Annotated in this window: 148 protein-coding genes, 1 tRNA gene and 1 pseudogene (1 of these 150 running past the window's edge); 102 read left to right on the forward strand and 48 right to left on the reverse strand. The window is 44.4% G+C overall.

Annotation, left to right across the window (positions count from 1 at the left end; translation table 11 throughout):
- Window positions 1-49: the start of an AAA family ATPase gene (locus R8269_RS01880; RefSeq protein ID WP_017819913.1), read on the reverse strand. The gene continues 3125 nt to the left of window position 1, outside the view; only the first 49 of its 3174 coding nucleotides appear in the window; it begins with the start codon at window positions 47-49; its stop codon lies beyond the left edge, outside the window.
- An 868-nt stretch (window positions 50-917) separates the two neighbouring features.
- Here R8269_RS01880 and R8269_RS01885 point away from each other — a divergent pair.
- The 4 genes from R8269_RS01885 to R8269_RS01900 all read left to right on the forward strand — a co-directional run bounded on the left by R8269_RS01885 (window position 918) and on the right by R8269_RS01900 (window position 13667).
- Window positions 918-2216 (forward strand): hypothetical protein, encoded by a 1299-nt coding sequence (locus tag R8269_RS01885; protein ID WP_085569137.1) that lies wholly within the window; start codon window positions 918-920, stop codon window positions 2214-2216.
- A 7-nt stretch (window positions 2217-2223) separates the two neighbouring features.
- Window positions 2224-3171: a formyltransferase family protein gene (locus R8269_RS01890; RefSeq protein WP_224721233.1), complete on the forward strand. Its 948-nt coding sequence runs from the start codon at window positions 2224-2226 to the stop codon at window positions 3169-3171.
- Window positions 3172-3317: 146 nt separating this feature from the next.
- Window positions 3318-3932 (forward strand): phage tail protein, encoded by a 615-nt coding sequence (locus R8269_RS01895; RefSeq protein WP_005373442.1) that lies wholly within the window; start codon window positions 3318-3320, stop codon window positions 3930-3932.
- Between the two features lie 120 nt (window positions 3933-4052).
- Complete coding sequence (locus R8269_RS01900) at window positions 4053-13667, forward strand: Ig-like domain-containing protein (protein WP_318222436.1); 9615 nt, start codon at window positions 4053-4055, stop codon at window positions 13665-13667.
- 538 nt (window positions 13668-14205) lie between these two features.
- Here the strand turns inward: R8269_RS01900 and R8269_RS01905 are convergent.
- Window positions 14206-15609 (reverse strand): PLP-dependent aminotransferase family protein, encoded by a 1404-nt coding sequence (locus R8269_RS01905; protein WP_258477175.1) that lies wholly within the window; start codon window positions 15607-15609, stop codon window positions 14206-14208.
- Window positions 15610-15969: 360 nt separating this feature from the next.
- On the opposite strand from R8269_RS01905, the gene ampC reads away from it, so the two are divergent.
- Window positions 15970-17121, forward strand: coding sequence for a class C beta-lactamase (gene ampC, locus R8269_RS01910; RefSeq protein ID WP_005373435.1), 1152 nt, complete (start codon window positions 15970-15972; stop codon window positions 17119-17121).
- Window positions 17122-17215: 94 nt separating this feature from the next.
- Entirely contained in the window at window positions 17216-17860 is a 645-nt protein-coding gene (locus R8269_RS01915) for a CatB-related O-acetyltransferase (protein ID WP_017635780.1), read from the forward strand.
- Between the two features lie 347 nt (window positions 17861-18207).
- Here the strand turns inward: R8269_RS01915 and R8269_RS01920 are convergent, their stop codons facing one another.
- Entirely contained in the window at window positions 18208-19170 is a 963-nt protein-coding gene (locus tag R8269_RS01920) for a peptidoglycan DD-metalloendopeptidase family protein (protein WP_215810506.1), read from the reverse strand.
- Between the two features lie 253 nt (window positions 19171-19423).
- On the opposite strand from R8269_RS01920, the gene R8269_RS01925 reads away from it, so the two are divergent.
- The 4 genes from R8269_RS01925 (at window position 19424) to R8269_RS01940 (ending at window position 38420) form a co-directional block, all read left to right on the forward strand.
- Window positions 19424-29965, forward strand: coding sequence for a tandem large repeat (locus R8269_RS01925; RefSeq protein ID WP_258477167.1), 10542 nt, complete (start codon window positions 19424-19426; stop codon window positions 29963-29965).
- Between the two features lie 767 nt (window positions 29966-30732).
- Entirely contained in the window at window positions 30733-32484 is a 1752-nt protein-coding gene (locus R8269_RS01930) for a hypothetical protein (RefSeq protein WP_258477166.1), read from the forward strand.
- Window positions 32485-32556: 72 nt separating this feature from the next.
- Complete coding sequence (locus R8269_RS01935; protein ID WP_005398356.1) at window positions 32557-33681, forward strand: hypothetical protein; 1125 nt, start codon at window positions 32557-32559, stop codon at window positions 33679-33681.
- Window positions 33678-38420: an OmpA family protein gene (locus R8269_RS01940; protein WP_258477165.1), complete on the forward strand. Its 4743-nt coding sequence runs from the start codon at window positions 33678-33680 to the stop codon at window positions 38418-38420. The genes R8269_RS01935 and R8269_RS01940 overlap by 4 nt, the downstream gene beginning before the upstream one ends.
- A gap of 79 nt (window positions 38421-38499) precedes the next feature.
- Here R8269_RS01940 and R8269_RS01945 read toward each other — a convergent pair whose 3' ends face one another.
- Window positions 38500-40131 (reverse strand): sigma-54-dependent Fis family transcriptional regulator, encoded by a 1632-nt coding sequence (locus R8269_RS01945; protein WP_213889017.1) that lies wholly within the window; start codon window positions 40129-40131, stop codon window positions 38500-38502.
- Window positions 40118-42796: a type VI secretion system ATPase TssH gene (gene tssH, locus R8269_RS01950; protein WP_318222445.1), complete on the reverse strand. Its 2679-nt coding sequence runs from the start codon at window positions 42794-42796 to the stop codon at window positions 40118-40120. The genes R8269_RS01945 and tssH overlap by 14 nt, the downstream gene beginning before the upstream one ends.
- A gap of 456 nt (window positions 42797-43252) precedes the next feature.
- Here tssH and R8269_RS01955 point away from each other — a divergent pair, with 456 nt between their 5' ends.
- From R8269_RS01955 to tssG, 13 genes are all read left to right on the forward strand, one after another.
- Complete coding sequence (locus R8269_RS01955) at window positions 43253-43771, forward strand: Hcp family type VI secretion system effector (protein ID WP_005373415.1); 519 nt, start codon at window positions 43253-43255, stop codon at window positions 43769-43771.
- A 72-nt stretch (window positions 43772-43843) separates the two neighbouring features.
- Window positions 43844-45922 carry a type VI secretion system tip protein VgrG gene (gene tssI / locus R8269_RS01960; RefSeq protein ID WP_262659597.1) on the forward strand — a complete coding sequence of 693 codons (2079 nt, stop codon included), beginning with the start codon at window positions 43844-43846 and terminating at the stop codon, window positions 45920-45922.
- Window positions 45923-45924: 2 nt separating this feature from the next.
- The gene (locus R8269_RS01965; RefSeq protein ID WP_193837939.1) at window positions 45925-46407 is read left to right on the forward strand and encodes a hypothetical protein; all 483 of its coding nucleotides are present in this window, start codon (window positions 45925-45927) and stop codon (window positions 46405-46407) included.
- A gap of 94 nt (window positions 46408-46501) precedes the next feature.
- Window positions 46502-47821, forward strand: a complete 1320-nt coding sequence (locus R8269_RS01970; protein ID WP_017633761.1) for a hypothetical protein — start codon at window positions 46502-46504, stop codon at window positions 47819-47821.
- Window positions 47802-48794 carry a DUF2169 domain-containing protein gene (locus tag R8269_RS01975; protein ID WP_005386096.1) on the forward strand — a complete coding sequence of 331 codons (993 nt, stop codon included), beginning with the start codon at window positions 47802-47804 and terminating at the stop codon, window positions 48792-48794. The genes R8269_RS01970 and R8269_RS01975 overlap by 20 nt, the downstream gene beginning before the upstream one ends.
- Window positions 48787-49731, forward strand: coding sequence for a hypothetical protein (locus R8269_RS01980; RefSeq protein WP_171343145.1), 945 nt, complete (start codon window positions 48787-48789; stop codon window positions 49729-49731). The genes R8269_RS01975 and R8269_RS01980 overlap by 8 nt, the downstream gene beginning before the upstream one ends.
- Window positions 49732-49968: 237 nt before the next feature.
- Window positions 49969-51969 (forward strand): serine/threonine protein kinase, encoded by a 2001-nt coding sequence (locus tag R8269_RS01985; protein WP_262659602.1) that lies wholly within the window; start codon window positions 49969-49971, stop codon window positions 51967-51969.
- The gene (gene tssA / locus R8269_RS01990) at window positions 51956-53530 is read left to right on the forward strand and encodes a type VI secretion system protein TssA (protein ID WP_262659604.1); all 1575 of its coding nucleotides are present in this window, start codon (window positions 51956-51958) and stop codon (window positions 53528-53530) included. Before R8269_RS01985 ends, tssA begins: the two co-directional genes overlap by 14 nt.
- A gap of 26 nt (window positions 53531-53556) precedes the next feature.
- Entirely contained in the window at window positions 53557-54063 is a 507-nt protein-coding gene (gene tssB, locus R8269_RS01995) for a type VI secretion system contractile sheath small subunit (RefSeq protein WP_005373381.1), read from the forward strand.
- Window positions 54064-54071: 8 nt separating this feature from the next.
- Entirely contained in the window at window positions 54072-55547 is a 1476-nt protein-coding gene (tssC, locus tag R8269_RS02000; RefSeq protein ID WP_005373378.1) for a type VI secretion system contractile sheath large subunit, read from the forward strand.
- Window positions 55548-55608: 61 nt separating this feature from the next.
- On the forward strand, window positions 55609-56019 hold the full coding sequence (gene tssE / locus R8269_RS02005; protein ID WP_033906409.1) for a type VI secretion system baseplate subunit TssE: 411 nt from the start codon (window positions 55609-55611) through the stop codon (window positions 56017-56019).
- A 10-nt stretch (window positions 56020-56029) separates the two neighbouring features.
- Window positions 56030-57778, forward strand: coding sequence for a type VI secretion system baseplate subunit TssF (tssF, locus tag R8269_RS02010; RefSeq protein WP_258460949.1), 1749 nt, complete (start codon window positions 56030-56032; stop codon window positions 57776-57778).
- Entirely contained in the window at window positions 57775-58773 is a 999-nt protein-coding gene (gene tssG, locus R8269_RS02015; protein WP_199266784.1) for a type VI secretion system baseplate subunit TssG, read from the forward strand. The genes tssF and tssG overlap by 4 nt, the downstream gene beginning before the upstream one ends.
- A gap of 54 nt (window positions 58774-58827) precedes the next feature.
- Here the strand turns inward: tssG and R8269_RS02020 are convergent, their stop codons facing one another.
- The 3 genes from R8269_RS02020 to R8269_RS02030 are packed head-to-tail and all read right to left on the reverse strand — an operon-like array spanning window position 58828 to window position 64042.
- The gene (locus tag R8269_RS02020) at window positions 58828-59280 is read right to left on the reverse strand and encodes an Lrp/AsnC family transcriptional regulator (protein ID WP_005373369.1); all 453 of its coding nucleotides are present in this window, start codon (window positions 59278-59280) and stop codon (window positions 58828-58830) included.
- A gap of 31 nt (window positions 59281-59311) precedes the next feature.
- Entirely contained in the window at window positions 59312-62701 is a 3390-nt protein-coding gene (gene tssM, locus R8269_RS02025) for a type VI secretion system membrane subunit TssM (protein WP_205391216.1), read from the reverse strand.
- 27 nt (window positions 62702-62728) lie between these two features.
- Complete coding sequence (locus R8269_RS02030) at window positions 62729-64042, reverse strand: type VI secretion system ImpA family N-terminal domain-containing protein (RefSeq protein ID WP_005386112.1); 1314 nt, start codon at window positions 64040-64042, stop codon at window positions 62729-62731.
- A gap of 503 nt (window positions 64043-64545) precedes the next feature.
- Between R8269_RS02030 and R8269_RS02035 the strand changes: the two genes are divergently transcribed.
- The 10 genes and pseudogenes from R8269_RS02035 (at window position 64546) to R8269_RS02080 (ending at window position 74940) form a co-directional block, all read left to right on the forward strand.
- Window positions 64546-65145, forward strand: coding sequence for a hypothetical protein (locus tag R8269_RS02035; protein WP_054574680.1), 600 nt, complete (start codon window positions 64546-64548; stop codon window positions 65143-65145).
- Window positions 65146-65154: 9 nt separating this feature from the next.
- Complete coding sequence (locus tag R8269_RS02040) at window positions 65155-66648, forward strand: type VI secretion system-associated FHA domain protein (protein ID WP_086047486.1); 1494 nt, start codon at window positions 65155-65157, stop codon at window positions 66646-66648.
- On the forward strand, window positions 66641-67141 hold the full coding sequence (gene tssJ / locus R8269_RS02045) for a type VI secretion system lipoprotein TssJ (protein WP_005386118.1): 501 nt from the start codon (window positions 66641-66643) through the stop codon (window positions 67139-67141). The genes R8269_RS02040 and tssJ overlap by 8 nt, the downstream gene beginning before the upstream one ends.
- Before the next feature lie 11 nt (window positions 67142-67152).
- Window positions 67153-68478 (forward strand): type VI secretion system baseplate subunit TssK, encoded by a 1326-nt coding sequence (tssK, locus tag R8269_RS02050; RefSeq protein WP_005373357.1) that lies wholly within the window; start codon window positions 67153-67155, stop codon window positions 68476-68478.
- Window positions 68475-69266: a type IVB secretion system protein IcmH/DotU gene (gene icmH / locus R8269_RS02055; protein ID WP_318222437.1), complete on the forward strand. Its 792-nt coding sequence runs from the start codon at window positions 68475-68477 to the stop codon at window positions 69264-69266. The genes tssK and icmH overlap by 4 nt, the downstream gene beginning before the upstream one ends.
- A 147-nt stretch (window positions 69267-69413) precedes the next feature.
- Window positions 69414-69861: pseudogene (locus R8269_RS26665) on the forward strand (DUF4150 domain-containing protein); the annotation flags it as partial.
- A gap of 1022 nt (window positions 69862-70883) precedes the next feature.
- On the forward strand, window positions 70884-73040 hold the full coding sequence (locus tag R8269_RS02065) for a hypothetical protein (protein ID WP_005386124.1): 2157 nt from the start codon (window positions 70884-70886) through the stop codon (window positions 73038-73040).
- Window positions 73033-73791: a hypothetical protein gene (locus R8269_RS02070; RefSeq protein ID WP_005373345.1), complete on the forward strand. Its 759-nt coding sequence runs from the start codon at window positions 73033-73035 to the stop codon at window positions 73789-73791. Before R8269_RS02065 ends, R8269_RS02070 begins: the two co-directional genes overlap by 8 nt.
- A 31-nt stretch (window positions 73792-73822) precedes the next feature.
- The gene (locus R8269_RS02075; RefSeq protein WP_225491566.1) at window positions 73823-74326 is read left to right on the forward strand and encodes a hypothetical protein; all 504 of its coding nucleotides are present in this window, start codon (window positions 73823-73825) and stop codon (window positions 74324-74326) included.
- 203 nt (window positions 74327-74529) lie between these two features.
- Entirely contained in the window at window positions 74530-74940 is a 411-nt protein-coding gene (locus tag R8269_RS02080; RefSeq protein ID WP_054577796.1) for a hypothetical protein, read from the forward strand.
- 114 nt (window positions 74941-75054) lie between these two features.
- Here R8269_RS02080 and R8269_RS02085 read toward each other — a convergent pair whose 3' ends face one another.
- Window positions 75055-76191, reverse strand: coding sequence for a multidrug effflux MFS transporter (locus tag R8269_RS02085; protein ID WP_215810342.1), 1137 nt, complete (start codon window positions 76189-76191; stop codon window positions 75055-75057).
- Window positions 76192-76290: 99 nt separating this feature from the next.
- On the opposite strand from R8269_RS02085, the gene R8269_RS02090 reads away from it, so the two are divergent.
- Window positions 76291-77064 carry an AraC family transcriptional regulator gene (locus tag R8269_RS02090; protein ID WP_017820362.1) on the forward strand — a complete coding sequence of 258 codons (774 nt, stop codon included), beginning with the start codon at window positions 76291-76293 and terminating at the stop codon, window positions 77062-77064.
- Between the two features lie 90 nt (window positions 77065-77154).
- Here R8269_RS02090 and R8269_RS02095 read toward each other — a convergent pair whose 3' ends face one another.
- Window positions 77155-78063, reverse strand: a complete 909-nt coding sequence (locus R8269_RS02095; RefSeq protein ID WP_005373334.1) for a LysR family transcriptional regulator — start codon at window positions 78061-78063, stop codon at window positions 77155-77157.
- 135 nt (window positions 78064-78198) lie between these two features.
- Between R8269_RS02095 and R8269_RS02100 the strand changes: the two genes are divergently transcribed.
- From R8269_RS02100 to mnhG, 9 genes are all read left to right on the forward strand, one after another.
- Window positions 78199-78918, forward strand: a complete 720-nt coding sequence (locus tag R8269_RS02100; protein ID WP_005373333.1) for an SDR family oxidoreductase — start codon at window positions 78199-78201, stop codon at window positions 78916-78918.
- Between the two features lie 393 nt (window positions 78919-79311).
- The gene (locus R8269_RS02105; RefSeq protein WP_005373330.1) at window positions 79312-80247 is read left to right on the forward strand and encodes a universal stress protein; all 936 of its coding nucleotides are present in this window, start codon (window positions 79312-79314) and stop codon (window positions 80245-80247) included.
- Window positions 80248-80356: 109 nt separating this feature from the next.
- Window positions 80357-80548 (forward strand): hypothetical protein, encoded by a 192-nt coding sequence (locus R8269_RS02110; protein WP_005373328.1) that lies wholly within the window; start codon window positions 80357-80359, stop codon window positions 80546-80548.
- Window positions 80549-80712: 164 nt separating this feature from the next.
- A complete protein-coding gene (gene mbhE / locus R8269_RS02115) occupies window positions 80713-83382 on the forward strand; it encodes a hydrogen gas-evolving membrane-bound hydrogenase subunit E (RefSeq protein ID WP_215810343.1) in 2670 nt (889 codons plus the stop codon).
- Window positions 83382-83735: a Na+/H+ antiporter subunit C gene (locus tag R8269_RS02120; RefSeq protein WP_017633704.1), complete on the forward strand. Its 354-nt coding sequence runs from the start codon at window positions 83382-83384 to the stop codon at window positions 83733-83735. Before mbhE ends, R8269_RS02120 begins: the two co-directional genes overlap by 1 nt.
- Window positions 83732-85228: a Na+/H+ antiporter subunit D gene (locus tag R8269_RS02125; RefSeq protein ID WP_053349220.1), complete on the forward strand. Its 1497-nt coding sequence runs from the start codon at window positions 83732-83734 to the stop codon at window positions 85226-85228. The genes R8269_RS02120 and R8269_RS02125 overlap by 4 nt, the downstream gene beginning before the upstream one ends.
- Complete coding sequence (locus R8269_RS02130) at window positions 85225-85701, forward strand: Na+/H+ antiporter subunit E (protein WP_005373320.1); 477 nt, start codon at window positions 85225-85227, stop codon at window positions 85699-85701. The genes R8269_RS02125 and R8269_RS02130 overlap by 4 nt, the downstream gene beginning before the upstream one ends.
- Window positions 85694-85972, forward strand: coding sequence for a cation:proton antiporter (locus R8269_RS02135; protein WP_005373317.1), 279 nt, complete (start codon window positions 85694-85696; stop codon window positions 85970-85972). The genes R8269_RS02130 and R8269_RS02135 overlap by 8 nt, the downstream gene beginning before the upstream one ends.
- Window positions 85972-86265, forward strand: a complete 294-nt coding sequence (gene mnhG, locus R8269_RS02140) for a monovalent cation/H(+) antiporter subunit G (RefSeq protein ID WP_005373314.1) — start codon at window positions 85972-85974, stop codon at window positions 86263-86265. Before R8269_RS02135 ends, mnhG begins: the two co-directional genes overlap by 1 nt.
- Window positions 86266-86284: 19 nt before the next feature.
- Here mnhG and R8269_RS02145 read toward each other — a convergent pair whose 3' ends face one another.
- Window positions 86285-86992, reverse strand: coding sequence for a GntR family transcriptional regulator (locus tag R8269_RS02145; protein WP_182015876.1), 708 nt, complete (start codon window positions 86990-86992; stop codon window positions 86285-86287).
- 180 nt (window positions 86993-87172) lie between these two features.
- Between R8269_RS02145 and R8269_RS02150 the strand changes: the two genes are divergently transcribed.
- Window positions 87173-88501 (forward strand): 6-phospho-alpha-glucosidase, encoded by a 1329-nt coding sequence (locus R8269_RS02150; RefSeq protein ID WP_005373308.1) that lies wholly within the window; start codon window positions 87173-87175, stop codon window positions 88499-88501.
- A 55-nt stretch (window positions 88502-88556) separates the two neighbouring features.
- On the forward strand, window positions 88557-90107 hold the full coding sequence (locus R8269_RS02155) for an alpha-glucoside-specific PTS transporter subunit IIBC (RefSeq protein ID WP_215810345.1): 1551 nt from the start codon (window positions 88557-88559) through the stop codon (window positions 90105-90107).
- Between the two features lie 176 nt (window positions 90108-90283).
- Here the strand turns inward: R8269_RS02155 and R8269_RS02160 are convergent, their stop codons facing one another.
- The 3 genes from R8269_RS02160 to R8269_RS02170 form a co-directional block, all read right to left on the reverse strand.
- Window positions 90284-92314, reverse strand: a complete 2031-nt coding sequence (locus R8269_RS02160; RefSeq protein ID WP_053304705.1) for an acetoacetate--CoA ligase — start codon at window positions 92312-92314, stop codon at window positions 90284-90286.
- Between the two features lie 88 nt (window positions 92315-92402).
- A complete protein-coding gene (locus R8269_RS02165) occupies window positions 92403-93329 on the reverse strand; it encodes an electron transfer flavoprotein subunit alpha/FixB family protein (RefSeq protein WP_005373301.1) in 927 nt (308 codons plus the stop codon).
- Entirely contained in the window at window positions 93326-94078 is a 753-nt protein-coding gene (locus tag R8269_RS02170) for an electron transfer flavoprotein subunit beta/FixA family protein (RefSeq protein ID WP_042523555.1), read from the reverse strand. Before R8269_RS02170 ends, R8269_RS02165 begins: the two co-directional genes overlap by 4 nt.
- A 155-nt stretch (window positions 94079-94233) precedes the next feature.
- On the opposite strand from R8269_RS02170, the gene R8269_RS02175 reads away from it, so the two are divergent.
- The 9 genes from R8269_RS02175 (at window position 94234) to R8269_RS02215 (ending at window position 104975) form a co-directional block, all read left to right on the forward strand.
- Window positions 94234-95871, forward strand: coding sequence for an electron transfer flavoprotein-ubiquinone oxidoreductase (locus R8269_RS02175; RefSeq protein WP_318222438.1), 1638 nt, complete (start codon window positions 94234-94236; stop codon window positions 95869-95871).
- Between the two features lie 242 nt (window positions 95872-96113).
- A complete protein-coding gene (locus R8269_RS02180; protein WP_005373297.1) occupies window positions 96114-96914 on the forward strand; it encodes an ABC transporter ATP-binding protein in 801 nt (266 codons plus the stop codon).
- Window positions 96914-98866, forward strand: coding sequence for a long-chain fatty acid--CoA ligase (locus R8269_RS02185; RefSeq protein ID WP_005373296.1), 1953 nt, complete (start codon window positions 96914-96916; stop codon window positions 98864-98866). The genes R8269_RS02180 and R8269_RS02185 overlap by 1 nt, the downstream gene beginning before the upstream one ends.
- Window positions 98866-99759: a branched-chain amino acid ABC transporter permease gene (locus tag R8269_RS02190; protein WP_005373295.1), complete on the forward strand. Its 894-nt coding sequence runs from the start codon at window positions 98866-98868 to the stop codon at window positions 99757-99759. The genes R8269_RS02185 and R8269_RS02190 overlap by 1 nt, the downstream gene beginning before the upstream one ends.
- 11 nt (window positions 99760-99770) lie before the next feature.
- On the forward strand, window positions 99771-100838 hold the full coding sequence (locus R8269_RS02195; RefSeq protein ID WP_005382737.1) for a branched-chain amino acid ABC transporter permease: 1068 nt from the start codon (window positions 99771-99773) through the stop codon (window positions 100836-100838).
- 45 nt (window positions 100839-100883) lie between these two features.
- Window positions 100884-102128 carry an ABC transporter substrate-binding protein gene (locus R8269_RS02200; RefSeq protein ID WP_005373285.1) on the forward strand — a complete coding sequence of 415 codons (1245 nt, stop codon included), beginning with the start codon at window positions 100884-100886 and terminating at the stop codon, window positions 102126-102128.
- Between the two features lie 80 nt (window positions 102129-102208).
- A complete protein-coding gene (locus R8269_RS02205; RefSeq protein WP_005373283.1) occupies window positions 102209-103030 on the forward strand; it encodes an ABC transporter ATP-binding protein in 822 nt (273 codons plus the stop codon).
- Window positions 103031-103039: 9 nt separating this feature from the next.
- The gene (locus R8269_RS02210) at window positions 103040-104242 is read left to right on the forward strand and encodes a phenylacetate--CoA ligase family protein (protein ID WP_017820353.1); all 1203 of its coding nucleotides are present in this window, start codon (window positions 103040-103042) and stop codon (window positions 104240-104242) included.
- A gap of 136 nt (window positions 104243-104378) precedes the next feature.
- Window positions 104379-104975, forward strand: coding sequence for a methyltransferase domain-containing protein (locus R8269_RS02215; RefSeq protein ID WP_017820352.1), 597 nt, complete (start codon window positions 104379-104381; stop codon window positions 104973-104975).
- A 288-nt stretch (window positions 104976-105263) separates the two neighbouring features.
- Here the strand turns inward: R8269_RS02215 and R8269_RS02220 are convergent, their stop codons facing one another.
- The 3 genes from R8269_RS02220 to budA are packed head-to-tail and all read right to left on the reverse strand — an operon-like array spanning window position 105264 to window position 108537.
- Window positions 105264-106022 (reverse strand): SDR family NAD(P)-dependent oxidoreductase, encoded by a 759-nt coding sequence (locus R8269_RS02220; RefSeq protein WP_017820351.1) that lies wholly within the window; start codon window positions 106020-106022, stop codon window positions 105264-105266.
- A complete protein-coding gene (gene alsS, locus R8269_RS02225; protein WP_258477112.1) occupies window positions 106019-107722 on the reverse strand; it encodes an acetolactate synthase AlsS in 1704 nt (567 codons plus the stop codon). Before alsS ends, R8269_RS02220 begins: the two co-directional genes overlap by 4 nt.
- A 29-nt stretch (window positions 107723-107751) precedes the next feature.
- A complete protein-coding gene (gene budA, locus R8269_RS02230; protein WP_017820349.1) occupies window positions 107752-108537 on the reverse strand; it encodes an acetolactate decarboxylase in 786 nt (261 codons plus the stop codon).
- A 97-nt stretch (window positions 108538-108634) separates the two neighbouring features.
- On the opposite strand from budA, the gene R8269_RS02235 reads away from it, so the two are divergent.
- The 3 genes from R8269_RS02235 to R8269_RS02245 all read left to right on the forward strand — a co-directional run bounded on the left by R8269_RS02235 (window position 108635) and on the right by R8269_RS02245 (window position 110870).
- Window positions 108635-109516 carry a LysR family transcriptional regulator gene (locus R8269_RS02235; protein WP_017820348.1) on the forward strand — a complete coding sequence of 294 codons (882 nt, stop codon included), beginning with the start codon at window positions 108635-108637 and terminating at the stop codon, window positions 109514-109516.
- Window positions 109517-109645: 129 nt separating this feature from the next.
- Window positions 109646-110371, forward strand: coding sequence for a hexitol phosphatase HxpB (gene hxpB / locus R8269_RS02240; RefSeq protein ID WP_017820347.1), 726 nt, complete (start codon window positions 109646-109648; stop codon window positions 110369-110371).
- The gene (locus R8269_RS02245; protein WP_020480907.1) at window positions 110364-110870 is read left to right on the forward strand and encodes a hypothetical protein; all 507 of its coding nucleotides are present in this window, start codon (window positions 110364-110366) and stop codon (window positions 110868-110870) included. Before hxpB ends, R8269_RS02245 begins: the two co-directional genes overlap by 8 nt.
- A 133-nt stretch (window positions 110871-111003) precedes the next feature.
- Here the strand turns inward: R8269_RS02245 and R8269_RS02250 are convergent, their stop codons facing one another.
- Genes R8269_RS02250 through R8269_RS02260 form a run of 3 tightly spaced genes read right to left on the reverse strand, consistent with a single transcriptional unit; the run spans window position 111004 to window position 113553 of the window.
- Complete coding sequence (locus R8269_RS02250; RefSeq protein WP_074190543.1) at window positions 111004-111132, reverse strand: DUF2474 domain-containing protein; 129 nt, start codon at window positions 111130-111132, stop codon at window positions 111004-111006.
- A gap of 20 nt (window positions 111133-111152) precedes the next feature.
- On the reverse strand, window positions 111153-112160 hold the full coding sequence (gene cydB / locus R8269_RS02255; protein WP_047101326.1) for a cytochrome d ubiquinol oxidase subunit II: 1008 nt from the start codon (window positions 112158-112160) through the stop codon (window positions 111153-111155).
- 28 nt (window positions 112161-112188) lie between these two features.
- Window positions 112189-113553, reverse strand: coding sequence for a cytochrome ubiquinol oxidase subunit I (locus tag R8269_RS02260; RefSeq protein ID WP_017633681.1), 1365 nt, complete (start codon window positions 113551-113553; stop codon window positions 112189-112191).
- 154 nt (window positions 113554-113707) lie between these two features.
- Here R8269_RS02260 and R8269_RS02265 point away from each other — a divergent pair, with 154 nt between their 5' ends.
- Entirely contained in the window at window positions 113708-115123 is a 1416-nt protein-coding gene (locus R8269_RS02265) for a PLP-dependent aminotransferase family protein (RefSeq protein WP_215810347.1), read from the forward strand.
- 10 nt (window positions 115124-115133) lie between these two features.
- Here R8269_RS02265 and R8269_RS02270 read toward each other — a convergent pair whose 3' ends face one another.
- Window positions 115134-115682 (reverse strand): sugar O-acetyltransferase, encoded by a 549-nt coding sequence (locus R8269_RS02270; RefSeq protein ID WP_017820343.1) that lies wholly within the window; start codon window positions 115680-115682, stop codon window positions 115134-115136.
- Between the two features lie 330 nt (window positions 115683-116012).
- Here R8269_RS02270 and R8269_RS02275 point away from each other — a divergent pair, with 330 nt between their 5' ends.
- On the forward strand, window positions 116013-116879 hold the full coding sequence (locus R8269_RS02275; protein WP_005373258.1) for a mechanosensitive ion channel family protein: 867 nt from the start codon (window positions 116013-116015) through the stop codon (window positions 116877-116879).
- Between the two features lie 98 nt (window positions 116880-116977).
- Here R8269_RS02275 and R8269_RS02280 read toward each other — a convergent pair whose 3' ends face one another.
- The 7 genes from R8269_RS02280 to R8269_RS02310 form a co-directional block, all read right to left on the reverse strand.
- A complete protein-coding gene (locus R8269_RS02280) occupies window positions 116978-117298 on the reverse strand; it encodes a DUF1840 domain-containing protein (protein WP_017820342.1) in 321 nt (106 codons plus the stop codon).
- Window positions 117299-117473: 175 nt separating this feature from the next.
- Window positions 117474-118376, reverse strand: a complete 903-nt coding sequence (locus R8269_RS02285) for a hydroxymethylglutaryl-CoA lyase (protein ID WP_017820341.1) — start codon at window positions 118374-118376, stop codon at window positions 117474-117476.
- Window positions 118357-120405 (reverse strand): acetyl/propionyl/methylcrotonyl-CoA carboxylase subunit alpha, encoded by a 2049-nt coding sequence (locus R8269_RS02290; protein WP_258477101.1) that lies wholly within the window; start codon window positions 120403-120405, stop codon window positions 118357-118359. Before R8269_RS02290 ends, R8269_RS02285 begins: the two co-directional genes overlap by 20 nt.
- Complete coding sequence (locus tag R8269_RS02295) at window positions 120398-121180, reverse strand: enoyl-CoA hydratase-related protein (protein ID WP_017820339.1); 783 nt, start codon at window positions 121178-121180, stop codon at window positions 120398-120400. Before R8269_RS02295 ends, R8269_RS02290 begins: the two co-directional genes overlap by 8 nt.
- Before the next feature lie 93 nt (window positions 121181-121273).
- On the reverse strand, window positions 121274-122881 hold the full coding sequence (locus tag R8269_RS02300; protein ID WP_017820338.1) for a carboxyl transferase domain-containing protein: 1608 nt from the start codon (window positions 122879-122881) through the stop codon (window positions 121274-121276).
- A 114-nt stretch (window positions 122882-122995) separates the two neighbouring features.
- Window positions 122996-124165 (reverse strand): isovaleryl-CoA dehydrogenase, encoded by a 1170-nt coding sequence (locus R8269_RS02305; protein WP_005373245.1) that lies wholly within the window; start codon window positions 124163-124165, stop codon window positions 122996-122998.
- A 45-nt stretch (window positions 124166-124210) separates the two neighbouring features.
- Window positions 124211-124597 carry a MerR family transcriptional regulator gene (locus R8269_RS02310; protein ID WP_005373242.1) on the reverse strand — a complete coding sequence of 129 codons (387 nt, stop codon included), beginning with the start codon at window positions 124595-124597 and terminating at the stop codon, window positions 124211-124213.
- A gap of 209 nt (window positions 124598-124806) precedes the next feature.
- Between R8269_RS02310 and R8269_RS02315 the strand changes: the two genes are divergently transcribed.
- The 14 genes from R8269_RS02315 to choV all read left to right on the forward strand — a co-directional run bounded on the left by R8269_RS02315 (window position 124807) and on the right by choV (window position 142588).
- Complete coding sequence (locus tag R8269_RS02315) at window positions 124807-125985, forward strand: thiolase family protein (protein WP_017820337.1); 1179 nt, start codon at window positions 124807-124809, stop codon at window positions 125983-125985.
- A gap of 70 nt (window positions 125986-126055) precedes the next feature.
- Entirely contained in the window at window positions 126056-127549 is a 1494-nt protein-coding gene (locus tag R8269_RS02320; protein WP_005382664.1) for a CoA-acylating methylmalonate-semialdehyde dehydrogenase, read from the forward strand.
- 95 nt (window positions 127550-127644) lie between these two features.
- Window positions 127645-128799 (forward strand): acyl-CoA dehydrogenase family protein, encoded by a 1155-nt coding sequence (locus R8269_RS02325; protein WP_006741037.1) that lies wholly within the window; start codon window positions 127645-127647, stop codon window positions 128797-128799.
- Between the two features lie 49 nt (window positions 128800-128848).
- Complete coding sequence (locus tag R8269_RS02330; RefSeq protein WP_005373224.1) at window positions 128849-129625, forward strand: enoyl-CoA hydratase; 777 nt, start codon at window positions 128849-128851, stop codon at window positions 129623-129625.
- A 10-nt stretch (window positions 129626-129635) separates the two neighbouring features.
- The gene (locus R8269_RS02335) at window positions 129636-130766 is read left to right on the forward strand and encodes an enoyl-CoA hydratase/isomerase family protein (protein WP_005373222.1); all 1131 of its coding nucleotides are present in this window, start codon (window positions 129636-129638) and stop codon (window positions 130764-130766) included.
- A gap of 19 nt (window positions 130767-130785) precedes the next feature.
- On the forward strand, window positions 130786-131682 hold the full coding sequence (mmsB, locus tag R8269_RS02340) for a 3-hydroxyisobutyrate dehydrogenase (protein ID WP_005373220.1): 897 nt from the start codon (window positions 130786-130788) through the stop codon (window positions 131680-131682).
- A gap of 9 nt (window positions 131683-131691) precedes the next feature.
- The gene (locus R8269_RS02345; RefSeq protein ID WP_005373217.1) at window positions 131692-132450 is read left to right on the forward strand and encodes an SDR family oxidoreductase; all 759 of its coding nucleotides are present in this window, start codon (window positions 131692-131694) and stop codon (window positions 132448-132450) included.
- Between the two features lie 462 nt (window positions 132451-132912).
- Window positions 132913-134934 carry a diguanylate cyclase gene (locus R8269_RS02350; RefSeq protein WP_373924457.1) on the forward strand — a complete coding sequence of 674 codons (2022 nt, stop codon included), beginning with the start codon at window positions 132913-132915 and terminating at the stop codon, window positions 134932-134934.
- A 605-nt stretch (window positions 134935-135539) separates the two neighbouring features.
- Window positions 135540-136139 (forward strand): transcriptional regulator BetI, encoded by a 600-nt coding sequence (gene betI / locus R8269_RS02355; protein ID WP_017820329.1) that lies wholly within the window; start codon window positions 135540-135542, stop codon window positions 136137-136139.
- Between the two features lie 18 nt (window positions 136140-136157).
- Window positions 136158-137618 (forward strand): betaine-aldehyde dehydrogenase, encoded by a 1461-nt coding sequence (betB, locus tag R8269_RS02360; RefSeq protein ID WP_258477078.1) that lies wholly within the window; start codon window positions 136158-136160, stop codon window positions 137616-137618.
- 180 nt (window positions 137619-137798) lie between these two features.
- Window positions 137799-139514 (forward strand): choline dehydrogenase, encoded by a 1716-nt coding sequence (gene betA, locus R8269_RS02365; RefSeq protein ID WP_053349194.1) that lies wholly within the window; start codon window positions 137799-137801, stop codon window positions 139512-139514.
- A gap of 36 nt (window positions 139515-139550) precedes the next feature.
- The gene (locus tag R8269_RS02370; protein WP_318222439.1) at window positions 139551-140489 is read left to right on the forward strand and encodes a choline ABC transporter substrate-binding protein; all 939 of its coding nucleotides are present in this window, start codon (window positions 139551-139553) and stop codon (window positions 140487-140489) included.
- 75 nt (window positions 140490-140564) lie between these two features.
- Entirely contained in the window at window positions 140565-141407 is an 843-nt protein-coding gene (gene choW, locus R8269_RS02375; protein WP_005392552.1) for a choline ABC transporter permease subunit, read from the forward strand.
- A 2-nt stretch (window positions 141408-141409) separates the two neighbouring features.
- Complete coding sequence (gene choV, locus R8269_RS02380; protein ID WP_258477076.1) at window positions 141410-142588, forward strand: choline ABC transporter ATP-binding protein; 1179 nt, start codon at window positions 141410-141412, stop codon at window positions 142586-142588.
- Between the two features lie 96 nt (window positions 142589-142684).
- On the opposite strand, the gene R8269_RS02385 is transcribed toward choV, so the two are convergent.
- Complete coding sequence (locus R8269_RS02385) at window positions 142685-143341, reverse strand: nitroreductase family protein (RefSeq protein WP_005373200.1); 657 nt, start codon at window positions 143339-143341, stop codon at window positions 142685-142687.
- Between the two features lie 243 nt (window positions 143342-143584).
- Between R8269_RS02385 and R8269_RS02390 the strand changes: the two genes are divergently transcribed.
- Window positions 143585-144019 carry a globin gene (locus R8269_RS02390; protein WP_005373198.1) on the forward strand — a complete coding sequence of 145 codons (435 nt, stop codon included), beginning with the start codon at window positions 143585-143587 and terminating at the stop codon, window positions 144017-144019.
- A gap of 41 nt (window positions 144020-144060) precedes the next feature.
- Here R8269_RS02390 and R8269_RS02395 read toward each other — a convergent pair whose 3' ends face one another.
- A complete protein-coding gene (locus R8269_RS02395; protein ID WP_005373196.1) occupies window positions 144061-144843 on the reverse strand; it encodes a slipin family protein in 783 nt (260 codons plus the stop codon).
- Window positions 144844-144853: 10 nt separating this feature from the next.
- Window positions 144854-146230, reverse strand: a complete 1377-nt coding sequence (locus tag R8269_RS02400) for an NfeD family protein (protein WP_262674512.1) — start codon at window positions 146228-146230, stop codon at window positions 144854-144856.
- Window positions 146231-146728: 498 nt separating this feature from the next.
- Here R8269_RS02400 and R8269_RS02405 point away from each other — a divergent pair, with 498 nt between their 5' ends.
- From R8269_RS02405 to R8269_RS02415, 3 genes are all read left to right on the forward strand, one after another.
- Window positions 146729-147697 carry a cytochrome-c peroxidase gene (locus tag R8269_RS02405; RefSeq protein WP_318222440.1) on the forward strand — a complete coding sequence of 323 codons (969 nt, stop codon included), beginning with the start codon at window positions 146729-146731 and terminating at the stop codon, window positions 147695-147697.
- On the forward strand, window positions 147690-150047 hold the full coding sequence (locus R8269_RS02410) for an ATP-binding protein (protein WP_258477063.1): 2358 nt from the start codon (window positions 147690-147692) through the stop codon (window positions 150045-150047). The genes R8269_RS02405 and R8269_RS02410 overlap by 8 nt, the downstream gene beginning before the upstream one ends.
- Before the next feature lie 99 nt (window positions 150048-150146).
- Complete coding sequence (locus tag R8269_RS02415; RefSeq protein ID WP_025767882.1) at window positions 150147-150614, forward strand: OsmC family protein; 468 nt, start codon at window positions 150147-150149, stop codon at window positions 150612-150614.
- Window positions 150615-150690: 76 nt separating this feature from the next.
- On the opposite strand, the gene gdhA is transcribed toward R8269_RS02415, so the two are convergent.
- Window positions 150691-152043: an NADP-specific glutamate dehydrogenase gene (gene gdhA / locus R8269_RS02420; protein WP_005373174.1), complete on the reverse strand. Its 1353-nt coding sequence runs from the start codon at window positions 152041-152043 to the stop codon at window positions 150691-150693.
- A gap of 305 nt (window positions 152044-152348) precedes the next feature.
- Between gdhA and R8269_RS02425 the strand changes: the two genes are divergently transcribed.
- Both R8269_RS02425 and R8269_RS02430 read left to right on the forward strand, forming a co-directional pair.
- On the forward strand, window positions 152349-153359 hold the full coding sequence (locus R8269_RS02425) for a DUF2804 domain-containing protein (protein ID WP_258474104.1): 1011 nt from the start codon (window positions 152349-152351) through the stop codon (window positions 153357-153359).
- Window positions 153360-153366: 7 nt separating this feature from the next.
- Entirely contained in the window at window positions 153367-154224 is an 858-nt protein-coding gene (locus R8269_RS02430; protein ID WP_005373167.1) for a sterol desaturase family protein, read from the forward strand.
- A 16-nt stretch (window positions 154225-154240) separates the two neighbouring features.
- Here the strand turns inward: R8269_RS02430 and R8269_RS02435 are convergent.
- Window positions 154241-154315: transfer RNA gene (locus tag R8269_RS02435), tRNA-Gly, on the reverse strand.
- 371 nt (window positions 154316-154686) lie between these two features.
- Here R8269_RS02435 and R8269_RS02440 point away from each other — a divergent pair.
- The 3 genes from R8269_RS02440 to R8269_RS02450 all read left to right on the forward strand — a co-directional run bounded on the left by R8269_RS02440 (window position 154687) and on the right by R8269_RS02450 (window position 156461).
- Window positions 154687-155205, forward strand: a complete 519-nt coding sequence (locus R8269_RS02440; protein ID WP_005373165.1) for a DUF4136 domain-containing protein — start codon at window positions 154687-154689, stop codon at window positions 155203-155205.
- A gap of 144 nt (window positions 155206-155349) precedes the next feature.
- Window positions 155350-155730 (forward strand): hypothetical protein, encoded by a 381-nt coding sequence (locus R8269_RS02445; protein WP_258477060.1) that lies wholly within the window; start codon window positions 155350-155352, stop codon window positions 155728-155730.
- Between the two features lie 50 nt (window positions 155731-155780).
- Window positions 155781-156461, forward strand: a complete 681-nt coding sequence (locus tag R8269_RS02450) for a DedA family protein (RefSeq protein ID WP_115386592.1) — start codon at window positions 155781-155783, stop codon at window positions 156459-156461.
- 124 nt (window positions 156462-156585) lie between these two features.
- Here the strand turns inward: R8269_RS02450 and R8269_RS02455 are convergent, their stop codons facing one another.
- The 3 genes from R8269_RS02455 to R8269_RS02465 form a co-directional block, all read right to left on the reverse strand.
- Entirely contained in the window at window positions 156586-156909 is a 324-nt protein-coding gene (locus R8269_RS02455) for a hypothetical protein (RefSeq protein WP_042522561.1), read from the reverse strand.
- A gap of 86 nt (window positions 156910-156995) precedes the next feature.
- A complete protein-coding gene (locus R8269_RS02460) occupies window positions 156996-157454 on the reverse strand; it encodes a hypothetical protein (RefSeq protein WP_017633653.1) in 459 nt (152 codons plus the stop codon).
- 327 nt (window positions 157455-157781) lie between these two features.
- Window positions 157782-158423 carry a murein L,D-transpeptidase catalytic domain family protein gene (locus tag R8269_RS02465; RefSeq protein ID WP_005373154.1) on the reverse strand — a complete coding sequence of 214 codons (642 nt, stop codon included), beginning with the start codon at window positions 158421-158423 and terminating at the stop codon, window positions 157782-157784.
- Window positions 158424-159260: 837 nt separating this feature from the next.
- On the opposite strand from R8269_RS02465, the gene R8269_RS02470 reads away from it, so the two are divergent.
- Entirely contained in the window at window positions 159261-159836 is a 576-nt protein-coding gene (locus R8269_RS02470; RefSeq protein WP_258474102.1) for an imm11 family protein, read from the forward strand.
- Window positions 159837-159975: 139 nt separating this feature from the next.
- Here the strand turns inward: R8269_RS02470 and R8269_RS02475 are convergent, their stop codons facing one another.
- The gene (locus R8269_RS02475; protein WP_258477058.1) at window positions 159976-162336 is read right to left on the reverse strand and encodes an EAL domain-containing protein; all 2361 of its coding nucleotides are present in this window, start codon (window positions 162334-162336) and stop codon (window positions 159976-159978) included.
- Between the two features lie 473 nt (window positions 162337-162809).
- Here R8269_RS02475 and rbsD point away from each other — a divergent pair, with 473 nt between their 5' ends.
- The 13 genes from rbsD to vctC all read left to right on the forward strand — a co-directional run bounded on the left by rbsD (window position 162810) and on the right by vctC (window position 175420).
- The gene (gene rbsD, locus R8269_RS02480; RefSeq protein WP_005382620.1) at window positions 162810-163229 is read left to right on the forward strand and encodes a D-ribose pyranase; all 420 of its coding nucleotides are present in this window, start codon (window positions 162810-162812) and stop codon (window positions 163227-163229) included.
- 23 nt (window positions 163230-163252) lie between these two features.
- Entirely contained in the window at window positions 163253-164758 is a 1506-nt protein-coding gene (gene rbsA, locus R8269_RS02485; RefSeq protein WP_005373147.1) for a ribose ABC transporter ATP-binding protein RbsA, read from the forward strand.
- On the forward strand, window positions 164755-165738 hold the full coding sequence (gene rbsC / locus R8269_RS02490) for a ribose ABC transporter permease (protein WP_005373145.1): 984 nt from the start codon (window positions 164755-164757) through the stop codon (window positions 165736-165738). Before rbsA ends, rbsC begins: the two co-directional genes overlap by 4 nt.
- Before the next feature lie 85 nt (window positions 165739-165823).
- Window positions 165824-166702 carry a ribose ABC transporter substrate-binding protein RbsB gene (gene rbsB, locus R8269_RS02495; protein WP_005373143.1) on the forward strand — a complete coding sequence of 293 codons (879 nt, stop codon included), beginning with the start codon at window positions 165824-165826 and terminating at the stop codon, window positions 166700-166702.
- 223 nt (window positions 166703-166925) lie between these two features.
- The gene (rbsK, locus tag R8269_RS02500) at window positions 166926-167843 is read left to right on the forward strand and encodes a ribokinase (RefSeq protein WP_047101385.1); all 918 of its coding nucleotides are present in this window, start codon (window positions 166926-166928) and stop codon (window positions 167841-167843) included.
- 35 nt (window positions 167844-167878) lie between these two features.
- Complete coding sequence (locus R8269_RS02505; RefSeq protein WP_005373138.1) at window positions 167879-168901, forward strand: substrate-binding domain-containing protein; 1023 nt, start codon at window positions 167879-167881, stop codon at window positions 168899-168901.
- Between the two features lie 499 nt (window positions 168902-169400).
- Window positions 169401-170132, forward strand: a complete 732-nt coding sequence (gene pnuC / locus R8269_RS02510; protein WP_017820308.1) for a nicotinamide riboside transporter PnuC — start codon at window positions 169401-169403, stop codon at window positions 170130-170132.
- A gap of 10 nt (window positions 170133-170142) precedes the next feature.
- A complete protein-coding gene (locus R8269_RS02515; protein ID WP_017635382.1) occupies window positions 170143-170874 on the forward strand; it encodes a nucleoside phosphorylase in 732 nt (243 codons plus the stop codon).
- Window positions 170875-171008: 134 nt separating this feature from the next.
- Window positions 171009-171689, forward strand: a complete 681-nt coding sequence (locus R8269_RS02520) for a Crp/Fnr family transcriptional regulator (RefSeq protein WP_085569088.1) — start codon at window positions 171009-171011, stop codon at window positions 171687-171689.
- Between the two features lie 163 nt (window positions 171690-171852).
- Window positions 171853-172761: a siderophore ABC transporter substrate-binding protein gene (locus R8269_RS02525; RefSeq protein ID WP_005376635.1), complete on the forward strand. Its 909-nt coding sequence runs from the start codon at window positions 171853-171855 to the stop codon at window positions 172759-172761.
- Between the two features lie 22 nt (window positions 172762-172783).
- The gene (gene vctD, locus R8269_RS02530; RefSeq protein ID WP_017820306.1) at window positions 172784-173719 is read left to right on the forward strand and encodes an iron chelate uptake ABC transporter permease subunit VctD; all 936 of its coding nucleotides are present in this window, start codon (window positions 172784-172786) and stop codon (window positions 173717-173719) included.
- Window positions 173712-174662 (forward strand): iron chelate uptake ABC transporter permease subunit VctG, encoded by a 951-nt coding sequence (gene vctG, locus R8269_RS02535; RefSeq protein WP_005376631.1) that lies wholly within the window; start codon window positions 173712-173714, stop codon window positions 174660-174662. The genes vctD and vctG overlap by 8 nt, the downstream gene beginning before the upstream one ends.
- A gap of 2 nt (window positions 174663-174664) precedes the next feature.
- Window positions 174665-175420 (forward strand): iron chelate ABC transporter ATP-binding protein VctC, encoded by a 756-nt coding sequence (gene vctC / locus R8269_RS02540; protein ID WP_005376629.1) that lies wholly within the window; start codon window positions 174665-174667, stop codon window positions 175418-175420.
- Window positions 175421-175462: 42 nt separating this feature from the next.
- Here vctC and cueR read toward each other — a convergent pair whose 3' ends face one another.
- Window positions 175463-175849 carry a Cu(I)-responsive transcriptional regulator gene (cueR, locus tag R8269_RS02545; protein WP_005376627.1) on the reverse strand — a complete coding sequence of 129 codons (387 nt, stop codon included), beginning with the start codon at window positions 175847-175849 and terminating at the stop codon, window positions 175463-175465.
- 87 nt (window positions 175850-175936) lie between these two features.
- Window positions 175937-176905, reverse strand: a complete 969-nt coding sequence (locus tag R8269_RS02550) for a helix-turn-helix domain-containing protein (protein ID WP_005376626.1) — start codon at window positions 176903-176905, stop codon at window positions 175937-175939.
- A gap of 116 nt (window positions 176906-177021) precedes the next feature.
- Between R8269_RS02550 and R8269_RS02555 the strand changes: the two genes are divergently transcribed.
- A complete protein-coding gene (locus tag R8269_RS02555) occupies window positions 177022-179028 on the forward strand; it encodes a TonB-dependent siderophore receptor (protein WP_005376624.1) in 2007 nt (668 codons plus the stop codon).
- 41 nt (window positions 179029-179069) lie between these two features.
- Window positions 179070-179351, forward strand: coding sequence for a DUF2218 domain-containing protein (locus R8269_RS02560; protein WP_258477046.1), 282 nt, complete (start codon window positions 179070-179072; stop codon window positions 179349-179351).
- An 88-nt stretch (window positions 179352-179439) separates the two neighbouring features.
- Here the strand turns inward: R8269_RS02560 and R8269_RS02565 are convergent, their stop codons facing one another.
- Entirely contained in the window at window positions 179440-179691 is a 252-nt protein-coding gene (locus tag R8269_RS02565; protein ID WP_005376619.1) for a YgjV family protein, read from the reverse strand.
- An 861-nt stretch (window positions 179692-180552) separates the two neighbouring features.
- On the opposite strand from R8269_RS02565, the gene R8269_RS02570 reads away from it, so the two are divergent.
- On the forward strand, window positions 180553-199173 hold the full coding sequence (locus R8269_RS02570; protein ID WP_318222441.1) for a retention module-containing protein: 18621 nt from the start codon (window positions 180553-180555) through the stop codon (window positions 199171-199173).
- A gap of 183 nt (window positions 199174-199356) precedes the next feature.
- Here the strand turns inward: R8269_RS02570 and R8269_RS02575 are convergent, their stop codons facing one another.
- From R8269_RS02575 to yccS, 3 genes are all read right to left on the reverse strand, one after another.
- Entirely contained in the window at window positions 199357-199659 is a 303-nt protein-coding gene (locus tag R8269_RS02575) for a hypothetical protein (RefSeq protein ID WP_017821544.1), read from the reverse strand.
- 80 nt (window positions 199660-199739) lie between these two features.
- Window positions 199740-199970: a hypothetical protein gene (locus tag R8269_RS02580; protein ID WP_005376575.1), complete on the reverse strand. Its 231-nt coding sequence runs from the start codon at window positions 199968-199970 to the stop codon at window positions 199740-199742.
- A gap of 189 nt (window positions 199971-200159) precedes the next feature.
- Complete coding sequence (yccS, locus tag R8269_RS02585) at window positions 200160-202313, reverse strand: YccS family putative transporter (protein ID WP_318222442.1); 2154 nt, start codon at window positions 202311-202313, stop codon at window positions 200160-200162.
- A gap of 324 nt (window positions 202314-202637) precedes the next feature.
- Here yccS and helD point away from each other — a divergent pair, with 324 nt between their 5' ends.
- The gene (gene helD, locus R8269_RS02590; protein WP_064354723.1) at window positions 202638-204707 is read left to right on the forward strand and encodes a DNA helicase IV; all 2070 of its coding nucleotides are present in this window, start codon (window positions 202638-202640) and stop codon (window positions 204705-204707) included.
- A gap of 77 nt (window positions 204708-204784) precedes the next feature.
- Here the strand turns inward: helD and R8269_RS02595 are convergent, their stop codons facing one another.
- A complete protein-coding gene (locus R8269_RS02595) occupies window positions 204785-205240 on the reverse strand; it encodes a methylglyoxal synthase (protein WP_005376571.1) in 456 nt (151 codons plus the stop codon).
- Window positions 205241-205304: 64 nt separating this feature from the next.
- Window positions 205305-206354 carry a TMAO reductase system periplasmic protein TorT gene (gene torT, locus R8269_RS02600; RefSeq protein ID WP_258477222.1) on the reverse strand — a complete coding sequence of 350 codons (1050 nt, stop codon included), beginning with the start codon at window positions 206352-206354 and terminating at the stop codon, window positions 205305-205307.
- Window positions 206355-206397: 43 nt separating this feature from the next.
- Here torT and torS point away from each other — a divergent pair, with 43 nt between their 5' ends.
- Window positions 206398-209361, forward strand: coding sequence for a TMAO reductase system sensor histidine kinase/response regulator TorS (torS, locus tag R8269_RS02605; RefSeq protein ID WP_136977175.1), 2964 nt, complete (start codon window positions 206398-206400; stop codon window positions 209359-209361).
- Between the two features lie 50 nt (window positions 209362-209411).
- Here the strand turns inward: torS and R8269_RS02610 are convergent, their stop codons facing one another.
- The 3 genes from R8269_RS02610 to R8269_RS02620 form a co-directional block, all read right to left on the reverse strand.
- Complete coding sequence (locus R8269_RS02610) at window positions 209412-209603, reverse strand: hypothetical protein (RefSeq protein ID WP_005376565.1); 192 nt, start codon at window positions 209601-209603, stop codon at window positions 209412-209414.
- An 18-nt stretch (window positions 209604-209621) separates the two neighbouring features.
- A complete protein-coding gene (locus R8269_RS02615) occupies window positions 209622-211976 on the reverse strand; it encodes a fatty acid cis/trans isomerase (RefSeq protein WP_258477039.1) in 2355 nt (784 codons plus the stop codon).
- A gap of 80 nt (window positions 211977-212056) precedes the next feature.
- A complete protein-coding gene (locus tag R8269_RS02620) occupies window positions 212057-212443 on the reverse strand; it encodes a winged helix-turn-helix domain-containing protein (RefSeq protein WP_017635365.1) in 387 nt (128 codons plus the stop codon).
- A gap of 306 nt (window positions 212444-212749) precedes the next feature.
- On the opposite strand from R8269_RS02620, the gene R8269_RS02625 reads away from it, so the two are divergent.
- Window positions 212750-214297 (forward strand): arylsulfatase, encoded by a 1548-nt coding sequence (locus R8269_RS02625; RefSeq protein WP_213967547.1) that lies wholly within the window; start codon window positions 212750-212752, stop codon window positions 214295-214297.
- Window positions 214298-214396: the final 99 nt, after the last annotated feature.

The raw sequence follows: 214396 nt of genomic DNA on the forward strand, positions 1-214396 counted from the left end.
CTTTGAGTCGTAATACGTTGAGTGGAATTCTTCCATCCCTATTTGCCATATTTCACTCCGTTGTAACGTATAGCTTTTCCCAGTAAACCTGAATCGATTGGATATGTTGAGTGAATAAATTTATCTTATTTCACCACATATATAATACTAGTAGTTAAAATGTTATATACGAAAATGAAATGGGCATTTTAATCTTCAAACCACCTTAATTCATTGTTATATTAGTGGTGTTTTTTTATTAATAATTTTGATATTTATTTTTGTGAGTTCATGTTTTTCTTAATAAGTTTTTTGAAATATCTTTAAACTTATATCTTTTAAAAGATTGCACACCTTAAACTTATATTGGACTTCATTAAACTTTAAAAATTAAATTCTTTAATTTTAGAGATATAAATTGACAATCTTATTTTTAGTGTTTTTTTTGATCTCTATTCTGGCTAACTGATTTTTTCTAGTCTATAAATCAAATATCGGCAATTTCAAAATAACTGCCGAAAAAATTATTTTAATTTCAATATTATAAATAGTTGGCTTTATACTATGGATATTGGCTTTTTCTGCCTGTTAAAAGGCTTTCATATTACACCACACTTGAGTGCCGCGCTTACCTCTATTAAGGAGACTGCGTGGCTGCCATATGTCAAACGATCTTGCCATCGAGGGGATTGGCAAGCGCTTGCTTTAGAAGAATCACATCGAAAGGCCTATTACCCTAACTATTTACTACTCTCTGAATTTACAGGATTAGAACTGTTTTTATCTCAATTTTTCTGCCCAATTTTGTCAGTACGGTTTATGAAGTTAGAGCCGGGAGCTGAGATATTGTAACGCGGACCTCTGGCATATGTTTTTCTCAAGTACAGGTGTGTTACATCATTAACTACTGCTACAGCGGCAAGTGAGGTTCATGAATTATGCAAAAAGGCTCATCTATAGAATTCTACCAGCAACGTCCTCAATCTCGTGAGACGGTCGGTGTTGAAGAAGTGCAGCAACAAACTCAACAGTTTGGTTTTGCTGAACCCGAAATGGATGAGCTGCTTAAGTACTCATTACGGACTCAACTTGAGGCTATGCTCCCAAACCAACTCAGCACGGCTGAACGCCAACGGCAACTGAAAGAGAGTTTCGCTGCGGCAGTTGAGCTCGTATTGAAGGAGACGAAAGTTGAGCACCGAACACTGGTGCAAGCCTTTCAGAGCATGTATGGCAACGCTTGCCAATCTCTTTCTCTGGCTAAACTCACTCAAGAGGAACTGACCCGACAGTACATTTCCACGTCTGGGCTGGTGATGTCCCCACTTAACTGTAAACACACCATCAAAGATGTGTACCGAATTAAAGGCTTTGCGTGTGGTATAAACAAAGCTATCCAACATATGCTTGCCAACAAGTCACAGGTTAAAGTGCTTTATCCAGCTTGCGGCCCCTTTGCACCATTGCTGCTGCCTTTACTTGCTCACTACAAACAAAGTGATCGAATTAGCGCAGAGCAGCTTCAGGTGACACTAGTAGATATTCACCCCGGAGCCATTAAAGCACTCAATCAATTGATCGCGGATCTCGATATCGCAGACTACATTGAAGCCTTAGTGGAAGAAGATGCTACCCAATTTTCGCCAACTCAAACGTTTGATCTCCTGATACTTGAAGCGATGCAGCATGGCTTTAGTCGGGAAGGGTTCCTCAGCATCGCGAAACATTTGGTTCAATATTTACATATTCAAGGCGAAATGATCCCCAATCAGGTATCTGTGCGCGCCATGATGGTCATCGGGGAGACGGAATTTAATCAACAATGGGAAAAAGCAGAGTATGCACATTCCAACCATTGCCAGCCGGAAGCGATCGATGATCGAATTGATCTGGGAGAAATTCTTAACGTCAATAAAGCCATGTTGCTCAGAAGCGAGATTTTTGAGCTAGATGGTGGAATAAAAATGCTGCAAGGCAACACCATTGAGCTGCCGAAAGATGTGCCAGATATGGCAAAACGTATCCTCGCCATTTACAGCCATATCGATACTTACGGAGATGCGATGGTCGGACAATACGACTCTGGTATTACCCATCCTAAACCCGACATGACTTTTTATGTGGATGCCAAGCCCAAAGCTGTTGAACACCATTACTTTGAAGCGAAGGGAGGGGATAAGGTCAGTTTCTATTATCAGTTAACCGGATTGCCAGGTTTTGTCGCCACCCATGGATGATTTCGATATGCAGCAAAAATACGTCGTTTTTACAGGAAGTTGTTACGCCTTGCCCATCATTCAGTTGTTGGCACAACAGCATAAATTGGCGGGCGTGGTAGTACCGGAAGGAGAACTAAATCCTGACTTACAGCAGCTACAGAGCTATCTGAGCGCTCAATCGATTCATATTGCTCAGTATACCGCCAATGACAGCAGTGCTTTGATAGCGCAACTCGATGTTTGGCGAGTCACGGATGGCGTTATCTATTTGTTCAGGCACATAGTTCATTCCTCGCTGTGTCAGTTTTTCAACGGAAACTTGTACAACATTCATCCGGGAAAGCTGCCCGAGTATCGAGGCCCGATGCCTCTCTATTGGCAATTAAGAGAGGGTTTAGACACCTTTAGCCTCACCCTGCATCGTCTTGAGGCATCGGCTGATTCCGGCGCTATAGGAATGGAGTTAGAGGTACCATTTCACCCGTTTGAGACCTTAACCAGTGCTCAGCAAAAAGCGTCACAAATGACGGCTAAGCTGATGTATGACTTCCTCATCGCGCAACAAAAGCAAGGGCTGGTTTGGCGTGAACAAGTATCAAACCCCAACGAAGTGGCACGAGCAGTAAACCAACATGATCTGCACCTTCGTTGGAACGTGCAAACGAGTCGCGAAATCGTCAACTTAGTGCGAGCAGGCAATCATGACTTCGGTGGTGCGATGTTGAGCTTGCCAAGTGGTGTCGCCAATGTTTTGCAAGCAAGCGCAATGGAGACTTCTTTAGTCGGTGTAGAGGCGGGGAGAATTCTCGAGATCAGCCCACAACATGGGTTACAAGTGAAAACGTTAGATAGCGCCATATCAATAGATGTTATTGCTACACCGCAAGGCGTGTTTTCGGGTTATCGCTATGCGCAAATGGCTGGGCTAGATGCTGGGATGTCATTGCTCCAGCACGCTTCTGCTTGTGAGTAAATAAATATCTCAATACGGCTCTTTGCGGCAGTGATGAAGCCCGTAACGGTATTTAGTAATGCGAGATTGGAAAGTTTTAACCAACCACACCAATTTCGTTATGGGCTGGTTTTAACTTAAGTGTATACGTTGAAAGGAAGAACAGTATGGCTACAGAACCGTATCTTGGGACACTAACCGCATTTGGTGGCAATTTTGCAATTAGAAATTGGGCAATGTGCTCGGGGCAAATGCAGGCAATTGAAGATAATCCAGCGCTCTTCTCTCTAGTTAGCACTCTATACGGAGGTGACGCCCGAACTACCTTTGGTTTACCTGATTTGCGTGGCCGCAGTCCAGTTGGTGTAGGCACACGACCTGGGGGGATGGATTATCATCAGGGAGAAAGATTGGGTACTGAACTGGTAACTATTGATATAACTCAAATGCCAGCACACTTACATACGGCAATTTTTACCCCTCTTGGCACTTCTGCACCTGTAACAGGCAGGATGCAGGTTGCTACCAATGCTGCAAATACACAGGTACCCGATAGTAATTCGTATATAGCGCAAAACTCTACCCCCGGGTTCTATAAACCGACGTTTCAGCAACCAGATTTGACCGAGATCGAAGGCTTAAGTGTGTCTGGTAGTGGCTCGGGCGGAGGTACTGTAACTGTGACTGAAACAGGCGGTTCAATGCCACTTAATATTCTGAGCCCGGTATTGCCGATTAATTGGTTAATTGCCACTGCGGGAGTATACCCACCGCACAGCTAATCAACCAAGAAAGAATTGGCTGAATCTTTAGCTAATCCTTTCCTATAAAAAAATTAAATATTTAAGTTGATTATGATAACCCGGCCATGTTGATAAGGCCGTCATCTTCAGGAGAGGAAAATGAGATTACATCGTCAGGTTGCGATCGCAATTACAACAGCATGGGTGTTCTCAGCGTTTTTTTCCGGTGGAGCCTGGGCTGCACAGCAAACGATTAACTACTCTAATGGTTCAGGTTCCAATTTTAGTGAGGTGGAGACCGGCGTCACAGGGGGTATGCCCTCAGTCACTCTTACCAATGCAGGTACTGTATCTATGGTATTAGATGCGGGCACTAGCTCGGATGGCACTCCGTTTACTGGCCTAAATGACCTCGGATTTGTAGCTGGTGTTCTTTACTCAAATACCATGATTAATGAGTTCAACAATCGTGGCTTCCGCTTTTTTGAGAAATCAAGTACTAATTTCAGTTTCGACGAAATTACCTATATGCAGGGGTCGGCCCGAGACTCAGATAAAACGTATCAACTTGTGTTAACTGGCTTCTCTAATGATATTCAAACAGTGACCGAAACTGTCACCTTGCCAAAAGGTGGTGAAGCAAACTCAGGGTTACAGGACTTGTTTACCCTGACCCGTGGTACAGATTTTAATGATTCGGCATGGCAGGACGTTGATACAGTGACTATGGCGTTTACCCGAAGTCCGGGTGCTGACTCTCGTTATCTTATCAGAAGTATCAAGATTGATGACGCTGCGGTTTCAGACTCTACCGCGCCTACTTTTGTCAGTGCGAGCTCAACTCCCACTGATGATGCAACCAATGTTTCTGTTAGCAACAACATCGAGATTGCCTTCGATGAAAATATTGAGCTGAAGAGCGGCAATATTACCATTCGTAATGTTACCGACAGTCGCGACTTTGAAGTATTTAATGTTGCCACCGAAAGCGATGGCACAACAACATCACCAGGCGCTGGTCGCATCAGTGTTACCAACAATAAAGTTTACTTAAACCCAACCAGTGATCTGGCAGGGAACCGGACCTACGCCATTCATATTGAATCCAGTGCCGTGGCTGACAGCGCAAATAATAGCTTCGCTGGGATCAGCGATGATGCCACATTTAACTTTACTACGGTCGATACCACGCCAAATGCGCCATCTACACCCGATTTAGATGCTAGTTCGGATACCGGATCATTAAATACTGATAATATTACCAGTGACACTACTCCAACGTTTAGTGGGATTTCCGAGAGTGGATCGATCGTTACTTTATACAGTGATCAAGTCGGTGGAGGTGCAACGGTTATTGGCACAGGCACTGCTACTGGAGGAAACTGGCAGATAACAACCAATGAGTTGGCGTCTGGCATTACACATGCAATAAGTGCTAAAGCGTCTGATAGCGATGATAATGTTAGCTCGGCATCCAACGCGTTAAGTGTCACCATTGATACAATAGCACCATCCGCAGTGAGCATTACTACGCCGATTGAGGCTGACAGTATCGTCAACGCTGCAGAAGACAACGATGTGTTGATCGCTGGCTCCGGCGCGGAAGCAGGCAACAGCGTGACCGTGACTATCACAGACAATAACAGCTCTGTCAGTCGTACGGTGACGGCCGACAACTCAGGCAACTGGACGCTGAGCGGCAGCGAGCTGGATGTCAGTGGCCTGAACAATGGCACCCTGACGGTGTCTGCAACCCAAGCAGATATAGCAGGTAATATCTCCACCGCAGCTAGCCAGAGTGTTACCCTAGACAATGCAGCCCCATCAGCAGTGACCATCACCACGCCGATTGAAACCGATGGTATTGTCAATGCGGCAGAAGACAACGACGTACTGATTGCTGGCTCCGGCGCGGAAGTAGGCAACAGCGTGACCGTGACTATCACGGACAATAACAGTTCTGTCAGCCGTACGGTGACGGCCGATAACTCAGGCAACTGGACGTTGAGCGGCAGTGAGCTTGATGTAGGTGCGTTTAACAACGGTACCCTGACGGTGTCTGCAACCCAAGCAGATATAGCAGGTAATACTTCTACCGCAGCCACCCAGAGTATTACTCTGGACAATGCAGACCCATCTGCTGTAATCATCAATACGCCGATTGAAACTGATGGGATCGTCAATGCGGCAGAAGACAACGACGTACTGATCGCTGGCTTCAGTGCGGAAGCAGGCAATAGCGTGACCGTGACTATCACGGACAATAACAGCTCTGTCAGCCGTACGGTGACGGCCGACAACTCAGGCAGCTGGACGTTGAGCGGCAGTGAGCTTGATGTCAGTGGCCTGAACAACGGCACACTCATAGTTGCTGTGACGCAATCGGATACGGCGGGTAATACCTCCAGAGTGACCACCCAGAGCATTACCTTAGATAACGCCGCACCATCAGCTGTGACCATCACTACACCGATTGAAACCGATGGTATTGTTAATGCAGTGGAAGATAACGATGTGTTGATTGCTGGCTCCGGCGCGGAAGCAGGCAACAGCGTGACCGTGACTATCACGGATAACAACAGCTCTGTCAGTCGTACGGTGACGACCGACAACTCAGGCAACTGGACGTTGAGCGGCAGCGAGCTGGATATCAGTGGCTTGAGCAATGGCACCCTGACTGTGTCTGCAACCCAAGCTGATATAGCAGGTAATATCTCCACCGTAGCCACCCAGAGCGTAACCCTAGATAACGCAGCGCCATCCGCTGTTACCATTTCCACGCCGATTGCAATCGACGGTATCGTCAATGCGGCAGAAGACAATGATGTGCTGATTGCTGGCTCCGGCGCGGAGGCTGGCAATAGTGTGACCGTGACCATCACGGACAATAACAACTCAGTCAGTCGTACGGTGACGGCCGACAATACCGGGGCTTGGACGACTATTGGCAGTGAGTTTGATGTAAGTGCGTTTAACAACGGCACCCTGACGGTCGCGGCGAGCCAGAGCGATGCGGCGGGCAACACCTCCAGTATAGATAGCACAACAATTACGTTAGATAACGTGAGGCCAACTGTTTCTTTGAGCAGCTCAGACCTTGATTTGATCTCTGGCGAAACGGCGAGTATCACGTTCACCTTAAGTGAGTCCTCAAGTGACTTTACTGAGTCAGATGTCACCGTCACTGGCGGCAGTTTGTCTAACTTTGCGGGCAGCGGTGACAATTACACGGCCACCTTTACGCCGGATAGAGACAGTACAAGTACAGCGACGATTAACGTGGCGGCAGATTTCTTTACTGATGCTGCCGGGAATAGCAACACTGCTGCGCCTCAACTGTCTATAACCGTTGATAGTTTAGTGCCGAGTGTGACTATCTCCAGTGATAAATTGGCGCTGAAAGCGGACGAAACGGCGACCATTACCTTTACCTTAAGTGAAGCGTCGAGCGATTTTACCGAGGCGGATATCACGGTTAGTGGCGGTACTTTGTCTGGTTTTGCTGGCAGTGGTAGCAGCTACACTGCGACCTTTACACCAACGGAAGAGAGTGCGACGAGCGGTACTATTGAAGTTGCCACAGGCACATTTACCGATGCCTCTGGTAACACCAATAGTGCAGCTACACCACTTTCCATCAGCGTCGATACTGTGCTTCCAACCGTTAGTATCACTAGCTCCAGCGCTGCGTTGAAAGCGGGTGAAACGGCAACACTCACGTTTACCTTGAGTGAAGCCGCAACTGATTTTTCCGAAGCCGATGTGACCGTGGCTGGAGGAACTCTTTCTAACTTTGCGGGCAGTAGCGCCAGTTACACGGCTACCTTTACACCTGCAGAAGAAAGCACTGAGGATGCAACTATTGATGTTGCAGCCGAGAAATTTAGCGACGCAGCTGGCAACCTCAATACAGCAGCGACTCAGTTGTTGATCTCAGTGGATACGGGGATCCCGACTGGACATAGCATCAGCATTGATCAGGAGAGCATTAACAAAACCAACGAACAGGCGATGAGCTTTACCTTCGCAGCAGCTGAAGTGAACGCGATGTTCACTTATCGCGTGACTGACGGTACCACGACCATTGACGGCGCTAGTCAAACAATTTCTTCGGAGACCATGCAAGTAACGGGCATTGACGTCACTATTTTGCAAGAGGGGACGTTGACAGTAAGCGTGGTGGTAACCGATGCCGCAGGCAACGCATCTGATGCAGTGACGGATACTGTGACCAAACGCTACGATGTCGCGCCAACGGTAGTTGATGATAGCTTCTCGACTGAGGAAGATACGGCGAAACAATTTAATCTGTTAGCCAACGATTCCGATGTTAATGATGACATGGTCGCTTCTTCTGCAACGATTAAAACGCAACCAATTAAAGGTCAGGTGTCGATCAGCAACGGCGTTGTTACCTATACGCCAAATAGTAATGAGACAGGCACAGATAGCTTTACCTATACCGTGAAAGATGCCCTGCTGCAGGAGTCACAAGACGCGACAGTGACCGTCATTATCATGGCTATAAATGATGCGCCAGTCGCTAAAGCGCTGACCATCAACACCGACGAAGATACCGCAAGCGCAGCAGTCAGCGCGCGTAGTCAAGCGGAGGATGTTGAAGATGGCATCCCAACGGGTGATTTATCGTTAGTTAGTTTGCCTCAAAAAGGACAAGTAGCCGTTGATCAAACTGTAGGCACTTTTGTATATACGCCGAATCCGAATGAAAATGGTAGCGATAGCTTTACTTACACGATCGCAGACAGTGAAGGCGGCGTTTCTCTTGCGGCCATGGTCAGCGTCAATATCGGTTCCGTCAATGACTCACCAGTAGCGGAGGAAGACAGTTTTACTTTTGATGAAGATATCACATCGACACTCGATATTTTAAGTAACGACAGTGATATTGAAGATGGGTCATTCACCCCGAGTAGTATTACCCTGCAAGATCTTGGTCAAGGAGAGGGGGTATACAGTTTTGCCACGGTCAGTGTCAATGTCGATGGGACCTTAAAGATTGTGCCAACAGCGAACGTTAATGGTCAACATAGCTTTACCTATATGCTAACCGATAGTGGTCAAGCAGCCTCAATGCCCGCAACCGTCACGCTCAATATTACGCCAGTGAATGATGCCCCCGTTGCTGTTGATAACAGTGCACAACTACTAGAGGGAGGCTCCTTCGAGGTCAATGTATTAGGCAATGATAGTGATGCCGATGTTGGAGACAGTTTTGAACTCACTAGTGTCACAGTCGTCGATACGCCAGCACATGGCAGTGTGAACGTGACGGCGTCAGGAGCGATTGTTTACAACCCCAATGAGAACTACTTCGGTGAAGATAGCTTCACCTATACGGTGGCAGACTTAGCAGGTGCTGTATCTAACGCCGCAACAGTGACCATGACAGTAACACCAGTCAACGACGCACCAATGGCGCAAGCACAGTCACAAACGCTTGATGAAGACAATAGTTTGGTGATCACGCTGGTTGGTTCAGATATTGATAACGATGATGACACTCTGCAGTATCTTATCACTGAGCAAGTCAGTCATGGCGTGCTAGAGCAGTTGACCAATAATAGTTGGCGCTATACACCAGAAGCGGACTTCAATGGCTCCGACTTCTTCTTGTTCAAGGTCAACGACGGTGATCTCGACTCGACAGAGGTTCGTGTCGATTTGACGGTTAATGCAGTCAACGATACACCAACCGCGACCGGTGTCAGTGCTACGGGAGACGAAGAAATACCGCTGACCATTACTTTAAATGGTAACGATGCAGAAGGCTCATCTTTGAGCTATCAAATTGTAAAATCGCCAGTCAACGGTAATGTTACCGTCACAGGCAATCACGCGGTTTATACGGGTAACAGTAACTTCTTTGGTCAGGACAGTTTCACTTACAGCGTAAGTGACGGAGAGCTTACCTCAGGAGTGGCGTTAGTGACCATCACGCTGAATAACGTTAATGACTCGCCAGTGATTACGGGTACCCCATCGGCGCAAGTTGATGAAGATAGTGTGTATCAGTTCGTGCCCGCGGCATTGGACAATGACCCAGCGGATACTCTGACCTACTTGATAGCTAACAAGCCACCTTGGGCTACATTTGACAAGACAACAGGAGCGCTTTCTGGCACGCCAAGTAACCGTTATGTGGGGACTTATCCAGGTATCGTGATTAGCGTATCCGATGGCACTATTTCTTCCTCATTGTCAGCTTTTTCGATTACTGTGAATAACGTTAACGATGCACCCGTTATCTCTGGTTCACCAGCAACACAAGTGAATGAAGACAGCACCTATCTGTTCACGCCACAAGTGTCAGATGTTGACAGCCAAGCCTTCACCTTCAGTATCGTGAACAAGCCATCTTGGGCTAGCTTTGATGCATCAACAGGCACGCTTAGTGGTACACCAGATAATGGTGATGTTGGCAAGTATCAGGGCATTGTTATCTCGGTTTCTGATGGTCTCACGACCACAATGCTCAATAGATTCAGTATTGTGGTTAACAATGTCAATGACGCGCCAGTGATCAGTGGCACTCCTGCTCTTACCGTCAACGAAGGCAGTCCGTACCGCTTTGCGCTGCAGGCATCGGATGTTGATAGTAGTAGCTTGAGCTTTTCAATCCGCAATAAACCATCATGGGCAACCTTTGATAGAGCAACTGGGTTGCTAAGTGGTACGCCGGAAAATGAGCATGTTGGCAGCACCAATAATATTGTTATTAGTGTCTCAGACGGTGAGCTAAGCACATCTTTAGCAGCGTTTAGCATCACGGTAATCAACGTTAATGATGAGCCAGTGGCGGTTAATGATACCTATGTCTTTACCGAGAGTAACGATGGTAGCTACTTATTGGATGTACTCAGCAACGACAGCGATGTTGATCTAGATACATTACAACTGGAATGGGTTAAACCTACATCTGGAACGGCAACGATTGTGGGCAGTCAAATCCAATTGGTAACGACCTCAATTGGTACAGTGGCAGTGCAATACAGTGTGAAGGATGGTAACGGTGGAAAGGCCACCGCGAAAGCAATCGTGACAATTAAAAGTGCGAAATTGGACGCACCAACAATAGCCGCACCTTCAGATATCGAAGTGAACGCAACTTCGCTCTTTACTAAAGTTGCATTAGGCTCTGCTGTGGCACGAGATAGTACAGGCAAGCTATTACCTGTTTCATTGGTCGACAGCACGACCTTTTTCCGACCTGGAACTAATACGGTCTATTGGCGCACTCAAGACTCTGATGGAAACGTCGCTGAAGCTAGTCAAACGGTAACAGTGTATCCACTGATAAGTATCTCCAAAGATGCGCAAACCACGGAAGGCACCAATCATAGCGTATCGATACACCTTAACGGTCCTTCGCCGAGCTACCCAGTAATCATACCTTATACGGTTTCAGGAAGCACGGACAGTGATGACCACACGCTCACCTCTGGTGAAGTGGTGATACCTAGTGGTACCGAAGGCAAACTTTCGTTCGAACTACTTAATGATGGACAAAATGAGGGCGTTGAAACCTTAGTGATTGATCTGGACAGCACCCTTAATCTAGGTAGTAAGCGTCGTTACACCTTGACAATCTTTGAAGAGAATGTGGCTCCGAAGGTCACGGTAAGTGTATCTCAGGCGGGGGAGCAGCGGAGCCAAATTGAAAATGGTGTTGAACCGGTCACAATCACGAGCAGTGTTAGTGATGCCAATATGTCCGATATACACAGTTTCAGATGGAGTAGTGATAGCGATGTACTTAACCAAGCGATTGCGGGGCAGATGTACAGCGAAACATTGACTTTCTCTCCGCAATTACTGAGTTCAGCGATTTACAATTTGCAATTGACAGTTACTGACAATGGCACTCCACCATTATCAGTGACACGGAATGTCTATTTAGAAGTGGTACAAACATTGGCGGAGCTCGGGAGTGAAGACAGTGATGGCGACTTAATCCCGGATGATCAAGAAGGTCATAATGATAGTGATGGTGATGGTATTCCTGATTATCTTGATGCAATTTCTGACTGTAACGTAATTCAACAGGTTGTGTCAGAAAAAGATCGCTTCCTCATTGAGGGGCAGCCAGGTGCCTGTTTACGCAAAGGAATAACCATTCTGACTAACGCAACAGGAGGAGCTTTATTGCTGGATGAGGAGCTTCCTAAAGATATCAATATGAAGAGCATAGGGGGAATCTTTGATTTTGTAGTAACTAATTTGCCGCTGCCCGGCCAAAGCTATCAATTAGTTTTGCCTCAGCGTTTACCTGTTCCAGCAAATGCAGTGTACCGAAAGTATAACGCTGAACAGGGGTGGATAGACTTTATTGAGGATGCTCAAAACACGGTTTCTTCTAGTGCTGGCGAGGCTGGTTATTGTCCGCCACCAGGGCACAGTTCATGGTCACAGGGTCTGACTGAAGGTGACTGGTGTGTACAACTTACCATTGAAGACGGTGGTCCGAACGATGATGACGGATTGGCTAATGGCAGTGTCGTTGACCCTGGCGTCGTTGCCGCTCGTGTAAGCAATAATACACTCCCTCAAGCGATTGACGACAATGCGTTTGTTAGTCTCAATGGTACGGTGACGATCGATGTATTGAGCAATGATGCTGATGCTGATGGTGATGGGCTGAAGGTAAGTCGCGCTTCTGTAGATATTGGTAGTGTTAGTGTGGTTGATAACAAACTAAGTTATGTCACTCAACCACAGTACTACGGGGAGGCTTTGATCACTTATAGCGTAACGGATGGTAATGGTGGAACGGGATCGGCGAAGGTGACGGTAAATGTGGTAAACAGTCAGAATCCGAATGCGGTGGACGATAATATTACCACCGATGATCGTACCCCTGTCACGGTTTATGTCCTTGCTAACGATACCGATCCGGATAACGACACATTGAAGTTGGTTTCAGTCCAAGCTCAGTATGGGCAGGCGGTCATGAATGCAGATCAGAGCGTGACCTATACCCCTACCTCAGGGTTTGAAGGCAATGATGTGTTGACATATATCATTCAGGATAGCCAAGGCCTGCAAGACGCGGGGAAAGTTATAGTGACCGTTAAGTTGGTAAGAGATGTAAAGGTTGAAAATACTTCAGCAGGATCATTGGGTGGCATGGTGTTGATGCTTTTGATTTTGTTAGGAGCCATGCAACGTTATGGAAGAAACAGTGCTCTAGCACTAATTGCTGTGTTTAGTTTTAGTAGTCAAGCGGGCTGGTATGTTGATGTTCAAATGGGGTCAAGCCATGCAGATGAGCGTGATGCTGTTAAAGGTGATAACGTAATCTCTACTGACAACACCGGGTTCTATCGCTCTGTCGGGTTGGGATATACTTTTTCTGATCAATGGTCTGGAACTATTCGTTATATTGATATGGGTGAAGGTAGTGCTACATTGCGTAGTGCTACTACTTCACCAGAAGACTATCACGCCAATGTCGCATCTATAGCCCCACTCCTTGTTAAGGGCATGGGCTTCGACATCGGTTATAAGTTCTGGCAATACAATTCATGGTCCGCAAAACTGAGTTTGGGGGGCTTGTTCTGGGATACCGATATTGAAAGTACGTATCAAGGCAGCAAGATAACGACGGAAGTGGATGGTTTTGATGGATATATTGGTGCAGAAGTTGGCTACAACCTCTCAGATAATTGGGAGATCGGTATCCAAGGCGCTCGTTATTTTTTACATGAAAATGATGTTGATATAATTGCGGTACAACTTCGTTATTTTTTTTGAGCCGTTAACAGCGTATTAACCTAGGGTTTGGTATTTTTCGATAATTTGTATCCTAAGCGATCATGAAGCGATATGGTAAATTACTGGAGATTAATGTCGTGATTGTGATCTTTATTATATAGGTCAATAGTCTATAACAAATCCTTAATTACCTTGAAGTCTTTTCTTCTTTAACATCTAGCGAAAGATAGTGTTTTGATAGAGTGTTAAACAGAACTTACGGTTCGATATTAGAAAAATAAGGTTCATTGAATGCTCGATGTGAACTTAACTTAAAAGAAGATGATTTACGCAATAGGGTTGTTGGTAGTGCTGCAAATGTCAGCGTGATACGTCGCTTTACTTGAACCTAGTGCGTCTACAGTCGAAGAAATATAGTGTTGGGGCTGAAGCCAAACCAAGCGGGTTAGAGCGACACAATTCGTAGTGAACTCTTATTTGGTTGAAAAGCGTTCCAAGTTCGCAGTTGCCCCTGACTCTGTTGGTGATAACAAGACGATAAATTGATATTGAGCAAAACGATAATTTTATATCTGCTTTAATCCAATACTGATTGAATAATATCAAATGCTGTTTCTATTTTTTGGATAGGGATAATGCCAAACCCAAATAAGAGGGCATTAGAATGATTGTTGATAGAAAAATGCGATGATGGATAAACCGCTACATTTGATGAAGCCAGTTTATTCATCATTTGTGTCGCGCATCCCGATACTTCAGCTGCTATATGCAATCCACCTTGGCTTGGAATACGTTGTAAGCAATCTACGTTGTCAATTAATTGAGTGAGTTTATGGTACCTTTCGCTATAGATTTTATTCATATTGAGTAAATGGTGAGAGAAATGACCGTCACGCATGAATTCGTCAAGTAGGATTTGAGACACTACAGATGTACTTCTTCCCAAGTGCCACAACATATTTGAAATTGGCTCCATTAAAGACTTTGGTGGAATCATATAGCCAATGCGTATGCCGGGAAATAGTATTTTAGAGAAACTGCCTACCATAATGACGCAGTCATTTTTATCTTGTGACTTGAGAGCTTGCTTACTGGTATTGAGGTAGTGATATTCCGCATCATAATCATCTTCGATAATGATTGCGTTATTAACTTCTGCCCATCTCAGCAGTTCTAACTTCCTTTCAACTGAGTAGCTAAAGCCTAAAGGGAACTGATGACTAGGCGTTGTATAAATAATTTTGGTATTAGAAGGGATTGATTCAACGACAACACCTTGGTCGTCCATCGGCACGGAGCCTATTTGCGCGCCAAGTAATCGAGCTTGATTTCGAAAAACAGGATATCCTGGATCTTCCGTCGACACGAGATCCCCGGGAGAGAGTAATGTAAGGAGAGTCGTCATTATTGCCTGCTGGCACCCTTGAGTAATGATGATGTCTTCAGGGTCACAGATTACGCCTCTCGAGTGTCTCACATACTCGCAGATAGACTCTCGTAAACAAGCTAACCCTTGCAAATCACCGCCATGTGCAAACTCTGGAGTTAATGCATTGAGCCTACTCAGTCTTGAGTGTCGCCAAATATGCTTTGCTATTCTCTGATGATCAGGAACGCCTAAAGTGAAGTCATAGTCTAGATTCTTTGGTGCGATGATCTCTGGCTTCTTCGATGCGTTAGTGCCAAACACCCCTAGTTGGTAGTGTTTTATTGGTCTCTTATCTTGATTCACCGTTTGTTCTAGAGCATTACTTACGTACGTGCCAGACCCTGCCTTTTTTACTATCCACCCCTCGAACTGAAGTCGCTCATACACCGAAATGACAGTGTTTCTTGCTATGCCTAACTTTTTCGACAGCATGCGAGTTGATGGTAATCTCTCATTTGATCGTAATCTGCCTTCTAATATCCCTTGGTATATCTCGGAGTAAAGTTGTTGGCTGGTGACTTTTCCAGTTTCGAAGTGTAGTGAAAATGGCATCGTTTTCTCTGTAGACGTTGAAAAGTGGTTCTAAAGCGTTGTGAGGATGTGGATCTGTATATACCAAGTATATCTACCTAGTATACCGTTATCGTGATATGGAGAAAGCGTAATTGAGTACACTATTTCCCCATTTTGGAAACGGATGTTACTTACATTCGTATCTAACCGGCCTACCTATCAACGGTGATCAGGTTTAGACCTGTTTATATCGCACTAAAAATTTGAAGACACAGTGTTATTCATCGAGGGTTAACGATTGGAGTTCTTCAAGTCAGGATTACTTTTATATAAAAAGTTAAAAGCCTTGGAATAAACTAGAAATTAATTATAAGTTAAAATTAAAAAATTGAGGGTTCAATGAAGTTAAACAATGCCTTGCTGGCCATTTTATCGCTCACTTCTTTCGTCACGTTTGCGAAAACGGAGTTAACGGTTAGCAGTCAATTAAAGAGCGTAGTTGATGAATGCGCTAAAGGATTAATCAACGAATACGACATTCCGGGGTTGGCTGTTGCAGTAACGATTGATGGTAAACGTTATTTTTATAATTACGGTTTGGCTGACGTAAGTAAGGGGAGTTTAGTCACCAACGACACAATTTTTGAACTCGGCTCTATCAGTAAAACTTTTGCTGCTACTTTGACTGGGTACGCCCAAGAAAAAGGTAAGCTAGACATGGATGACAAGGTCAAAGATTATATTCCAGAATTAGAGAATAGTGCTCTGGGTAATACCAAGCTAGTTAATGTCGCCACCTACACTGCAGGTGGTCTACCATTGCAATTCCCTAGCGAAGTAACGAACGACGCTGAAATGATGCAGTACTACAAAACGTGGAAACCGGAGTACGAAGCCGGTACTAAGAGGAAGTACTCAAACCCTAGTATTGGTCTATTTGGCTACATCGGTGCCTTGAGTATGAAGTCAGACTATACGGAAATGATGGAAACCGTCATCCTGCCTGAGCTCGGTATGACCAATACCTTTGTCGATGTACCAAAGGATAAGCTTAACAACTATGCTTTTGGTTATAGTTCTGAGGGAAAACCCGTTAGAGTTAATCCAGGTATTCTTGATGCACAAGCCTATGGTATTAAATCAACAAGCTTAGATATGCTTCAATATATCGAAGCAAATATGGGTCAAGCGCAACTTAATACTGATATAGAAAATGCGCTAGAGAGAACTCATACTAAGTATTTTGATACCGACACGTTTACACAAGCCGTAGGATGGGAGGGTTATGATTACCCCGTTTCACTTTCGCAATTATTGAAGGGTAACTCCAGCGATGTAATTCTCAAAGCTAAACCGGTTCAAGCAAGTGTATCTGGTACTCTCGGTCGTGACGTTTGGTATAACAAAACGGGCTCAACAGGTGGCTTTGGGGCATATGTCGCGTATGTACCCTCTGAAAAAATAGGCATAGTGATTCTGGCGAATAAAAACTACCCTAATGCAGAAAGAGTAGAGGCTGCTTACCATATTATTAGCTCAGTGGTGAAGTAAATTTTAGTGGTAATAGGCACTACGTAATTATTAGAGCTTATTTAGATACATACTATCTACAGTGTTTTATTAGATAGTATTTATAGGAGTATTCATGAAAACTAAGCATTGGTCTAAGGTGACTTTGCTACATGAAGTTGTTACGAACCCAAATATAACGATTAAAGGTAAACATAGTTATTACAGTGATTGTTGGGACGCCGGTTTTGAAGAGTCTGTTGTAAGATATCTACAAGGCGATGAGTTCAGCCGAGATTGGGAACCAAAATGGAAGATTGATAAGTTACATATAGGTGACTTTGTCTGTATTGCAGCGGAAGTTGTCATTGTTATGGGGGGAAACAGTACACATAGAGCTGATTGGTTCTCCTTGTACCCATTTATGGACTTTATTGAAGAAGCGTACGTCGGGAAAGGAGATACTCATATTGGCGATGGCGCCTGGCTCGGTATGCGATCCATGATAATGCCGGGTGTGACTATCGGAGAAGGAGCAATCGTTGCGGCAAACAGTGTGGTGACGAAAGATGTTGAGCCTTACAGCATGGTTGCGGGTTCACCAGCTAAGCATGTCAAATATCGCTTTTCTCGAGAGACGATAGACGAACTGCTTGCTCTTAGGATATATGATTGGCCTGATAAGAAAATCGACAGCCTGAAGAGATTTTTATGTTCAGACGATTTAGAAGGGCTGAGAAAGGCAAGCGCTGAATATGATAGAAACCATTCAGTATCATGACAACGTCACCATTTAAAGAATCAGAAAGAGGCCATTGTTGGGCCTCTTTGTATTAAATATCTAACCAATACAATGAGTAATCATTTTATTCTTTTATTGATTTTTTATGTGAATATGATAATGGCGCGTACCACTTGCGTTCAAGAACAAGAGGACAACGTGTTTGGTAAAGGGGAAACCGATGGAATATCGGGAAACTATAATTATTAAGAGCCGCATGTAGCGGCTCTTTTTGATCCTGAAATTGGTTAGTGGCGACAGACTACGAAGCGCTCAGAGGGTTACGAGGACTCGCTTCAGATAAATGAAGAAAGAGCGAATCGAAGTGGCTGTTGTTACCTGTTTGACTACTTATACCGTTGCCATTCCGCTGTTAATTCTGCTTTTTCTTTTCTCGCTGCAATCAGCATTTCTATATTTACGTCAGTGTTTGGGTGCCTTTGAATGTATCGCTCGTAATCAACCGGAACACCATTGATGTGCAGTTCAAGATGTAAATGCGGCCCTGTTGTTCTTCCTGTGTTACCCGTTTTCCCTATCACTTGTCCTCGGCTAATCTTCTCACCAACATGGACGTTGCGCTGAGATAAGTGTAGGTAGCGTGATACAGAGCCATTTGTGTGGCGGATATTAATGTAGTTGCCTGCAAAACGGTTGTAGCGGGACTTTAAAACGATGCCATCAGCAATACTACGAATCGGTGTACCTACAGGTGTGGCATAATCAGTGCCTAAGTGCGGAGTCGTTATATTGGTCACTGGATGTGTTCGCTTTAAGTCATAGTCAGAGCTCACTCTGTAGTTTTTATCAAAGGGTGAAGAAAACATGAACTGATTATTTATCGACACACCATGCTCATCAAATACGTTACCGTGACCATCATTGATAATAAATAAATCAGTTTTACTGCCTAAATAGTAAAAAGAACTAATGTAAGTTTCATTTTTACTATTTAATTTAGTTCTTAAGATAAAGTTATCACCTCTTTTAATAGAGTCAATAATATTAAACTTGCTTTTGATAAGTGCTAATAGCAAGTTGATCTCTTTTTGACTCACTCCTGATTTTAATAATGAAGCGACAAAAGAGTATTCAACAACACCGGTAGTGATTTTTTGCCTACGAGTCTTCTTTTTAATTGATGGCTGCACATTCTCACTTTCGAATTCTAAAGGCTTGATGGTAGGTAGCCTATCCACAGGAGTGAGGAAGTAGTGAGAAAGCGATACGCTAATCAATATGATTAACGCAGTAGTGATAAGGGCTACGGTAGGAGCTTGCACACTTCTTTTTATTATTAAAATAGTCATTAGTTTTGTTGGTTTATCAATACTGACAGTTGTGCGTAGAGTATAATATTTTAAATAAAAACTAGCATTAAAGCATGAGTAATTCCTCTGTTTTAACTAAGTTAATAATTATAGGATGTAAAAATAATTTTAATAATTCAGTCAAAGTGACGGTTGGCTTGGTGTTTATGCCTATTTTGTTGGTGTTAATGTCACGTTGAGAAAATATTTTTCAATAATATAATCTCGGGAAAATATATTTTGCCAAATTACTATGTTCGCTAAAAATACGCTGAAATTAACATTAGGTCTTACGCTTACATCTCTTTTATTGAGTGCATGTGGTGGTGGTGATGGAGGAGACAACACACCTCCAGCTAGAAGCAAAGGAAGCATTTCCGGTATGGTGTTTGACGCCCCAGTCAATGGCGCCAAGATTGAGGTTTTCGAGTTCAAAAATGGAAACTTAGGTCGGAAGTTGGCTAACACGACGTCTGATGCCTTCGGAAACTATCTGCTAGAGTTTGAATCGTCGTCAATGCCTCTTTTTGTTGTTGCAAAAGAGGGGAGTTATACCGATCCGTTTACAAATGAAACGGTATCTGTGAGCAATGCGAAGACACTTAAATTTGAAGGTGTTGTGAACTTTAAAGAGGGGAGTGAGCAAAAGTTAATGCTTACTCCGCTGTCGAACTTGGCAGCAGGCTTGGCAAAGTACAAAATTTCTCAGGGGACCACAGATGAAAGTGCCTTTTCAACCGCTTTGGGTAGTATCAATAGCATGTATGGTTTTGACGTAAATGAGACCAAACCTATTGATATTACCAAAGGTGGGCAAAGCAGTTTTGCTAGTGCTGGGCATCAATACGGTGCTTTATTAACAGCATACTCGTCTTACTCTTACGATCTTATAAAAAAATACGGCAACAGCGATAACGTCTACACTTCGATGCACTTCGCTGACATCCAATATCGGGATGTTATTGCAGATGGTGTTCTTGATGGTCTTGAAGTGAGCAAGACTTCAGGAGCAGTGACTCCCCTCAGCTTTGGACAGAAAAAGATAAACAGCGACGTTTACACACGTGACTTATCTCAGCACGTTTTGATCGTGGTAAACGACCCAAGTATCAATATTTCTGGTACTGATGCTGCCGACTATGTCGACTTTAGTAAGAAGCTTAATGACTTAGGTACATATGGCAGTACAGATGGCATCATTCCACCGCGAGATGGGACGGAGATTGATACCACAGCGCCTATCGTGACACGCATTGACCGTGATGTACTTGCAGGCACCGATAAAGTTGACCTAAAAATTGTTGATGATATCGGTGTAGAAGACGTATCCGCCTTTATTCAGTATCAGATTAATGGCTCTTGGTCTGGTGAATTTCAATGTAACGACATACAAGATTTTGGAAGCACATTCTGTTCGGTTGAATTTGATGATTTTGAAGTTGGCCTTCGAGAGACCAACGTTAAAGTTAACATTAATACTAAAGAGATCGATAGTGTAGATATGAACCCTGCCACAGGGCTCTCAAACGTAACAGCAGCACGGTTAGTCTTATATACAGCGGATGTACTGGGTAATGAGTTAATTCCAGGCAGCCATTCGGGTCTTCATATCAACTTTGAATGGGATAACGATGCGCCTGTTATCGATATTACATCGGCGAGTGCAATTAATAACCAACTTAAAGAATACGTTCTGAAAGGGGTTGTAAAAGAAAGCTCGCAAGAGATTAGTTCTGTCAGTATTTCATTTAAAGATGGCTTACATGAGGGCGTCACATGTTCTCCTGTCACTGTAGAGTCTGGAAATGCTTGTGAGTTTAGTAAGGCTTACCCAACTGATGAATTCCTATCTACGACGGTCTTTGAGGTTCGAGCGAAGGATAGCAAAGGCAATACGGGCTCTGCGCAGCATGCAGTAAGTCGTGACGATCAAGCGCCAGCACAGACGATAACCTATCCTGAAGGTACGTCAATGACGTACGTAAATGTGGGTTTAGATGGTGAACGAACCACTTACGATGGTATCTACTCTCAAGATACGTACACCCCAGACAATGTTCAAGCAAGCCGCGATTTCCTGAAGATTGACTATGCGTACGCAAGTTTAGGGATTCAGAGCTCATTAAAAGGGATAGATTTTAGTAACTTCAACGCTAATTTATTGAAAGAGAATAAAATCCCTTATGTTCGTGTGAAAGTATCAGACGTAAATACCGATACGGTTTTAGGCTCCAACGCTAATAAGCTAAAGCTCGTCGTCAAGTACTACGTAAGCCAAAACAACGATAACAACTACTCACTTCAGCAAGTTATTGATACAACGGCATCCGATGACGATTACATCGCAAAAATTCCGCACGAAACGCTGTTAGATAGCAATGGGCGAGTTGAGGATGTCATTTATTACATTCCATTTGTAAGAGATATTTTGGGTGACAGCTTTAAATCGGTATCAGAAAACAGTAGTCAAAAGTTAGTCATTCAAACCATCGATGAGTCTGATAACGAAAGCACTCCAAGAGAAGTATATTTTAGAAGTAGCTTTGACCTACCAACCATAAAAGTGGTGACACCATTTATTGGTGCGCGAGCTCAACTTGAAGGGTTGAGCCCAAGTGGTGAATTCACTTCACTTGCAAGTTGTACCACTATCCAGCAACTGGAAAGTGACCAGTCCATGGCTCTTGACGTAGCGAGCTGTGAAACCACAACTGACGTAGTGAATTATGATTTCATGCGTGTTCGTTTAATTGGTATCGAAGGCAGTGAGCCATACTATTACCAATGGAAAAGAGATCCAGGGACCAAGAAAGTTACGGTTGACTTAAACAAGGCCAATATTGGTGTGTATTTTAAGCTCAAAGGTTCTCAAACTTACTATATTACTGAACTATCGACATATCAGACTGGTTTGTTTGATTTCCAGTGGGATCAAGTGACAGCGGGAGAGAAAACTTCAGAACGTGCGATTCAAATTCTTGATGAGGTGCGCTACGCGTTATCAGGTACGAACAACAACTCATTCTTTGGGTTTGACCCAACGGTTGTGCCTTATGCAACCAATGAAATGCTTACGACTAAAGCGATTCCAGACAAGCCATCAAATGACTATCTACACCGATTCCTTGTTGAAGCAATTGATAGTATTGCCGAGAGAATGCCAAGAAATAACTCATTAGATTTTGCATCTGCTATTTACGATGATTTTAGCTACGATGGAAAAGCAAATGGTGTAGGGGCAGGAGGAAGTCAAGTTACGCTCGATTCTTACACGTTTGGCGCTGAAACTTACCGAAAAGACCTGGCGCAATCCTATTATGAAATCATGGCGAGCAAATACGGTATTGAGACCAATATCGCGCAGCTCTATGCTGATGATATTTCGATGGCTAATCCTGACTTAAATGGTAAGAACATTTTTGATACAGAGGGTAGCAGTATCGATACCTTGCCTCCGCAGCCAAAATTAACCATTGAAAGCGGCAGAGAGACGATGGTTGGTAATAGGCTTTATATCGCTGGCGAGGTTGTTTCTAAAATTGTCCTAGACGATCCTTCTGGTATTGTAGGAACCGACGCTCACGGCCCGAAGTTTAGCACGATGTGGTATCAAGCCAATGAGCCAAACATTGAAATACCACTGGACATCAACATCGTAGAAAACTCAGACAGCAGCAATGCTTATCGAAAAGAGTACTTCTTCACCCTTAACTCCCAGTCTAGTGAACTAAAAGATATTATAGAGTTTGCCGTGGAGACCAGTGCTATGGACCCACATGGCAATGCGTATGGTTACAATGGTAAATCTCCGTTTATAGAATCGGTGTTTATTGATAACGACTTCCCTAAGGCCAGTTACCTTCCACCCAATGATGTCGATGGTAAACCTGTAGAAAACGGTATTTATTTAAATGCGAACAATACTCATGAATTAACCTTCAACGTTGAGGATATTGTTGGTGATAAGCTTGCCTCGAGGGGCCTTGTTTTCTACCAGCAAACCGGTGAAAAAGTAACATACACACCAGAAAACTTTGCAAGTAACTCGAAAGACGCGTTTAAAGTCAAACTATGTACGGGCGAGATTTGTTCAAATCAAGGCTCTACGATTTATCCTGGTGATGGAGATTGGTTAGTTGTTGCAGCAGCAGAGGACAACTTAGGTAACTCCGTTTCAGAGTTAACTAGCACCGCTCCGAGATTCAATATTCGTATCGACTCTGAAGCCCCTATTGTAAAAAGTGAGCAGGTTCAAAGCCGTTTAGGTGGTAATAACCAATGGGCACCTGTCATTGATTGGGGGACGTTAAGCTCTGGCAATAACGTAAAAATAGATTTGCGCCGCGGATCTGGTCAGGCTCTGACATTAGAAAGCTGTGACCCTCTAACAGAGGCGTGTGACGTACCATACCTAGTTGGTGAACAGCCTGACGTCAAAGTCCAACTGGTTTCAAAAGCATTTGATTACGATGAATGGAATGAGTTTTACGTCACTGCGACGGACAACGCTTACCCTGCCAATGTCAGTACAACAGGGAAATTCACATTCCAAGTCGATAACAAAGGCCCTGAAATCATCCTAAATACACCTTGGGTTGAAGACACATTGTCCAAAGAGAACTATGTCATAGGGCGTGAGTTCAACGTGCGATTTAAATCCGTAATAGACGATTCAGACCTTGAGCAAGTCTCGCTGTATCAAAGTGGTAAAGATTCGCCAATTAAGACAATTGTGCCAACGGATTCATCTAAAGAGTTTGTCATGTCTCTTATCAAGAGTGACACAGATAAAATAGACATTTCTGAAGATGAAAAAACAACGTCATTGTATGTAAAAGCAACCGATATTTATGGTTTTGAGTCTAGTTCTAACACGCACAAGGTTATTCTTGATCGTGATGGGCCAACATTAGGCTTAAGTGGTTTCAATGCGAATGACTACTACTTAGGTAACTATGTCTTTGACCTAACGGCGCTAGACCTAAATGCAAACGGTGATGTTTCAATTAATGGCGTAAATCGAGAAAGCCTAGAGTATTGGACGTTTAGCGATCTGGAACCATTACCTGGCTCTCCCGGTACAAAAATCAATGAGGATCTCAAAGTGAGCCTTGGTGATTTAGGTACGGGTACACACAAGGTTCGTTTAAAAGGGTCTGATGTTCGTGGCAACACAACCTTAACCAGTGATGAGCAAGATTTTACCGTCAAAGTGTACAACTCAATCCCGCAGGTGACGCTGGCGATGAGTTACACGGATGGAACGCCAATTACAAACAACACCATCTATCAAGATGGAAATATCGTACTGACGCTTGATATTGTTGATGATAGTGGCGTTGATCGAATTGACTCAACTTATAGATTCTCTGGAGAGCAAAACGGGACTAACTTTACGTTCTCAGAAACCGCAGATGGCACTTGGACTGCAACGTTGCTTTCTACACAAATTGCCAAAGATGGTAATTATGAACTTGATATCAAAGTTTATAACAAAGTTCGTTACCTTGATGAAAAAGACCGAAAGGTTGGAAAAGTAAACCAAACCTTTAGCGTACAGCGTGAAGGCGTGGTTCTAACAGTTGAAAGCCCGCTGGACTTCCAAAATTACTTATCTGATGGTGTTCTTGATGTCACCTTTACTACATTGAGTGCGGTCAAAGCCAAAACGTTAGAGTGTTGGGTTCGTGAAGAATACAACTCTCTAGATGCGCCACCAACTAATGAGCAACCAACTTCTGGTGTTATCAACGTATCGCAAGAACCTTACAGTTGTAGTGTCAATGTTGGGCAAAACATGACCAAAGCACCTGTCACTTTGATCACTAAAACCTTGGGTACAAATGGGCGTGAAACGATCAACAAGTTCAATTTCTCGATGGTGGATATTGATGCACCGACAGTCGTGGATGGTAACTCATACAGTTTTAAAGGAAGTGATGTTTGGTTTGATGAAGCTTTGAAGAAGAAGATGCTCACATTTGAGCTCTCTTTTAATGATGCTTTATCAGGCGTGAATACCGAAAGTTCAGATGAATATCCAAAGTTGGTTCGTAATCTTGGCAACAAAGCTTATACACCAACGACTTGTGCCAAAGGTGTTGGAAATATCAAGTGTACGTATTCTGAATCCTATGCCGATATTATTGATGGCCTGAGTACAACTCAAGAATACAAAATCAAGAACTTATCTGATTTAGCAGGAAACTTGACGCCAGAGCACGATCTACTGCTTGAATTACCTAAAGGTTCGGTAGTCGTTGAAATTACTGATCCGGTTGGAAACACAACCATTAATGGTCAGCAGCTTGTCGCCAAGTTCAGAATTAAGCTGTATGAAAACTCTAGACTAGACAATGTGATGGCCAGATTTGGAACGGAATCCTACAACTATAAAGATAATCCGGAGAAGTTTGCACAATTAGAGGTGTGTGCAGATGATCCAACCTACAAGTGTTCAACATTTACAAGTGAACTTCCTAGCGATGCGGATGGAAAAACGATCAGGACAACGATTACTGCAACGGATGTGTGGTCGAGAGTCGGTGAAGCGACCGTTGATATTAAAGTTGACAACACACCTCCAAGTGTTGGCGATGAGATTATCGTAACTGAATCGCCAACAAATCCAGATAATGTTCGTTTTCGTTTCGACATAACGGACACTGGTAGCAGCCTGGCAAAAGTAAACTATTCGGTTTTAAACCCAAGCTATCAAGAAGAAAGAGTAGAGGATGGGAACGGTTCATCTACGTACTTTGAACTACCGAAATCTCAGTTAGAGGGGCGTGGTTCAATCACGGTTGATATCAAAGCGACAGATAGCGTCGGACTGTATTCTGATATCAGAAAAGTCATTGATATTAGTGTTCCTAAAGTCACAGTTGATTTCGATGGAATTACGAGTTTGCAGGGTGGGAAACTGTTTTTAACCAAGGCAAGCCAGCCGTTTACGGTATCTACGGTGGAAGGAGAAAGAGTGAAAGCTTCACAATATTCTGTGGAGCTTATTCCAAGCCTCGGTGATTCCTTGCGTTACTCAGGTGATGTTATCTCATCTAGTGGTAATGGAATGATGAACTTTGCCGTCGATAACCAAGGGGCATATACCCTTAAGGTGACGGTGACGGACTCAGTTGGAAGAGAGAATACAAGCTTTGAATTACTAGGCAAAAGTTATGATGGAAAGGTTATCGAATCTATTGTTGATTATGACGCTCCAAGTATTTCGGGCTTAAGTGCTAATCAAACCTCTAAGGTGCCGACAAACGATAAGTATCAACTAGAAATTAGTGCATACATTACAGATAAAAATTTAAATCTCGTCACGTCAAAAGCGGTGAGTGGTGGCAGCACTGTGGCTCCTCAAGCGATTACTGAGCCGACAACCGAAGCGGGGCCTTATGTCATAAGCTATTTGTTACCGAAAGGCGATCATACGATCACGGTGGCAGCAACAGACAAGGTGGATAACAAGAGTGAAAGTTCTATTGACGCGCATGTGGAAGCGGCAACCGTTCCCGGGCTAAGTATCTCTACCGCCTCAAGCGCCCCTCTTTTTGGAGGCGAAGAGATTACGCTTGCGTTTAACTTTACAGAAGAAGTTACGAACTTTGATATCTCAGATGTCCATCTTGTCGCTAGTGATAGCGGTGCAACAGGAACGTTAAAACAAGATACTTGGTCGACTTCAGACAATATTACGTGGACGGTTAACTATGTCAGCCCAGAAAAACAAGATAAAAATATCACTATTCAGGTAGAAGACAATAGCTATCAAAGTACCAACACAATTCCTGGAAAAGGAAGCAGCTTAAGTATCGCGGTTGAAGGAATCTTACCAAAACTAACCAATGTGACATTTAACCCCGAGCATCAGAGTGTGGGTCAAAGCGTGAATGTATCGCTTGAGTTTGATAAAGAGCTCCAAGAGGCGACCGCTACGCTTGGCGGCAATCGCATTAGTTCTCTGTCAGCAACGGCAGATAAAAAGGTCTGGGTTGGTGATGTACAAGTTCCGAGCACCGCGCTGTTAAGTGTCGACTTGGTTGTTAGTCAATTTAAAGATTTGACTGGCAACATAGGTGAGGATAACACCGCTCACGAATTACCGATCACGCCAACCTTAGCCATCACGCCAGTGGGCAATGTGGATGAAACGCATGCCGCCACGCTACAATTCGAAGGCACGTCGACACGTTTTGACGGTCAGTCCCTGCGTCTTGAAGTAAAAGCCCAAGGCAGCGCGACGGTATTGAAAAGCAGCAGTGCGACGGTACAAGCCGGTGGCAATTGGACCAGTGACGCGATTGATATGAGTCACCAAACCAACGGCACTTATACCGTGATGGTGACAGGGACGAACTCAGCCGGCATTGAAGTGAGTGAAAGCCAGAGCTTTACACTGGCGCAGTCTCTGCCAACGCTGACTAACGTGACGTTTACGCCTGAGCACCAAGCCATCGGCCAAAGCGTGACGGTAACGCTGGAATTCGATAAAGATCTGCAATCCGCCGCAGCGGAGTTAGGTGGCACGACGATCACTTCATTAGTGGCAACCGCGGACCCAAGTGTTTGGACTGGTGATGTGGTGGTACCAAGCACGTCAGAGCTGAATGTGACGTTGCTTGTTCGTGACTACCAAGACTTCTCAGGGAATACCGGTAGCCAGAACACGGCTTACTCCATGCCGATCACACCAACCTTAGCTATTACGCCGGTGGGCAGTGTGGATGAAACGCATGCCGCCACGCTACAATTCGAAGGCACGTCGACACGCTTTGACGGTCAGTCCCTGCGTCTTGAAGTGAAAGCACAAGGCAGCGTGACGGTACTAAAAAGCGGCAGTGCAACAGTACAAGCCGGTGGCACTTGGATCAGTGACGCAATGGACATGAGTCACCAAACCAATGGCACTTATACCGTGATGGTAACGGGGACGAACTCAGCGGGCATTGAAGTGAGTGAAAGCCAGAGCTTTACACTGGCGCAGTCTCTGCCAACGCTGACTAACGTGACGTTTACGCCTGAGCACCAAGCCATCGGCCAAAGCGTGACGGTAACGCTGGAATTCGATAAAGATCTGCAATCCGCAGCGGCGGAGTTAGGTGGCACGACGATCACCTCGTTAGTGGCAACCGCGGACCCAAGTGTTTGGACTGGTGATGTAGTGGTACCAGACTCGTCAGAGCTGAATGTGGGGTTGCTTGTTCGTGACTACCAAGACTTATCAGGAAACACCGGTAGCCAGAACACGGCTTACTCCATGCCGATCACACCAACCTTAGCTATTACGCCAGTGGGTAATGTGGATGAAGCGCATGCCGCCACGCTACAATTTGAAGGTACGTCGACACGTTTTGATGGTCAGTCCCTGCGTCTTGAAGTGAAAGCCCAAGGCGGCGCGACGGTATTGAAAAGCAGCAGCGCAACGGTACAAGCCGGTGGCACTTGGACCAGTGACGCAATGGACATGAGTCACCAAACCAACGGCACTTATACCGTGATGGTGACAGGGACGAACTCAGCGGGCATTGAAGTAAGTGAAAGTCAGAGCTTTACTCTCGCGCAGTCTCTGCCAACGCTGACTAACGTGACGTTTACGCCTGAGCACCAAGCCATCGGCCAAAGCGTGACGGTAACGCTGGAATTCGATAAAGATCTGCAATCCGCCGCAGCGGAGTTAGGTGGCACGACGATCACTTCATTAGTGGCAACCGCGGACCCAAGTGTTTGGACTGGTGATGTGGTGGTACCAAGCACGTCAGAGCTCAATGTGGGGTTGCTTGTTCGTGACTACCAAGACTTATCAGGGAATACCGGTAGTCAGAGCACGGTTTACTCCATGCCAATTACACCAACCTTAGCTATTACGCCAGTGGGCAATGTGGATGAAACGCATGCCACCACGCTACAATTCGAAGGTACGTCGACACGTTTTGACGGCCAGTCCCTGCGTCTTGAAGTGAAAGCCCAAGGCAGCGCGACGGTACTAAAAAGCAGCAGCGCAACGGTACAAGCCGGTGGCACTTGGATCTGTGACGCAATGGACATGAGTCACCAAACCAACGGTACTTACACTGTGATGGTGACGGGGACGAACTTAGCGGGCATTGAAGTGAGTGAAAGCCAGAGCTTTACACTCGCGCAGTCTCTGCCAACGCTGACTAACGCGACGTTTACGCCTGAGCACCAAGCCATCGGCCAAAGCGTGACGGTAACGCTGGAATTCGATAAAGATCTGCAATCCGCCGCAGCGGAGTTAGGTGGCACGACGATCACTTCATTAGTGGCAACCGCGGACCCAAGTGTTTGGACTGGTGATGTGGTGGTACCAAGCACGTCAGAGCTCAATGTGGCGTTGCTTGTTCGTGACTACCAAGACTTCTCAGGGAATACCGGTAGCCAGAACACGGCTTACTCCATGCCAATTACACCGACAATACACCTAGATGTTATCAACGATGTTACTGGAGTGGAAAGCGTGACAGTAAGTGGTAGCAGTGAACGATTTGAAGATGGTGAGTTCATAGATATCAAAGCAGTCGACGCTGATGGTACAGAAGCCACAGGCATGGCAACCGTGCTTTCAGACTCATGGACAACTGATTTAGATCTTTCAGGACTGAAGGAGGGGGTAGTGACGATTTATGTAAATGGTACCAACAAGCTTTCCGCCTCTGCCGAAGAGGCTCAAGCAACATTTAACTATGATCGTTTCGCAAGTACAGCCTCCTTAGGTGCTGTTTACAACCGATATTTTAGTGATAACAAAACTTTAAAAAATGCGGCATAAATAAAGCGAGCGTTTAGCTCGCTTTATTTCTTTGGGACTTTTTGTGATATTTATCAAAATAATTGCCTTTATTGATAAGTTACTCGAATTAATGAATCGTCTTAATACAAGGCTGAATAACTATAATAACTAGGCCAATGTTGCTTTTAGGTGTGTATGACGTGATTGTGATGGTCGCTCGGCAGGTGCTGTGGTGAATGTGTCTCGTTGAAAATCTTTTTAAATATTATATATTTACGATCGTTTCTATACTCTGAGTATAGTGTTCTGCATGAGGTCGATGGGTAATACCTCACCTCTTTAACTCGCGATGAAGCAAATTTAATCCTAGCAAGCTTCAGAGCAGTTACTTTTGTGAGTGCGTAATGCGCTCACCTTTTTATTTAAACTTCCTCAGTAACAGTCAATTTGTTGTTTGTTGCTGAGGAGGGCACCTCATAAACTTCTGAATTTCCTCGTGCTTACCTGAAGCGCACGTTACTACGATTTTTGTTAACTTCAGTCCATAAATTAAATTTTTTTAGATAGTAAGATTTTACCATTTTGACAGAGTGGGTGATGTTACTGGCTTTTGTTGTGGTCAAATCGCATGTTTTGATAGCAAAAGTCACCATTTTTTTGGTGTTTTTGATTTCGGGCGATTTTTCTATCTCGTTGAAAATAAATGGCTAAGTAAGTAGGATACGCAGACCAAATCGTACTTGTAAGCCTTATCAGCTTAATTGTCACCGCAGCCATATTTACGATGTTGGTTGTGGAGAATTCAAATGCATTTAGTTTGCAAATTTATACCTAGCTCGAAGCTATCCTCCAACGAGCTATCTTATGTTCTTACACCGGACGAGTGTATAGGGCAGCTTTCGCGTTTGCGAAATTCAGATGACATCCTTAGAAACCTCCCTAAAGAGTTGGCGCAAAAGATTTCCATCTCTGCCAAAAAAACGACCAGCGCATTGCTAGCTGCTATAAGAATCGAACTGGGAAAAGGCAATTGGGTGTCATTATCTACCGTTACTCGTCGGTCGCCATTGACGGACTCTCAGCTGCAAAGCTTCCCTAGACTTAAATCACTCGTTGACTCTGTATCTGCTTCGAATGAAAGCAAAGCTTTTAAAGCAGGATACAAGCAGGTTACCGACGATGTTGCTTTAGTTCGTAGTTACACGCATGTCCCCTCTGAGCCAAGTCCAGATCAAAAAATCGTTGTCGAGTTTGCAGGGCAGTGGTCTAGCAACGCGGCATGTTTGATGTTGGGAAAAACGGAAGCTCAAAAAGAAAAAGTGACTGTAGGCAAGGCTGATACAGAAAACAAACACCGCAGCCTCGCGACATTTAAAGATCTCGAAGCTGAGGGCAAAACGCTCTATATCAAAATCCCTTGCACTGATCAGCCTCAGCCAATTTTGCTTAAACTCGCCGAAAACCTGCAACCCGTTGATAAAGATACTCAGATGGATGAGTGGGATAACGTGTTGGTGCCTGTGGTTCCGCTGCACTTCCCTGGTAGCGATAAATCAGATGAAGCTGCAGAAGTGTTTAAATCAGGCTACGTGTATGTTGTTTGGAACAATAAAATTTGGCGCGAAGTGGCAATTACGGAAAATGGTTACTTTTCAGATACGGACATTAATAGTGTTCGTGAAGGCTCTAGACCCAAAAGGCACGCCGATATCTATATGACCAACCCTGAAACAGGCGGTGTTTTCGCTTATGAGCCTTTCCAAATCGTGCAGAACGGCAAGGTGGTAAGTGAAGGCTCTTTGAATGGCTCTGGAGAGGCTCGAGTGTTCAACTTAGTTGAGGAAGAAGTTGAGATAGTCATGACAGGCTATGAGCCACACATCAAAGAAAAGATTGAAACAAATTTGAGCCCTATTAATGCTTCTAGCCCAGTGGAGCGGAGCGCGCAAGGTTACCCTCTCCCGCATATATGGCTTCCTTACAAGATTAAAGGTGAGCCTCAAGAAGTATATTTGGCTTATAACAGTAAACGATTGAGCGAGAGTGAACTATCTCAACTAGAAAGTGATCCTGGAACCAAGGCCATAAAAGTCACTGATCTTAACCATTATAGCAGTGAGAAAAGCTTTAAAATTGGAGACGGTTCTGTTCGTCTGCTCTCAGTATTACCAAGTGCTGCGACCTCAAAACCTGAAAAATACGCAATGTTACGAAGCCAGGTAAATAAAAATGTAGCGGTCGTGTATTTACTTAAATCTGTCGAGATAGTTTTCGAATATCCGGGCTATACGACGCTGGACGAGTCAGATGATTACTTTGAGTTAAGGCAAAGCGATGGTGATTGGTCGCAGCGAGTGTGCTTGCGCCAATGTATAAAAAAAGAGAATGGTTCTAGGTTGATTCGTTTTACTGGTTGGCCTGCAGAGGTTAAAGAAGTGGATCTTCTCCGTGGTTATCAGGGCAATAGTCATCACGGAAGAGATAATAAAACGGTCATTTTTGCTCAAACACCCATTGCGGATTTACTGGCTTATAAGAAAAAAGATCAGACAAGTTAACAAAACAACTTATTCGGGTTGCGTTGTCACACTATTAAACGCGATCGAGAAAGATAACGAAGAGAATATAAGATGAATCTACGTCATACATTATGCTTGATTACTTTAGCGGTCTTATCTGGCTGTAATCAAGAATCGGCCAAGGAACCAGAACAACACGCGCCAAAACCTCAGACGGTTCAAGACCGAATCGCAGAAAAAAATGCTCAACAGTGGGAAGATGGTCGTGTTTATATTACAGAAAACAATTACGTTATTTATGACAAAGAGACGGGTAAACCTAAACACTTTATTTTTAAAGCTAAAGAATGGCCACGTGAAGATCTCACCAATGAAAGCTCTTATGATTTACCACGTGTAGTGTTCCGTTGGGATAATGCCCGAAATGAAGCAAAAGACCACTATGATCAAAGGGATAAAGTGTGGAGTATCAAAACGGATGGGACGGACTTGCGTCTGGTCGCAGATGAGTTTGTTGGCAAAGTTCGTCTAATGCGTGTCTCTCCAAATAATCGCTACTTGGCTTTGGCCTATTCGGCCTCAGAAGGGATGTTTAAAGTAATTAAAGATCTTAAGACGGGTGAGTATATTGAACTAGGTCGTTCACGTGGCTACCCAGAGTTTCTATGGGCAGAAGACAGCAGCTATCTTTACTACGTAGACAAGTTTAAAGACTGGAAGTACACCTTAGCGACAGGCGACAAACAGCAAGTAGACACAGAGTTTAATGAGTACTCCGTGATTTATGATGGCAAGCGTTATATGGTCGATGAATATGGGGTTGGTGTCTTTGATGAGCGCACGGGAAAGGAGCTTTACTCGATAGTGCCGGATAGTTCACGTTCTGCAGATGAAGCCCGTTTTCGTAAGAAATCAATTAGCCCAACGGGGCGCTATTCTTGGGCCGAAACTAGAACGCACCGTTATCTTATTGATACCCAAAGTAGAACCTTCCAATCAGAAGAAATCGTACCGCGAGCGGTAGGTAAACTGCGCTATTTTGAGATTTTGAGTAAAGATGCGAATTATGCTCGGGATGGAGCGGCACGGGCCATCCTCAGTAAACTAAAAGAAAATAAAGAATTTGGTTCTTATTTAAAATGGGAGCAAATAGGGACGGGCCATAGTGCCAGTAACTCTTCTCTTTACAACGCCTTTGCCAACAATGGTGATTTTGTTAAAGGGGATGAACTGTGAGCACTCATGATACCTGTAACGCGATACCTTTGCGTGCCAATTACTATTTGTTTGGTGCTTATTTTCCTGCTACTCAGGAGGGTAGAAAAAACGTCTATCCAACTTGGCACGAAGAGCCTAGCTTGCTTAAAAATAAAGACGTGACTAATCTTCGCCCTTTAGCAAAAGTGCCGATGCTTAACGTAACCGATGGCGATAGCCCTAAGCTTTGGGCTACCGACCATAAATTTAAGTTATGTTCACTGGGTAACGGAAAGCCCGATCAATATGGGGCTTTTGAGGTCCTGACACCAGAGCACACAATTCATGCTTTAGGTAGGGACCTACCCAAAGAGGGTGAGCAAACCTTCACTTTCCGCTTTCCGCCCTTGCCTTTAATAGCTTCACTTTCTGAGTTAAACCCCAAAGAGTTAGCTACAAAAGTTGCAGAGTTGAGTAGCCAGTTGGAAAACAGCGAAGCAAAACTGACCTTGACAGAGATCAGCATTGAACAATTGGCTAAGCCTTACGAACCAGCTGCGAACGGGGGGCTCAGCGAAGAACAGGCAGAATATAACAAGTGGTATGAAGATGTAAGTGAATCGGGAGAGACACTAAAAGGCTTCGTTTTACCTGTTGTGGCGAGTTGCGCGGTGGTTTTTTCTGATCAAGGCTATGAAAGTGCGACGGTTACTTTGCAAAAATTTGACTCAACCAAAGAAGGTGGGGAATACAAAACGATAGGCTCTTCAGTACAAGCGGCATTACCTGAAGATGAGCATTCAGAAGAAAATGCTAAGCAATATCCATGCGCGATGTTTCACGTTGATCCTGCTGATTTTAAAGAAGGCTTATACAGTATCCGTGTCGAATTTATTCCAAGCCAGATGAAAAATGGTGTTCCACAGTTCATTAAAGACGCTCATATTCAGCAATTTTCTGAAGGCTTAGATACAGTCTACACTTACGAGCTACGTGAACAGATTACCTTTTCTTCAAGCACTCCGTTAGGGAAATTTGCCATTGTCAGTGGCGATATGATCTCCCTTGAGGAATCCTTGATTTATCAATACCCTCAGTACTTTGGAAATATGAAACATTACCTTCACGGTAATGTACAAGGTGTAACAGCCAATACGCCAGCTTCAAGGAGTATTGCGTTACTCAAGAATATCCGAGATGTGTCTGCTCAGCTAGGAGCAGGGCTGCTGAGCGGTAGCTTGCAAGACACTTTAGACCGTGATGGCCGCCAAGCGGTGTTTAATAACGTCTCGAAACTGTATTGGGATGCAGTTAAGTCCGAGATGCCGCCTGCGATGAAAGCGGCAGGCGAATTGTATTACGGTATTTACAGTACGAAAGAAGCGCTTGATAAGTTGCAGGAACTCCACACTCCAGCTATCGCGGGTGTTGGTTGGAAGGCGCTATTTCACGATAAGGTTTTTAACACCAATGAAGCTCGGTCAAGCGCACTAGCACTTTCTTTAGAATCACGTCTGGGTAACCGACGTGTGGTTGCCGGGCGAGTTGCGGAAGCTTGGCTTTCTGGTGGTAAAACCGTTGGTTTTAATGGCTTCGGAACGGGATTGACAGCACTTAGTTTGTATAAAAAAGCTAAACAGCTGGTTAATCAAAATAAAAAGGTTGATAAAGCAGAGCAAGGAACAGAAGAAGTTACAAAAGACTACCTTGCTCAAATTCCAGTTTGGAAGACAGCTAACCATATCCAGGAAGAAAAACTAGAACAGGCTTTAAAAGATGCGCGTGATCAATCTGGCAATCAGATTGACGCCATTCTCGTAAATAGCTCTAGAGGCGCAGGAATAAAAATAGAATTTGCCTTTAACTCGCGTGAAAAAGAGTTAAAGGATCATGCACCTATATTTAAACAGCTTGCTGCTTCTCTTGCCAACGTTTTAGAGAATGAGCCAAACCTTAGAGTAGAGATAGAAGGGCATGCTTGCCAAGTCGGTACCGAGAAAGCAAATATGCAGGTCTCGGCAGAGCGCGCAGAATATGCGAAAAAACTGCTCATGAAGGAGTTCCCTGTTTTTGAAGGTCGTGTTTCGGTAGCCGCTTTTGGTGAAAGTAAACCTGTCTATGTTCCCAAACAAGGTGAAAAAGTCGACCGCAACAACCCTAATCTAAGACAAAACCGTCGGGTTGTAATCCGTATTTACCTGCAATCCCTGAACATATTCTTTCATCCCACTCGCTATGGCTCGCATGCAATGGAACGCTCTAGGCTTGCTCTAGAAGCTGAGATGGTTGCGCAAGATAAAGCAGAAGTCGCACTGCGAATGGCGATTTTTGACAGTGTCGTTGACGTCGCTTCCTATATTCCTGCTATAGCTCCTGCGGCAAGAGGGTTTATGCTTGCCATAGAGGGGTCAAAGACAGCAATATCTGCGGTGAAAGTGATTGATAGTTTAATGTTGGACTCCTTCCTAGAAGAGTTAAAGCAAAGCCATGAGGTTGTCAGTGAGCTTGAAAGGCTGGCAAAAATACATATCGAGTTACTTAACGATTTGCGACGCAGTAAGGTAGATGTAGGTATTGAATGTAGGTCTTATCAGGAACTCATTACTCACCTTGAGAGCGAAGAAGTTCGTAAGGAGGTGTTAAAACGCTACCAACTACGAGCGCTTGCTATTAATGGCTTAGTGTTATTACTCGCTGACCTAGGATCTCAAACCAAACGGAATGCTAATATCTCGTTTAGGTTTTTGGTTGAGCGTTACAAGGTGAAGGAATACATTGAGAACTACATTTTGAGCGATGATTGGTCTGTACATACGATCAAAGGAAACACCTTAGCGGCTAACTGGAAGAACCGTTGTGATAACGAGTACTACACCGAATTATCGACAAAGATGCCACAAGGTGCGCAGCATTGGCCTGCTCCAATAACAACTAATAGCAAAGTTTCTCATCTCTCTATAACCGAAAACAGGGATAGCTTTAAAGCGTCAGGTGCATTTAATCAAATCTTCCCGATACAAACCATGTTGTTTGAACACCCAAATGAAACGATGTTTGATAACTTTACCGAGTCATTTAACCCGCAAGGGAGTGAGTTAAAGAAAGATGAAATCGGCTATTGTCGAATACTAGTTCAGTCAGCTCGTTATACTGAAAGTGATGAACCAGAATGGATGTCATATGATAGTTGGATTCAGCAATCTAGCAGCAGTCGCCTAGGTCCATACGATAAAGTGAAAGTGCAGTTGATACTTAAAAAAGAACACAAGTATGCGAAGCCAGTTACTATTGGCTATGATCGCGTCGACGGGCTCGAAAATATTAAAGGTCCAGCTTTCAGTGACTGGATGCTGCCAATGAAGGTTAGTGACTTCAAAGCAGATCCTGATGGGCGAATAAGTGCTTTTTACAAGCAACAGGGGATTGATGACGGCGCTACGTTGATTGCTATTGAGCATATTCCCTCATTCCGCTTCGGTGATGTGATGATCGACGGTATGAAACCAATGACCTCTAAAGCAAAGCTAATGTTCTCTGATGCAATGTTCAGTATGGCAGTTTCCGGAGCAGCGATATCTGGTCAGCCAAGCGACTATTTTGCAGAAGCGGATTCCTTTAAGCGCTATGTAAAAGGCGGAGGCTTCCAAAATATGCGTTACTGCTTGGGAATTAGAACGAATCAAGGGCAACATAGTTTTTACTTACCACAAGAGTACAGTCTGGGGCAGAAGTTTGATGATGCTGAAGATGAGTTGCAAATTGGCGCTTTAAGTACAGAAACTAGACTGGTTTTGCTTGATACCTATTTGGGAGAGCAGCAACTGCGTCTACGTGAACAGGACCTTATGGTAGAGAGCTTTACCTTAATGGCAAGTGAGGGAGACAAAAATACCATCCCTATACTTCATGGCATTAAACAGCAAGTGGTGGCTATAGACACCAAAGCGTCTGGTTTGAACTTTTTCAGTGAAAGAAAGTGGTACCAATCGGCTGATAATATCTGGCGTGATGGTTTCTCATGGGGAAACAAAAAGAAAGACGATCCTGCCAGTATTTATGTACTGATTTTGGGTGAGAGTCATGAAAAAGCACTTTATGAACGTTTGGGTATGCCGTGGGAAGCAGTGAATATGTGTATTCAACTGGCGCTCGACGGAAATGATGGCAAGCCAGTTAAAGGTCCTCTTTACTTCACCGATATGTATCATATTGGTGAGTTTGCTCATAAAAACGAAGAGTGGATGTTTACTGAATCTATTTCAGAAAACCATCGAGAACAAGTTGATGCCATGAGTGAGTTTATAGGTGAAGCTGTAGGTAGTTTCACTAAAGAGAATGAGCTATCTAAGAGCAAAAACTATACGATGTACTGCATGAGGTTTAACTTGGAATATGTTGCACCAACGGGAGTTAGGTTAAAAGGCCTAAGACCGTTTGGTGGTGTAATTGGTGGTAAAGCGAACTTGGAGCTTTCGGTTGCTCATCTAAAACAAGTCGGATTAAATGGAGTTGATGACTATGATATTGGTCGTGATGCTGTAATTTCTATTCCTTCTTTAAATGCGGATAGTGCTTTGGCTGGTAATTTCTTTAGTGATATGCCTTGGTTAATTGAGAAAGAGTCGACAGAGGAAGGCGTAGACAAGTCTGCGGCTGAAACTTGGAAGCAGTATAACGAATCTCAACGCAAGAAATGGTTGAAAGATTGGATTGAGAAACAACCTGCGGTAACTCAAGCACCCAAGCCCTTGGAAAAGTCACTTGATAACCCTTCCTAGATGCAAAAAAACCGCCTTCGGGCGGTTTTTCTTTTCTTATGACTTCATACTGAATTTAGAATTTTCTTTTTAAGCCCCATCAACCCGCTGCAGAAATGTCGTATTTCTTCATCTTATGGTTGAGAGTGCTCATTGGCAGTGCCAATTGCTCGGCGGCCTTCTTGGTGTGCCAATTGCAGGCATTTAAGCAATCGATGATTACTGTACGCTCGTATTGGCTGACAACGTCCTTAAGGCTCTTTGAAACGTCTTCTAAATCCGCTTGTGCTTGCTGCTCGTAAGCAGGTTGCTCTGGGGTAGGTGAAGCTGCTTTCATGTCGATACTTGGTACATCTTCTGGGATTTGTTCGCCAAACTCAATGTGAGTAATGGTTTCAAAATCGGACAGTAGCACCGAGCGCTCAATGATGTTCTTAAGCTCACGCACGTTCCCTGGGTATTGGTAGGCAAGCAGCTGTTTACGTACGTTGGCACTTAACCCTGGCGCTTGCGGCAAACCTAGCGTGTTGGTGGTGTGTTGCACGAAATGTTCGGCAAGGGGAATAATGTCCGACTTACGGGCTCTCAGGGGCGGCAATGTAATCGGGAATACATTCAAGCGATAGAACAAGTCGGCACGGAATCCGCCATCTTTGATTTGCTGCATAAGGTTACAGTGTGTTGCCGCGATAACGCGAACGTCCACCTCAATCTCTTTGCTAGTGCCGATTGGGCGAACTTTACGTTCTTGCAGTACACGCAGTAACTTCGCTTGTAGTAGCATTGGCATATCGCCAATTTCATCTAGGAAAAGCGTGCCGCCGTTGGCTGCTTCAAACAAACCGACTTTGTCTTTGTCTGCGCCCGTAAATGAACCTTTCTTATGCCCAAAAAGCTCAGATTCCAATAACTGCTCTGGAATAGCCGCACAGTTCTGAACGATCAAAGGCTGTTCTGCTCGGTTAGAGTTTTCGTGAATGTATTTCGCGATCACCTCTTTACCAGCGCCCGTTTCACCACGCAACAGAACGTCGACAGGAAGAGATAGCACCTTATCAAGACGATTCAATACATTGAGCATTTCTTCGCTCTCTGCAATAGGACCTTGATAGGCTTTCTGGGTACGTTTTTTGAGCTGAGTGTTCTCGCGCACTAGGGCTTGATTGTCGGCATTGAGATTTTTTATTACTTGCCCGTATTGCTCTAACCAAACGGCTTGGCGAATATTACTCGCAGCCATACGACAAAACTCAGTCAAGGCTGCCTCGTTATCGATGACGTTCAAATCGAGTAAGACTAACAGTCCAATGGTTTTGCTTTCGCTATCAATCAAAGGCCAAGCCAGTAAGTTCTCGCTTTTTAATCCCAGTGTCTGTTCTGTTTGATAGATGCTTTCGCAGTCATAGCCGTTGTACTTATACAACTCGTTAATCAACACCACTTCACCATTACGAATGGCAAAGTTGAATGGATCGTTCTCACTGGCTGAGTCTAACTGTAATGCTTCCCAAGGGTGGGAAACGATAGTTTTATCGTTATGGTGAGCGGTACTTGGAATCAACGCCTGGCCAGTCTGGTCCAAAACATAAATGATGCCGTGCTTTGCGAGGGTCATTTGTCTCGCAGCGGTCAACACAGCATCCAAGGTTTGGGTAAGCTGGCTGCGATCAGCCAAAGACTGACTGATCGCAAGTAGGGCGTTACTAAGTTCGCTATGGTTAGCTGAACGCATAGGTTAGTGTTCCTTGCTCATCGACAGACACTTCGATTTGCGTATGTGAATCATCCTTGTCATGCACTAATAGCTGAGTCGATAGTTGCGGCAGCAACTGACGGTTGATGACCGCGTCGATGTTACGCGCGCCCGTTTCAGCAAGGCGACAGTTACCTAGTACGAACTCAACCAAGCTGTCTTCGTAGCTTAGCGACAACTTGTGATGGCTCTGTAGACGCTGAGAAACTTTGTTCAGCTTGTGGTGAATAATTTCTGTCATTGCTTCATCAGACAGCGGAACAAATGGTAGTACTGACATACGTGCCAACAGCGCTGGCTTGAAGTGTTGGTTCAAAGTAGCGCGAATAGCTTCTGCGATGATGTTCGCATCGATGTCTTTTGATTGATGAACCAAAGATTCAATCTCGTGTGTTGCAAGGTTACTGGTCATGATGATCAGCGTGTTCTTGAAGTCGATGGTTCGGCCTTCGCCGTCGTTCAGCGTGCCTTTGTCGAACACTTGGTAGAACAGGTTCAACACTTCAGGGTCGGCTTTTTCCACTTCATCAAGAAGAACAACAGAATATGGACGTTGACGAACCGCTTCTGTCAGCATGCCGCCTTCGCCGTAACCTACGTAACCCGGAGGTGAACCAATTAGGCGAGATACCGTGTGCTTCTCTTGGAACTCAGACATGTTAATGGTCGTCATAAAGCGCTCACCACCAAACATTTGATCAGCAATTGCACGAGCAGTTTCGGTTTTACCCACGCCACTTGGGCCAACCAGCAGGAATACGCCTGTTGGTGCGTCTGGGTTGCCTAAGCCTGCTTTTGCGGTTTGAATGCCTTCAGACAGTGCATCGATAGCGTATTCTTGGCCTTTGATGCTTTGTGTTAGGCTTTCTTTCAGTTTTAGCGTGGTTTCTGCTTCGTCTTGAAGCATCTTACCCATTGGAATACCAGTCCAGTCCGAGATCACATGGCTGACTTCATCTGGGCCCACTTCAAAGTGAACCAATGGGTTGCCATTGCGGATTACATCTAGCTGTTCTTGGCAGCCCGAAATTGCAATGCGAACGGCTTCTTCATCCATTTCTGCATATGGAGAAACGTCTTGCTCTTGTTCTGAATCTTCGTCTGCAACAAGCTCTTCTTCGTTTGTTTCGCCAAAGACCAGTTCATGTAAGCGAGAGCGTAGAGCAATCATCTCTTGGATCTGCTCTTTTTCTTTGTGCCATTGCGCTTCTTGTTCTGCTAGCTCTTCTTTCGTTGTTTCCATTGCCAGTTTTAGGTCTGGAATGTTAGCAAGGCTGTGCTTGTCGCCAGTTTGCTGCAGAGCATCACGCTCAAGTGCTTCAAGCTCGCGCTGTTGAGCTGCAAGTTCTTGCTGCAGAGTCTCAACAGAAGCAGGAATGGCATTAAGGCTGATGTTCACTCGTGCACACGCCGTATCTAGTACATCGATCGCTTTGTCTGGCAGTTGACGGCCAGAGATGTAACGAGCAGAAAGTGCTGCCGCAGCAGTGATAGCATCGTCACGCACGTAAACGTTATGTGACTTCTCGTATGCTGGGCGCAGACCACGAATGATCAATGCTGCTTGCTCAGGAGACGGTTCGTCGAGTTTCACCAATTGGAAACGACGCGCAAGAGCAGGATCTTTCTCGAAGTACTTCTTGTATTCCGACCATGTTGTCGCAGCGATGGTTTTCACTTCACCACGCGCTAGGGTTGGTTTTAGCAAGTTTGCCGCGTCGCTGCCGCCCGCTTGGTTACCGCCGCCAACAAGGGTGTGCGCTTCATCGATGAAAAGAATGATAGGGGTTGGCGAGTTTTTCACTTCATCCAATACTGCGTTTAGGCGTTTTTCGAATTCGCCTTTTACGCTTGCACCAGCTTGCAGAAGACCCATGTCCAGGCCGTAAAGCTCAACACCTTTGAGGTTGTCTGGTACGTCACCTTGTACAATCTTAAGTGCCAAACCTTCTACTACTGCGGTTTTACCAACGCCCGGTTCACCAACAGCAATAGGGTTGTTTTTACGGCGACGAGCAAGGATGTCCACGATTTGGCGGATTTCTTGGTCACGGCAGAAAACAGGATCGATTTCGCCTTTGCGTGCTTTACCAGTGAAGTCTGTCGTGAACTTGCTCAGTGCTGAGCCATCCTCACGAGCTTGTGTTTTCTCTGAAGTAGCAACTTGCGCCTCAATAGAGTGGCTTGTTAGCTCTGCAAAGTTACGCTTAAGGCTGTCAGGGTTTACCGCTTCAAGGATAGAGGCGTAACCATGTTGGCCGTAACGGAGAGGGTTGCTAACAAGAGTAAGGAGTAAGGCACCAGAGCGGATTTGTGTTTCGGATAGATCTAAAGAAGAAACCAGCCAGCTTTCTTGCAACCATTCGATTAATAAAGCAGAAAAAACAGGTTTGCTGCCATTTCCTTTGGCGTTGGTGTCGAGTGTGGATCGAACCGATTGTCTTAATAAGTTCTCAGAACAATCAAAATGACTTAATAAGACGTCAAAATCACTATTTGGCCTTTCTAATAGACTCAGTAAATAATGCTCAATTTGAACTTCGTTTGCTTTTTCAGAGACTGCAAGTGCAGCGGCGTCTTCTAATGCTACTTTTGCAATCGGGTGTAGACGCTGAATTAATGAAGAAAGGTTTATATTTATCATAGCCATTTTATTCTTTAGAGGAAAAGAGGTAGCGGCTATTATACTAAAAGTGATTGCGTTCTTTTTTTATCAAGATATTTTGACTATCGTTTGTTGGTTATTTTTAATGATTATTGTGACATTAATGTTTGCGGTTATTTTAATGGCGTTGTCATTCTAAATTAATTGATAGTAAAAGTGTCGGATTTATTAGTTTTAATGACTTTATTTACACAGTTTTATATGGTTATTTTCACTTTTTAAAGTTAGAACAATTTATTATTATCTTAATCCAACTTTTTGGTTTTTTATCCAATAAATTGTACTCAATATATTAGTGAATAATGCCTGATATTGCTTAAGTTGTTGTTTTTGTTTGGTTTTTAAAGTTGGCACGGACTTTGATTATACCAACTAGTCGCGGTGATAAGCGATTTGGTGATTTAAACAAAACAGATTTTAGAAAAGGAAATAGCGATGCCAACTCCAGCATATATGTCTATCCAAGGTGAGACTCAAGGCCATATTACTAAAGATACTTACTCTGCAGATTCAGTAGGTAACACATGGCAAGAAGCTCACGTTGATGAGTTCCTAGTACAAGAACTTGATCACGTGCTAACAGTTCCACGTGATCCACAAAGTGGTCAGCCAACTGGTCAACGTGTACACCGTCCACTTGTTGTAACTAAAGTTCAAGATCGCTCATCTCCACTACTATTCAACGCACTAGTATCTGGCGAAAAACTTCCTGAGTGTGTGATCCGCTTCTACCGCACTTCAGTTCAAGGTAAACAAGAGCACTACTACTCAATCAAATTGATTGATGCGCTACTTGTCGATATCCAAACTCGTATGAACCACTGTCAAGACGCAGCAACAGCTGACCGCGTGACAGAAGAAGTGCTTAAGTTCACTTACCGTGCGATCGAAGTAACTCACGAAAACTGTGGTACTGCGGGTAACGACGACTGGCGTGCTCCACGCGAAGCTTAATTGCTCGTCGCGTAAAGATTCAGGGCCAACGATTGTTGGCCCTAATTCGATTATTTGTATCAGGTAAAAGATATGGTGAATGACGTAGAATTTAAATTTGAAGTGCCTGGATGTGGGCATGAATTTCGGGTTGAGAGCTTTCATGTTCATGAAGAGTTATCTAAGCCTTTCCACATCAATCTCTCATTACTTTCACTTGATCCAGATATCTCGTTCGATGAGTTAATACGTAAAGCAGGAACATTGACACTTTACGGACAAGGTGTTGGGGCTGCGCGTGTGTTCAACGGCGTGGTGAATGAAGTTCGTTACTTAGGGACTGGGCGTCGTTTTTCTCGTTATCAATTAGTCTTGGTTCCTCAAGCTTGGTTCTTATCTCAGCGCCAAGATTGTCGTATTTTCCAGCAAAAGTCAGCGCAAGACATCATCACAGAAGTACTCGATGATGGGGCAGTCACCGATTACCGATTTGAAGTGTCGGGTACTTATCCTCCAAAAGAATACGTTCTGCAATACCGTGAGTCTGACTTGCACTTCGTGCAGCGTATGATGGCTGAACACGGTATGTGGTATTACTTTGACCATAGCGATTCAAATCATACGATGGTCATTGTCGACAGTAATGACGCGATTGCACCTTTGATAAGCTCGCCACTAAATGCTTCTTACATTGGGCCGATTGTTTATCATGCCGATGGTGGCGGTGTTGCCGATCGCGAACATATCTCTGATCTCGAGTTAGTTAACCGCGTTAGAACGGGACAGGTTACGTACACAGATTACAACTACGAACACCCTAAAATTCCACAAGAGATGACACAGGCTGGCGAGCTAGACCAAGATCTCAAGCAGTTTGATTATCCTGGACGATACGTCGACCCGCTGATGGGGCAGGTGAGAACCACGGAGTGGATGTCGGAACACATAGTCGATAATCAACAAGTGGAAGCAACGAGTGACGTAATGCGCTTAGCATCTGGTTACAGCTTTAACGTCAGTGACCACCCGCGTTCTGAGATTAACCGCGATTACCTCATGTTGTCTGTAATGCACACAGGTCAAGATCCGCAAGTGCATGAAGATGAAGCGAGTGGTATGCCAACCACTTACTACAACCAGTTCTCGTGTATTCCACGTGATGTGGTGTTTAAAGCGCCTAAACTAGCGGCACCAGTAGTGGATGGCCCTCAAACGGCGGTCGTTGTAGGACCAGAAGGTGAAGAGATTTACACCGACAAGCTTGGTCGAGTGAAAGTACAGTTCCATTGGGATCGCTACGGTGATAACAACGAGCATTCAAGCTGTTGGATTCGTGTAAGCCAATCCATGGCTGCGCCAACATGGGGCGCAGTTTATTTGCCGCGTATTGGCCACGAAGTCGTAGTAACTTTCCTTGAGGGGGACCCAGATCGTCCGTTAGTTACGGGCGCAGTTTACAACGGTTTGCATTTCCCACCTTACTCTTTGCCAGAAAACAAAACTCGTACCACGTTCCGCACGCAAACGCACAAAGGAACAGGTTACAACGAGTTGAGTTTTGAAGACGAAGCGAACCAAGAAGAAGTCTATATTCACGCTCAAAAAGACATGTCGACCAAGGTACTCAACAACCGTTACCGTGATATCGGTCAAGATGAATTCTTGAAGGTTGCACGTCACCAAACGAATGAAGTTCATGGTGACCATAAAGAAACCATTCATGGGCATAAAACGACACAAGTAAACAGTACGTTTACCGAGACAGTCGAGCAAGACGTTACCGTCACATACAACGCGAACGAAGCCCAGTATGTGAAAAACAATTCTGACTTAGAAATTGGTGATAACCGTACGACTAAGATCGGCAAAAATGATGACTTAGATATTGGCGAAAACAGTAACCTTACTATCGGTGCGTCTAAGAGTTCAGATATTGGTGCGGATGATAACCAGACGGTTGGTGGCAACTTAACGGTATCAGTGAAAGGTAACACCGCTTATAAAGCTGATGGTGCAACGCAAATTCTCAGTGGCGACAAGATTGTATTGAAAACGGGTGGTTCCTCTTTAGTGATGAACAGTGATGGTTCAATAAAGTTATCAGGCTCGGCTATTACGATCGAAGGCAGTGACAAAGTCGTCGTGAAAGGTGGCAACGTAGTGGTTAACTAACAATGGAAAAGCAACCTCTTACAACAGAAGTAATATCAGAGCAGCAAGCCGAATCAACGGCTTGCTTTTCGCGTTTTGGAAGAATAGTGGGTATCAATGAGTCTACGGGCAGTGTGCGAGTTGATTTTGATGGTAACCCATTTAAGCAGCCACTCACTGCGAGACTAGGACGTGGCTTTCGTCGTTCTGAGCTGCAAATGGCTATCGATAATCGATTAAGTTGTCGAGTTGAATTTTTGAACGACGACTTAAGCTTGCCTCTTGTGACGGACATTTTCTTCTCCATTCTGGATGACTCTGACGAGTTTGTATTGCGAGCGAAGAAGATGGTTATCGAGACAGAACAAGAGTTGGTAGTCAAAAGTGGTGAGACAGAAACTCGCTATAGCGGGCGCGATGGACGAATTACCACTAAAGCGAAGTACGTCACTTCTCAAGCAGAAAAAGCACAAAAAATTCAAGGCGGAACGATCGCAATTAACTAATTACCTAGCATTAGCTAATTTACGTCGAGTTAGCTAATTACTTTGTATTAACTAATTGCAATCGCGTTATGGCACGCTAATAACGGATAACTAGATGCGACAAAGAATCGGTGTCGAGCACCTAAAGGCACCCATAACCAATCAAGAAGTCGAAGGCGCGTTAGCAAAAGCTGATCGCGCTGTGAATGACCTTTCCCAGTTGCCAGTAACATGGCTGGATTTCTGTAATGAAAAGCTGTCCATTGCTTCTGAAAGTATCGGGTTTTTAATCAGGCAGCGAGTTCAAATTCACAAAAGGGGTTATCCAAGTCGTGAGTTGGCGTATCTCAAGCTGATCGAACGCCAAATTGAAGAACTGAAGCAGGTGTACTTGTCGTTTTATCGGCTAGCACCGGGGTTGATTCATCAGTTAAGAGGCCAGGAGCCAGAAATCTACAGCTGGCTGATGCTACAGGGCGAGTTGGGCTCAGAGTTGGATAACCTTTTGTGCGGATTGAGTTTACTCGAAGATATTGACGCTAAAACCGCAATGGTCATTGCCGTACAATCTCCGGTTGAATCTATGGATAGCACGCTTTCGGAGCTTATTGAGGGCAATGCGACATCCAGTGCGTTTTACTTTGAATGCTTACGTGTACGTCAAACATTAAGTGTTTCTCTCATCAAGCGCTGGCACAAAGCCAGCATCATTAGCTCTCAAGTTGCTTTGCCACTGCTCGTTTTACAAGACGTAAAAGAGGGGATTGATTGGCTTAATGACAATGCAGGCAGCGAACAATATCTATTTGAACGTTTGATTACCAAACGTGACAGAGGCACTTGGTTCCGTCAGTGCTTTGGCATCGAACCAAATAGATTACCATCAGCGCAAGTGCTCACTTACGCCAAGTTGCTTGAGTTAAAAGAGTTTGAGGCGTTTGATATCTCTTCTTCATTAGCACCTGTTGATTTTGCGCTGAGTGGTGATTGGAAACTGGTGCCCCAAATCATCGAGCACTTGGAAAGTCTGGAGGAAGCTGAAGGTGAAATTTGGCTTCAAGCCTTGTATGTCGTCTACGGAAAGCTTCTTCCTCTGACTCCGCAAGATGTTGGTGTCGAGTATGAATGGGAAGAGATCGTCGATCTGCTCAATGAGTGGGTGGAAGATGAAAAATATATCCAAAATCTACCAAGCCGCTTGGGTTACGCATTGAGCTTCGAGTCTACGTTAGCTGCGATGCAAGATTCTAACGTTGATGTGCTGTTCCGCGACTGGCTATGGCGCCAAATCTGTATTCAATCCAGAGCCTACGTGCCTTGGGATATGGCAATGCCGATTCATCAACAAGACTGGAACTTTAACAATTTAAAGGCCGCACCTTCTGCGAGCGAACGATTCAACTTAAGGAATAGCAATGCAGTTATGGGATATTGAGGCGCACCCTGAGCTATCACTTAAAGGTCGTTTTCAACGTGACGAAAACGGCGATGAAGTGTGGGTTGTGGTCGCCAAACGCACATGGCAATTCGATGGTGTGGTTTGGCACGAATTAGGTGAAAGTGAAATCTTCGATGATCCCCAATATTTGGGCGAAGAAGGCTTCTCTGCGATGAAAGTTGACCACGAATTCGCGTATACCAAAGACAATACAGATGTACTTGTTTACGGTAAAGCGCGCAGTTACGCGAAAAAGCCAGTGACATACCAAGAGTGTCGCGTGTTGATTGATGGTCATATCGATAAGACTCTCGCTATTCACGGGGAACGCGTATGGGTTGAGCATGCTGGCAGTATCACGCTGAGCAATCCAGTCCCATTTATTGAAAAAGACATTGATTACACTTGCGCGGTAGGCGGTGATTTACGTAACCGAATAGGTGGTGGGGTTGCCGACTCCAACAAAGAATTGCTTGAACAGAAAGTACCCTCGATTTTTTATCCCCGAGAGGACTGGAGTGCCGCCGCGAAAAAACTACGCGTTGCGGGGTTCGGGCCAGTGCCTCCGTTCTTTGAGTCGCGCCAGAAGCTGGCCGGCACGTTCGATGACGATTGGATTGAGAATCGCAAGCCAATGTTGCCACTCGATTTTGATAAGCGGTTCTTCCAAAGCGCGCCTATTGATCAACAGTGCAAAGGCTTCCTTCGTGGGGGGGAGCGTTTGATGATGAGTGGCTTTTGTCATGATGACACGCTTTCATTTCGAATTCCTAAAGAAAAATACCGTGCGATCGCGACGTTCAAAGATCAAAGTTATCAAGCTGATATGGCGATGTACACCTTATTCGTTGATGCGGAAAAGAAAACTATATCAATCAGTTACACCGCTGCGTTTCCTTGTCAGGGCAAGGAGCATTTGTTGGTGTCGACATCCATCACTAAGTTGGAAGAGGTAAGCGAGCATGCATAATTCAACAGGCCGTTACGTGCTAGGGATGGAAGTGATGACGCCAACCGGTATGAATTTAGATATTGCTAGTGCAGTTTCGTATGCTGACTTAGGAAGATTCGACCAATGTGTAGGGGATGATGGTATCGAGCGTTTTACTTACGCCAAAATCGAATACACCAAAGAAAGTGAGCAGTTTGAGAAAACGTGTGAGTTAATCACCCACTTGCTTGATTCATTGTTAGCACAGTTACCACGTTCATTGAGACCAATACCTTTGCTTATAGCGGTGCCTGCGTCTGTTTCACTAGTAAAGGTGCAAGAATGGCTTGGTGAAAGTAACTATGCTGAATTTCTCTCTGTGGTGAATGCTGTTCATGCCAGTGGGCCTAGTTTCGTTCTCCAGGCCATGAAATCATTGGATAAATATGATGCTATGATGTGTATCAGTGTCGATTCCTTGGTGAGTTCGATGCAAACACTCATCGACGATGCGATGGTAATGAGTACCAATAATCCATGGGGCGTTATTCCGAGTGAGGGTGGGGCGGGTTTAATTCTTTGTCGAAGAAATACCGTAGAAACATTGAAACTTAAGCCTCAAGCGCAGCTTGGCTACATTGATACGGAATTAAACACTTCAGACCGAAGAGGCATGTTTCGACTTGTTCAACGTGCGAGTAAAAAGCTCGATTTATTTGGTGAAGTGTATTCCGATATGACGAACCTGCGCATGCATTCGGAAGATTACGGTTTTGCTCTGGGGGCGAAAGCAGAACGATTCACGAACCCAGAACAACCGCAGCTTATCAATGAGTTGTGGGGCACAATGGGCAGTTGTTCTTCTCTCGCTTTAATTGCCTTTGCGGTCAGAGAGCACCACTTTAAGCAACCAACTACGTTGTTAATGTTCGACTTTCATGGTGACAAAGGAGTTCTCCAATTACTGCAATGTTAGTGGGCACTCATCGATCAAATGGCAATGAAAATATACTCATATTATTAGGTTGAAGTTTGTAACACGAAAAAGCGTATAACTCATGCAGTGAAAGCGTAAGTAAAAAGGTCTAATAAGTTAGTAATAATAACTAAAATAATAGGCTTACTGTTTGTTTTAAATACCAACCTTGATACAAGTACGTTCAAGAAAATATTATTCAACTCTAATAATATTTATTCTATGAAAGAGTACTAAGTGTCTAATAATCAGAGTACAGCCAAAGGATATATCGATCAGTTGGTTGTTAAAGCTATTGAGAAAAAGAAACTGAATGAGCAAAGGCTAGCAGAAAAAAATAAGCCGAAGCTTGAGTACGTGCTTTTTTCACAGTTTGATGTATTAGACAAGCTTCCTTCTAAAAATGGTAAGACAACGGTTTACCATCTTGCAAAAAAAGGGCAGCCAGAGAAGCAAATCTGTTGCAAAGTTATCAATGATGACTCGCCAGAATTTGCGAGCAAAATGTTGATTAACGAAGCGAGCAGGCTGGAGCTTTCTCAACACCCTAGCGTGGCTAACTTTGTAAAAATCGGCAACGAATTCGAACGCCCATATTTGATGTACGAGTGGATCCAAGGTGAATCACTGGCAGAAAAAATGGAGCGTCATTCTTCTAAAGGCTTCCGCCACGACCACATCGCTTGGTTGGTGTATCAACTCGCTGGCGCTCTAGAGTTTATGCATACAAGAGGTATCTGCCATCTTGATATTAAACCATCTAACGTATTAGTGAGTGAAGGCGATTACGTTAAGCTCATTGATTTCGGCGCTGCTCGTTACATTGGAGAGACAGAACCTTACGCAGAAGCAAGCTTGAGCTACGCTTCCCCTCTTTATATAGAAACTGGCATCGCGGAACCGCAAGATGATGTTTACTCTCTCGCTTTGCTCGCTGGACATCTATTTTTAGGCTCAATATTTGGTGATGCTTGGAATAGGCAGTTAAAAGACCGAAAGCGTCCGGCTTTGATCCCGGCTCATATTTGGAAATTGCTGAAAGAAGTCATCAACAAACCAAGAGGGCATGGCTATACCGCTATTTCTTTTGCTCAACAGTTAGCGCGAATCGATACGCAATCAATTAGCTCAAATTCTAACGCACCAATTTTCAGTAGCTTGCGTAACGCGGACTTGCTGCTTACACACTGTAAGCCAAATGATAAAACGGCGTATGGTCGCTTTAAAATATTAGAGGCGAGCTTAGTGTTGAGTGTGCTGGCAACAGCAGGAAGTTATTTGTATCAACAGAATAAAGATCAATTGGATGCCATTTTTTCCCGAGGTGTCACTACTGTAACTCACGTTATTACGCCCTCTGAAACGGCTTCTTTTTTGGCTCAGCCTCCATGGAAAATCAAAGAAGAATTGTCTCAAGCTACTCAGAGTATTGATATGACAGAAGCTTATCGAACAGCATATCAAGCTCAGCAGTTAAGCCTCTCGAATTTATATGAAGAAAAACAGGCTCAGTTAACGTCGTATCAATCGTTAGCGGATGGCTTACCAATGGCATTAGTCGAATTACGTAAGGAGCTTGTCACCTTGCGAGAAACCCTTGTTCGTGACGGTGCCCTGTTTCCATATGCGGATGAGGCGTTGACTAAAGTGATGTCTGGATTAAATGTCGCGTCTATCGATTCCATGAAAGTATCTGCCATAGCTGGCAGTCGAGATAAGCAGATTACTCGCTTAATTTTAGATGGTGAAGCTAAGCTCGCAGAAAATGAAATGAAAGAGGCATGGTTGTTAAACCAGTCACAAGCCTATTTCTACAACCAAATCTTACCAAAGGCTGTGATGGAAAATATTAATGACTCCATCGATAAACATGCAGAGGCGCACTTTTACACCAAAGCAATTGAAGAAGCTGAATTAGCCAAAGCCTACTTCGGTAATACGCCAGAACTAGACAAAAAAATAAAGGATTTAATCGTCGCAAGAAGCGAATTTATTTTGTTTAGCACCGTGATGGAGCAATCCGTTTACGACAAACAAAAGCTACATGAATCCCTTGCCGATTTAGAACGGAATGCACCAAGTAAATTTACAGAAATCACGAAAATTCTAGATAGCATGGCGTCGGATGCGATAGAGCAGAGCCATCGATTATCTAAGCCAGCAAATGGCGCAATTGCGGTAGCGCGAGCGTTGAGAGATTACTTGACTGAAGGAGACGTGAATTTTGTCCAACATTGATATCGACCGTCTGCTTAATCCTATTTCTGATGAATCTCCAGTGGGAAACGATGCCCGTTACGAGTTTTGCTATGAAATGATGGAGTCCGAAGTGAAGAAATTCGGTTCCTTGTTTGGCGAAACAGTAGATTGGAGCGTGGTAAAAACGCACGCGACCGAAGTTCTAGAGCACCACAGCAAAGACTTAAAAGCCATTTGTTACCTCGTTCGCGCGCTAACAGAAGAGTTTGGTCTGCAAGGCTTTGAACAAGGTCTAAAGCTGCTTAGTGAGGCGTTAAGTCGCTTTGGCGTTGAATTGTATCCTTCCCGAAAGCGGGGTCGAGATGGCGCGGTCGAATGGTTGAACCATCAGTTTAAACTGGTCAGCAGCAAGTTAGCGGAAAGCGCTCAGTCATGGGATTTGGTATCAAACTGCATTTCGACTATTGAAGAAGTGCAGCGTCAATACGACGAGGTTTATCAAGACTCAGAAGCGGATTTCTTTGAGATTCGCACTCAACTCAATGTTTTATCTCAACAAGCGGCGGCTGATGAGCAGAGCGATGATGCAGTCGTTAACGTCGAACAAGCGGCGCCTGCACCAGCTACGCAGCCTGCTGCCGCAGAAACGCCAGCGCAGAGTGAAGTGCAAACCGCACCGGTGAAGGCGGTTCCGCCGGCCCCTAAAGCTGCGCCAGTTAAGAAAGCGGTAGCAAAAGAAGTCGATGTCGATACGGACTTCTCTTCGCCGACGGCTTCTAAGCGCACCTTGAAGAAGGTTGCGGAAGTCATGCTTCATGCGAACCCAAGTGATCCGCTGGCTTACCGGATTTATCGTCATCTGACTTGGGATGACATTGATGGTCTACCCGACCACCAAAATAATCAAACGCCTTTGAGCTTGGCAGTGTCGTCCGATCAACAAGCGGAATACCGAGATAAAGCTGACCAAGAAAGCGACATCGACACGATTAAGCGTTTGGAGCGCACATTAACGGATGCGCCGTTTTGGCTGACGGGCCATTACTTCGTGTATTCGATGCTTAATAACTTGGGCTTTGATGATGCAGCGCTTGCTGTGAAACAAGAAGTGACGCGTTTTGTTGAATCGCTAGAGGGCATCGAGCACCTCTCATTTAAGAATTCTATACCATTTGCAGATGAAGCGACCTTGAGCTGGTTATCGACTCAAGATACTACTTCTTCGACTTCTCAACCCGTTGTTCAAACGGTTGTGATTTCGCAGGAAGACTCGCTGCCAATGGAGGATATCACTCTAGAAAATCTAGGGGAATGTGCCGCAGAGCTTGCCCACAAACTTGAGCTGGATAGCTCGGGACGAGGGCAGTTCATGCTGTATTTACAATTGATAGCAGCTTACCAGTCTGTTGGATTATACCCGTTGTGTTTGCCGTATCTTGAGAAGGGGTGGGAAGTACAAAAAGCGTTTAATCTCGCGAGCTGGGAACCCCACTTATCGTCACAGTTAGAAGACCTAATTCGAAAAACACTCCATCGGTTATTTGGAAGCAAGGATCTTCTACCTGAGAAGTATGAAGAGTGGAAAGCAATTTACGACTAATTAAAGAGTTAGATAAGGAACGAATTATGTCACGTGACGGCTCGGTGGCTCCTAAAGAGCGAATTAATATCCGTTATGTTCCAGCAACTGGCGATACGCAAGAAGACGTAGAGCTGCCGCTAAGCATGATGGTAGTTGGCGACTTTACTGCGCGTGCAGATGAGACACCAATTGAAGAACGTACTCCAATTAACATCGACAAAGACAACTTTAACGAAGTGCTAGAGGGCATGTCTCCAAACGTTAAAGTCAACGTTGAAAACCGTCTTTCTGATGAAGAAGGCGGCCAGATTGGTGTTGATCTGACCTTCCAAAACATGAAGGACTTCTCTCCTGAAGCGATCGCGAAAAGTGTACCTGAACTAAACAGCCTACTTGAGCTTCGCGAAGCCTTGGTTGCACTTAAAGGTCCTCTAGGAAACGTGCCTGCGTTCCGTAAGAAGATCGCATCGGTTCTTCAAGATGAAGAAGCGAGAAAGAAACTGTTGGATGAACTAAGCATTGGCAACGACCAAGACGCGAAAGAAGAGTAAGGGATATCATGTCTGCAGAAGCACAAGCGCCAGAACAAGAAGCAGCCTTAGTTGAATCAGGCTCACTTCTGGATAGCATTCTTAACGAAACACGTTTAAAGCCAAGTGATGAAGGTTTTGACGTTGCAAAACGCGGCGTAGAAGCATTCATCAGTGAGCTACTAAGCAGTTCGAACACAGAGAAAGTCGACCAATCTCTGGTTGATCTGATGATCTCTGAAATCGACCAAAAATTGTCTAAGCAAGTTGATGCAATTCTTCACAACGAAGAAGTTCAAGCGATTGAATCAACGTGGCGTGGCCTTAAGTACCTGGTTGATCACACTGACTTCCGCGAGAACATTCAAATTGAACTGATCTCTGCGAAGAAAGACGAAGTTCTTGATGACTTCGAAGACGCTCCAGAGGTGGTGAAGTCTGGCCTGTACAAGCAAATCTACACACGTGAATACGGCCAGTTCGGTGGTAAACCTGTTGGCGCCGTCATTTGTGATTACGCTATGTCAGCTTCGTCGCCTGACATCAAATTGATGGAATACATGGCTAACGTAGGTGCAATGTCTCACGCACCATTCATCACGTCGGCATCGGCTAAATTCTTTGGTCTAGACAGCTACGAAGAGCTGCCAAACCTAAAAGATCTGAAGTCTGTATTCGAAGGTCCACAGTACGCGAAATGGCGTGGTCTGCGTGAGCACGAAGATGCGCGCTACCTAGGTCTATGTACGTCTCGCTTTATGCTACGTACACCTTACTCCGTTGAAGATAACCCAATCAAGGCGTTTGACTACGATGAGCAAGTAACAGACAGCCATGATAACTACCTATGGGGCAACTCAGCGTACGCGATGGCGTCTAAGATCAGTGAATCATTTGCTAAGTACCGTTGGTGTCCGAATATTATTGGTCCTCAAAGCGGTGGTACTGTACAAGATCTACCGGTTTACAACTTTGAAGCTATGGGTCAAATCGAGACTAAGATCCCAACCGAGATCCTGGTTTCTGACCGTCGTGAGTATGAGCTAGCAGAAGAAGGTTTCATTGCGCTAACCATGCGTAAAGGTTCTGACAATGCGGCGTTCTTCTCTGCAAACTCTGTTCAAAAACCAAAAGTGTTTGCGAACACGCCGGAAGGCAAACAAGCCGAGATGAACTACAAGCTAGGTACTCAGCTTCCTTACATGTTCATTATCAACCGTTTAGCGCACTACATAAAAGTGCTACAGCGTGAGCAAATTGGTTCTTGGAAAGAGCGTTCTGACCTAGAAATCGAACTGAACAAGTGGATTCGTCAATACGTTTCTGACCAAGAGAACCCGCCAGCGGAAGTTCGTGGTCGCCGCCCACTTCGCGCTGCGAAGGTTGAAGTATCAGACGTAGAAGGCGATCCAGGCTGGTACAAAGTATCGATGTCTGTACGTCCTCACTTCAAGTACATGGGCGCAAGCTTCGACTTGTCTCTAGTTGGTAAGCTAGACCAATAACCCATTACTGAAACCATCAAGCAGCCAGTGAAGACTGGCTGCTTTTTTCGTAGGATCGCATATGGAAAAAGGTTACCGTCTTTTAGAGCGGATCGAGCTAGGAGAACCAAAAAACTGCTACGAGAAAGTGGTGTCTCATAAGCATTTGATTGAATCCATTCACTCGCATCTCGCTGACTTGTTGAATACGCATTCCGGCAACGCAATGATCGACAATGAGTATGGTCTGCCAGATTTTAACGACGTACTTTCTAACAACACGAACCTCGTTCGCCATATTCAAAAAAACATCACGTCAACCATAGAACGCTTTGAGCCCCGACTGTTTAATGTCGAGGTTCATTACCGTGAAGACCACCATAATCCATTACAACTCGGCTTTGGTATTCGCGGCGAAGTTTCCCATAACGGCGGTAAAGTCCCAATGTCGATCGATGTCTACATGGGAACCGACGGCCAATTTAACGTTTAGTAGGTGCCACTTGAGTAACAGTAAATACTTTCAAGATGAACTCACGTATTTACGCGAGTCGGGTAGTGAGTTTGCCAAATATCATCCGAAGTTAACTCACTTTCTCTCTGAAGGAACTTTTGATCCAGATGTCGAACGACTGCTGGAAGGTTTTGCTTTTTTGACCGGACGCATCCGCGAAAAGATTGACGATGAACTTCCTGAGCTAACGCAATCTCTGATGACTTTGCTGTGGCCACATTACATGCGTTCGATTCCGTCTTTGTGCATTAGCGAACTAAAACCGCATACCGGAAGTGTTACTGAGAAAACCGTGGTGAAACGTGGTGCGGAAATGGCCAGCGAACAGGTAGAAGGCACGCAGTGTTTGTTCCGTACTTGTTATGACGTCAATCTATACCCAGTTACGATTACTAACATCGAACAAACTAACAGCCGCACCAGTTCGATGATTGATGTGACGTTATCGACGGAGCATGGCCTGGAACTGTCTCGTATCGGTTTAGATACGTTGCGTTTGCACCTGCATGGTGAGATTCATATTACTCGCACTGTCTTCTTATGGCTGTTCCGTTATCTAGATCACGTCGAGTTGGATGTTGGTGGCGGCTACAAACATCGTTTAGGGCCAGAATACGTTAAGCCAGTCGGGCATGAAGAGGACGAGGCGCTGCTGCCTTACAGCAAAAACTCCTTTGCAGGCTACCGTTTGCTGCAAGAATTCTTCTCTTTGCCAGATAAGTTCATGTTCTTCGACATTAAAGGCTTAGAGTGGCTAAAAGGCATTCCGCAACGCAGCACGGTCAAAATCAAATTCCACTTTAAGCGTGCTTTGCCTTCAGAAGTGGTACTTAAAGATAAACACTTAAGGTTGCACTGCACACCTGCCGTTAACTTGTTTGAAAAAGACGGCGACCCAATCCGTTTAGAGCATCGACGAAACGAGTACAAGGTGCGTCCACAAAGTAACACTCAGGAGCATTACGAGGTTTATTCCATTGAGCAAGTGGAGAGCTGGAGTAAAGACGAGCGTCGCCGAAAACCACTGATTGAATTTGAATCGTTTGAGCACCAAATCAACCAGCGTGATAAGCGAGAGTTCTACAAATCCAAAGTGGGCGAGCGAGTAAGCGGAAGAGGGTTAGAGCGCTATATCTCATTCCATACTCACAATGGCGACATCGCGGATTTAGGGACTGAAACAGTATTGATGAAACTGCAATGCAGTAACGCGGACTTAGCGGAGCGCCTGTCAGTAGGAGACATCACGTACGCGACGCACAAATCGCCAACGTATGCGACGTTTAAAAACATTACTAAGCCAACACAGTCAGTAAGTCCTCAGGTTAATGGTGAGCTTCAATGGCAGTTGATTGCCAACATGTCGCTCAACTACTTGTCTTTGGCCAATATCGATGTGTTGAAAGTGTTGCTCTCGACTTATGATTTCCACTCTCGAGTCGATAGACAAGCCCACCGCGCGTCGATTCATCGACTTGATGGCATTATTTCTTCAGAGATGAAACCAATCGATCGCGTATTTCGTGGTGTATCTGTGCGTGGTAACCAATTCAAGCTCGTGACGGACTCTAAGTTCTTCGTAAATGAAGGCGATATGTTCCTTATGGCCACGGTATTGAATGAATTTATCCGTTTGTATTCGAGTGTGAACTCCTTTACCGAACTAGAGGTGTTCGATGAAGCGACGGGCGAGGTTTACAACTGGGCAAGCCTAATCGGGCAGCAGACGATACTATGATTAACACACTTTCTGATAAGTCGAATGAGTTTAGTTTCTACCAAGCGGTGTTGCTGTTAGAGAAACACTACCAGCTGGAGCCAAACTCAAATTTTGTTGCCGTGGGCGAGAACAAATACTTTCACCAAGAGCGAATTGAGTTCAGCGTGTCGCCAAACCTGTGCTTTCCAAAGAGTGATATGGACTTTATTACTCATATGGAAAGAAACGGACAGCAATATTCACGTATTGAGACGAACTTTCTTGGCTTGCATGGTTCAAGCTCGCCCCTGCCTGCGTCTTACACTGAGAAACTCGTCGGTCGTGATCCCGATGATAACCCAGTGAAGGATTTCTTCGACTTTTTCCACAACCGCTATACAAGCTTACTGTATCGTGTTTGGAAGAAATACCGATATCACGTGCAGTACAAAAGCGGGGCAAGCGATGCTTTTTCTGGGCGCATACTGCATTTGGCTGGTCTTTCTAGCGTTATGCAAGATTGTGAAGTAGCGGAGTTAGATCGAGCGAAAGTTCTGTCTTACGTGAACCAGTTATCTACGCGTACACGCTCACCCAAGCTTATTTCCGGTATTGTTTCGCACTACTTTTCACTGCCGAATGTGCGAATCGAAGAATGGGTTTATAGACGCGTAGAAATCGCTGAAAGCCAGCGTAACAAACTCAATCGTTCCAATTGTGTATTGGGGCAAAGCTTACACTTGGGACAAAGCATTGCGGATTTGAACGGCAAGTTTAACTTGTGTATCGACAACATTGATTTTGAAACGTTTAAGCAGTTTTCCTACGATGGTGAGTTACATAAGACGCTGGTGGGCTTGATGCGCTTTATTCTGCGTGACCCAATGTCGTGGGACCTAAAGTTGACAGTTAACCTAGGCAGTATTCCAGAAAACAAACTGGGTAATGGAGAAGGGAACCAACTAGGTCAAACGTTCTGGCTTGGCAACCCAGGTGATAAAGACGCCAAAATTCGACTTATCGGAAGCATATAAGAAAGCCGCTCAACGAGCGGCCCTTTATGTTTTCCTCAAAGAGGTCAGAAAAGCTTAACGACTGATCGGCTGGTGCAGTACAACGGTAGTATCAAGCCTTTGAATGCCGTTAAATGATTCAATTTCATTACAAAGATGATGAATAGACTGCAGGTCGGGCGCTTCAATTAGGGCAATAATATCAAAGTTGCCACCAACAACGCTCGTTAAGCGAACCTCAGGGATTTCTTTAAGTGCATTCGTTACATCATTCTTCTTACCCTTTTCACAAGAGATCAGTAGATAACTAGCGGCTTTTCGCCCTTCATTTTCTACACGAATCTGTGCGGTATAGCCTTTGATAATACCGGTCTTTTCTAAACGATTAATTCTTTCTGCTACTGCTGTTCGAGACAAACCAATGTTTCGGGATAGATTCGCAATCGACTCTCGCCCATTCGACAATAGACTTGAAAGTATTTTTCGATCTAATTTATCTAAACCTTGTAAAGTCATGTTTGAAATCATGTGTTCTGCCTATTTTGTTTTTATATTGTTATTAAATCGACTCTGGGAGCGTAAAGTTATACAGCTCAGCAAGAGTGAATGGGTTTTTCTGTGTCAACGGAGTGATGCGTAAGCTCAAGTCCCTCCCTGACACTTTTATGTCACTGACAAAGCTGCCGTTATGAGTGTTTGTCAAGGTCGAGTCACCTAGCAATCTGTATATCGCCCATTGACCACTCTTATTTAAAACGTGCTGTCTGCCTTCATCGGTTACATCCTGGAGTGTGATACTAATATTGAAGTCACCATTTTGCGGTGGCCATGCCATTTCACGAATGCGGCTTGGACCGTGGTAGTAACTTATATTGGTATCTGCAATTTTTAAGCTCGCTCTAATCGCACTAGAATCAAGATCGAGTACTCTTGCACTAAACGGAATATGAACGCGGTTCGTGCTTTTATTAATTAATGTGTCTCGAATAACGTTATAGTTACGCAGTTGCACTAACAGAGCCGGAGAGATTGGCATCGTCTCGCCATCCACCTGTTTTGGCGTCCACAAATTGGTATCGTAGAACGGTGCAAAATTTTTCTGAATAAATGTGTCTAACAAACCACCGGAAGCAAACAGCAATTCAAAATCTTCAATTGAGATTTCCTCGGTCGCTGTTAGATCAAATGGGTATCGTCCTAGCCCTATCTCTTTAAACTTGGTGTAAATCTCGCTGTACCATTGGGTTTGAATGCCTTTAGCGGACTCTTTAATCATGACTGACCAGCTTTGTTGAACCACATCTAACAACCAGCTACGAACGGGTTCCGGTGATTTTTGGGCAATCTGTTTAAGTTTGATTAATGGGTCAGCTTCACTGCTGTTCATTCGATGCTGAGCTGCCGCTAGCGCCGCCATTTGCGGGTCAGGTGCATCAGCGATGTCTTTCATATACGTGCGAACACGGCTTAGCGCAGTTACGGTCTCATCCCAAGGAGTAGGGGAGTTTGGTGTTTCACTGACCTGAAGTTGGTTTAATAAGTGAAAAGCTTGTTCAACACGTTTCATCAACAAGTAATCAGGCTTAACTACTTCCTCTACTGCGTCTGATGCGGAGTCTGCCGCTGCCACGAGTTTCGGGTCTAGCTTTGAAATCAGAGCATTTTTTTCACCAACGGGTGAAAATTGTGTGTTGGCATAGACCTGCTTCAGTACGGTTGTCATTGGTGAAGAAGGGCCCGAGATTAAGTCTATCGCGTTCGTTAGATCGCCGACATTGTCATAGTTCTGGACTTTTAGTTCACTCAGCGCATTGCGCCAATTACTGATGTAGTCGTCAGTATATTTTTTACGTACTTCCTCTTTGAAGGCTTCTTGTTCTTCACTAGTAGGAATAACGTGTTGTGACAGACCTAAAACCCAGTTGTCACTGATGACTTGTTGTGACATTAGGTCCACGCGTGGTCGATAAAAAGTGCTAAAACCAGTGGAGGTATAGATCTTATCTACGATCAAGCGTTCGCTATCGATTGGTGTGTTGAACACATTGCTAAACTCAAAACCCACAGCTCGTTGCAGATCTAGGGTTCCTAAATCAATCGAATTTGCTTCGTTTAAAATGCCTGCATAAACGAGATCAACATTCGAATTTGCTAGCAATGAGCGACGTGTTGCGCGAACAAGATCCATATTGATATCAATTGGATCAAACTGTGTGCGAAAGTAAGCGTCCAAATAGCGCATCGCCTGATTGACGACGTCATTTTGGTTGCTCAAGTCGTTCATCATTTGGAGAGTTTGATGACGCAAAAAACGGATATCACGCTTTGTTGGATCGTTTAGCATTAGATACCCCTTCAATAGAGGTAAAGCGCGTGTAAAAGTGTTTTGATTTTGTGTCAGTTGTAGACGGTAACCTTTCTCAATGATAGGTATCAACTGTTGAGCAACGTCCTTAAGTAATGCTTCGTAAGCGATGCGAGTGCTTTGATCCAAACGGCTAATGTTGAGTGGTAATATCTCTTCATCCAAAGCCTTAGAACCTTTAAGCCACGCCCCATAAGAAGGCTCTATTGCTTTCGTCGCCTTCGCTAAAAGCTCATCGAATCTTGCATCTTGCTCCACTTGTGATTTGTCATCGATACTCAAGAGTTGATTCATCACATGTAAGTTACTGTCTAATGTCGTGAAAAAGAAGTAACTGCCCCCAGTAAGCAGGATAATAGAGCCGAGTATTGCCAAACGGCTTTGTCTCTGAATTAGACGAAGATACGTCTTGTTTTCGCCCGCAAAGTCGCTTTCCGGCAATATTTGTGAATCAATCAGAAAGCGAGAGAAATAAGGCGTTTCTGTTAACTGAGTATGCTCTGACGCGATAATAGGTAAGTTGAAGTAATTACTACAACTTTTTGCAAGTAAATTGTACTTGCGACCGCCTTGCAGACTCGAACTAAAGAAAATCTCACGGATGTCTAGTGAATAGACACCGTTGTTAACATCACATAGACGCTCAAGCACATAGCTGACTTCAGACTGACATAGCTCAAACTGCTTAGGGAAAGCGAGTATTGCTTGTTTCTCATCAATGTCCGTTGAATTAGCGGATGCATCTAGCGCATTACTTTCAAGCACTCTCACTAGATTTCGATAGCTATCGCGGTAGTACTCTGCAAATACACCTTTGGCTTCTTTTAGTGGGATAGAGAGGAACTCAACACGTGTCTTGAGAGAGCTAAAGTGCATGTATTCTTTAAAGCCGTCTAACTTGTCTAGCTTTGACATAATCAAATAGATTGGCAATGCTGAAGACGTTTTAGAGTTGATGGTACTCAAGCGCGCCAATAACGACGAAATGGTGTACTCTTTTTGCTCTGGCTCAGAGACGATCATGAACTCGAAATCGGTGAAGAATAGACACCCAGAAAATGGCTTTCTAGGTCGATGATGAATAACTTCTTCAATGAACGTATTCCATAAAGAAGCATCACTGCTTGATACTTCCTGGAACACTAAGCGTTGGTCTGGTTTGATGTATACAGCGCTGTCAGATTCGTACCATTCAAAAAAGTCATTCTTAGCGGTTCTAGTGCGATCCATCGGTTTGATTGCACTAGAATTAAATAAAAATTGACGTCGCCCTGACCCTTTATTACCAAGCATCAGGTAAATTGGTTTCTTGCCTGAGTTAGCAAGAAGAGGCTGGATAACCATAGAAAGTGCTTCTTCCTCGGTTTCCAAATGTTGAGCTTTAGCGTTGTTCTTTTTCTTCAACCATAATGTGAATTGAAAAATGACGTAAACAATGGCGATAGCACCAAGGGTCAGCCAAAGATAAAGTTGATCGATTTCGTCAAGAAAAAGCAGATAAATAGTGGTGATAATTGCAGCCACTAAAAACATTAATATGGTAGAAATCACCACTGGATTTCTAAACAGTTTTTGTTTGAACATAAGCCTAAAACTTCTTTAATTGTATTGTTATTTATTGTCAGTTTTTTCAGCTTGTAGCTGACTCAATTTATATAGGTAGATGTTCAGTAAAAGGGTTGCGCGGTCAATTTCCTTTTGCTGTGAATACTTTTCAGCGTATTCAATACGACCTAAAAGCGGGAATAACGAGTTACTGTATTCGTACGCCTTTTCAGAGTTCTTATCTACATTCTGTCTAGCTACGTTGGCAAACACCGTTCTTGCGTCTGAGAATCGCTTATAAACATCCATAAACTGGTCTTCTAAATGGGCGCTCTGTGTCAAAAAGTTTTGACGTAGCTGCTGTGCAGAAGACGAATCCGGATAGATCGCGATTAATTCATTGGTCAAGCTATCGAGCTCGCTGACGTTACTTACTTTTGCCGAGTCCAAAAACCAGTTATTCATCATAATATCGACACGATTAATCGCCTGCGTTTTCAATGACTGAGCATATTTTTTATTTTCGTAATCTAACGAGGCGACCAAATTTACAAGTTCATTAAGTGAAGCTTGATTAATTTTTTGTTCCAATGTTCGATAACGTTGTTGCTCGTACATGAAATGTGAACATATCGCAGTAACAATCAAACCAATAACGAAGTAGATCATAAATCGACCAGACTTTGCCGGTGATGCTTTCTCTTGGCTATTTAGGTTGGGTGATGACACCGGTGCCGGAGAGGGAGACACATTCACTTTAATTTCAGGTGCCTTCTGCGTTGCTGCAGGAGCGCTAGTGTTGGCTTGTTTTTTCTCGCGTAACTCAGCCGCAATTTGTTGTTCTTTTATCTGCTCAATCCATTGATTCAAAATACGGCGAATGCGACCTAATGACGGCGCTTCAATACCGTAATGAAGACGAAGCTCTTCCTCAATCCTCAAGCATAATTGATGTGCTGCCTCTATCAATGGAAGCTCTTCTGGTAACGCCCGATGCTTATTAATTCGTTTTTCAGTATGCTCTACCATCCATTCAATAGCGCTCATTCGTGCCTTTGACTTTGAATGCTCTGGATACGCGTTGAACCAATATACGACACACACATCAAGTATTGAGTTTAACCCTTCAACAAGGCCTCTTAAGCCGTCGTTATAGGTTGACGCAACGGTAAAGTAACAGCAACAACGTAGGTCTTTCGCTTGGGTACTCAAGATCTTTTTTGAGAGTGTTTGAACCGTTTTCCACGAGACTCTCCCTGTGACTTTATTCAGGTTGTTTATTTGACGTTTAATTTCGTCAAAATCCTCAGAACCATTAGGATTAGAGCCGCTTGGGTTATTTTCATCGATTGGTCTTCGAGCGAAGTCGGTAAAAAACATAAGGAAAGTTCCAACTGATCATATAGAAGTATTAAGTTATATAGGATTTCACTACTGTTATATTAAATTATAAGCAGTGCACATCTGTCGCAATTCTATAGACAAAATAAGCGGATTAGATAATAAAAATTCATTAAAAGAAATTAAATTACTTTTAGTGTGATCTTTGTTCATAATATTAATATCAATAGTTAAGTCTATTTATAAGAAGAAACTTATATATGAAGATGAGAACGTTGATTAAAAAGTAACTAAATTGTTATCGAAGATTACGCTTTGTTCAATTAGCAATCAAATTCTGTTACTTCTATTTAAATAGAAAGATTTACTGTCTCGTCACTTAATCTGTAGTCGGTTCTTTAGTTTTTGTTTGTAGGTAAAACAACCAACCTGATAGTTGAAATGTATTAAATTATAGGTGTTTTTTTAGGCTTATTGAAAAAGAGAATATAATTGATATCTTTCGCCTCTAAGTAGAATATCGGTTTTCCTAGAGGGACGAAATGCTAAAACCAAGTCAAATTGGGCTGATTTCAGCCATGTGTCTATTTTCTTCTGTTGCAATGGCAAAAGGGGAGCGATATGGACTCTCTACCAGTATGTTGACTATCGATAGCATTAAATACGATGAAGGTAAAAGTGGTGAGCAGGATACGCTTAGGTTCGGCTTGGTTCATACTCGTCCTATTGATGAAAACAATAACCGTTGGCGTTGGTGGTTAGGGCTAAACTATCTAGCAGAAGATATTGAAGCGCCAGCAAACGGCTTATATCAAGAAGCGACGAACTATGAACTTCGTGTTGTTCCTCAATATGCGTTGACTTCTTGGAGTGTTTTCACGCCATACGTTGGTGCGGGCTTGTCTGTCGGTTACTCGCAATATTCTAATCGCTGGCAAGTAGACCAAGAGGGCTATCGTTATGAGAGTGTTGAAGACATCGACCAGTTTGAGTTAGGTGCGGTTATGACCCTTGGTACTGCTATAAAGTTAGGCAGTAATCCTGACGCCCATATACAAATTATCCCGCAGGCCTCTTATATCCTTCCGGTTGTAAATGATGGAATTGGTGGGCTTGAACTATCAGTTTCTTTGCTCTTTTGAGGTTCGTAAATGTACTCAAATCAGCTAGTTTTATTTATCTCAAAGTGTCCAGAGGAATACACCGGTGCAAAGCATATTGAAATGCCTGAAAGTGGTGGTTCGATAGGTCGTTCCCCAAGCTGTAGCGTGTCTTTAGCCGATCACAACCGCTTTATATCGGGCACTCATTGTTTGCTCAGCGTGTATGGAGATACCTACTATATAAGTGACGTATCAACTAATGGCACAATGGTAAATGGGAATAAAATACTAAAAAATCAACCCGTTGCGATAGTTGATGGCGACATCATTTCTTTAGGGCAATATGAGATTGGTGTTTCTCTTGAGCACGTTACCTCAACACTAGACATCGCCGCTGATATTGCTCCTGAGCGAGTATCTAGCGATCCTCTGGTTAGTCTAGGAGATGCGGTTGTCGAAGAGGAAGAAAAAGTCGGTGCCTTAGAAGATTTGTTTATGGAGACTAAACAGGATGACATTGATTGTCATGATCCTGTTGCTCACCTTAACTTTTCGATGCAGCGAGATGACGATTACTTAATTCGTGATAATGAGCGTACAGAATCTGAACAACCTAGAACCGTGGAAAGCACGCGTCAGGTGGTCGATGACAGTTTCAGTATATATTCCGAATTCGATCAGCCAAGCCTAATCCCTGAAGACTGGATGGCTGCGGAAACCAAGAGTAACGCATCAGTCAATGATGCATTAGCGCCAGAAAGCGGTAAGGCACATAGAGCCGATATTGCCTCAGCTGAGGTGATGCAACCTGGCACGGTAGCCCCAGATAGCACGATTCAAAGACAACATCGTACGCCTAATGTTACTGAGATGGTCGTAGAGCAGGCTAACACAGGGTCAAAATGGGAAGAGATGACCCAATCTTTTACGCCTTCTCCTAACACTAATCAGCAACTTCAAATACCTACGGCAGAGCACGCGATAAACAGTATGACGAAAGCACAAGTCGATACTGATGCGGCCGTTTGCTCTCAAGATATAGCGCAAGCGTTTTTTGATGGTTTGGGTATTCGAAATCCAGAGTTGATGACAAACGAGGCGCAGTTATTCAAGCAAATGGGCACTTGCTTGCGTTTATGTATTGATAACCTACAGAAAGAGTTGCACGAAGTGGAATCGTTAAAAGATGAGCAGAGTGCGAGTGAGGCTAACTCGAACATCGCAGAGCTAATGCTCACTTTGAATAGTCAGCAATTACTGGCTCCAAATGAACTGGTTGAACAAATGCTCGATGAGCTGAACGATCACCAAGTTATGTTTAACAAAGCACTGAATGAGCTCGTTTTAGAACAGTCTGAAACGAACGATCCCGTAGCATTTGCTAACAGGGTCGCTAGCCAGTCTTTGTTCTCAACTAAGTCAAAGCTGTGGGCCGAATACCTAGATTTCTACACTAATAATCGTCGCCTGCTTAATGAAACATCCTTAAAAGGGCTGATTAAGAAAAACTATAACAAAGTGATTAAGGGAAACCATGCGTAGTATCGCCGTATTACTCGGATTTGCCATGTTGTCCGGTTGTTCCATGTGGGATCAATTTAAAGAGTCCACGGGTATCACACCAGAAACTTCGTCGATTGAATTGGTTATTGAGGCATCACCTGTACTCAATGTGAGAAATGGGGGCCAGTCATCTCCAGTTATTCTCCGTCTTCACGAATTAAGTTCGCCAGTATTGTTCCGAAGCTTAGATTTCTTTGCCTTGTTTGAGAGCGATAAAGCGTCGTTGGGTGATGAGTACATCAAACGTTACGAATATCAAATACAGCCAGGTGGAAAAGTTCATGAAATGCTAACGCTAGACCCTGACACTCGTGCCGTCGGTTTTTCAGTGGCTTTTCGTGATATTGATGGTTCGTCATGGCGAAAAGTGGAAGTTATTGAAGAGAAGAGCGAGTACTACATCAAGCTCAAGTTAGAGGGCAGTGAGTTAATTTCTGATAACACTCGCGGCATTGAACAGGTTTACTTTTAAGGGATAGAAACATGTCTTTATACAATCCAGTTGTTTGGCAAGATGGAATGTTCATGAAGCCGCAGCATTTTCAACAACTCGATCGTTCGCAAAGTAAACTATCGAGCCTACTGAGTGCCAATGCATCGCCTTTGCATTGGGGAATTAAACGTTTAGAAATCAACTCTCAGTTACTAGCACTGGGTAAAATCGGTATTACTCGTGCTGAAGGTATTTTACAAGACCGGACACCATTTGAGCTTCCGTTGCTTGCTGAGCTGCCTGAAGTGAAAGATGTAGATCCTTCGATTGCCGATAAAGTCGTTTATTTGTGCTGTCCGTTACCATCGGAACGTTCTGAGTTATTTGGTACCAAAAAAGACGGTGCGCGCTATACGATGGAATCTCAAGAAGCGGTTGACGCTTGTTATGATTCGGAAGACATGGCAAATATCGTCGTCGGTAAGCTTAACTTTTGCTTAATGTACGATCATGAAGATAAGAGTGCTTACACGTCTATTCCGATCTTAAAGATCTCAGAAGTGAAGCCTGATGGCAGCGTGATCTTAGATGATAGTTTCATTCCTACCTGTATCGATATTCATGCGTCGACAGTACTGAGTAAATTTGCGACCGAGTTTGCTTCTATGTTGAAGCATCGCGCGGAATCGATAGTTCAGCGATTAGGGGTGGTGGATCAACAAGGCGTATCATCGGTTTCTGACTTTATGCTATTGCAAGCGCTCAACCGATACGAACCCTTGTTTTGGCATTTCGCCAGCACAGAAGCTGTGCATCCTGAGTCTTTGTATCGAATTCTTCTTCAGGCAGAAGGTGAGCTTTCGACGCTGTGCTCAACGACACGCCGACCTATTGAGTTTACGAAGTACAATCATGGTGATCTTACTAGCTGTCTTTCTCGCGTCCTAGACAGTGCAAAAATGACATTGAGCGTGATGTCTGAGCAAAGAGCAATTCCACTGACCTTAAAAGATCAGAACTATGGCATCAGAACGGCAGCAATCCCTGACAATAAGATCATTGATACGACAACCTTTATCCTCGCAGTTAAAGCCGACGTGACCTTGGATGTTCTGCATACCCAGTTTGTCAGCCAAACGAAGATCGGTTCTATCGATAACATACGTGACTTGATTAACCTTCAACTGCCTGGGATTGAGATCAAACCAATGCCAGTTGTGCCACGCGCGCTGCCGTATCACGCTGGCTACACCTATTTCGAGCTCGATAAAACGGGCGAAGAGTGGATGGCATTGAAGAACACTGCTGCGATTGCGATTCACGTTGCGGGCGATTTCGCTAACTTATCATTGCAACTTTGGGCCGTTCGTCTATGAGTTACGCAGAAACCGACGTCACCGTAGTCTTATTCCAACCAGAGCCTGGCAAACCAATGGAGGTAATGCCAGCGCCTGACTTGTCGAGAAACATCGCAGTACAAGATCTATCTATCGATAACATGGGTATTAACCCGCTAGTGGACCATTTCTCATGGTTGATCGCTAGTCTGTCTTGTATGTCTTCGATCCCTTGGCTTGATGACCCGATGCCATTTCGTGAACAAGTGGCACGTGAGATTCGAAAAGGTGAACGAAAACTTAATGAAATGGAGCTCGATCGTGCTTCGGTTCTTGTTATTCGTTACTGCTTGTGTGCGGCGATTGATGAATCTGTTTGTCGGCAAGAGTGGGGGGCAAATAGTCACTGGAGCCAGAACAGCTTACTGTCTGAATTCCATAACGAAACATCTGGTGGTGACAAGTTTTTCGTTATTCTCGACCGCTTAAAAGCCGACCCTCGCAAATACCGTCACGTTATAGAGTTTCTCTATTTATTGCTTCAACTTGGTTTCCAAGGCAAGTACGGCCGTGAAGAGCGTGGTAACGAAAAGTTAGCGGAAATTGGCAGCACCATTTATCGATTAGTGCGAGATGACCGCCTAGCAGAACAAGAAAAAGTTTCTTTAATCAACCTTAAAGCTAAATACCTAAAGAAGCCGTTAAAAAGGGTAATTTCACCCAAGCTGATCTTGAGTCTTAGTGCGATGACGTTTGCGCTTATGTATGCGGCAACCTACATCGTCATAGACTTAAAATTTCAGCAACTGCTTGAAATGTATAGATAACCAGAGATCTAAAATGAGATCTTCTGTCAGTTTTAGGGCTTATTGTGAATATCACTGGTCTTTTAGTGAAATTCACTAGTTATTTAGAGAGATTGCAGTTTGCGATCTCTTTTATCATTCAATCAATAAAATTCAAATGGATTGGTTATGGGCGTAACAGTTGGTGCGAATGGACTTTCGATAGTTCATAAAGGCTCAGGTGGTGAAGCGAATGCAACGCTCCCAGATGTTTGTTTAACTAAGGTCGGCAAGCCAGTCGTTCCTATCCCTTATGGCAACAATGCTAAATCAGCAGACCTTGCAGGTGGGACTACGACAGTCTCTATGGATGGCGGTAACAGTGTCGCTATCAAGGGCAGTACGTTCTCAAAAAGTACCGGCGATGCGGGCGGTGACAGAAAAGGCGTTGCCTCAGGCACGATAGAAGCCGAAGCAAAATTCATTTCAGCTTCACCAACGGTTAAGTTTGAAGGTAAGGGCGTATGTCGCCTGTCCGATCAAATGACCATGAATAAAGCCAACACTGTGTGTCTTGGCGGCGCACAAAACCCATCGGTTTCTGTGAGTGAAGAGCAGGAAGGGACGTATACGCTGGATATAGAATGCAAATATCCAAATGGGCTCCCTTACTCTAATGCACAATTTTCTTTAGTCGAACCTTCAGGTGCTGTCATTGGGAGTGGAGTGCTGGATTCTAGCGGAAAAGCATCTGTTAATGGTCTCGCTCTAAAAGAATGCAAGTTAGTGCTCAGTGAAACTCAAGACTCTTACACCCCGAACCAATCTTTAGCTGAAAATATTGTGACGGAAACTTACCCTGATCCGAATGATTTTTGTACGTTTGTCGCAGGTCGCCGCTCACCATTTTGGGAAGATCGTGTTGGGGTTGCTAATGACTGGGGGATATTGATGTCCCCATCCTTCAGTGATGATGACTTTAAAGACATTGTGTTAGAGCAAAGCCGTATATCGTCTCCTTATGCGATTAGTCAAAATCACTCTAAAGACTTTTCTGATGCTTATGTTTCGGCACTTTATCACATCCAAACTGATACTACTGCGCTAGAGAAATATGAACCTTTAGTTGAACTGCTCTTGGAGCAAGTGCACGAAAATGGCGATATATTGAGAGTCTTATATCAAGCTGATGTGTTTGAGCCTCCCTATGAATTATTAGCGAAGCTTCGCTTTTTAGGGACTGGGAATACTGTGAAGTATTTGCAGTTTGTTTTATGGACGTTGATAAACAATCAAATCTGTTCATACATCGATGAGCTAAACAGTGAAATCATCGGTCGTTTAGATTTCATACAAAGCCAAGCTTCTGCAAGATCGTTGAGTTCTGTTGAAGAGGGTATAAACGGTTATAAAAAAGCACTTAACCACTTCAAACAAGCACTTCCTGACGTCATTAGCCAAATTTTCGAAACCAAAAATGACACCCTAATTTCTATATCGGCAATGGCCCTTGGGAGTACCGTTAACATAGCGAGCCAATCTAGCTTTGCTACTAATTTAGGTAGGGTTAATGCGGTGGTGTACACGAAGTCAAACAACTTGAACCGCCCATCATTTGTCACTTTTGACGATAACTTTTCTGACTAGGACATTTAAATCATGGATGCAGTTTTTCCGATAGCGCAACGAGAAGGTGACGCTTACTACACGCTCAGTGATTTTACGAAATTGTTTGATCAAGCTAAGAGCGGTCGTTATTTAATAGGACAAGGGTACGGTTGGCATAGTGGCATTCACTTAACATCAAAAATGTTACCGTGGGGGAAAGGGCTCAGACCTATTCAAGCGATGCTTGATGGAAAAATAGTGGCATTTCGCATAAATCCTGATTACCTAACATCAACGTACCAAGAGCAAGAGTTTAAGTATAGTAATAACTTTGTGCTTATCGAGCATGAGGCTGTAAACCCCGAAGATAATGAAGATGTATTTAAGTTCTATACACTTTATATGCACCTTGCGCCACCTTCAGATATTGGCGCCAATTCATCTATAACCACGCGTTACCGTTTACAAGAAGCGAGAAATGTACGCACTTTCAAACATAGTGATGTGCCTACTAATTCTGGTGAAAAAAAACAGTCGATGTCTAAAGGAACATTACTTGAATACCTGTATGCAGAAGAGAAGGAGACCCATCCATACCAGATCGACAAAAATACCTACAAAATGATAAAGTGCCGTGTGGTAGAGAATGGTAAATCGGCAAGTGGTAGCGAAAAAGCACTGTTAAACAAGATTGTTTGGTTTGCTTCGGGTCTCAATAGTGACTTTGACATTTTAGAAGATTCCTCTGCTGTCCTATCAGAACCAGTTTCAGAACCTAAATGGATGTCGGACAAGGCGGCAATGATTAGGGACGGTAGTGTGGTTTCTTTACTCCCACTCCTATTTAGAGAGGGGATAAAGGTTTCAGCTGGGGAAGATATCGGTTACATGGGACTGCATGAGTACAGTAACGATGCAATTGGAACTAAGAAAGAAGATAATCGTGTGCATATCGAGATGTTCTCTTTTGAGGAGCCGCCCGAATTTTTCAAAAAACAGATTTCTCCCAAAAATGCGGAAGAAAATCCACTTGTTGTTCTCGATGGGGCCGATAGTAGCGGTGCCGTTGATATGAGTAATTCGTTTATTCAGCAATTACTTGAATCTGTGACAGAAGATCAAGTAACGGACTTCTCCTCGTTCACTGCTCGCGATGCCAAAGTATACTTAGACGGTAAGCGTAAACACTTTGAGCGATTTATTGTGAAACATCCTACAGATTGGCATACAGAGTCGTCACAAAGTCTTTATGAATCAATCCATCAGACCGCAAAGGAAGCTCTAGATATTAAGTGCTCCGCTGGTTTTGTGACTATAGAGGACTACCGTAACTCCCCATGGCGCGATCAAGTGATGGATAGCTTTGATCTTTTCTCGCAATTCGAACTGGAAAGAGCAGATAAGTTCTCATGGATGCAAGATTTACAAGGTGATTTGCAACTAAGCGATGATAAGAGCCTTTGGCATTATTGGCCTTTTGTAGGAAATCACACCCAAAGTAAATGTTTCTGTAATCGTGATATTTCCAAGAGTTTTTTACTTGAAGTCTTAGGTGGAAAAGAAACTATTTTTGAGAACTCTCATTATGACAGTATGAGAAATGTTTCTTTAGATGAGTTATTAAATAGCTTGAATGACATGTTTAGGACGTATGAAATCGATGATTGTTTGAATAAAATCCACTTTCTGTCTCAAGCATTTCAAGAAAGTGATTTTTTCAAAACGACGGAAGAGTACTATTATAACGGGAAATATCCAGAGAAATGGAATAAGTACAGAGGTGGTGCATTCTATCATGGACGTGGTTTATTACAGATAACACATATAGAAAACTATGCTAAATACTTTGGTGTGAATACTAAAGATCTTACAAAAGAAATGATAGAAAGCGTTGCTAAAGATTTACACACGGCAGTAGATTCTTCAGGGTGGTTTTGGGTAAAAGGTAGTGCTTGGGGAGATATTCGTCCATTCGCTACCAAGAATGATCTATTTCGTGTAACGATCTCAGTAAATGGTGGTTACAATCATTTGTTAGAGAGAAAAAATAACTTATTAAAACTTTCAAAGTTGATTAATTGTAATTCAATATCCGATAACTATGACTTTAGTAAGTTTTATCTTAAGGATAGTTCAATGATCAATAAAAATTACTATAAAAGAAGTAAGAGTGTACATCACAAGCTGGAGTTAATGATAAATGAATAAAATGATTACATTTAGTTTAATCTTTTTATCAACATATTCTTTTGCGGAAAGCAGTATTACGCAAGAGCAAAAATTCACAGAGGCTGAGGGGCCTTTTTGTCAATATTCTCTAAAAGCAAATGGAACTTCATATGATTTTAGCTTTTTTGACTCATGTGGCACAAGCGATTTAATTAAATTGAATGAAGAGCTTTATTTGGTTGACTTGACTAATGGTAATATAAATAGCGAAGCATACTTTATTTTTGACACAGAAAAAAAAGAAGTTCCAAAAGAGATTGGTAGTTTGAACCTTAGTTATGACATTTACGATTATGGTTTTGATATTATCGATCATACATTATTGGACAGAGATAATGGTAAAATAATAAAAAACGCTAATAATAATTATACTGGCGTGTTGTCTTACATTTTCCAGAGAGATAATTTTAATATGAATATACCTAAAGATAGGATTTTGTATTGGAATAGAAATGGAGAAGAGAATTATTGTTCTTCTACAATAGTTTTTTCTGCTAATTATGACGAACATAGGCGAGATGTTTGCTGGAATAGTTTTTCATCAAGATATGAATATGTTGAGATTATTGAAGGTAGAGTAAGTTTAAGGATAAAGGGAGAGTTTGATGGAAGGCAGTTTAAGTTTGATAATAATGGTGAAGAACTGACGATTAATCCATATAATGGAAAGTATAGTACTAACAAAACCAACGAAAAATTCCCTGATGAAGACTATTTTAATATAAAGTGAATATATTGTTTTTATTTTTAATGTAGTTGAAATGCTTAAATTCAATGAAATTTATAAATCAATTGTGATGGTCGGGTTTTCATTTATTGTGTCGTTTTCAAATTTTGTAAGTGCAAGCTGCAACCAAAATTCTGTCATATTTACGTGTGATTTAGAAAATAAAGGTGGCAGTTTGAAAGCTTGCTTTAATCAAGCTGAGAATTCGATGTACTTCGTTGTTGACGAAAATGGGTTGAAAACAGTTTATGCCCCACGAAAGGGGAAGAGTTTAGATAACTATAAATGGATAGATATTTCTCTTGAAGAACCTGAATTCATTCCTTTGAAATTTGAAGTAAATGAAAACAAGAATGCGTACTTTTCATTGACTAGAGGTGGTGGACGGTTGAGTGTCGTTGCTAGCTTCGTTGACATGATTGAAGATGAAAATGCTGTTGAGTACTACTGTGAATTGGGAACTGAAACAGCTCTGGATCCCAACGTTAGATTAAAAATAAAACACGTAAAGCCTAATGACTTTGAAGCTTGGGGTTAAATAGCAATAGATTCCGGTGAGAGCCTAAATAAAATTCATTGTAATAAAAAGTTAGCTTTTCTAGAAAATCTACTCGAGACGTTTGGATAAGAAATGTTCAGATAAAAAGCGCCGAAAGGCGCTTTTTATTTTCTTTAAAATAAAGTATGGTCTCCCTCCTTTTAAAATGGTAAGTGTTGAATAATTATACAGTGGTTAGGTAAATGAATAAAATAACTAAACTCGCTTTGGCTTTGTCCGTATTGACATCTGTTGTTGGGTGTCAACTGGTCTCAAATACGCCGATGCAATCGACAGCAACGAAGGAAATAATTGAAAAAGCAAAGGCAGAGTTTGATGGACAACGTTTTTATAAGTTGAATGAATATGATGAAGAAATCAACGTTTCAGATGACGGGGTCATTACCTTCAAGTCTTACTTACCACGCAGTGGCGGCTATGAATGGGTACCAATTGTTATACGCGATACTAGTTTTCGTGTTTCTTGCGATTATTTCAGTGAATATGTTGAAGCTGGAATGGTTGTTCAGGTTCAGTTTGTAGGTAAACGCGGGCGCATTGAAAATTACGACAAGCAACGTTGTGAAGAGTACGGTGAGCCAACATGGCAATAAGATCTATGGATAATTAAAGCGCCGACAGGCGCTTTTTATTTACGTTTTAGTTAACCGTTAGAAAAGATGTAGACCAATCTTCGGAAGATTAGGCAAGCAATGCGTAGTATCTGGTCACAAGTTGGTATGAACTTGCCTTTTAGAAAACGCTAATAAAATCGCTAAACAGCTACATGATAATAGAACGACACCTAAGTTTTGTACTGTTCCAGCCATCGCTAATCCCGTCCCGATCATGATGTAGTACATGAGCCCAAATAAAGCGCCTGCGCTGCCAACCTGTTGTTTATAATTAACGAGTGCATCACTGAGTATGTTGGGTATCGCAATCCCGTAAGACATGACGACTAACACCATTGGAGCAACAAACCAGATTGATTGGTTCAGAATCAACACACCGACTGATCCAACGCTAATCAATATTGCTGAGAACCAAAGTAGCTGGCTTTTTTGAACATTTTTGGACACTAGGGATTTGTTTAAATAACTCCCAAGCAGAGTGCCTAACCCCAGTACCATGCCACTGTATCCAAATTGTTCGGAGTTATACCCAAGTGCTGAGAAAGTAAATGCGCCAAGCTGGTAATAAGAAAATAGAGCAATGTTATACAAAGCAAGCAGTAATCCTGAGCGCCAAATTCGCGCGTCTCTTACCATTTTCCAGCTAAGTTGATGCAACCGTACTGGTGTCTGTTCCTTCTGTGTTTCAGGAAGCTTAATAACGTTATAAGCGAACAATACTAACGCGATTAAAAACAAGGCAAAAAATACATAACGGTATCCACCAAGCGCTGTAAGCTGCCCGCCTAATAGCATGCCAACTACCGGGCTGATTGATATACCCATCCCCATTAAGCTGAAGACTTTACTCAGTTCTTGACCGTCAAACGCGTCACGAAGCATGGTCTGTGTGACAACGGATCCTACCGCGATACCAAATGCGCTTAGGGCTCGCGCGGCCATGACAACAGCAAAGCTTTCGGTTTGAGTTGCGAGTAAAGATGCGCAACCATAGATAAAGAGCCCAATAAGCATGGTGGGCCTTCTTCCCAGTTTATCTGCGAGAACTCCCCAAACTACAACGCCAATGGCAAAAGCTAGGAAGTAAATCGACAATGTTTGGGCTGCTTGTGCGTGGTTTACATCAAATGATAGAGCGATTGAGCTCAACGCTGGGCTATAGATGGTTTCTACAATTTGCGGAAACATCAACATAACCAGCATGAGCCATAAAGAGGGCTTAGTATTCATATTGTTACCCATCGTTAATGAAGTTGGCGGGCAGTATAAATGAGGCTATGATTGATCTAATAACAACATAAAAACCAAATACATCAATATTCGGACAAAATGGCGCTTATTAACGAAAAAACACAATTTGATGCAGACAAGATTACTAATTATGTAGTGGGAATTGCTGCGGATATTGGCAAGCACGACTCAGGTATGCATATGCACAAGAAAGGGCAGTTATTGTACGCACCTCAAGGTTGTATGAGTTTTGCTCTGGAAGACTCGATTTGTATTTTGCCACCGACAAAGGCGGTTTGGATCCCACCTAATACGCCGCATCGTGCACTAATGACGAATGTGGTGGCGTATCGATCTTTGTATTTTGATTGTGAGGAGTTTGCCTGTCCGAGTAAGATCGCGATGATAGAAGTGAATAATTTACTCCAAGCTCTTATTGATAAAATGTCATTTTGGGAGTGGGATAAGCCTAGCAGCGAGATGGTAAATACGACGGCGCTTTTTTGGGAGGAGTTTTATGCTGCGAAACGTTATTCGTTTCAGTTGCCTTTGCCATCGCATCGGCGCTTAACAACGTTTCGTCGAGAGTTGGTTGAACCTTCATTTCTAGCTCCTTCGCTTACTACTCTTGCAAGCAAAGTTGGGGCAAGCACCAAGACGGTAACACGATTATTTAAGTCGGAAACGGGTATGAATTATCAAGATTGGCGGCAACAGTGGAGGCTTTTAAAAGCAGTTGAATTGTTATCAACGGGCATGCCAGTCAGCGCAGTTGCCGATTGGCTGGAGTTTTCGTCAGACAGTGCATTTATTGCATTTTTCAAAAAGCAAACTGGACAAACACCTCTGACGTTTATGAAAACCAAGCCTTAAGAGTCAAAATGCTCACACTCTTTCTAGAACAACCCCCAGGTTCACAGGCTCAGCCTATAAAGCATACATAGACAGGTACCAACGTGCAGGTTACTTGTCTTTACTCTGCAGTTTGCGAAAGTATTGCGTGGTAAAATCAACAAAGGCTCGGATGCGTTTTGGTTGATGTCGGTCGTGATGATAAAGGAGTGAAAATTCCACACTCGGAATGCTCCAATTGGTAAACACTTCTTTTAGCTTGCCTGTCTGGAGTTCTTGTTGACAATAAAGTGCTGGCACACGGATGATGCCATTTCCCGCCAAGGCTGCTTTTATCATTACTCTGCCACTCTTACATCGTAACTGTCCACGTATCTGGTGTTCCGTTGACTGCTTTGTATTCGTGTTCTCAAATGCCCACCGTGTCACACTACCTGTCAAACAAACGTGTTTTTCTAAGTCCTTTGGATGCGAAGGATAGCCATATGTTTCTAAATAGTTTGGGCTTGCGTATGTCCCCATTTCCACATCGATCAGTTTGCGAGCGATAAAGTTGGAGTCGTCTAACTTTCCCATTCGAAAAGCGATATCGAATTCATCCGCGATTAAATCGACACGATGGCTACTAAAATCTAAGTTAATGCTCACTTGTGGGTGTTGGATTAGAAACTGAGCAACGATATCTGCGACAACGTCTTCTCCTAAATAGCCCCCCACACAGTTGATACGAATGTCACCTCTTAAGTCTTCTACATCATCAACCACTGCCATAACAGCTTGATCAATATTGTGAAGGGCAGTTTCACACTGTTTATACAGAACCTTGCCTGCTTCGGTGAGGTTCAGTGTTCGAGTGGTCCTTTGTAGCAAAGTGACACCAATCTGTTGCTCCAGATTTGTTATTTGACGTGAAACGTGTGAGCGAGAAACGCCAAGTTGCTCTGCTGCTTTCGTGAAGTTTCCTAGTTGAGCGATTAGGACGAAAGAGCGAATATCCGCAAGGTTGATGTGTGTTTGCATGATGATTTCTTCATAATTCAAAAAAGTATTGTTGCAGTATAACAACAGTGTTTCAACTAGGTCGGTATATATCAACAAACAAAGTTTTCTTAAACTTACCGCCACTGATGTAAACCGTTCGATTAAGGATTCAAAATGAAAAAGTTAATTGTTATTACAGGCGCTAGTTCAGGCATTGGTGAAGCGATTGCACGTCACTTCAGTGAACAGGGCCATGCTCTTCTTTTGTTAGCAAGACGTGTAGAACGTTTGGAAGCATTAAACTTACCAAATACGCTTTGTGAAAAGGTAGATGTGACCGACAAAGCTTCTTTTGAGGCTGCAATTGAGAAAGCTGAAGCGTTGTATGGTCCGGTAGATGCACTTGTAAATAACGCAGGCGTTATGCTTCTCGGTCAGATAGATACTCAGGAAGCATCGGAGTGGAAGCGCATGTTTGATGTGAACGTAATTGGTTTGCTCAATGGCATGCAGTCCGTCCTAGCACCTATGAAAGCACGTAACAGTGGTACGATCATTAACATCAGCTCTATCGCGGGCAAGAAAACATTCCCTGATCATGCTGCTTATTGCGGTACCAAATTTGCGGTTCATGCTATTTCTGAAAACGTACGTGAAGAAGTTGCGTCATCGAATGTTCGCGTTACGACGATTGCACCTGGTGCAGTGGAAACGGAATTACTTTCACATACAACGTCTCAAGATATTAAAGATGGTTATGACGCCTGGAAGGTGGATATGGGCGGCGTGTTGGCAGCAGACGACATTGCACGAGCAGTGCTGTTTGCTTATCAGCAACCGCAAGGTGTATGTGTTCGTGAAATTGCTTTGGCACCGACAAAACAACAACCTTAACATTGAGTTACGGCGATTTTAGGTCACTAAAGCCGTAAAACTTTGCATATCGATTCGTGATTGAGATGGCATCTTTAAACTAAGTTGCGTGAAAATTTAGGTCATCCATTTAAATCCGGACACTAAGTGTGTTATTGCTTATACCCAAGTTACTCAAGGTGAGAAAAAACTTTGAGTAATTTGGGTTTTTATTTGGTCTCAATTTTAGGTAGCGGAATTTATTTAGGTCGAAGGCGATAGTTGTGAAGAAAGGAGAGTGTGACGTAAAACAAAATGAAGCAATATCCGTCTCTTAATGAGAATTTATTTCATCAACGTCACAAGCCGTTACAATTATCCGTTAGGTATTATACTTTGTGGATGGTTAATATTTAACCAAACAAGGAGGTGTGTATGAAACGATTCGCAAACATACTTTTTGCAACACAAGGATTGCCAGGCCATAGTGACGCCCTCGAACAAGCGATGAGGATTGCATCTAGCAACAAAGTGCCTGTCTCAGGGCTAATAGCGTGTCCTGATTTCCCAACAGACATGATCCAGTATCAGCAAAGTTATGAGCAATCGCTGCAAGACTCCCTCAAACAAAGTATTCACGAATACAGACAGAAGCTGGGACTCTCTGAAGAGGATCTCGCATTTCCTCTTACTGTGAAAAGCAGTGAAAAGCCCGCTGTCTGTATTATTCAAGAAGCATTAGCTGATAACAAAGATCTCATCATCAAAGAAGCTGAACCGCTCGGTGAAGGTGCTGAGGGTTTCAAAGCTATTGATATGACTCTGTTACGAAAATGCCCTTGTCCGCTTTGGTTGCACCGACCAATTGATAAGCCAAGAGATAAGCGCCGTGTTGCTGTGGCTATCGACCCATTAACGGCAAGCGATGAACAGCACTCATTAGCCGTGCGTTTACTCGAATTATCGCGTTCGATAGCCGACACCTGCGATAGTCGTTTACACGTGATTTCTTGCTGGGAGTATTACTTAGAAAACTACCTTAATGGTAACGCTTGGATTCAAGTCGATGATGCTGAGTTGAAACATGAACTCGACAAAGCAAAAGCCGATCATAAACAAGCTCTGCAACAGCTGTTGGAGGAGTCTGGGATTACAGGTGAAATTGTGATTCACCACCTGCATGGAAAACCCGACGAAAAGATTCCAGATTACGTAGAGAGTATTGAGGTAGACGTGCTGGTAATGGGAACCTTAGCGAGAACTGGTATATCTGGCTATGTCATTGGTAATACGGCTGAAAATATTTTGCAATCGATTAACTGTAGTTTGGTCGCTCTTAAGCCCGATGGCTTTGTCTCACCGATTCAGTAATTGGGGTGTAACAAAGTTGGGTTTAAGTGATGTTTTAGGTAAAGGAGGGAGATGGATCTCTAGAACATGGAATTATCAATGTATCAATAAGTTATCAGAGGAGAGTGACATGAAAAACCTATGCCCGAAATGCCACACAGAAATGATAGAACGTTCGAATGTTTATGTTTGTCCGAGAAATGATATCGGTGACTGCACCTACGATGCATTCGAGTTAGCTGATGACGATAATCCATATACATTCAGCCAAGAACACGTAAGTAGTGACCTACGTTCTTATGCCGTAGCAGACAGCAAATAGCGGTTTGTATAGGCGTTCCTCTAAGTAGCACTCAGTGATTACTGTTTGCTACTTTTCCCTTGGTTTCATGATCGTTTTTGAAGCGCTTGGGTTAAAACAATACAGTGGAGTTTGTCATTTGCGCCGAATAGGGCGTACCTTCTTATAATAACGAATGGGCTGCGATGTTGAATAACATAACGGGTAAAGAAAACCTGCCGAAAAACCTAGATAATCAGTTGGTCTTACTGATTTTCCCTGCGCTGCCAGTTTTAATCTTCTCTTTTCTCTTCTATATCTATACTCCTGCAGGCGTGAGCTGGAATGCGGAATGGATACCAAGCCTCGATATCAACCTTAGCTTTAGATTAGATGGTCTTTCATTTCTTTTTGCGGGACTGATCAGTGGGATTGGCGCACTGATTCAAATCTACGCTTTGGCTTATTTACGAGAAAGTGATAGCCGGTTTTCCTTTCATTTGTATCTAACCCTATTCATGCTTGCCATGCTAGGGATTGTGATGAGCGATAACATTCTGTTGTTATTTGTTTTCTGGGAACTCACCACCATCACTTCTTATTTACTGATCGGGTTTAATCACGAAAATAAAACGTCTCGGAAAAACGCCTTGCAGTCGCTGATTGTTACTGGTGCTGGTGGACTAGCGTTGCTAGCTGGTCTTATCTTGCTGGGAGCAATGGCAGGGAGTTATGAGTTAAATACCATTATCGAGCAGGCAGACACTATTGCGCAGCATGAATGGTTTATCCCATCTCTAGTACTCATACTACTCGGTGCATTTACTAAATCTGCGCAATTCCCGTTTCATTTTTGGCTACCTAACGCGATGGCAGCTCCCACTCCGGTCAGTGCGTATTTACACTCGGCAACAATGGTAAAGGCAGGCATTTACCTATTAGCACGTTTATCGCCAGTTTATGCCCACAGCGAGATCTGGTTTTATGCTTTAGTCATCACTGGGAGTATCACGGCCATTTGGTGCACATTTGTCGCATTAAAACAAACTGACTTGAAGCTGATGCTAGCCTACAGCACGAATGTTGCTTTGGGTAAATTAACATTATTACTAGGTATGGGCACAGATTTGGCCGTTAGTGCAGTATTGATGTTTATTCTCGCTCACTCTTTCTATAAAGCTGCGCTGTTTATGGTGGTGGGTAATATCGACAAAGCGACAGGAACACGAGATATTGATCAATTGTACGGCCTGAAGTCAGTTCTCGTCATCAGCATGGTTGCGGGGAGTTTGGCTGCATTGTCTAAAGCGGGGTTCCCGCCGTTGTTAGGCTTTTTGAGCAAAGAATACATGTACAAGTCCGCAGTAGAGCTCAATAACTGGATCGCCTTTGTACTTTTAATCGTGAATATACTGATGGTCGCGCTAACCATTATGCTTATTGCGAGACCATTCTTTGCTCGCCGTGATCTCGTGCCGATTGAAACTAAGCCAGTTGAGACAAAAAAAGCCATGTGGATCTCGCCTTTGCTCTTGGCAGTTGGCAGCCTCCTAGTTCCGTTATTCGGTTTGAATTGGTTAGATCGCAATATTATTTTTCCGGGCTCTACTGACATTCTGCCCACAGCAACTCTTAAAGAGACATCACTATGGCATGGCGTGAATGTACCGTTAGTGTTAAGCGTTATTACGCTAGCGTTGGGGTATGTGGTGTACCGTGTTTATCCTACTGTGTCTGCATTTTTTCAGCGGCTACATCTATTCGTCCCCAAAGCGGAGAATATTTTTGAACGACTATTAGATGGCATGATGACAGTGGCGAAGTGGCAAACGGCGCGGTTACAGCAAAAGAAATTGAGTCGCTATGTCCTATTATTTTTCACGGTACTTGCCGTTGCGTTACTGAGTCAGGTAGCGCTTATTCCTCTGCCTTTTGTTGGCGAACTTTCAAGTGTCACTTTCTATGAGATTGGTATTGCCTTATTGTTGATTGGTGCTGCGCTCGTATGTACGTTGTCCCACGCAAGACTTCTTGCGATTTCTGCGCTTGGTATGATTGGCTTCATGACCACGCTTGTTTTTATGATTTATAGCGCCCCGGACGTTGCGAAGACTTTACTGTTAGTGGAAACATTAATGGTGGTCTTTCTTGCATTGTTAATGCGTCATATGCCACGTCTAACCACCGTGCCTAAGCATTCAATAAAACGTAAAGTAGCGAATATTTGCATAGCAGGTGTGATAGGTGTTTCGGTTACTTTACTTTTGTTAGGAATCACGTCTCAGCCGATGGACTCTTCGGTGTCAGATTTCTTTGCAGAAAACAGTGTCCCGGGTGGACATGGGCGAAACATTGTTAACGTTATTCTGGTCGACTTTCGCGCATTTGATACATTGGGAGAAGTTGTTGTCGTTGTTATTGCAGGGATTGCTGCAGTGAGTTTGCTTAAGACAAGAGCGAAAAAGCAAAATCGTATCCAATCATTAATTTTTGCAACCACGGCACACATTGTTTCGGCACTCATGCTCGTATTTTCAGTGTATCTGTTGTTACGTGGTCATAACGAACCGGGTGGTGGCTTTATTGGTGCGTTGATTGCCGTTATTGGTTTATCACTTCTCATGTTCGCGGAATCACCGAAATACGTTCGTTCTAGGTTGTATTTCAAACCGTTTCTCATTGCGTTATCTGGCATCGCATTGAGCTTAGTTTCTGGTGCTTTGAGCTTTGCGTTTGATAAACCGTTTTTGACCGGACTGTGGTGGAAAGACGTGATACCACTAGGGACGCCATTGGTTTTTGATGTTGGTGTTTACCTTGCCGTTATAGGTGGCGTGATGGGTATGCTGCTTCGTATTAATGAGGAGCTAGAGTGATGGAAATAGTCTGGAGTGTTGTCGTTGGAGTATTTGTCGCAGCAGGTGTTTATTTAATGCTTGAAAAGCATATCTTGCGCCTTTTGTTCGGCATCATGTTACTCAGTAGTGCGGTTAACCTTGCTATTTTTACCGCTGGAAGGCTGACGCCCGGAGAGCCGCCATTGATTGGCGATAATGCTCTTTTACCACCAGATAGCGCGGCAAATCCTTTACCTCAAGCGCTTATCTTAACTGCGATAGTCATCGGTTTTGGACTACTTATTTTTGCTTTAATGCTGTTCTATCGAGCTTATAAAGACACTGGAACTGCAAACGTCGATGAAATGCAACGTTCTGAGGAGGGTCAATGAGTTCGATTTTGCTTACGTTACCGGTTGTTCTCTCGCTGAGTACGGCGTTGACTATCTTCTTCGTCCGTCGCTCAACAAAAAGTGTTGAGTGGTTGAGCGGTGTAAGTGCGATTTCGAACCTTTTCGTTGCGGGCTTTCTCACAGAAAACATCATAAGTAATGGTATTCAAGCCGTTGCTTTTGGTCAGTGGAGTGCGCCATTTGGTATCGTGTTTGTCGCAGATTACCTCAGCGTTGCTATGGTGATGATCACGGCGGTGATTGGTGCGATATGTGTTTTCTACGCGATGGCGGACCTTCACCGAAAGCCCTCCTATAGCAATTACCATGCGTTAATGCACGTGTTGCTTGCTGGCGTTTATGGTGCTTTCCTGACTGGAGATATTTTTAATCTGTATGTTTGGTTTGAGGTCATGCTCATTTCATCATTTGGTTTAATGGTGTTAGATGCAACGAAAACTCAAGTTGATGGTGCAGTAAAGTACGTGATGTTGAACCTGATTTCGACGCTGGTATTTTTGCTTGCTATCGGTTTATTGTATGGAGCAACGGGCACCTTGAACTTGGCCGATCTCTACACCAAAGTAGGGGAAAATGAATTGAGCATCAACATGATGCTGTCCGCGCTATTTTTGTTTGCCTTTTCTATTAAAGCGGCACTCTTTCCTTTATTTGCTTGGTTGCCAGCTTCTTATCACACGTTACCAAGCGGTGTGGTGGCACTGTTTGCCGCGTTGCTTACTAAAGTCGGTGTATACGCGTTGATAAGAGTCTTTACCTTGGTATTTCCGCTCGCCGAGAGTGGTTGGCAACCGACGTTAATTTGGGTCGCAGGGCTAACCATGTTAACGGGCGTTTTAGGAGCGGCTAGCCAATTCGACATTAAGAAAATTCTTTCTTTTCATATTATTAGCCAAATAGGCTATATGATCATGGGGTTGGCTATTTACACTCCCTTAGCTTTAGCCGGTGCCATTTTCTACATTGTTCATCACATCATTGTAAAAGCGAATTTGTTCTTAATAGGTGGATTCATCGAGCGCAAATATGGCTCTAGTCAACTTGAACATTTGGGTGGGGTATACAAAGCTATGCCTTGGTTAGCGTTCTTGTTTCTTGTCCCTGCGTTTTCTCTGGCCGGTTTCCCACCGCTATCGGGTTTCTGGGGAAAGCTATTGGTCATCAAGTCGAGCATACAGGCTGAGTATTACTGGTTAGCAGGTACCGCGTTATTGGTGGGGTTGCTTACTGTCTACTCGATGACGAAAATTTGGAGTGAGGCATTTTGGAAAAAGCCATTTAGAGAGAAGCCAGAACAGACTCTGCAGGCCAAAGTACATTGGTTGTACTGCGTTCCAATTATTGTATTGACAACGTTGACGCTAATCATTGGCTTAGTGGCGGAGCCTTTTTATCAATTTTCCGTTCAAGCTGCAGAACAACTGTTAAATCCGACTGAATACATCAGAGTGGTGTTAGGAGGAAATGCATGATCTATCTATTCCTCAATTTTTTCTTAGCGTTAGCGTGGATGATGCTTAATGGCAGCTATTCGAGTCTGAATTTTGTTGTCGGATTTACGGTCGGCTTTTTTGCTTTAAGGTTGAGTCAACCATTTGGATTGAAAACGAGCTATTTTCAACGTTTTGCATCTGCATTGAAGTTATTGGTGTACTTCGCTTATGAAATGGTTATATCGGTTGCGAAAGTGGTGTGGGACGTCGTGACACCTACTCATTTGAGTCAGCCTGATATCGTTTATGTCCCTCTGGAGGTCGATTCTGACCTAGAAATCACATTACTGGCGAACATGGTTTCTTTAACACCGGGTACGCTTAGTTTGGATGTTACGGCTGATAAAAAGTATCTTATCGTTCATGCCATGTTTGCACCTGAACATGAAGAGGTTATTCGCGGAATTAAAGATGGGTTAGAGCATCGAATTTTGGAGGTGACGCGTGGATAGTTGGCTGCAAATAACGGTCACTTTTGCCTATTCTGGACTACTACTCAGCTTTGTTATGGCTTTTGCTCGTTTAATTCTAGGACCAACGCTAGCTGATCGAGTTGTGGCGTTAGATCTGATTTCATTTATCACTATCGGATTTATTACGGTCTACACCTTAGACAGCGGTGAGGACGCTCTGTTAGACATCGCCATTACATTAGGTTTGGTCGCATTTCTCGGCACGATCGCATTTGCACGTTTGATCGTTAAAAGAAAGGAGAAAGAATAATGGACGTGTTGATTGGACTATTTTTATGCTTAGGAACATTGTTGACCTTGGTTGCAAGTCTAGGTGTCCTGAGGCTTCCTGATTTGTATACCCGAATGCATGCAGCGACCAAAGCTGGAACTGTTGGAGTGAGCTGCTTGTTATTAGCGGTCGCTTTCTCACTCCCTGAAGTTACCGTGATCTCTCGGGTTATCGGTACGATGTTGTTTATCGTTCTCACTGCGCCAGTCGCCTCCCACCTGCTCGGCAGAGCAATGCGAGAGGTCGGATATAAGATTTGGCGCAATGATTAACCATTAGCGTCGAATAGTACTACGCCCTAGTTGAAATAAACTCGAAGCTGTATTGATGAAGTCGGAAGTAATTGACGGTATATTCAAATGCACGACCATCTTCTAGGTAACCAGTGGACTCAACTTTTAGAATAGGGGAAGCTTCTGTTTCATTCAGGTATGAGGCCGTCTCTGCATCTAACAAATACGGTTTGACAGACTGACAGCTTTTCGCAATTTTCAATCTTTTGCTATTTTCAATGTACTCATATTTAGAACCATTCATTATGGCTATGCTCAAGTCTGGAAATAACATTGCTGGCATATGAGTGACTTCGTAAATTTCAGGCTCATCATTAATACACCTAAGTCTATGTATTTCATATGTATCATCATTGGGCGAGAGATTTAACTGCTTAGCAACCTGCTCATTCGGCTTTTTAAGTTCGAACTTTATGACTTGAGAGCTAGGTGTTTTCCCTTGTTTACTGACTTCCTCGATAAAACCCAGCAAATGTAAGGCATCATGTTGGGCTTTTAGATCGTTTACATAAGTTCCACTACCTCTTGTCCGACTAATTAAATTATTGTCGACCAGAATTTGTAAGCTTTTTCTGATGGTTACGCGGCTTACGGAAAACTCTTCTTGCAAATCACTCTCTTTTGGAAGCATCGATTTAGGTTGTAGTTCCCCATCTTTGATCTTTTTTTCTAATCGTTCCGCAATGTCTATGTATTTGGGTTTCATAATACCTCGCTAAGTCTTGGATCATGATAGCAAGAATGTGATCTGAGATGTAGTTAATACTTTTCCTTAGGATCTTTGTGTGATTTTTATCTCGTATCTATGTGCTTACACTTTAAATGTATCATAAAAGTATTAATACTTATTTTATACATTTGCAGGATAAACATTTGAGGTAGCGAAATGAAACGTCAAAAATTAACGATTGTTGGTGCTGGCAGTACATACACACTTGGTATGATGAACAGCCTTATTGCCGAAAAAGATAACTTTCCACTCGCAAAAGTCGTGTTTTACGACATAGATGAGAAACGCCAAGAATCGAATGCATTAGCTACTGAAATTCTATTGCGAGAACACTATCCAGAAGTTGAAGAGTTTGTTTATACAACGGATAAATCTGTCGCATTCGCAGATTCGGACTTTTTCTTTATCCAGATCCGCACTGGTGGGTTGGCCATGCGCGAGCGCGATGAACAAATCCCGCTATCCAACTCTTGTGTTGGGCAAGAGACATGTGGCGCGGGAGGAATGGCATATGGACTTCGCTCTATCGGCGATATGATCCAGCTAGTGAACGAGATCCGACAAACGTGTCCAGATGCGTGGATTCTTAATTACACCAACCCGGCGGCAATTGTCGCTGAAGCTTTAAATCGTGAATTTCCGCATGATAAGCGAATTCTAAATATTTGTGATATGCCAGCAGCGATTATGGTCAGCTATGCGCAATTGTTAGGGTGTGAAATTTGGGACTTTGTTCCTGAATATTTTGGGCTTAATCACTATGGCTGGTTTACCAAAATTCGTAATAAACAGGGTGAAGACTTAACGGATAAAATTAAAAATATCATCCTAAAAGAAGGGATCAGTGCGGTTGATGCGGAAATAGCGGATGACCCATCGTGGCAAGCCACATTCAAAAACATGAGAACAATGCTTGCTGATAATCCAGAGTTTTTGCCGAATACGTATCTTCAATACTATTTGTACCCTGAAAAAATGGTAGCGAAAGAGGATATCAATAATACTCGCGCAAGGCAGGTAATTAACGGCCGTGAGAAACGAGTGTTTGAATTGAACGCAAGAATAATTGAAGCGGGCACCACGAAGCACGAAACACTGCATGCCGATATCCATGGTCGATACATGGTGAGAGTCGCGGCTTCGCTAGCCTACAACTTGAGCGATGTGTATCTCGTCATCGTACCGAATAATGGTGCTATTACAAATTTACAAAATGACGCCATGGTAGAAGTTCCAGCTGCGCTAACTAGTGATGGACCGAAAGCTTTTACTGTAGGAAAAATCCCAACCTTCCAAAAAGCCATGATTGAGAGCCAACTTGGTTACGAGAAATTAGTCGTGGATGCTTGGTACGAAGGAAGTCAGCAAAAGCTGATTAATGCACTCACACTTAACCGTACCGTGGTTAATGTGCCAAAAGCTAAAGAAATAACAAAACAATTACTAGAAGAAAATAAAGCCTACCTTCCTCAATTTTTTCAATAACAACTGGACGTTCGGGGCCTACTTGTAGGCTCCGTGAATGAAACAAGAGGTTTATATGAAAGACATTATTCAAAGGTTCGGAGCCGCGATGTTTGTACCCGTTCTATTATTTCCAGCAGCGGGCATGTTATTGGGTTTCTCTGTTGTGCTGTTAAATCAAGAAGTGTTTCCTTGGGCACTAGAGGGGAGTGCTTGGGTTAAAGTCTCGACGATCATTTTACAGGCATCACTCGCTGTATTTAAAAATATGGCACTTATTTTTGCCGTTGGGTTACCTATCGCTTTAGCTAAAAAAGCATCTGGTCGCGCTGTACTTGCAACACTTGTTTCCTACATTACGTATAACTACGTTATTGGTGGAATCCTTCAATTTTGGGGGCCAGAACTGGGAGTTAACTATACGGAAGGTGAGCGAGGTTTGACTGAAGTTGGTGGCATTCTAACGCTTGATACCAACTTGCTAGGTGCGATTTTAATTGCAAGTCTCTCTGTTTGGGTTCACAACCGATTCTTTGATAAAAAGCTACCGGATTGGGCGGCTGTATTTGGCGGAACGCCATTGGTTGTGATCATTAGCTTCCCAATTATGGTCGTGATGGCAATTCTAACTTGTTTGACTTGGCCAAGTATTCAGCATGGTATTAATAATCTGCAATCATTTTTGGTTTCTGCTGGATCGTTAGGGGTATGGCTATTTACGTTTTTAGAGCGAATCATGATACCAACGGGGTTGCATCATTTCGTATATGGTCCCGTTTTTTATGGGCCAGTTGCAGTCGATGGCGGAACGGTTGCCTATTGGATTCAAAATATACAGACATTCGCCCAGAGCTCGGAAAGTTTAACGACACAATTTCCTCAGGGTGGTTTGATGTTGACGGGAATGGGTAAAGTGTTTGGTTGTACGGGTATCGCACTAGCACTCTATTCAGTTGCGAAAAAAGAAAATAAAAAGATGGTGATGGGGTTAGTGCTCGGAGCCGCAATCACAGCAATTCTTACAGGGATCACCGAACCAATAGAGTTTACATTCTTATTTATCGCACCTGCGCTGTTTGCTTTGCATGCGTTGTTATCTGCGACAATGGCAACGATCGCCTTTATGTTTGGTGTTTCCGGTAACTTTCAGACTGGCTTGATAGACTTCATTTTCCAAAACTGGTTGCCTTTGGCTGGTAACCATGCGGGAACATACGTGATTCAGATTATTATTGGTCTCATGTTTACTGGTGTTTACTTTGTTACGTTTCGCGCGCTTATTTTAAAATACAACATACTTACTCCGGGACGTGAAGGTGCAGATAGTAAGTTGTATTCAAAAGCTGACTACAAAGAAGCGAAAGAGGTCCATAACAGTAGCGCAAGTCCGTCACAAGCTAGTGCCTTTATTGAAGGTTTGGGTGGAAAAGAAAACATTGAATTGTTAACTAATTGCGCGACGCGTCTGCGTGTTAAAGTTAAAGATGTCTCTCTTGTAAAGGAGAACGCATTTTTCACACAGCACGGAGCGGTGAATATTGTTAGAAATCAAGAGAGCCTTCAAATCATCGTTGGTTTAACGGTGCCACAAGTTCGCGAAGATATGAGCCAACTGATAAAAGCTTAACCCCCAACTAATGCTCCCGCTCATATGGCTCAAAGGTGAGATAGAATTATCTCACCTTTTTTGTGTACATGAAGCATATTTCGCTCAGTTTCCACGAAAGTGGGGAGGAGTTATCGAGCGAGCTAAAATATAGTTAGGTTATACCCGTCTGTATTGTTGGAAGACTTGTTGAGTCTCTAAGTGACAGTGGCACCACTTTCTATGTTGAACAGCGTTTTAATTTCTTCCAGCACTTCTGGGTTAGCAATAGCACCAATGTTTTTTACAGCTTGTCCGTTTACCAATTGTTTCACTGCTAGCTCAACCAATTTGCCTGAGCGCGTTTTAGGAATATCACTGATAGCAAAAATTTGTCGTGGGACATGGCGCGGTGAACATTTTGTTTTCAATGTTTGGCGAATTGAATCGGTGAGTTGTTGGGTTAACTCGACGTTGTGAGCGAGTTTTACTAGTAACCAGATTTCTTCAGACTGCTGGTTTAACTTGCCGACAGCGATGGAGTCTTCAACCTCGGGTAACGCGTTCACTTGTTGATAGATTTCAGCGGTACCGATTCGTACGCCGCCTGGATTTAAGGTTGCGTCACTACGGCCATAAAAAATAAAGCCGTCATGTTCGGTTTGCATCACATCGTCGCCATGGTGCCAGATATCGGTAAACTTGCTCCAATAAGCGTTGTGATAACGTTCGCCGTTGTCGTTCCAGAAACCAATAGGGAAGTTAGGTAGTGAGTTATTACAAGTCAGTTCGCCACGTTTTTGCGTAATAGTATGTCCATCATCCTCTAGAACACGTGCGTCGATTCCCAGCCCTGCGCCTTGGCATTCACCTTTGTAAACTGGTGAGATTGGGTTTCCAAGTACAAAGCATCCGCAAATATCTGTGCCGCCAGCAATAGAAGCGAGATGCAAGTCCTGCTTGATGTGCTGATAGACATAATTAAATTGTTCTGGGTAAAGCACCGAACCAGTTGAGCACAGAGTTTTGAGTGACTTCAAGTTATGTTCTAGTTTTGGAGAGCAGTTCGCATGTTCCAGTGCCTCTAAGTATTTCGCTGAAGTACCAAACAGCGACACGTTATGTTCTTCTGCTAATCGCCATAAGACGGAGTGATCAGGATAAACCGGACTACCGTCGTAAATCACTAAGGTTGCTCCACTCGCAAGAGCGGAAACATGCCAGTTCCACATCATCCAACCACATGTTGTGTAGTAGAAAACCTTGTCTTGCGATTTGATGTCGCAATGCAGTTGATGTTCTTTGAGGTGATTGAGCAAGGTACCGCCTGCGGAATGGACAATACACTTAGGTTGACCTGTTGTACCAGAAGAATACAAAATGAATAACGGGTCATTAAACAGCGTTGGTTGATATTGAATTGATTGTGGAGAAAAGTGGTGAGTAATATCGGACCAAGAAACAAACTCAGAAGTGCTAGCACTCTCAGCGTTTTGTAAATATTCGATTTGGCATACGCTAATAGTAGTCTCTTCGGAGGCACTGCTTAACTTACTACTAAGAGTGGTGTTCTTGTCCGTCATATCGAAAGCTTTGCCTCCGAACTGGTAGCCATCACAGCAAAAAAGAACTTTCGGTTTGACCTGACCAAAACGCTCTACGACGCTATCGATACCAAAATCAGGAGAGGTTGAAGTCCAAATGGCACCAAGACTGGTGGTGGCCAGCATGGCAATAACGGTTTCAGGAAGGTAGGGCAAATAACCCGCAACGACATCGCCTTTACCGACACCACAATTGAGTAGCCATTGTTGAATGGCGGAAACTTGTTCAAGCAACTGTTTACCGGTGAGTTGTCGGTGTTCACCGCTTTCATTGCTAAAAACAATAAACTCGCGCTCTGGTGATTGTTCAGCCTGAGATAGGAGGTTCTCTGCGTAGTTCAGCGTGGCGTCAGCAAACCATACTGTGTCTCTATTTACATGGTGATGATTAGAACCTGTTTGTGTCCATTTGGGACTGCCAAGGCTCTTGATTTGCGAACCCATATCTCCGATTACGTTGCAAAACTGCCAAGTATGTCGCCAAAATTCATCATTGTGCTCAATGGACCACTGGTGTAGAGACGTGTAATTGTTGATTACGGTACCTTCGGCTTTGTCTTTATTAACCTTTTCGATGAACCGTAATAAGTTGCTATTGCTGACGCGCTCAGCAGATGGTGACCAAATAGGTGCAGAATTTGGCATAGGTCCCTCTAATTTCAATTCTTTTGAATATGACCAAAAAACAAAATAAAGGGGCGAACATAGCAGTGTTCGCCCCTTATCTGATCGTTTAAAGTTGTTCGGCAAGCTGAGGTAGTACCTCAAATAAATCACCAACCAATCCATAGTCGGCAACTTCAAAGATAGGAGATTCTGGATCTTTGTTGATCGCGACAATCACTTTGGATTCCTTCATTCCTGCAAGATGCTGGATGGCACCGGAAATCCCAACCGCTATATAAAGCTTAGGTGCAACGATTTTACCGGTTTGACCCACTTGTAAGTCGTTGGCAACAAACCCGGCATCAACCGCCGCGCGAGAAGCGCCAATGGCAGCACCTAGTTTATCGGCAACTTGTTCGATCAACGCGAAGTTCTCTTTGCTACCGACCCCGCGTCCACCTGACACAACCACCTCTGCCGCGCTTAATTCAGGACGTTCTGACACGGTTTTATCGACAGAAACCAATTCAACCATTGGAGCTGAGATAGTGACCTGCTGATGCTTAATATCAGCTTGGTTGTGACAAGTAACCGGCTCAAACGCAGACGCGCGCACGGTGATGACGCGAACCTTGTCGCTGGTGGTCACTTTGGCAAATGCGTTTCCTGCGTAAATAGGGCGGATAAAAGTGTTTTCATCGATAACTTGGACAATATCGGAAATTTGCCCAACGCCGAACTTCGCTGCTACTCGCGGTGCAAGATCTTTCCCTTTTGATGATGAGCTAGCCCAGATTGCGTCAAAACCTTCAGCAACACTCACTACAATAGGTGCGATACTCTCGGCAAATTGATGCTTAAGTTGCTCATCATCGACACAAATTACGTTTGATATACCATCAACGCGACAAGCTTGTTGAGCGACTTCTTCACACTGGTGGCCCACTACGATCAAAACATTGTCTTGGCTGACTTGTTTTGCTGCATTAACCACTTTGAGTGTGTCCGCATGCAATTGGTTATTGTCATGCTCTGCTATGATTAGGTTCTTCATGAAATCACCTTCGCTTCGTTACGCAGCTTATCGAGAAGCTCTGAGACAGATTCAACCTTGATGCCACCTTTTCTTTGCGCTGGCGGTGTGATTTCTTGAATGGTTTGGCTAAATACCACTTCAACACCCAGACTGTCAGGTGTGATGGTATCTAACGGCTTGCGCTTAGCTTTCATGATATTAGGCAAAGAGGCAAAACGCGGTTCATTCAGGCGTAAGTCAGTACTGATCACCGCAGGTAAGTTCATCGCGACCGTCATCAAGCCGCCGTCCACTTCTCTCACGACCTGAACTTTTTGATCTTCAATCTTCACGTCGGAAGCGAAAGTTGCTTGAGGCCAGTCAAGTAGGGCGGCCAGCATCTGAGCCACTTGGTTGTTGTCCGTATCAATGGATTGTTTACCCGTAATCACAAGCTGTGCTTGTTCTTGCTCAACTAGAGCTTTGAGCAGCTTAGCAACAACTAATGGCTCTATTTTGTCTTCAGTATCGACATGAATAGCGCGATCGGCGCCTAATGCAAGCGCGGTACGTAGTTGCTCCTGACACTGGCTACCGCCAGCACTGACAACGATGACTTCATCTGCAATACCTTGCTCCTTTAGTCGTACGGCTTCTTCAACGGCTATTTCGCAAAATGGATTAATCGTCATCTTGACGTTATTGGTTTCAACATCGCTATGGTCCGCTTTCACGCGAACTTTAACGTAGGGATCAATGACCCTTTTGATTGGCACTAGTATTTTCACGTTAGATTCCTTTTACAGTGAAGACTATGTGTTTACAGTGAAGACGATGTGATGACGTCTTTAAAATGATGTTAATTTACCTTTACGTTTGCGTCAACTTTAAATATATTGTTGATTAACAAATTGGCAACATGCAAAGAAAAAGGAATGCAATCATGGAAAGAGACTGCATGGAATTTGATGTTCTGATTGTAGGCGCTGGTCCCGCAGGTTTGTCTGCGGCATGCCGAATCAAACAATTAGCAGCAGAAAAAAAACAAGACCTCTCTGTTTGCGTGGTAGAAAAAGGTTCTGAAGTTGGAGCGCATATTTTATCGGGTGCGGTGTTTGAAACGCGGAGTTTGGATGAGCTTTTTCCCGACTGGGAAGAGAAAGGCGCTCCGCTCAATACCAAAGTAAACCAAGATAAAACCTACTATCTAGGCAATGACATCAATGGTCATGAACTGCCGTCTTGGGCGGTGCCTAATACGTTACATAACAAAGGTAATTACATCATAAGTTTGGGCAGTCTATGCCGATGGATGGCGTTGCAGGCTGAGAACTTGGGGGTGGAGGTCTACCCAGGTTTTACCGCCAGTCAAGCGATCATCGATGAAGATAGTCGTGTTTGTGGCGTGATCACGGGCGATATGGGATTAGATAAAAATGGTGAACAAAAAGGAAATTTCGAACCTGGTATTGAACTGCGAGCGAAGTTTACTTTATTTGCTGAAGGCGCACGGGGGCATATTGGTAAGCAGTTGATTAACCGATTTAATCTTGCTGAAGAGAAAACGCCTCAACACTACGCTATCGGTTTTAAAGAGCTGTGGGAAATCCCATCAGAGCAGCATCAGCAAGGTTTAGTAGTGCACGGATTAGGTTGGCCGTTATCAAATGAAGCTACAGGTGGCAGTTATCTCTACCATTTAGAGGGAAACCAAGTTGCCGTCGGGTTGATTGTTGACTTGAATTATAAGAATCCGCACTTGAGTCCATTTGATGAGTTTCAACGTTTTAAACACCACCCGTTGATTGAGCAATACCTCAAAAATGGGAAGCGTATTAGCTATGGCGCGAGAGCGATTACCAAGGGCGGCTTTCATTCGCTTCCCACGCAGCAGTTTGCTGGTGGCTTGTTAATTGGCTGTGATGCAGGAACACTTAACGGCGCTAAAATCAAAGGCACACACACCGCAATAAAATCTGGAATGCTTGCCGCTGAAGCAGTATGTGAAGCCCTTGAGAGTCAGTCAGTTACTGCTGATTATCAAAAGCATTTCAAACAGTCTTGGCTGTATGAAGAGCTTTATCAAGCACGTAACTTCTCAAGTGGAATCCACCGCTTTGGATCGTGGCTGGGCGGTGGTTTAGCGCTGCTGGAACATAACGTGTTAAAAGGTAAAGCTAAGTGGCATATCCGCTGTGATAAGCCTGATCATCAGTCTCTGTTATTGGCGGAAAACAGCAATGAAATTGTCTATCCGAAGCCTGACGGTGTGTTAAGTTTCGATCGCCTTTCTTCTGTTTATCTATCCAATATCTTCCATGAGGAAGATCAGCCGTGCCACTTACGTTTGGCGAACCAGCGCATTCCCATCGAGCAGAATCTTGAGTTATATGCAGAGCCAGCACAGCGCTATTGCCCGGCTGGCGTTTATGAAATCGTACAGGGGGAGGAGCAGCCAGAGCTGCAAATAAATGCGGCCAACTGTATCCACTGTAAGACCTGCGACATCAAAGATCCAAGTCAAAATATTACCTGGACTCCGCCAGAAGGTGGTGGTGGTCCGAACTATCCAAATATGTAAGCGTTTGAGAATAATTTTTATTAACAATTTATTTACTTAAAGTTTGCGTTAGTTCAAATCTTTCTCGATGAACTCGATTGCAACTTAATCTTTCAGGCACTATTCTGATTTTAAATTGACGTTTACGTAAACTGAATACAAAGTTGATGCATAGGTGTAAAAGCGGTTACCAGTATCAAAGTTAGGTTTGATCAAATAGTGCTCAATGGAACGCACTTAAAATAACGAAAGGGAGATCAACTATGGTATCGGAATCGCCTCTGTTGCAGGTAAACGATATTTCATTGGCTTTTGGTGGGGTGAAAGCTTTAACTGACGTGAGCTTCCATGTGAATGAAAAGGAAATTTTTTCAATCATTGGTCCAAACGGTGCAGGTAAAACCTCAATGCTCAATTGCATCTCTGGTCGATACACACCAAACAAAGGCTCTGTAATCTTCGCTGGAGATGACGTAACTAAACGTACACCAAGCCAACGAGCTGAGTTAGGGCTGGGAAGAACCTTCCAAAACTTAGCGCTCTTTTCTCATATGTCGGTACTGGACAACATCATGGTTGGCCGACACCACCTACTGAAAAATAACTTCGTCACGGGGCCACTCTATTGGTTCTCCAATGCGCAGAAAGAAGAGATGGCGCACCGCAAATATGTGGAAGACGTGATCGATTTTCTAGAAATCCAGCACATCCGAAAAGCGACTGCAGGCACGCTATCTTACGGCTTACGTAAGCGTGTAGAGCTTGCTCGTGCCATTGCCTTAAAACCTAAGTTATTGCTGCTTGATGAACCAATGGCAGGTATGAACTTGGAAGAAAAGGAAGACATGGCACGTTACATCATGGATCTGAATGAAGAATTAGATATCACGATCATCATGATTGAGCACGACATGGGCGTGGTCATGGACATCTCTAATCGCGTTTTGGTTTTGGATTTCGGTAAACACATTGCTACGGGTGAGCCTGAAGAAGTGATGGCCAACCCACATGTGAAACAAGCGTACTTAGGCGAAGAGTTACCGACATTAGAGGAGAGTGCATAATGGCACAGCAACATAATGATTGGGCAGATATAACCCGCTTAGATACCTTTCCAAAAGTGTTGCAACACAATGCCAAGAACTGGCCCGAACAAGTCGCAATGCGTGAAAAGGAGTTTGGTATATGGCGAGAGTTCACTTGGAAGGATTATGAAAACCGCGTCAAGTGGATGGCACTGGCACTACGAGATTTGGGTATTGGTGAGCAAGATGTCGTTGGTTTGCTAGGTGATAACCGCCCTGAATGGGTATGGGGCGAGTTAGCGGCACATGCGATCAAAGGTTTCTCGCTGGGCATCTATCAAGATTCTATGCACGAAGAGGTGGCGTACCTTATCAACTATGCAAAAGCAAAAGTCGTGATTGCCGAAGATGAAGAGCAATGCGACAAGCTGCTTGAGCTTGGTGATGAAATTCCTAGCGTTGAATACATTATTTACTGCGATCCTCGTGGAATGCGTAAATACGATGATCCAAGATTAATTGATGTTGAACAGGTCTACAAAAAAGGTCAGCTGATTGATAAAGCGGACCCAGACAAATATCTCAATATGGTTGTTGAAACCAAAGGCAGCGATCTTTCAATTCTTTGTACTACGTCGGGTACGACTTCTAAACCAAAATTGGCTCAGCTACACAGTGGCACGTTCTTGGATCACTGTGCGGCTTACTTGCGTGCAGACCCTCGTTCCCCAGGCGACAACTACGTTTCTGTTCTGCCTTTGCCTTGGATTATGGAGCAGGTTTACGTGGTTGGTCAGGCGTTGATTTCTCGTCAAATCGTTAACTTTGTGGAAGAACAAGAAACCATGATGTCCGACTTGCGTGAAATCGGTCCAAACTTTGTGCTGTTAGCGCCACGTGTGTGGGAAAACATTGTGGCAGACGTGTCTGCACGAATGATGGATTCGACACCGTTTAAGCAAAAGATGTACAAACTGGGCATGAGCTTAGCCAACAAAGCGCTGGAGCAGGGTAAACGCTCTAAGTTGGCTGAATGGATTCTTCTGCGTGCTCTGCGTGACCGTTTAGGGTTTTCGAACCTGACATCTGCGGCAACCGGCGGTGCGGCGATGGGACCGGATACTTTCCGTTACCTACAAGCTATTGGTGTGCCACTTAAGCAGCTTTATGGTCAGACCGAAATGTGTGGCGCATACACCGTGCACCAAGCGGATGATGTGGATTACGATTCCGTTGGTGTTGCGTTTGATAATGCAGAAGTGAAAGTCATCAACCCGGACAGCAATGGCGTTGGTGAAATCATCGCGAAAAGTACAGGCATGTTTACTGGCTACTTAAACAACCAAGCAGCATATGATGAAGATGTTCAAGATGGTTGGATGCACACAGGCGATGCGGGCTATTTTAAAGATTCCGGTCACTTGGTGGTGATTGATCGTCTGAAAGATATGTCGGAAACCAGCCATGGCGACCGTTATTCGCCACAGTTTATCGAAAACAAACTCAAGTTCTCGCCGTTTATTGCAGAAGCCGTGGTGGTAGGTAAAGGTCGACCTTGGCTGTCTGCCATCATCTGTATTCGCTATGCGATCGTCGCGAAGTGGGCAGAGCAACGCGGCTTGGCATTTACCAACTACACCAACTTATCTGCTCAACCAGAAGTGTACCAAGCGATTCGTGAAGAAGTTCAAAAAGTGAACGAATCCCTACCGGATGCACAGAAGATCAGCAAATTCATTCTACTTTACAAAGAGCTGGATGCCGACGATGGAGAGCTAACTCGCACACGTAAAGTACGCCGTGGTGTGGTTGCAGAGAAATACGGAGACATCATCGAAACCATCTACAGCGACGATCCAAAAGTCGATGTCGATACAGTGATCACTTATCAAGATGGCACCAAAACACGCATTCAAACGTCGCTAGTTATTGAAACGCTTATTGAGCATGAGCCAACACTAGTGGATAGCGAACAACGGAGGATCGCATAGTGAATACGGATTTATTACTGCAACTCGTCATTAATGGCGTGATCGTTGGCATGTTGTATGGCGTTGTCGCCATGTGCTTTGTATTGATTTACAAATCGACCCAGGTGGTCAACTTTGCTCAGGGTGAGTTCCTGTTGATTGGCGCATGGGTATGTTGGGCGGCATTGGTGCACCTACAGTTACCGTTTTTTATTGGCTTTTTACTCACGCTCGCGTTCATGATGATTTTTGGTATCGCCGTGCAAACCATTGTGCTCAGACCGTTGATTGGTGAACCGATTATCTCTGTGATCATGGTGACCATTGGTCTATCGATGTTTTTCCAAGCGCTGATGAAGTGGATATTCGGTGTCTCGGCTGTGTCGTACCCGCAAGTGTTCGAAACCAACGTGGTGAATATCGGAGGTTTGAATGTTGAGTTTGCTTACATTCTGAGCTTGATCTTCTCAATGCTCATCATGGGCGCGTTCTACTGGTTCTTCAAATTCAGCAAAATGGGTCTGGCAATGCGCGCAACGGCATTCAACCAGCAAGTAGCCCAGAGTCTTGGCATTTCCATCAAGAAAGTGTTCGCCATCAGTTGGGCCATTTCGGCAATGGTATCTGCAACAGCAGGGATTGTTATCGGTATCGTTAACGGCGTATCTGACGCGCTATCCATTATTGGTATCAAAGTTTTCCCAGCCGTTATTTTAGGTGGCTTAGATTCGGTGGTCGGCGCAATTGTCGGTGGTATTACCATCGGGGTGCTAGAAAACTTGGCTGAGTTTTTTGATAGCCAATACCTGCAAGTGGGTAACCTGTACAACATCGCACCATTCTATGTGCTGTTAATCATTCTTGCCTTCAAGCCATATGGCCTGTTTGGTACCAAAGATATTGAGCGTATTTAAGGAGAAATAACATGGCTCAACTTAGCATGCGCCCATGTGGGGATTTTCGAACCACATACAAAAGCGATACGCCAATTTTTGAAACCAAAACCATCAGAAGCCTTGCGATTGCAGGTGTCATCGCCATGCTGGCAGCACCGCTGGTCTTGGATATTTACTTCCTAAACCTGTTTATTCAGATTGCATACCTCGGTATCGCGGCATTGGGCTTAAACATTCTGGTTGGTTTTACCGGACAAATTTCGCTAGGTCACGGTGCGTTCTTTGGTTTTGGCGCCTTTGCATCGGCTTGGTTAAATAACCAGTTTAACATTCCAGTCGTGTTTGCGATTCCGCTTGCGGGTTACTTAACCATGATTGTGGGGATGCTGTTTGGTCTGCCAGCGGCTCGAATTAAAGGTTTATATCTAGCTATCGCAACGTTGGCGGCGCAGTTTATTTTAGAGGACTTCTTTGCTCGCGCAGATTGGTTCAGTGGCGGCTCATACGGTGCAAGCGCGAACCCAATTAATTTGTTTGGTTTTGAGTTTACGACTGACGAAAGCTTCTTCTACATCGCTCTGTTTGCGCTGATCTTCATGTATATGTGGGCATCAAACTTAATCCGTTCTCGTGACGGTCGCGCGTTTGTCTCAGTACGAGATCACTATCTGTCAGCAGAGATCATGGGCATCAACCTAACCAAGTATCGTCTGCTCTCATTTGGAGTGTGTGCATTCTATGCGGGCATCGGGGGTGCACTCTACGGACATTATCTAGGGTTTGTATCAGCAGAAGGCTTCACCATCATGATGTCTATCCAGTTCTTGGCAATGATCATCATTGGTGGCTTAGGCTCAGTCAAAGGTACGCTGATGGGGACGATATTTATCGTATTGCTGCCTGAAGTTTTAGAGTTTGGCGTAACGGGGCTTTCAGCGTTTGGTGATACCACCGCTTTCACTGATGGTCTGGCTTACTTCAAAGAGATGGCGATTGGTTTAGTCATCATGCTGTTCCTCATTTTCGAACCTCAAGGATTATCGCATCGCTGGCAACAGATTCGAGCATATTGGAAACATTATCCGTTCTCATATTAACGTGGAATTAAGTGGAATATACCTCAATAACAAGGACAACGAGTTATGAACAAAGGACATTTAGCGACAACGTTGGTGCTGTCATCTGCACTGTTTACTACCGCAACTTGGGCAAAAGATTCTGTGTTTGTCGGGCAATTAGTCGACTTTTCTGGACCAACGGCTTATGTGAGCAAGCCTTATGGTTCTGGCGTGCGAGACGCATTGCGTTGGATTAACCAAAACGGTGGCATTAACGGTACCGAGCTCGAATTTGAAACAGTAGACATGGCGTACAAAGTACCAGTGGCGATTTCTAACTATAAACGTTGGGTGGCGCGTAAAGACATGGTTGCGCTGCAAGGTTGGGGTACGGCGGATACCGAAGCACTTATTTCGTTTGTTACCAAAGACAAAGTGCCGGTGTTCTCTGCTTCTTACTCTGGTCACTTAACTGACCCAACTGGCAAAAACCCAAAAACCGCGAAACCAGCGCCTTATAACTTCTTTTATGGTGCGTCGTACTCAGATGCGTGTCGTGCGCTAGTTAAGTGGGCGAAAGAAGATTGGGAATCTAAGGGCAATCAAGGTGCGCCGAAATTTACGCACATTGGCGATAACCATCCATTCCCGAATGCGCCAAAAGAAGCGTGTGCAGAGTACGCCAAAGAACTTGGTTTTGATGTGCAAAACCCAGTCGTTGTGTCACTAAAACCAGGGGACTTCAAAGCGCAATGTTTGTCGCTGAAAGAGTCAGGCACCAACTACGGTTACATTGCTAATATCGGTAGCTCGGTTATCTCACTAGTGAAGTCTTGTAACACGGTTGGGACAGAGTTCCAGTACATGGCAAACATTTGGGGCGGCGATAAGCCAGTGCTTGAAGCAGCAGGCGATGGCCTTAAAGATTACGTTTTCCCAGGTATGACAGCGTTTTGGGGAGATGATAATGAAGGCATGAAACTGGTCCGTGAGATTTCTAAGCAGTCTGAATCAGAGCCGGGCGAATTCAGAACTCACCATTACATTCGCGGTATTTGTTCTGCGTTCTATATGAAAGAAGCAATGGAGTGGGCGAAAGACAACGGTGGTATCACAGGTGAAAACATCAAGAAGGGCATGTATGTCCATGACAACTGGGTACCACAAGGCTTAGAAGGTGTTTGTGTCCCTGCGAACTGGAAACCGGAAGATCACCGAGGCACAACAACCGTGAACGTCTTTATGGGCAACAACGATGGCGGCGCAGTTGATATCAAGAAAGTATCACAGGTGACATTGTCACGTCGTGACGATTGGCTAGGTTACTAATCTACGACTTATTAATAACAAAGCTTACTGAAAATAAGGATGGGTGAGAGAACACTCTCACCCTAGCAAGGAGTAGCTTGATGGCTGAATTAGCAACGAATATCGAACCGGCAGAAATACTGCTTTCAGTGAACAACATTGAAGTCGTCTACGACGAAGTAATACTAGTACTTCGCGGTGTGAGTTTAGAAGTTCCAAAAGGGCAGATTGTGACCTTACTGGGGGCCAACGGTGCGGGTAAATCCACAACGTTGAAAGCCATTTCTGGTTTATTGAAAACCGAAGATGGTGAAGTGACGCGCGGCGAAATCAACTTCATGGGCGAGCGTATAGACAACAAAAGCCCGGAAGAGATCGTCCGTTCGGGCATCTTCCAAGTTATGGAAGGGCGCCGAATTGTTGAAGATATGACGGTAATAGAAAATCTTCGCTTAGGCGCTTATACACGCACTGACAACGAAGTTGAACAAGACATCGAAATGGTGTTTGACTATTTCCCGCGACTCAAAGAGCGCACTGGCCTGGCGGGCTATTTGTCTGGCGGTGAGCAACAAATGTTAGCGATTGGCCGAGCGTTAATGGCTCGACCGAAGATGATTTTGTTGGACGAACCGTCTATGGGGCTTTCTCCACTGCTAGTTAAAGAAGTATTCAGCATTATTAACAAGATCAACAAAGAGCAAGGTATTACCATGCTTTTGGTTGAACAGAATGCCAACTTCGCTCTTCAAGCGGCCGATTACGGTTACATCATGGAATCAGGCAAAATCGTACTAGATGGCAGCAAGCACGAATTGCTAAACAATGAAGACGTAAAAGAATTCTACCTTGGCGGCGGCGATGAAGATCGCAAGAGCTTTAAGAATCTGAAATCTTACAAACGTCGTAAGCGTTGGTTGTAAGGAGCAAGGATGAACGAACTATTTGATGCGAAAGAATCGTTGTCTCTACAGGCGCGAGAAGAGTCGTTGTTTCAACGTCTGCCAACGTTGATTGAAAATTCGAAAGTCAATAGCGAACATTACGCGGCGCATTTTTCTGGGTTAGAGCCTACATTGGCAAACAATCGTGAAGGGCTTGCTCAGTTCCCGATTACACGTAAGTTCAATGTACCTAATCAGCAGCAACTTAAACCGCCGTTTGGTGGCTTAAATAGCGTTGCCATTGGTCAAATGGCGCGTGTTTTTCAGTCTCCTGGGCCTTTATATGAGGCTCAAACGGATGAGGCCGATTTCTGGCGTATGGGGCGCGCGTTTCACGCTGCTGGGTTCTGTGCGGGTGATTTAGTGCATAACACGCTCTCTTACCATTTCTCTCCTGGCGGATTTATTATGGATGGTGGCGCAAGGGCTTGTGGCTGTGCGGTATTTCCGGCTGGAGTAGGCAATACCGAAGCGCAAATAGAGGCAATTAAACAGCTTCAACCTAATGGTTACACTGGCACACCTTCTTATTTGCTGACGTTGCTACAAAAGTACCAAGAGAAATACAATGAGCTGCCTAGCTTTGAGAAAGCTCTGGTCTCTGGTGAAGCGGTTACAGCAGGCATGCAACAGATGTTTGAGGAAAAAGGCATTGCAGTCTTTCAAGCCTACGCAAGTGCAGAGCTTGGTTTGATTGCTTATCAAGTGTCTGGTGAACAAGGATTAGTGATTGCCGAAGATATTATTGTTGAAATCGTTGATCCTGATGGTGTTCCTGTACAACCGGGAGAAGTCGGTGAAGTCGTTGTAACGTCGTTCGATGAGAAGTTCCCGCTGATTCGCTACGCAACGGGAGATTTATCGGCATATCTAGAGACAAGTTCTGATTCTTCACGCACGAATGCACGAATTAAGGGCTGGATGGGACGAGCAGACTCCGCGGTGAAAGTAAAAGGGCTGTTTGTTTATCCGCATCAAATCCAAGAAGTCTGTCGTCGCCACGATATTAAAGGCTCCTTGAAAATTGAGCGCGATGGCTTCAACGATGCCATTACTTTTTGTTGTCATGATGTGCATGTATCAGCAGAGGACATTCAAGCAACACTACAGTCAGTCACTAAACTGAAAGGCAATGTCCAGTTTGTACCGAACCAAGTGGAGCAGCCGTTAATCAATGATCTTCGCAGTTAACTCATTGGTGGCATAAGTGCAGTAGAAAGTGGTTGTCATAAAAAACTAACAACGTCAGACAAAAGGCTAGAAAAGGGATACCACATTGCGCTGCGTATCCCTTTATTTTTTACTACCGCAATCAGGGAGCGGGTAAATGAAACAGGCACCAATGATTAACACACAATTCTGGGATGATTTGTTTATCCGAGGCACTATGCCTTGGGATGCCCAATCGACACCTCAAGAACTCAAGGACTATCTCGACAATTCACTTCATGTAGGCCAGTCAGTGTTTATTCCTGGGTGTGGTGCCGCTTATGAACTGAGCACTTTTATTCAATATGGGCATGACGTGATCGCGATGGATTACAGCCAAGAAGCGGTAAAAATGGCGCAATCAGCGTTAGGTAACTACAAAGATAAAGTCGTATTGGGTGATGTATTTAATGCCGATTTTTCTCACTCGTTTGATGTCATTTACGAGCGGGCCTTTCTCGCAGCACTACCAAGAGACATGTGGTCAGAATACTTTGCTATGGTGGATAAATTATTGCCAAGCGGAGGTTTTCTAATTGGTTTTTTCGTCATTGATGATAATTACCTATCACGCTTCCCTCCATTTTGTTTGAGAAGTGGGGAACTGGCATCTTTTCTAGAGCCCACGTTTGAACTTGTGGAATCCTCAGTGGTGGTAAACAGTGTTGAGGTTTTTAAAGGCAGAGAGCAATGGATGGTGTGGCAGAAACGTTAGTCGTCACTGAGACTTCTTTAGAAAGTATTCGCGGAAACTGTCTGGTTCTTTGTGAATCGCTGATACATAAGTCTTCACTCTATACCTGATGGAATGCTCACATAGTTTGTCGGTTTGTGTGAAACATTAATTTCTCGTTGCTGGTTTAAGTTGTTGAGATATCTCTAACAGCGGTTGAGTGGTTGAGTTTATTGCTGGCATGGGTTGTGTGCTCAGAGCGTAAAGCGACAGATCAGCATCGATCCGAAAGGTAGTAGAACGTCTCTTACTGATCTGTCTATTTCATGCTTATACTATTTTAGGTTGACCATCTGATGCGGTGGCACCGCCGTCTACAGGTAGGTTTACGCCATTAATGAAAGATGCGTCATCACTTGCCAAGAAAGTCACGACAGACGCAATTTCTTCAGGTTCGGCTGCTCGGCCAAGCGCAATGCGCTCATTGAATTTATCGCGGATGTCCTGCGGCCAGCCGTTTGTCATGTTGGTTTTTACTAAACTTGGGCATACGGCGTTAATTCTTACCCCATCCGCACCATGGTCCAATGCCATCGCTCGGGTAAGGTTCACCACTGCACCTTTACTCGCGCAATAGAATGCGGCACCCCAGTCACCACCCAAACCGGAAACGGACGCGGTATTTACCATACAACCTTTCGTTTTTAAGAGTTCAGGCAAAGCAAACTTCGCGCAATAAACGACGCCGTCAATGTTTACACCAGAGATCTTCTTCCAGTCTTCCACACTACCTTCAATCACGGAACCAGGGACATGTACGCCAGCATTGTTTACTAAAATATCCAGTTTACCGAAACGGGTAACAACATCAGAAATCAGTGCTGCGACTTTTTCTGGGTCAGAAACATCAATAGAATGCGCAGACACACGCTGTTTATCAAAGCCCTCAACGGCGTTTGCCAACTGCTCTTCATTCCAATCGGCAAGAGCGACGTTTGCGCCTTCTTCATACAAACGTTTTGCGATGGCCAAACCAATGCCATTGGCAGAACCAGTGACGAGTGCGACTTTATTTTTTAATCCTCTCATGCGATTTCTCCTTCGAAACTTACAAAAACGGGATCTTGATTTTTCTCTGTGCGCGGCAACATCAGTTTGTCGTTGTCGCTGTAATCTACGGGGATAGCCACCACTGCTGGTCCTTCAGCGTCCATGGCTTTATTCAATGTCGGTAGCAATTCGTGTTGACTAGTCACTGCGAAGCCTTTCGCGCCAAATGACTCGGCGTAGGCCTTGAAATCAATTGGTCCAAATTTCACACCAGAGCAGCGCTGATATTTGTTGATCTCTTGCATTTCTACCATGTTGTAGGCGTTATCAACCCACACAATATGGACGATATTGCAGTTCAGTCTAACCGCGGTTTCTAACTCCATGCTCGATTGCATAAAACCGCCGTCTCCTGATATCGATACCACTTTGCTACCAGGTTTTAGTAGGCTGGCACCAATGGCCCATGGCAGTGCAACGCCCATCGTTTGTTGGCCGTTAGACACCAGCATTTGGCGAGCTCGAAAACAGCTTAAGTAACGAGCGATCCAGATGTGGAAGCTCCCCATATCAAGGCATAGCGTGGTATCTGGTGTGATGATAGATTGCATGGCTTTAATTAGCGCCAGTGGATGAAACCCTTGCTTGTTATAGACTTTGGGATAAGCCTTGATCACTTGCCGTTGCAGTGCTACCTCTTCCAGTATTGAAAGTGCCGTTGGGGAAAGGCGAGCATATTCAGAGATATAGCTGCCCATTTTATCTAATGACTGCGCAATGTTTCCGACGATTTCAACACAAGGTTGATAATTAAGTTGGTATTCTGCTGGTTCAATATCGAGGTGAATCACTGGGTTGCGGTGGCTGTTCCAAAGCTCAGGGTCATACTCTATTGGGCTAAAGCCGATGGTGAGAATTAAATCGGCGTCCCGCAGTAAAACATCGCCAGGTTGGTTATTAAACAAACCGACACGCCCAGCAAAGTGATGATAGTAATTGATGTCTACCGTGCCGGCGGCCTGGTAAGTGCCGACAACGGGTAGCTGCGTATTTTGAAGAAATCGGGCGATAGCAGCAGCGTTTTGACTGCGGCTCGCGTGAAGGCCAAGTAAAACCACACAGCGCTTTGCTTTACTGATTCGACTGACCGCTTCTTCGATTGCTACGATGTCTGCGCAACCAGGCTGTGTGTAAGGCGAGGGGACAATAATGTCCGTTTGGGTTTGCTCGGATAAAACATCTTGGGGGAGACTCAAAAAGCAAGCCCCAGGACGACCTGACTCTGCGATACGAAATGCGTTCGCCATGATCTCGCTTGCGGCGTCCACATGCTGCACTTCAGCACTGAACTTAGTTATAGAGCGAAAAATACTGACGGTATCCATGCTCTGGTGTGTTTGTTTTTGCTGGTCAGTTCGTTTCACCGCACCACCGATAGCAATCAGCGGATCGCCTTCGGAGTTTGCTGTTGCCACCCCCGTAACTAGATTTCCACAGCCAGGGCCTGACGTAACCATTGTGACGCCTGCTTTGCCGGTTAGTCTTCCCATAACGCCCGCCATAAATGCGCCGTTAGCCTCGTGGCGTACCGGAATCATTTGGATGTTAGTGTCTTCAATCGCATCGAACAGTCGATCGATTTTTGCACCGGGAATACCGAAAATGTACTTAATGCCGAGAGACTCTAGCTGTTGAGCGATCAACTGAGCTCCATTTTTATTTGAAGGTTTGGATTGCATTTGTTGTCCTTATTATTTGCCTGACTTTGTTACTTTTCCGCCTTTTCTATGGCGGTATTTATATCTTCCGGAGCCAAATTGGCGTTGAGGAAGTCTGTCGATACTGGGGTATCAATCACTAGCCGTGAGACTTTGCCAATCTGGAGAAATCCTGACGAAATGCTGTAATCCTGGATATGACCACCTCCTTGGCGGTCATCGGTAATAAAATGTTCGTGATAGCCGGGTACATTGATGCCAGTCGTATATTTAGGACTGCGAAAGCCGGCGACCACGCCTTGCTTATGCGTGAAGCGGAATGTTGGTTGTTCTTTGACCACTTCAAGCATTGGTCGATAAGGGCGTGTTTGTTTAGGTACGGTACGAGTACGAACTGAATCGAAAACACCATCAATGCGCACTGCGCAAAATAGGTTATCGCTTGGAACCAGGTCGTCTATGAGGCTATGGACTTCATGACGTGACATGCGCGATGTCAATGGCAGCTCGATATCAGGCTTAAAAAAAGTCATGACAGCAAAGGGCGTTTTTTGCTCTAGGTCTGCCGGGTTTGCGGAGCCATCCGACTTGAGTTGAAAAACTTCCTTATCAAAAGCAATCAACTCACCATCCAATTCATTGAACGTACCTAAACCAAAATCCCCATGTTTCAGCAGTTCTTCTATGGTTGTCGAGCCTTCGTAAACACCAGCGATCAAAGCACTCATTAACGAAGTCTGATAAATCTCACCATCTCCGGTAACGTGATGGTATTCAGAAAATTCTTTCGCTACTTCAAGCGAACAAGCGCATAGAGGGTTATAAAATCCACGCATGAGTAAGACCAGTTATGCAATGAAGAGTATATTTAGATTGACTTCTACACGGTGCTAAATCCAATATAAAAAAGATTTATTTTGATATGGAAAATATATGGAATTTCGCTACCTGAAGTATTTTGTCGCGGTCGCCGAGACTCGTCACTTTACCCGAGCAGCTGAACGGTTAGGGATTGCGCAACCTCCTTTGAGTCAACAAATCAAAAAGCTAGAGCACGAGCTTGGCGTGGACTTATTTAAGCGCTTGTCTAGAGGAGTAGAACTGACCCATGCAGGGCAAGTCTTTTATACGGATGCGGTAAATATTCTTGCTGATGTGGAACGCGCTAAAGCAAAAGCCCGACAGATTGCCCGTGGTGAAAATACGCAGGTTAAAATTGGGTTCGCGACGTCAACATCAACCTGCATTAAGGTATTGGAGAGGATTGGGCGTATTCAAGAGAATGGGGTTCATTTACAGACGGCGGAACTGTCAATGCCAGAGCTTGCCACTCAGTTAAAAAGCAAACAACTTGATCTCGCAATCATGCGGCTACCCTGTTACGCCAGTGAGCCTTTTGAGCACAAGGTGTTGTTTAACGACCCGTTTGTCGCGGTGATTCCGGCGGGCCACGAACTGGCAAAGTATCCCTGTATCCAGATGAAACAGTTGAGAGGCCATAAAATTTTACTGTTTCCACGAGAGACTGGACCCGCATTGTTTGATGGCATGAGTACACTTTTTGCCGACGCAGGAGTAAGGCTCGAACCACAGTTCGCAGCACCGCAACTTCGTACGACGATTGCCATGGCGCAGGCCGGGTTAGGTATTGCTCTCGTTCCGCGCTCACTGGCTGAACATCTCGATGATTCCGCGACAGTCGCCGAGATTGAGGATATCCCTCTCACTAGTCGTGTTGTTGTTGCTTGGGAGGCATCTAATCTCAATAAACAAGCGCTAAAAGTAGCCATGCACATCGGTCATGTTGAGGCTTAAAGATGAGTCATCGAACTGGCTCTGATAGCCACAGGCAAATGTGATACTCTCACTCGTTATATGCAAAGCTATGCTTTGGTTGAATAGACAAATCTTACTCAACGAATAGAACTTACTGAGGATGTACCAATGATATACGCTGCGGTCTTTGATATGGACGGGTTGCTGATTGATTCAGAACCTTTGTGGAAGGAAGCGGAAAAGCAGGTGTTTTCATCAGTTGGTGTCCAAGTGACCGAAGTGCTGTCAAAGCAGACTGCAACTATGACGACAGGTGAAGTAACAAGGTTTTGGTATGAACGTAATCCTTGGCAAGAAAAGAGCCTAGAGGAAGTAGAGAATGCTGTTGTGGATAAAGTGGAGGCATTAATAATTGAAAAAGGATGCGAATTAGAGGGTGTTACAGAAACACTCAAATTGCTTAAGGAAAAAGGGTTTAAGATAGGGTTGTCTACTAATTCACCTTATCAACTCATTCCCATCATTTTGAACAAACTCGGTATTGCCAGTTACTTTGACGCGATATCATCGTCAGACGATGTAGAGCAGGGTAAGCCAGAGCCAGATGTCTACCTTTTAACAATCAATAAACTAGGTGTAAATTCAAGTAACTGTATTGCCTTTGAAGACTCTTATTCGGGTATGCTTGCGGCAACACGAGCAAACATAAAAACAGTCGTGATACCTCAACCTGATAAGTTCTACCAAGAGTTTAATGAAGCCAGTCTAAAGCTGCAAAAGCTATCAGAGTTTAATGAAAGCCATTTGGCGAGTTTAATGGACTTGAATTTGAAAGAAACAATTGCACCAACACCGCATGAAAGTTTTTTAGAAGAAGGACTTGATTGTGAATAGTCGGTCGCTGAAAAAATACCTACTGCCAATGTTCTTATTGGTTTTACCTATAGAATCATTCGCAAAAGATACGACTATGTTGGACGAGCTCAATAATCGATTTGTTACATTTGAAAGGCGATTTGATGATTGTATCAACTCTGCTTCTCAAAATGATATGAGTGAAAACATTGTCGGTCAGATTCAAGCGCTTAATATTGATTTTGAAATTTCGGTTGGCTATTTATACAAACAATCACTTTATTTATGCTCTGATGATGAATTCAGTGATTTAGCAAGAATTATCATGATAATTGAAACCTCCGATAATGATGGATTGCAATTATCAAAGGCAAAAGCTAGTCAAATTAGAAAGCTACTTTTTAGCAAAGTGGATTTACGTTTAGAGTCGAAGTTTCAAAGTTTACCGCAAGATAAAAAGGAAGCATTACTGAGCATTGCGAAAAAGCTTGAACCTTTTGATCTCGTAAGCATGCATGAACGACTTCAGGCAATGTAGACTTATGAAAGAATGTTTTGAGTAGATTCTTAACGCTTGGCTTTTTCATTAAGATTGAGTATTAGGTTCAACGCCTCTAGCTCTTACACAAGATCTAGAGGCATCCATTTTTTATTGACTTAAAAGTGCCGAGCTAAGATTTTAACCCTGCAGCGGTCATCATGACGCGAAATAACATAGACACTAACCCTAATGCAGCGACGCTAACGACCCATATTCCAATCATCCAAGCCCATTGGCGGCACCAATTTTTGATTTTCATACTCACTCCTTATCAACTCGTTAATGGTACGCTTCGCCTTCTTTTACTTTTCCGGAGAAGACGTAGTAACTCCAAAAGGTGTAAGCCAGAATGATCGGGATGATGATCACTGCTCCAACGAGCATAAAGCGCTGACTGCTTGCAGGAGCCGCTGCTTCCCATATTGATATGCTAGGAGGAATGATATTTGGCCAGATACTGATGCCAAGCCCAGCGAACCCGAGAATCACGATCACTAACGCCATCACGAAAGGGCTGCGCTCTTTACGCTTTTTAACGGAGTCGGCAATCTTCAAACATACGAGCCCAGTAATGACAGGTACGGGCAGTAAGTAGAACAAATTAGGCAGAGAAAACCATCTTTCCGCAATGGCAGGGTAAGCAAGTGGAGTCCAAGCGCTCACAATGACTAATGCGGAGATCATCGCCAGTAGTGTTTTGTTAGTGAAGCGGTGCATCGTGTTTTGCAGTTCACCTTCCGTCTTCATGATGAGCCATGTGCTACCAAGCAGCGCGTACGTTGCGACTAAACCCAAACCACAGAAGATGGGAAAAGGGCTGAGCCAGTCGAGTTGGCTACCTACGAAGACGCGGTTTTCCACCGCAAAGCCTTGAATTACCGCGCCAACAACGATGCCTTGGAAAAACGTGGTTAAAATCGAGCCGACCATAAAAGAGCGATCCCAGAACTTTAAGTGGTTTTCCAATGCTTTAAAGCGAAACTCAAATGCGACTCCACGAAAGATCAAAGCAATCAACATCAACGTTAAAGGGATGGTTAGCGCTTCAATAATCACCGCGTAAGCCATCGGAAAAGCGCCAAATAGAGATGCGCCTCCAAGCACAATCCAAGTTTCGTTGCCATCCCAAACTGGCGCGACACTGTTGACCATGACGTCTTTTTGTTTTTCATCCTTGATGAAGGGCATCAGTATTCCAATACCCAAATCGAAGCCATCCATGATGATGTACATCAAAGTGGCAAAAACGATGATCGCGAACCAAATCACGGATAAATCAAAATGCATATTTTCTACCTTCACTTTGTGACAAATTCTAAATGCGACCTGAAACGGTCGTCATGTCGTGCTCATCGTGTTCGATTGCATCGGGGCCTTTCTTGATTTGGTGGATCATGTAGTAATACCCAAAACCAAACACCAAGCTGTATACAACAAGGAAACACAGCAGGCTGATGCTCATTTGTAGGTCTCCGTGTGCAGAAACCGCATCACGCGTTTTTTGTACGCCATACACGACCCAAGGTTGCCGACCAACCTCTGTCGTAAACCAGCCAGCGAGTATTGCGATAAGACCAGATGGCCCCATAAACAATGAAAACTTGAGGAACCAACGCGAGGTATAAAGCGTGTTCTTTTTTCGTAACCATATGCTGTAGAAGCTCTGAAAAATCATCAGAAGTCCTAGCCCGACCATGATTCGAAATGACCAAAAGACGATAGGTGAGTTCGGTCGTTCCTCTTTCGGGAAGTCTTTCAGCGCCGGGATTGGCTCAGTTAAACTGTGGCGTAGGATCAAACTTCCTAAAACAGGAATTTCTAAGGCATAGTCTGTGCGTTCTTGTTCCATGTTTGGCATGCCGAACAATATCAATGGGGTTGGTTTGCCATCGCTGTTATCCCAATGTCCTTCGATGGCGGCGATTTTGGCGGGCTGGTATTCCAAGGTGTTTAGCCCGTGCACATCGCCAATCACGGCTTGGAGTGGCGCAAGGAACACTAAGATCCCGAGCGACATCGAAAACATGGTTTTTACCGAAGTCGATTGATTGCCTCTCAATAAATGCCAAGCGGCTGACGCGCCTACAAAGAGTGCTGAACTGACAAAAGCTGCGACGCTCATGTGCGCCAAACGATAAGGAAATGAAGGATTGAAAACGATAGCAAACCAGTCAGTTGGCACCACACGTCCGTCGACAATTTCATAGCCTTGTGGCGTTTGCATCCAACTGTTGGAGGCGAGAATCCAGAACGTCGAAATGATCGTGCCTAACGCCACCATCGAGGTTGCAAAAAAGTGCAGCTTTTCGCCGACGCGACGCCACCCAAACAGCATTACGCCAAGAAATCCGGCTTCGAGAAAGAAAGCCGTTAACACTTCATAAGTCAGTAATGGGCCAGTGATAGAACCAGCGAAGTCGGAGAAACCACTCCAGTTGGTGCCGAATTGATAGGCCATGACAAGACCAGATACAACACCCATTCCAAAGTTAACCGCAAAAATTTTCGACCAGAAGTGATAGAGCTTTTGGTAATCGGGATTGCGTGTTTTTAGCCATAAGCCTTCCAGCACGGCGAGATAGGTGGCCAAACCTATGGTGATAGCGGGGAAAATAATATGAAAGGATACCGTAAAGGCGAACTGTATCCGTGCAAGCATAAATGCGTCGAGGCCAAACATTAAACTTCCTTTGATCTTTTAAGTTTTATGAGAGAGCTATTTTAAGAGGAGCGGAATGAGGGAAGTAGGTACAGACAGTGACTATAAACCTATAACAGATTAAATATTGAAGTGTTATTATTTTGAATTCGGCTTTAGGGAAGGGGATTTGCGTTTGGCGAAGTATCAAGAGTTAGTGGAACAGCTTAAAAGGCAGATAAAATCGGGGATATGGCATCCGGGTGACAAGCTGCCTTCGCTGCGTCGCCAATCTGAACACTCGGGTTTAAGCTTGATGACGGTGTTGCATGCCTATCAAATTCTGGAATCTCAAGGCTGGGTAACGTCACAGCCGCGATCTGGTTATCGAGTCGCGCCCAATATTAAGAGCTCAAATGAACCCCAAGCGCCAGCCGCGGTTTCGTGGACAGAGCAGGTAGACATCAATGAGTTTATCTTTGATGTTCTGCAGGCGAGTAAAAATCCATCCATGATCAATTTTGGCTTTGCCTATCCAGACCCAAGCTTGTACCCACGCTATCACGTGAATCGGGCGATGAGCGCAGCCGCTCGCAATATGCCGATTTCCACCACCTTTGATAACTTACCGCCGGGAAATGAACAATTACGCACCATCATCGCGAAGCGTTATGCTGCGAAAGGCATTGAAATTTCACCCGATGAAATTGTCATTACGGCAGGCGCGCTGGAGGCGTTAACGCTCAGTTTGCAAGCTTGTACAAGACCGGGAGATTGGGTGGTTGTGGAGTCGCCTGCATTCTATGGCGCTTTGCAATCCTTAGAGCGGTTAGGTTTGAAAGCGCTCTCAGTAAGAACAGACCCAGTCACGGGCATTGACCTAGACTCATTGGAACGAGCGCTGCAAACGCATGATGTGAAAGCGTGCTGGCTGATGTCGAACTTCCAGAATCCTCTGGGTTTTACGCTCTCCAACGAGAAAAAACAAAAGCTGATTGAACTGACACAGCGATATAACGTGCCAGTAATTGAAGATGATGTGTACAGCGAACTGCATGCCGAGAATGACTCGGTTTACCCACTAAGAATGTTTGATGACACGGGTAATACCATGTTGTGCTCCTCGTTTTCAAAATCATTAATCGCAGGGCTACGTATTGGTTGGGTTGCGGCGGGAAAGCGGGCGCTAGAGGTACAAAAGTTACAGTTAATGAGTACATTAGCGACGAGTGCACCAGTGCAAATGACATTGGTGCACTATTTAACAAGCCGCAATTATGAATCGCATTTGAAGCAGTTACGGAAAAAGCTGTTTGAACGTAAAAGTAAGATGACGGGTCTGCTCAGTGAGCTGTTACCTGAAACAGTCAACGTGTTAAGCCAAAGCGGCGGGTACTTTATTTGGTTAGAGCTCCCCAAGCATATTGACGCCTTGCAGATATATCGAGAAGCGCTAAAAGATAATATCAGCATCGCACCGGGAAAGATGTTCAGCCTGACAGAACAATACGATCACTGTATTCGTCTTAACGCTTCTTTTGAGCTCAATGGCAAATATGTTCATGCTCTCAATCTGCTTGCTAATATTATTCGCGATCATTTGGCGAAATAGCGACTTTATTTCAGTTTTTTGGTTTAATGGAGCGCGCCGGATTTCCAACGACTCGATCGCCCGGCGCAACGTCTTTGGTTACGACAGAGCCAGCGCCAACGACGGCCTCATCGCCAATGGTCACGCCCGGCAGTATGATTGCGCCCCCACCAATCCAAACGTTATTGCCAATTGTTACCGGTTTGGCGATCTCATCTCCGGCTAAGCGTCTTTGTGTATCGAGTGAATGAGCGGCTGTGTAAATTTGCACTCTAGGCCCAATCATGACGTTCGCGCCAACCTCAACCTGCCCATTGTCCAGAATAATGGCATCCCAGTTGATGTAGGTGTTTTCTCCGATGGACAAGTGACAACCGTAGGTAAGTTGTAGCGGTGGCTCTATACAGGCGCTGTTTTTTAATTGGACGCCCATTTCCGCCAATAGTTGTCTACGGATATCTGGGTTTGGCTCGTGGTTAAATTGGAAGACAAGCTGCGCAGTTTTGGCGCGCATTAGCTTTAGTTCTTCATCCAGACAATTATAGGCTTCTCCAGAGCGCATCCGAGTCAGTTCTGACATAACAATCATTCCATCAATGTTATTTGCAATAAGGTGCATAATAGGTGAGAGTGATTCGAAGTGAAAATTTGATGCTTAAAAATCAGAAAGTTATCACTGATTTACCTTGCGTATCCAGTTGGTTGATTGGCTCGTTTAGTTCACAAAGACGTATTCCCTAAATGGCTTAATCGGTTGAAAAAGTGGGAAACCACTCGAAGCGTTTTACGTAGATTACAATATAGTTAATAGGAAGAACTTAATTGAGCCGCTGCGCTATCGATTGGGCTAAAAATATAAGACTTATGCGCTCTGGCTTGCTGATAACGATGAATCAAGAGTGAGCACTTTATGTTCGAACGGGTCATTTCATTTTTAGAAACAACACTGTTTACCTTTAACGAACAACCTATCACGTTGTGGGCGATATTGATGGTGCCGACATGGGTCATTGTCGCTTTATGGTTATCCAAAATTTTGATCAAAACCGTTACGTCAAGAATGTCTTCATCGGGGAAAGACCCAAACGTGATTCATTTGGTTAAACGGATATTATTTGTCATCGCTCTCGCCATTATTTTTATGACCACACTTTCGATGATAAATGTGCCAATTACCGCGTTTGCCTTTCTGTCTGGTGCCATCGCTATCGGCTTCGGTTTTGGTGCGCAAAACATCATTAACAACTTCATAAGTGGCTGGATTTTGATTGGTGAAAAGCCAATCCGAATTGGGGACTTTTTAGAGGTTGAGGGCGCCAAAGGCACTGTCGAGCAAATAAATACACGCTCAACGAGAATCAGACGAACCGATGGTGTTCATATGCTCATACCCAACAGTCAGTTGATTGAGAACGTGGTGATCAACTGGACGTTATGCGACAGATTAGTTCGTGGCTCTGTCGTCGTCGGTGTCGCGTATGGGAGCGATGTCAAACAGGTTGCTGCCTTAATGGCGGAAGTGACTTCGCAGCAAGCGCAAGTTCTGAGTTCGCCAGCGCCAGATGTGTTTTTTCAAGACTTTGGTGACAATGCTTTGATCTTCGAATCTTATTTTTGGATTAACTCAACGGTTGAGGGCGGTATTCGCTCGGTCGCAAGTGCCATGCGTTTTGAAATCTACGAAGCTTTCGAAAAGCACGGCATTGAAATCGCGTTTCCACAACGAGATGTGCACATTGATGGGCAAATCAAGTTGTCTAGGGAGAGAAACGGATAGGGCGATAAGCGGTATTGGTGTTCTTATCTTGGTGTCGAGTAACCATAGCGAGGCGGTCACAACACGGATTCACCTCGCTAGAAACCAGTTTGAAGGCGTTATTGGTTGTCCCACATGACTTCGCATTCTTCTTTGATTGCTGATTTTAGCAACTCAATCAGTGGAAAAGCTCTGCGTCCTAGGCTTACCGCGGGCTCTGCTTGTTCTTCCTCTTCGTCTACATCAGTAGGGAGGTTTTCTTCAGCTGCATTTTTCGCAGATAGAGCAGAAGTTAACCTTGATAGCGCGTTAGGAACATCTTGAGCGGAAATTGATCCCGGCACAGTGCCGCTGTGACCCATCATTTTGAGCATATCTAATGCAATATCACCAAACATTGTGACGTTTGAGTGGCTTCGACAACGAAATGTTATGAGCATTTACCTGATCCTGTTTTATACGTTCGCTTTGAAACTAAATTGTAGCTGAAATCAGGCACTAATTAATGTGATGAAGACCGTTGAGCGTTAAGGTTTTTATGAGTAACAATAAAAAACGGGCACGTACGTCTGCATGCCCGTTTAAATACATTATTTGATTATGATAGTTGATGATTTACAAGCTATACGGATCGCCTAGAGCCAATGCGACCCTAGAAGCAGGAGACTTTCCTAACGCACGGCAAATTTGCCAACCCGCTTCATTGATGACGCCAAGGTCAACGCCTGTTTCAATCCCAAGTTGCTCACACAGATAAAGTACATCTTCCGTTGCAACATTGCCACTGGCTCCTTTCGCGTAAGGGCAGCCGCCGAGCCCCGCTACTGCGCTATCAATGGTGTTGATGCCCATTAACAAGGCTTGATAGATATTGGCTAATGCTTGTCCATAAGTGTCATGAAAATGTACTGCGAGCGCGTCTTTTGGCAGTAGCGTTAACAACGAATCCAGCATGGCGATAACGCGATTAGGTGTTGCCTTACCGACAGTATCACCGAGCGAAATCTCATAACATCCCATATCAAACAACGTATTGGCGACCTTGGTAGTTTGCTCTGGCTTGATTACTCCCTCATATGGACACACCATGGTACAAGACAAGTACCCGCGTACAGGAATGTTGTGCTGGTTCGCCAATTCGATAACGGGCTCAAATCGAGCGAGACTTTCGGTAATGCTGCAGTTGATGTTCTTCTGGCTGAACGTTTCTGAAGCGGAGCCAAATACCGCAATTTGCTTTACACCGCTTTCCAGCGCACGTTCTAACCCTGCGAGATTTGGTGTGAGAGCGCTATAAACCACGTCAGGCTTTTTTGAGATACCAGCAAACACCTGATCGGAATCGGCCATTTGAGGCACCCACCTTGGAGAGACGAAAGATCCCGCCTCAATATGCTTTAAGCCACTGCTGCTTAGTTGGTTAATCAAACGGATTTTATCAACCAGCGTCACTGACGTTTCATTTTGCAGACCATCACGAGCGCCGACTTCGACGATATTAACCTTCGCTGGTAGCATATTCGCGCTCCTTATCTTCACTGACGTTATCCGATATCAAAGCCAAATTCAGCAGGATGGAACCGTGCTGTACTTGGTCCCCGTGCTGATAAAACAATTCGTCGACTTTTGCTGCTACCGGAGCCGTGATGGTGTATTCCATTTTCATTGCTTCGAGTACCAAAAGCGGATCGCCCGCCGCCACTTCGTCACCTTTAGCCACCATAACTGCTGAAATTATGCCGTTGAGTGGTGCGGTTGGACTTAGTTCATCGTCAATATCTTTTGCAGAGTCAAAGTTAGGTTGATGAGCAAACGTGCGTTGCTGGCCAAGATAAAACAGTGTTGTCTGTTGCTCATCGCTAAGTGCATTAAAGGTGTAACGCACATTATCAATATCGACGATAAACTGGTTGCCACTTTCAAGCAGGATGACTTGATGCAGCTCCTCACCACATCGGACAGTGAAGTGAGATCCTGTATCTTGCGATGATTGTTGCAAACGTGCCTGATGGTTGGCTTTGGCATCCGTGAAGTTAAATCGGTAAACGTTGTCAACTGACAGTCTAAAACCTCGTTTGGTTGGCGCGGGTAACGTTGAGCTGTCTGATTTTGAAATGAGATCATTCCAACGAGCAACCGCCGCCAATGTAAGCCAGATTGAATCCGACACGTCTTGCTGCTCATTTATGCCTTGTTGATGTGTTACGAGGAAACCTGTATCGAGCTCAATCTCGGCAAAGGTTGGCTGCGAAATAATGCTGTGCAGATAACCAATGTTTGTCGTTACTCCACGTACGTGATATTGAGTTAACGCCTGCTTAAGCTGCTTTAGCGCGATATCACGAGTTTGCCCCCAGACGATCAGTTTGCTGATCATTGGATCGTAATATTCGCTGATGCTATCGCCTTGGGTAACACCACTATCAACGCGTACGCACGCTAGGCGCACATTACTGTCTGATACGGGTTCTTTTAAGTAGTCAATGCGGCCAGTCGACGGCATAAAGTCATTGTCTGTATCTTCTGCGTAAATTCGCAGCTCAATTGAATGACCGTTGTGGGTGATTTCAGATTGCGAAATAGGTAAATGCTCGCCAGCTGCGACTTTGAATTGCCACTCCACCAAATCAACGCCGGTGATCAATTCAGTGACAGGGTGTTCAACTTGCAGACGGGTATTCATCTCCATGAAGTAGAATTGACCTCGGCTATCGAGTAAGAACTCCACCGTGCCAGCGCCAACATAGTCGATCGCTTGAGCGGCCTGAACCGCAGCTTCACCCATTTGTTTACGCAGTGCATCACTAAGACCGGGAGCTGGTGCTTCTTCGACTACTTTTTGGTGACGGCGTTGAATGGAGCAATCGCGATCAGAAAGATAGACACAGTTGCCATATTGGTCAGCAAATACCTGAACTTCAACGTGGCGAGGCTGCAATATGCATTTTTCGATTAGAAGCTGCTTATCGCCAAAGCTTGAAAGTGCTTCACGCTGCGCACCGTCGATGGCCAGAGGAATTTCGGCTGCGCTATTGACCACTCGCATGCCTTTACCGCCACCCCCTTGGGTTGCTTTAAGCATCACTGGGTAACCGATTTTTTCAGCTTCCGCTAATAAGTGCTCTACGTTGTTGTCTGTGCCGTGATAGCCCGGAACCAAGGGCACGTTCGCCTCAGACATGATGGCTTTGGCTTGCGACTTCGAACCCATTGCTTCAATTGCGCTGGTGGAAGGGCCAATAAAAACAATGCCATTTTCGCTGCACGCTTTCGCCAGTTTCGGGTTCTCGGAAAGAAAACCATACCCAGGGTGGATAGCATCGGCTTGCCATTTTTTCGCAGCGCCGATAATCGCATCGATATCGAGATACGATTCACTCGCCGGAGCGGGGCCAATGAATTCAGCGAAATCCGCTTGTTTAACATGTAAGCTGCTGCGATCCGCTTCGGAATAGACGGCTACCGTCTCTATAGCCATGCTTTTTGCGGTTTTAATGATTCGGCAGGCAATTTCACCGCGGTTTGCGATCAGTATTCTTTTAAACATGATTCCTCCAATTGGCGGCGCGCTTTTCAAAAAATGCAGCTAGTCCTTCTTGTCCTTCACTGGACACGCGAGCGGTTGCAATAGCTTGGCTGGTGTATTCAATTAATGAATGATCGATAGGTTGGTTATCACAGCGTAAACAAAGTGCTTTTGCAGCCTGCATGGCTTGTGGACCGTTGTTGAGCAGGTGATCAATGGTGCGATTGACGGCTTCACGTGGTTGAGCGTCTATCTGATGAAGAATACTCATCGATAGCGCGGTTTCGGCATCAATCAGTTCCGCGGTTAAAAAGTAGCGTCGGCTTTGTCGTTGTCCAATCGCTCGGATTACGTAAGGTCCGATGGTGGCGGGTAACAAACCGAGCTTCACTTCACTCAAACAGAAGCGGCTTTCAGGTGTACCAATAGCGATATCGCAGCAGCAGATAAGCCCAAGTGCGCCGCCAAATGCAGCGCCATGCACCATAGCAATAGTCGGTTTGCTAAAGGTATCCAGCGTATGCAAAAGTTTTGCTAGTTGCTGTGCATCTTGCAGGTTTTCACCCTCGGTTTTGGTTGCCATTGACTGCATCCAGCCCAGATCTGCTCCCGCAGAAAAGTGTTTCCCTTGCGCCGTTAGTACCAATGCACGTAGAGAGTCGTCTCTCTCAAGTTTTTCCAAGGTTTCGATAAGTGAAGCAATTAATTCATCATTAAACGCGTTGTGTTTTTCTGGCCGATTCAGGCTCAACCAGGCAACGCCATTGCTGTCTTTTTCAAGCAGTAGTCCGGTCATGTGACTTCCTTTGTCTGATATTCCAATACTCGCTAACCATATACTTTACGAACATCGGTATTTGCGAGGAGTTAAGATTTGCCTTGCATCCGACTACATACGGAAGATGCCAAATTTGCTGTCTGGTATCGACGCATTAAGCGCAGCAGACAGACCAATGCCGACAACATCACGGGTTTTCGCAGGGTCAATAATGCCGTCGTCCCACAAACGAGCACTGGCGTAGTATGCATGGCTTTGAGTCTGATATTGCTCCGCAATTGGACGTTTGAACGCTTCTTCTTCCTCTACGCTCCAGCTTTCACCTTTGCGAGTTTTGATATCGCGGGTCACTTGCGCCATCACGCCAGCCGCTTGCTCTCCACCCATGACGGAGATGCGCGCGTTTGGCCACATCCACATCATGGTTGGATCATAAGCGCGGCCACACATGCCGTAGTTCCCTGCGCCATACGATCCACCAATCACTACGGTAAACTTCGGCACGTCTGCACACGCAACAGCAGTTACCATTTTCGCACCATGTTTGGCGATGCCTTCGGCTTCGTACTTCTGACCGACCATAAAGCCCGTTATATTCTGCAAGAAAAGCAGAGGAATTTTGCGTTGTGCGCACAGCTCAATAAAATGCGCGCCTTTTTGTGCTGATTCCGAAAATAGAATGCCGTTGTTAGCGACAATGCCAATCGGCATACCGTGAATATGGGCAAAGCCACAGACCAAGGTTTCGCCGAACAAGGCTTTAAATTCATCGAACTGGGAATCATCAACAATTCGGGCAATGACCTCTTTAACATCAAACGGCTTTTTAAGATCAGTACCGACGATACCGTACAGCTCTTGGGCAGGAAAACGTGGATCCTGTGGCGTTTTTTGCTTGAGTTGAACGGGTTTTAAGTGGTTGATTTGAGATACGGCTTGTCTTGCCAGTTCTAATGCGTGGTGATCGTTTTCTGCATAATAATCGGCCACGCCAGAAGTGCGACAGTGAACGTCTGCGCCACCAAGATCTTCCGCGCTGACTTCTTCACCAGTCGCTGCTTTTACAAGAGGTGGACCTGCCAAGAAAATCGTGCCTTGTTCTTTGACTATGATGGATACGTCACACATGGCAGGAACATAAGCGCCGCCAGCGGTACATAGCCCCATGACCACCGCAATTTGTGGAATGCCTTTGGCCGACATACGGGCTTGGTTGTAGAAAATACGGCCAAAATGGTCTTTATCTGGGAATACCTCATCTTGGCGGGGTAGGTTAGCGCCGCCAGAGTCGACTAAGTAAACACACGGCAGTTGGCATTTTTCTGCAATTTCTTGTGCTCTTAAGTGCTTTTTCACGGTGAGTGGGTAGTAACTGCCGCCTTTTACCGTCACGTCGTTCGCGACGATCATGCACTCAGTGCCGTCAATCACACCCACACCTGCAACCACTCCAGCACATGGAACGTAATCTGGATACACATCCCAGCCAGCAAATTGACCAATTTCTAGAAAGGACGAACCAGGGTCGAGTAGGGCAAGAATGCGCTCACGTACCGGAAGTTTGCCTTTCTTCTGCTGATGCTCGCGGGCTTTCTCACCGCCACCATCTTCTATTTGGGCAGTCACGGTATAAAGTTGATCTACAAGTGACGCCATAGAGCGGTAGTTTTCCTGATACTGCTCTGAATGGGTATTAATATTGGTCGTCAAACAAGCCATAAATAGCCGATCTCCATTCGGTAGACGGGTGACACCACCCGCCTTTATCTATGTTGAATAAGATTTAGGTTGAATAAGGAATTTATTTAGATTCAGAACGCCTAGGTATGTTGATTAGGCGCTTTCGTTAAACAATTCGCGACCAATAAGCATGCGGCGAATTTCTGAAGTGCCCGCACCGATTTCATACAGCTTGGCATCTCGCAACAAACGGCCCGTATCAAACTCGTTGATGTAGCCGTTACCGCCAAGTAGTTGAATCGCATCCAGTGCCATCTTGGTTGCCAGCTCTGCGCTGTAGAGGATCGCGCCAGCAGAATCTTTACGTGTGGTTTCACCGCGATCACAAGCGGCAGCGACGGCGTAAACATACGCTTTAGCGGCATTCATTTGTGTGTACATATCCGCGATTTTTGCTTGAACTAGCTGGAATTCACCGATGGATTTACCGAACTGTTTACGGTCGTGAATGTAAGGCACAACGATATCCATACACGCCTGCATGATGCCAAGTGGGCCGCCTGCAAGCACCACACGTTCGTAGTCGAGGCCGCTCATCAATACTTTCACGCCTTGGTTTTCTTCGCCGAGAATATTTTCCGCAGGGACTTCGCAGTTTTGGAAGACCAGCTCACACGTATTCGAGCCGCGCATGCCCAACTTGTCGAGTTTTTGGGCTTGAGTAAATCCAGGGAATCCGCGTTCCACAATAAATGCCGTGATGCCTTTGGAGTGCTGGCTTGGGTCGGTTTTTGCGTAGACAACATAGGTGTGTGCATCAGGGCCGTTGGTGATCCACATTTTGTTGCCATTTAATAGGAAAATATCGCCTTTACGTTCGGCTTTAAGCTGCATAGAGACCACATCAGAGCCGGCGCCGGGTTCACTCATAGCAAGGGCGCCGATATGTTCACCGGAGATGAGCTTAGGTAGGTATTTCTCTTTTTGCGCTTGTGTACCGTTACGGTGGATTTGGTTGACGCAAAGGTTGGAGTGAGCGCCGTAACTTAACGCAACCGAAGCGGATGCTCGGCTGATTTCTTCCATAGCGATAACGTGGGCGAGATAGCCCATGCCTGCACCACCAAACTCTTCGCTGGTGGTCACACCTAAAAGACCCATGTCACCTAATTTGGACCAAAGATGGTTTGGAAAGTCGTTAGTTTGGTCGATAGATTGCGCTAGCGGCGCAATTTCTCTTGCAGCAAAACTATTGATTTGCTCGCGAAGCAAATCGGTATTTTCGTCATAAACAAAGTTCAGGGAAGAGTAGGTAGATTTCATTGCGTGTCCTTGCCTTTACGTCACCTACATCCCAGAGTTGAGGTGTTAGGTGACTTTTTCGCCTTTCATGGATCTCAGTGTGTTTTGGCATCGCAACTGCGCAGCATTTAACTCCATCATTACCGCTTGAATGTCGTTTGCTTGCTGTTGCAATGCTGCCTTCTTCTCTTCGATCAACCGAATCATATAGTTCAACTGCTCAGTACTTTGATCGGTATCGTAGAGTTCAAATAACTCTTTGATATCTGCAAGAGAAAAGCCCAATCGCTTACCTCGCAAAATCAGTTTTAGTCGAATTCGATCACGACCATTGTAGATTCGAGTGTTGCCTTTACGTTCTGGAGTTAGGAGACCTAAATCTTCGTAGAAGCGAATGCTTCGAGTAGTAATGTCGAACTCTTTCGCGAGCTCGCTGATCTTAAATGTGTTCATTCCTTAACCTTACGACTTTCGTATAACATTTACATGAATATACAATTCGTTAACGTTAAAGTAAACAAACAACATCCACTCTTGAGCCTTGATATCACTCGCATTTACTCGAAATCAAAGAATCACTCGAACAAACAATAACCTCAAACTTGACGTTAACGTAAATGTTAGTATAGTTATGACGTAAACGTCAACAAAAGGTTAATGGAATGAAAAATGAAACATGGATTGTTGCCGCTAAGCGAACGCCTATCGGCTCTTTTCAAGGTGCATTAGCTTCAACAGATGTCACGGAACTCGGTGCGAAAGCCATTCAAGGGGCGCTAGCCGAAAGCCAACTCGATGTGCACAAAATAGACGAAGTGTTGATGGGGTGCGTTTTACCCGCTGGTGTGGGGCAAGCGCCTGCAAGACAAGCAAGCCTTAAAGCTGAAATGCCACAATCGATTGGTTGTACGACACTGAACAAAGTTTGTGGATCGGGTATGAAAACCGTGATGCTGGCATATAACCTTATTCAATCTGGTAATGCGCATGCTGTCATCGCTGGTGGCATGGAAAACATGTCGTCTTCTCCTTATCTATTAAAGAAAGCGCGTGATGGTTTCCGTTTAGGTCACGAGCAAGTGCTTGATCATATGTTTTATGACGGTTTGCAGGATGCCTACCAAGGCGAGCTGATGGGTGTCTTTGCAGAACAGACGGCGCAAAAGTATCAGTTCAGCCGTGAAAGTATGGATGCCTGGGCGCAGCAGTCGGTGACTCGTGCGCAGCAAGCAATCGAACAAGGTTTGTTCAAAGAAGAGATCGTGCCCGTTAACGTAAAAAGTCGACGCGGCGAAACCTTGGTTGTAGATGATGAGCAACCGAGCAAACTCGACGTCACTAAAATTCCTACCTTACGCCCTGCGTTTGCCAAAGATGGCGGGGTAACCGCAGCAAACTCTAGTTCCATTTCGGATGGTGCGTCGGCAATGATCTTAGTCGATAGTGAGTTTGGTCGTCAGGAAAACCTTCAGCCTCTAGCCAAAATTGTCGCGTACAGCACGCATGCAAGACAGCCTGATGAGTTCACCATCGCACCAGTCTTCGCGATTGAATCGCTGCTGGAAAAAACGGGCTGGGACAAATCAGACGTGGACCTTTGGGAAATCAATGAAGCTTTTGCTGTCGTGACTCAATACGCGGTGAAAGCTCTCGAACTGGACGAGAGCAAAGTGAACCCTCGCGGAGGGGCTTGTGCGCTGGGGCATCCAATAGGCGCAAGTGGCAATCGAATCCTTGTCACTTTGATTCATGCGCTAAAACAAACTGGTGGTAAGCGTGGCGTTGCATCGCTTTGTATTGGCGGCGGCGAAGCTACCGCTATCGCGATTGAAATCTGCTAAATCACTCTCAACAAAGTTTCACTTACATAACAGTAGTCAGTAACAAGCTGAAAAATACAAGGATGTCATCATGACAGAACAAGTAAAGCAGTATATCGGTGGTGAATTTGCCATCTCCGATTCAAAACAATGGCTAGATGTAACCAACCCGGCAACCAACGAAGTGATTGCACAAGTACCTTGTGCCACGGAATCGGAAATGAATGCGGCGATTGCCAGCGCAACAGAAACGTTCAAACGCTGGAAAGAAGTTGCAGCGCCGGAGCGTGCTAGATTGATGTTGCGTTACCAACATCTGCTCAAAGAGCAACACGATGAGTTGGCGATACTGCTTTCAAGTGAGACAGGCAAAACCCTCGCGGATGCAAAGGGTGACATTTGGCGTGGGATTGAAGTCGTAGAACAAGCGGCGAACATTTGTAGCTCAATGATGGGCGAAACGGTGGAAAACGTCGCGACCAATATTGATGGTTACTCTTACATTCAACCGCTCGGTGTTTGTGCTGGCATCACACCCTTTAACTTCCCTGCGATGATCCCATTGTGGATGTTCCCGATGGCGATCGCTTGTGGCAACACCTTTATTCTAAAACCTTCGGAACAAGTTCCGCTGACTGCAATGAAATTGGCAGAGCTATTTGAACAAGCTGGTGCACCAAAAGGCGTATTGCAAGTTGTTCACGGGACCAAAGAGCAAGTCGACCGCATTCTGACTGATCCAGTTGTTCGTGCGATCTCTTTTGTTGGCTCTGTGCCCGTTGGTGAGTACATCTACAAAACAGGTACAGACAACCTGAAACGCGTGCAGTCATTTGCAGGTGCTAAGAACCACATGGTCATCATGCCGGATGCAAACAAACAGCAAGTCATCAATAACCTAGTTGGCGCGTCAGTTGGTGCTGCAGGCCAACGCTGTATGGCGATTTCGGTTGCCGTATTTGTCGGCGAAACCAAAGAGTGGATTCCAGAGCTTAAAGAGGCGTTAGCTCAGGTTCAGCCTGGCGCGTGGGATGATGAAACCGCCGGTTATGGTCCACTGATTAGCCCTCAAGCGAAGCAGCGAGTGGTGAATCTGATTAATGAAGGCAAAGCGTCAGGCGCGAATTGTGTTCTGGACGGGACAGACTGCCAAGTACCTGGCTTCCCGAACGGTAACTGGGTGGGGCCAACACTGTTTACCAACGTGACCACAGACATGTCGATTTATCAGGAAGAAATTTTCGGGCCTGTACTGTTAACTATGGAAGTGGATGACCTAGATGAAGCGATTGAACTGATCAATGCAAACCGCTTTGGTAATGGTACGTCTATTTTCACGGCGAACGGCGCTGCCGCGAGAAAGTATCAACACAATATCGAAGTAGGTAACGTAGGAATCAACGTACCGATTCCGGTGCCATTGCCGTTCTTTTCGTTTACTGGGTGGAAAGGCAGCTTCTACGGCGACCTGCATGCTTACGGTAAACAAGCGGTTCGCTTCTACACCGAGACGAAAACTGTCACCGCGCGTTGGTTTGAAGATGACATTCCAAGCGGTCCAAACATGACTATTCAACTTAGCTAATTACTGGATTAGCGACACCTCTAGCCAAGCCCTTCATCCTTTTAGAGGGCTTGGCTCGGATACAAATGCAACGAATTAGACCTTAGGACTTCAAGATGGATTTTGAATTAAACGAAGATCAACTCGCGTTTGCCGAAGTAGCAAAGCAGTTTGCAGACCAAATGTTAGCGCCGCACGCGGCCGAGTGGGATGAAAACCATCACTTCCCTAAAGATGTACTGCGTCAGGCGGGTGAGCTGGGCTTTTTGAGTATCTACACGCCACCAGAGCACGGTGGCTTGGGGTTATCTCGTTTGGATGCGGCGATCATTTTCGAGCAGTTGGCTATGGGTTGTACCGCGACTACTGCGTTTATGACCATTCACAACATGGCGACGTGGATGATCACCAGCTTTGCCAAAGCCGAAGTGGCGCAGCAATTTAGCGCGGATCTAATTTCGGGTGAAAAGCTCGCTTCCTACTGTTTAACCGAACCTAATGCCGGCTCTGACGCCGCTTCTCTAACGACTAGCGCAGTGCGTGATGGTGATGAGTTTGTCCTCAATGGCGCAAAAGTGTTTATCTCGGGTGCGGGTGATACAGATGTTCTCGTCGTGATGGCGCGTTCCTGTGGTGAAGGAGCGAGTGGCGTTTCTGCATTCGTTGTTCCTGCTGATTGCGAAGGCATTAGCTACGGTAAAAAAGAAGCCAAAATGGGTTGGAACTGCCAGCCAACTCGCATGATTACCTTCGAAAATGTCCGCATTCCGGCTGACTATCTGTTGGGTGAAGAGGGAGAAGGCTTTAAGTTCGCCATGCTTGGTCTGGATGGCGGTCGAATCAATATCGCCACGTGTTCCGTCGGTACTGCGCAACAAGCACTGAACGAAGCCAAGCAATACATGAACGAACGCAAACAGTTCGGCCGTTCACTGGCGCAATTTCAAGCGTTGCAGTTCAAGCTTGCTGATATGGCGACTGAGCTGGTCGCTGCGCGTCAAATGGTGCGACTCGCTGCCGCTAAACTCGATGCCCAGCACGCAGAAAAAAGTGCGTACTGTGCCATGGCAAAACGCTTTGCTACTGATGTGGGCTTTAAAGTCTGCGATCAGGCGCTGCAAATTCACGGTGGCTATGGCTACATAAAAGAATATCCAGTCGAGCGCCATTTCCGAGACGTTCGTGTTCACCAAATTCTTGAAGGTACCAACGAAATCATGCGTCTGATCGTCGCAAGACGATTACTAACGGAAGGCGTTGAGCTGCTTTAGTCAGCGAGACACAGCCTTACCTAAAGAAATTAAAAAGGACTGAAAGATTATGACGGCACAAATCAAATTAGAGCGCGAAGCGCATATTGCCAAGCTCACGATTAGTAACCCGCCAGCAAACACCTGGACGCTTGAATCTTTGAATCAGCTAAAAGAGTTGGCAATTGAACTTAGTAATGATCGCTCTATTTATGCGTTGGTTTTAACAGGCGAAGGCGAGAAATTCTTTTCTGCTGGAGCAGATCTTAATAACTTTGCATCGGGTGATAAATCACAAGCAGCAAACATGGCGTTCGCATTTGGTGAAGCGTTTGAAGCGCTTTCTGCATTCGATGGGGTTTCTATCGCAGCGATTAATGGTTACGCGATGGGCGGCGGTCTGGAAGTGGCGATGGCGTGTGACATTCGCATCGCAGAAGAACAAGTACAAATGGCACTTCCTGAAGCATCGGTAGGCTTGTTGCCGTGTGCGGGCGGGACGCAAAACCTGACCGCGTTGGTAGGTGAAGGTTGGGCGAAGCGTATGATCCTGTGTGGCGAGCGTGTGACGGCCGAGCGAGCGGAAAAAATTGGGTTAGTCGAAGAGGTGGTGGCGAAAGGTCAAGCACTCGAAGCGGCTATGGAGCTAGCACAGCGTGTTGCAGGTCAATCACCGAAATCTGTGTCTGCGTGCAAAACGCTAATTCAAGGTCGACGCAGCCAAACTCACGCAGCTGGATTGGTTTTAGAGCGTGAACTGTTTTTACAGCTGTTCAATACACACGATCAGACTGAGGGTGTGAATGCGTTCTTGCAAAAGCGCAAGCCACAATGGACAAACAGCTAGCGGAGGCCAAATGACAGGTACAGTAAATGTTTCAAAACTTAAGTGCGCTGATGGCTCTATTATTGGTGTGCTAGAGCTTGATAATCCAGCTGCTCTCAACGCGTTGAGTTACGTGATGATTGAGAAGTTGTACAAACAGCTTAGTGAATGGCAAACGGACGACAGCGTCGTCGCGGTATTCTTGCATGCTCAAGGTGAAAAAGCGTTTTGTGCTGGCGGAGATATTCAAGCGATCTATCGTGCACTTGAAAACAAAGAGCAAGATTTTGATTCTGCGTTTTCAGCGATGGAAACCTTCTTTGACCTCGAATATCGCTGTGATCATCTTATTCATACTTATCCAAAACCGATCATCGCGTGGGGACATGGTTATTTGATGGGCGGCGGTGTGGGCTTATTTATGGGTGCCAGCCATCGCGTTGCAGAAACGACCACACGCTTTGCAATGCCAGAGATTAAAATTGGCCTTTACCCAGATGTAGGTGCGACGTACTTCCTAAACCAGTTGCCAAAACATTTGGCACTGTTCTTAAGTTTGACTGCTTGTCAAATTAACGCAACAGATATGAAAGCGTTGGGGTTAAGCCAATGGATTGCACAGCCAGAAAACAAGCAAGTGCTGCTGGATCTGCTTGCATCGGTAAGTTGGAAAGGTGAAGCGAACATCAACGAAAAAATCGCCACTACGCTGCGTTCGGTACACGTGGACGAGCCAACCGAAGGGATGTTGATGCCCTATGCGGAATTGATTGAGCAGTTATGTTCGGGTGACTTAGCGTCAATTGTTGATGCAATCAGCCGTGCTAGCGTTGATAACAAGTGGTTCGTCAATGCGCAGAAGTCACTGAACTATGGCAGTCCGTTGTCGCTCAGTATCACTTATCAGCAGTTAACGCAGTATCAAAGCCTCTCTTTGAAAGCGTGTTTTGATATGGAATTTAACCTAACACTACGTTGTGGCTTAGAAGGTGATTTTAGAGAAGGGGTTCGTGCGCTGATTATTGATAAAACCAATCAACCGACTTGGCAACATCGCACGGTTTCTGACGTAACGCCACAAGTTTTGGAGCGCTTCTTCTCGCCAATTGACTCAGCAGAATACCCACTGACCGCATCGTCGGTAGCTATAGCGGCACTTTAGTACAAGGAAGAAATACGATATGGACAAAATTGCATTTATTGGCCTTGGTAACATGGGTGCGCCTATGGCTAAGAATCTACTCAAAGCGGGCTTGAATGTCGAAGTATTTGATTTGAACCCAAGCGCAGTTGAGGAGTTGACCGCATTGGGCGCTTCAAGTGCCGATTCCGTTCAGCAGGCAGTACAAGGTGTGGAGGTGGTTGTCACTATGCTGCCAGCGAGCCAACACGTTCAAAGCGTTTATCTTGGTCAAGATGGCATCTTAGATAGCGTCGAATCAGGCACCTTGCTGATTGATTCATCCACCATCGATCCGGCGACTGCTCGTTTGGTTGGCGAAAAAGCATCGCAACTTGGTATCAGTTTTGTTGATGCACCAGTATCTGGTGGCGTTGCGGGCGCAGCAGCAGGTACGTTAACTTTCATTGTTGGCGGCTCACAAGAGAACTTTGTTCAAGCCAAAGCGGTGCTTAGCCACATGGGTAAAAACATCTTCCATGCGGGCGATGCTGGAGCTGGTCAGGTGGCGAAGATCTGCAATAACATGATGTTGGGCATTTTGATGAGCGGCACCTGTGAAGCACTCAATTTAGGGATGGAAAACGGACTCGATCCCAAAGTGCTTTCCGACATCATGTTGCAAAGTTCAGGGCGTAACTGGGCGCTAGAGCTTTATAACCCTTGTCCAGGTGTGATGGAAAATACGCCTGCAAGCAATGGTTATCAAGGCGGCTTTATGAGCCAGTTAATGGCTAAAGATCTGGGTCTTGCGATGGAAGCGGCGGTTGCCAGTCAAACATCAACGCCAATGGGCAGCTTGGCTCGTAATCTGTTTAATTTTCACAACGGTCAGGGCAACGGGCAAAAAGATTTTTCAAGCTTGTTTGAGTTCTATCAAAAGCAAAATCAGGCCTAAGGAGCGCTTATGGAGTTAGCAAATAAGGTCATTGCGATCACGGGGGCAGGGCAGGGGCTGGGTAAACAAATGGCACTGTCACTGGCGGAAAATGGCGTTCATCTTGCGCTTATCGACCTCAATTCAGATCAACTGGCTGAAACGAAAGCGGAATGTGAATCTCTCGGCGTTACCGCTCGTTTTTATGTGACGAACGTGACTGACGAACAGCAGGTGTGCACTGCTTTTGAGCAAATTGAGGCAGATTTCAAGCAGCTCAATGGCGTTATCAATAACGCAGGTATTATGCGTGATGGTATGTTCATTAAAGTCAAAGATGGTCAGGTTAACACGATGTCGCTGGAACAATTTCAGTCTGTTCTAGATGTGAATGTAACAGGCACTTTCCTGTGTGGCCGTGAAGCGAGCAAGGTAATGCTGAACACCGATAGCAAAGGGGTTCTGATCAACATATCCAGCGTTGCGCGTGCCGGGAATATTGGTCAAACCAACTATTCAGCATCTAAAGCGGCGGTAGCCACCATGGCAACGGTGTGGGCGAAAGAGTTAGGGCGTTTCGGAATTCGCTCAGTGGCGATTGCTCCGGGTGTCATCAAAACTGCCATGACAGACCAAATAAAACCTGAAGCGATGGAACGTTTAATCGGAATGATTCCGGTTGGACGTTTAGGTTTGGCGGATGAAATTTCATCGACCATAAAATACGTGTTAACCAACGAATTCGTGACCGGAAGAGTGTTCGAAGTCGATGGCGGAATGCGAATGTAACCCCTTCTGCAACATAAAAAAGGGGAGCGAGTTTGATTGTCCGCTTCCTTCCATTTTCTCCTTTCTTTTATTGCTTCTATCTGAAAAATGTATTGGATGCATGGTCGACTGCTATCTCATCGAACGGTATAAAAATTGATTCTATTTCTAATGTGAATGGTTAGTTCTATATTGCTTGTCATGTAAATGTATCAACTCACAACTAAGACGATCTTTTGTCTCACTAACGAGAACGTCATTCTTGGTGTGTAAAAAACATTCTTATTGGTCATATTATAACCGAAAACTATTTCGGCATCTAAAGATGGTGATTTATTATTCAGCGCAAAATACATGGGAACATGAGGCTGACTGAATAACCTTCAGTTGTCTTAATAATAAATAATCAGAATTCTCAATTACACTGAAGTAACTACCCATTAGGGAAGAGCAATAATGTCACTATTTCATTCGCTTAGGACGATGCCGCTATTATTGGGGTGTCTGTGTTTTTCTGTTCAGGCCTCCACAGAAAAGGTGGAACAGGAAGGTAAGTTTTTACAGTCGTTAGAAGGCATCGAAAATCAAATTTACGCATTACCTCAGAGTTCTTTAGCTTTGATTGAAGCGTTAGAAGAAGAGTCTTTACTACAAAACCAACCAACAGCGCTGTTGGTGCGTTACTGGCTTGCCAAGGCCACGGTTTTAGAGCTGCTAGGGCGCGTAGAAGAGAGTCAGAGTGTCGTTCAAAAAGGATTGGAGCTTGTACGTCCACAGAGCCATGAGTATCTCCTGTTTAAGTTGATTCAGATGCGAACTATGGTTGGAAAGAGCGATATCGATACCGCGCTTTCTGCGTTGGATAGCTTGTTGGAAACATCGCGTGAGAATGGTGATAAGCAACTTGAATCAGAAATCCTGTTGCTAAAAGGACGCTATTACGATGAGCAAGGTGAGTTTAAAAAATCCTATGCTGCACTTATGTCGTCCATGGATGCAGCTGAATCTTCAGGTGTTCACGGGCTGGTCGAACGTGCAGCACTAGAGCTAGGTGACGTACTTGTCAAAATTCAGGGTTACGACCGATCTGAGGCGCTTTTGGAACAAGCATATCGCTATTTTAGGGATAGGCGTATGTCGTTCAATGAGTTGTTGAGCGTTTTGACGATAGCGAAACTTCATAAAGCACAGTTCCAATACGAAGAGGCGATAGCGTCATATCAGCGAGCGTTAAAGCTGGCTCAAATTATCGGTGATGGACGCTTTAGATTTCGAGTTAACCTTGAACTTGCAGCTTTATATCGCGAGACGAAACAAGAAAAGAAGATGGTTCACCACTTGAAGCTGGCGGAGAATTTACAGTACAGAGAAACGTCTAGCGCGTATTTGGCAACATTTAAGTTGTTACAAGCCGAATATATGTTAGAGCAGCAGCAATTTGAAATACTTTTAGCGATGATCGCACCAATGCTGCCGGAGATTATAGAGAGTCGATACGTCAAGCAACAGCAAATGGAGCTACTAAAAGTCGCCGCTATGGCCTATGCGGGAAGCAATGACTTTAAACTAGCATTCGAAACTTACGGTAACTATCACGATAAATTTATCCAATTTAGCAATCAAAGAGAAGTTGAAAATCTTGAGCGCCAGCAGACGTTATTTGAGTTGGAACGACTTGAATATGAGAACGAAGATCTCAATTGGAACAATGTGTTGCAGCGTATGGAGCTAGAAAATAACCGTCGTACTTTTTACTTATTGGGTGAAGCGCTACTTGCGCTCATCGGTGTTCTATTTTTGATGGCGGTAGTATTTCTCGTCGTCAATCGCTCGCGTTTGAGAATGCGTCGCCTCGCAAAGACAGACACATTGACAGGGTTGTTCAATCGCCGTTTTTTAGAGGACTGGTTCACTATGCCAGTAGAAGTGAGGCGTGAGCGAAAAGAGAAACCGGTACCTCAATCTAAGCAAGAAAAAATACAACACTTTGTTTTTGAGCAAGTCGAGCAAGTTAAGTACGGTTATCTAGCTTTAAATAAATGGGTAGATAGCAAACTCGATAAACAGAAAATGGTGCCAAATAAACCACAATCGGGACCAGTAACTTTAGCGTTAATCGATGTGGATTATTTCAAGCAGGTAAATGATACCTATGGGCATGTGTTTGGAGATACCGTACTAACGGGCGTTGCCAAAGTGTTGGAGGAAACTGTACGTGAAAACGACATTGTTGCTCGCTTTGGTGGTGAAGAGTTTGTTGTTGTTATGCCCAATACAGACCATAAAAACGCCCTTATTACTGCAGAACGTTTACGTAGCGCTTTATCCCTACATGGCTTTGTTACGGAACAGAAAGAAGAAGTGAGAGTGACCTGTAGTTTTGGAGTCGTTACCACTGAAGATAATGAGATGAGTTTTAAATCACTTTGCGATCAGGCCGATAAATTGCTTTATCAAGCGAAAGCGAACGGACGCAACTGCGTGAAAGGTCGCTCGCTAGCGTAACAGAAATCAAAAGTTCAGGCTCATCGCACGATGAATCTGAACTTATCCCTCCCATTTACTTTGATAGCCAAGTGACTTTGAGATCCTTGCTTCGAATATAAAACGCTGAATCTAACATCTTAAAGTCACTTGGCGATATTACTTAAAAATTGCTTAAGGATATCGAATCGCATATTCATGGCGTTCAATATAACCTCTCTTTTTGCCTCCTTCACCTTCAAAGTGCGAATGCCACTTGTGTCTACAAAACTATAACAAACTAGTGTGTCTATTCTTTGTACAAATAAACCGTGTACAGGTGAAATGATTAGTGGTCGATATAAATTTTTTGTGGCACAGATTTTTGTTGTTCAAAAATCAACTCGTTCATCATCGTTTTAAAAATAGATTAATGGTTAACTATTTGATTTTGTTTGTCTTATTTGTTTGTTCTTAAACTGAAATCTAGTTATCCCGACAAGTTCTTGCCGAGCGATTTTTCGTACACCCTCAACTTTTCATCCTTTTTTACTAACATTTTTCTTTAAAAATAATTTGAGTTCGAATTAATTTTCAGGCATTTTATATTTAACTAACCGTTCAATTAAAAATAATAGGGACGCAAAATGCCAAAGGTGGGGATGCCTGAAATCAGAAAACCGCAGCTTGTGAAAGCGACAATGTCAGTGATTGATAGAGTCGGTTTACACGCGGCGAGTATTTCGTTAATCAGCAAAGAAGCCGGTGTATCAACGGGGATTATCAACCACTATTTCGGTGGTAAGCACGGATTGCTGGAGGAAACGATGCGCGAAATCTTGCGTCAGCTTTCGTCCACTATCACACAGAAGTTACGTGAGCTGCCAAGTGATGCTCATCACCAAAGAATTAACGCCATCATTGATGGTAACTTTGTCGGCTATCAGGCAGAAAACCAAGTTGCTAAGACTTGGCTGGCGTTTTGGTCGTACTCAATGCATGACGAGCAGCTCAAGCGTTTACAGCGTGTCAACGAACGACGTCTATTGTCCCACCTAAGAAAAGAACTCAAAGCATTATTAAATGCAGAGCAGGCTGAATTGGTTGCTCATGGTATTGCATCACTTATTGATGGAATTTGGCTGCGCGGAACGCTCAACCCGCAAGGCATTGATGCAGAAAGAGCGAGAATCATCATCAACGATTATCTCGAAAAACAACTTACGTTTTATTCTGAAAAAATATAAAAGTTACAGGTCTTCAAAATGGAAATGAAAGCACACTATATCAATGGTGCGATGTACGACGGGTGTTCAGATGAACACTTCACCACTTACAATCCGGCGAATGGTGAGCCATTGGCCAACATTAAACAAGCGAACCAAGACGATCTTCAAGCAGCGATTGAATCGGCAAAAAAAGGTTTTTCTGCATGGTCGGCGATGACTGCGATTGAGCGCAGCCGTATTTTACACAAAGCCGTTGCCATTTTACGTGAGCGTAATGACGAGCTGGCTGCATTGGAAGTGGCAGATACTGGTAAGCCCATTCAAGAAGCTATCGCGGTTGATGTCACAACAGGTGCCGATGTTCTTGAGTACTACGCTGGCCTTGCTCCAAGTCTACAAGGTGAACAGCAGCCACTCAGCGACGATCAGTTTTTCTATACACGTCGTGAGCCATTGGGCATTTGCGCGGGTATTGGCGCTTGGAATTATCCAATTCAAATTGCGATGTGGAAATCGGCGCCAGCACTGGCTGCGGGCAACGCAATGATCTTCAAGCCATCAGAAGAAACACCATTAACGGCGCTTAAGCTCGCCGAAATTTATTCAGAAGCGGGCATGCCAGATGGCGTATTTAATGTCGTGCAAGGGGATTACCGAGTAGGACAGATGCTAACGGCGCATCCTGATATCGCAAAAGTGTCATTCACGGGTGAGTCAGGCACCGGTAAAGTCGTAATGAGTGACAGCGCTAAGACACTAAAACAAGTAACGATGGAGCTTGGTGGTAAGTCTCCACTGATTATTTTTGATGATGCGAAGTTAAACGATGCCGTTTCTGCGGCCATGGTGGCGAACTTCTACACCCAAGGTGAAGTTTGTACGCACGGTACACGCGTATTTGTCCATGAAGGTATTTATGACGACTTTATCACACAACTTAAAGCCCGAACCGAGCTGTTAGTCGTCGGCGATCCGCTTGATGAGAACACGCAGATTGGCGCGCTAATCTCTAAAGATCATGAATCGAAAGTTTTAGGAGCGATTGAAGCCGCGAAAGCGAGTGGCGCGACGTTACTGACTGGCGGCTACAAAGTAACAGACAATGGCCTAGCTAATGGTAACTTTGTTGCTCCAACCGTATTTGTTGATTGCGATGATGACATGAGCCACGTTCAACAAGAAATCTTTGGCCCGGTAATGTCAGTTCTGAAATTCCGCGATGAGTCGGAAGTGATTGCGCGCGCAAATGGCACCGATTATGGCTTAGCGGCAGGTGTCTTTACTCAAAACCTATCTCGTGCGCACCGTGTGATCCATCAAATTCAAGCGGGTATTTGTTGGGTGAACACATGGGGTGACTCACCTGCGGAAATGCCAGTTGGCGGCTACAAGCAATCAGGTGTTGGCCGTGAAAACGGAGTCGAAACCCTTAAACATTACACACAAACGAAGAGTGTTCTGGTTCAGCTAAGCGACTTCGAAAGCCCTTACAAATGATACTACTCATAGTAGATAACTGACCACTTTAGCTTGTTAAAATGCTCGATAACTACGTTGTCAATTTTGATTGTAGGTTAACTACTTATCAAAATTTCCGCCTTGTTCTCAAGCATTTTTCCTACGCTAATTTCGCTCACTTATCTACGGTGATGAGTATTAACTCCTAGGAGAATAAAAATGCAACAACACTACGATTACATCATCGTCGGTGCGGGTTCGGCCGGCTGTGTGTTAGCGGATCGCTTAAGTGAAAGTGGTCAAAATTCGGTCCTATTACTCGAAGCGGGTGGGTCGGATAAAAGTATTTTTATCCAAATGCCAACAGCGCTTTCTTACCCGATGAACACTGAAAAATACGCGTGGCAGTTTGAGACGGTTGAAGAGCAAGGGTTGGATGGTCGCCAACTTCATTGTCCTCGCGGAAAAGTTCTGGGCGGTAGCTCATCTATCAACGGCATGGTTTACGTTCGCGGACACGCTTGTGACTTTGACCAGTGGGAAGAGGAAGGCGCGAAAGGCTGGAACTATCAGTCGTGTTTGCCTTATTTCCGTAAAGCAGAGTCTTGGATTGGTGGTGCTGATGAATATCGGGGCGATCACGGTCCAGTCGGCACATGTAACGGCAACGATATGAAGCTCAACCCGCTGTACCAAGCTTTTATTGATGCAGGCAAAGAAGCGGGCTACCCAGAAACAAAAGATTACAACGGTTATCAACAAGAGGGCTTTGGCCCAATGCATATGACCGTCGACAAAGGCGTACGCGCTTCAACCTCTAATGCATACTTAAGCCGTGCTAAAAAACGCAAAAACTTCACCCTAATGAAGAGGGTGACGGTTCATCGAGTTTTATTAGAAGAAACTGATTCAGAAGGCAAGAAAGCGGTAGGCGTTGAATTTGAAAAGTCAGGTTCAATTCAGCAATGTTTTGCGAATAATGAAGTGATTTCGAGTGCGGGTTCGGTTGGCTCCGTTCAGCTGTTGCAGCTTTCAGGCATTGGCCCTAAGGCAGTATTAGAAAAAGCGGGCATTGAGGTGAAACACTCGTTGGAGGGAGTAGGTAAAAACCTGCAAGATCACTTAGAAGTGTACTTCCAATATCACTGTAAACAACCTATCACGCTCAACAGCAAATTAGGCTTGGTGAGCAAGGGCTTGATTGGCACTGAGTGGATATTAACTCGCAAAGGCCTAGGGGCTACTAACCACTTTGAATCGTGTGCGTTTATCCGCTCTCGTGAAGGACTAAAGTGGCCAAATATTCAATATCACTTCTTGCCAGCGGCAATGCGCTATGACGGGCAAGCTGCTTTTGATGGTCATGGTTTCCAAGTGCACGTTGGACCTAACAAGCCAGAAAGTCGCGGGTCGGTCGAAGTTGTCTCTGCGAATCCGAATGATAAGCCGAAGATTGAGTTTAACTACATTTCCACTGAACAAGATAAGCAGGATTGGCGTGATTGTATTCGCCTTACTCGCGAGATCCTCAATCAGCCAGCCATGGATGAGTTTCGTGGGGATGAGATCCAACCCGGTCTGAACATCACAACGGATGAACAGATTGATGAATGGGTGAAGCAAAACGTCGAGAGTGCTTACCATCCATCTTGTACCTGCAAAATGGGCGCAGATAATGACCCATTAGCCGTCTTAAATGAGCGATGCCAAGTACGCGGTATTCAAGGCTTGCGTGTGGTGGACTCTTCTATTTTCCCAACCATTCCGAACGGTAATTTAAATGCGCCAACGATTATGGTGGCAGAACGCGCCGCGGATATGATTTTGGATAACGCCCTAGAAACGTCGAACAACGTACCAGTTTGGATTGCACCGGACTGGCAAGAGATGCAACGAATGCATCCGCCAAAAAGAGATCTCGATTCGATCTCATAAAATGAAAAAGTCAGTAATCATTACAAGGAATTCAACATGTCTAAGATGACAAAAATCTTCTCAACAATTGCACTAAGTACTTTAGCAACAGGCGCTTACGCCAACCAATGTGAAACGGTTCGTTTCGCAGATGTAGGTTGGACTGACATCACAGCGACCACTGCCGTTACATCAGAGTTACTTAAAGGGTTGGGGTACAAAACGAAGACCGATCTTCTGTCTGTGCCTGTAACTTACTCCTCTATGGCTAATGGCGATATCGACATTTTCCTAGGTAACTGGATGCCAACGATGGAAGGTGATATCGCGAAATACCGTGATGCAGGTACTGTTGAAACCGTACGCGCGAACCTCGTTGGCGCAAAGTACACGCTAGCGGTTCCAAAATACGTTTATGACGCAGGCGTAACCAATTTCGCTGACCTAGTAAAACATGCCGACAAATTTAAAGACCGCATTTACGGCATTGAACCAGGAAACGATGGCAACCGCTTAATTCAGTCAATGATTGATAGCAACGCATTCGGCCTAAAAGATTTCAGCCTAGTTGAGTCCAGTGAAGCTGGCATGGTGTCTCAAGTATCACGTGCCGCACGCCGCAATCAATGGATTGTGTACCTAGGTTGGGCGCCGCACCCAATGAATAGTAACGTTGAAATGGAATATCTAGCGGGTGGTGATGACTTCTTCGGTCCTAACTACGGCGGCGCGAACGTCTACACAAACGTACGTAAAAATTACCTCGCTGAGTGTCCAAATGTAGGTCAGCTAGTGAAAAATCTAGAGTTTAACCTAGAAATGGAAAACCAACTGATGGAAGCGATTCTTAACCAGAAACAGAAGCCATCAAAAGCAGCGCAAGCATGGTTGAATGCAAACCAAGAGCAAATTGAAGCGTGGCTAGAGGGCGTGAAAACGGTGGATGGCCAAGATGCGCTAACAGCTATTACAAACTACTTAAAAACAAACGCTTAATAAGCAGTATTTGAGCTCGTTTTTTTAAAAGAAAGTGGGCAGTTTTGCCCGCTTCATTAACACAAAGGTTTTATTTTGAATTTTATTACGGACAACAAACTACCGTTGGGCCAATGGATGGAAACTGGCGTCGATTGGTTAACCATCAATGCATCGGGTTTTTTCGATGCAATCTCTATTACACTTGAAACGATCATTCTTTTCGTGGTGGACATTTTTAAATGGATGCCACCTGCAGCGCCAATCATTATGACGGCGGCAATTGCTTGGTTCTTACATCGCAGCATTCCTCTTGTCGTATTTATCGTGTTGGCCTTACTCGCAATTCTCAACCTTGGTTACTGGCAAGAAATGCTGGAAACCTTTGTCCTTGTGTTTGCAGCGACAACGATTTCCGTATTAATTGGCGTGCCGTTGGGCATTATGGCGGCGCACCGTCCTTGGTTATACACCTTGTTGCGGCCAATACTCGATTTAATGCAGACCGTCCCGACATTCGTTTACCTAATTCCAACCTTGGTTCTGTTTGGATTGGGTATTGTCCCTGGTCTAATCTCGACCATCATTTTCGCTATCGCTGCGCCAATTCGATTGACGTACCTCGGCATTATTAAAGTGCCGGAGGAGCTACTTGAAGCGGGTAAAGCATTTGGTGCCAGCCGCATGAAGCTACTGTTTAAGGTGGAGTTACCTGCGGCATTGCCAAGTATTATGGCTGGCGTTACGCAGTGCATTATGTTGTCTCTTTCTATGGTGGTCATTGCGGCGCTTGTTGGTGCTGATGGGCTTGGTAAGCCAGTCGTACGTGCACTGAATACGGTAAACATTTCACAAGGTTTTGAAGCTGGTTTAGCGATTGTACTCGTTGCCATCATTCTTGACCGCTTGTGTAAAGCACCAAACCAGAAGGAGGCATAATCATGGACGCTATTACTATTAGAAATCTTGATGTCGTTTTTGGTCAGCAACAAGCACAGGCGCTAGCACTACTCGATCAAGGGAAATCTCGACAAGAAATCATTGATGAAACTGGCCAAGTGGTTGGGGTTGATAATGTTTCGCTGAACGTGAAACAGGGTGAGATCTGTGTCTTGATGGGGCTTTCAGGCTCGGGTAAATCAAGTTTGCTGCGAACGGTTAACGGATTGAACGATATTTCTCGTGGCTCTCTGAAAATTAAAGATGGCGACGATATGGTTGAGCTCTCTAACTGTGACGAACAGAAACTGCGCCACCTTCGTACGCACCGCGTGTCCATGGTGTTTCAGAAGTTTGCATTGATGCCATGGTTAACGGTGTTAGACAATGTAGCGTTTGGTCTAGAGATGCAAGGCATTGGTAAAGCTGAGCGCCGTAAAAAAGCGCGTGAACAGCTCGAAATGGTCGGTTTGTCTGAGTGGGAAACGAAATTCCCGCACGAGCTCTCTGGTGGTATGCAGCAGCGTGTTGGCCTAGCGCGAGCGTTCGCGATGGACACAGATATCTTGTTAATGGATGAGCCGTTTTCAGCGCTTGACCCATTGATTCGTGCTCAGCTTCAAGATGAATTGATTCTGCTGCAAGAAAAGCTAAACAAAACCATTCTTTTTGTGAGTCACGACTTGGATGAGGCGCTTAAAATCGGCAACAACATCGCCATTATGGAATCAGGAAAGCTGATTCAACATGGCAAGCCAGAACAGATCATTCTTGCTCCAGAAAACGATTATGTGGCGGACTTTGTTGCTCACACTAATCCATTAAATGTGCTGAAGGGACGTTCCTTAATGCGTGACGATTTGGTTCGCGAAGATACGCGTGTTCTGATTTGCCCTGATAAAGATATTTGGGTGATACAAGAGAGCAAGGGGTTAAGTTTAGCGGATAAAGGTAAATCGTTGATTCAATGGAAGAGCGATTCTTCGAACCTTGATGAAGTTAATGAAAACTCTCTGGTTCAGGTTAGCCCAGAAATCAGTATGCGAGAAGCGATTGAACTTAAACAGCGCAGCAATCAGCCTCTGCTTATGGTTGAAGATAATAATCTGGTTGGTGTGTTAAGCGACAATGAGCTTTACGATGCATTGCTTGGTAATTTTAAGTCAGAGCAAGTTGCGTAACGTTGACGCAGAACCAAGTAAAAAAGAGCCGCACATTAATGCGGCTCTTTTTAGTTTAAACAATGAGTTAAGTCGCTAAGCTAAGACAATGGTCGACTATAGAGTCGTAATTACCTCATCCATTGCAAGGCGTGCTTTTGGAAGACCATGATTGTAATCTTCCCCATCTTTATGGTAGCCAATCGCCAGCGCAACTTCACAAATATGGCCCTCGAGCTCTTCTTTAAACTCTTCTCCAATCAGAGCCGGATCGACACCTTCCATCGGTGTTGAATCAATGCCTAGTCGTGCCAATGTGTGTAGTAGGTTGCCTAGTGCCAAATAGACTTGTGCTTTTGTCCAGTTTCCGTTGAAGCCATTTTCGTCCGTATTTGCATCGGCAAAAGCGTAAGCACCCATAAAGTTGTTGTACATCTCCGCTGGCAAGTGGCCAGATGTTACTTCTGCATCCACACGCTTCGCAAATTTCTCTTTAGTAAATTTAGGATCGTAAGCAAACAGAATCGTATGTGATGCGGCTTTCGCGTGTGGTTGGTTAAACTGATGCATATTTGCAAACGTATTGTGGAAACGTTGCTTCGCTTCATCACTTTCAATAACGATGAATTTCCATGGTTGTGAATTGATAGAAGACGCCGACAAACGCAGTGCTTCTTTGATTATCGCCATGTCTTCTTGAGAAACGCGCTTGGTTTCATCATATTTTTTTGCAGTGTAACGGCTATTTAGATCGGTAATGATTTGATGGGACACGTTTATATCCTCTTTATGTGATGACAGATGAGGATGCACTAGCATCGACAACCATGCGTACCTCGAATATGGGTTCATGATAATGGATATTTTTTCATTGATAAGAGGGTGTTTATTTAAATCACTTTTTACTTTTTGTTGAAAATCGATGTGAGTTGATCGATTTGAAACTTAAAAGTCCTTATTTGGAAGCTTTTATTTGATATTAAATTAAACTCATATTGAGGCGTAGGGGAAAGCAACATGAACGTGATTGAAGTTTTTAATGATAGCTATGAACGTTGTACTTCAGATCAGGAGTTTTTCGACTTGTTCTACAAAAATTTATGGTCGAAAAGCGCCAACTTTAGACAGAAGTTTGATGGTATAGACATGCACCAACAAGTGAGAATGCTTAGAGGGTCTATCGTATTTTTTATGATGGCAGATACCTCGACCGAAGCGCACAAAATGGTGGAAAAGTATGGGAAAAAGCATGCAAGTGCAGATATTGGTATAGAGCCGCAGGATTTTGATGTCTGGCTTGAGAGTTTGTTAGAAACGGTTCGACAGTGTGATTCCGGGTACGATGCCGATGTTGAAACCGCTTGGCGAACATGCTTTAAAACGGGCTTAGAAGTAATGAAACAAGAATGTGATAAAGAAGATGGGCACTTCCTTAAAGCGAGTACCAAATAAGGAAGTAACGTGAGTGGTCGTTACTTCCTAGGGTCAGAACCTTACTTATCTTGTGTCTCTTTATTCTTTTTCACCGCTTCGGCGATATCACTGACAGCTTCGACAAGATTGATCGGCATTGGAAAAATAATAGTGGATGTTTTGTCTGTAGTGATTTCAGTGAGTGTCTGCATGTAACGTAATTGCAGTGCATTCGGTGCTTCGTTGAGCATTTGCGCTGCTTCTTTTAATTTATTTGAAGCCTCTAACTCACCAGTAGCGTGAATGATCTTCGCCCTACGGTTACGTTCTGCTTCTGCCTGACGGGCTAGGGCTCTGACCATGCTGTCATTTAAATCAACATGTTTGACTTCAACCGTAGCAATCTTGATTCCCCAGTCATCAGTCTGTTGATCGAGAATGGATTGTAAATCCTTATTGAGGCGTTCTCGCTCTGATAGCAATTCATCGAGTTCATGCTGACCCAATACCGAGCGCAGCGTGGTTTGTGCTAGCTGGCTGGTAGCATCGCTGTAGCTTTCAATATTGTTAATCGCCATTTGAGGATCGACTACGCGAAAATAAACGACCGCGTTGACGCGCACAGAAACGTTATCTTTGGTAATTAAATCTTGTGTCGGCACATCCAAAACGACAGTACGTAAATCAACCCTCACCATTTGCTGAATAAATGGGATAAGGATGATCAAACCAGGTCCTTTGACTTCTTGAAATCGACCAAGAAAGAACACAACCCCACGTTCGTATTCTCTCAAAACCTTGAACATTTGGGTCGCTAGTGCGAACAGCAGCACCACGATCACCGCAACGGTATAGAGCATCATAAAGCGCCTCCTATTTATTTTGGCGGTCATCAGGCATCACAGTTAAGGTCAGCCCTTTAACATTAACAATGGTGACGTGATCACCTTGTTTGAATTGTTGATGGTCTTTGGCTTTAGCTCGCCATAACGCACCGTTGAGTTGAACGCGTCCTTCGCCATCGATAAAGTCATCGCTTACCACGGCGACCTTCCCAGGGTATGTCTCTAAACCCGTCGTTACACGCCGGCGGCGAATTTTGAGCAGCAGGCCGACGGTCAGCACGATTAGAGCTACGGAAAATATGGCAATACCAAAAATCAAAGGAAGGGCGATCTGGAACCCTGGTAACTCACTGTCCATGAGAAATATCGAACCGAGTACAAAGGCGACAACGCCGCCTAAACCCAAAATACCAAAGCTCGGACTGAATGCTTCCGCTATCATTAGTGCAATACCGAGTAACAGCAGACCAAGACCTGCGTAGTTGACGGGCATCATTTGTAATGCGTACATGGCAAGAAGCAGACAAATCCCACCTAGCACACCGGGTAAGCCAATTCCTGGGTTGTAAAATTCAAGAAGTAAACCGTAGATGCCGATGAGCATTAGAATGTAGGCAACGTTTGGATTGGTGATAACGGCTAACATTTCTGCTCGCCAATCTGGCGTTCTTTCAACCCATGTTGGATTTTCAAGTGACAATGTCACAGTGCGATTGTTTACTTTAACAGTTTGCCCATCTATGGCTTTGACTAAGTCCTCTGGCGAATTGGCGATGTAATCGATCACGTTTAATTCTAATGCTTCTGTTGCATCCAAGCTCGCCGCCTCGCTTACTGCTTTCTCTGCCCATTCTGCATTTCGTCCATGAAGTTTTGCTAAGCCCTTAATGTAGGCTTTGGCGTCGTTAATTACCTTTTTCTCCATTGCAGTTTTAGCGGGAACTTTCTCTGAGCTTTCGTTGGTTCCTTCTGGCGTTTCTTCCGCGTTTTGCTCTTTGCCATCATCCGATGAAGGAGGTTGAGGCGCACCACCTAACGCGACGGGCGTTGCAGCTCCGAGGTTTGTCGCTTCAGCCATGGCGGCTACGTGACTAGCGAGCAAGATGTATGTTCCGGCACTGGCGGCTCTAGAACCAGATGGGCCGACCCAAGTCGCAATGGGAGTCGAGGAGGTGGTAATCGCGTGAATAATATCTCGCATTGCGCTATCTAAGCCGCCTGGTGTGTCCATCTCTAAGATCACTAAACTGACACCGTTTAGTTGAGCTTCTTCTATTTCACGAGATAAATAGTCGCTAGTAGCAGGCCCTATAGCGCCTTTGACAGGAACAATCCAAACGGTATTCGCCAGTGCTTGACTGGCCATCAAGAGTAAAGGTAAGAACCATATCCATAGTCGTTTCATGCAGTCCTCCTTGTGTGGTCACAGGGACTTTTTGAAATCCTAATTCAAGTATATCCAAATAACTTAGAGATGCTTGAGTATAGGTTCTAATGAATAAGTTGCCGAGGCTAATTAGGAGACTACTTTTTTATATATAAACGCTGTGTGAGATAGTAAACTAAAGCAAATTATTGGTAATTGTGACGTTTATGTTTATTGTTCAGCGTTTGATTAAGTTGGCCGTTATCTGTGCCGTATTCTTTACTATTTTCGATCTGATCTCGTATGGAGAGGTGACTTGGTTTCAACGGTTTTTGGCTTTTCTACACTAAACTCAGATTTCAATACGTTAGCTACTCATAAGGCGATAGGTTTCTTCCTATTCGCCTTATTACTCCCTCTTCAACCAAAGCCTTAAACAAAGCAATACTTAACTCGTTTTTTCAACTTCCTGTCGGTGGAAAAAACGCCAAAGTGCAACTAAATTCATATCAATGACAAGTTTAAGGTATGTAGTTGATGAGGCAATTCAGCGCAATCGCACTAGCTGTTGTAACACTCATTTTGAGCCAAACAACAACCGCAAGAAACGCGAAGATGTTAGGTGATATCTCCCTAGTTCAGCCCATACAGGGCGATCCTAATTTGGATATTAAGCTAGCGAGAATTGGCTGGCATCTCTTCCGCGATCCTCAATTATCGTCAAATGGTAATGTCAGCTGCGCGACATGCCACAATCTGCAAACCAATGGCGCTGAAAACACACCAGTCTCTACGGGGGTGAAAGGTGATGGAATTAGAAATTCTATAACAGTGTTTAATGCAGCGTTAAATTATCGTTTTTTATGGGATGGTACGGAAAACACCTTGATGGCTCAGATTGATGGTCCAATCCATAATCCAATGGAAATGGACTCAAACTGGCAAACGATAGAGCAATATGTAAAAGAGAGTGAACATTATCAAGCGCTATTTAGTCGTGACGATGAATTGCCGATTAACGTTCATAATATCAAGTCCGCTATTGTGGAGTTTGTTGAAGGGCTGCAGACGCCTGGCGCACCATTCGATGCTTACTTATTGGGTTACACGCATGTACTGAGTGAACAGCAAATCAGAGGTTGGAAAACATTTCAGACTTCAGGTTGTGTGCAGTGTCATCAGGGTAAAAATATCGGCGGAGCGATGATCCAAAGGTTCGCCTATTTCAAGGATAAGCCAGTAGTAGAGGACTCGGGCAGGCAACTCGTTACGATAGAAGATGAAGAGCGATTCTATTTTAGAGTAGCCAGTTTACGCAATGTCGCGCTAACGAGTCCTTATTTTCATAATGGGCAAGTCGATAAGTTATCCGACGCGATACAAATCATGGCTAAAACCCAGCTCGGTATAACGATGAACGATGAGAATGTCGCGGACATTGAAGCATTCTTGCAGTCGTTGACAGCACCTAGACCCATAATTTTAGAGGTGTTGGAAAATGAATAAATTCAAACTGATCAACTTTTGCTTTTTTATTGGGATACTGACGTGCTGCACACTGGCGTATATGTCGTATATGAATTCAAAAAACGCTCAAGAATTTCATGCAGAGCTAATGAATATCGGACATGAATTGATTGAAGAGCGTGATGTTATCGTGAACCGATATGCCGTTGAAGATAGGAAAAACTATGAGTTAACAACGTCTTTAGTAGAGATAGAAATCGCAGCACAGGCACTGTTGGAATCATCAAAGGCATCAGTTTGGTTTCCCGTGACACCCAATCGTATAAAAGTTAGGGATACGATTGAACAGTTTAAGCAGCGAGTGCTTCAAACAACGTTGAAGCTTGATATGTTAATTGGTGTTCAGGTAGAAAATCGGTATGCATTACTCATGTTGTTCAATTTATATCAGCAAGATGTTTCTACCGAGAGCGGTCAATCATTGGGTGGCAGTCGTTATTTTGAATTTCTCAACCAGTTGCTTCTAACACAAACGGAAGTTGAGAGTGAAAAGGAAGCGAACTTCCTTAAAAGGCTTCAAACGAGTGATAAAAGAATTGAATTGCTGACGAATGAACTGCTTGATCACACTTATATTGAGTTTGTCGAAAGCTCAGAGCATCGGTTACTTAATATTGCTCAAAGTGAGGCGCGTTTTACGTGGTTGTTTGTATTTATCGCGGTGATGTTTCTAGTTAGCGCGTTTGTTTATCAGTCACATCACCGAATGCATAACTTAAAACAGTTGAATCTTGAAATTGAAGAGGCGAGAAACAAAGCCGAGCGAGCGGCAAAAGCGAAATCAAATTTTCTCGCTGCAATGAGTCACGAACTGAGAACGCCGATGAATGGTGTACTAGGGCTTTCTCAAATGATTGCAGAAGAGACCAAAGAGCCGACGACGAAAGAGCACATTAGGGTTATTCTTGATTCTGGCCAGCATCTGATGACTATCCTCAACGATATTTTGGATTTTTCTAAAGTTGAAGAAAACAAACTGGAATTTGAGCAAGTTAAGTTTAAGCTCGATCAAGTGCTTTCTCCGGTGTGTAGCGCAATAAAACCACTTGTTGATGAAAAAAATATCGAGTTAATCTTGGAAAACGAGGTTTCTGAATATACTGAATTTACTGGAGATTGTGCGCGTTTACGACAGATCTTGTTTAATCTCGCCGGTAACGCGGTGAAGTTTACCAATGAAGGGCATGTGCTGGTTAGAACTGAGTTAGATGAATCGAATCAGTTGTTGGTCATGCGCGTGAGCGACACCGGTATTGGTATTGCGCCAGACAAGCACGAGCATATTTTTAACTCGTTTGAGCAAGCAGACTCATCAACGACTCGAAGGTTCGGCGGAACAGGTCTTGGGTTAGCCATCGTCAAAAAACTAACCGATTTGATGGGTGGCCATATTACTCTCAAGAGTATAGAAGGCGTTGGAAGTCAATTTATCGTTGAGTTGCCGATTCCTTGGGTAGAATCTGCTCCGAAAAAGCAGCAAGAAGCACCGAAACCTCGCGCAAAATCACACCATTTAAAGATACTACTTGCTGATGATAACCGTGTGAATGCAATTGTTGCAAAAGGGTTTTGCGAAAAGCTCGGGCATGAAGTGGATGTTGCAGAAAATGGGTTAATCGCGGTTAAAAAGGCGAAAGAGAACGAGTATGACCTGATCTTGATGGACAACCACATGCCCGAGATGAATGGTGTTGAGGCGACACGCGTTATTCGACAAGAGTTAGGTATCAAGACGTTACTCTTTGCGTACACGGCAGACGTATTTCGTGAAGCCCATGATAGCTTTATTGAAGCAGGAGCAGACCATGTGCTTACAAAACCGCTACAGCATGAGAGCTTTTCAGACGCTCTCAAACAGTTTGCAGCCAGACTCGAACCGAAACAGAATCCGCCACTAACGAGTGACAGCAATGTGCTTCAGTTGCAACGTAAGCCAATCGAGAACTTAAGGTTAACAGAGGAAGAACTCTCCCGCTCAGGCATGTTTACTTCTTTACGAGATGAGCCAGAAGCGCTCGACGAGCTGCTAAAAAGCATTATTGTCGATTTTGAGACATCTGTTGATGAGCTTATTGAATACTTTATGGCTGAAGACTTTGCTTCATTAGAGCTGACGTTGCACAAAACGAAAGGGATGGCACTGAACCTAAGTTTACCTATTTTGGCGAGCCAAACGGAGGCCCTGGAAACTCAACTTAAAGCCAACCAAAGTCCCGAGATTGAGCAGTTGCAGATGCTGATCAATCGGTTACAGGTCAACATCCATCAGTCTCATAGACTTTTGGATGATATCCAGAAGAACAATGCCGATCCTCAACAGATTTTATAGTCCCTGTGAGTGCGATGCTTTCCTTAACTCATTTTGTTGTGGTTTACTGTGGCAAGGACGGATAGTGTTGATTCGTCGTCGGAAAATCAGGGAGTTAGAATGAGTAAGCATTCCGCTTTAATCAAATGGCATCGTAAAGCTGGCGAAGAGTTTAAGGATAATAAGTATAGTAGGGCACACATTTGGCAATTTGATGGAGGGTTGCAAGTCCCAGCATCTCCATCTCCCCACGTAGTACCATTACCACTATCCGTAGAAGAAAACGTTGATCCAGAAGAAGCGTTTGTCGCGGCACTTTCTAGTTGTCATATGCTCGTTTTCCTGTCTATTGCAGCAAAGCGACGTTATGTTGTGGACAGTTACTTCGATGAAGCGGTAGGGGAGCTTGAAAAAGGCGAAAACGGAAAAGAGTGGGTATCAAAGGTAACGTTAAACCCTAAGATAACATTTTCAGGTGAAAAACAACCGACACCATCTCAATTAGAAAAACTGCACCACATGGCCCATGAGAATTGCTTTATCGCCAACTCCGTTAAAACAGAAGTGACAACGCTTATTGCGAATTAAGTGGAGCTCTTTATCAAAAAGCGCGGCCTATTGCGGAGTTATATTAAGCCAGCAGTCATCCTGCTGGCTCGTTCATCTAGACGACACCTTGCTCAATCATTGCATCAGCGACTTTTCTAAAGCCTGCAATGTTGGCGCCTAAAACTAAATTTCCAGGTTGGCCAAACTCTTTACTGGTTTCGTTTGCATTGATGAAAATATTTTTCATGATGGTTTGCAACTGACTATCCACTTGTTCAAACGTCCAGTTTTGCATGCTGGCGTTTTGCGCCATTTCAAGTTGACTGGTTGCAACGCCGCCTGCATTGGCTGCTTTTGCAGGCCCATAAGCTATGTCCGAGTCCACGATAATATTGGCAGCATCACGGGTGGTTGGCATGTTCGCCCCTTCACTAATCAAAATACATCCGTTTTCGATAAGAGCCAGTGCGTCGTCTGACGTTAATTCATTTTGAGTCGCACAAGGGAAGGCAGCATCAGCCTGATATCGCCAAACAGCATGTCCTTCATTAGGATAGTCGCCCTCTGGTGTGTATTCTGCTTCAGGGTAAGTTTCTAAATATTCTTCTAAGCTTGCTCTTTTCACTTCTTTCAGTTGTTTTAGGAGCTTAAGATCAATACCGTGCTCATGATAGATCGTACCTCGAGAGTCGCTGCATGTAACTGGCGTTGCTCCCATATGGTACAGTTTTTCAATGGCGTAGATAGCCACGTTGCCAGCACCAGAAACGAGACAAGTTTTCCCTTTCAATGAATCGTTGCGGTCGTTGAGCATGCATTCTGCAAAATAGACGGCGCCATATCCTGTCGCTTCTTTTCTGGCGAGTGAGCCACCCCAAAGCAGACTCTTGCCTGTAAGCACACCTTCGTAGCGGCCCGTCAATCGTTTGTATTGACCAAACATATAGCCAATTTCGCGCGCCCCGACACCGATATCGCCTGCGGGCACATCGGTGGTAGGACCGATGTGACGGTACAACTCGTTCATAAATGATTGGCAAAATCGCATGATCTCGCCGTCGGATTTTCCTTTAGGATCGAAGTTTGAACCGCCTTTGCCGCCACCGATAGGAAGGCCAGTCAGTGCGTTTTTAAAAATTTGCTCAAAGCCGAGAAATTTTATGATGCTCGCATTGACTGAGTGATGGAATCTCAATCCTCCTTTGTACGGCCCCAAAGCAGAGTTGAATTCAACTCGATAACCTTTGTTTACTTGTACATTTCCAGCATCATCAACCCAAGGAACTCGAAACATGATTTGACGTTCTGGCTCGACGATCCTCTGGATAATCGCTTGTTCCTTATATTTATTATTGCCTTCTATTACCGGCGCGAGAGAAGTTAATACTTCTTCTACCGCTTGGTAAAATTCTTTTTGCGCAGGGCTACTGTGTTGCAACGCAACAATAGTATCGTGTATGTATGACATAGATTTCTTCCTTGATGTGAATAAGCAATCAGTTTATATGAATGTATTTCCATTAAATAGTGATTTTGACCAAGATTCAATGGTTGTAGTGGTCTTTCCTGCGGATGAGAATGTGCAGCTTCTAACCCAGGCTGTGTTGGTTGAAATAGGTAGGGCTAGCTAAGTAAGCGGGTGGTTGAGTGATCAGTTTCACATATAACAAGCAGAAATCACTTTAGTCGATGTTGTTGTGCAGTTACGCAAATTGTTTATGTTAACGTCATGTTAAAGTTTTTGTGTGTGATAACTTGTGAAAAGACAACTATATGGATGAGCTTAAGGTTCTGAACTCGTTTATTCAGCAGAATGGCCTACCAGCGTTTGGCCACCTTGATGGAATTCCAACATCGTTACAGCTAGATAAATTTACCTACCTCGATGAGATGGATAAGCCGGTGTCTAAGTGGCGCCGTTATCGCGATTATAAGCAGTTTCAGTTCGTCAATTTGGTCACACCTAATTACGTCATTGGAGTAGCGATTGCTGATATACGGTATTTAGCATCCGGCTTTTGCTACCTGTTTGATATTAAAAAGAATAAGTTGATTGAGCAACAATGGTTGAAACCTTTTAATATAGGTTATCAAACTCAGCCTTCCAGTTGGTGCAGTCTTGCCCATCTTGCTAACAAAAGAGTTCAGTTTTCTATTAAGGATGGTATTTGGCACGTCCACTTTGTGACAGAGTCAGTCAATGCGGATCTCTATTTACGTCCAGAAAATATGAGTTTGCCATTAATGTTGTGTACGCCAACAGGTTATGCGGGTTGGACATATACTCAGAAGCACAATGCGTTAGCAGTAGACGGTAACTTGTTCATATTAGGAAAAGAGCAAGATCTTTCAGAGGTGGCTGCTGGTTACGATTTTTCCGCTGGGTACATGCGGCGAGAAACAAGTTGGCGCTGGGCGAGTATCAATTGCTTTGAGGATGACAGGCGTCTGGGGTTGAACTTGGCAGCTGGCGTTAATGAAACTGGCTATTGCGAAAATGCATTGTGGATTAATGGTCAGCGTCACTTTTTGCAACCTGTGCAGTTTCAGTTTTCACGAAGTGATGAAGGGCAAAAGTGGCATATTACGTCGGAAGATAAACGAGTTAACTTACAGTTCACGCCTTTGAATCGACGCTCAGAGAAGAAAAATTTTTGGCTTCTCAAAAGTAACTTTCGTCAGTACATCGGTTATTTCTCTGGCTATATTATCGATGGAAATGGCATCAAACATCAGTTAGAAGAAGTTATGGGTCTTACTGAAGATCACTATGCAAAATGGTAGAAACACAATGGATTGGACGCAGTTGATGGACCGCCCAGAATTACTTCTGATGATTCTGGCTCCAGTTTTCTTTTTCTGCATGCTTGCCGAATATTGGTTCGGACAAAGAAGGGGACGCTTGCCTGAAAGCGCGACGTATTACTTCCCTGAAGTAGCGTGTAATTTTGTTCTTGCGGGCTTACACCAAGCGACAGACATACTCACGGGTTTACTGATTGCTCAGTTGTATTTGTGGTGGTTTGATTGGCGTTTGTTTGATATCGAAATGAGCGTCTCAGCTTTTCTTTTACTTGTTGTCCTGCAAGATTTTTTCTATTACTGGTTTCATCGGGCTAGCCATCGTATTCGTTGGATGTGGGCCGCGCACGTTGTTCATCACAGTTCGGAAAGAATGAACTTCAGTACCGCCTTTCGTCAAAGTTTAATGTATCCGCTAGCGGGGATGTGGATTTTTTGGTTGCCCTTGGTGATTATTGGTTTTGAGCCAAAATGGGTTGTCTTCGTTGTGTTGTTTAATCTGGGCTTACAGTTTTTTGTTCACACCCAATCAATTCGTTCGCTCGGGCCACTAGAGTGGGTATTTAACACGCCGTCTCATCATCGCGTTCATCATGGTGTGAACCGTCAGTACATCGACAAAAATTATGCGGGTGTATTAATTATTTGGGATCGAATGTTCGGAACGTTTGAACCAGAGGTGGAAACGGTTCGGTATGGGGTTTCTAAACCTGTAAACAGCTTTAATCCCATCCGCGTGACGTTTGCAGAATGGAAAGACATGTTTTATGACGTAACTCGACCAAACTTATCATGGAAACAACGCTGCCGCCGTTTGTTCGCTCCGCCATCGGATTTTTATGAGTAAATTGAGATAAAGAGATTGGAGCGGGCAGCGGGAATCGAACCCGCATCATCAGCTTGGAAGGCTGAGGTAATAGCCATTATACGATGCCCGCGCATCGATAGGACTCAGTTAATATGCCACACTGGACGAAAAAGAAAAGTCTTTTCTCATCAAATGTTTGTCAGTTGCCTAAAAAAGTAGCGGACTGATGTTAAAGTGTTCATTGTCTCTGGTTTTTTGTGGCACTCGCGATTCCGCTACTAAGCCTAGGGGCTTCCAATTAGGTCGTAAACACCGAATTCTTAGGTGTTTAGATGTTGATGATATTCAAGATTTTCTGTGTAAAGGTTAATCTCGTTTATTGAACAGTCACGTTTCATGGTCAAGACTAGATATTGAAATGATTACTTTTTACTGTTGATGCGTATGTATAACACAGGGTAATTCTGCTGAAACAGTCAGCTTAACCAAAGGAGATTTAACATGATGAGAGGTTTGATATTAGGGCTGGTGGTGATGCTGGTATCTGCTTGTACTACCGTTACAACCGATGTAGATAAACAAGCCGACTTTTCAGCTTACAGAACGTTTGACTTCGGTGCTCAGGCGGAAGCTCCTACTAGTATTGATGGTAGACGTATTGAGCAGGGGCTTGCTGAACAGCTTGAGAGTAAGGGTTTAATTAAGGTAAATAGTGGCGGTGACCTTTACGTACATCATGATATCGTAGAAGAATCCGAGCTTGTTTCTTCAGGATCGTCGGTGAGCTTTGGCTATGGCTGGAATAGCTTTGGTGTGATCACTTCAAGCCCAGAAAGATATAAAGAACGTAAGTATGGGAAGTTGGTGGTTGAACTGGTTGATGCAAAGGCTAATCAAGTCGTTTGGAAAGGCGTTTCAAGTCGTAAACTGTCTGAGTCAATGAGCTCTGAGAAAAGAGAATCTCTCATCCAAGAAGAAATCGCGAAGATGTTTGAAAGCTACCCTTACGGTGAAAAATAATTAGTATTCTTAACGATTAAGAATACTAATTGCCAATAGTTACGCACAGGGTTAAAAGAACTTATTATTTTGGTTTTGGTTACCTTTGTGCGTACGACCCTGATTGCTTTACTCGGACTACTTTTCTGCTTGTTGGCTCCGAGCATGAGCCTGGCGCACTCACACCCAAATTTTCTTTCCTTTCATAACCAGAATATTGCTGTTGACGCTAAGTCGAAGCACTTTTCAGAACATCCTATCTCTCCAATACAACAAGACTATCCGAGTTTAAACAGCCGGAATGTATTGAGGGTTAGCCATGCTAAGGAAGTGAGCTCGAACGACGATGTAGAACCCGAATGGTTTGAAATGCTTGATGTAGCATGGTGGGCGCATCGTTCGGCAATTTACTCGATGAAGCGGCTAAAACGCATCGGCAATGAGGCTTTAGGTTGCTGTATTGAAAGTATTTTTACTCACTTTAAATACAGAATCGGAGTGAGAAAAGAATCGAATTTCATATACCGCTTTATACATGCTCGCTAACACACTCCATGTTTTTGCAACTTTTGGTTAATTATGCTTAGGAGCGGTTTATGTTTGATTCGATAATTCAGGTCTTGAGTGCCTTTTGGCATCAAGATTTCACGGCGTTAATGGCGCCAGGCAGTGCAGGTTTGGTTTATTTTGTTGTGGCTGTGATTATCTTTTTGGAAAGTGGTTTTATTCCTGCTGCACCTTTCCCATGCGACAGTGTCGTCGTATTATCCGGTACGCTGGCGGCGGTTGGCGTCCTTGACCCAATTATGATCATGTTGGTAATAGCTGTTAGTGCGGGGTTGGGAAGTTGGGCGGCTTATTTACAAGGCAAGTGGCTAAATCGCTTACCTAAGGTCCAAGGCTGGGTGAGTGCGGTTCCTCAAAAGCGCCTGGAACAAGTCGACGTATTACTCAGTAAACATGGATTGGTTGCGCTTTTGTGCGCGCGGTTTATTCCGGTTGTTCGTTCCCTATTGCCATTAATGATGGGGTTGCGAGTGAAACGTATTAGTAAATTCCATTACTTTGCGTGGCTGAGTGCGATTTTATGGACGCTGATATTATGCGGTTTTGGTTCATTACTTCCTTTGCTACCGGAAAATATGAGCAAAGCAATCACAATGCTATTAATGGCGGCACCAATAATTACTCTTGTGATTGGAGTGCTTAGTTTCTTGTTTGTTAAAGCACGTCGAGCGTTCTGTAAACCCAAGGATGTGTCTGAGTTTTCTCAGTAAGTTTACTTGATTTGCACTTTTAAGCTTGTATGCAGATTAGACATCTAATCGACAGGTTTTTATCAGTAAAAAGAAAGGCGCATACATTGCGCCTTTCTTTTTGAGTGTCGTTAGGGTTTCGAATTTAATAGCCAATGCTATATAAGTATTCGCCAACTTCTTTGCACTGAGACTTGTAGATGTTCTCTACTTCAGACTCATTCTTATCTGCTGCTTTAAATTCAAGTTCGGCAGACGATAGCTGGTCAAAGCTGTAGTCTCTCTCAGACATTAAGTAGTGTCTGAACATCGCTCTGTGTTCCGGAACTGCAATACGTGCGTTAGAAACGTTGGCACACTCTAACAGAGTGTCGTTACTCATTTCTTCTGGCTTAGTTTCTGTGTTTGCAAAGGTTGAGCCCGCTGAAAATAGTAATGCTAGTGCGATTGTTGTAGCGATTCTTGTCATTATATGGACCTCAAATTGGTTCTAGTAACAATGAGCATATTGGCTCTTATCGTTACATTTTCGTGTTCTCTGTATGTCATAAAAAGTTAAACAACAGAGAAGGCGTTGCGACCATGAGTAAAGACGTACATTAAGTTCGCTTCCTTTCTTCCTGAGAGGCGATAAAGAGAGCGTTGACTCATGAGTCCGCCATAACTGTCTAGAGGTAAGCGAGATGCTTGTTTTGCCAACTCCAGTAGTGGTGGAGAAGAGAAAGCAATAAGTAAAAAATAATCAGGAGTAAAATCTGATGATAAAACGCCATCAGTAGCTGATGTTCGGCGACAGGAGACAAGCCCGAACAACTCGCGCTTTATATGTAGGTAGTAACTTTCTGATCCCCAAGAACTCAGAGAAGCTGAGGCATGAAAATCAGTGTGTGCTAGCTCAAAATCGTCTTGTTGTGAGAGTTTAAGTAAACGCTCGGAAGTGTAATGTTTGGTGTGGTGCCACTCATGCGCATATGAAGCTGTGATGAGCCCTGAGAGCAGGGACAAAGAAAGCATCAATAATATACGGTGTAGATAACGCAAGAAGTAACCCTAAACATATAAAGCCACAGTTACCCACCATGATTAAGGAATCTTAGTGGAACTATGATAACGATGAAAGCCAGTGTCTGATGAACTCAGCGTATACTAACGAGATGGAAGGGGGATGAACAGAGTTTTCTGATCGCACTTAGGTATATGAGCGAATAACACAATAATTTTCGCTTTCGAGTAAGCGAAAATGGAAAGAGAGTCGTTGCACAGGACGATTAAGCTAACAGGATTATTACTGGGGAAGAAATAGAATCTTCTTTTTTCTTCCCCATATGTGTCACATAGGTATTACGCGCTTGCGTAAATAACGCTGCCGCCTTTTATAGTGTCAATGATCTCGCGAGACAACTTCTCTGGTAAAGCAGGGCAACCCCAGCTGCGTCCGAGGTATCCATTCTTCTTGATAAAGGAAGGGTTTGCGTAATCGGCACCGTGCACGACAATGTAACGCTCGCGAGCTTTGTCGTTTAATCCAGAGCTTAGCCCATCTAATCGAAGTGAATAGCCATTTGAGCCGTAGTAAGTGGTATCAGTCAAAAAAGTGCCCAATGATGTTTTTCGCGAGTTCACGACATTTGAAAACTGTGTCGCTGTTTTCTTTCCGCTGTTCACGCCGTGAGAAACATACGTATTGTAGATTAGCTTCTTTTTATCTAAATCAACCACATAAAAACGCTTTTCAGTTGATGGTTTACTATAGTCGATGATCGTTAGTACCGACTTCTTTCTATCGGGTGTCTTCTGATAAGCGATGTAAGCGTCACTGAACAACTTAAAGTCTACTATGCCATCTAGCTTGGCTTGTTTAAACACATGTTCAACTTGCTTTGGTCGTAAATGATCCCTGGGTTCGTTATCTGATTGTTTTGCAAAAGCAAAAGGTGAGACAGACAACAGCGCACATGTAAATAATAAAATTAACTTTTTCATCTTGGCTAAATAAAACTCTATGGTGTTACAAATTTACCGATTGCTTCATGCATTCGTTAAAACAACATGCACATCAATATAATTCTATTCCCAATGTTTCTTATTGCACGCTTAGGTGCTTGATATTGGGTTGACGATAAGTTTTCGAGTTAAAAACTAACTAATTGAAACTTATATAAAATATGAAGTTTAACGATGGTTTCTATAAACTTCGGCGTAAATAATATCTGATATATGTAATTAATAAAACTGTGTTTAAGGATATTTGTGAAGTTGCTAATTTATAAAAACGGCGTTTTATTTTTCGTACTTTAGAAACTCTTTTTATTTCAATGTGTTTTCTTTTTCTACGCTTTATCCAATACCTCAAAAGTTTGTGATTTAACTCGTAACAAATCGTAACGCCGAATCGTTATGTGTATAAGTGCATTTATAATGTATGAATAAACAACAGGGTGGTAAGAAAAGGCAGTAAAACAGCGGTGAATCGGTTGTTTTTAATTCACGATTGACAAAGCCAAGTCTAAGTCGTACAAAAATTGAACTTGTGAATGTATCGTTTAAGTGAGAGTGATGAGCTCGACAAAAGTGAAGTGATGCGTGCTATTGTTTATTCTCTAATTTATTCGATTACATAAGGAAGGGTACATAGTAAAAATTGAAAAAATAATTCTATCGTGTGGATTAAAATATATAAATAATAAAACTTAGAAATTAAAATATAAGAACGCCAGATCTGAATTCATTAAATTTTTGAACATGAAAGTAAACTCTATCTATTATGTTTGGTTTGGTTTGGTTTGGTTTGAAAGCGCTCAAATTGATTTAAGGACGGTTATGACAGCATTTAATAAAGTGTTTATTGTCACTCCCAATGTTAATGATTTTGCAATGTTGCGAGAGTCGTCATTGGAAATGTCTCTTCAAGTAACGGCAAGCAAACCTATCCAACTCTATGGAGAGCCTGTTAAAGCCAGTTGGAAAAGTATTGATATTGAATGGTTAGACGTTAAGGGTGAAAAGCCATTACCCAGGCCTGATATTGCAGCATGGGGATCTTTTACTCTTGCTGTATCCGCTTCTATTGCGGATAAGCTCGATGTGTTGAGCGAGAATGTCGAATTTTTACCATTAAATCTACAAGGAAAGCCTTGGCGAGCATTAAACATTGTCACTCAAATTGATGCCATTGATACCTCTGCTACCGAGTATAATCTTCGTCATGGTAAGCTAAGTCGTGCTAGACCGTTTAAGAAACTCGTTTTGAATAGAGAAGCCGTTAATGAATCTGACTTGTTCAGAGTAAAAGGTGCTGGGCTCAGAACGTTTTGCACGGACAAAAAAGGTGGCTTGTACGATAGCGTCAAAGCGCTGAATTTGACCGGTTTGGATTTCAAGGAAGTGCTGGTTTAAAAACGAATAAATAGTGATTTACTCAACTAAAGTCATAGATATAGGTATGGGGGAACAAAAGCTGAGCATCTATCAATGAAGCTCATATACAGCTAAATACAGCCGCCACAGTTGTGACTGCTGTACGTCTCCCCTTAACTTATGTTCTTGAAACCCTAATTGAGCTGACCATGGACGCATCAAATCGACTGTCGTCATTTGCCGATTGCCACCACAAGCTCAATTGTTCTTTAGTCATTGGTTTGCCAAATAAATAGCCTTGCATATAGTCGCAGCGGTATGCCGATAGCCATTCATGCATCATATTGTGTTCAATACCTTCTGCTGTAACCGTTTTATTTTGGGCATGGCATAGCTCAATAATAGGTTTGATCACATGGCCGTTGTTGGTCTTCATCAATGTAACGAGGAACTCTCGATCAAATTTGATTTTTTGAACCGGATACTGAACGAGCTGAGTTAACGATGTGTAACCAGAACCAAAGTCATCAATTGCAAGACGGTAGCCACGTTTTGATAGCTCATCAAGTAGAGCCGTGCCTTGTTGTTCTGCGGCAAAGGTTTCGGTTATTTCTATCTCAATACATTCTGGTTTAACACTGTGCAGTGTCGCTTGTTCATGGATGTAGTTTGCCATTTCTATCGAGTTTAGCTCTGCTGACGAAAGATTGACCGAAAGAACAATATCCTTACCGAAAATATTCCTTAATTGATGGTATTCCGCCGTTGCATTGGCGAAAACCCAGCGGTCAATTTTATCAAATAATCCGGCTTGCTCTGCAATTGGAATAAACTCCTTTGGAGGGATAGGGCCGATACCTTCGGCTTCCCAGCGCAACAAGACTTCTAACCCCTCAATTTCGTTGCTTCGATTGTTCATATAGGGTTGAAAAACAAGGTGAAATTCTTCCTCTACATTGCTTTTTCGGAGCGCACGTTCAAGTTGACTTCGTCTTTGAGACTCAATATTGAGAGCGGCTGAATAATAGGCGTATTGATTTTTCCCTGCCCGTTTTGCTTGATACATAGCCGCATCGGCACTGGAGAGTAACTTCGCGATGTCAGTACCGTCTTGAGGATATTGTGCAATACCTACGCTTGCCGTAACGGGAAATGAATTACTCCAAGATGAACTGAGATTACTAATCGGTTTTAGTAACTCTGATGCAAGCAAATCAGGCAAGCGTTTTACCTCTTGATTTGAGCTCAGCAAAATTGCAAATTCGTCACCAGATAACCTGGCGGCAAAGCAGGGGCTGTTGTAATCGTGCGAGAACTTTTGACAAGCATTCTTGATGTGTGATGAGAACACTTTTAATAAGTTATCTCCCAATTCATGCCCGTATTTATCATTCACGTATTTAAAGTTATCAAGATCGACGTAAACAACCCACAGAAACTGCGAAGGGGAGATAATTTCACGAGTGGCAAGCTCATGAAAACGATGGCGATTGGCGAGTTGCGTCAGGTGATCCGTTTCAGCTAGGCGTTTTGTCTTTTTATAGATGACATTAAGTTCCTCATACATATCAAAAAAGCGTGCAGAGAGGCGTCCTATTTCATCGTTTGTTTCTAGCTTTTCAATATTGTCACGTTGATTAGATTCAAGTTCGTTCAGCTGCTTATCAAGGCGAGAAACAGGGCGCAACACATAGCGGTACAACACCAAAATGATTAATGTGATAGTGAAAAACGCCGCTACGCCAAAGGAGAAAGCAAGTTCTAGCCACACTTTATCGACTTTATTCCACATTAAATATTCGGCAGGAGAAAGCACGGCATAAAAGTGCGGCAGCAGCTCAATGGTTTGAGCGAGAGGAATATCAAGATAAATGGGTTTATCGGCGAAAGTAATCACGCTGTGCGTGTCAAACTCGATGTCATGCTTAATCTCGTTAAAGGCTTCAAGTGATACGGAAACTACCACAAAAAACACATTTTTCGAGTCAAAGCTCAAAGGGTGAGTCCCCGTTCTTTTGTCGACGACCTCATATTGAAGAAGAATGCTTTGTCCACTGGAGTTATAAATAAAGCCAGTGTGACTGAAAGCCTCTCTCTCATTGAAACTTCGTGATATGTACTCTAACACCTTTGGGTCGACCACGCCCGATGATTCGTAATACTTGTTTTCTGTGTAGTAGAGAAGGTTTTGTTTTCCGTCGAGGATCGCCATGCTCGCATCGCCTTTGTAACCATGGCTTAATACTTCAGCGGTCTCGTCTAATCGGTTAAACAAGACTCGTTCACGATAGGGGTTGTTATGATTTACCAAATAGTCTTGTAATACATCACTTTTACTGAGTGTATAGGCATAACTATTAAGAAAAATATTCGCTTGTCGAAACTGCCCGGCGAGCTTTTCCATTTGCAACTGAATATAGCTGTCTTCCCGCTTGATGAGCGTCACTTTTTGAATGCTATAAATAATATAGCTAGATACTAACGCGCTTAATAAGATCACTGGCGCGACAAGCAAAATGACTCTATTGCTTAACTTCATTATGGTTCTTAGTTTCCGTTTGTGTCCCTACAAACGTCGCGTACCAGGTAAGGTACTGAACGGATGATGTATTTTGGCAAATTGTAACCAGATTGTAAGGTGAGCGTTCTCCAAAATCAGGCAGCTATCTAAGAATTGTGATGACGTGAAAGGTTTCGAGCTTATTAACTAGAGGTTTTCTCAGTAGTTGGACGTCTCTTTTCCTCCCTCCCTGTATAAAACCTAACTGTAATGACAGGGAAATACCATCATCGAAACGTTTCGATGATAAAGTGTGACTCAAGTGCACTTTTCCTATTCAATGACAATTGAATTACAGATCATTCTCACACCTTATCGATCTCACACTGGTCAAATTGCGATGACGAATTATTATTTCATCGAAACGTTTCGATGAGTTTTCTGTTAATAACGAAAACACTTTAAAACAGGCGCTCATGGTTGTATGAACGTGTAACCGAAAGGTCGATGAGATGAAAAAAAGTACCCTAATTAACTCAGATATTTCTTACTTGGTGGCGACGCTAGGCCACACTGACGAGATCACGATATGTGATGCTGGTCTACCAATCCCAGAGCATGTTCAGCGAATCGATTTGGCGCTAACGCATGGGGTACCAAGTTTTCTTGATACTGTTCGCGTAATTCTATCTGAGTCCCAAATCGAAGGGGTCATCATTGCGGAAGAGTTCTCTGATGCAAGCCCAGTTTTGCATGAAGCGTTGCTCAACGAACTGAGCAAAGAGAGTGAAGAAACGGGCAAATCTATTGAAGTGAGCTACGTGTCACATGAAGCGTTTAAAGCACGCACGGCCCAAAGTCGCGCTATCGTAAGAACCGGCGAATGCTCGCCATATGCGAACGTTATTTTCCAAGCGGGCGTGGTTTTTTAAGCCAGAGATATTGAGGACAGATTATGACTCAAGCCATTCTACAACTAAGCGAAATTGAGAAGGCGTTTCCGGGCGTAAAAGCACTCGACAAAGCAAGCCTGAATGTTTATCCAGGCCGTGTTATGGCGCTGATGGGTGAAAATGGAGCAGGCAAGTCAACGTTAATGAAGGTGTTGACAGGCATTTACCACATGGATGCGGGGAGCATTCAATATCAAGGTCAGCCGGCGGCCTTTAAAGGGCCACGCGATTCACAGGAAGCTGGTATTAGTATTATTCACCAAGAGCTGAACCTGATTCCTGAACTGACGATTGCCGAAAATATTTACTTGGGACGAGAGTTCACTGGATCCTTAGGGCGTATCCAGTGGGGCAAAATGTATGACGAAGCTGACAAGCTTTTAAAACGTCTCAATGTCAAGCACTCATCAAAAACATTGCTTGGCGATTTAAGCCTTGGTGAACAACAAATGGTGGAAATTGCAAAGGCACTTTCGTTTGAGTCGAAAGTCATCATTATGGATGAGCCAACGGACGCATTGACCGATACCGAAACGGAATCACTGTTTAAAGTGATTAATGAGCTTCGCGAGCAAGGATGCGGCATCGTATACATTTCGCATCGTCTTAAAGAAATCTTTGAAATCTGTGACGACATTACCGTACTTCGTGATGGTAAGTTTATCGGTGAGTGCAAGGTGTCCGACACTGATGAAGATGGCCTAATTGAAATGATGGTTGGCCGAAAATTAGAAGAGCAATATCCACGTATTGATGTCCAACATGGCGAAACTTGTCTTGAAGTCATTGGTTTGACTGGGTCTGGCGTTCAGGATGTGAGCTTTACTCTCAAGCGTGGTGAGATTCTTGGAATTTCTGGCTTGATGGGCGCAGGCCGCACTGAACTCATGAAAGTCATTTACGGCGCATTACCTAGTGAGCATGGTGTTATCAATCTTGATAACAAAACTATTAACCCGGTTAGCCCGCAAGATGGCTTGGCAAATGGTATCGCTTACATCTCTGAAGATCGCAAAGGCGATGGTTTGGTTTTAGGTCTTTCGGTTAAGGAGAACATGTCACTTTGTTCGCTAAACCAGCTGACCAAAGGCTTCCAGATTCAACACAGCGACGAAGTGATTGCTGTGGAAGATTTTATTAAGTTATTCAACATTAAAACCCCAACGCGAGATCAAATCATCGGCAACTTATCTGGTGGTAACCAGCAAAAAGTTGCGATAGCGAAAGGGTTAATGACGAAACCTAAAGTTCTGATTCTGGATGAGCCGACACGTGGTGTTGATGTCGGAGCAAAAAAAGAGATTTATCAGCTCATCAACAAGTTTAAGGCCGAAGGCATGAGCATCATCTTGGTTTCTTCCGAGATGCCTGAAGTGCTCGGCATGAGCGACCGTATTTTAGTGATGCATGAAGGTCGTATCACTGGCGAATTTGATGCGAAAGACGCCGATCAAGAAAAATTACTCGCCTGTGCCGTAGGCAAAGAGATCAATGAGGAAGCAGCATGAGTACGAATACCATGAGCAAACCAACCGAAACGAGCAACAAGAAGTTGTTCACAAAAGAGTGGCTGATTGAACAAAAGTCACTGATAGCTCTGATCTTTCTGATCGTTGTTGTGTCATTTTTGAACCCGAACTTCTTTACGGTCGACAACATTCTCAACATTCTTCGTCAAACCTCCGTGAATGCCATTATCGCAGTGGGTATGACATTAGTTATTTTAACAGCAGGCATCGACTTAAGTGTTGGTTCGGTATTGGCATTGTGTGGTGCCTTTGCGGCAAGCATGATTGCGCTTGAGGTTCCGGTGCTAGTGGCGGTTCCAACTGCTTTAGTCGCAGGTGCAGCGTTAGGTGCGATCAGCGGTATCATTATTGCGAAGGGTAAGGTGCAGGCATTTATCGCTACGCTGGTTACCATGACGTTACTACGCGGTGTGACCATGGTGTACACCGAAGGTCGTCCAATCTCGACAGGCTTTACTGACACCGCGGATGCGTTCGCATGGTTTGGTACTGGCTACGCGCTAGGCATTCCAGTTCCTGTTTGGTTAATGGTGGTTGTGTTCGCTGCGGCTTGGTATTTACTAAACCACACGCGCTTTGGTCGCTATGTTTACGCACTAGGCGGCAATGAGTCTGCGACTCGCCTATCAGGTATCAATGTAGACCGAGTGAAGATTGGTGTCTACGCCATCTGCGGTATGTTAGCAGCGCTTGCAGGCATTATTGTAACGTCTCGTCTTTCTTCGGCGCAGCCAACAGCGGGTATGGGCTACGAGCTAGACGCTATCGCAGCGGTTGTTCTTGGCGGTACCAGCTTGATGGGCGGTAAAGGCCGTATCATGGGTACCTTGATTGGTGCGCTGATCATCGGTTTCTTGAACAATGCACTTAACCTACTTGATGTTTCTTCTTACTACCAAATGATTGCAAAAGCAGTGGTTATCTTGCTTGCGGTATTGGTAGACAACAAAAACAAGTAATTCATAACAATCTGTATATATAACAGTGAATACAAACCGAGTCAGGGGACGTGTACTGGCTCACCCTACACAAAGGACTAGAACGATGAAAAAACTTGCAACTCTTATCTCTGCTGCACTTCTTTCTTCAACCGTATCGGTAGCGGCGCAAGCTCAAGATACCATGGCGATTGTGGTTTCGACGCTAAACAACCCGTTCTTCGTAACGATGAAAGACGGTGCGGAAGCAAAAGCGAAAGAATTGGGGTACGACTTAATTGTACTGGACTCGCAAAATGACCCGAGTAAAGAACTGTCGAACATCGAGGATTTAAGTATTCGCGGCGTAAAAGCAATTCTTATCAACCCAACGGATTCTGATGCAGTGTCTAATGCAATTCGTATGGCGAACCGTTCTAAGATCCCTGTGTTGACATTAGACCGTGGTGCAAGCCGTGGTGAAGTTGTGAGTCACATCGCGTCGGACAACGTAATTGGTGGTGAAATGGCAGGCCACTACATCATGGAAAAAGTCGGCGAAAAAGCAAAAGTCATTCAACTTGAAGGTATTGCGGGCACATCGGCAGCGCGTGAGCGCGGTGAAGGCTTTATGAATGCCGTGAAGGGCAGCGATATGGATCTTCTTGCTAGCCAACCAGCTGACTTTGACCGCACAAAAGGTCTAAACGTAATGGAAAACCTGCTAGCGGCTAACCCGGATGTACAAGCGGTATTTGCACAGAATGATGAAATGGCGCTAGGTGCACTTCGCGCAGTTCAAGCTTCTGGCAAAGATGTCGTTATCGTTGGTTTTGATGGTACGGAAGACGGCATTGCAGCAGTTAACCGTGGCAAACTAGCGGCAACTATTGCTCAGCAACCAGACCTTATCGGTGCTTTAGGTGTTGAAACGGCTGACAAAGTTTTGAAAGGTGAAGAAGTAGAAGAGTACATCCCAGTACCACTAAAAGTAGTCACTAAGTAAGTTTCAAGTTCCAATAAATCATCCTAATTTTTGCTCTCTCCTCCGTTTATATCTGTCGTTTAGGAGGTGAGGGCAAATTTACCCAAAATACTGCAAAGTGTGGGGTATAGATGCCTTTGGCTTTTTATCGAGACTCCTTCGTCAGGAAGAGAAGTTAAAGTCATCTAATGTATTTTCCTAAACAGTTTTTAAAAAGGGTTCATTCAGAACCGAGGATAACCGTATGAATAAGTTAGTGGTGTTAGGTAGTGTAAACGCTGACCATGTTCTTCAAGTGCCTTCTTTCCCTCGCCCAGGCGAGACGCTGCATGGTCGCAACTATCAAGTTATCCCAGGTGGCAAAGGTGCCAACCAAGCCGTCGCGGCGGCGCGATTAAATGCAGACATAGGTTTTATCGCTTGTGTGGGCGACGACTCATTCGGCATTAACATTCGCGAAAACTTCAAAATGGACGGCATCGATATCACTGGTGTGAAGATGCAGCCAAATTGCCCGACAGGTATCGCGATGATTCAAGTGTCGGACAGTGGTGAGAACAGCATTTGCATTTCAGCTGAAGCAAACGCCAAACTGACAGCAGAAGCGATTGAGCCAGATTTAGAGCGTATTCGCCAAGCAGATTACTTGCTAATGCAATTGGAAACGCCGATGTGCGGCATTGAGAAAGCTGCGCGTGTAGCGAAAGATGCCAAAACCAATGTCATTCTGAACCCAGCGCCAGCTCGCGAACTGTCAGATGAATTACTGTCTTGCATTGACGTGATTACACCAAATGAAACGGAAGCTGAAGTTCTGACAGGTATTACTGTAACAGACAACGAAAGCGCGCAAGAAGCGGCGAATGTGCTACATGGTAAAGGTATAGAAATCGTCATGATCACACTCGGTGCAAAAGGCGTTTGGTTAAGCCAAAACGGTCGAGGCGAAATCATCTCGGGTTTCCGCGTTGAAGCGACGGATACTACCGCAGCGGGCGATACATTTAATGGGGCATTCGTCACTGGTCTCCTAGAAGATTTACCTTTAGAATCAGCGATTAAGTTTGCACATGCGGCGGCTGCAATTTCTGTGACCCGCTTTGGCGCGCAAACGTCGATTCCAACCCGCGAAGAGGTGGACGCGTTTCTCGCTGAACAATAAGGCGCACAACGCCTCATTAAAATAGGAGTAGTAACATGGCGACGATGAAAGACATCGCAAAACTGGCAGGGGTTTCCACTTCAACAGTGAGCCATGTTATTAACAAGACGCGTTTTGTGAGCGAAGAGATCTCTGAACGCGTTAACAATGCCGCAAAAGAGCTTAACTACTACGCGCCCTCTGCGTTGGCGCGTAGCCTCAAAGTCAATCGTACCAAAACCATTGGTATGCTCGTGACAACCTCAACCAACCCATTCTTTGGCGAAGTCGTAAAAGGCGTAGAGCGCAGCTGCTACCAAAAAGGCTACAGCCTCATTTTATGTAACACCGAGGGTGATAACGAACGTATGCGTCAATCCATTAATACGCTATTGCAAAAGCGTGTCGATGGTTTGATCTTGATGTGCTCGTCGCTAGAAGGAGAGCGTATCGATGTATTTGAGCGTTACCCAGATATCCCAGTTGTGGTAATGGACTGGGGGCCGATGCTATTTACAAGCGATAAAATCCAAGACAACTCACTTCGTGGCGGTTACTTAGCGGCGAAATACTTAATTGATTGCGGCCATACCGAAATTGGGTGCATCACTGGCCCTTTGATTAAACACCAAGCGCAAATGCGATACGAAGGTTATAAGCGAGCAATGAACGAAGCTGGCTTGGAATTTAATGCCAATTGGATCATTGAGTCTGACTTCGAATGTGAGGGTGGGTATCAAGCGTTCAAAAAAATGGCTCAGCGTGGCGCATTACCCAGCTCGATTTTCGTCTCTAACGATATGATGGCGATGGGTGTGATTAACGCCGCAAATGAGCTCGGTATTAAAGTGCCGGACGACCTATCCATTATTGGTTACGATGACATCCATATCGCGAAATTTATGTCGCCATCGCTAACTACCATTCATCAGCCTAAGTACCGTTTGGGGCAGGCTGCCGTTGAGACTCTTGTCCGAAAGTTGGATGAAAAATCAACAGAGGCACAGGTCGTACAATTAGAGCCGACTCTAGTGGAACGAAAAAGCGTCAAGAGGTTAAAGTCAAACCTCACTGAATGACGTGTGATGTTGAGCTAAAAAATTAAAAAAGTCGTTTCTCTTTATACGATAAAGCCTTACTATCGTCGTTGATTATAAATAAAACTATTAATTGTTGTCTGGCGGATTAGTTAAATGTTATCAAAAGGTTACGCTAAGTTATCTGTAAAACACCCTTGGTTTCACCGAGTTAATGTTATTACAGTTGTATTGATTTTTTTTGTGAGCTGCTATCAGCTACTGGTTAATGAAGCATTTGAGTACGCAATTGGCTTTATTATTACACTTTTGGCGTCAGCTTTATTTGCATCAGCTTCTGCATTCAAAAAACGCTATCTAGGCTTGGACTCATAGGCACGTCTATTTCCAACACCGTTCAATAGCATCATTTATTGCTTTCAAGTAAACATTGAACTGAATTATGATCGAGTGCATCAAGAGGAGGACAAATGTCCTCCTTTTTGTTGGGGATCACGCTCTAATATAAGCGTATTCCAAACAAAATAATAAAGGACATGTTATGGACCTCTTTGCCTTACTCGATATTAATAATACTCTCGTTAACATTCCGATTGGCGACGGCTACGCAATGAGCTGGATCGAAGCTTTCGGTACCGTTTTTGGACTGCTTTGCATTTGGTTTGCCAGCCAAGAAAAAACCATCAACTACTTATTCGGTTTGCTGAATGTCACGCTTTTTGCCGTTATCTTTTTTCAAATTCAGTTATACGGATTATTGCTTCTTCAATTGTTTTTCTTCTGTGCGAACATTTACGGCTGGTATGCGTGGACTCGTCCAAACGCACAAGGTGAAACGCTGGAGGTTCGCTGGTTAAATAAACAGAAACTTATTACTACTGCCTCTATTAGCGTTGCATGTATCGCATTATTAACGATCTATATCGACCCATTTTTCTTTGCGCTAGCAAACATTGCTGTTGATAGCTTGAATCTCTTTGGTGCTGACTTGGCTGAACCGGTGCTTGAACCTGACGCGTTCCCGTTCTGGGATGCAACCATGACAGTACTTTCTGTTGTTGCACAAATTCTGATGACACGTAAATACGTCGAAAACTGGATTCTATGGGTTGTGATTAATATTATCAGTGTGGGTATCTACGCGACGCAAGGTGTTTACGCAATGTCTGTTCAGTACGCGATTCTTATGTTCATCGCTGCCAATGGCACGCGTGAGTGGGCTCGTAGCGCTAAGCGCAATGGCGATAAAACCTTAGCGCACGCTGCTGCGTAAGGAACGAAAAATGGCCAAACAACCTCATATCGGAGTGGATGAAACACAAATCGCTCCCCTCGTTATTGTATGCGGCGAGCCAGATCGAGCGAATCGTATCGCGGCATTATTTGATGATGCAGAAATGGTGTCGGAAAACCGCGAGTACCGTGTGTTTACCGGCAACTACAAAGGCAAGCCTGTTTCAGTATGTAGTACAGGTATAGGTGCGCCATCGATGATCATCGCAGTGGAAGAGCTAAAACAGTGCGGTGTGACTCATGTGGTACGCGTTGGATCTGCGGGGGCAATGCAATCAGGCATTCATCTTGGCGAGTTGATCATTGCCGAAGGCGCGGTAAGAGATGAGGGCGGCTCTAAAGCGTATGTCGATTCGTCTTATCCAGCCTACGCAAGCTTTTCACTGTTAAAGGAAGTTGAGCGTTACTTGTCGATGCAAAAAGTGCATTATCATTTTGGTGTGGTGCGTTCTCACGACAGTTTCTATACCGATGACGAGGATGCAATATGCCAACATTGGAACAAGAAAGGCATCTTAGGTGCAGATATGGAAACCTCTGCGCTGTTTACGGTCGGTCGACTACGAGGCCTTCATGTGGCTTCGATATTAAACAACGTGGTGCTGTATCAACAAGATGTGAAAGAAGGGGTTGGTCAGTACGTTGATGAGGCCAAAGTAATGATGCAAGGTGAGAAGAGTGCCGCGATTACGGCATTAGAAGCCTTGGTTGCTCAGCGTTAGCCAGTCTCTATCTCAGTAAGTCACATAAACAGAATAGATGTAAAGCGACAGGTCACTGTCGCTTTTTTATTTGGAGTTACGGGGTACAATCCACCTTAAATAGTTGTCCGTAACTTTTTCTGAGAGAGCAGAAAATGAAAATCAGCCCTTATCCGACTGGTCGCTTCAAAACATACCTTGAAGAAAAGAGTGCCACCTTTCGCGATTTGATTTATCAATGCCAAATAAATTCGCGTTACTTTGATGCTGGGGAAGCAATTCTCCGCCAAGGTGAGCAACTTCAGTACTTGTATGTTGTGCCAGTAGGTCGAGTCTCGATGAACATATTGGCCGCAAATGGACGACGTTTTCAATTAGGGGAAGCTAACTGCGACTATCATATTTATGGTGAAATGGAGTTCTTCACTCAGACTCCTTGTCAATGGAATGTGATAGCAGATGAACATATGCAGGTTGATGTTATCTGTATCCAAAAACTAACCGAAGCACTGCAAAATTATCCCCAAATGATGGTGTTCTTCGCTTCAGCATTGGCTGAGGATTATCAAGACTCCATGGATATCTACACTAATCGTTTGTTGCATCCCATTACTTACAACATTGCCTATGATCTTCTCGTCCGTAATCAGACGGATAAGTTGCTTGGTGGTTTTGATAAAGTGAACCAAGAGGCTGAGCGGTTTGGTACCTCAGGCCGAGTCTATCGACGTGCAGTTAAGGACTTGATTGAAAAGGGATTGATTACAAAAACGGACAACGGTTTGGAGATTATTGATGAGCTGGCACTCAAAGCGTTTATTGAAGCGCATGAATGATACGCCCAGGTATTGGAACTGATGGGTTTTATAAGTCTTTGATATATCTAAGTCTTGAGTAAACGTAACTAATGTAAAGTACCTTAAATTTTGTTGAATGCATTAAAGAGTAGCGTTATATTGCGAACGCGTATGATAATAGATCTCATTAAGGCTTAACAAAATGAAAAAATTCGTTGGTGCGGCTATGCTGTCGTTATTTACTGTTTCTCCTTCTTTCGCTGCTAAAGTTGTGATTGACCACTACATGGGTCAAACAGAGCTAGAACAATCCCCAGAGCGTGTGGTTGTGATTGGCTTTGGCCCGCTAGATGCGTTGGACAACTTTGGTATCGATCCTGTTGCAGTATCTAACTCTTCTAATCTTCCTAGTTACCTTTCAAAATACAGCAAAGATAACTACACCTCTGCGGGTAGTTTGTTTGAACCTGATTTTGAAACCATCTACATGCAAAAACCGGATTTGATTTTGGTTGGTCCGCGAGCGTCTGCGAAATATGAAGAGCTGAGTGAAATTGCCCCTACAGTTGTTTTTGCGGCGAAAGAGAACCAAGGCTATTGGGAAGGCACGCAAGCGCAATGGCGCAATATTGGTAAGATCTTTAATATCGAAGAAAAAGTAGAGCAGAAAATTGAAGCGCTAGATGCTCAATTCAAAGCAATCCGTGACTACAACCAATCGAACAAAAATGATGCATTAACGATTTTGAGCATGGGTGACAACATCAGCGCGTTTGGTGCCCAGTCGCGATTTGGCGTCATTTATAACGACTTTGGCTTCTTGGAAACGGTTGAGCACGTGAAAACGGGCACTCACGGAGATGTCATTTCTTATGAGTTTATTCGTGAAGCTAACCCGAAAAATATTCTCGTGGTTGACCGAAATTCTCTGACAGGTACGCCGGATAACGATATTCGTAAATCCATGGATAACGACTTAGTCAAAGCGACTGCGGCATATAAAAATCATAAAATCACTTATTTAGATGTGGACGCGTGGTACTTGTCGATGTCTGGTGTGACAGCAACAGAAAAAATGGTCAGTGAGATAAAGCAAACCGTTGAACTGTAATCCAAGATAGCAGAGGTTAACTTTGAAGAAGTTATTGCTAACCCTTGTGGTTTTAAGCACGGTTTCGTTATTTGTTGGGGTGGCAAACATGACGCCCCAACAACTCTTTTCAGGTGATGAGAAAGCATTAGAACTTTTCTTTACCAGCCGTATACCACGTTTATTTGCCATATTGCTTGCTGGTGCTGGCTTGAGTATTGCGGGTCTTGTCATGCAGCAAATCAGCCAGAACCGATTTGCGGCACCTTCTACAACTGGTACGATCGAATGTGCCATGCTGGGCTATGTACTGAGCGTGGTTTTCTTTGGTAATGATAATCACCTTTGGCTCGTGTTCGGCATCTCGGTATTTGGGACGCTGGCGTTTGTTTTCTTTATTCAGCGCATTCAATTTAAGAGCGTGGTTTTTGTGCCACTTGTCGGGATTATTTTCGGCAATGTCATCCAATCCATGACTACGTTTATCGCTTACAAATATGATGCACTTCAAAGTCTGAATGCTTGGACAGTCGCAAACTTCGCCAACATCTTGCGTGGTGATTTTGAACTGCTGTACATCGCGGTACCAATGGTTATCCTCAGCTATCTTTTTGCCGCAAGGATCTCTGCCGTAGGTATCGGAAAAGATTTCGCGATTAACTTGGGTTTGAATTATCAGCAGGTTGTGACGATTGGCGTGCTATTGGTGTCCATCATGTCAGCAAGTGTCGTGATGATTGTTGGCCAGTTGCCATTCTTAGGGCTGATTGTACCGAATCTCGTGAGTCACTTTTATGGCGATAACCTCAAAAAGAACATTCCGCTTACGGCCATGTATGGGGCCATTTTAGTGTTGTGTTGCGATTTGGTGAGTCGTTTAATTATTTTCCCTCATGAAATGCCAATCTCTATCGTGATTAGCATATTGGGTGGCGTGGTATTCATCGCAATGTTGTTGCGAGGTAAGCAACATGCGTGATTCAACGAAAATCCTGCTGCTAGGTGGCATTGCGATTCTTTTCGCGTGTCTGTTTATTGGTATTGGGCTAACGGCTGACAACTACCAATATTTTTTGTCTCGTAGAGTTCCTAAAGTATTGGCGATAGTGCTAGCGGGTGTGGCCATTGCTCAGTCTTCACTTGTATTTCAAACCATTACGCACAACCGAATTTTAACGCCAAGTATCATGGGTTTTGATGCGCTGTATGTGTTAACCCAAATTTTGATCGTGTTGATTTTTGGTGGGTTGAGTACCTTAGTTCTTAACTTGTACGTCAATTTCGCGATTGCAGTAATTGTAATGGTGTCGTTTTCGCTACTGCTGTTTGGGTTTTACTTTTCAAAAGGCAGCAAGAACTTGATTACGTTGCTATTGGTCGGCTTGATCTTTGGTCAGCTATTTTCCAATGCGGCGTCATTCTTTTCTTTGCTGATGGACCCAAACACATATGCAATTGTTCAGTCGAAACTGTACGCCAGTTTCAATAATGTCAAAGTGAACTTGGTTTACTTTAGTGCTCCGGCTTTGATGTTTGCATGTTGGTTGTTGTTTAGGATGCATCGCACTTTAGATGTGTTTTGGCTCGACCAAGACAATGCGAAAAGTTTGGGTGTTGATGTACCTAAAGTGACGAGAAATGTGTTTATTATCTCGGCGGTTTTGATTGCTATTTCTACGGCTTTGGTAGGGCCAATCATGTTCTTTGGTTTACTAGTGACCAACTTAAGCCGAGAAATGTTCCGAAGTTACCAACATAAAACGCTATTGGTCGGATGTTCGTTTCTATCCATCAGTTCACTACTTGCTGGGCAATGGATAATCGAAAACGTGTTCAGTTTTGAGACGACGTTGAGTGTCGTAATTAACTTTATCGGCGGTGCGTATTTCTTATACCTGCTGCTGAAAAACAAAGTTGTATAAATATGATAGTAATAGATAAATTAACGAAGGCTTTCGGTTCAAACAAAGTCGTAGACGAGGCCAATACTCAGTTTGAAAAGGGCAAGGTAACATCGATTATCGGTCCAAATGGCGCGGGAAAGAGCACGCTGTTATCTATGGCCTCGCGCTTAACGGAGCGAGATGGCGGTAGTGTTATCATTGATTGCAAGGAAATCGCGGAATGGGACACAAAAGAGCTAGCGAAAAAACTGGCAGTACTTCGCCAAGCTAACTCGATTACAATGCGGTTTACCGTAAAAGAGTTAGTCTCTTTTGGTCGTTTCCCATACTCTAAAGGAAATCTGACTAAAGAAGATCATGAGGTCATAGAAAAAGCGATCGACTACTTAGATTTGCAAGATATTCAAGACAAATACTTGGATGAATTAAGTGGTGGTCAGCGACAGCTTGCATTTATTGCTATGGTGATTGCACAAGATACAGATTATGTCTTTCTTGATGAACCTCTTAATAACTTAGATATCAAACACTCTCTTCAGATCATGAAAGTTGTGCAGCAGTTAGCCCATGACATGAATAAAGCTATGGTGGTCGTGATTCATGATATTAATTTCGCGGCGTGTTACTCAGATGTCATATTGGCGCTTAAGAAAGGTAAAGTTGTGGCGAGTGGTGCGGTTGAAGAGGTTATTCAAGCGTCTACGCTAGAGGACATCTACGAAACGCCATTTAACATCATAGAGTTAAACGGTAAGCGTATGTGTACTTATCATTAAGCGAGCTAGTTCGTTTTTAACGAGATCAATAGATAGGCGGGCTTACTTGGTGAGCTCGTCTATGATTGGGCATCGGCTCTCTGCATCTCCAGGACAAGAAGAAACCCAACCTTCAAGTTGCGTTTTGATCTCCATGAGGTGTGCAATTTTTTCTTCAACCTCTCTCAGTTTGTCCATGGTTCTTGCTTTTACTTCGCTACTTTTGCGGTTGGGGTTATGAGCAAGTTGTACGAACTCTTTGCATTCTTGCAACGAAAAGCCTGCGCTTTTTGCGCGTGATACCAAGTTAAGCTCTTGAATATGATTATCTGAATATTCGCGATAGCCAGAGTCGCTGCGCGCTGGTGGAGATATGATCCCTTTGTCTTCATATAATCGAATCGACTTAGATGAAAGCCCTGTGAGCTTCGCGACAGCACCAATATTCATGTTTAACCTCCATAACGTTTAAGGCGAGTATATACCGATGTTGTGGATAAGACACTCCTAAATAACAGTCAGTTACCTAGAGTCCCCTTACTCTTTAATCACTTCATGTGGTGGCACACCAAATGCCTTTTTGAAGGCATAAGTGAAGTTAGAAGGGTGGTGGTATCCGGCTTCATAGGCGGCTTCTGTTATCGTCACTAGGCCACGTTCCAAATGTTGCCTAGCAATCTCAAGACGTCGAAAACGAATGTAGCCATTTATGGTCATATTAAGTGATTGTTTAAATCGGCGCTGCAGGTTTGAAACACTCATTGAGAATTGGCTCGCCAACTTTTCCAAGCGTAGTTCTTGATCAAGGTGAGTTTCAATATAGCTGACAATATCCTCAATCCGACCGTCAATGTGTCGTTCAATACTGCTGTTTTTAGCACTGAAATTCTTAGGAATTTGCTTGGTGGCTTGATGTAAAATTTGATAGATCAAGCTTTCGACCTCTAGCTTCTCTTGGAACTCTTGCGGTGTTTCTCTATTTGTTAACGTGTCAGCCAGCTCGCATAGCGTCTGGTTAAGCTCCAACTGTTGAAACGCCTGATGAGAGTTAAAAAAGGCTCGATGGCTACAATTTTGCTCAAGGCGGGCCTCTAGCCATTGGGGCTTAACCAATATGTTGATCTTATTAATGAGGTTATCTTTGAGCAGTGAACGACGAAAATTTGCAGGTTTGAGTAAGTTCACCACTACACCCTTAGGGCCGTCGCTCGCGTCTAAATCAAATTGCAAATCGTCGTAGCCAAACGAGAGTCTACCTTCTAAAAGAATAGTGACCAGCAGTGAGGCGTGTGCAGTAGAAACAATATTCGAATCAATAAGTTCTAGACAACGCCCGCCATGAACAAAAATTTGATCATTATACTGATATGATAGGAACTTACCTTCGGCCAGTTGAGTTTGACAAGGTTGGCCTTGCGTGACAATCCATTGTTTCTCTGTCGCCTCTAGTCTTTGGGTTAAAGCTATCTTGGCAATTTTAGTTCGTTTTGTTGTGACTTCCTGCATTTGACACTTCCTCATAACACTTGTGCGATTTCGCATAACCAAATCGCCTTTGTATTTATAAAACTCATGCTTATTATACCTGAGAATCATTATCATTAATATTTAGGAATGAAGTTATGGAAAGCCCTGCTTGTTCACCTATCAAGCTTTCAAGCCTTTGCCTTGCAGTGGGAATGGCGCTATCAACCCCTGTTTTAGCTCAAGATACTGAGTCACATTTTGAAGAGGTCGTTGTATGGGGAACGAAAGTTTCCAGCAACACTGAGTCGATGTTTGCGGACGACATGTCACTGAAGCAAGCGGATCATATGTCTGATTTACTGCGCGATATTCCCGGTGTGGATGTTGGTGGAACACACTCTGTGAATCAACGTATTACGATTCGTGGTTTGAGCGAAACCGATTTGGACATTCGTCTTGACGGTGCTTCTCAGCATGCGAGCATGTTCCATCATATTGGTAACTTGACGTTGAACCCTGACATTCTCAAATCTGCGGACATTCAGGTAGGTAATAACTCTGTGACTCAAAACGGGTTAGGCGGTTCGGTCTACTTTGAAACGAAAGACGCTCGTGACTTACTTCGTTACGATGAAAAGTTTGGTGCGCGTGTTTATGGCGGCTATGCATCCAACGACAACCAACAAGGTTCGTTGACACTGTACGGACTTTTGTCCGAAAACATTGATGCGATGGTCTATGGCCATTACGTTACGCGTGATGATTTTGAAGATGGTGATGGCAATAAAACCTATGGTGCTGCAGGTGATGTTTACAACATTCTGGCTAAGCTGGGGTATGAACTAAATGACATCCATCGTTTTGAGCTCTCTTATGACATGTACCGAGACAGTGGAGATTACAGTCCGCGTCCTGATATGTCTGGTAGTGCAAATAATAGCCTGTCGAGCAAGTTACTTATCCCTACGGATTATGACCGCGATACCGTTACCTTGAGTTACGAGTTGCGAGGCGAACAACACCAAGGAAACGTCACTCTTTATAATACCGAGACAGAAATTAAACGTGACGAAACGGTGATGGCCCCTCGTTGGCCCTCGAACCGTTTATCAAAGAACACCGCCAAAAACCAAAACTTTGGTTTGAATGGCAAATTCCAGTCAGATGTTATGTTAGGTGAGTTTGATAATCGAGTCACTTATGGCTTCGACTACATGGATAAAACGTCTTCGAGTTACTACGGTAGTCGTAAGTTTATGGACGAATCGGCGATTTCAACCGCACTGTTTGTAGAAGATCAGTTCTTCTTCTCTGATGCCTTCTTTATTACTGCAGGTATGCGCTTTGATGATTACAAACGCAAAGCTGAGACAGGAAACAGTAATTATGATGATGTGACTTGGGCTCTAGCAGCAGAATGGGCGGTGACGCAAGATTGGACGTTGTTTGCGAGTGCACGCTCTCTATTTAAAGGTCCAGAGCTAATGGAAACCTTTATTGCTTACCAAGACGTTGCATTTTTAGAGGATGGGTTAAAGCCAGAAACGGGATTGAACACGCAGGGTGGTGTTCGTTTTGATAAAACCTTTGATAAGCATTTCTTTGGGGCGAATATTACGATATTCCAAACGGAAATTGATGATTACATTGCAGACCAGTACCAAAACGCGACTCAAACTTACCTGATTTACAACTTAGGTGATGTTGAGATTAAAGGCTTTGAGGCAAGTGCTTCTTATGGTTACGACAAGTTTAACAGCAAACTTTCTTACTCTAAGTCGGACACCAAAAACAAGAATACTGGTGGTCCTGTTGCTGGGGGCAATGGGCGTAGCATTGATATGGGTGATAGCATTGCTCTAACTTTGGATTACCAGTCAGACGCTTTAGAAACGATCTTCGGGTGGAACTCAATGTTTGTTCTAGAGGAAGACAACGTCTTTGATGGTCAGCCAAAGAAAGCAAGTTATGATGTGCATAATCTATACGCTCAATGGGTGCCGTCTGATATTGATGGACTGTCGGTGACCTTTGGTATTGATAATGTATTTGACGAGTTGTACAGCTCTCATGCGTCTCGTTCGGGTACTGCACGTGGCTTCACGCTTGATGACTACGAGCCGGGTCGCAACTTCAAGCTCTCTGCAGCTTATCAATTCTAACAAGGTTCTTCATAGGACGTTTCAAAGTAACGAGTAAGTTCATGATTAAAGAAAGCACCCGAATAGATAGTAAACACGCTGACAAATACTTAGTGACGCTTTGTCGGCATTTTGGACGAAAGGTTCCTGCTACTTGGAATGAAAATAGCGGTTTGGTGACATTTCCGACGGGAAAAGCGGAGTTTAACCTTTGTGCATCTAGCCTAACTATAACCTGTGAGGCGGATTCAGAAGAGAAACTGAATACGGTTAAGGCGATCATTTCATCGCATGTGGACATGTTTTCTCGTCGAGAAACATTAGCACTTAGCTGGGTTCGTTAGCGCTCGTTTAGGGATGCTGTGATAGAAGTGGAATATTAAAAGCAAAAGCCCGCAATCTTATGATTTGCGGGCTTTTATTGTTTGAATGCTATTGCGCTTTCTCAGGCTCTAGGCTTTTTTTTTCCTGCTGCATTTTTGCTAGGAAGTAGATGTTAACGCAAGCAATAAAACCGTTAGTTAATACTACAGGCCAAGAATCAATCATTAGTCCGTAAGCGGTAAATAGCGCACAACCAATAAAGTTAAGGATACGAAGCTTAACAATATCTTTCATAGTTAGCGAAATAGCGACCATGATTGAAGCTGCATAACCTAAAATCTCAACCATATTCATGTCCATTTTTTGACCCTCTTAAAATCTGCCGAATTTTGTCGGTACCAATTCTTCTCATCTTGAGATTAATGAGGAAGCTCCATGCCTCGAATGGTCTTTTTTTGTTGTATGGACGCACTATATCAATGGAAAAACCGTGATAAAAGCCTCAAATCAAGGTTAAGAGAAGGTTAGCGATTACGCAAACGTTTAGGACTGGAATTACTGATAATTTTACTTATTGTGTTGATTGATAATAACGATGACATTAATAGCTCAAACACCATTGAAAGTAAGGGAATATTTACATATCATTGAAAATGATAATTATTTTCAAGTGCTGTGTTTATGTATTTTATTATTAGCTTGCTCGTGTTTTTTTTGCTGTATATCAGAACAAAACCGAACTCGTGGTGTGCGGGGATTCATATCGTAAGCCACTTTTTTATCGTTGCATTTTGTCCTGCAATTTATGTTGTTCAATATTTAATCGTTACGTTTTTTTCGTCACCGATATTGATTAAGCTGTCATCACGCTCCGGTGTATACAACATTCTCATTGCTTTTCTTCCATTATTGATCGCAACCGGCAGTCTGGCGTTTAGCTGAATGATTTCATCTCTCTTCTTTTCTTAAAACAACTACACTTAATCAGAATAAGGTATCAATTTCATATAATTATTCGATATCTACGCGTCAGCACATGTGTCACATTTCTGTGACTACGAGTAAGTTTTACTTATGTTGCTTGGTAGTAGGGTATTTATCGATTGTTTAATGATTCAATACTTAGTTTAATCGTATAAAGGTGTGCAGTATGCCGCACTAAATTAATAAGAAATTATCTAAAAAGGTTAATGGGAAACGTAAGCCATTAGCGGAGGTCAGATGAGTACGCACACGGTACCGCAGAGCGCGATTGTAAATGCTGTCAAAGGTGAAGTTTTGGTTTTGGGCCTGGATGGAAACGTTAAGGTCATAAAAGCGGGGGATGAGTTAAGACCTGGCGAGATTATTATCACAGAAAATAATGCTTCTCTCGACGTACAGATAAATAATGAGCTTTATCTGGTCGATGCAAATTGTGTTGCTTGTCTTCCTGTGCCTTCTTCTGAACCGTTAGAACCAGTATTGGTACAATCTCCAGTTAATGGCTTAGTGACTTTTGACCCAACGGCTATTGGAAGTGCTGACTTCGACGCCAACGATATTGCCGCTATCCAGCAAGCTATTTTAGACGGAGCTGACCCTACCGCTATCTTAGAAGCAACAGCTGCTGGCGCAGGTGCTGAAGGCTCGGCTAATGCTGGCTACGTGACGGTTGAATATAATAACCCGGAAGTACTCGCTTCTACTTTTTTTGAAACGTCTGCGACTCGCAGCGGAGAAGATGATCGCGACGAAGATGACGGTTTGAATGTCACCATTTTTGCTGACGGTGGTCAGTCTTTCTCTTCTCAAGTAACAGAAGGCTCAATTTCTCTATCAAGCTACCCGCAAACCATTTCGTCTAGTGTGCTGGTTGAAGCAGGGGATCTCGCACTTGATACCGCTTCATTTGTACCCGAAACGTCTTCTTTAGAGTCTTTGTTAAGTGAGCTTAACAGTGATATTACCTCTGGTGGTCAGCCAGTGGCGTTCGTTTATGACGAAGCGCAAAATGCCATTATCGGTACTCAAGAAGGTAACGAAGTGCTTCGTATCGAGATCGAAGCGACATCTTTAGGCCGTGATTTAGAGTTAGAGGTCGTTACCACGATTAGCCAGGGTATTGACCATGTTGCGTCTGTTGCTGATGGCCAAGTATCGATCGTCGGTGATCAAATCAATATTGCTTTTGATATTACAGGCGCAGATATTGGTGGTAACAGCATTCAAGCGCCTATTGACTTTACGACAACCGTTATTGATGGCGATGATCCTGCGCCGCAAAACGTTACTTTTGAAAACGTTGAGTCTTCTTCTACACCAATTACTGGCACCTTTGTTGATATTGGTAGTGATCAATTGGCAACGGTCACGTTTAATCAAGAAGGACTTAGTCAGTTCGATGGCCTACTGAGTGATAATCAGGCAACAGAAGCGGTGCTCTCTGAAGACGGCAGTACTATAACCCTGTCCATTGCGGGCTCGAATGAAACCGTCTTAACCATCAGTTTGAATACTGATGGTACCTACCAATTTGAGCAATTTAAGCCGTTAGAACAAACAAACGGTGAAGATACGATTGAGCTCTCTTTGCCAACCACAATCGTCGATTTCGACCAAGATACGGCAAGCAACACCTTTACGATGACCATCCTCGATGGCGATAATCCAGTGATTGAGAACGTGACGGGATTATCTTTGGACGAGGCGGGGGTTGACCAAGGTTCACAGGAAGGCGCGGCAGTAACAAGTGGCTCTGGGTCGATCACGACAGCGGTCGGAAGTGACATCATTGATCACTATGAGTTGGAACCTACAGAATTTAATGTTGGTGGAGAACTACAATCTCAAGGGCAGGTTGTTCAACTGGAACTTGCGTCCGAGAGTAACGGCGTGCGTACTTACGAAGGCTTCATCGAGCTGGATGGCGTACGTATTACCGTATTTGATGTGGCGATTGATGCGCCTACATTGGGCGAATACCAATTCAACTTGTATGAACAACTTGACCATACGGGTGCTAACGATGACTCGCTTACTTTCTCACTGCCAGTTTACGCAGTAGATGCGGATGGTGATCGCTCCTCGATTACCGACGGTTCGAACATACCAGAAGCGGCGCAAATTGTCATTCAAGTTCAAGATGACGTTCCTACGATTGATGGCGTTGATGCACTCGCCGTCGATGAAGATGATTTATCAAGCATCGGCTCCGATCAAAGCGACTCTGTGCTCGCGCAAGGTAACTTCACGACGACTCAGGGCTCAGACCGTGTCGTAAGTTATCAATTAGAGATCGGCACTGATCCACTCAATGGGTTGGAATCACAGGGGCGATCTATCTCTCTGACGGAAACAACCAATTCAGATGGCAGCTTTACCTATTCTGCAACGGCAGAAGGGGACGCTATCTTCACCTTACAAGTGAACCCTGACGGTTCTTATTCATTTACCCTTGAAGGTCCAATCGATCATGCTGCGGGTAGCGATAGCTTAACTCTAGACTTCACTATTGTCGCAACGGACTTTGACGGTGACACCAGTTCACTTGTTCTACCGGTTACCATTACTGATGATGTGCCAACCATTAACGACGTTGTTGCTCTTACCGTCGATGAAGATGACTTAAGTTCGGTAGGCTCTGACCAATCACAGCCAACGCTGGTTGAAGGTCAGTTCACGACGACTCAGGGTTCTGATGGCGTCGTACAGTATCAGTTGGATGTAAACGCTGATCCTTTAAATGGCCTGCAATCTCAAGGTCAAACCGTCTCCATTGCCGAAACGCAAAATGCAGACGGCAGCTATACCTACAGCGCAACGGCAAATGGCAGTGCAGTTTTCACATTAATTTTGAATACCGACGGCTCGTACAGTTTTGAGCTGCAAGGTCCAATTGACCATGCGGCAAATAGCGACAGCTTAACCCTTGATTTTAGCGTTATTGCTACAGACTTCGATGGTGACACAAGCCAAATCGTATTGCCTGTTACCATCGTGGATGATAAGCCAACTATTACCGATGTTGATGCGATTACTGTTGATGAAGATGATTTAGGCACGATTGGTTCGGACCAGACTGACCCGATTTCTATTGATGGTAGCTTCACCACCACACAAGGCTCTGACCGAGTGGTAAGTTATCAGCTTGATGCTTCTGCAACACCAGTTGACGGCCTTACATCACAAGGCGTGGCAGTTACGCTGACTGAAACCGCAAACGCTGATGGCAGCTTTACTTACGAGGCGACAGCGGGTAGTGAAGCGGTCTTTACGCTGACGGTGAATACTGATGGTAGCTATAACTTCACGCTTGAAGGTCCAATCGACCACGCGGTAGATAGCGATGAGCTGACACTCAACTTCCCAATCATCGCAACAGACTTTGATGGCGACACCACAAATGCCATTATCCCAGTGACAATCGTGGACGATAAGCCTGTGATTACCGACGTCGACACCATTACGGTTGATGAAGATGATCTAGCGTCAATTGGCTCAGACCAAAGCAATCCAATTTCTATTGATGGCAACTTTACTACCACACAAGGCTCTGACCGAGTGGTGAGCTACCAACTCGATGCTTCAGCAACACCAGTGGACGGTTTAACATCGCAAGGCGTGGCTGTCACACTGATAGAAACCGCAAATGGTGATGGTAGTTTCACTTATGAAGCGACTGCGGGTGGCAACCCAGTATTTACTCTGACAGTAGATACTGATGGCTCTTACAACTTCACGCTAGAAGGGCCAATTGATCACGCGGTGGATAGTGATGAGCTGACACTCAACTTCCCAATTATCGCAACCGACTTCGATGGCGACACCGTTACTGAAACCATTCCAGTCACGATTGTTGATGATGTACCGACCATCACAGCGGTGGATGCGTTGAGTGTCGATGAAGATGACCTTAGCGGCGTGGGCTCAGACCAAACTGACGCTGTGTTCGTTGAAGGCGCGTTTACCACTATTCAAGGCTCTGACCGAGTGGTGAGCTATCAACTGGATTCAACGGCTGATCCTGTTGCGGGGCTAACGTCTCAAGGTGAGGCGATTACCTTGGTGGAAACCGCCAACGGTGATGGCAGCTTTACTTATGTGGCGACCGCAGACGGCAATCCGGTATTCACGTTAAACGTAGCAACAGATGGCACTTACGATTTTACGCTGCAAGGCCCGATTGACCATGCAGCTAACAGTGACAGCCTGACGATTGATTTCCCAATTATTGCCACCGATTTTGATGGTGATACGACTTCGGCAACCATTCCAGTCACGATTACGGATGATGCACCAATCATCGATAATGTTTTGCCTCTGGCTGTAGACGAAGATGATTTATCAGGTATTGGCTCAGACCAAACTGACGCTGTGTTTGTTGAAGGCGCGTTCACCACTACCCAAGGTTCAGACCGTGTGGTGAGCTACCAACTTGATTCAACTTCTGATCCTGTTTCGGGGCTAACCTCCCAAGGTGAGCCAGTTACTCTGGTAGAGACTGCGAATGCTGATGGCAGCTTTACTTACGTGGCTACCGCGGATGGCAATCCGGTTTTCACCATGAACGTGAATGCTGATGGCACATACAATTTCCGTCTGGAAGGGCCGGTCGATCACGCGTTAAACAGCGATGAATTAGTACTGAACTTCCCAATCATTGCAACAGACTTTGACGGCGATACGACGACCGCGACCATTCCCGTCACGATTACTGATGACGTTCCAACTATCGACAACGTTGTTCCACTCACGGTGGACGAAGATGATCTCGCCTCAATTGGCTCAGACCAAAACGATGATGCGTTTATGTCGGGTTCTTTCACCACAACTGAAGGCTCAGACAGCGTTGTTAAATACCAGCTTGATGCAACAGCAGATCCAGTATCTGGGTTGACCTCTCATGGTGAGCCTGTCGTGCTTGCTGAAACTGCTAACGGCGACGGTAGTTTTACTTACACAGCCACGGCAGATGGCAATGCCGTATTTGAATTGATTGTGAAGCCAGATGGCAGCTACAACTTTACACTGCAAGGTCCACTAGACCATGCGGTGAATAGCGACAGTCTGCAAATCGACTTCCCGATTATCGCAACAGACTTTGATGGCGACACCTCATCGGAGACGTTACCTGTCACTATCGTTGATGATAAACCAACCATCACTGACGTAGACGCAATCCGTGTGGATGAAGATGACCTAGCGACGATTGGCTCTGACGGCTCAGATCCAATTTCAATCGATGGCAACTTCACTACAACGCAAGGTTCTGATGGGGTAGTAAGCTACCAATTAGATACTGCTGCAACGCCAGTTGATGGCCTAACATCGCAAGGTGTGGCAGTGACGCTGACGGAAACTGCAAACGGCGACGGTAGCTACACTTATGAAGCGACAGCAGGAACTGAAGCCGTATTTACGCTGACCGTGAATACGGATGGTTCATACAACTTCACGCTTCAGGGGCCAATTGACCATGCGACAGACAGTGATGAGCTGACACTGAACTTCCCAATCATCGCGACGGATTTTGATGGTGATACCACCACAGAAACGATCCCAGTCACCATCGTGGATGATAAGCCGACCATTACCGATGTCGATGCGATTACCGTTGATGAAGATGATTTAGGCACGATTGGCTCAGATCAAACTGACCCGATTTCAATCGATGGCAACTTCACCACCACACAAGGCTCGGACCGAGTGGTGAGCTATCAGCTTGATGCTTCTGCAACACCAGTTGACGGCCTTACATCACAAGGCGTGGCCGTCACGCTGACTGAAACCGCAAACGGTGATGGCAGCTTTACTTACGAGGCGACAGCGGGTACTGAAGCGGTCTTTACGCTGACAGTGAATACTGATGGTAGCTATAACTTCACGCTTGAAGGTCCAATCGACCACGCAGTAGATAGTGATGAGTTGATACTGAACTTCCCAATCATCGCGACCGACTTTGATGGCGACACCACAAATGCCACTATCCCAGTGACGATCGTAGACGATAAGCCAGTTATTACTGACGTGGATTCCATTACGGTTGATGAAGATGATCTAGCGTCAATTGGCTCAGACCAAAGCAACCCGATTTCTATTGATGGTAACTTCACCACCACGCAAGGTTCAGACCGAGTGGTGAGCTACCAACTCGATGGCACATCAACACCAGTTGACGGTTTAACCTCGCAAGGTGTGGCTGTCACGCTAACAGAAACTGCAAATGGTGATGGCAGTTTTACCTACGAAGCAACAGCGGGCTCTGAAGCGGTCTTTACGCTGACTGTGAATACTGATGGCTCTTATAACTTCACGCTAGAAGGGCCGATTGATCACGCGGTTGATAGTGACGAGTTGACACTAAACTTCCCAATTATCGCAACCGACTTTGATGGCGACACTGTCACTGAAACCATTCCAGTCACGATTGTTGATGATGTACCGACCATCACAGCGGTGGATGCGTTAAGTGTCGATGAAGACGACCTTAGCGGTGTGGGTTCCGACCCTGGCGGCGATCTGTTCGTTGAAGGCGCGTTTACGACCACTCAAGGCTCTGACCGAGTGGTGAGCTATCAACTGGATTCAACGGCTGATCCTGTTGCGGGGCTAACGTCTCAAGGTGAGGCGATTACCTTGGTGGAAACCGCCAACGGTGATGGCAGCTTTACTTATGTGGCGACCGCAGACGGCAATCCGGTATTCACGTTAAACGTAGCAACAGATGGCACTTACGATTTTACGCTGCAAGGCCCGATTGACCATGCAGCTAACAGTGACAGCCTGACGATTGATTTCCCAATTATTGCCACCGATTTTGATGGTGATACGACTTCGGCAACCATTCCAGTCACGATCACGGATGATGCACCAATCATAGATAATGTTGTGCCTCTTGCAGTAGACGAAGATGATTTATCAGGTATTGGCTCAGACCAAACTGACGCTGTTTATGTTGAAGGCGCGTTCACGACCACTCAAGGTTCAGACCGTGTGGTGAGCTACCAACTTGATTCAACGGCTGATCCTGTTTCAGGTTTAACTTCTCAAGGTGAGCCTGTTACTTTGGTAGAGACTGCGAATGCCGATGGCAGCTTCACTTACGTGGCTACCGCGGATGGCAATCCGGTTTTCACCATGAATGTGAATGCAGACGGCACATACAACTTCCGTCTAGAAGGGCCAATCGATCACGCGTTAAACAACGATGAGCTAGTACTGAACTTCCCAATCATTGCAACAGACTTTGATGGCGATACGACGACCGCGACCATTCCAGTTACGATTACTGATGACGTTCCAACCATTGACAACGTTGTTCCACTCACGGTGGACGAAGATGATCTCGCTTCAATTGGCTCAGACCAAAACGATGATGCGTTTATGTCGGGGTCTTTCAGCACAACTGAAGGCTCGGACAGCGTTGTTAAATACCAGCTTGATGCAACAGCAGATCCAGTAGCAGGGTTAACCTCTCATGGTGAGCCTGTCGTACTTGCTGAGACAACAAATGGTGATGGCAGCTTTACTTACACTGCCACAGCAGATGGCAATGCCGTATTTGAACTGGTGGTGAAGCCAGATGGCAGCTACACCTTTACTCTGCAGGGCCCACTAGACCATGCGGTGAATAGCGACAGTCTGCAAATCGACTTCCCGATTATCGCAACAGACTTTGATGGCGACACCTCATCGAAGACGTTACCTGTCACCATCGTTGATGATAAACCAACCATCACTGACGTAGACGCAATCCGCGTGGATGAAGATGACTTAGCGACGATTGGCTCCGACGGCTCAGATCCAATTTCAATCGATGGCAACTTCACTACAACGCAAGGCTCTGATGGGGTAGTAAGCTACCAATTGGATGCTGCTGCAACGCCTGTTGACGGTCTAACATCACAAGGTGTGGCCGTCACGCTGACTGAAACCGCAAACGGCGACGGTAGCTACACTTATGAAGCGACAGCAGGAACTGAAGCCGTATTTACGCTAACAGTAAACACGGATGGCTCATACAACTTCACGCTGCAAGGGCCAATCGACCATGCGGTAGACAGTGATGAGCTGACGCTGAACTTCCCAATCATCGCAACGGATTTTGATGGTGATACCACCACAGAAACGATCCCAGTCACCATCGTGGATGATAAACCGACCATTACTGATGTCGATGCGATTACCGTTGATGAAGATGACTTAAGTACGATTGGCTCAGACCAAACTGACCCGATTTCAATCGATGGTAACTTTACCACCACACAAGGCTCGGACCGAGTGGTGAGCTATCAGCTCGATGCTTCTGCAACACCTGTAGCTGGACTCACATCACAAGGCGTGGCAGTCACACTGACGGAAACCGCAAACGGCGATGGTAGCTTTACTTACCAAGCGGCAGCGGGGACTGAAGCGGTCTTTACGCTGACAGTGAATACCGATGGCTCTTATAACTTCACGCTAGAAGGTCCAATCGACCACGCGGTAGATAGTGACGAGCTGACACTGAACTTCCCAATCATCGCAACCGACTTTGATGGCGACACGTCTGCTGAGACAATTCCTGTCAAGATCGTTGATGACAAACCGACACTTGGTGGCATCGAAGCAACAAGTGTGCAAACGGTTGACGAGGACGATATCCCAACAGTCGGATCTGATGGTACGCAGTCGAACAGCATTGCAGGTAACTTCATCGCGACTGATGGCTCTGATGGCATTGTGGAGTACAGCGTTTCTGACCTAACCACGCCAGTACAAGGCCTGACCTCTGGTGGTCAATCTCTGGTTATGGTTGAAGTATCAAACGCAGGTGGCGTTTCAGTTTACGAAGCTCGTATTGATGGCACGACGACACCAGTATTCCGTGTGACTCTCGATGCTTCTGATGATAGCTACACTTTCGATTTGCTTGCTCCTCTCGATCATCCAAATGCTGATGGCCAAAATGAACTGGTCATCAATTTACCGATAAACGCGACTGACTTTGATGGAGACGTGTCGAACAACATCACCTTACCAATTACGGTTGTGGATGATGTTCCGACCATTGACGGTTTACTAGCAGGCAGCGAACAAACCGTTGATGAAGATGACCTACCAGCAGGTACGGATGCTGCAAGTGCAGAAGATACTGTTATTTCAGGTACTTTTGATATCACCGAAGGTGCTGACCAAGTTGCTTCTATTCAGCTGAGTGACCTGACCACGCCTGTTGCGTCACTGACTTCAGATGGTGAAGCTATCACCTTAGTTCTGTCTTCTAGCGCAAACGGCGTGAACGTATACCAAGGTGTCGCAGGCAATCCTGCTGAAGTGGTGTTCGAACTGACGTTGGATGCAACGAACAACACCTACGAGTTCGATTTACAGAAGCCGCTTGATCATCCCGATGGTAATCAGCAAAACGAGATTGTTATTAACCTCCCTGTGACGGCGACAGATAATGATGGTGATACTTCACCAGCCTTCACATTGCCAATTACCGTTGTGGACGATGTTCCAGTTGTTACCAATATTGAAAGTCTACGTGTCGACGAAGATGACTTACCTCTTGGTTCTGATGGAACGAAAGAGCCATTAACGGTATCAGGTGAGTTCGAAGTCACTAGCGCAGATGGTATTGATGCTTTCGAATTGGATCTAAGCTCAAATCCTATCCCGAATCTGAAATCGGGTGGAGAAGAGGTAACACTTTCTCAAGACGTTGGCGCTTCAACTGCTGACGCGCTTGTTTACGTGGGACAAACACCGGGTGGAGTGACGGTCTTCACGTTGACACTTCATCAAGATGGTAAATACGACTTTGAGTTATCTGGTCAGTTAGATCACGCGGTTAACTCTGATGAGATTTTGTTGAATCTACCTGTGAAGATCACGGATGGCGACAACGATACCATCACTGCGACCTTGCCAGTGACGATCGTAGATGACAAACCAACCATTGATGCTATTAGCTCTGGTAGTACCTTGTCTGTGGATGAGGATGATATTCCAAGCCAAGGTTCGGACGACACGCCAGAATCCAATATCATTGGTGGCAACTTTGACGTTACTGATGGTGCCGACTCTATCGTTAGCTTCCAGTTGGATAGTTTAACATCGCCTGTTTCTGGCCTTACCTCAGGTGGTCAACCGCTTGAGTTGGTTGAGTTTTCAAATTCAAACGGTGTGATTGAGTACCGAGCTTATGTACAAGGTACGACGGACACCGTCTTTAAACTGACGCTAAATGGTTCAGCAGACAGTTATGAATTTGAACTGTTGGGTGCACTTGATCATCCTGCGGGTAACGATGAAAACTCGTTGGTCATTAACTTCCCAGTCAACGCGACTGATTTTGATGGCGATGTGTCCAATAACATCACCTTGCCGATCACCGTGGTGGACGATGTCCCAGCTATTGTGAAAGTGACAGACTCTAGCCAACAAACCGTTGATGAAGATGATCTTTCCGGTGGCTCTGACACGACAAGTAGTGATTCAACGGTATTGAACGGCGGATTTGAGGTCGTTGCTGGTGCAGACAAGATTGTCAGCTACCAAGTTTCAGACCTCGATGCAGTCGTGTCTGGTTTAACGTCGAACGGCAGCAGCATCGAGTTGAATCTAGTAAGCACGAATGGTGGAGTAACCAGTTACGAAGCGGTTATTACTGGCACATCAACTAAGATCTTCACGCTGTCTCTTGATGCGAATAATGACAGCTACCAATTTGAGCTGTTGGGACCAATCGACCATGACGCTGTTCAAGGTGAAAACAACCTTGTCATTGATATTCCAATTACAGTAACAGACTTTGATGGTGACACGTCATCATCACTGAATCTTCCAATTACCGTAGTTGATGACATTCCCGAAATTAAATCAGCAGATGCTTTGGCTGTTGATGAGGATGACCTTGCCAACGGCTCTCAGGCAACCAACAAAGACAGCCTAGAAGCAACGGGCAATTTCGATACGGTGGAAGGGGCAGATACCGTTGTCTCTTATCAGCTGGATCTTACTTCTAACCCGATACCAGGAGTAACTTCAGGTGGTTTTGCGGTGACGTTAGTTCAAACCGCGGTAAGCAACAACAACTTTACTTATCAAGGTCAAACACCTGATGGTAACTCAGTGTTCACACTAGTTTTGAACGCTGACGGCTCTTACAAGTTTACGCTTGAGGGTGCGCTAGATCACTCAACTCAAGGCGAAGATACACTCATACTTGATCTCCCAGTCTTTGCGACCGATGTCGATGGTGATACGGCAGGTATTAACTTACCAGTGACGATTACCGATGATGTTCCAACCTTGCACGATGCATCTATTTCGCGTGTTGAGGGGCAAGGCAGCCGCACGGTTCGTTTATTCCGAGACCCTGTAGAGGGGGATGATGACCTTGGTGCTGACGGCGCACAAGTGACTTCATTCTCGGCTGATGATTCAGGCATTTACTTTAAGCAAAATGGTGTTGATTCTGATTCTGTCGATTTGAACGGCAGCGACCAAGTCGTATTTGTTCACAAGGTTCTTGACGGAGTGGATACTGAAATCGGTCGTTTGGTTGTTCGAACCGATGGCAGTGTGTCATTCCGTCCGAATGACGACCTTGACCATACCGAAACCGACTCGATTGATTTCACCATCAACGTTGTTGCAACCGATGGTGATGGCGATATCGCAGATGCCGATGTGGATATCTCGATAAGAGACCGCAATGCGCAAATTGACACGTCTACCGTTACTGCGTTCGAAGACCAAGGGCGTGATGGTGTCGTTGTGGGCGTTGACTCTGCAAATACTCAGGACAACTTGTCGACGCTGGATGTTAGCCCTGCGAAAGTCGACTTGGTTATCAATTTACACGATATCGACCGTAACGAGAGCTTAGGTGACATCACTATTCGAGATGCTGATACTCACAACGGTACGTTCTACTACAGAGACGGCAGTGGCAACTACATTGAATTAACATCTGTGGGCAATACGGTTGTTCTCGACGCATCAAATGTTGAGCAGTCATTCAATGGTGAGCTTGTCTCGTTAGATAACTTGTACTTCGTACCAGATCGTCATACATCAACCGATGCTTCTGGTATCGATCCTCGTATCCGCGTGGAAATTCTTAACAATGGTACGCCAGATCATACGATTAATGGTCGTTTATACATTGAAGTTGCTGCCGTAGCAGATATTGCAACGTGGACGGCAAGCAGCGAATTTAACTACTCGGTTGATGAAGATGGAAACAATGTCGCACTTAACATCACGGCTGAAACCCAAGACACTAGTAACCCAGAAGGCATTGTGTACGAGCTTGTCTTTACACAAGGAGAAGGTAACGCAGAGTTAGTCTATTCAGATGGTAGTGCGATACCAAAATCCGGTGGTGTTTATCTGGTGGATGCAAGCCGAATTGATGAAGTTCAAGTTGATCCGATAGATAACTTCTCGGGCGAAATCAGAATTGATGTCACCGCTATTACGACGGAAAACAACAATCCACTGCTTGGGAAAGATACCGCTCGCTCAGAAACCGAAACCATCATTATTGATGTAAACCCAGTTGCGGATAAAGGTAGTTTTACTGTAAACCGAATTAATGTGTTTGAGGATAATGCTCGAACTCAAAATACGGTAGACCCTGTCACTGATCACGATCCACTCCAATTAAGTGAAGTGATCACCATGAAACCATCAGCGGACTTAGATGGTTCTGAAGCGTTATTTGTGCGCATTTCTAACTTCTCAATTGATGGGGTTACTTTGGTGTGGCTGGACTCAGCAAACCCAAGTCAGATAGTAGAAGTGACCGATTCAGGCGGCAATGTACTTTATTACGAAGTGCCAGAGTCTGAATTAGCGAACGTCGAAGTTCTTCCTCCGTTGCACAGCAATGATGACTTTACTTTCAATGTCGAAGGCATTGTGAAAGACACAGCATCATTGTCTACCGGTACGACAGAAGATGTGTTGTCACTGGGCAGTAAGACCGTCATCGTTGGTGTAAAAGGTGTTGCTGACATACCAGACACGGTATTAATTGACGCGGGGAACGTTTGGAACCGATTCGTAGACGGAGATGTGGCCGGAATAGAGACGACTATTGAAGAGAATGGTGTTGTAAACCTCAACTTCTCGGTTGTATCTGGTGAAGTTGCCGATAGACCACAGGATGATTCAGAAGCCATTACTGTTATCCTGTCCAACATCCCCGACGGTGTTCGTGTCGTAGATTCAGACGGTTCAAGCGTTGACCTCACCTTTGTTGGCTATGATGGTAACGGTCAACCGATTTACGAAGCAAACATCACTGGGCTGAATTTTAATTCCGGTATTCAAATTATTCCAGAAGCCTCTTCAACCGGAAACATTGCGATTACAGGGACGATCATTGTTACCGAGAATGATGGTCATAGTCGTGTGATTGAAAGAGAGGTAAGGATCAAGGTCGAACCCGTTATTGATGCTCAAGATAACTACGTTGTTCGATCGGAGGGAGATGAAGATACGCGCTTTGACATCGATTGGAAACCGACGCTCGTACAAAGCCCTGATACCGATGAATTCTTTAGTGATGTAACCATCTCTGGATTTCCTCCAGGCAGCACGGTCTATGTAGATGGTGTGGCACAAGCGCTTGTTTCTGGAACACTAACGCTTTCACCGCAAGCCGGTGAATCAGAGCAAGATTTTTCCGCTAAAATCTCTCAAAGTGGCTATGTTCAAGTCCAGTTGGAGCAGGATTCAAGTACTGACTTTGACTTGACCACGACCGTCACTGTGAAAGAGATTGACCATGAATATGTTGACGCTTCGAATCCCGGTGAAGGTATCGCTGAGAAAACCATCAATGGTACGGTGAATGTCCAAGTTAATCCAATCGTTGAGCCAGAGGATAATACGGGGGCAATAGATGACCAAACCCGTCTGCTTGTCACTGAAAGTGGTGGTGGTGCTACCGATATCGTGAAGTCAGATGATCAAGGTAACATTGACTTTACGATCAACACTTCTATGGGGGGCGAATCTGGCGCTCATATCATTAAATACCAAGAGTTTGATGCGTCTTCAGATGAAGTGGTGACTCAACTTGTTGTTCAATTTCACAATGTGGACCCTGAGATCCTCAACCAATTGGTTATCGTCGGTGCACTAAATGAAGGTGGAGGTCGTTGGACAGTAACTAATGAAGACAACTTCTCAATTAAAGCGCCGTCTGGACTTGATTTAACACCAAACGATGACAGCGACGATGGCGATAACGGTGGTCTCTCTCAAATTGGCTTAACCATTTACGCAGAAGTGAATGATTTGGGCGAAGATTTGGGCAACGAAAAAGATGCGACGGTCGTGCGTCAAACGGATGTGACACTAGAGTTTCCAACCGTCCTCACACCGAAAATGAGTGTAGCGGCAGAGATTCAGGTGGCTGATGATGTTCAAATTCAAGCGTTGGAAGACAATTCTATTAACCTTGGTGCTCAGTTGACGTCGAAAGTCGATGCGATTAATGCAGATGGTGTGGAGGATGTCTTGACTATTATCGTCGACCCGACAGCTCCTGGCATTCCTCCTGGTTTGGTGATCACGGGGACGGATGTTGATTTTGTCAATGGTAAATACGTGTTCCAAGCCCATATCGATGCGAGTGGAAATATTACTGGCCTTGATGGCTTGACGATGCACTTGGCAGAAGATTACGCAGGTGATTTCGAATTACCAATTCGGTTTGTCACTAAAGACACTGAGTCCGGTGATGAAAAAGAAAATAATGTCCAGTTTCCAGTTCAGGTTTTACCGGTTGCAGACGTTCCGAGTTCAGCCGGGGATCAGCCGTTGGATAGCGATGTCACACCGAATGTAAAAGTAGATATCGTCGGTACTTTCGGCTTGGATGCAAACAAACAACCTGTGACTGATCTAAATAACGACGTTCCCACGGCGGATGGTGTTGGTTACGAAGATGGCTTAATCCAACTTAACTTGAGTGTTGATTTTGCCGATCAATTTAACAACACTCAAGGTGGTCGAGAAACACTAACGAACATCAAGTTAGAGCTTGATGACACAACATTAGGTGAGTTTGTTGATGCCAATGGTAACAGCTTAGGAACCAGTATTGAGTTTAATGAAGCTGAGATTTTAGCTGGTGCGCTTGACAATGTTCTGTTTAAGCCAAAAGAAAATTACCCCGTAGGTGGTGGCCAAAATACCGTCAAGATTAATATCGAGGGAGAAATTACTGATGAAGCTGTGTTTGATCAGTCTATCTTGAATAACTCTGGCGATAATATAGATGTGAGAACCTTCACTGACGATGTCACATTTGAAGTTACGCCAGTCGTTGATGACATTACCATTACAGGTGCCGATCCGACGCAGCCAATCACGGTGATTGGTGACGAAGATACTTTAATTTCGCTGAATCAATCGGGCTCTGGTGTTTCGATCAGCCTGAACGATAATGACGGTTCTGAGAGTTTCGTTTCACTCAAGTTAACGGGGCTTCCTGATGACTTTATCGTTAAATCCAATTCCTCTGATTATGTTGTTAAGAACAACGGTGGGGGCGAATGGAGTATTCAACTAAAAGATCTCACTCAGACGTCCATTGACCTGAGTGACATCCAAATTAAACCGCCAAAACACTTTAGTGGCGAGGCTGAGATAGGTATTACGGTCTTCATTCAAGAGGAGTTGCTACAAGTTCCAACGGAACGAAACAACAACTTTACGCTTATTGTCAATCCTATTGGTGATGATGTTGATGTGAACCCCGACACTTCGGCTGCAGGTAATGAGGGCGAAGACATTGTTATTAATGTAAATGCGTTAGTGGTTGATAACAAAGAGTCCATCGGAGATGGTGCAAACTACCAGGAAAATGATCCAGAGACGCTGAGAGTTGAGGTCTCCAATGTCCCTGATGGGGCGAGTGTTTCATTACCTGATGGGACAGTGTTTACTGACCAAGGCGGCGGCATTTTTGTCTTAGAAATCAATGCTCAAGACTTGGATCAAGTGGTGTTTAATTCTGGGGATCGCAACGATAACTCATGGGATGGTTCGCTGCATTTCAAAGTGCAAGCCGTTGATACTGGGCTCGATGGCAGTCAAAGCTTGGGCTCCGCAGAGGAGTTTGATGTCACTGTTGATGTTGAAGCAGTGAACGATCGTCCAGAGTTCGTCAATACCGTGGATGTGGAAACACCAGAAGATACGCCAATGCTGCTTGATGGTTTCAGCATTACCGATATTGATGCCGTACTCGATGATCCGAATGCTGAATATGTACTCAATGTGAACGTCGACAGCGGTATCTTGGAGCTTAATCCAACGCTCATCGCTACTTACAACCTAACCGTGAGCGGTGATGGTACGGACTCCGTTGAACTGAAAGGTACAGTGGCCGATCTAAACAATGCCATTGCAGACGGTCTGATTGAGTTTAATCCAGACCTGAACTTCTTTGGTGACGTTCAGGTGGACGTGACAGTCGATGACCAAGGTAATGAAGGTATCGTAATTGGTGGGGTAGATGACACCCTAAATACCAACAGCAGCAGCTTCAAAATTGAAGTGACAGCGGTGAATGATACCCCAGAAACTACGCCAGTGACGCTACCGGATATTGAAGAAGATAGTGGTGTGTTCTCCATCTCTGAAGCGGATCTTATTGCGAATGCGACAGACGTAGAGAACGATAATCTCACGGTTAGCAATGTTCAGTTAACGGATCCGAATTCGGGCAGCATTATTTTCAACAGTGGCACGGGAGAGTGGGAATTTACCCCTGCACCAGATTACAACGGTCCAGTTGAAATCACGTACACCATTACAGATGATGGCACGACAAATGGTGCATCCGATCCTAAATCGGTTAACGGCAGCGCATCGTTCAACGTAACGGAAGTCAATGATGCTCCAACGACGTCTGAAGTGACACTTTCTGATATCGCAGAAGACAGTACGGCGGTTGATATTACCCAAGCTGATTTGTTGGCGAATGCGTCTGATATTGAAAACGACACCTTGATGGTGAGCAATGTCCAGTTGGTTGACCCAAGCAGCGGCACATTGGATTTCGACAACGTAACAGGTACATGGTCATTTACTCCTGCGCCTGGCTACAACGGCAAGGTCGATCTGACCTACGACATTACCGACAACGGTACAACGAACGGTGTTTCAGATCCTCAAACGGTGTCAGGAACGGCGACCTTCGAAGTCACTGAGGTGAACGATGCACCGGTAACATCAGAGGTAACGTTGAGTAGTACCGAAGAAGATGGTGGTTCGGTAACTATTACGGCTACTGAGTTGCTGAGCAACGCAAGTGATCCTGAGTCAGACAACTTGACCGTCGATAATGTTGCGTTAGTGGACCCAACTTCCGGCACGTTGACTCAAGTGAGTGCGACAGAGTGGACGTTTGAACCCGCAGCAGATTTCTTTGGTGACGTTAATTTCACTTATGAAATCACAGATGACGGAACAACTAACGGCGCTCCAGACCCAATTACAATCGCGGGCACAGCAGTGTTGAATGTTGAAGCGACCAATGACGCACCTGAAATCACTGCAACGTCGGTAACGGATACGATCAACGAAGCCGATGGCCAGAAAATAACGGGTATTAGTGTAAGTGACATCGACTTCACTGGTGCGCAGGCGAATGAAATCATGACGGTGACTCTTACAGTTACCGAGGGCGACCTTCGTGTCGAGCCGCCAGCAGGTAGTGGTGTGACTGTTGGGGCGGGGATGGCTGGTGAAATAACCCTAATGGGCACACCAGATAATATTAACTCCGTTCTTGGAGCAACAGACGCTTCTGAGGGTGTATTTGTGGATGCAGGAGATGTCAACGCAGCTTCAATCACTTTATCGGTGAAAGTCGAAGACAACGGTGTGTACTTCGAAAATGCATCGGGTTCCGCATTGGAGGCGAATCAAGACTTCACTATCAATGTGACACCTGTAGCTGATGCACCTACATTGAATATCAATCCTCAGTTTAATTACATTCGTCAAATTACGGCTAGCCAAACCGCGAGCAGTCAAGGTTTAGCGATTGTCGGAATCATGGCGGCGCTTACTGATATTGACGAGGTGCTGTCTTTGGAGCTAACGGGCGTACCAGCTAGTGCTGAGGTAACAAGTGGCGTTTCTCCATCAGGCATTAGCTTCGATGGTACCACTTGGACAGTACCAAGCGATGAAATTGATACGCTAGAAATTGTCGCAACAGATACTAACAGTGGTATTGATGTCGGTTCTTACGATATTTCGCTTACGGCGATATCAACGGAATCTAATGGCGATGAAGCGCAGTCTTCACCTGTCCAAATTAGTTTGGATGTGAGTAGTGATAGCGACGATATTGACCAGTCAACCGCAGTGGACGACAGCTATTTAGTCGGCGGAGACACAGGTACCAACTTGATTGGTGGAGACGGTGACGACGTTATTCTGGGTGGTGATGGTGATGACGTGCTTATCGGTGGCTTAGGCTCAGATATCTTAACGGGTGGAGACGGCAGCGATATCTTCAAGTGGACGGTAGATTCCGTTGATGAAGGGGCAGTGGATACCATTACTGACTTCACTGTTAACGAAGACAGTATCGATTTACGTGAAGTTATCTCTGATCTCAATAACTCAATGATCGACATGGATGATCTGCTTGGTCACATTTCAGCAGACTACGATGCATCGACGGAAAGTGTTTCTCTGAACATTACTACGGATGCAAATGTTCAGCAGACTATTGTCGTGGAAAACTTAGGTACTTCAATCGACTTCAACGGTCTCAGCTCCAACGAGATTGTAGAGTCATTGCTGAACAACGGTGTTATTGATAACGGATAAACCTGTATACAACACAAAAATGGGCGGCTCTGATAAGCCGCCCATTTTTTCGGGAAAGCTTGATTTTAAACAGGAGATATTTGAATCGAAATAGAAATAAAGAGCGAAGCAAAGGGGTTATCTTGTTACGACGTTATAGTGATAGTTGGAAATTAAAATAGCGATAATTTGACGTTAAATCGCCTAAACGTGGATGTCTAGCAAGCTGCCAATGATTTCATTGTTTTTCTCTATGACAGACGCGCCAACTCGGTTATAACCAGCGGCTTGTGCGAGGTTGATGAGAGATTCAACTTTTTGAGAGGGAAGGCTAGGTGTTGAGGCTGTTATTGCGATATCCGCAACCGCAGCTAAATCGATGTTGTGATCAGAAAGCTCTTCTTTTACCTTACTTACATTATTGCTAATGCCATGTGCAGCTTTCTCGGCCATTTGTTGTGACATCTGAACGATGTGGTGTCCAGATTGAATTCCCGATACAGGCATATCACTACTCCCAACATTATGATAGTGAGAGCATAGGTGGAGTTTATAAAACGTTCAAGTGTTTTATATCAATGACTTGATTAGGCAAACAGTTTGGCAAGCATTTCTCTTTCTTCACCAGATAGAACCGGTTTTTGCGCTTTATTTAGTTTCACGCTGATCTCACCTTGTAATGACTTTAACTGACTTGCCGTTAAATCACTGAGCTTTTGCTTAAGTTCATTAAATTGTTGTGCGTTCATCTCAATACCTTCGTCATGATTCGGTTTATCCGTCGTTGCCCGAAATTCTTCATCCTTTGGATACAACATATTTATTCAACCAAAATAGATTAGAATTTGATCGATTGCTTTTTGTCCGAATATTGTCAAGGTGTGTTAAGTGATACGTCAGATTTTTCCTAAGAAGGTACATAATTACCCACTTTGGGGTAGATGGAAACGTAAAAAGAAAAAGGGAAGCGATATAGCGCTTCCCTCTTACATATGGTTTGAATGTTACTAACTTACCCTGACGGTAAACTTACTAGCAAGTGAATGAAGCTCTGGGAGCATGCGATAGATAAGATGAAGTTGCTGCAATACCATGCGGGCAGAGCTGTCGTCTTCATCGCGCCATTCGTTTAAGCGTTGCTCGAGTCCAGCATCATCAATATTAGATAGGTCACACTCCTCACAATGCTGGTGAAGCTGTTTATGAAGTACATCCAGATGCTGATGAATACAACGGTGAGCATCTAAAACGAGTTTATGAATTGACTCATCTTCGATGCGAGTTCTGTGCGCGCCTAATGCAGAAATATAGTTCAACATTGCGTGATTTAACGTTAGGAAGCGAAAACTTTCATCAACAGCTGCGCGATATTTGCCAGGCTCCGCCAGCATCGTACTAATCGCAGAAGATAGTGAGGCATCATTATTGTGGGCCTGGCGGCGAGCGATACGGTAACTCAAATTGTCTTTCTTGCCGATTCTATACTGACCAATGATCTGATCGAGATACTGCTTGTTCGCCTCTATCGCATCCGACATAACTTTGTGAAGCCTTCTCGACTGCCAGTCGGGCAAAATAACTAATACTGCTCCTACTGCAAGCACACACCCGATGAGGGTATCTGCTAGTCGAGGAAGGACAACTGCGTAACCTTCACCTAGTTGATTAAATAAGAAGAGGACGAGCAGTGTAATAAAACCAGTCGCGTACCCATAGTTGTTCATCCGGAAGGCGAAAAACATCACACCAGAGATAACGATAAATACTAACTGGCTTTCTTGAGAAGGGAAAAAAGTCAGCAATGGTACACCAATCAACAAACCAGCTAATGTACCTATTACTCTTGCCGTCAATTTTTGGCGAGTGGCACTGTAGTTCGGTTGGCATACGAATAAAGTGGTTAAGAGTATCCAGTAACCTCGGTCGATGTTGAATATTTGAATGATTCCATAGCCAATCGTTAAGGCAATTGACATACGTAATGCATGCCGAAACAGCATCGAATCTTTGTGTAAATTTGCTGATATACGCTGCCACATCGCCTTTAGCGTGTGTGGGTTGGTATCGGCGAGGGTATCTTCTTCGAGGCCTTCAACATCTGGGTTGTTAATGTTATTAAGTTGTTTTTCTACCGTCGCTAAGTTGTTGAATAAATATGTTAACTGCATCAGCAGACGTTTCCAGTGCCCTTGCTTTTGTTCTTCTAGATAAGCAAGAGAGTTCTGTACTTCAGCTAATGCCAGAATCGATTGATCGGTATGGGAGTATTCATTTCCTAGCTGAATGGCTAGTGCAATATCACGACACGCTTGGGCTTGAGACTCCAAAAGATATTTAAAACGAAACAGCACATCAGAACGTTCAAATTCGGTCGCTAAATCCTGATAGCGATAATGGCTAGAACTGACTCGTTCGTGAATGTCTTGAGCGATGAAATAAATATTTAAAAATCGGTCACTAGGCCCATCAATGTGACCCCGTTTCGATCGGTTAAGTAATGTGGTTTTACAAGCGTTTAGTGCCGTAACCGTGGCAGCATTGCATTTTGCAGCTTCAATCCGTAGCGGTTGTGGCGTCAAGTTGGTCACAGGATGAAAAAGCTTGGCTTTCGCATCAAGATAATTCGCCATTTGGAAGAACACATTGGCTAGGCTTTGTTGCACCGGTTGAAGGGGCCAAAATATCTGCCAAATCATGGACATGAAGTAATACCAGGCGGCACCGGTTAACAGCAGTAGTGGCTGAAACCAAATGTTGGTGCTTTCATGTGCGCCAAGCATAGTATAAATAGCGATTAGCAACGAACCAAAAGCAATACTCGCGTACTTAGGACCTATCGCCCCAAGAATGATGAAGCCGAAGGTTGAGACAAATAATCCCAACGCAAAAGCCCAAGGGGTATCGAACAAGATTTCAATTGAAAAAGCAGCAAGCGCAAAACAGAGAAAGGTGAGAATCAGAGCCTTGATGCGTCCAGTGAAACTGTCATCACTTTCAGCCAAAGCAGCAGCAATAACGCCTAATATTAATGGCGTTATCAGCGTGTTTTGCTCGAAGTACCAAGTTGGGATAACCACACCCAGTAAGGTAATAAGGATAAGAACGCTGTAATTTATGGTCTTGTTTGCCCAATATAGCCGAAATTTAGAAGTTGCTTGCACAATGCGCCTTATGTTTCCGATGAAGAACAGGGGGAATACTACCAGACCCACTATAGCGCGTTTATGATTTACTTTAAGAAAAATTCGTGGTTGCTGATAAAATCAGCAGGGATGTCATTGACTTATATTAAAACTGCCAGGTCATGTATTGAGGATTGTAAAGCCAGCTTCAAATAACCTCAGCTTTAGGTTATTAAATCGACAGTAATGTGAATTTTATTAAAGAATAGAAGAAGAAGCTTACTTAGGTGCTCGCCGTTGCTACAATTTAGCGCCTTAAAATGATATAAATCGACAACTTCTAAACTAAAAGGCGCACGTTTCATGCAGCTTACTGCCACTAACAAAGCACAGTTTTTTATTCAAAATGAGTACCATCACGTCGAAATAAAAGAGAACAGTGTTTTATTAAGCTCGATAGGCAGTGAAGAACATATTCCTTTTACGATCTGGAATGGCAAAGTTAGCGTAAAGCGTGGGTTATTATGGAGCTCTTTACAGTTTTTTGCTCATGAACACGAAGGCAAACAACAAAGCTGGCTAGTCCAAGGTTTACCGTGGCCACAATGCCGAAAGTTCGCGCTTGAGGCCGTTCGTCAATATCAAGAGTGGCACAACACTCAGTGCCGAAAACTGGCTGAGTATCTACCTAAGTGGGAAGAAGAGCTTTACAAACTAAAGCACTTGCCTGCTTACTTATCGCATTCTCAAGTGGTCTCCTGGGTTGAAAGTCTTAACCAAGAGTTAAGCGAGATGAAAACCACCCTAGAAGAAGCCAAAATGCGAATGCCGAATCGTATGTCGCAAATAGAGCCTTGGCTCATTGATACCTCTGAGGCGCTTGGTGAGCGTAATCGCGATTGGCTAGAAGCAGAACGTCCAAATTGGGAAGTGCTGTTTAATCAAATTGAATCCTCTCCTTTGAATTTATCCCAGCAATATGCGGTATTACTCAACGACGACCACAACTTAGTTCTTGCTGGTGCCGGCTCGGGCAAAACCAGCGTTTTAACCGCACGAGTTGCCTATTTGTTGCAAAGCCATCAAGCTCAAGCAGAAGAGCTTCTCATGTTAGCGTTCGGTCGTGATGCGGCGACTGAAATGAAAGAACGCTTAGTAGATAAAGTGGGCATGGCGGCAGACGGTGTGCGCGTAAACACATTCCATCAGTTGGGTTTGTATATTCTTAAACAAGTCGAAGAGCAACCTGTCGAAATTAGTCCTTTAGCGTTGGACGAAAATCAACGAACAGCATGGTGTGTAGACTGGTTGAAAAAACATTGGATGACACCCACCAACTTTAAACGTTGGCAAAAACATTTAGACAAATGGCCGATTGCGTACCTAAAAGGGGATGATGAGTTAGGAAGCCATTCAGAAAATCCAAAACTGATCGCTTGGCTAGATTCGCAGCTGTCTCATTTAGCGTCGGTAGGGTTGACCAAAAAGCAAGTACAAGAAAAGCTCGTAAACCACCAAGACTATACGCGTTTAAATAGTGAACTCGCCTTATGCTGGCCATGTTTTACAGCGTGGCAGAAAATGCTTAAAGAAAGCAACCAAGTGGATTTCCCAACCATGATCAGTCGTGCGACAGATTATGTGAATAAAGGGAAGTTTGTCTCGCCATGGCGCTTTATTATGGTCGATGAGTATCAAGATATCTCTCCAGATCGTCTGGCATTGATTGAAGCACTGTGTGAATCCACTCAGAAACAAGCAGGTGCCACGTTATTTGCTGTTGGCGACGATTGGCAAGCGATCTATCAGTTTGCAGGAGCGGATGTCGATCTTATCACTGGCTTTAAAGAACGCTTTGCTCACTCTACCGTTCATCACTTAGATACAACTTATCGTTTCAACAATCAGATTGGTGATGTAGCGAATACATTCGTGCAGCAAAACCCATCGCAGTTGCCGAAAACACTAAACAGCCACAAACAACGCAAGCAGAAGAGCGTACATACCGCGCCGAGCAATCAAGTGGAAAAGATCTTGGATCACTTGAATCAACAAGCCAAGCAAACCAAGTCAGTTTTATTGCTAGGACGTAACCATTATCATAAGCCCGATTTGTTCGACGATTGGTTGCGACGTTTCCCTAATCTCGATATTCGCTTTATGACTTGCCATGCGAGTAAAGGACGCGAAGCTGACTTTGTGATTATTCTTTCTGTGGATGAGGGGCAATTCCCCGCTAAGAAGAAGCAAATTCACATTGATGGTGCGTTGACGGAGTCCAAAGACAAATTCCCTTACGCAGAAGAGCGCAGGCTATTTTACGTGGCGATTACACGTGCGAAAGAGAAGGTTTGGATCACGCATACTGGCGCGGGATCTGCATTCGTTCAAGAGCTCGTTAATGGTGACTATCCCATCGTGACTTCCCGTTAAATGCAACGTTTAGAATGTTAAAAACAGCAAGGGCGATACTTGGTATCGCCCTTGCTTTATTTGGTTGGCATCAAAGCTTACATGCGCTCAGCAAGATAGGCTTCGTAATCTGGTACTTCGATGTCTACTTCTTGCTCAAGAAGAGGGGAGTTAAACAGGAACTTAGCGGTGGCTCGGTTCGTTGCTACAGGAATATTCCAAACACTAGCAATACGAAGAAGCGCTTTAACATCTGGGTCGTGAGGTACGGCATTCAGTGGATCCCAAAAGAAAACGAGAACGTCGATTTTGCCTTCTGAAATGAGAGCGCCTAGTTGTTGATCACCGCCCATCGGACCACTGATCATGCTCTTGATCGCAAGTCCAGTTTCTTTACTCAGCATGTGTCCTGTCGTGCCAGTTGCGTAAAGGAAGTGACTCTGTAGCTTTTCTTTGTTTTCTTTTACCCAGCGAAGTAGCTCAGGTTTGCAGTTGTCGTGAGCAACCAAAGCCACATGTTTATGGGTTGGCATGGTACGAATGGTTTTTTGCATCAAGATGTTTCCGTTTGTATGATTTTAAAATTGTTGTGACTCAATAGAACACGTTTTTGGTCTTTCAATCAACAGCCTTAACACGGAATGTCGGCCTATATTCTGACGGAGATAACGATTCTTCGATCGTGTCGTCATGAAGCGTCTTCGGAGTCAGTGGTTTGATGGTTGGTGAGGCATGTTTGTCATAAGCTTCACCTCTTAAGTAATGCGTTGCTTGCATCACGGAAAGCCGACCTTGCTGCACCATTTTATCTGTTGGTGCGAAGAGTACTTTGTTACGTAACAGGCCTCGATATACACCATGACTTAAGTACACAGAAACTAAACCGATCTCCTCAGCTTTGCCGGCACTGCGCAGCTCACTGATGGCCGCTTCAATCGCCACTGCACTGCCAACAATGTAATCTATATTTCCCATATCGATCACACGTTGAACTAGGTTACGTTGTAACTCCTTGTCGTTGTCTGCCCAAAATGAGTCAACAATGTTGATATCACTTCCTTGTATCGCTTCATAAAATCCGGCAGTAACGGGTTTCGTACCACCACGAGTTCGCGGCCCCAAAAGTAAGGCAATGTTGGTTTTTCCTGACCCCTTTGGATGGCGAGCTGCCAAATATTGACCCGCTTCGTATCCCATCCAATGCCAGTCAACACCAACAGTCCCTTTTAGCAACTCACTTTGTTCTTCATCCAAGTCGAGTTGGTTCACAGTAGCAAAAACGGGAGTATTCCCCACCCAATTTTTAAGTGAATGCTCGTAAGCCTGTGGGTCCACGGTCCCAAGGATAACTGCATCTGCTCCCCATTGGTTACACAGTGCGAGTTGTTGTTCTTGACGGGTTTTGTTTGGGTAGCCGCCCGCTTCAAGGACTCGTAGCTCGACACCTTTTCTTTTCGCTTCGGACACCATTCCATAGTTTACTGACAACCAGTATGAATCCTTTAGGTGAGGGTATATTGCACATATTTTCTCTGCGGCAACCGCTGGCAAAGAAGCAACTAGGGTTAAAGTGGCTGCAGAATGTTTGAAAAATGTGCGAAATGCGTGTTGATTTTTAACCATGAAATGAAGTTCGTTGGCATAGATTAAGTAAACACTGCAAAATATAACGTAATATGTCGCTGAACACGAACATTAAGGTCATGAAAATATGCTGCTAGCAACTGCAAGCATCGGTCGTAAACTTTTGTTGTCTTTCATTGCGATGGCAATACTGGTCATGTTATCGGCACTTATTGGTGTGTCTGGATTTTCTTTGGTTGCCAAAACCGAAAGAAATGTCGTGGATTCTGCGATTCCCGCCATGATTGAGGCGAGACAAGTCTCTGAGTTGAGTACTCGTATTATTTCGTCTGTACAAATGTTGTCGAACGCAAGAAACGAGCAGGAAAGAAAGGAGTCAGGGCGAGTGCTGTTCGAACAGCTCGAGTCTTTACTCACTCACATCAAGGAGCTCGGGAGTGAGTCGTTCGATTCTCAATTGTTAGAAGCTTTAGAGAATAACGTCCAGAACGTTATCGACAATTTGGCAGAGCTCGGTGTTTCGGTTGAAAAAAAGCTGTGGCTTGCAAAAGAGATAGATACTCGTGTTGAAGAAATGCGTCTGCTCAGTGAAGAGCTAGAACAACTAACTCGTACGCAAGTTCAGAATACAAGCACCATTGCTGTTGCTAACGTCACGCATATTTATGACTTATTAGAATCGAATAAAAAATCGCAAGTTTATCAGGCGCTAGATGCACTGGTGGAGGTCGATCTTGATTTGACTGAGCGATTGCATGAACTGCACTTGTTGGCCTTTAAAATGTTGAATCAGATTGAAGAGGCTCGGACATTAACGAATATTGAGCGAATTCAACAGGTTCAAAGTGATTTCGATAGCAACCTCAAAATCATGCAACGCCGTGTACTCGCTGTGGAAGATCCTACGCGCTCTAAGCAAATGAGCCAACTGCTCATAGAGCTTGGTAAGCGTCAGGTCGTATTTTCTATACTGATGCAGCAATACGAGAATAACGAACAGTCACAACAACTGATGCAAAAGACATTAGAGTTGTTCTCAGAGCTTAATGGCACGGTCAACAAATTGGTTGATGATTCAAACAAAACCACTACCGTCGCTGTAGACCAATTGACCAGCACACTGAAATTCGCTCAGTGGTCTTTAACCGTTATTTCAATTGTTGGTTTGATTGTATTGGTGCTGATTTTATGGCGTGTGGTGTACCTTTCTGTTGTGAAGCGGTTAGCTGAATATTCCGCTGCGTTGCTGTCTGTGGCGCAGGGTAACTTAGCGGTTGAGTTGGAAGTGAAAGGCAAAGATGAGTTGGCGCATATGGGGCAGGCCATCATCACGGCTCGTAATACCGCGCAAGCACTAAAAGTGGTAGCAGAGGGTGAAGCTCAAGCCAAGCGAGAGCTTGAGGAGCATAAAGAGCATTTAGAAGAGCTCGTTGAGCAGCGCACTTCGCAGTTAAAACAAGCAAACCGCCGTTTGAATGAAGAGGTTTTGAATCACGCTAAAGCTCGCAAGCAAGCAGAGCAAGCGAGCCGAGCAAAATCGGCATTCTTGGCGACGATGAGCCATGAGATAAGAACGCCAATGAACGGAGTGTTGGGGACAGCACGCTTGTTGATTGACTCAGGCCTCAACCCAATTCAAAAGCGTTATGCGGAAATCATTAATCGTAGTGGTAAAACGTTGCTCGCGATCCTTAATGATGTACTGGATTACTCCAAGATTGAAGCGGGGCATTTAGAAATTCGTCACATGGGCTTTGATTTACACCAAATGGTGGAGGACACTTTCCAGTTAATGAACAGTCGAGCACAAGAGAAGAAGCTGCTGTTCTCCTACCATATTGAAAGTGATGTTAGTCGCTACTGGAAAGGGGATGTCACCAGAATCAGTCAGGTGCTGAACAATCTCGTTGGTAACGCGATTAAGTTCACTGACGAAGGAGAAATTGATATCTACGTTAGCCTGAACCCTGAGGACGAGTCGCAAGTCCTGTTTGAAGTATCAGACACTGGAATAGGAATTGCCAAAAAATACCAGAGAACGTTGTTTGATGCCTTCACGCAAGCTGAAGGTGGGATGAGCCAAACTGGAGGCACGGGGCTTGGACTTGCCATCAGTAAGCGAATCATTGAAGCGATGGGCGGTGTTTTAGAAGTCGATTCCGAAGAGGGAAATGGTAGCCGATTCTGGTTCTCTATTCCGTTAGAGGAAAGCGAACCTGTTGAAACAGGAACCGTGGCAACCGCACGTTGCAAAGTGAAAGCAAAGGTCTTGCTAGTAGAAGATAATGAAGTCAACCGAGTGGTCGCGGAAGGTTTTCTAGAAAGCATGGGGCACCAAGTCGTGATGGCAGAAAACGGCTCACAAGCAGAGCAACTGATCAGCACACAAGATTTTGATATCGCTTTGGTCGACATCAACCTCCCTGATTGTGATGGAACTGAGTTGATCCAACGCTTAAAGCGGATTGAGTGTGATAAGCCGGCCAATAAAGCGCTTGCCGTCACGCCAATGATTGCAGTGTCTGCGCACGTTTTTGCGGAAGAAGTTGAGCGCTATCTAGCCGCTGGTTTTGACGGATACTTGCCTAAGCCATTGGCAAAAGAGGCACTCGCGGCATTGATTCAGGATGCGCTAGACGGAAAGCCGTTGTTGTTGCCACAAAATGCCGACTGTACCCCGTTTGATCAAATTTCGCCTCAAGAGCAAGAGCTACAATCAAAGGTCGTTCAAGCACCCCAAAAAAAGGAACCCGATGTGGTTATCATTAATCCGAGCGTGATTGAGTCCGATATGAAAATCTTGGGCAGAGATAAGATGTTGCACATTATTAATCTGTTTAGAGCCACCAGCACCGATGTATTAAGCAAGCTGCAAGCGTCTGCTGAGGACAATGATAGTAAAGAAGTAAAGAATCTTGCCCATAAATTAAAGGGCAGTGCAGGAAGTTTAGGACTAACTGCATTAATGAACGCTTGCCAAGCAATTGAAGCCGCGGCTCAACCTTTAGATACCTATAATGCGACTAAAGATGATTTAGTTTCTCAAGTGTCTGCATCAATTCAAGCTCTGGATGAGTTAATGGCGAAGTAATCCATCGAGCATTGAAAATAAAAAAACCTCCGGCTTTCCGGAGGTTTTTTCTATTCGGTCATGTCATCTTCCCACTCGAATCGAGTGTCTAGGGCATAAGGGTCATCATCAAAAGGATGTTCCACTTTGCCACGCAAGTATTCGAGTTGATGCTCAAGCATATTGACCGTTTCGTAGTCTCCCTCAGAACAAGCAACGTAAATCTGTTGTTCAAGAGCGGCAATGTTATCTCGGATACCCATGAGATCCCCCTTAAATCATCATCGATTCTCAAAACGATTATAGTCAAGTAATCCAAATTCGATCGGTTGTTTTGTACGGTACCAATTGTGTAAACGATCGCTAAATGACCAGAATTTTTCTGAGCTTCTACGAATCGCAAAATTATCCAATAACTTAACGTAATCGGACTCGTTTTGGATGGCACTAAATTGATCGACAAAATCTTTTACTTGGTTTTCGTTGATCGAGAAAAATGCCGCAGGGTAGCTTCCCACAACGCCGCGTACAATGGTCATGTCATCGTTAGCAAAGTCACGGTTACTTTCTTCATCAAACAAGCTAGAGATGTTTGTGTGTGCATTGTTGTGAAGTAAGGTGAACAGTTCATCTTCCCCTGATTGACTTCTCACCATAAGCATAGTGATTTGCGGAACGGTTTTTAGGCCTTCACCACGAACGTGGTCAATACGTTTTAGTTGCTTTTCACTACTCGCAGAAAGAGCCGTGTCTTGAATTTCGTAGCGAGGCAGAAGCACATCTGAAACATGTTCGCTCAACAACTCCACCAACTCCGTTTTTGGATCGTCACTCTTATACTGAACGCTGGTTGGTTGGTTAAACGGCTTCACATTTCGTTGTAAAAAGTCACTCAACTGCGGGCTTTGATCTTTATACCAGCTAGATTGCAGTTCATGGCGCATATCGGCGGGTAACAATGAGATAAAGTTACTTTCGCCTTCTAGACGCAAGAAGTCCATAAACATTCGTGTCATGAGCTGATGGCCGAAGTTACCGTAAACGTCAAACCCAGCAACAAGCAAATAGTGGATACGCTCTAGTAACGCGTAGTCAAGAATCCACACTGTTTTAGGCTGCTCACCAACTAACCCTTGAACAACAGAAGCACTATCAAAATGGCGGAATATCGTTAATGCCGCATTATGGTTGGTGCCATTACCATCCCAAATTACATCGGTGGATAGGTTTTCACCTTCTTTAAACCAGTTATTAGTGAACTCAGATTTAGCCTCTAGGTAGCGAGCTTGTTGACGCGCGTACTTGACCCAGTTGGTAACAGGTAGCGTGTTACTTTCTTGCTCTGCCGGTAGTTTTAGATTATCAGCCTGAGATCGGTAAAACTCATTTACTTCTGGGATGTCTGCTTTATCTGGATCAAGGAAAAACACCCAAAAGCGATCATTGATAACATTCAATGCCAGTTGGCCACGACAAACTGGGCCTTTGATGTATGCCATTATTGTATTTTGTGCATTATCTAGCATGAACTTAAAGCGCGACTTCACTGGAAGGCCGATGAATGATGTCATCGGGTTTGCAGCAACTTCTGGTGCATAACTCGGTAGCTGACTAACCATGTAATCAGCATCAATAAACCAAGTTTTCCAGTTCTCTATGCGTTGCTTGTTTAACGCGAATGGCATGTGAGTTTTATCTACTATGGTCCCTTGCTCTGGAATAATTCGATAAAACACACGTTCAACCCCTGGATCATCGTACGGGCGACGCGTTGAAATACGTTTGACGGGCTGTCCTGGTGGTGTCGCAGAACGGACGAGCGTGAAGAATCGGGGATCTTCATCGAGTTCCGAAAAGTAGAGATGAGATAAAAACAAATGCTCATATATATACCTAGCCATCAGCTGATTTTTCAAATCAGAGTGGTTAAGTAATGTTTCGTACTTATCTATTTGCGCTTGCTCATTCTCACTAACAGGTTGGTGAACGTTCATTATTGCGCCGTTTTCCAACCAAGTCATGAGTGTGTGGTATTCACTGTTTGATAGATTTGGCATACCAAAAGGCATTCCCCAGGTCGGGTTATCCTTTTCGTATTGCTCGTATTCTTCAATCGTCGGACAGGTTTGCTCTCGGTCTATCGAAAAGTCAAAGCCTTCTAACTGGACTTGGTCAGGCAATGGGTGGCGCTCTTTTTGTTGTAGCAAACGTGCGATAAGGCCTGCATCAATGTTGGCTGCCATGCTTTGATCACGTTCGTTGAGAACCGGATGAAAACCCGCATCGCGCCACTCTTGGGTTGTTTCTGCATCTTCGAATAAGCGTGTTGGTGCTGCGGCTGTGAGTCTTGTTCCTTCATATACCAGTGCTTTACTCGCACCACGGTCAATGCCCTCAACAGAAGAGAGCTTAAGTTGACATGGTGCATCGTAGCACGCGTGGCAGACGACACAGCGGTTATCCATAATGGGTTTAACTTCGCTTTGGAAGAAGTTTGCTTGAGGGGTTTCCACGTCAACTGTGCGTTCACGCACGAGCTGTGGACCAAACAGTTGGTCATAGTTAAGACCAGCATAGGTTGCACAGCCGGCAAACAAAGTAGCAATGCAAAGTGTAAAAATTAAGCGCAAATTCATTGAGTTATTTTACGTGATTCGAATTTGCATTAATTAAAGCAAAATAAGCGGTCAATTACCAAAAGTTGGGCCAATTAGCGTTAATTTTTCTGTTGATTGTCTGAGCGCTTGAAAATGTAACCCTGGCGGTGGACTGTCTGAATTCTGTCTGTTGGAACGCCTTCGTGAACTAGACGCTTTCTCATTCTGCTCATGTGCATATCGAGTGCTCGATCATGTTCAGTAAATTCACGTTTTAGTACTGTTTCGTAAAGAAAATGCTTACTAAGTACTTGATCTTGATGGTGAGTGAGAGTTTGCAGCAGCTTAAATTGAATGCTTGTTAACTGAACAGATTTCTTGTTTGGCAAGTAATTGAGTACCACAGAGTGAGTGCGCTTATCTAGTAATAGCTCCTCATCATTATGGTGAACGCCGTTGTGTTGGCATTGGTAAGTTTTTCCATTTGAAACCTTGGAGTCAAGCACGCGGGCACCTTAATTATTAATGGTAGTAAAACGTATTATCATTAATATTTATATAAAAGCAATCAGGTACTTTATGGGCACTGTGATATGCGTAGACAATCTTAATATTTGAGATTAACAGTAGTGATGAATGGTGCGATGGCGCTCTGAACTAAAGTGCTATTGGAGTGCGTATTAGCTACAAATAACGGTGTAATGTTAGGCGAAGATAGAAAGAATTCTCATTTAGTAAATTCGCTTATCCGCTATTTGTGAACTATACATTCTGTTGCAGGAAGCACTTTTCTAATACACACAGAGGTTTATATGACAGCGAAATATGGCGTTAAACGCCGATTAGCGATTCTTGCCGCCGCTTTAATCGGTGCGACAAGTAGCAGTATCGCAGCAGAGAAACCAAATATTCTCGTCATTTGGGGTGATGATATTGGCCAGTCCAATCTCAGTGCTTACACGTTTGGCTTGATGGGGTACAAAACACCAAATATAGACAGTATCGCCAAAGAAGGCATGATGTTCACTGACTATTACGGTGAGCAATCTTGTACAGCGGGCCGTTCTACTTTCATTACGGGCCAAACCGTTCTTAGAACAGGTTTGAGTAAAGTGGGGCTTCCAGGTGCTGATCTTGGCTTGAAGGAAGAGGACGCAACCATTGCCGAAATGCTGAAGCCGATGGGCTATATGACAGGGCAATTTGGTAAAAACCACTTAGGTGATAAAGATGAGCACCTTCCTACTAATCACGGCTTCGATGAATTTTTTGGCAACCTTTATCACTTGAACGCCGAGGAGGAGCCAGAAAACGTCGATTATCCTAAAGATCCTGAGTTTCGTAAAAAGTTCGGTCCGCGCGGCGTTATCCGTTCGTACGCTGATGGCAAAATTGAAGATACAGGACCTCTAACTCGCAAGCGCATGGAAACCGTGGATGAAGAGACGTTAGATGCGGCACTCGACTTTATGGATCGTGCAGTCAAGGCTGAAAAACCTTTCTTTGTCTGGTGGAACGCAACTCGTATGCACTTCCGTACTCATGTGAAAGAAGAGAACTCTGGAAAAACAGGTATCAGCGAGTATGCAGATGGTATGGTCGAGCATGATAACCATGTAGGTCAGCTACTGAAAAAAGTGGATGATTTGGGTATTAAAGACAATACAATCGTCTTTTACTCCACCGATAATGGCCCACACATGAACTCGTGGCCAGATGCAGGTACAACGCCATTCCGTGGAGAGAAAAATACCAACTGGGAAGGTGCGTACCGAGTTCCTGCGATGGTACGTTGGCCAGGTAAAATTAAAGCTGGCTCTGTTTCGAATGATATCATGCATCACATGGACTGGATGCCAACGTTTGTTGCTGCCGCGGGTGATGACAATATCAAAGAGAAATTGCTCAAAGGTTATAGTACGAATGGTAAGAAATTCAAAGTTCACCTAGACGGCTATAACTTCCTACCATATTTGACTGGTAAAGAGGATAAGGCCCCACGAGAAGAAATTTTTTACTTCTCAGATGATGGAGACTTAACTGCACTTCGCTATAACAAATGGAAGCTGGTCTTTATGGAGCAACGAGCAAAAGGCACGTTGCGTATTTGGGCTGAACCATTCACCACACTTCGTGTTCCTAAGATCTTCAACTTGCGTATGGATCCTTACGAAGTGGCTGATATCACTTCTAACACTTACTACGATTGGATGCTAGACCGTGCTTACATGCTTGTTCCTGCGCAAGCTTACGTAGGCAGATTCCTTGAAACGTTTAAAGAGTTCCCACCAAGGCAAAAAGCAGCAAGCTTCTCGCTCGATCAAGTGATGGAGAAACTAAAAGAGAACCCAAATAAGTAGGAAAAGCTAAGTGAAGTATCACTGACCCGTCCTGATATGGGTTGACACTTTTTAACTAAAACGCTCGATGTACTTCATCGGGCGTTTTGTATTTTAAAG

The sequence above is a fragment of the Vibrio sp. Vb0667 genome (assembly GCF_033391095.1).

Excerpts from the sequence above, each read along its gene's own strand:
- R8269_RS02285 (WP_017820341.1), bottom strand. The coding sequence starts at position 118,376 with ATGCTACCAGCGAAGGTTAATATCGTCGAAGTCGGCGCTCGTGATGGT.
- R8269_RS02080 (WP_054577796.1), top strand. The coding sequence starts at position 74,530 with ATGAATAAAATAACTAAACTCGCTTTGGCTTTGTCCGTATTGACATCT.
- R8269_RS01905 (WP_258477175.1), bottom strand. The coding sequence starts at position 15,609 with ATGCCATTTTCACTACACTTCGAAACTGGAAAAGTCACCAGCCAACAA.
- tssK (WP_005373357.1), top strand. The coding sequence starts at position 67,153 with ATGTCTTTATACAATCCAGTTGTTTGGCAAGATGGAATGTTCATGAAG.
- R8269_RS02625 (WP_213967547.1), top strand. The coding sequence starts at position 212,750 with ATGACAGCGAAATATGGCGTTAAACGCCGATTAGCGATTCTTGCCGCC.
- R8269_RS02070 (WP_005373345.1), top strand. The coding sequence starts at position 73,033 with ATGAATAAAATGATTACATTTAGTTTAATCTTTTTATCAACATATTCT.
- hxpB (WP_017820347.1), top strand. The coding sequence starts at position 109,646 with ATGATATACGCTGCGGTCTTTGATATGGACGGGTTGCTGATTGATTCA.
- R8269_RS02280 (WP_017820342.1), bottom strand. The coding sequence starts at position 117,298 with ATGCTCATAACATTTCGTTGTCGAAGCCACTCAAACGTCACAATGTTT.
- R8269_RS02570 (WP_318222441.1), top strand. The coding sequence starts at position 180,553 with ATGAGTACGCACACGGTACCGCAGAGCGCGATTGTAAATGCTGTCAAA.
- R8269_RS02315 (WP_017820337.1), top strand. The coding sequence starts at position 124,807 with ATGAAAAATGAAACATGGATTGTTGCCGCTAAGCGAACGCCTATCGGC.
- R8269_RS02300 (WP_017820338.1), bottom strand. The coding sequence starts at position 122,881 with ATGGCTTGTTTGACGACCAATATTAATACCCATTCAGAGCAGTATCAG.
- R8269_RS02455 (WP_042522561.1), bottom strand. The coding sequence starts at position 156,909 with ATGACAAGAATCGCTACAACAATCGCACTAGCATTACTATTTTCAGCG.
- vctC (WP_005376629.1), top strand. The coding sequence starts at position 174,665 with ATGATAGTAATAGATAAATTAACGAAGGCTTTCGGTTCAAACAAAGTC.
- tssJ (WP_005386118.1), top strand. The coding sequence starts at position 66,641 with ATGCGTAGTATCGCCGTATTACTCGGATTTGCCATGTTGTCCGGTTGT.
- pnuC (WP_017820308.1), top strand. The coding sequence starts at position 169,401 with ATGGACCTCTTTGCCTTACTCGATATTAATAATACTCTCGTTAACATT.
- R8269_RS02475 (WP_258477058.1), bottom strand. The coding sequence starts at position 162,336 with ATGAAGTTAAGCAATAGAGTCATTTTGCTTGTCGCGCCAGTGATCTTA.
- R8269_RS02020 (WP_005373369.1), bottom strand. The coding sequence starts at position 59,280 with ATGATTTCAAACATGACTTTACAAGGTTTAGATAAATTAGATCGAAAA.
- R8269_RS02120 (WP_017633704.1), top strand. The coding sequence starts at position 83,382 with ATGGAAATAGTCTGGAGTGTTGTCGTTGGAGTATTTGTCGCAGCAGGT.
- R8269_RS02030 (WP_005386112.1), bottom strand. The coding sequence starts at position 64,042 with ATGTTTTTTACCGACTTCGCTCGAAGACCAATCGATGAAAATAACCCA.
- R8269_RS02580 (WP_005376575.1), bottom strand. The coding sequence starts at position 199,970 with ATGTTGTATCCAAAGGATGAAGAATTTCGGGCAACGACGGATAAACCG.
- R8269_RS02560 (WP_258477046.1), top strand. The coding sequence starts at position 179,070 with ATGATTAAAGAAAGCACCCGAATAGATAGTAAACACGCTGACAAATAC.
- vctG (WP_005376631.1), top strand. The coding sequence starts at position 173,712 with ATGCGTGATTCAACGAAAATCCTGCTGCTAGGTGGCATTGCGATTCTT.
- choV (WP_258477076.1), top strand. The coding sequence starts at position 141,410 with ATGGACGCTATTACTATTAGAAATCTTGATGTCGTTTTTGGTCAGCAA.
- R8269_RS02035 (WP_054574680.1), top strand. The coding sequence starts at position 64,546 with ATGCTAAAACCAAGTCAAATTGGGCTGATTTCAGCCATGTGTCTATTT.
- tssG (WP_199266784.1), top strand. The coding sequence starts at position 57,775 with ATGATTAACACACTTTCTGATAAGTCGAATGAGTTTAGTTTCTACCAA.
- R8269_RS02395 (WP_005373196.1), bottom strand. The coding sequence starts at position 144,843 with ATGATGCTCTATACCGTTGCGGTGATCGTGGTGCTGCTGTTCGCACTA.
- R8269_RS02505 (WP_005373138.1), top strand. The coding sequence starts at position 167,879 with ATGGCGACGATGAAAGACATCGCAAAACTGGCAGGGGTTTCCACTTCA.
- gdhA (WP_005373174.1), bottom strand. The coding sequence starts at position 152,043 with ATGTCATACATACACGATACTATTGTTGCGTTGCAACACAGTAGCCCT.
- R8269_RS02310 (WP_005373242.1), bottom strand. The coding sequence starts at position 124,597 with ATGAACACATTTAAGATCAGCGAGCTCGCGAAAGAGTTCGACATTACT.
- R8269_RS02405 (WP_318222440.1), top strand. The coding sequence starts at position 146,729 with ATGAGGCAATTCAGCGCAATCGCACTAGCTGTTGTAACACTCATTTTG.
- R8269_RS01970 (WP_017633761.1), top strand. The coding sequence starts at position 46,502 with ATGCGACAAAGAATCGGTGTCGAGCACCTAAAGGCACCCATAACCAAT.
- R8269_RS02100 (WP_005373333.1), top strand. The coding sequence starts at position 78,199 with ATGAAAAAGTTAATTGTTATTACAGGCGCTAGTTCAGGCATTGGTGAA.
- R8269_RS01915 (WP_017635780.1), top strand. The coding sequence starts at position 17,216 with ATGAAAACTAAGCATTGGTCTAAGGTGACTTTGCTACATGAAGTTGTT.
- R8269_RS01900 (WP_318222436.1), top strand. The coding sequence starts at position 4,053 with ATGAGATTACATCGTCAGGTTGCGATCGCAATTACAACAGCATGGGTG.
- R8269_RS02145 (WP_182015876.1), bottom strand. The coding sequence starts at position 86,992 with ATGAAACCCAAATACATAGACATTGCGGAACGATTAGAAAAAAAGATC.
- R8269_RS02325 (WP_006741037.1), top strand. The coding sequence starts at position 127,645 with ATGGATTTTGAATTAAACGAAGATCAACTCGCGTTTGCCGAAGTAGCA.
- R8269_RS02595 (WP_005376571.1), bottom strand. The coding sequence starts at position 205,240 with ATGCAAAAAACCATTCGTACCATGCCAACCCATAAACATGTGGCTTTG.
- cueR (WP_005376627.1), bottom strand. The coding sequence starts at position 175,849 with ATGAATATTGGTGCTGTCGCGAAGCTCACAGGGCTTTCATCTAAGTCG.
- R8269_RS02260 (WP_017633681.1), bottom strand. The coding sequence starts at position 113,553 with ATGTTTGGCCTCGACGCATTTATGCTTGCACGGATACAGTTCGCCTTT.
- R8269_RS02565 (WP_005376619.1), bottom strand. The coding sequence starts at position 179,691 with ATGGACATGAATATGGTTGAGATTTTAGGTTATGCAGCTTCAATCATG.
- mmsB (WP_005373220.1), top strand. The coding sequence starts at position 130,786 with ATGGACAAAATTGCATTTATTGGCCTTGGTAACATGGGTGCGCCTATG.
- tssC (WP_005373378.1), top strand. The coding sequence starts at position 54,072 with ATGTCTGCAGAAGCACAAGCGCCAGAACAAGAAGCAGCCTTAGTTGAA.
- R8269_RS02450 (WP_115386592.1), top strand. The coding sequence starts at position 155,781 with ATGTTTGATTCGATAATTCAGGTCTTGAGTGCCTTTTGGCATCAAGAT.
- R8269_RS02150 (WP_005373308.1), top strand. The coding sequence starts at position 87,173 with ATGAAACGTCAAAAATTAACGATTGTTGGTGCTGGCAGTACATACACA.
- R8269_RS01930 (WP_258477166.1), top strand. The coding sequence starts at position 30,733 with ATGCATTTAGTTTGCAAATTTATACCTAGCTCGAAGCTATCCTCCAAC.
- R8269_RS02335 (WP_005373222.1), top strand. The coding sequence starts at position 129,636 with ATGACAGGTACAGTAAATGTTTCAAAACTTAAGTGCGCTGATGGCTCT.
- tssM (WP_205391216.1), bottom strand. The coding sequence starts at position 62,701 with ATGTTCAAACAAAAACTGTTTAGAAATCCAGTGGTGATTTCTACCATA.
- R8269_RS02205 (WP_005373283.1), top strand. The coding sequence starts at position 102,209 with ATGGCTGAATTAGCAACGAATATCGAACCGGCAGAAATACTGCTTTCA.
- R8269_RS02330 (WP_005373224.1), top strand. The coding sequence starts at position 128,849 with ATGACGGCACAAATCAAATTAGAGCGCGAAGCGCATATTGCCAAGCTC.
- rbsB (WP_005373143.1), top strand. The coding sequence starts at position 165,824 with ATGAAAAAACTTGCAACTCTTATCTCTGCTGCACTTCTTTCTTCAACC.
- R8269_RS02090 (WP_017820362.1), top strand. The coding sequence starts at position 76,291 with ATGGCGCTTATTAACGAAAAAACACAATTTGATGCAGACAAGATTACT.
- R8269_RS01965 (WP_193837939.1), top strand. The coding sequence starts at position 45,925 with ATGGAAAAGCAACCTCTTACAACAGAAGTAATATCAGAGCAGCAAGCC.
- R8269_RS02235 (WP_017820348.1), top strand. The coding sequence starts at position 108,635 with ATGGAATTTCGCTACCTGAAGTATTTTGTCGCGGTCGCCGAGACTCGT.
- R8269_RS02520 (WP_085569088.1), top strand. The coding sequence starts at position 171,009 with ATGAAAATCAGCCCTTATCCGACTGGTCGCTTCAAAACATACCTTGAA.
- R8269_RS02085 (WP_215810342.1), bottom strand. The coding sequence starts at position 76,191 with ATGAATACTAAGCCCTCTTTATGGCTCATGCTGGTTATGTTGATGTTT.
- helD (WP_064354723.1), top strand. The coding sequence starts at position 202,638 with ATGCAGCTTACTGCCACTAACAAAGCACAGTTTTTTATTCAAAATGAG.
- R8269_RS02465 (WP_005373154.1), bottom strand. The coding sequence starts at position 158,423 with ATGAAAAAGTTAATTTTATTATTTACATGTGCGCTGTTGTCTGTCTCA.
- R8269_RS02415 (WP_025767882.1), top strand. The coding sequence starts at position 150,147 with ATGAGTAAGCATTCCGCTTTAATCAAATGGCATCGTAAAGCTGGCGAA.
- rbsK (WP_047101385.1), top strand. The coding sequence starts at position 166,926 with ATGAATAAGTTAGTGGTGTTAGGTAGTGTAAACGCTGACCATGTTCTT.
- budA (WP_017820349.1), bottom strand. The coding sequence starts at position 108,537 with ATGCGTGGATTTTATAACCCTCTATGCGCTTGTTCGCTTGAAGTAGCG.
- R8269_RS01885 (WP_085569137.1), top strand. The coding sequence starts at position 918 with ATGCAAAAAGGCTCATCTATAGAATTCTACCAGCAACGTCCTCAATCT.
- R8269_RS02345 (WP_005373217.1), top strand. The coding sequence starts at position 131,692 with ATGGAGTTAGCAAATAAGGTCATTGCGATCACGGGGGCAGGGCAGGGG.
- R8269_RS01935 (WP_005398356.1), top strand. The coding sequence starts at position 32,557 with ATGAATCTACGTCATACATTATGCTTGATTACTTTAGCGGTCTTATCT.
- R8269_RS02400 (WP_262674512.1), bottom strand. The coding sequence starts at position 146,230 with ATGAAACGACTATGGATATGGTTCTTACCTTTACTCTTGATGGCCAGT.
- R8269_RS02095 (WP_005373334.1), bottom strand. The coding sequence starts at position 78,063 with ATGCAAACACACATCAACCTTGCGGATATTCGCTCTTTCGTCCTAATC.
- rbsA (WP_005373147.1), top strand. The coding sequence starts at position 163,253 with ATGACTCAAGCCATTCTACAACTAAGCGAAATTGAGAAGGCGTTTCCG.
- R8269_RS02105 (WP_005373330.1), top strand. The coding sequence starts at position 79,312 with ATGAAACGATTCGCAAACATACTTTTTGCAACACAAGGATTGCCAGGC.
- R8269_RS02350 (WP_373924457.1), top strand. The coding sequence starts at position 132,913 with ATGCCGCTATTATTGGGGTGTCTGTGTTTTTCTGTTCAGGCCTCCACA.
- betI (WP_017820329.1), top strand. The coding sequence starts at position 135,540 with ATGCCAAAGGTGGGGATGCCTGAAATCAGAAAACCGCAGCTTGTGAAA.
- rbsC (WP_005373145.1), top strand. The coding sequence starts at position 164,755 with ATGAGTACGAATACCATGAGCAAACCAACCGAAACGAGCAACAAGAAG.
- R8269_RS02290 (WP_258477101.1), bottom strand. The coding sequence starts at position 120,405 with ATGTTTAAAAGAATACTGATCGCAAACCGCGGTGAAATTGCCTGCCGA.
- R8269_RS01895 (WP_005373442.1), top strand. The coding sequence starts at position 3,318 with ATGGCTACAGAACCGTATCTTGGGACACTAACCGCATTTGGTGGCAAT.
- R8269_RS02210 (WP_017820353.1), top strand. The coding sequence starts at position 103,040 with ATGAACGAACTATTTGATGCGAAAGAATCGTTGTCTCTACAGGCGCGA.
- rbsD (WP_005382620.1), top strand. The coding sequence starts at position 162,810 with ATGAAAAAAAGTACCCTAATTAACTCAGATATTTCTTACTTGGTGGCG.
- R8269_RS02555 (WP_005376624.1), top strand. The coding sequence starts at position 177,022 with ATGGAAAGCCCTGCTTGTTCACCTATCAAGCTTTCAAGCCTTTGCCTT.
- R8269_RS02470 (WP_258474102.1), top strand. The coding sequence starts at position 159,261 with ATGACAGCATTTAATAAAGTGTTTATTGTCACTCCCAATGTTAATGAT.
- R8269_RS02370 (WP_318222439.1), top strand. The coding sequence starts at position 139,551 with ATGTCTAAGATGACAAAAATCTTCTCAACAATTGCACTAAGTACTTTA.
- R8269_RS02295 (WP_017820339.1), bottom strand. The coding sequence starts at position 121,180 with ATGACCGGACTACTGCTTGAAAAAGACAGCAATGGCGTTGCCTGGTTG.
- torS (WP_136977175.1), top strand. The coding sequence starts at position 206,398 with ATGCTGCTAGCAACTGCAAGCATCGGTCGTAAACTTTTGTTGTCTTTC.
- R8269_RS02250 (WP_074190543.1), bottom strand. The coding sequence starts at position 111,132 with ATGAAAATCAAAAATTGGTGCCGCCAATGGGCTTGGATGATTGGAATA.
- R8269_RS02460 (WP_017633653.1), bottom strand. The coding sequence starts at position 157,454 with ATGCTTTCTTTGTCCCTGCTCTCAGGGCTCATCACAGCTTCATATGCG.
- tssB (WP_005373381.1), top strand. The coding sequence starts at position 53,557 with ATGTCACGTGACGGCTCGGTGGCTCCTAAAGAGCGAATTAATATCCGT.
- betA (WP_053349194.1), top strand. The coding sequence starts at position 137,799 with ATGCAACAACACTACGATTACATCATCGTCGGTGCGGGTTCGGCCGGC.
- mnhG (WP_005373314.1), top strand. The coding sequence starts at position 85,972 with ATGGACGTGTTGATTGGACTATTTTTATGCTTAGGAACATTGTTGACC.
- R8269_RS02390 (WP_005373198.1), top strand. The coding sequence starts at position 143,585 with ATGAACGTGATTGAAGTTTTTAATGATAGCTATGAACGTTGTACTTCA.
- R8269_RS02195 (WP_005382737.1), top strand. The coding sequence starts at position 99,771 with ATGGCTCAACTTAGCATGCGCCCATGTGGGGATTTTCGAACCACATAC.
- tssI (WP_262659597.1), top strand. The coding sequence starts at position 43,844 with ATGGTGAATGACGTAGAATTTAAATTTGAAGTGCCTGGATGTGGGCAT.
- tssH (WP_318222445.1), bottom strand. The coding sequence starts at position 42,796 with ATGATAAATATAAACCTTTCTTCATTAATTCAGCGTCTACACCCGATT.
- R8269_RS02275 (WP_005373258.1), top strand. The coding sequence starts at position 116,013 with ATGTTCGAACGGGTCATTTCATTTTTAGAAACAACACTGTTTACCTTT.
- R8269_RS02610 (WP_005376565.1), bottom strand. The coding sequence starts at position 209,603 with ATGGGTATCCGAGATAACATTGCCGCTCTTGAACAACAGATTTACGTT.
- R8269_RS02425 (WP_258474104.1), top strand. The coding sequence starts at position 152,349 with ATGGATGAGCTTAAGGTTCTGAACTCGTTTATTCAGCAGAATGGCCTA.
- ampC (WP_005373435.1), top strand. The coding sequence starts at position 15,970 with ATGAAGTTAAACAATGCCTTGCTGGCCATTTTATCGCTCACTTCTTTC.
- R8269_RS02615 (WP_258477039.1), bottom strand. The coding sequence starts at position 211,976 with ATGAATTTGCGCTTAATTTTTACACTTTGCATTGCTACTTTGTTTGCC.
- mbhE (WP_215810343.1), top strand. The coding sequence starts at position 80,713 with ATGTTGAATAACATAACGGGTAAAGAAAACCTGCCGAAAAACCTAGAT.
- R8269_RS01890 (WP_224721233.1), top strand. The coding sequence starts at position 2,224 with ATGCAGCAAAAATACGTCGTTTTTACAGGAAGTTGTTACGCCTTGCCC.
- cydB (WP_047101326.1), bottom strand. The coding sequence starts at position 112,160 with ATGCATTTTGATTTATCCGTGATTTGGTTCGCGATCATCGTTTTTGCC.
- R8269_RS02270 (WP_017820343.1), bottom strand. The coding sequence starts at position 115,682 with ATGTCAGAACTGACTCGGATGCGCTCTGGAGAAGCCTATAATTGTCTG.
- R8269_RS02445 (WP_258477060.1), top strand. The coding sequence starts at position 155,350 with ATGAGCCTGGCGCACTCACACCCAAATTTTCTTTCCTTTCATAACCAG.
- R8269_RS02410 (WP_258477063.1), top strand. The coding sequence starts at position 147,690 with ATGAATAAATTCAAACTGATCAACTTTTGCTTTTTTATTGGGATACTG.
- R8269_RS02525 (WP_005376635.1), top strand. The coding sequence starts at position 171,853 with ATGAAAAAATTCGTTGGTGCGGCTATGCTGTCGTTATTTACTGTTTCT.
- R8269_RS02165 (WP_005373301.1), bottom strand. The coding sequence starts at position 93,329 with ATGAAGAACCTAATCATAGCAGAGCATGACAATAACCAATTGCATGCG.
- R8269_RS02110 (WP_005373328.1), top strand. The coding sequence starts at position 80,357 with ATGAAAAACCTATGCCCGAAATGCCACACAGAAATGATAGAACGTTCG.
- betB (WP_258477078.1), top strand. The coding sequence starts at position 136,158 with ATGGAAATGAAAGCACACTATATCAATGGTGCGATGTACGACGGGTGT.
- R8269_RS02175 (WP_318222438.1), top strand. The coding sequence starts at position 94,234 with ATGGAAAGAGACTGCATGGAATTTGATGTTCTGATTGTAGGCGCTGGT.
- R8269_RS01925 (WP_258477167.1), top strand. The coding sequence starts at position 19,424 with ATGTTCGCTAAAAATACGCTGAAATTAACATTAGGTCTTACGCTTACA.
- R8269_RS02155 (WP_215810345.1), top strand. The coding sequence starts at position 88,557 with ATGAAAGACATTATTCAAAGGTTCGGAGCCGCGATGTTTGTACCCGTT.
- R8269_RS02180 (WP_005373297.1), top strand. The coding sequence starts at position 96,114 with ATGGTATCGGAATCGCCTCTGTTGCAGGTAAACGATATTTCATTGGCT.
- R8269_RS02550 (WP_005376626.1), bottom strand. The coding sequence starts at position 176,905 with ATGCAGGAAGTCACAACAAAACGAACTAAAATTGCCAAGATAGCTTTA.
- tssE (WP_033906409.1), top strand. The coding sequence starts at position 55,609 with ATGGAAAAAGGTTACCGTCTTTTAGAGCGGATCGAGCTAGGAGAACCA.
- R8269_RS02075 (WP_225491566.1), top strand. The coding sequence starts at position 73,823 with ATGCTTAAATTCAATGAAATTTATAAATCAATTGTGATGGTCGGGTTT.
- R8269_RS02575 (WP_017821544.1), bottom strand. The coding sequence starts at position 199,659 with ATGCCTGTATCGGGAATTCAATCTGGACACCACATCGTTCAGATGTCA.
- icmH (WP_318222437.1), top strand. The coding sequence starts at position 68,475 with ATGAGTTACGCAGAAACCGACGTCACCGTAGTCTTATTCCAACCAGAG.
- R8269_RS02040 (WP_086047486.1), top strand. The coding sequence starts at position 65,155 with ATGTACTCAAATCAGCTAGTTTTATTTATCTCAAAGTGTCCAGAGGAA.
- R8269_RS01920 (WP_215810506.1), bottom strand. The coding sequence starts at position 19,170 with ATGACTATTTTAATAATAAAAAGAAGTGTGCAAGCTCCTACCGTAGCC.
- R8269_RS01980 (WP_171343145.1), top strand. The coding sequence starts at position 48,787 with ATGCATAATTCAACAGGCCGTTACGTGCTAGGGATGGAAGTGATGACG.
- R8269_RS02160 (WP_053304705.1), bottom strand. The coding sequence starts at position 92,314 with ATGCCAAATTCTGCACCTATTTGGTCACCATCTGCTGAGCGCGTCAGC.
- R8269_RS02065 (WP_005386124.1), top strand. The coding sequence starts at position 70,884 with ATGGATGCAGTTTTTCCGATAGCGCAACGAGAAGGTGACGCTTACTAC.
- R8269_RS02320 (WP_005382664.1), top strand. The coding sequence starts at position 126,056 with ATGACAGAACAAGTAAAGCAGTATATCGGTGGTGAATTTGCCATCTCC.
- R8269_RS01955 (WP_005373415.1), top strand. The coding sequence starts at position 43,253 with ATGCCAACTCCAGCATATATGTCTATCCAAGGTGAGACTCAAGGCCAT.
- R8269_RS02515 (WP_017635382.1), top strand. The coding sequence starts at position 170,143 with ATGGCCAAACAACCTCATATCGGAGTGGATGAAACACAAATCGCTCCC.
- R8269_RS02125 (WP_053349220.1), top strand. The coding sequence starts at position 83,732 with ATGAGTTCGATTTTGCTTACGTTACCGGTTGTTCTCTCGCTGAGTACG.
- R8269_RS02220 (WP_017820351.1), bottom strand. The coding sequence starts at position 106,022 with ATGAGAGGATTAAAAAATAAAGTCGCACTCGTCACTGGTTCTGCCAAT.
- R8269_RS02130 (WP_005373320.1), top strand. The coding sequence starts at position 85,225 with ATGATCTATCTATTCCTCAATTTTTTCTTAGCGTTAGCGTGGATGATG.
- alsS (WP_258477112.1), bottom strand. The coding sequence starts at position 107,722 with ATGCAATCCAAACCTTCAAATAAAAATGGAGCTCAGTTGATCGCTCAA.
- R8269_RS01975 (WP_005386096.1), top strand. The coding sequence starts at position 47,802 with ATGCAGTTATGGGATATTGAGGCGCACCCTGAGCTATCACTTAAAGGT.
- R8269_RS02305 (WP_005373245.1), bottom strand. The coding sequence starts at position 124,165 with ATGAAATCTACCTACTCTTCCCTGAACTTTGTTTATGACGAAAATACC.
- R8269_RS01945 (WP_213889017.1), bottom strand. The coding sequence starts at position 40,131 with ATGCGTTCAGCTAACCATAGCGAACTTAGTAACGCCCTACTTGCGATC.
- R8269_RS02440 (WP_005373165.1), top strand. The coding sequence starts at position 154,687 with ATGATGAGAGGTTTGATATTAGGGCTGGTGGTGATGCTGGTATCTGCT.
- R8269_RS02200 (WP_005373285.1), top strand. The coding sequence starts at position 100,884 with ATGAACAAAGGACATTTAGCGACAACGTTGGTGCTGTCATCTGCACTG.
- R8269_RS02430 (WP_005373167.1), top strand. The coding sequence starts at position 153,367 with ATGGATTGGACGCAGTTGATGGACCGCCCAGAATTACTTCTGATGATT.
- R8269_RS02215 (WP_017820352.1), top strand. The coding sequence starts at position 104,379 with ATGAAACAGGCACCAATGATTAACACACAATTCTGGGATGATTTGTTT.
- R8269_RS02185 (WP_005373296.1), top strand. The coding sequence starts at position 96,914 with ATGGCACAGCAACATAATGATTGGGCAGATATAACCCGCTTAGATACC.